The organism is Citrobacter sedlakii NBRC 105722, assembly GCF_000759835.1.
Lineage (GTDB): Bacteria > Pseudomonadota > Gammaproteobacteria > Enterobacterales > Enterobacteriaceae > Citrobacter_A > Citrobacter_A sedlakii.
In genome coordinates this window covers 1-229,766 of record NZ_BBNB01000002.1, presented here as the reverse complement: position 1 = coordinate 229,766, position 229,766 = coordinate 1, and the positions used below count along the sequence as shown (strand labels likewise).

211 protein-coding genes, 5 tRNA genes, 1 pseudogene and 1 riboswitch (1 of these 218 running past the window's edge) are annotated in these 229,766 nt (G+C 55.6%); of the genes and pseudogenes, 119 read left to right on the top strand and 98 right to left on the bottom strand.

The genetic code is table 11. The annotated features are described in order from the left end of the window. The 4 genes in view from CSE01S_RS05455 to nei are tightly spaced (at most 22 nt apart) and all read left to right on the top strand, a layout consistent with a single transcriptional unit that may run on beyond the window. On the top strand, nt 1-606 hold the 3' portion of the coding sequence (locus CSE01S_RS05455; protein WP_042285372.1) for a DUF969 domain-containing protein. Its footprint begins 123 nt before the window's first position; the window shows 606 of its 729 coding nt (coding positions 124-729); the start codon falls outside the window, past its left edge; it ends in the stop codon at nt 604-606. Beyond that, the gene (locus CSE01S_RS05450; protein WP_042285370.1) at nt 603-1,598 is read left to right on the top strand and encodes a DUF979 domain-containing protein; all 996 of its coding nucleotides are present in this window, start codon (nt 603-605) and stop codon (nt 1,596-1,598) included. Before CSE01S_RS05455 ends, CSE01S_RS05450 begins: the two co-directional genes overlap by 4 nt. 9 nt (nt 1,599-1,607) lie before the next feature. Further along, complete coding sequence (gene pcp / locus CSE01S_RS05445; protein ID WP_042285367.1) at nt 1,608-2,252, top strand: pyroglutamyl-peptidase I; 645 nt, start codon at nt 1,608-1,610, stop codon at nt 2,250-2,252. A 22-nt stretch (nt 2,253-2,274) separates the two neighbouring features. Then, nucleotides 2,275-3,066 (top strand): endonuclease VIII, encoded by a 792-nt coding sequence (nei, locus tag CSE01S_RS05440; RefSeq protein WP_042285364.1) that lies wholly within the window; start codon nt 2,275-2,277, stop codon nt 3,064-3,066. A gap of 25 nt (nt 3,067-3,091) precedes the next feature. Here the strand turns inward: nei and CSE01S_RS05435 are convergent, their stop codons facing one another. Next, on the bottom strand, nt 3,092-4,144 hold the full coding sequence (locus tag CSE01S_RS05435) for an AbrB family transcriptional regulator (protein ID WP_042285362.1): 1,053 nt from the start codon (nt 4,142-4,144) through the stop codon (nt 3,092-3,094). Between the two features lie 180 nt (nt 4,145-4,324). Next, the gene (locus CSE01S_RS05430) at nt 4,325-5,608 is read right to left on the bottom strand and encodes a citrate synthase (RefSeq protein ID WP_042285358.1); all 1,284 of its coding nucleotides are present in this window, start codon (nt 5,606-5,608) and stop codon (nt 4,325-4,327) included. 749 nt (nt 5,609-6,357) lie between these two features. Between CSE01S_RS05430 and sdhC the strand changes: the two genes are divergently transcribed. The 8 genes from sdhC (at nt 6,358) to sucD (ending at nt 16,051) form a co-directional block, all read left to right on the top strand. Then, nucleotides 6,358-6,762 carry a succinate dehydrogenase cytochrome b556 subunit gene (gene sdhC, locus CSE01S_RS05420; RefSeq protein ID WP_042286197.1) on the top strand — a complete coding sequence of 135 codons (405 nt, stop codon included), beginning with the start codon at nt 6,358-6,360 and terminating at the stop codon, nt 6,760-6,762. Beyond that, on the top strand, nt 6,756-7,103 hold the full coding sequence (gene sdhD, locus CSE01S_RS05415; RefSeq protein WP_042285355.1) for a succinate dehydrogenase membrane anchor subunit: 348 nt from the start codon (nt 6,756-6,758) through the stop codon (nt 7,101-7,103). The genes sdhC and sdhD overlap by 7 nt, the downstream gene beginning before the upstream one ends. Then, complete coding sequence (sdhA, locus tag CSE01S_RS05410) at nt 7,103-8,869, top strand: succinate dehydrogenase flavoprotein subunit (protein WP_042285351.1); 1,767 nt, start codon at nt 7,103-7,105, stop codon at nt 8,867-8,869. Before sdhD ends, sdhA begins: the two co-directional genes overlap by 1 nt. Before the next feature lie 15 nt (nt 8,870-8,884). Beyond that, nucleotides 8,885-9,601, top strand: a complete 717-nt coding sequence (gene sdhB, locus CSE01S_RS05405; RefSeq protein ID WP_042285348.1) for a succinate dehydrogenase iron-sulfur subunit SdhB — start codon at nt 8,885-8,887, stop codon at nt 9,599-9,601. 261 nt (nt 9,602-9,862) lie between these two features. Next, a complete protein-coding gene (sucA, locus tag CSE01S_RS05400) occupies nt 9,863-12,664 on the top strand; it encodes a 2-oxoglutarate dehydrogenase E1 component (protein WP_042285345.1) in 2,802 nt (933 codons plus the stop codon). Between the two features lie 14 nt (nt 12,665-12,678). Next, complete coding sequence (gene odhB / locus CSE01S_RS05395) at nt 12,679-13,899, top strand: 2-oxoglutarate dehydrogenase complex dihydrolipoyllysine-residue succinyltransferase (protein WP_042285342.1); 1,221 nt, start codon at nt 12,679-12,681, stop codon at nt 13,897-13,899. 116 nt (nt 13,900-14,015) lie between these two features. Continuing rightward, the gene (gene sucC / locus CSE01S_RS05390; protein WP_042285338.1) at nt 14,016-15,182 is read left to right on the top strand and encodes an ADP-forming succinate--CoA ligase subunit beta; all 1,167 of its coding nucleotides are present in this window, start codon (nt 14,016-14,018) and stop codon (nt 15,180-15,182) included. Beyond that, nucleotides 15,182-16,051 carry a succinate--CoA ligase subunit alpha gene (gene sucD, locus CSE01S_RS05385; RefSeq protein WP_042285336.1) on the top strand — a complete coding sequence of 290 codons (870 nt, stop codon included), beginning with the start codon at nt 15,182-15,184 and terminating at the stop codon, nt 16,049-16,051. The genes sucC and sucD overlap by 1 nt, the downstream gene beginning before the upstream one ends. A 163-nt stretch (nt 16,052-16,214) precedes the next feature. Here sucD and CSE01S_RS05380 read toward each other — a convergent pair whose 3' ends face one another. The 8 genes from CSE01S_RS05380 to otnK are packed head-to-tail and all read right to left on the bottom strand — an operon-like array spanning nt 16,215 to nt 22,990. After that, complete coding sequence (locus CSE01S_RS05380) at nt 16,215-16,871, bottom strand: aspartate/glutamate racemase family protein (protein ID WP_042285333.1); 657 nt, start codon at nt 16,869-16,871, stop codon at nt 16,215-16,217. Then, nucleotides 16,868-17,287 carry a GlcG/HbpS family heme-binding protein gene (locus CSE01S_RS05375; protein ID WP_042285329.1) on the bottom strand — a complete coding sequence of 140 codons (420 nt, stop codon included), beginning with the start codon at nt 17,285-17,287 and terminating at the stop codon, nt 16,868-16,870. Before CSE01S_RS05375 ends, CSE01S_RS05380 begins: the two co-directional genes overlap by 4 nt. 6 nt (nt 17,288-17,293) lie before the next feature. Then, complete coding sequence (locus CSE01S_RS05370) at nt 17,294-18,640, bottom strand: bile acid:sodium symporter family protein (RefSeq protein ID WP_042285327.1); 1,347 nt, start codon at nt 18,638-18,640, stop codon at nt 17,294-17,296. A gap of 24 nt (nt 18,641-18,664) precedes the next feature. Further along, nucleotides 18,665-19,474 (bottom strand): beta-keto acid cleavage family enzyme, encoded by an 810-nt coding sequence (locus tag CSE01S_RS05365; RefSeq protein ID WP_042285324.1) that lies wholly within the window; start codon nt 19,472-19,474, stop codon nt 18,665-18,667. 36 nt (nt 19,475-19,510) lie between these two features. After that, nucleotides 19,511-20,287 (bottom strand): hydroxypyruvate isomerase family protein, encoded by a 777-nt coding sequence (locus tag CSE01S_RS05360; protein ID WP_042285321.1) that lies wholly within the window; start codon nt 20,285-20,287, stop codon nt 19,511-19,513. Beyond that, the gene (locus CSE01S_RS05355) at nt 20,268-21,074 is read right to left on the bottom strand and encodes a DeoR/GlpR family DNA-binding transcription regulator (RefSeq protein WP_042285318.1); all 807 of its coding nucleotides are present in this window, start codon (nt 21,072-21,074) and stop codon (nt 20,268-20,270) included. Before CSE01S_RS05355 ends, CSE01S_RS05360 begins: the two co-directional genes overlap by 20 nt. A 9-nt stretch (nt 21,075-21,083) precedes the next feature. Further along, complete coding sequence (gene otnC / locus CSE01S_RS05350; RefSeq protein ID WP_042285314.1) at nt 21,084-21,728, bottom strand: 3-oxo-tetronate 4-phosphate decarboxylase; 645 nt, start codon at nt 21,726-21,728, stop codon at nt 21,084-21,086. Continuing rightward, a complete protein-coding gene (gene otnK, locus CSE01S_RS05345) occupies nt 21,725-22,990 on the bottom strand; it encodes a 3-oxo-tetronate kinase (RefSeq protein ID WP_042285311.1) in 1,266 nt (421 codons plus the stop codon). The genes otnC and otnK overlap by 4 nt, the downstream gene beginning before the upstream one ends. 370 nt (nt 22,991-23,360) lie before the next feature. On the opposite strand from otnK, the pseudogene CSE01S_RS05335 reads away from it, so the two are divergent. Beyond that, nucleotides 23,361-24,195 (top strand): annotated as a pseudogene (locus CSE01S_RS05335) (PocR ligand-binding domain-containing protein). On the opposite strand, the gene cobA reads toward CSE01S_RS05335, so the two are convergent. Beyond that, nucleotides 24,174-24,953: a uroporphyrinogen-III C-methyltransferase gene (gene cobA / locus CSE01S_RS05330; protein ID WP_042285305.1), complete on the bottom strand. Its 780-nt coding sequence runs from the start codon at nt 24,951-24,953 to the stop codon at nt 24,174-24,176. The pseudogene CSE01S_RS05335 and the gene cobA overlap by 22 nt on opposite strands. A gap of 405 nt (nt 24,954-25,358) precedes the next feature. Here cobA and CSE01S_RS05325 point away from each other — a divergent pair, with 405 nt between their 5' ends. Beyond that, a complete protein-coding gene (locus CSE01S_RS05325; protein ID WP_042285301.1) occupies nt 25,359-26,267 on the top strand; it encodes a LysR family transcriptional regulator in 909 nt (302 codons plus the stop codon). A gap of 61 nt (nt 26,268-26,328) precedes the next feature. On the opposite strand, the gene cobO is transcribed toward CSE01S_RS05325, so the two are convergent. The 11 genes from cobO to CSE01S_RS05270 all read right to left on the bottom strand — a co-directional run bounded on the left by cobO (nt 26,329) and on the right by CSE01S_RS05270 (nt 38,732). After that, entirely contained in the window at nt 26,329-26,931 is a 603-nt protein-coding gene (gene cobO, locus CSE01S_RS05320; protein ID WP_042285298.1) for a cob(I)yrinic acid a,c-diamide adenosyltransferase, read from the bottom strand. 9 nt (nt 26,932-26,940) lie between these two features. Beyond that, nucleotides 26,941-28,593 (bottom strand): class I fumarate hydratase, encoded by a 1,653-nt coding sequence (locus CSE01S_RS05315; RefSeq protein ID WP_042285295.1) that lies wholly within the window; start codon nt 28,591-28,593, stop codon nt 26,941-26,943. A 103-nt stretch (nt 28,594-28,696) separates the two neighbouring features. After that, a complete protein-coding gene (gene glsA / locus CSE01S_RS05310) occupies nt 28,697-29,698 on the bottom strand; it encodes a glutaminase A (RefSeq protein WP_042285293.1) in 1,002 nt (333 codons plus the stop codon). A 117-nt stretch (nt 29,699-29,815) separates the two neighbouring features. Further along, the gene (locus tag CSE01S_RS05305; RefSeq protein WP_042285290.1) at nt 29,816-31,129 is read right to left on the bottom strand and encodes a dicarboxylate/amino acid:cation symporter; all 1,314 of its coding nucleotides are present in this window, start codon (nt 31,127-31,129) and stop codon (nt 29,816-29,818) included. 163 nt (nt 31,130-31,292) lie between these two features. After that, the gene (locus CSE01S_RS05300) at nt 31,293-31,613 is read right to left on the bottom strand and encodes a DUF4387 domain-containing protein (RefSeq protein WP_042285287.1); all 321 of its coding nucleotides are present in this window, start codon (nt 31,611-31,613) and stop codon (nt 31,293-31,295) included. Further along, nucleotides 31,610-32,980: an acyclic terpene utilization AtuA family protein gene (locus CSE01S_RS05295; RefSeq protein WP_042285284.1), complete on the bottom strand. Its 1,371-nt coding sequence runs from the start codon at nt 32,978-32,980 to the stop codon at nt 31,610-31,612. Before CSE01S_RS05295 ends, CSE01S_RS05300 begins: the two co-directional genes overlap by 4 nt. 3 nt (nt 32,981-32,983) lie before the next feature. Then, nucleotides 32,984-34,225 carry a methylaspartate ammonia-lyase gene (locus tag CSE01S_RS05290; RefSeq protein ID WP_042285281.1) on the bottom strand — a complete coding sequence of 414 codons (1,242 nt, stop codon included), beginning with the start codon at nt 34,223-34,225 and terminating at the stop codon, nt 32,984-32,986. Beyond that, nucleotides 34,225-35,670, bottom strand: a complete 1,446-nt coding sequence (locus CSE01S_RS05285) for a methylaspartate mutase subunit E (protein WP_042285278.1) — start codon at nt 35,668-35,670, stop codon at nt 34,225-34,227. The genes CSE01S_RS05290 and CSE01S_RS05285 overlap by 1 nt, the downstream gene beginning before the upstream one ends. Nucleotides 35,671-35,688: 18 nt before the next feature. Then, on the bottom strand, nt 35,689-37,077 hold the full coding sequence (gene glmL, locus CSE01S_RS05280) for a methylaspartate mutase accessory protein GlmL (RefSeq protein WP_042285275.1): 1,389 nt from the start codon (nt 37,075-37,077) through the stop codon (nt 35,689-35,691). Continuing rightward, a complete protein-coding gene (gene glmS, locus CSE01S_RS05275) occupies nt 37,077-37,526 on the bottom strand; it encodes a methylaspartate mutase subunit S (protein ID WP_042285273.1) in 450 nt (149 codons plus the stop codon). The genes glmL and glmS overlap by 1 nt, the downstream gene beginning before the upstream one ends. A 486-nt stretch (nt 37,527-38,012) precedes the next feature. Further along, nucleotides 38,013-38,732: a GntR family transcriptional regulator gene (locus tag CSE01S_RS05270; protein ID WP_042285271.1), complete on the bottom strand. Its 720-nt coding sequence runs from the start codon at nt 38,730-38,732 to the stop codon at nt 38,013-38,015. Nucleotides 38,733-38,904: 172 nt separating this feature from the next. Between CSE01S_RS05270 and mngA the strand changes: the two genes are divergently transcribed. From mngA to pnuC, 20 genes are all read left to right on the top strand, one after another. Then, nucleotides 38,905-40,827, top strand: a complete 1,923-nt coding sequence (gene mngA, locus CSE01S_RS05265) for a PTS 2-O-a-mannosyl-D-glycerate transporter subunit IIABC (RefSeq protein ID WP_042286195.1) — start codon at nt 38,905-38,907, stop codon at nt 40,825-40,827. Nucleotides 40,828-40,839: 12 nt separating this feature from the next. Continuing rightward, on the top strand, nt 40,840-43,473 hold the full coding sequence (mngB, locus tag CSE01S_RS05260) for a mannosylglycerate hydrolase (RefSeq protein ID WP_042285268.1): 2,634 nt from the start codon (nt 40,840-40,842) through the stop codon (nt 43,471-43,473). A gap of 682 nt (nt 43,474-44,155) precedes the next feature. Further along, complete coding sequence (gene cydA / locus CSE01S_RS05255; RefSeq protein WP_042285266.1) at nt 44,156-45,724, top strand: cytochrome ubiquinol oxidase subunit I; 1,569 nt, start codon at nt 44,156-44,158, stop codon at nt 45,722-45,724. Nucleotides 45,725-45,739: 15 nt separating this feature from the next. After that, on the top strand, nt 45,740-46,879 hold the full coding sequence (gene cydB, locus CSE01S_RS05250) for a cytochrome d ubiquinol oxidase subunit II (RefSeq protein ID WP_042285264.1): 1,140 nt from the start codon (nt 45,740-45,742) through the stop codon (nt 46,877-46,879). Nucleotides 46,880-46,894: 15 nt separating this feature from the next. Then, on the top strand, nt 46,895-47,008 hold the full coding sequence (gene cydX / locus CSE01S_RS05245) for a cytochrome bd-I oxidase subunit CydX (protein WP_042285261.1): 114 nt from the start codon (nt 46,895-46,897) through the stop codon (nt 47,006-47,008). Further along, on the top strand, nt 47,005-47,298 hold the full coding sequence (ybgE, locus tag CSE01S_RS05240) for a cyd operon protein YbgE (RefSeq protein ID WP_120714852.1): 294 nt from the start codon (nt 47,005-47,007) through the stop codon (nt 47,296-47,298). The genes cydX and ybgE overlap by 4 nt, the downstream gene beginning before the upstream one ends. A gap of 274 nt (nt 47,299-47,572) precedes the next feature. Next, nucleotides 47,573-47,977, top strand: a complete 405-nt coding sequence (gene ybgC / locus CSE01S_RS05235) for a tol-pal system-associated acyl-CoA thioesterase (protein WP_042285256.1) — start codon at nt 47,573-47,575, stop codon at nt 47,975-47,977. Further along, on the top strand, nt 47,974-48,666 hold the full coding sequence (tolQ, locus tag CSE01S_RS05230) for a Tol-Pal system protein TolQ (protein WP_084588979.1): 693 nt from the start codon (nt 47,974-47,976) through the stop codon (nt 48,664-48,666). Before ybgC ends, tolQ begins: the two co-directional genes overlap by 4 nt. A 3-nt stretch (nt 48,667-48,669) precedes the next feature. Beyond that, entirely contained in the window at nt 48,670-49,098 is a 429-nt protein-coding gene (gene tolR, locus CSE01S_RS05225; protein ID WP_042285249.1) for a colicin uptake protein TolR, read from the top strand. 61 nt (nt 49,099-49,159) lie between these two features. Then, a complete protein-coding gene (tolA, locus tag CSE01S_RS05220; protein WP_042285245.1) occupies nt 49,160-50,347 on the top strand; it encodes a cell envelope integrity protein TolA in 1,188 nt (395 codons plus the stop codon). 131 nt (nt 50,348-50,478) lie between these two features. After that, nucleotides 50,479-51,771, top strand: coding sequence for a Tol-Pal system beta propeller repeat protein TolB (gene tolB / locus CSE01S_RS05215; protein ID WP_042285242.1), 1,293 nt, complete (start codon nt 50,479-50,481; stop codon nt 51,769-51,771). A 34-nt stretch (nt 51,772-51,805) separates the two neighbouring features. Further along, entirely contained in the window at nt 51,806-52,327 is a 522-nt protein-coding gene (pal, locus tag CSE01S_RS05210) for a peptidoglycan-associated lipoprotein Pal (protein ID WP_012905064.1), read from the top strand. Nucleotides 52,328-52,336: 9 nt separating this feature from the next. Further along, on the top strand, nt 52,337-53,131 hold the full coding sequence (gene cpoB / locus CSE01S_RS05205) for a cell division protein CpoB (RefSeq protein ID WP_042285238.1): 795 nt from the start codon (nt 52,337-52,339) through the stop codon (nt 53,129-53,131). 164 nt (nt 53,132-53,295) lie between these two features. Then, nucleotides 53,296-53,371 (top strand) — tRNA-Lys (locus tag CSE01S_RS05200). 130 nt (nt 53,372-53,501) lie between these two features. Next, nucleotides 53,502-53,577 (top strand) — tRNA-Val (locus CSE01S_RS05195). 3 nt (nt 53,578-53,580) lie between these two features. After that, nucleotides 53,581-53,656 (top strand) — tRNA-Lys (locus CSE01S_RS05190). A gap of 145 nt (nt 53,657-53,801) precedes the next feature. Then, nucleotides 53,802-53,877 (top strand) — tRNA-Lys (locus tag CSE01S_RS05185). Nucleotides 53,878-54,007: 130 nt separating this feature from the next. Continuing rightward, nucleotides 54,008-54,083, top strand: a tRNA-Lys gene (locus CSE01S_RS05180). Nucleotides 54,084-54,360: 277 nt separating this feature from the next. Continuing rightward, on the top strand, nt 54,361-55,404 hold the full coding sequence (gene nadA / locus CSE01S_RS05175) for a quinolinate synthase NadA (protein ID WP_042285236.1): 1,044 nt from the start codon (nt 54,361-54,363) through the stop codon (nt 55,402-55,404). A gap of 25 nt (nt 55,405-55,429) precedes the next feature. After that, entirely contained in the window at nt 55,430-56,149 is a 720-nt protein-coding gene (pnuC, locus tag CSE01S_RS05170) for a nicotinamide riboside transporter PnuC (protein WP_042285233.1), read from the top strand. Here the strand turns inward: pnuC and zitB are convergent. Together zitB and CSE01S_RS05160 are read right to left on the bottom strand one after the other, a co-directional pair. Then, on the bottom strand, nt 56,146-57,087 hold the full coding sequence (gene zitB / locus CSE01S_RS05165; RefSeq protein WP_042285230.1) for a CDF family zinc transporter ZitB: 942 nt from the start codon (nt 57,085-57,087) through the stop codon (nt 56,146-56,148). The two genes, pnuC and zitB, sit on opposite strands and share 4 nt — an antisense overlap. Before the next feature lie 112 nt (nt 57,088-57,199). Further along, entirely contained in the window at nt 57,200-57,592 is a 393-nt protein-coding gene (locus CSE01S_RS05160) for a YbgS-like family protein (RefSeq protein WP_042285228.1), read from the bottom strand. A 316-nt stretch (nt 57,593-57,908) separates the two neighbouring features. On the opposite strand from CSE01S_RS05160, the gene aroG reads away from it, so the two are divergent. Further along, nucleotides 57,909-58,961: a 3-deoxy-7-phosphoheptulonate synthase AroG gene (aroG, locus tag CSE01S_RS05155; protein WP_042285227.1), complete on the top strand. Its 1,053-nt coding sequence runs from the start codon at nt 57,909-57,911 to the stop codon at nt 58,959-58,961. Nucleotides 58,962-59,090: 129 nt separating this feature from the next. Here the strand turns inward: aroG and gpmA are convergent, their stop codons facing one another. The 7 genes from gpmA to modE all read right to left on the bottom strand — a co-directional run bounded on the left by gpmA (nt 59,091) and on the right by modE (nt 66,912). Continuing rightward, entirely contained in the window at nt 59,091-59,843 is a 753-nt protein-coding gene (gene gpmA, locus CSE01S_RS05150; protein ID WP_042285226.1) for a 2,3-diphosphoglycerate-dependent phosphoglycerate mutase, read from the bottom strand. Between the two features lie 221 nt (nt 59,844-60,064). After that, nucleotides 60,065-61,105 carry a galactose-1-epimerase gene (gene galM / locus CSE01S_RS05145; RefSeq protein WP_042285223.1) on the bottom strand — a complete coding sequence of 347 codons (1,041 nt, stop codon included), beginning with the start codon at nt 61,103-61,105 and terminating at the stop codon, nt 60,065-60,067. Then, a complete protein-coding gene (gene galK, locus CSE01S_RS05140; RefSeq protein WP_042285221.1) occupies nt 61,099-62,247 on the bottom strand; it encodes a galactokinase in 1,149 nt (382 codons plus the stop codon). Before galK ends, galM begins: the two co-directional genes overlap by 7 nt. Before the next feature lie 2 nt (nt 62,248-62,249). Next, on the bottom strand, nt 62,250-63,296 hold the full coding sequence (gene galT / locus CSE01S_RS05135; protein ID WP_042285218.1) for a galactose-1-phosphate uridylyltransferase: 1,047 nt from the start codon (nt 63,294-63,296) through the stop codon (nt 62,250-62,252). A 9-nt stretch (nt 63,297-63,305) separates the two neighbouring features. Next, a complete protein-coding gene (gene galE, locus CSE01S_RS05130) occupies nt 63,306-64,322 on the bottom strand; it encodes a UDP-glucose 4-epimerase GalE (RefSeq protein WP_042285216.1) in 1,017 nt (338 codons plus the stop codon). 206 nt (nt 64,323-64,528) lie between these two features. Continuing rightward, nucleotides 64,529-66,001: a molybdate ABC transporter ATP-binding protein ModF gene (modF, locus tag CSE01S_RS05125; RefSeq protein WP_042285212.1), complete on the bottom strand. Its 1,473-nt coding sequence runs from the start codon at nt 65,999-66,001 to the stop codon at nt 64,529-64,531. Nucleotides 66,002-66,123: 122 nt separating this feature from the next. Then, nucleotides 66,124-66,912, bottom strand: coding sequence for a molybdenum-dependent transcriptional regulator (modE, locus tag CSE01S_RS05120; protein WP_042285209.1), 789 nt, complete (start codon nt 66,910-66,912; stop codon nt 66,124-66,126). Nucleotides 66,913-67,040: 128 nt separating this feature from the next. Here modE and CSE01S_RS05115 point away from each other — a divergent pair, with 128 nt between their 5' ends. From CSE01S_RS05115 to modC, 4 genes are all read left to right on the top strand, one after another. Then, nucleotides 67,041-67,190, top strand: a complete 150-nt coding sequence (locus CSE01S_RS05115) for an AcrZ family multidrug efflux pump-associated protein (protein WP_000891513.1) — start codon at nt 67,041-67,043, stop codon at nt 67,188-67,190. A gap of 164 nt (nt 67,191-67,354) precedes the next feature. Further along, on the top strand, nt 67,355-68,128 hold the full coding sequence (modA, locus tag CSE01S_RS05110) for a molybdate ABC transporter substrate-binding protein (RefSeq protein WP_042285204.1): 774 nt from the start codon (nt 67,355-67,357) through the stop codon (nt 68,126-68,128). Beyond that, nucleotides 68,128-68,817 carry a molybdate ABC transporter permease subunit gene (modB, locus tag CSE01S_RS05105; protein ID WP_042285202.1) on the top strand — a complete coding sequence of 230 codons (690 nt, stop codon included), beginning with the start codon at nt 68,128-68,130 and terminating at the stop codon, nt 68,815-68,817. Before modA ends, modB begins: the two co-directional genes overlap by 1 nt. A 2-nt stretch (nt 68,818-68,819) precedes the next feature. Further along, nucleotides 68,820-69,878: a molybdenum ABC transporter ATP-binding protein ModC gene (gene modC, locus CSE01S_RS05100; protein WP_042285199.1), complete on the top strand. Its 1,059-nt coding sequence runs from the start codon at nt 68,820-68,822 to the stop codon at nt 69,876-69,878. On the opposite strand, the gene CSE01S_RS05095 is transcribed toward modC, so the two are convergent. Then, nucleotides 69,879-70,697, bottom strand: coding sequence for a pyridoxal phosphatase (locus CSE01S_RS05095; RefSeq protein ID WP_042285196.1), 819 nt, complete (start codon nt 70,695-70,697; stop codon nt 69,879-69,881). It lies immediately after the preceding gene. Between the two features lie 142 nt (nt 70,698-70,839). Here CSE01S_RS05095 and pgl point away from each other — a divergent pair, with 142 nt between their 5' ends. Then, a complete protein-coding gene (gene pgl, locus CSE01S_RS05090; RefSeq protein ID WP_042285193.1) occupies nt 70,840-71,835 on the top strand; it encodes a 6-phosphogluconolactonase in 996 nt (331 codons plus the stop codon). A gap of 89 nt (nt 71,836-71,924) precedes the next feature. On the opposite strand, the gene CSE01S_RS05085 is transcribed toward pgl, so the two are convergent. Further along, nucleotides 71,925-72,848 carry a LysR family transcriptional regulator gene (locus tag CSE01S_RS05085; RefSeq protein ID WP_042285191.1) on the bottom strand — a complete coding sequence of 308 codons (924 nt, stop codon included), beginning with the start codon at nt 72,846-72,848 and terminating at the stop codon, nt 71,925-71,927. Nucleotides 72,849-73,025: 177 nt separating this feature from the next. Here CSE01S_RS05085 and CSE01S_RS05080 point away from each other — a divergent pair, with 177 nt between their 5' ends. The 3 genes from CSE01S_RS05080 to CSE01S_RS05070 all read left to right on the top strand — a co-directional run bounded on the left by CSE01S_RS05080 (nt 73,026) and on the right by CSE01S_RS05070 (nt 77,886). Continuing rightward, on the top strand, nt 73,026-74,078 hold the full coding sequence (locus CSE01S_RS05080; protein WP_042285188.1) for a 4-oxalomesaconate tautomerase: 1,053 nt from the start codon (nt 73,026-73,028) through the stop codon (nt 74,076-74,078). Nucleotides 74,079-74,161: 83 nt separating this feature from the next. Next, complete coding sequence (locus CSE01S_RS05075; protein ID WP_042285185.1) at nt 74,162-75,595, top strand: anion permease; 1,434 nt, start codon at nt 74,162-74,164, stop codon at nt 75,593-75,595. 26 nt (nt 75,596-75,621) lie between these two features. Next, nucleotides 75,622-77,886, top strand: coding sequence for a hydratase (locus tag CSE01S_RS05070; RefSeq protein ID WP_042285181.1), 2,265 nt, complete (start codon nt 75,622-75,624; stop codon nt 77,884-77,886). Nucleotides 77,887-77,973: 87 nt separating this feature from the next. On the opposite strand, the gene CSE01S_RS05065 is transcribed toward CSE01S_RS05070, so the two are convergent. Then, on the bottom strand, nt 77,974-79,257 hold the full coding sequence (locus tag CSE01S_RS05065) for a putative acyl-CoA thioester hydrolase (RefSeq protein ID WP_042285178.1): 1,284 nt from the start codon (nt 79,255-79,257) through the stop codon (nt 77,974-77,976). A gap of 222 nt (nt 79,258-79,479) precedes the next feature. Here CSE01S_RS05065 and hutI point away from each other — a divergent pair, with 222 nt between their 5' ends. The 5 genes from hutI (at nt 79,480) to hutH (ending at nt 85,797) form a co-directional block, all read left to right on the top strand. Beyond that, a complete protein-coding gene (hutI, locus tag CSE01S_RS05060) occupies nt 79,480-80,703 on the top strand; it encodes an imidazolonepropionase (protein WP_042285175.1) in 1,224 nt (407 codons plus the stop codon). Then, entirely contained in the window at nt 80,700-81,641 is a 942-nt protein-coding gene (hutG, locus tag CSE01S_RS05055) for a formimidoylglutamase (RefSeq protein WP_042285172.1), read from the top strand. The genes hutI and hutG overlap by 4 nt, the downstream gene beginning before the upstream one ends. A 54-nt stretch (nt 81,642-81,695) precedes the next feature. Next, the gene (locus tag CSE01S_RS05050; protein WP_042285169.1) at nt 81,696-82,421 is read left to right on the top strand and encodes a histidine utilization repressor; all 726 of its coding nucleotides are present in this window, start codon (nt 81,696-81,698) and stop codon (nt 82,419-82,421) included. Nucleotides 82,422-82,589: 168 nt separating this feature from the next. Further along, complete coding sequence (gene hutU, locus CSE01S_RS05045; RefSeq protein ID WP_042285166.1) at nt 82,590-84,275, top strand: urocanate hydratase; 1,686 nt, start codon at nt 82,590-82,592, stop codon at nt 84,273-84,275. A gap of 1 nt (nt 84,276) precedes the next feature. After that, nucleotides 84,277-85,797 (top strand): histidine ammonia-lyase, encoded by a 1,521-nt coding sequence (gene hutH / locus CSE01S_RS05040; RefSeq protein WP_042285163.1) that lies wholly within the window; start codon nt 84,277-84,279, stop codon nt 85,795-85,797. Between the two features lie 45 nt (nt 85,798-85,842). Here the strand turns inward: hutH and CSE01S_RS05035 are convergent, their stop codons facing one another. Then, entirely contained in the window at nt 85,843-86,319 is a 477-nt protein-coding gene (locus CSE01S_RS05035) for a kinase inhibitor (RefSeq protein ID WP_042285160.1), read from the bottom strand. 56 nt (nt 86,320-86,375) lie between these two features. Further along, nucleotides 86,376-87,665, bottom strand: coding sequence for an adenosylmethionine--8-amino-7-oxononanoate transaminase (gene bioA / locus CSE01S_RS05030; protein WP_042285156.1), 1,290 nt, complete (start codon nt 87,663-87,665; stop codon nt 86,376-86,378). A gap of 76 nt (nt 87,666-87,741) precedes the next feature. On the opposite strand from bioA, the gene bioB reads away from it, so the two are divergent. The 5 genes from bioB to uvrB all read left to right on the top strand — a co-directional run bounded on the left by bioB (nt 87,742) and on the right by uvrB (nt 93,939). After that, nucleotides 87,742-88,782, top strand: coding sequence for a biotin synthase BioB (gene bioB, locus CSE01S_RS05025; RefSeq protein ID WP_042285153.1), 1,041 nt, complete (start codon nt 87,742-87,744; stop codon nt 88,780-88,782). After that, entirely contained in the window at nt 88,779-89,936 is a 1,158-nt protein-coding gene (gene bioF / locus CSE01S_RS05020; protein ID WP_042285151.1) for an 8-amino-7-oxononanoate synthase, read from the top strand. The genes bioB and bioF overlap by 4 nt, the downstream gene beginning before the upstream one ends. Beyond that, entirely contained in the window at nt 89,920-90,675 is a 756-nt protein-coding gene (bioC, locus tag CSE01S_RS05015; RefSeq protein WP_042285148.1) for a malonyl-ACP O-methyltransferase BioC, read from the top strand. The genes bioF and bioC overlap by 17 nt, the downstream gene beginning before the upstream one ends. Then, entirely contained in the window at nt 90,668-91,354 is a 687-nt protein-coding gene (gene bioD, locus CSE01S_RS05010; RefSeq protein ID WP_042285145.1) for a dethiobiotin synthase, read from the top strand. Before bioC ends, bioD begins: the two co-directional genes overlap by 8 nt. Before the next feature lie 563 nt (nt 91,355-91,917). After that, the gene (gene uvrB, locus CSE01S_RS05005; protein ID WP_042285143.1) at nt 91,918-93,939 is read left to right on the top strand and encodes an excinuclease ABC subunit UvrB; all 2,022 of its coding nucleotides are present in this window, start codon (nt 91,918-91,920) and stop codon (nt 93,937-93,939) included. Nucleotides 93,940-94,013: 74 nt separating this feature from the next. Here the strand turns inward: uvrB and yvcK are convergent, their stop codons facing one another. Beyond that, nucleotides 94,014-94,922, bottom strand: coding sequence for a uridine diphosphate-N-acetylglucosamine-binding protein YvcK (gene yvcK / locus CSE01S_RS05000; RefSeq protein WP_042285141.1), 909 nt, complete (start codon nt 94,920-94,922; stop codon nt 94,014-94,016). Nucleotides 94,923-95,189: 267 nt separating this feature from the next. Further along, a riboswitch (molybdenum cofactor riboswitch) is annotated at nt 95,190-95,339 on the top strand. On the opposite strand from yvcK, the gene moaA reads away from it, so the two are divergent. From moaA to CSE01S_RS04970, 6 genes are all read left to right on the top strand, one after another. After that, complete coding sequence (gene moaA, locus CSE01S_RS04995; protein WP_042285138.1) at nt 95,327-96,316, top strand: GTP 3',8-cyclase MoaA; 990 nt, start codon at nt 95,327-95,329, stop codon at nt 96,314-96,316. Its footprint overlaps the riboswitch before it by 13 nt. Before the next feature lie 19 nt (nt 96,317-96,335). After that, nucleotides 96,336-96,848, top strand: a complete 513-nt coding sequence (moaB, locus tag CSE01S_RS04990; protein WP_042285136.1) for a molybdenum cofactor biosynthesis protein B — start codon at nt 96,336-96,338, stop codon at nt 96,846-96,848. A 2-nt stretch (nt 96,849-96,850) separates the two neighbouring features. Next, complete coding sequence (gene moaC, locus CSE01S_RS04985; RefSeq protein ID WP_042285132.1) at nt 96,851-97,336, top strand: cyclic pyranopterin monophosphate synthase MoaC; 486 nt, start codon at nt 96,851-96,853, stop codon at nt 97,334-97,336. Next, a complete protein-coding gene (gene moaD / locus CSE01S_RS04980; RefSeq protein WP_042285128.1) occupies nt 97,329-97,574 on the top strand; it encodes a molybdopterin synthase sulfur carrier subunit in 246 nt (81 codons plus the stop codon). The genes moaC and moaD overlap by 8 nt, the downstream gene beginning before the upstream one ends. Nucleotide 97,575: 1 nt before the next feature. Beyond that, the gene (gene moaE, locus CSE01S_RS04975) at nt 97,576-98,028 is read left to right on the top strand and encodes a molybdopterin synthase catalytic subunit MoaE (RefSeq protein ID WP_042285125.1); all 453 of its coding nucleotides are present in this window, start codon (nt 97,576-97,578) and stop codon (nt 98,026-98,028) included. Between the two features lie 50 nt (nt 98,029-98,078). Next, nucleotides 98,079-98,783, top strand: coding sequence for a Bax inhibitor-1/YccA family protein (locus CSE01S_RS04970; protein ID WP_042285122.1), 705 nt, complete (start codon nt 98,079-98,081; stop codon nt 98,781-98,783). Nucleotides 98,784-98,834: 51 nt separating this feature from the next. Here the strand turns inward: CSE01S_RS04970 and CSE01S_RS04965 are convergent, their stop codons facing one another. The 3 genes from CSE01S_RS04965 to CSE01S_RS04955 are packed head-to-tail and all read right to left on the bottom strand — an operon-like array spanning nt 98,835 to nt 101,796. Then, entirely contained in the window at nt 98,835-99,797 is a 963-nt protein-coding gene (locus CSE01S_RS04965) for a lysylphosphatidylglycerol synthase domain-containing protein (RefSeq protein ID WP_042285120.1), read from the bottom strand. Beyond that, nucleotides 99,797-101,038: a cardiolipin synthase ClsB gene (gene clsB, locus CSE01S_RS04960; protein WP_042285117.1), complete on the bottom strand. Its 1,242-nt coding sequence runs from the start codon at nt 101,036-101,038 to the stop codon at nt 99,797-99,799. The genes CSE01S_RS04965 and clsB overlap by 1 nt, the downstream gene beginning before the upstream one ends. Then, the gene (locus tag CSE01S_RS04955; RefSeq protein WP_042285115.1) at nt 101,035-101,796 is read right to left on the bottom strand and encodes an endonuclease/exonuclease/phosphatase family protein; all 762 of its coding nucleotides are present in this window, start codon (nt 101,794-101,796) and stop codon (nt 101,035-101,037) included. The genes clsB and CSE01S_RS04955 overlap by 4 nt, the downstream gene beginning before the upstream one ends. Before the next feature lie 131 nt (nt 101,797-101,927). Here CSE01S_RS04955 and CSE01S_RS04950 point away from each other — a divergent pair, with 131 nt between their 5' ends. Continuing rightward, nucleotides 101,928-102,338 (top strand): YbhQ family protein, encoded by a 411-nt coding sequence (locus CSE01S_RS04950; protein WP_042285112.1) that lies wholly within the window; start codon nt 101,928-101,930, stop codon nt 102,336-102,338. On the opposite strand, the gene CSE01S_RS04945 is transcribed toward CSE01S_RS04950, so the two are convergent. The 6 genes from CSE01S_RS04945 to CSE01S_RS04920 all read right to left on the bottom strand — a co-directional run bounded on the left by CSE01S_RS04945 (nt 102,300) and on the right by CSE01S_RS04920 (nt 109,016). Beyond that, complete coding sequence (locus CSE01S_RS04945) at nt 102,300-103,406, bottom strand: ABC transporter permease (RefSeq protein ID WP_042285108.1); 1,107 nt, start codon at nt 103,404-103,406, stop codon at nt 102,300-102,302. The genes CSE01S_RS04950 and CSE01S_RS04945 overlap by 39 nt on opposite strands. A 90-nt stretch (nt 103,407-103,496) precedes the next feature. Then, nucleotides 103,497-104,630, bottom strand: a complete 1,134-nt coding sequence (locus CSE01S_RS04940; RefSeq protein WP_042285106.1) for an ABC transporter permease — start codon at nt 104,628-104,630, stop codon at nt 103,497-103,499. Beyond that, entirely contained in the window at nt 104,623-106,359 is a 1,737-nt protein-coding gene (locus CSE01S_RS04935) for an ATP-binding cassette domain-containing protein (protein WP_042285102.1), read from the bottom strand. The genes CSE01S_RS04940 and CSE01S_RS04935 overlap by 8 nt, the downstream gene beginning before the upstream one ends. After that, the gene (hlyD, locus tag CSE01S_RS04930; protein WP_042285099.1) at nt 106,352-107,347 is read right to left on the bottom strand and encodes a secretion protein HlyD; all 996 of its coding nucleotides are present in this window, start codon (nt 107,345-107,347) and stop codon (nt 106,352-106,354) included. Before hlyD ends, CSE01S_RS04935 begins: the two co-directional genes overlap by 8 nt. Then, on the bottom strand, nt 107,347-108,021 hold the full coding sequence (gene cecR, locus CSE01S_RS04925) for a transcriptional regulator CecR (protein WP_042285096.1): 675 nt from the start codon (nt 108,019-108,021) through the stop codon (nt 107,347-107,349). Before cecR ends, hlyD begins: the two co-directional genes overlap by 1 nt. 71 nt (nt 108,022-108,092) lie before the next feature. Beyond that, nucleotides 108,093-109,016 (bottom strand): LysR substrate-binding domain-containing protein, encoded by a 924-nt coding sequence (locus tag CSE01S_RS04920; RefSeq protein WP_042285092.1) that lies wholly within the window; start codon nt 109,014-109,016, stop codon nt 108,093-108,095. A gap of 322 nt (nt 109,017-109,338) precedes the next feature. Here CSE01S_RS04920 and CSE01S_RS04915 point away from each other — a divergent pair, with 322 nt between their 5' ends. From CSE01S_RS04915 to dinG, 6 genes are all read left to right on the top strand, one after another. Beyond that, on the top strand, nt 109,339-110,667 hold the full coding sequence (locus CSE01S_RS04915) for an MFS transporter (protein ID WP_042285090.1): 1,329 nt from the start codon (nt 109,339-109,341) through the stop codon (nt 110,665-110,667). Nucleotides 110,668-110,717: 50 nt separating this feature from the next. Then, on the top strand, nt 110,718-111,467 hold the full coding sequence (locus tag CSE01S_RS04910; protein WP_042285088.1) for an SDR family NAD(P)-dependent oxidoreductase: 750 nt from the start codon (nt 110,718-110,720) through the stop codon (nt 111,465-111,467). A 14-nt stretch (nt 111,468-111,481) separates the two neighbouring features. Then, the gene (locus CSE01S_RS04905) at nt 111,482-112,327 is read left to right on the top strand and encodes a transketolase (protein WP_042285086.1); all 846 of its coding nucleotides are present in this window, start codon (nt 111,482-111,484) and stop codon (nt 112,325-112,327) included. Beyond that, a complete protein-coding gene (locus tag CSE01S_RS04900) occupies nt 112,327-113,325 on the top strand; it encodes a transketolase family protein (RefSeq protein WP_042285083.1) in 999 nt (332 codons plus the stop codon). Before CSE01S_RS04905 ends, CSE01S_RS04900 begins: the two co-directional genes overlap by 1 nt. A 266-nt stretch (nt 113,326-113,591) precedes the next feature. After that, complete coding sequence (rhlE, locus tag CSE01S_RS04895; RefSeq protein WP_042285081.1) at nt 113,592-114,950, top strand: ATP-dependent RNA helicase RhlE; 1,359 nt, start codon at nt 113,592-113,594, stop codon at nt 114,948-114,950. A gap of 164 nt (nt 114,951-115,114) precedes the next feature. Further along, a complete protein-coding gene (dinG, locus tag CSE01S_RS04890) occupies nt 115,115-117,292 on the top strand; it encodes an ATP-dependent DNA helicase DinG (protein WP_042285078.1) in 2,178 nt (725 codons plus the stop codon). Here the strand turns inward: dinG and CSE01S_RS04885 are convergent. The 5 genes from CSE01S_RS04885 to CSE01S_RS04865 form a co-directional block, all read right to left on the bottom strand. Then, entirely contained in the window at nt 117,279-117,782 is a 504-nt protein-coding gene (locus tag CSE01S_RS04885) for a fimbrial protein (RefSeq protein WP_042285076.1), read from the bottom strand. The genes dinG and CSE01S_RS04885 overlap by 14 nt on opposite strands. A gap of 5 nt (nt 117,783-117,787) precedes the next feature. Beyond that, a complete protein-coding gene (locus CSE01S_RS04880) occupies nt 117,788-118,777 on the bottom strand; it encodes a fimbrial protein (RefSeq protein WP_042285074.1) in 990 nt (329 codons plus the stop codon). Nucleotides 118,778-118,794: 17 nt separating this feature from the next. Beyond that, nucleotides 118,795-121,335, bottom strand: a complete 2,541-nt coding sequence (locus CSE01S_RS04875; RefSeq protein WP_084588978.1) for a fimbria/pilus outer membrane usher protein — start codon at nt 121,333-121,335, stop codon at nt 118,795-118,797. Between the two features lie 29 nt (nt 121,336-121,364). Further along, the gene (locus CSE01S_RS04870; protein WP_042285072.1) at nt 121,365-122,039 is read right to left on the bottom strand and encodes a fimbrial biogenesis chaperone; all 675 of its coding nucleotides are present in this window, start codon (nt 122,037-122,039) and stop codon (nt 121,365-121,367) included. Nucleotides 122,040-122,105: 66 nt separating this feature from the next. After that, complete coding sequence (locus tag CSE01S_RS04865) at nt 122,106-122,642, bottom strand: fimbrial protein (protein ID WP_042285070.1); 537 nt, start codon at nt 122,640-122,642, stop codon at nt 122,106-122,108. 252 nt (nt 122,643-122,894) lie between these two features. On the opposite strand from CSE01S_RS04865, the gene ybiB reads away from it, so the two are divergent. Beyond that, nucleotides 122,895-123,863, top strand: coding sequence for a DNA-binding protein YbiB (gene ybiB / locus CSE01S_RS04860; protein ID WP_042285067.1), 969 nt, complete (start codon nt 122,895-122,897; stop codon nt 123,861-123,863). Nucleotides 123,864-123,979: 116 nt separating this feature from the next. Here ybiB and ybiJ read toward each other — a convergent pair whose 3' ends face one another. The 3 genes from ybiJ to mcbA form a co-directional block, all read right to left on the bottom strand. Next, the gene (gene ybiJ, locus CSE01S_RS04855) at nt 123,980-124,240 is read right to left on the bottom strand and encodes a DUF1471 family protein YbiJ (RefSeq protein WP_042285065.1); all 261 of its coding nucleotides are present in this window, start codon (nt 124,238-124,240) and stop codon (nt 123,980-123,982) included. Between the two features lie 285 nt (nt 124,241-124,525). Next, a complete protein-coding gene (locus tag CSE01S_RS04850) occupies nt 124,526-124,792 on the bottom strand; it encodes a DksA/TraR family C4-type zinc finger protein (protein WP_042285063.1) in 267 nt (88 codons plus the stop codon). A gap of 112 nt (nt 124,793-124,904) precedes the next feature. Continuing rightward, nucleotides 124,905-125,165, bottom strand: coding sequence for a DUF1471 family periplasmic protein McbA (mcbA, locus tag CSE01S_RS04845; protein ID WP_042285061.1), 261 nt, complete (start codon nt 125,163-125,165; stop codon nt 124,905-124,907). Nucleotides 125,166-125,449: 284 nt separating this feature from the next. On the opposite strand from mcbA, the gene rlmF reads away from it, so the two are divergent. Further along, complete coding sequence (gene rlmF / locus CSE01S_RS04840; protein WP_042285059.1) at nt 125,450-126,376, top strand: 23S rRNA (adenine(1618)-N(6))-methyltransferase RlmF; 927 nt, start codon at nt 125,450-125,452, stop codon at nt 126,374-126,376. On the opposite strand, the gene ybiO is transcribed toward rlmF, so the two are convergent. The 6 genes from ybiO to rhtA all read right to left on the bottom strand — a co-directional run bounded on the left by ybiO (nt 126,373) and on the right by rhtA (nt 133,026). Continuing rightward, on the bottom strand, nt 126,373-128,613 hold the full coding sequence (ybiO, locus tag CSE01S_RS04835; protein ID WP_042285056.1) for a mechanosensitive channel protein: 2,241 nt from the start codon (nt 128,611-128,613) through the stop codon (nt 126,373-126,375). The two genes, rlmF and ybiO, sit on opposite strands and share 4 nt — an antisense overlap. 117 nt (nt 128,614-128,730) lie before the next feature. Beyond that, nucleotides 128,731-129,453 (bottom strand): glutamine ABC transporter ATP-binding protein GlnQ, encoded by a 723-nt coding sequence (gene glnQ / locus CSE01S_RS04830; RefSeq protein ID WP_042285053.1) that lies wholly within the window; start codon nt 129,451-129,453, stop codon nt 128,731-128,733. After that, nucleotides 129,450-130,109, bottom strand: coding sequence for a glutamine ABC transporter permease GlnP (gene glnP, locus CSE01S_RS04825; protein WP_042285051.1), 660 nt, complete (start codon nt 130,107-130,109; stop codon nt 129,450-129,452). Before glnP ends, glnQ begins: the two co-directional genes overlap by 4 nt. A gap of 105 nt (nt 130,110-130,214) precedes the next feature. Next, nucleotides 130,215-130,961, bottom strand: a complete 747-nt coding sequence (gene glnH / locus CSE01S_RS04820; protein WP_042285049.1) for a glutamine ABC transporter substrate-binding protein GlnH — start codon at nt 130,959-130,961, stop codon at nt 130,215-130,217. Nucleotides 130,962-131,325: 364 nt separating this feature from the next. Next, nucleotides 131,326-131,829, bottom strand: a complete 504-nt coding sequence (dps, locus tag CSE01S_RS04815; protein WP_042285046.1) for a DNA starvation/stationary phase protection protein Dps — start codon at nt 131,827-131,829, stop codon at nt 131,326-131,328. 309 nt (nt 131,830-132,138) lie between these two features. After that, on the bottom strand, nt 132,139-133,026 hold the full coding sequence (rhtA, locus tag CSE01S_RS04810; protein ID WP_042285043.1) for a threonine/homoserine exporter RhtA: 888 nt from the start codon (nt 133,024-133,026) through the stop codon (nt 132,139-132,141). 412 nt (nt 133,027-133,438) lie between these two features. On the opposite strand from rhtA, the gene ompX reads away from it, so the two are divergent. Continuing rightward, nucleotides 133,439-133,954 carry an outer membrane protein OmpX gene (gene ompX / locus CSE01S_RS04805; protein WP_042285041.1) on the top strand — a complete coding sequence of 172 codons (516 nt, stop codon included), beginning with the start codon at nt 133,439-133,441 and terminating at the stop codon, nt 133,952-133,954. Between the two features lie 59 nt (nt 133,955-134,013). On the opposite strand, the gene CSE01S_RS04800 is transcribed toward ompX, so the two are convergent. Together CSE01S_RS04800 and mntS are read right to left on the bottom strand one after the other, a co-directional pair. Continuing rightward, a complete protein-coding gene (locus CSE01S_RS04800; RefSeq protein WP_042286193.1) occupies nt 134,014-135,594 on the bottom strand; it encodes a phosphoethanolamine transferase in 1,581 nt (526 codons plus the stop codon). A 276-nt stretch (nt 135,595-135,870) separates the two neighbouring features. After that, nucleotides 135,871-135,999 carry a manganase accumulation protein MntS gene (gene mntS / locus CSE01S_RS22135; protein ID WP_072014953.1) on the bottom strand — a complete coding sequence of 43 codons (129 nt, stop codon included), beginning with the start codon at nt 135,997-135,999 and terminating at the stop codon, nt 135,871-135,873. Between the two features lie 186 nt (nt 136,000-136,185). Between mntS and mntR the strand changes: the two genes are divergently transcribed. Both mntR and CSE01S_RS04785 read left to right on the top strand, forming a co-directional pair. Continuing rightward, nucleotides 136,186-136,659 (top strand): manganese-binding transcriptional regulator MntR, encoded by a 474-nt coding sequence (gene mntR, locus CSE01S_RS04790; RefSeq protein WP_042285036.1) that lies wholly within the window; start codon nt 136,186-136,188, stop codon nt 136,657-136,659. Beyond that, on the top strand, nt 136,656-137,765 hold the full coding sequence (locus CSE01S_RS04785; RefSeq protein ID WP_042285035.1) for an anion transporter: 1,110 nt from the start codon (nt 136,656-136,658) through the stop codon (nt 137,763-137,765). The genes mntR and CSE01S_RS04785 overlap by 4 nt, the downstream gene beginning before the upstream one ends. A gap of 101 nt (nt 137,766-137,866) precedes the next feature. Here the strand turns inward: CSE01S_RS04785 and ldtB are convergent, their stop codons facing one another. Continuing rightward, entirely contained in the window at nt 137,867-138,787 is a 921-nt protein-coding gene (ldtB, locus tag CSE01S_RS04780) for a L,D-transpeptidase (protein ID WP_042285033.1), read from the bottom strand. Between the two features lie 218 nt (nt 138,788-139,005). Here ldtB and CSE01S_RS04775 point away from each other — a divergent pair, with 218 nt between their 5' ends. Together CSE01S_RS04775 and CSE01S_RS04770 are read left to right on the top strand one after the other, a co-directional pair. Beyond that, complete coding sequence (locus CSE01S_RS04775; protein WP_042285031.1) at nt 139,006-140,598, top strand: ABC-F family ATPase; 1,593 nt, start codon at nt 139,006-139,008, stop codon at nt 140,596-140,598. A gap of 121 nt (nt 140,599-140,719) precedes the next feature. Then, on the top strand, nt 140,720-141,634 hold the full coding sequence (locus tag CSE01S_RS04770; protein WP_233422691.1) for a DUF4019 domain-containing protein: 915 nt from the start codon (nt 140,720-140,722) through the stop codon (nt 141,632-141,634). A 55-nt stretch (nt 141,635-141,689) separates the two neighbouring features. Here CSE01S_RS04770 and CSE01S_RS04765 read toward each other — a convergent pair whose 3' ends face one another. From CSE01S_RS04765 to CSE01S_RS04750, 4 genes are all read right to left on the bottom strand, one after another. After that, on the bottom strand, nt 141,690-142,952 hold the full coding sequence (locus CSE01S_RS04765; protein ID WP_042285024.1) for a DUF1479 domain-containing protein: 1,263 nt from the start codon (nt 142,950-142,952) through the stop codon (nt 141,690-141,692). 142 nt (nt 142,953-143,094) lie between these two features. Beyond that, a complete protein-coding gene (locus CSE01S_RS04760; RefSeq protein ID WP_042285022.1) occupies nt 143,095-143,910 on the bottom strand; it encodes a Cof-type HAD-IIB family hydrolase in 816 nt (271 codons plus the stop codon). 172 nt (nt 143,911-144,082) lie between these two features. Next, nucleotides 144,083-146,515, bottom strand: coding sequence for a formate C-acetyltransferase/glycerol dehydratase family glycyl radical enzyme (locus CSE01S_RS04755; protein ID WP_042285021.1), 2,433 nt, complete (start codon nt 146,513-146,515; stop codon nt 144,083-144,085). Nucleotides 146,516-146,519: 4 nt separating this feature from the next. Further along, a complete protein-coding gene (locus tag CSE01S_RS04750; RefSeq protein ID WP_042285018.1) occupies nt 146,520-147,419 on the bottom strand; it encodes a glycyl-radical enzyme activating protein in 900 nt (299 codons plus the stop codon). A gap of 132 nt (nt 147,420-147,551) precedes the next feature. Here CSE01S_RS04750 and fsa point away from each other — a divergent pair, with 132 nt between their 5' ends. Further along, nucleotides 147,552-148,214 carry a fructose-6-phosphate aldolase gene (gene fsa / locus CSE01S_RS04745; protein WP_042285017.1) on the top strand — a complete coding sequence of 221 codons (663 nt, stop codon included), beginning with the start codon at nt 147,552-147,554 and terminating at the stop codon, nt 148,212-148,214. A gap of 146 nt (nt 148,215-148,360) precedes the next feature. Here fsa and moeB read toward each other — a convergent pair whose 3' ends face one another. Beyond that, nucleotides 148,361-149,110 (bottom strand): molybdopterin-synthase adenylyltransferase MoeB, encoded by a 750-nt coding sequence (gene moeB / locus CSE01S_RS04740; RefSeq protein WP_042285015.1) that lies wholly within the window; start codon nt 149,108-149,110, stop codon nt 148,361-148,363. Next, on the bottom strand, nt 149,110-150,345 hold the full coding sequence (gene moeA, locus CSE01S_RS04735; RefSeq protein WP_042285012.1) for a molybdopterin molybdotransferase MoeA: 1,236 nt from the start codon (nt 150,343-150,345) through the stop codon (nt 149,110-149,112). The genes moeB and moeA overlap by 1 nt, the downstream gene beginning before the upstream one ends. Before the next feature lie 184 nt (nt 150,346-150,529). On the opposite strand from moeA, the gene iaaA reads away from it, so the two are divergent. The 5 genes from iaaA to gsiD are packed head-to-tail and all read left to right on the top strand — an operon-like array spanning nt 150,530 to nt 156,772. Next, nucleotides 150,530-151,495, top strand: coding sequence for a beta-aspartyl-peptidase (iaaA, locus tag CSE01S_RS04730; RefSeq protein WP_042285009.1), 966 nt, complete (start codon nt 150,530-150,532; stop codon nt 151,493-151,495). Further along, nucleotides 151,482-153,353 carry a glutathione ABC transporter ATP-binding protein GsiA gene (gene gsiA / locus CSE01S_RS04725; protein ID WP_042285007.1) on the top strand — a complete coding sequence of 624 codons (1,872 nt, stop codon included), beginning with the start codon at nt 151,482-151,484 and terminating at the stop codon, nt 153,351-153,353. The genes iaaA and gsiA overlap by 14 nt, the downstream gene beginning before the upstream one ends. A gap of 28 nt (nt 153,354-153,381) precedes the next feature. Beyond that, nucleotides 153,382-154,920: a glutathione ABC transporter substrate-binding protein GsiB gene (gene gsiB / locus CSE01S_RS04720; protein WP_042285005.1), complete on the top strand. Its 1,539-nt coding sequence runs from the start codon at nt 153,382-153,384 to the stop codon at nt 154,918-154,920. Between the two features lie 17 nt (nt 154,921-154,937). Next, nucleotides 154,938-155,858 (top strand): glutathione ABC transporter permease GsiC, encoded by a 921-nt coding sequence (gsiC, locus tag CSE01S_RS04715; protein WP_042285004.1) that lies wholly within the window; start codon nt 154,938-154,940, stop codon nt 155,856-155,858. Between the two features lie 2 nt (nt 155,859-155,860). After that, nucleotides 155,861-156,772, top strand: coding sequence for a glutathione ABC transporter permease GsiD (gsiD, locus tag CSE01S_RS04710; protein ID WP_042285003.1), 912 nt, complete (start codon nt 155,861-155,863; stop codon nt 156,770-156,772). A 71-nt stretch (nt 156,773-156,843) separates the two neighbouring features. Here the strand turns inward: gsiD and rimO are convergent, their stop codons facing one another. Further along, nucleotides 156,844-158,178, bottom strand: coding sequence for a 30S ribosomal protein S12 methylthiotransferase RimO (rimO, locus tag CSE01S_RS04705; protein WP_042285002.1), 1,335 nt, complete (start codon nt 158,176-158,178; stop codon nt 156,844-156,846). A 264-nt stretch (nt 158,179-158,442) separates the two neighbouring features. On the opposite strand from rimO, the gene bssR reads away from it, so the two are divergent. Together bssR and CSE01S_RS04695 are read left to right on the top strand one after the other, a co-directional pair. After that, nucleotides 158,443-158,826, top strand: a complete 384-nt coding sequence (gene bssR, locus CSE01S_RS04700) for a biofilm formation regulator BssR (protein WP_042285000.1) — start codon at nt 158,443-158,445, stop codon at nt 158,824-158,826. Between the two features lie 128 nt (nt 158,827-158,954). Next, nucleotides 158,955-160,070, top strand: coding sequence for a PQQ-dependent sugar dehydrogenase (locus CSE01S_RS04695; RefSeq protein ID WP_042284998.1), 1,116 nt, complete (start codon nt 158,955-158,957; stop codon nt 160,068-160,070). Here the strand turns inward: CSE01S_RS04695 and CSE01S_RS04690 are convergent. Continuing rightward, complete coding sequence (locus CSE01S_RS04690; RefSeq protein WP_042284996.1) at nt 160,067-161,353, bottom strand: ABC transporter substrate-binding protein; 1,287 nt, start codon at nt 161,351-161,353, stop codon at nt 160,067-160,069. The genes CSE01S_RS04695 and CSE01S_RS04690 overlap by 4 nt on opposite strands. 22 nt (nt 161,354-161,375) lie before the next feature. Continuing rightward, nucleotides 161,376-162,467 carry a glycoside hydrolase 5 family protein gene (locus CSE01S_RS04685; RefSeq protein WP_042284995.1) on the bottom strand — a complete coding sequence of 364 codons (1,092 nt, stop codon included), beginning with the start codon at nt 162,465-162,467 and terminating at the stop codon, nt 161,376-161,378. A 143-nt stretch (nt 162,468-162,610) separates the two neighbouring features. Here CSE01S_RS04685 and CSE01S_RS04680 point away from each other — a divergent pair, with 143 nt between their 5' ends. Next, the gene (locus CSE01S_RS04680; protein WP_042284993.1) at nt 162,611-163,648 is read left to right on the top strand and encodes a LacI family DNA-binding transcriptional regulator; all 1,038 of its coding nucleotides are present in this window, start codon (nt 162,611-162,613) and stop codon (nt 163,646-163,648) included. A gap of 18 nt (nt 163,649-163,666) precedes the next feature. Here the strand turns inward: CSE01S_RS04680 and CSE01S_RS04675 are convergent, their stop codons facing one another. Continuing rightward, complete coding sequence (locus tag CSE01S_RS04675) at nt 163,667-164,293, bottom strand: glutathione S-transferase family protein (RefSeq protein WP_042284991.1); 627 nt, start codon at nt 164,291-164,293, stop codon at nt 163,667-163,669. A 248-nt stretch (nt 164,294-164,541) separates the two neighbouring features. On the opposite strand from CSE01S_RS04675, the gene dacC reads away from it, so the two are divergent. Next, complete coding sequence (gene dacC / locus CSE01S_RS04670; RefSeq protein WP_042286191.1) at nt 164,542-165,744, top strand: serine-type D-Ala-D-Ala carboxypeptidase; 1,203 nt, start codon at nt 164,542-164,544, stop codon at nt 165,742-165,744. Between the two features lie 39 nt (nt 165,745-165,783). Here dacC and deoR read toward each other — a convergent pair whose 3' ends face one another. Together deoR and ybjG are read right to left on the bottom strand one after the other, a co-directional pair. Next, a complete protein-coding gene (gene deoR / locus CSE01S_RS04665; protein WP_042284989.1) occupies nt 165,784-166,542 on the bottom strand; it encodes a DNA-binding transcriptional repressor DeoR in 759 nt (252 codons plus the stop codon). 71 nt (nt 166,543-166,613) lie between these two features. Further along, entirely contained in the window at nt 166,614-167,222 is a 609-nt protein-coding gene (gene ybjG, locus CSE01S_RS04660) for an undecaprenyl-diphosphate phosphatase (protein ID WP_042286190.1), read from the bottom strand. Nucleotides 167,223-167,521: 299 nt separating this feature from the next. Here ybjG and CSE01S_RS04655 point away from each other — a divergent pair, with 299 nt between their 5' ends. After that, nucleotides 167,522-168,754, top strand: coding sequence for an MFS transporter (locus CSE01S_RS04655; protein ID WP_042284986.1), 1,233 nt, complete (start codon nt 167,522-167,524; stop codon nt 168,752-168,754). A 93-nt stretch (nt 168,755-168,847) separates the two neighbouring features. Here the strand turns inward: CSE01S_RS04655 and CSE01S_RS04650 are convergent, their stop codons facing one another. Together CSE01S_RS04650 and CSE01S_RS04645 are read right to left on the bottom strand one after the other, a co-directional pair. Continuing rightward, nucleotides 168,848-169,660 carry a Cof-type HAD-IIB family hydrolase gene (locus CSE01S_RS04650; protein WP_042284982.1) on the bottom strand — a complete coding sequence of 271 codons (813 nt, stop codon included), beginning with the start codon at nt 169,658-169,660 and terminating at the stop codon, nt 168,848-168,850. Beyond that, entirely contained in the window at nt 169,661-170,869 is a 1,209-nt protein-coding gene (locus CSE01S_RS04645) for an MFS transporter (RefSeq protein WP_042284979.1), read from the bottom strand. Between the two features lie 85 nt (nt 170,870-170,954). Here CSE01S_RS04645 and CSE01S_RS04640 point away from each other — a divergent pair, with 85 nt between their 5' ends. Continuing rightward, a complete protein-coding gene (locus CSE01S_RS04640; protein WP_042284976.1) occupies nt 170,955-171,497 on the top strand; it encodes a TetR/AcrR family transcriptional regulator in 543 nt (180 codons plus the stop codon). Nucleotides 171,498-171,673: 176 nt separating this feature from the next. Here CSE01S_RS04640 and CSE01S_RS04635 read toward each other — a convergent pair whose 3' ends face one another. Both CSE01S_RS04635 and CSE01S_RS04630 read right to left on the bottom strand, forming a co-directional pair. After that, a complete protein-coding gene (locus CSE01S_RS04635) occupies nt 171,674-172,465 on the bottom strand; it encodes a DUF6216 family protein (RefSeq protein ID WP_042284974.1) in 792 nt (263 codons plus the stop codon). 559 nt (nt 172,466-173,024) lie between these two features. After that, on the bottom strand, nt 173,025-174,710 hold the full coding sequence (locus tag CSE01S_RS04630; RefSeq protein WP_042284971.1) for an aspartate:alanine antiporter: 1,686 nt from the start codon (nt 174,708-174,710) through the stop codon (nt 173,025-173,027). 268 nt (nt 174,711-174,978) lie between these two features. Here CSE01S_RS04630 and CSE01S_RS04625 point away from each other — a divergent pair, with 268 nt between their 5' ends. After that, nucleotides 174,979-175,356 (top strand): inner membrane protein YbjM, encoded by a 378-nt coding sequence (locus tag CSE01S_RS04625; RefSeq protein WP_042284968.1) that lies wholly within the window; start codon nt 174,979-174,981, stop codon nt 175,354-175,356. A gap of 47 nt (nt 175,357-175,403) precedes the next feature. Here CSE01S_RS04625 and CSE01S_RS04620 read toward each other — a convergent pair whose 3' ends face one another. Then, the gene (locus tag CSE01S_RS04620) at nt 175,404-175,667 is read right to left on the bottom strand and encodes a GrxA family glutaredoxin (RefSeq protein ID WP_042284966.1); all 264 of its coding nucleotides are present in this window, start codon (nt 175,665-175,667) and stop codon (nt 175,404-175,406) included. A gap of 189 nt (nt 175,668-175,856) precedes the next feature. On the opposite strand from CSE01S_RS04620, the gene nfsA reads away from it, so the two are divergent. From nfsA to rlmC, 9 genes are all read left to right on the top strand, one after another. Then, nucleotides 175,857-176,579: a nitroreductase NfsA gene (gene nfsA / locus CSE01S_RS04615; protein ID WP_042284964.1), complete on the top strand. Its 723-nt coding sequence runs from the start codon at nt 175,857-175,859 to the stop codon at nt 176,577-176,579. 60 nt (nt 176,580-176,639) lie between these two features. Continuing rightward, nucleotides 176,640-177,542 (top strand): 30S ribosomal protein S6--L-glutamate ligase, encoded by a 903-nt coding sequence (rimK, locus tag CSE01S_RS04610; RefSeq protein ID WP_042284962.1) that lies wholly within the window; start codon nt 176,640-176,642, stop codon nt 177,540-177,542. 88 nt (nt 177,543-177,630) lie between these two features. Beyond that, nucleotides 177,631-178,107: a YbjN domain-containing protein gene (locus CSE01S_RS04605; RefSeq protein ID WP_042284958.1), complete on the top strand. Its 477-nt coding sequence runs from the start codon at nt 177,631-177,633 to the stop codon at nt 178,105-178,107. Nucleotides 178,108-178,471: 364 nt separating this feature from the next. After that, nucleotides 178,472-179,584 carry a spermidine/putrescine ABC transporter substrate-binding protein PotF gene (gene potF, locus CSE01S_RS04600; protein ID WP_042284956.1) on the top strand — a complete coding sequence of 371 codons (1,113 nt, stop codon included), beginning with the start codon at nt 178,472-178,474 and terminating at the stop codon, nt 179,582-179,584. 106 nt (nt 179,585-179,690) lie between these two features. Next, nucleotides 179,691-180,824 (top strand): putrescine ABC transporter ATP-binding subunit PotG, encoded by a 1,134-nt coding sequence (potG, locus tag CSE01S_RS04595; RefSeq protein WP_042284953.1) that lies wholly within the window; start codon nt 179,691-179,693, stop codon nt 180,822-180,824. A gap of 9 nt (nt 180,825-180,833) precedes the next feature. Then, nucleotides 180,834-181,787 (top strand): putrescine ABC transporter permease PotH, encoded by a 954-nt coding sequence (gene potH / locus CSE01S_RS04590; protein WP_042284949.1) that lies wholly within the window; start codon nt 180,834-180,836, stop codon nt 181,785-181,787. After that, a complete protein-coding gene (gene potI / locus CSE01S_RS04585) occupies nt 181,784-182,629 on the top strand; it encodes a putrescine ABC transporter permease PotI (RefSeq protein WP_042284946.1) in 846 nt (281 codons plus the stop codon). The genes potH and potI overlap by 4 nt, the downstream gene beginning before the upstream one ends. Nucleotides 182,630-182,646: 17 nt before the next feature. Next, entirely contained in the window at nt 182,647-183,168 is a 522-nt protein-coding gene (locus CSE01S_RS04580) for a YbjO family protein (RefSeq protein ID WP_120714883.1), read from the top strand. Between the two features lie 77 nt (nt 183,169-183,245). Then, nucleotides 183,246-184,376, top strand: coding sequence for a 23S rRNA (uracil(747)-C(5))-methyltransferase RlmC (gene rlmC, locus CSE01S_RS04575; RefSeq protein ID WP_042284941.1), 1,131 nt, complete (start codon nt 183,246-183,248; stop codon nt 184,374-184,376). Nucleotides 184,377-184,406: 30 nt separating this feature from the next. Here rlmC and artJ read toward each other — a convergent pair whose 3' ends face one another. From artJ to CSE01S_RS04545, 6 genes are all read right to left on the bottom strand, one after another. Beyond that, the gene (artJ, locus tag CSE01S_RS04570) at nt 184,407-185,138 is read right to left on the bottom strand and encodes an arginine ABC transporter substrate-binding protein ArtJ (RefSeq protein WP_042284939.1); all 732 of its coding nucleotides are present in this window, start codon (nt 185,136-185,138) and stop codon (nt 184,407-184,409) included. Nucleotides 185,139-185,310: 172 nt separating this feature from the next. Beyond that, on the bottom strand, nt 185,311-185,979 hold the full coding sequence (gene artM / locus CSE01S_RS04565) for an arginine ABC transporter permease ArtM (protein ID WP_042284936.1): 669 nt from the start codon (nt 185,977-185,979) through the stop codon (nt 185,311-185,313). Continuing rightward, complete coding sequence (gene artQ, locus CSE01S_RS04560) at nt 185,979-186,695, bottom strand: arginine ABC transporter permease ArtQ (protein WP_042284934.1); 717 nt, start codon at nt 186,693-186,695, stop codon at nt 185,979-185,981. Before artQ ends, artM begins: the two co-directional genes overlap by 1 nt. Before the next feature lie 6 nt (nt 186,696-186,701). After that, nucleotides 186,702-187,433: an arginine ABC transporter substrate-binding protein ArtI gene (gene artI / locus CSE01S_RS04555; protein ID WP_042284932.1), complete on the bottom strand. Its 732-nt coding sequence runs from the start codon at nt 187,431-187,433 to the stop codon at nt 186,702-186,704. Between the two features lie 17 nt (nt 187,434-187,450). Beyond that, entirely contained in the window at nt 187,451-188,179 is a 729-nt protein-coding gene (artP, locus tag CSE01S_RS04550) for an arginine ABC transporter ATP-binding protein ArtP (protein WP_042284928.1), read from the bottom strand. Between the two features lie 275 nt (nt 188,180-188,454). Continuing rightward, nucleotides 188,455-188,970, bottom strand: a complete 516-nt coding sequence (locus tag CSE01S_RS04545) for a lipoprotein (RefSeq protein WP_042284925.1) — start codon at nt 188,968-188,970, stop codon at nt 188,455-188,457. Between the two features lie 155 nt (nt 188,971-189,125). Here CSE01S_RS04545 and CSE01S_RS04540 point away from each other — a divergent pair, with 155 nt between their 5' ends. The 3 genes from CSE01S_RS04540 (at nt 189,126) to CSE01S_RS04530 (ending at nt 191,181) form a co-directional block, all read left to right on the top strand. Next, nucleotides 189,126-189,449 (top strand): heavy metal-binding domain-containing protein, encoded by a 324-nt coding sequence (locus tag CSE01S_RS04540; RefSeq protein WP_042284921.1) that lies wholly within the window; start codon nt 189,126-189,128, stop codon nt 189,447-189,449. Continuing rightward, on the top strand, nt 189,446-190,276 hold the full coding sequence (locus CSE01S_RS04535; RefSeq protein ID WP_042284919.1) for an N-acetylmuramoyl-L-alanine amidase: 831 nt from the start codon (nt 189,446-189,448) through the stop codon (nt 190,274-190,276). The genes CSE01S_RS04540 and CSE01S_RS04535 overlap by 4 nt, the downstream gene beginning before the upstream one ends. 281 nt (nt 190,277-190,557) lie before the next feature. Beyond that, nucleotides 190,558-191,181, top strand: coding sequence for a helix-turn-helix domain-containing protein (locus tag CSE01S_RS04530; RefSeq protein ID WP_042284916.1), 624 nt, complete (start codon nt 190,558-190,560; stop codon nt 191,179-191,181). Between the two features lie 107 nt (nt 191,182-191,288). On the opposite strand, the gene CSE01S_RS04525 is transcribed toward CSE01S_RS04530, so the two are convergent. Together CSE01S_RS04525 and CSE01S_RS04520 are read right to left on the bottom strand one after the other, a co-directional pair. After that, a complete protein-coding gene (locus CSE01S_RS04525) occupies nt 191,289-191,861 on the bottom strand; it encodes a type II secretion system protein GspB, cryptic system variant (RefSeq protein WP_042284914.1) in 573 nt (190 codons plus the stop codon). Beyond that, a complete protein-coding gene (locus tag CSE01S_RS04520) occupies nt 191,861-193,438 on the bottom strand; it encodes an ExeA family protein (protein ID WP_042284910.1) in 1,578 nt (525 codons plus the stop codon). Before CSE01S_RS04520 ends, CSE01S_RS04525 begins: the two co-directional genes overlap by 1 nt. A gap of 302 nt (nt 193,439-193,740) precedes the next feature. Between CSE01S_RS04520 and gspC the strand changes: the two genes are divergently transcribed. From gspC to CSE01S_RS04445, 15 genes are all read left to right on the top strand, one after another. Continuing rightward, nucleotides 193,741-194,472 (top strand): type II secretion system protein GspC, encoded by a 732-nt coding sequence (gspC, locus tag CSE01S_RS04515; RefSeq protein ID WP_042286188.1) that lies wholly within the window; start codon nt 193,741-193,743, stop codon nt 194,470-194,472. 13 nt (nt 194,473-194,485) lie between these two features. Continuing rightward, entirely contained in the window at nt 194,486-196,414 is a 1,929-nt protein-coding gene (gene gspD, locus CSE01S_RS04510) for a type II secretion system secretin GspD (protein WP_042284908.1), read from the top strand. 12 nt (nt 196,415-196,426) lie between these two features. Continuing rightward, on the top strand, nt 196,427-197,905 hold the full coding sequence (gspE, locus tag CSE01S_RS04505) for a type II secretion system ATPase GspE (protein ID WP_042284905.1): 1,479 nt from the start codon (nt 196,427-196,429) through the stop codon (nt 197,903-197,905). Continuing rightward, on the top strand, nt 197,905-199,113 hold the full coding sequence (gene gspF / locus CSE01S_RS04500; protein ID WP_042284902.1) for a type II secretion system inner membrane protein GspF: 1,209 nt from the start codon (nt 197,905-197,907) through the stop codon (nt 199,111-199,113). Before gspE ends, gspF begins: the two co-directional genes overlap by 1 nt. Before the next feature lie 2 nt (nt 199,114-199,115). Then, on the top strand, nt 199,116-199,565 hold the full coding sequence (gspG, locus tag CSE01S_RS04495; protein WP_042284899.1) for a type II secretion system major pseudopilin GspG: 450 nt from the start codon (nt 199,116-199,118) through the stop codon (nt 199,563-199,565). Beyond that, nucleotides 199,565-200,050, top strand: a complete 486-nt coding sequence (gspH, locus tag CSE01S_RS04490; RefSeq protein ID WP_042284895.1) for a type II secretion system minor pseudopilin GspH — start codon at nt 199,565-199,567, stop codon at nt 200,048-200,050. The genes gspG and gspH overlap by 1 nt, the downstream gene beginning before the upstream one ends. Further along, nucleotides 200,043-200,423, top strand: coding sequence for a type II secretion system minor pseudopilin GspI (gspI, locus tag CSE01S_RS04485; RefSeq protein WP_042284893.1), 381 nt, complete (start codon nt 200,043-200,045; stop codon nt 200,421-200,423). The genes gspH and gspI overlap by 8 nt, the downstream gene beginning before the upstream one ends. Then, on the top strand, nt 200,420-201,097 hold the full coding sequence (locus tag CSE01S_RS04480; protein ID WP_042284891.1) for a type II secretion system protein GspJ: 678 nt from the start codon (nt 200,420-200,422) through the stop codon (nt 201,095-201,097). Before gspI ends, CSE01S_RS04480 begins: the two co-directional genes overlap by 4 nt. After that, entirely contained in the window at nt 201,094-202,101 is a 1,008-nt protein-coding gene (gene gspK, locus CSE01S_RS04475; protein WP_042284888.1) for a type II secretion system minor pseudopilin GspK, read from the top strand. The genes CSE01S_RS04480 and gspK overlap by 4 nt, the downstream gene beginning before the upstream one ends. Before the next feature lie 15 nt (nt 202,102-202,116). After that, the gene (gene gspL / locus CSE01S_RS04470; protein WP_042284886.1) at nt 202,117-203,253 is read left to right on the top strand and encodes a type II secretion system protein GspL; all 1,137 of its coding nucleotides are present in this window, start codon (nt 202,117-202,119) and stop codon (nt 203,251-203,253) included. Further along, nucleotides 203,250-203,735, top strand: coding sequence for a type II secretion system protein M (locus CSE01S_RS04465; RefSeq protein ID WP_042284884.1), 486 nt, complete (start codon nt 203,250-203,252; stop codon nt 203,733-203,735). Before gspL ends, CSE01S_RS04465 begins: the two co-directional genes overlap by 4 nt. Beyond that, the gene (locus tag CSE01S_RS04460; RefSeq protein ID WP_042284882.1) at nt 203,732-204,529 is read left to right on the top strand and encodes a prepilin peptidase; all 798 of its coding nucleotides are present in this window, start codon (nt 203,732-203,734) and stop codon (nt 204,527-204,529) included. Before CSE01S_RS04465 ends, CSE01S_RS04460 begins: the two co-directional genes overlap by 4 nt. Nucleotides 204,530-204,785: 256 nt before the next feature. Further along, a complete protein-coding gene (locus tag CSE01S_RS04455) occupies nt 204,786-207,506 on the top strand; it encodes a glycosyl hydrolase family 18 protein (protein ID WP_042284879.1) in 2,721 nt (906 codons plus the stop codon). Between the two features lie 124 nt (nt 207,507-207,630). Beyond that, complete coding sequence (gene iagB, locus CSE01S_RS04450; RefSeq protein ID WP_042284876.1) at nt 207,631-208,071, top strand: type III secretion system invasion protein IagB; 441 nt, start codon at nt 207,631-207,633, stop codon at nt 208,069-208,071. A gap of 133 nt (nt 208,072-208,204) precedes the next feature. Further along, entirely contained in the window at nt 208,205-210,046 is a 1,842-nt protein-coding gene (locus tag CSE01S_RS04445; RefSeq protein WP_042284873.1) for a chitinase, read from the top strand. Between the two features lie 83 nt (nt 210,047-210,129). Here CSE01S_RS04445 and CSE01S_RS04440 read toward each other — a convergent pair whose 3' ends face one another. From CSE01S_RS04440 to aqpZ, 8 genes are all read right to left on the bottom strand, one after another. Continuing rightward, nucleotides 210,130-211,143 (bottom strand): 3-beta-hydroxysteroid dehydrogenase, encoded by a 1,014-nt coding sequence (locus CSE01S_RS04440; protein WP_042284871.1) that lies wholly within the window; start codon nt 211,141-211,143, stop codon nt 210,130-210,132. Nucleotides 211,144-211,234: 91 nt separating this feature from the next. Further along, on the bottom strand, nt 211,235-212,671 hold the full coding sequence (locus CSE01S_RS04435) for an SDR family oxidoreductase (RefSeq protein WP_042284868.1): 1,437 nt from the start codon (nt 212,669-212,671) through the stop codon (nt 211,235-211,237). Nucleotides 212,672-212,681: 10 nt separating this feature from the next. After that, on the bottom strand, nt 212,682-213,683 hold the full coding sequence (ltaE, locus tag CSE01S_RS04430; RefSeq protein WP_042284866.1) for a low-specificity L-threonine aldolase: 1,002 nt from the start codon (nt 213,681-213,683) through the stop codon (nt 212,682-212,684). A gap of 38 nt (nt 213,684-213,721) precedes the next feature. Further along, the gene (gene poxB, locus CSE01S_RS04425; protein WP_042284864.1) at nt 213,722-215,440 is read right to left on the bottom strand and encodes a ubiquinone-dependent pyruvate dehydrogenase; all 1,719 of its coding nucleotides are present in this window, start codon (nt 215,438-215,440) and stop codon (nt 213,722-213,724) included. Nucleotides 215,441-215,571: 131 nt separating this feature from the next. After that, nucleotides 215,572-216,540, bottom strand: coding sequence for an NADH oxidoreductase (hcr, locus tag CSE01S_RS04420; protein WP_042284861.1), 969 nt, complete (start codon nt 216,538-216,540; stop codon nt 215,572-215,574). Nucleotides 216,541-216,550: 10 nt separating this feature from the next. Continuing rightward, nucleotides 216,551-218,203, bottom strand: a complete 1,653-nt coding sequence (gene hcp / locus CSE01S_RS04415; RefSeq protein WP_042286186.1) for a hydroxylamine reductase — start codon at nt 218,201-218,203, stop codon at nt 216,551-216,553. 142 nt (nt 218,204-218,345) lie between these two features. Continuing rightward, nucleotides 218,346-219,245 (bottom strand): LysO family transporter, encoded by a 900-nt coding sequence (locus tag CSE01S_RS04410; protein WP_042284859.1) that lies wholly within the window; start codon nt 219,243-219,245, stop codon nt 218,346-218,348. Nucleotides 219,246-219,412: 167 nt separating this feature from the next. Continuing rightward, nucleotides 219,413-220,108 carry an aquaporin Z gene (aqpZ, locus tag CSE01S_RS04405; protein ID WP_042286184.1) on the bottom strand — a complete coding sequence of 232 codons (696 nt, stop codon included), beginning with the start codon at nt 220,106-220,108 and terminating at the stop codon, nt 219,413-219,415. Nucleotides 220,109-220,511: 403 nt separating this feature from the next. Between aqpZ and CSE01S_RS04400 the strand changes: the two genes are divergently transcribed. Then, nucleotides 220,512-222,170, top strand: a complete 1,659-nt coding sequence (locus CSE01S_RS04400) for an ATP-dependent endonuclease (protein ID WP_042284856.1) — start codon at nt 220,512-220,514, stop codon at nt 222,168-222,170. Here CSE01S_RS04400 and CSE01S_RS04395 read toward each other — a convergent pair. Beyond that, complete coding sequence (locus CSE01S_RS04395; RefSeq protein ID WP_042284854.1) at nt 222,167-223,117, bottom strand: VirK/YbjX family protein; 951 nt, start codon at nt 223,115-223,117, stop codon at nt 222,167-222,169. The two genes, CSE01S_RS04400 and CSE01S_RS04395, sit on opposite strands and share 4 nt — an antisense overlap. A gap of 145 nt (nt 223,118-223,262) precedes the next feature. Here CSE01S_RS04395 and macA point away from each other — a divergent pair, with 145 nt between their 5' ends. Together macA and macB are read left to right on the top strand one after the other, a co-directional pair. Further along, complete coding sequence (gene macA / locus CSE01S_RS04390; RefSeq protein ID WP_042284852.1) at nt 223,263-224,381, top strand: macrolide transporter subunit MacA; 1,119 nt, start codon at nt 223,263-223,265, stop codon at nt 224,379-224,381. Continuing rightward, nucleotides 224,378-226,324, top strand: coding sequence for a macrolide ABC transporter ATP-binding protein/permease MacB (gene macB, locus CSE01S_RS04385; protein ID WP_042284850.1), 1,947 nt, complete (start codon nt 224,378-224,380; stop codon nt 226,322-226,324). The genes macA and macB overlap by 4 nt, the downstream gene beginning before the upstream one ends. Before the next feature lie 106 nt (nt 226,325-226,430). Here macB and cspD read toward each other — a convergent pair whose 3' ends face one another. Continuing rightward, entirely contained in the window at nt 226,431-226,652 is a 222-nt protein-coding gene (cspD, locus tag CSE01S_RS04380) for a cold shock-like protein CspD (protein ID WP_042284847.1), read from the bottom strand. Nucleotides 226,653-226,801: 149 nt separating this feature from the next. Between cspD and CSE01S_RS23300 the strand changes: the two genes are divergently transcribed. The 3 genes from CSE01S_RS23300 to clpA all read left to right on the top strand — a co-directional run bounded on the left by CSE01S_RS23300 (nt 226,802) and on the right by clpA (nt 229,602). After that, nucleotides 226,802-226,876 (top strand): hypothetical protein, encoded by a 75-nt coding sequence (locus CSE01S_RS23300; RefSeq protein ID WP_217968143.1) that lies wholly within the window; start codon nt 226,802-226,804, stop codon nt 226,874-226,876. A gap of 98 nt (nt 226,877-226,974) precedes the next feature. Further along, nucleotides 226,975-227,295 carry an ATP-dependent Clp protease adapter ClpS gene (gene clpS / locus CSE01S_RS04375; protein ID WP_042284844.1) on the top strand — a complete coding sequence of 107 codons (321 nt, stop codon included), beginning with the start codon at nt 226,975-226,977 and terminating at the stop codon, nt 227,293-227,295. Nucleotides 227,296-227,325: 30 nt separating this feature from the next. Further along, nucleotides 227,326-229,602 carry an ATP-dependent Clp protease ATP-binding subunit ClpA gene (gene clpA, locus CSE01S_RS04370; protein ID WP_042284842.1) on the top strand — a complete coding sequence of 759 codons (2,277 nt, stop codon included), beginning with the start codon at nt 227,326-227,328 and terminating at the stop codon, nt 229,600-229,602. Nucleotides 229,603-229,766 lie beyond the last annotated feature (164 nt).

The window sequence follows — 229,766 nt, the reverse complement described above, 5'->3', positions numbered from 1 at the left end:
CAGATGCCGATCGCCACGATCCTCGAAAAACTGGGAGAAGGCTTTCTCAATACCCGCAATCTGCCGTTTATTCTGTTGATCCCGCTTGCGGTAATCGGTCTGCTGGAGCGTCACGGTCTCAAAGAACGCGCCCAGACGTGGATCGCGAAAATTCGCAGCGCCACCGCGGGTCGTCTGTTGGTGGTGTACCTCTTTATCCGTGAAGTGACGGCGGCGCTGGGGCTGACCAGCCTCGGCGGCCATCCGCAGATGGTGCGTCCTCTGCTGGCGCCGATGGCGGAAGGCGCGGCGGAGAAGAATTACGGCCAACTGCCTGGCGCGGTACGCTATCGCCTGCGGGCGATGTCGGCGGCGACCGATAACGTTGGGCTGTTCTTTGGCGAAGATATCTTCGTTGCGTTCGGCGCGATCATCTTCATGCACAACTTTATGCTGGAATCCGGCGGGATCCAGACCGAACCGCTGCACATTGCGCTGTGGGGGATCCCCACAGCGATCTGCGCGTTTCTGATCCACGGCGCGCGCCTGTGGCGGCTCGATAACTATCTGCAACGTGAGATGGCGAAAGCCAGTGCGGCGAACGCGGGTAAAGGAGATGCGCAATGAATTTTCAGCAAAGCTACCTCTACTGGCTGGCAGGCGTTATTCTGTTGATTGTCGCTCTGATGTCCTGGCGGGACAAAGCCAACCCGCGACGGCTGACGACGGGATTATTCTGGGGCGTCTACGGTCTGCTGTTTTTACTGGGCGACTGGACCTATCAGTTAGTGGGCGACAAGCGCGCGGTGAATATCGCCGTTGGCATTGCTGTGGTGTTGATGGCGCTGATTGCCGGATTTGGCGGCGTAAAGCTCGGCAGCTATCATCAGCGTACCCGTGAGCAACGTGAAGAGAGCGCGACGCGTCTCGGCAACCGCCTGTTTTATCCGGCGCTGGCGATTCCGGTAGTGACGGTGATCGGCGTGCTGATGTTCAACCATATTCCCGGTTTACAGGAAGGGCTGTTCGGGCCGGGTAACCACGCTACCCTGGTCACGCTGTTTTCCATGACCGCAGGTTCGCTGATCGGCCTCGGCATGGCGATCAAAATGACGCACGAGAAGGTCCATCAGCCGATTCAGGAAGCGCGGCGTTTGCTCGACTCCATCGGCTGGGCGTTTATTCTGCCGCAGATCCTCGCGACGCTGGGACTGTTGTTCACCGCCGCAGGCGTGGGCAGCGGCATTTCGTATCTGACTCAGGAATACCTCGCCGTAGACAGCCGCTTTATCGCGGTGGCGGTGTATACCCTCGGGATGGCGCTGTTGACGATGGTGATGGGCAACGCCTTTGCCGCTTTCCCGATCGTGACGGCAGGGATTGGCATTCCGATTCTGGTGCTCCAGCACGGCGGCAATCCGGCGGTGATGGCGGCGATTGGCATGTTTTCCGGCTACTGCGGTACGCTCATGACGCCGATGGCGGCAAACTTCAACATTGTTCCTGCCGCGTTGCTGGAGCTGCCGGATAAAAACGCGGTGATTAAAGCGCAGGTGCCGACCGGCGTGTTGCTGCTTATCGTCAACGTGTTCCTGATGTATTTCCTGATGTTCCTGTAAGGAGGAAGGATGAAAACGGTATTGATCACCGGTTTTGAGCCGTTTGGCGGCGAAAAGATTAACCCCTCCTGGGAAGTGGTGTCGCGCCTCGACAACGCAATTATCCGCGGATGTCGCGTGGTTGCGCGCCAGTTACCCTGCGTGTTTGGCGAATCGCTCAGCGTACTGAATGCGGCGATTGACGCGCTCTCTCCGGCGCTGGTGCTGGCGGTTGGTCAGGCCGGGGGGCGTTCGGATATCACCGTTGAGCGCGTGGCGATCAACGTCGATGATGCCCGCATCGCGGATAATAAAGGCCAGCAGCCAGTGGATATGCCGATAGTGATCGACGGTCCGGCGGCCTGGTTTAGCACGCTGCCGATCAAAGCGATGGTGAGCGCGATGCGTGAGGCGGGCGTGCCAGCGTCGGTATCGCAAACTGCCGGCACCTTTGTCTGCAACCATGTCATGTACGGGCTGCTGCATAAATTAAGCGGCCTGTCGGATGTGAAGGGCGGATTTATTCATATCCCTTATCTACCGCAGCAGGCGGCGGCGCATCCTGGCGCGCCCAGCATGGCGGCGGAAACGGTACGTCAGGCACTGGAAATCGCCATTGAGACCGCGCTACAGGTCGAAAAGGATCTTGTGGTGACGGGCGGCGCAACCCACTAACACTATCGATAAGGACAGTATCATGCCTGAAGGCCCGGAGATCCGCCGCGCGGCGGATACCCTGGAGGCGGCGATCAAAGGTAAACCGTTGACGGACGTCTGGTTTGCCTTTGCGCAGTTAAAACCCTTTGAATCACAGCTACAAGGGCAGCGAGTGACGGAAATGGAAACGCGCGGTAAAGCGCTGTTGACCCATTTTTCCGACGGCCTGACGTTGTACAGCCACAATCAGCTTTACGGCGTGTGGCGAGTGGTGGACAGCGGTGAAGCGCCGCAGACCACCCGCGTGCTGCGCGTGCGGCTGCAAACGGCGGATAAAGCCATTCTGCTCTACAGCGCCTCGGATATTGAGATGCTGACGCCGGAGCAACTTACTACCCATCCCTTTTTACAGCGCGTTGGCCCGGATGTGCTCGATCCGCGTCTGACGGCTGAAGCGGTAAAAGAACGCCTGCTTTCGCCGCGTTTTCGCAATCGACAATTTGCCGGGCTGCTACTGGATCAGGCATTTCTCGCCGGGCTGGGTAACTACCTGCGCGTCGAGATCCTCTGGCAGGTGGGACTAAACGGCAGTCACAAAGCGAACGCGTTGAATGCGAAACAACTCGACGCGTTATCCCACGCGCTGCTGGATATTCCGCGCCTGTCCTATACCACGCGTGGGCGGGTGGATGAGAATAAACACCATGGCGCGCTGTTTCGCTTTCATGTGTTCCACCGTGACGGTGAAACGTGCGAGCGTTGTGGCGGGATCATTGAAAAAACCACGCTTTCGTCGCGCCCATTTTACTGGTGTCCGCGCTGTCAAAAATAGCGAGCAGTCTGGTCACGCGACGTTTTTAGCGCTGTGATGGCCGTTTTGGCGCGTAGGTGGAAATAAAACGCGCCACCGCCGGGCCGGTCAGCAAGATACTGAACAGGCGCAGGGTTTGCATCGCCATGATCAGCGCCATATCGGCGTTGCTGCCAGCGGCGATCACCGCCACGGTGTCCAGCCCGCCGGGGCTGGTGGCGAGGTAGGCGGTCATAAAATCAATTTGCATGTAATGCGCGAGGCCCCAGGCCATTGCCGCGCAAATCGCCATCAGGGAAAAGATGGAGGCGAGTATTTGCGGCAGGGGGCGCAGCGCCATGAAAAACACCTGTTTATCGAAGCCCAGACCGATGCGCCAGCCAATCGCCATATAGGCAATCGCCAGCAGCCACTCCGGCAGTTCAATCACCATCGTCCCGCTGGTATGCAGCAACGCGCCTGCCAGCATCGGCAGCAACATCGTACCGGACGGGATCCGCAACAGCCGTCCGGCAAGACCCGCAATGGCCGCCAGCAGCAGGGTAGACAGTAAGTTAACGCTCAGCGGCGGAAACCATTCCACCTGCTGGCTGACGGCCTCTGCGCTGTCGCCCAGAATCAGGCGGGTGACCAGCACCGCCGCCCCCGCAACGAACAACACGCGTAAATACTGCATAAATGCCACCAGACGGATGTCCGCGCCATAGTCCTGCGCCATGGCGACCATCGCTGCCGCGCCGCCGGGCGAAGAGCCCCATGCGCCGGTGTTACCCGGCAGCGAACTGTAGCGCACCAGCAGCCAGCCCACTACCGCGCTGGAAAGCAGCGTAACCAGCAGCACCGCCAGGACCATCGGCCAGTGAAGGGCAAGCGTGGTGAGGATGGAGCCGGTAAGGTTTTGCGCAATCATGCAGCCGAGGATCGCCTGGGCGGCGAGGAAGGCGCTACGGGGCAGTTTCAGGGGCATCCCGCGCAGACTAAACACAATGCCTGCCAGCATCGGGCCGAGCAACAGCGCCGCCGGGAGATGAATGTACAGGAACAGCAGGGAAAGAAGTAACGACAAGACAAATAAGGCGCCCCACTGCAAAGATGGCATTCCCTGCTCCTGAATAACGTTTAGCGAAATCTCAGGAAATCATAGAGAAAGTGTGAGCAGATTAAAATAACGCGGGTCAATAAAAGAGGGGATGGTGCGGTTAACAGGCCATCCGGCAGGGGGGAGAGCCGGCGCGCGCTGGCACGCATCCGGCGTGGGGGACGCCGGATGCGTAAAGCATTAACGCTTAATGTCAGACTTAAAATCACGCTGATCGTAGCCGGTATACAGCTGACGAGGACGGGCGATTTTCATGCCTTCGCTGTGCATTTCATTCCAGTGCGCAATCCAGCCGACGGTACGTGCCATCGCGAAGATCACGGTGAACATAGAGGACGGAATCCCCATCGCTTTCAGAATGATACCGGAGTAGAAGTCCACGTTCGGGTAGAGCTTCTTCTCAATGAAGTACGGGTCGTTCAGCGCGATGTGTTCCAGCTCCATGGCCACTTCCAGCAGGTCATCTTTCGTGCCCAGCTCTTTCAGCACTTCATGGCAGGTTTCACGCATTACGGTGGCGCGCGGGTCGTAGTTTTTGTACACGCGGTGGCCGAAGCCCATCAGGCGGAAAGAGTCGTTTTTATCTTTCGCGCGACGAACAAATTCCGGAATGTGTTTAACCGAGCTGATTTCTTCCAGCATTTTCAGGGCCGCTTCGTTCGCGCCGCCGTGTGCCGGTCCCCACAGGGAAGCGATGCCCGCCGCGATACAGGCAAAGGGGTTGGCGCCGGAAGAACCTGCGGTACGAACGGTGGAGGTGGACGCGTTCTGCTCGTGGTCAGCGTGCAGGATCAGGATACGGTCCATTGCACGTTCCAGCACCGGGTTCACTTCATACGTTTCGCACGGCGTAGAGAACATCATATTCAGGAAGTTACCGGAATAGGAGAGGTCGTTACGCGGATAAACGAACGGCTGACCGATCGAATACTTGTAACACATCGCTGCCATCGTCGGCATTTTGGAGAGCAAACGGAAGGCCGCGATTTCGCGGTGGCGCGGATTGTTCACGTCCAGCGAGTCGTGATAGAACGCCGCCAGCGCGCCGGTGATCCCGCACATTACCGCCATGGGATGTGAGTCGCGGCGGAAGGCGTGGAACAGGCGGGTGATCTGCTCGTGGATCATGGTATGACGGGTCACCGTGGTTCTGAACTCGTCGTATTCAGCCTGCGTCGGTTTTTCGCCATACAGCAGGATGTAGCACACTTCCAGGTAGGTGGAGTCGGTGGCCAGCTGATCGATCGGGAAGCCGCGGTGTAACAAAATCCCTTCATCGCCGTCGATGAACGTAATTTTGGATTCGCAGGATGCGGTAGAGGTGAAACCCGGATCAAAAGTGAACATGCCTTTTGAACCCAGACTACGAATATCAATAACGTCCTGACCCAGCGTGCCCTTCAGCACGTCCAGTTCGATAGCAGCATCACCATTGAGGGTGAGTTTTGCCTTTGTATCAGCCATTTACGGTCTCCTTAGCGCCTTATTGCTTGAGACTGCACAGGTGAGATCTGTCTTCTACACATCGTCCTTCACGCGTGCCGCGTTGACGCAGCGGGAATGAGTTTGTGTAAACATAAAATTAACTGTTACCGGTTTGTTATTCGGCTCGCCGCTCTGCGTGAGAGGAGAAAACCAGGGTACAGAGCAATGGGCGCTTGCAGGTAAATCAGTTAACTCATGGTGAAATAGCAACAAATCAACAACTTAGCAATCCGAATTATTCAACCTGTCTATCACTATTAACTGTACTGAAGGGATCGGTCAATATCTTCTTACTGTTACATAACTTATTTGCAGGTTAAAGAGTGACCCCATAACTTTTACGCATTATATGCTTTTTCTGGTGTTGTTTGTAACAACTTTGTTTAATGATTGTCAAATTAGATGATTAAAAATTAAAAAAATGTTGTTATCGTGACGTAGGTCACTGTTCGCGATAAAACCCGACAAACTATATGTAGGTTAATTGTAATGATTTTGTGAACGTCCTATACTGCCGCCAGGTCTCCGGAATACCCTGCAATCCCGAGCCACCCAGCGTTGTAACGTGTCGTTTTAGCATCTGGAAGCAGTGTTTTACATGACGCGCAGTTATAGAAAGGACGCTGTCTGACCCGCACGCAGACCGGAGGAAGGAAATCCCGTCGTCTTTCAGGCTACAGGTGGATGAGCCTCTGTACCCGAAGTCTAAAGGGAATAATAAGAACAGCATGTGGGCGTTATTCATGATAAGAAATGTGAAAAAACAAAGACCTGTCAATCTGGATCTGCAAACGATCCGGTTCCCAATCACGGCGATAGCGTCCATTCTCCATCGCGTTTCCGGCGTGATCACCTTCGTGGCGGTCGGGATTCTGTTGTGGTTATTGGGTACCAGCCTCTCTTCCCCGGAAGGATTCCAGCAGGCGTCCGCCATCATGGGGAGCTTCTTCGTTAAATTTATCATGTGGGGCATTCTCACCGCGCTGGCGTACCACGTGGTGGGCGGCGTGCGTCACATGTTAATGGATTTTGGCTATCTGGAAGAAACATTCGAAGCGGGTCAACGCTCGGCCAAAATCTCTTTCGTTATCACTGTCGTGCTTTCACTTCTCGCAGGAGTCCTCGTATGGTAAGCAACGCCTCCGCATTAGGACGCAATGGCGTACATGACTTCATCCTGGTCCGCGCTACCGCTATCGTTCTGACGTTATACATCATCTACATGGTGGGGTTCTTCGCCACGAGCGGCGACCTGACCTGGGAAGTCTGGACCGGTTTCTTCTCATCGGCCTTCACCAAAGTCTTCACTCTGCTGGCCCTTTTTTCCATCTTGATTCATGCCTGGATCGGCATGTGGCAGGTGTTGACCGACTACGTTAAACCGCTGGCTGTTCGTTTAGGCCTGCAACTGGCTATCGTCGTTGCGCTGGTGGTTTACGTCATTTATGGATTTGTTGTGGTGTGGGGTGTGTAATGAAATTGCCAGTCAGAGAATTTGATGCAGTGGTCATAGGCGCAGGCGGCGCGGGTATGCGTGCGGCGCTGCAAATTTCCCAGAGCGGACAAACCTGTGCGCTGCTCTCTAAAGTCTTTCCAACCCGTTCCCATACCGTTTCCGCGCAGGGCGGCATTACCGTCGCGCTCGGTAATACCCATGAGGATAACTGGGAATGGCACATGTACGACACCGTCAAAGGGTCGGACTACATTGGTGACCAGGACGCGATTGAATATATGTGCAAGACCGGACCGGAAGCGATTCTGGAGCTGGAGCACATGGGGCTGCCTTTTTCCCGTCTTGATGACGGTCGTATCTATCAGCGTCCGTTTGGCGGCCAGTCGAAAAACTTCGGCGGCGAGCAGGCGGCACGTACCGCAGCGGCAGCTGACCGTACCGGCCATGCGCTGCTGCACACGCTGTATCAGCAGAACCTGAAAAACCACACCACCATTTTCTCCGAGTGGTATGCGCTGGATCTGGTGAAGAACGCCGACGGCGCGATCGTGGGTTGTACCGCGCTGTGCATTGAAACCGGTGAAGTGGTTTACTTCAAAGCCCGCGCCACGGTGCTGGCGACCGGCGGCGCAGGCCGTATTTATCAATCCACCACCAACGCCCATATTAATACCGGCGACGGCGTGGGCATGGCGATTCGCGCAGGCGTGCCGGTGCAGGACATGGAAATGTGGCAGTTCCACCCGACCGGTATCGCCGGTGCGGGCGTACTGGTCACCGAAGGTTGCCGCGGCGAAGGCGGCTATCTGCTGAACAAACACGGCGAACGCTTTATGGAGCGTTATGCGCCGAATGCGAAAGACTTGGCGGGTCGCGACGTGGTGGCGCGTTCCATCATGATTGAAATTCGCGAAGGTCGCGGCTGCGACGGTCCGTGGGGGCCGCATGCCAAGCTGAAACTTGATCATCTGGGGAAAGAGGTTCTGGAGTCCCGTCTGCCGGGTATTCTCGAACTTTCCCGTACCTTTGCCCACGTCGACCCGGTGAAAGAGCCGATTCCGGTTATCCCGACCTGCCACTATATGATGGGTGGAATCCCGACCAAAGTGACCGGCCAGGCGCTGACCGTGAACGAGCAGGGCGAAGACGTGGTGATTCCGGGCCTGTTTGCGGTGGGCGAAATCGCCTGCGTCTCCGTACACGGCGCCAACCGTCTGGGCGGCAACTCGCTGCTGGATCTGGTGGTGTTTGGCCGTGCGGCGGGTCTGCATCTGCAGGAGTCTATCGCGGAGCAGGGCGCACTGCGCGATGCGACCGACGACGAAATCGACGCCTCACTGGCGCGCCTGAACCGCTGGAACAATAACCGCGACGGTGAAGATCCGGTCGTGATTCGCAAAGCGCTGCAGGAATGTATGCAGCACAACTTCTCGGTATTCCGTGAAGGCGACGCGATGGCGAAAGGGCTGGAACAACTGAAGGCGATCCGCGAGCGGCTGAAAAACGCCCGTCTGGACGATACTTCCAGCGAGTTCAACACTCAGCGCGTTGAGTGCCTGGAGCTGGATAACCTGATGGAAACTGCCTACGCCACGGCGGTTTCAGCAAACTTCCGTACCGAAAGTCGCGGCGCGCATAGCCGCTTCGACTTCCCGGAGCGTGATGATGAAAACTGGCTGTGCCATTCCCTGTATCTGCCAGAGACGGAGTCCATGACGCGACGTCAGGTCAATATGGAACCGAAACTGCGCCCGGCATTCCCGCCGAAGATTCGTACTTACTAATGCGGAGACAGGACAATGAAACTCGAGTTTTCAATTTATCGCTATAACCCGGATGTTGATGACGCTCCGCGCATGCAGGATTACACCCTGGAAGGCGAAGAAGGGCGCGATATGATGCTGCTGGATGCACTGATGCAGCTGAAAGAAAAAGATCCGAGCCTCTCTTTCCGTCGCTCCTGCCGTGAAGGGGTCTGCGGGTCTGACGGACTGAACATGAACGGCAAAAACGGCCTGGCGTGCATCACGCCCATTTCGGCGCTGAATCAGCCGGGTAAGAAAATTGTCATCCGTCCACTGCCAGGGTTACCGGTGATCCGCGATTTGGTGGTAGACATGGGGCAATTCTACGCACAATATGAGAAGATTAAGCCTTACTTGTTGAATAATGGGCAAAATCCTCCGGCGCGCGAGCATTTGCAGATGCCCGAGCAGCGGGAAAAACTCGATGGGCTGTATGAATGTATTTTGTGTGCGTGCTGCTCAACGTCTTGCCCGTCTTTCTGGTGGAACCCGGATAAGTTCATCGGCCCGGCCGGTCTGTTAGCGGCATACCGCTTCCTGATCGACAGCCGCGATACCGAAACCGACAGCCGCCTGGAAGGAATGAGCGATGCATTCAGCGTATTCCGCTGTCACAGCATCATGAACTGCGTCAGTGTGTGTCCTAAGGGGCTAAACCCGACGCGCGCCATCGGCCATATTAAGTCGATGCTGTTGCAGCGCAGTGCATAACGTGTAAACGCCGGGGAAGCGATTCCCCGGTGATGCAGGAAATCTTTAAAAACCGCTACATTGCAGTACCCGTCATCGAGGCGTACAGGACGAGACAAGGCAGCCAACAACGTCGCAGCCTGAACGCAGAAGATGAATGGCAGTTTTTAAAGGTTCCTTCGCGGGCCAGTAAGAGCTCGCAGGTGAACCCCGGCACGTACACTCGGTGTGCGTGGTAGTTTCTACGGCGAAAGTAAGCATAAAAATGCTTAAGGGATCACGATGCAGAACAGCGCTTTGAAAGCCTGGCTGGACTCTTCTTACCTCTCTGGCGCAAACCAGAGCTGGATAGAACAGCTCTATGAAGACTTCTTAACCGATCCTGACTCTGTGGACGCGAACTGGCGTTCCACGTTCCAGCAGTTGCCTGGTACAGGGGTCAAACCGGATCAATTCCATTCAAAAACGCGTGATTATTTCCGTCGTCTGGCGAAGGATGCCTCACGTTACTCTTCTTCGATTTCCGACCCTGACACCAATGTGAAGCAGGTTAAAGTCCTGCAGCTCATTAACGCTTATCGTTTCCGCGGTCACCAGCATGCGAATCTCGATCCGCTGGGACTGTGGAAGCAAGAAACCGTGGCGGATCTGGATCCTTCCTTCCACGATCTGACCGAGGCCGACTTCCAGGAAAGCTTTAACGTAGGTTCTTTTGCTGGCGGCAAAGAGACGATGAAGCTGGGCGAGTTGCTCTCCGCCCTCAAACAAACTTACTGCGGCCCGATCGGCGCCGAGTACATGCACATCACCAGCACCGAAGAAAAACGCTGGCTGCAACAGCGTATCGAATCCGGACGCGCGGCGTTTAGCGCCGATGAGAAAAAACGTTTCCTGAGCGAACTGACCGCGGCGGAAGGCCTGGAACGTTATCTGGGCGCGAAGTTCCCGGGCGCGAAACGCTTCTCGCTGGAAGGCGGCGACGCGTTAATACCGATGCTGAAAGAGATGATCCGCCATGCGGGCAACAGCGGCACCCGTGAAGTGGTGCTGGGAATGGCCCACCGTGGTCGTCTGAACGTGCTGGTCAACGTGCTGGGTAAAAAACCGCAGGATCTGTTCGACGAATTTGCGGGCAAACATAAAGAACACCTCGGTACCGGTGACGTGAAGTACCACATGGGCTTCTCGTCCGATATTGAAACCGAAGGCGGCCTGGTCCACCTGGCGCTGGCGTTTAACCCGTCTCACCTGGAGATCGTCAGCCCGGTGGTTATCGGTTCCGTGCGGGCGCGTCTGGACAGGCTCGACGAGCCGAGCAGCAACAAAGTGCTGCCGATCACCATTCATGGTGACGCTGCGGTGACCGGGCAGGGCGTGGTTCAGGAAACCCTGAACATGTCGAAAGCGCGGGGATACGAAGTGGGCGGGACCGTTCGCATCGTTATCAACAACCAGGTGGGCTTCACCACCTCTAATCCGCTGGATGCCCGATCCACGCCGTACTGCACCGACATCGGTAAAATGGTGCAGGCGCCGATCTTCCACGTCAACGCGGACGATCCGGAAGCGGTGGCGTTTGTCACCCGTCTGGCGCTGGACTTCCGTAACACCTTTAAACGTGATGTCTTCATCGACCTGGTATGCTACCGCCGTCACGGCCATAACGAAGCCGACGAGCCGAGCGCAACCCAGCCGCTGATGTACCAGAAAATCAAAAAACACCCGACCCCGCGTAAGATCTACGCCGACAAACTGGAAGCCGACAACGTCGCCACGCTGGAAGACGCGACCGAAATGGTCAACCTTTACCGTGACGCGCTGGACGCCGGTGAATGCGTGGTGAAAGAGTGGCGTCCGATGAACATGCACTCCTTTACCTGGTCGCCGTACCTCAACCACGAGTGGGACGAAGCGTACCCGAACAAGGTGGAGATGAAGCGTCTGCAGGAGCTGGCGAAACGCATCAGTACGGTGCCGGAAGCGGTTGAGATGCAGTCCCGCGTGGCCAAAATTTACGCTGACCGCCAGGCGATGGCGGCGGGCGAGAAACTGTTCGACTGGGGCGGCGCGGAAAATCTGGCTTACGCCACGCTGGTTGATGAAGGTATCCCGGTACGCCTGTCCGGCGAAGACTCCGGTCGCGGCACCTTCTTCCACCGCCACGCGGTGATTCATAATCAGTCTAACGGTTCAACCTACACCCCGCTGCAGCATGTGCATAACGGCCAGGGCAGCTTCCGGGTATGGGACTCCGTTCTGTCTGAAGAAGCGGTACTGGCGTTTGAATACGGTTACGCCACGGCGGAACCGCGTACCCTGACGATCTGGGAAGCGCAGTTCGGTGACTTCGCCAACGGCGCGCAGGTGGTGATTGACCAGTTCATCTCCTCCGGCGAACAGAAGTGGGGCCGCATGTGCGGGCTGGTGATGCTGCTGCCGCACGGTTACGAAGGCCAGGGGCCGGAGCACTCCTCCGCGCGACTGGAGCGTTATCTGCAGCTTTGCGCCGAGCAGAACATGCAGGTTTGCGTGCCGTCCACCCCGGCTCAGGTGTACCACATGCTGCGTCGTCAGGCGCTGCGCGGTATGCGCCGTCCGCTGGTGGTCATGTCGCCGAAATCGCTGCTGCGTCATCCGCTGGCGGTTTCCAGCCTGGATGAGCTGGCCAACGGCACCTTCCTGCCGGCCATTGGCGAAATTGATGATATCGATCCGAAAGGCGTGAAGCGCGTGGTGATGTGTTCTGGTAAGGTTTATTACGACCTGCTGGAACAGCGCCGTAAGAACGATCAGAAAGATGTCGCCATTGTGCGCATCGAACAGCTTTATCCGTTCCCGCATCAGGCGATGCAGGACGTGCTGAAACAGTACGCTCACGTACATGATTTTGTCTGGTGTCAGGAAGAGCCGCTCAACCAGGGCGCCTGGTACTGCAGCCAGCATCATTTCCGTGAAGTGATTCCATTTGGGTCCGCCCTGCGTTATGCAGGTCGCCCGGCCTCCGCCTCTCCGGCGGTAGGGTATATGTCCGTTCACCAGAAGCAGCAACAAGATCTGGTTAATGACGCGCTGAACGTCGATTAAATAAAGGATAAATAATGAGTAGCGTAGATATTCTTGTTCCCGACCTGCCTGAGTCCGTAGCGGACGCGACCGTCGCCACCTGGCACAAAAAACCAGGCGATGCCGTAGTTCGTGACGAAGTGCTGGTCGAAATCGAAACTGACAAAGTGGTACTGGAAGTACCGGCATCAGCGGACGGCATTCTGGATGCGGTTCTGGAAGACGAAGGCACTACCGTGACCTCTCGCCAGATCCTGGGTCGCCTGCGTGAAGGCAACAGCGCCGGTAAAGAAACCAGCGCGAAATCCGAAGAGAAAGCGTCCACCCCGGCGCAGCGCCAGCAGGCGTCTCTGGAAGAGCAAAACAACGATGCGCTCAGCCCGGCGATCCGTCGCCTGCTGGCCGAACACAACCTGGATGCCAGCGCCATTAAAGGCACCGGCGTCGGTGGCCGCATCACCCGTGAAGATGTAGAAAAACATCTGGCGAAAGCGCCGGCGAAAGAAGCGTCCAACGCACCCGCTGCGGCTGCGGCGGCACAGCCAGCGCTTGGCGCTCGCAGTGAAAAACGCGTCCCGATGACCCGACTGCGCAAGCGCGTGGCCGAGCGTCTGCTGGAAGCGAAAAACTCCACCGCGATGCTGACCACCTTCAACGAAGTCAACATGAAGCCAATCATGGATCTGCGTAAGCAGTACGGCGAAGCGTTCGAGAAACGTCACGGTATCCGTCTGGGTTTCATGTCCTTCTATGTGAAGGCGGTGGTTGAAGCGCTGAAGCGTTATCCGGAAGTGAATGCGTCTATCGACGGCGACGACGTGGTGTATCACAACTATTTCGACGTGAGCATGGCGGTGTCTACGCCGCGTGGCCTGGTGACGCCCGTCCTGCGTGACGTGGATACGTTGGGCATGGCTGACATCGAGAAGAAAATTAAAGAGCTGGCCGTCAAAGGCCGTGACGGCAAGCTGACGGTAGAAGACCTGACCGGCGGTAACTTTACCATCACCAACGGTGGTGTGTTCGGTTCCCTGATGTCCACCCCGATCATCAACCCGCCGCAGAGCGCGATCCTCGGGATGCACGCCATTAAAGATCGTCCGATGGCGGTGGAGGGCAAGGTTGAAATCCTGCCAATGATGTACCTGGCGCTGTCTTACGATCACCGCCTGATCGACGGCCGCGAATCCGTGGGCTTCCTGGTGGCGATTAAAGAGCTGCTGGAAGATCCAACGCGTCTGCTGCTGGACGTATAGTCATTTTTTAGCGTCACCTGCCCCGTAGGCCGGATAAGCGTAGCGCCGTCCGGCAAAGATACCGCTCTGGTCTACGGGTTTAAAGATAACGATTACCTGAAGGATGGACAGAACACATGAACTTACATGAATATCAGGCAAAACAACTTTTTGCCCGCTATGGCTTACCGGCGCCGGTGGGTTATGCCTGTACTACTCCGCGCCAGGCTGAAGAAGCGGCATCGAAAATCGGTGCCGGTCCGTGGGTAGTAAAATGTCAGGTTCACGCTGGTGGCCGTGGTAAAGCGGGCGGTGTGAAGGTCGTTAACAGCAAAGAAGAGATTCGCGCGTTTGCTGAACACTGGCTGGGCAAACGCCTGGTGACCTACCAGACAGATGCGAACGGCCAGCCGGTTAACCAGATTCTGGTTGAAGCGGCGACCGATATCGACAAAGAATTGTATCTGGGCGCGGTTGTTGACCGCAGCTCCCGTCGCGTGGTCTTTATGGCCTCTACCGAAGGCGGCGTGGAAATTGAAAAAGTGGCGGAAGAAACCCCGCACCTGATCCATAAAGTGGCGCTCGATCCGCTGACCGGACCGATGCCGTATCAGGGACGCGAGCTGGCGTTCAAACTGGGTCTGGAAGGCAAACTGGTGCAGCAGTTCACCCGGATCTTCATGGGCCTGGCGACCATTTTCCTGGAGCGCGATCTGGCGCTGATCGAAATTAACCCGCTGGTTATCACCAAACAAGGCGATCTGATCTGCCTCGACGGCAAGCTGGGCGCTGACGGCAATGCGCTGTTCCGCCAGCCGGATCTGCGCGAAATGCGCGACCAGTCGCAGGAAGATCCGCGCGAAGCGCAGGCTGCGCAGTGGGAACTGAACTACGTGGCGCTGGACGGCAATATCGGCTGTATGGTGAACGGCGCGGGTCTGGCGATGGGCACCATGGACATCGTTAAGCTGCACGGCGGCGAACCGGCGAACTTCCTCGACGTGGGCGGCGGCGCGACCAAAGAGCGCGTGACCGAAGCGTTCAAAATTATTCTCTCTGACGACAACGTGAAAGCCGTGCTGGTTAACATCTTCGGCGGTATTGTCCGTTGCGACCTGATCGCAGACGGTATTATCGGCGCGGTGGAAGAAGTGGGCGTTAACGTGCCGGTGGTTGTGCGTCTGGAAGGCAACAACGCCGAACTCGGCGCGAAGAAACTGGCTGACAGCGGCCTGAATATTATTGCAGCGAAAAGTCTGACGGATGCAGCTCAGCAGGTTGTTGCCGCAGTGGAGGGGAAATAATGTCTGTTTTAATCGATAAAAACACCAAGGTTATCTGTCAGGGCTTCACCGGTAGCCAGGGGACGTTCCACTCCGAACAGGCGATCGCTTACGGTACGCAAATGGTTGGCGGCGTCACGCCAGGTAAAGGCGGCACCACCCATCTGGGCCTGCCGGTGTTCAACACCGTGCGTGAAGCGGTAGAAGCAACAGGCGCGACTGCCTCTGTGATCTACGTTCCGGCTCCGTTCTGTAAAGATTCCATTCTGGAAGCGATCGACGCGGGCATTAAGCTGATTATCACCATCACCGAAGGTATCCCAACGCTGGATATGCTGACCGTGAAGGTGAAGCTGGACGAAGCGGGCGTGCGCATGATCGGGCCGAACTGCCCGGGCGTGATCACCCCAGGCGAATGCAAGATCGGCATCATGCCGGGCCACATCCATAAGCCGGGTAAAGTGGGTATCGTTTCCCGTTCCGGTACGCTGACCTATGAAGCGGTTAAGCAGACCACCGATTACGGCTTCGGCCAGTCCACCTGCGTGGGCATCGGCGGCGACCCGATCCCGGGCTCTAACTTCATCGACATCCTGAAGCTGTTCCAGGAAGATCCGCAGACCGAAGCGATCGTGATGATCGGTGAGATCGGCGGCAGCGCGGAAGAAGAAGCGGCTGCGTACATCAAAGATCACGTCACCAAGCCGGTAGTGGGCTATATCGCCGGTGTGACCGCGCCGAAAGGCAAGCGTATGGGTCACGCAGGCGCCATTATCGCCGGGGGGAAAGGTACGGCTGATGAGAAATTCGCAGCCCTGGAAGCCGCAGGCGTGAAAACGGTTCGCAGCCTGGCCGATATCGGCGAAGCGCTGAAAGCTGTCATTAAGTAAAAGCAATAAAACAGCCTAACCCCTGCATTTACCCGTGATGCAGGGGAAAGGGCTGGTCCATTTTCGACATGGTTGGCCATCTGATGATGGCCTTTTTTTTGCCTGTCTGTTTGCCGGATGGCGCTGGCGTTTATCCGCCTACGGGGAGTGTTGACTTGCCAGGTTATGCGCTTTCCGCCAGTGTTTTCAGCCAACGGATCCCGCTTTCCGGAGAGGTCATCACCGGGACGGGCGGCGACGGAAGCTGTTGCAGAACGCGCGCCATCGACGCTTGCGCCAGCATAACCACATCAGCCTGTTTATACGCGCTGTGCAATCCTTCGCTGACGATGCGATCGTGGGTTTCCATATCGCCCGCCAGCAGGGCATGGAAGGCCTCTTCCATCAATATCGGCGTCACGGTGCATTGCTTACCACTGGCCTGTACTTTGCGCTGCACATACTCCAGCGTCGGTTTCATGGTCGTGGCGACGGTGGCCAGCACGGCAATATTCTCACCCAGGCTAATGGCTTGTTCCACCATCGCGCAGTCGATACGCGCAAGCTGCAGCGGCGTCATAAACTGACACTGTTCAACCGCCGTGCCAATGGACGAACAGGCGGTGATGAGAATCTCACAATCCGCTTTTTCGGCTATGTGGACGTAGTCGGCAATGCGTGCCGCAATGTTCGGTGTCACGCCTCCGGCCTTCATCACCTGCTTAATCATCGACTCTTCGACCAGGTGCATTACGTCCGCTTCTGGCATGATGTCGCCGATCAGTTGCTGCATCATGGCGAGCGTGGCGGAACTGGTGTGAAGCATAGCGATCTTTTTCATTCTGCGATCTCCTTGAGCAAACATTCGGCAACGGCCATGGCCGCATCGTGATCTTCCTGGGCGGACAGTCCACCAATCGCAACGGCCCCCACGCATTTACCGTTGTGAAGAATCGGTACGCCGCCGGGCAGGGCGGTAAATCGTGGGTCAGCAAAGTAGCTGATATCCAGTGACTCATCTTGCAGACGTTGCAAAAACGCCTGAGTTGTGCAACCTAAACGGCTGCTGGTGCGTGCTTTGCGCTGCGTCAGCTCAATGGTCAACAGTTTGGCGTTATCCATACGGGCAAAGCTCAGTAACTCGCCGTGAGCGTCGCATACCGCCACGCTGAGCGGACGTTGCGCATAACGGGTGTCGGTGAGATCGAGCGCGCTATCTACCGCACGTCGTGCCTGTTGCAGGGTTAAAGTCATCATGGTGAGTTATCCTTTTGACAGAGGTTCTGATACCGGCTGAGCAGGCGAACACTCGCTCTGGGCCTGCGCCTGTCGGGCATCCTTTTTGCGCCAGTAGTTAGCCAGCAGCGAGCCGCTGACGTTGCCAAGCGGCGTCATGACCGCAGAGGCGAGACCAACGGTGGCCAGTTTTCCCATCGCGGCGGCAAGACCTGATGCCATCCCGCCGTTTTGCAGGCCGACTTCGAAGGCTACCGTCCGGGCGGACTGAACATCCATGCGGAAGATCCAGCGGCTCATCAAATAGCCAATCAGGAAGCCGCCGAGGTTGTGCATCAGCATGGCGAAGCAGAGCAAGAAACCGACCTGAACCAGGTTGTCGCGCCCGGCCGCCGCTGCCGTAGTGGTGAAGAAAATGATGCCCATCATCGAGATGGTCGGCATGATCTTCTTGACGCCGGCCACGCGTCCATACAGCCAGTTATAGAACAGCGCCCAGATGATCCCGCCTGCCACAAAGTTCAGCACCACCGCATACATTTGCGCGTCGGCGCTGGCGCTGCCAAACAGCGTGTCCCAGCCGCCGGCAAGCATATACAGCAGCCAGATGGCGCTGATCCCGGCCAGCGTTTGCACGGTACGACGCCCCTGCACGCCGGCATAGGTTTTCAGGTAGTCATGTAAAATCGCCGCGCCAATTGGGATCAACACGATTTTCACGACGTCCATCACCATCGCCGTAAGCTGGATGTCGATCATTGAACCCGCCAGCAGATTCACCCACAGCGGAGTCATGACCGTCGCCGCCAGCGTCGAGACGGCGGCGATCGAGACCGCCAGCGCCAGGTTGGCGTTGGCGATATACACCATGACGGTGGAGGAGAGTCCGCTGGGACAGGAACCAATCAGCAGAATCCCCACCGCCACTTCCGGCGGAAAGTTAAAGATCAGCGTGATGCTCAGGCCGAGCAGAGGCATGATGACGAAATGACAGAAGGTGCCGATAAACACCGCCCAGGGCATTTTAGCGACGTCGATAAAGTCCTGAATCGTGAGTTTGGTGCCCATACTGAACATGGTCGCCTGGATCACTAAAAAGACGATCCATTTATGGGTGATGTTGAATCCGCCCCAGACGATCAGATCGGTTGACCAGGTCATCGCCGCGACAAAGCCGGCAATGATCCACAGGGTAAACTGGTAGCTGCGAAGATTTGTCCAGTAGCCCGCGCCTGCCGCGAAGCCTGTCGTCAGCATCACCAGCCCCGGCTGCCAGAGGGCGGGAGACTGCATCAGCGCGCCAATTGCCGCCAGGGCGCCACCGACGATGCAGACGCCCAGTCCGGTTTTGTGAATAACGGTTGTGATAGTCATGGTGAAATGTCCTTTCTCTCGCTATTACTGCCGTGGTGGAATAGCTAACATTTGCCGCGCAATATCCGGCGTGGCGACCTTTTTATCCATACTGCGAATAAGCGTGGCGAGTTTTGCAACCTGCTGATAATTATGCTGAGCTTTCTCTTCGGCGCTTAAATAATAGCTGTCTTCAAAACCAATTCTTACTTCACTGGCGCCCATGCCGACCGCTGCCGCAATAATATCGAAATTCTTGCGGCCAAAATGGGTAATTCCCCATAAGGCGTCGCGAGGGATCATACTGCGCAAGGCAATTAACGCATCAACTGTCGCGGGTGAACTTCCACGGTGTCCGAGGACGATATTAAATAACATCGGTTTCTTGAACGGTATTTTTTCTTTCAGCGCCAGAATGTTATTAATCATGCCAATTTCGAAAACTTCAAATTCAGGAATAATGGAACGTTGGGTTATTTGTTGCGAACAATATTCGACGTCCGGTCCGGGATTAAAGTATACGGCATCGCCGAGGTTAACGGAGCCGACGTTCAGCGACGCCATTTCGACACCGGGACAGTCCAGTGGCGCGCAGCGCTCGGCAATCGACATGGCGGAGACGCCACCGGTTGAGGCCTGAATAATCAGGTCGGAATGGCGCATGACGTGGTCGATCGTCGCCTGAAAATCGGTGGTGTCCGGCGTCAGGCGCCCCTGCTTATCGCGAACGTGTAAATGCACGATGGCTGCACCATGTTCGACGCTTGCCAGTATTTCCTGCGCCAGTTCTTCAGGTATAACTCTGGGGCAATCCGCGGCAACGGGTGCCAGCGAAATAATAACAGTATCCGACATGTGTTCCTCCGGTTTTCCGGTACAGAGATATTAAAATTATAAGTACGGTGTTATCCAACGTAACGATTCGGGCCCTGGTGTTGACGGTTTATATTCACAACCTATCCAGCCCTGATAGCCTGTTTGCTTAATAAATTCAAAAAGCCATGTTTCATTTAATTCTCCCGTTCCCGGTTCATGGCGACCGGGTACAGAAGCAATCTGAAAGTGTTTAATGAACGGTAAATAATGTTCAATAAGATGCGTAACATTACCGTGTATTTTTTGGCAGTGGTAAATATCAAACTGTAAGCCGATATTTTTTCTGTTCACTTCGCGAATAAGACGTTCAGCCAGTGGAAAGCTATCGACAAAATAACCAGGCATATCGTCCGGGTTCAACGGTTCAATCAACACGTCGATATCGGCCCCGACCATGACGTCGCAGGCGATACGCAGTCGGTCGGTTAATTGCTCATACTGGGCGTTGGCGGAAAGTCCAGCCACGCGCAATCCGGCCATGACGTGCACCTTGCGACAGCCCAGTGCCGTGGCGTAATCGCGGGCAATCAGCAGACTACGATGAAATTCCTCGTCACTGCCTGGCAGGGAGGCCAGTCCGCGTTCACCGGCTTGCCAGTTACCCGCCGGCGCATTCATCAGCGCCACCGGCAGGCCGGTTTCCCGTTGCGCCGCCAGCAGCACCTCCAGCGGATGCTGCCACAGAAACAGCCCTTCAACGCCGTGAAAACCCGCCGCCTTTGCGGACTGAAAGCGCTCCGCAATGGGACGTTCGCAAAACAGCCAGTCGAGGTTAGCCGCTAACTTCAGCATGATGCGTTCCCTCCCGGCAATCCACCAGGTGTAGTTTCACGCCCTGGCTGGCAATAGTATCCTGCGCTACGTCGGGCAACCGGTTGTCCGAAATAATGTCGGTCAGTTGATCCAGCGAGCAGATGTGGAACATTCCGTATTTGCCAAATTTACTGCTGTCGCAGACCAGCACCCGACGGCGAGAGACGGTGAGCACCGCCTCTTTCACCGAGGCTTTGCCTTCACTGGGGGTCGACATTCCACGTTCGGTATCCCACGAGGACGAACTGAGAAACGCCACGTCGATGTTTATCGTGCGCAGAAAACTGGCGGCGCTTTTCCCAAGGCATGAGCGGTTGCGCTGATCCACCAGTCCGCCGGTGTGATACAGCGTGATGTGCGGCATATCCATCAGGTAGTGGCTGATGGAAAAATCGTTCGTCACCACCGTCAGGTTGAAGCAGTGGCTGGCGGCGACGGCTTTCGCCACTTCAAACAACGACGTTCCCGCATCGAGATACAGCGTTTGCCCTGGCTCTATCAGCATCGCGGCAAGTTGCCCCATCCGTCGCTTCACGTCATGATGCAGCTCAGCCTTTTCCCGCCACGGTAGCTCCGATTTCAGCAGATTGTTGAGTTTCACCCCGCCATTGATCGAGATAACTTTGCCTTCTTCTTCCAGCAACTGAATATCGCGGCGCACGGTCATGTGCGACACGCTCATCAGATCCGCCAGCTCATTAAACGAGGCAACGTTTTTTTCATGCACGTAGCGGTAGATAAAATCACGTCGTTGTTCGGGGATCATCCTCTCACCTCATGCTCGCCGGGATTGTTCGAGTTCAGCTACTGCTTCCGCCGTTAGCGGCACGTAGCCGAGTGGTTTTAAGGTCAGCCAGATGCGGGCGCTGTCTTCCAGCTCTTCGGCATTAAACACCGCCTCACGAAGTGAGCGACCACTGACTACCGGACCGTGATTTGCCAGGAGCGCGGCAGTATGGTCCGCCGCAATCTCGCTGAGTGCGCTGGCAATACCCTCATGACCGGGTTTGAAATAGGGCAACAGAGGCAACTGCCCGACGCGCATTACGTAGTACGGCGTTAACGGCGGCAGACAATTTTCCGGTGTGCTGCATGGCAGACAGGAAAGGGCGGTCAGCCATGGCGAATGCAGATGAACCACCGCGCCGCAGGCCGGACGATGACGGTACCAGGCCAGGTGCATGGGCACTTCTTTTGACGGTTTATCGCCACTGAGGTAAACGCCGTTGGCATCCAGTTTACTGAGCGTCGCGGCGTTCAGCTCGCCCAAACAGGAGTTGGTCGGCGTGACCAGATAGCCGCCGTCCGGCAGTCTTACGCTCAGGTTGCCCGAACCACCGCTGCTGAAGCCGCGCATAAACAGAGAACGACCGTAATGCACCAGCTGTTCGCGGAGTTGTTGTTCGTTAAGCTGACTCATAATGAAGACTCCTGCGCGATGAAAAAGAAGTCTTCGTCACCGAAGTTGCCTGACTTCAGCGCCAGCGCGAGCGGCGGCTCGGCGGAGAACACCCATGGCACGCCGGGCGCGATGGCTTTGCCGACCGTCAGTCTCGTCACCTGTAACGCCTCCACTACGGTGCCGGACGTTTCACCACCGGCGACGATAAAACCGGTTACGCCCGCGGCCTGCAGTTTGGCCGTCAGTCTGGCAAAAGTTTGCTCAATCGCCCGGCTGGCGCGCTGCTCGCCGTACTCCTGTTGAATACGTTTCAGCGCTTCCGGCGGCTGGGTTGCGTAAATCAATGGAGCGAGCGCGTCATCGACATGAGTCATTGTCCACAGCGACAGCTCGTCACTGTAACGCTCTGCGTCTGTCAGGCAGCGCGCTACGTCGAGTAGAAGGGAAGCGGCCTGTGCTTTATAGCGATTCACCTGGAGGTTACTCATGGTGGAACAACTTCCGGAAAAAACCACCGTTTTGGCCGGCAGCGGGAAGGGATGTACCGCTTCCCGCCCACGCTGTGACGCAGCGCAAGCGGCCAGTGCGCCACCCAGGCCGGAACCGCCCGCCAGCAGCGGTGTATGACGTAAGGCCTGAGCGAGGGTCTGCAGATCGGCTTCGCTAAAGGTATCCGCGATCACGTGACGTACACCTTCAGACTGGCAGCGTTCCAGCGCGTGAGTGACCGCTTCCACACCTTTCTGAATCGTGCGGAGGTCAATGCGCCCGACAGCGCTGGCAGTTTGCGCTGTGAGCAGGCGAATCAGGTTCGCATCGGTCATCGGGTTGAGCGGATGTTTCTCCATGCCGGATTCATTCAGTAATACGCCATTCACAAACAGATAACCGTGAATCACCGTACGTCCGTTTTGCGGCAGGGCTGGGCAGTGAACGATGTACGGCGCGTGCATCGCTTCCATCAGCGCATCGCTGACCGGACCGATATTCCCGGCGGGGGTGGAATCAAAAGTGGAGCAATATTTAAAGTAAATCTGCCGCGCACCTGCCGTGTTGTGCAGCCATTGCCAGCAGCGTAATGATTGATCGATGGCTTGGTCAGCCGGTAGAGAACGGCTTTTCAGCGAGATGACAATCGCGTCGACCTCTTCATTCCAGGGCAGGGCGGCGTCTGGCATCCCGGGCAGCAGCGCGACCCTCCAGCCTTGCTCAGCCATAAAACTTGCTATATCCGTTGCGCCAGTAAAGTCGTCGGCGATAACACCTGTCGTGACGGGCATACATCCACTCCGTTCAGATTATCTTGTCATTGAACCTATTATTCAGGAGGGCGTTTCACATTCACATGATGATTCTCACAAATAAGCACATCATAAAATTGTATGTGATTTTTATAACTAATTGAAAATAATATATAAAGTGATGAGTGATATTGAAATGAAGCTCACAGGGAGATGTGAAGATTCGTTAATCTTTGGGAAAAGTTGTCACAGCAGTCGGTGGTCTGGTTTCGAGGGCGCGGGGACGCTCTTGCAATTTGATCATAATCACCTGAATAAATAAGATTATTTTTTGCGGTCAGGATCATTTTTTCACCTGGACAAATTAAGCATAGTAGCGACGTTATCCAGACCACTGACGGAGCGTAACGTGCCTCAGTATATTCAGGACGATGTCTTACACACTTTTTACTCACTGGCAGAGGTGTTTTCTAAGGCGACCGGACTCGCCGCCGTGGTGGTAGACATAAATGGTCGGAAAATTTCTGCCTGTCATAATTTTAATTCGTTCTGTTCATTACTGCGCGCCAATCTGCAATACCAAAAACTTGTCAGAAACGTGATAAATATTGTGCTTTTGAAGGGGTAAAAGAAGAAAAAATCAGAATACTCTGCTGTCATACAGGGTAAAGTTTTTTCTCTATGGCGTTAATTCGTCAGGGGCATCTGCTGGGATTTATTATTTGCGGTCAGGTATGCGCAAAGTGTCCGGAATATAAAACTATTGTCATCGATGACGATCGGCAGTGGGCTTTCGATCCTAAAATTAAATCAGCCTGGAATCAGATCGCGATTGTAGAAAATAATCATCTGGTGGCAGCGGCAAACCTGCTCAGCTTTATTATTAACAATCTCAATCCGGTTCAGCGTAAAATGGTGGACACCGCTGATGTGCAGTAGAACGACCTGCGTTTGTCAGCAATGGAACTTTCTCGCCACGAAAAGAAACGGGTCGCCGCACATGTCTGTTTAAGCGCCAACTACTTTAGCCGTTTCTTTAAGAAACGGCAGGGAGCGAATTTTAAAACCTGGGTGAGCCAGAAAAAATGCAGCGGGCGAGTGAGTTGCTGTGCGATCCGTAGAACTCTATCGACAGCATCGCCCGGAAACTTCAGTATGCGCAGACGAGCTATTTGTGTCGGGTGTTCCGGGCGGCTCACCAGACGTCTCCGCAGTTATTCCGTCATGAACACCTTTCGCTGTAGGCGCGTTCCATCGCCTCTGGAATAAAAGAGAGTCGGTCGCTCAGACGGACAACATCACCAACCACAATCAGTGCCGGTGGCACAATATTCGCTTCCTGCGCTTTCGTGAGTAATGTGCCGAGCGTACAGGTTAAGCGCCGCTGATTGTCCCGGGTAACTGACATCACAATCGCCGCGGGCGTGTCCGGTGATTTGCCTCCCATTAGCAGTTCTTCACAAATAAATGGCAGGTTTGCGATCCCCATAACAATCACCAGCGTGCCGTTGAGCTTCGCCAACTGCCGCCAGTCCTGCTGCTGATTACCTTCGCGGGTATGTCCTGTCACAACATGAAAACCCGATGCCAGATCGCGGTGGGTCACCGGGATCCCGGCGCAGGCCAGCCCGCCAATGGCGGAACTGATCCCCGGCACCACTTCGAAGTCAATGCCTTCTTCGACCAGACATTCCACCTCTTCGGCACCGCGGCCAAACACGTAAGGATCGCCACCTTTCAGGCGCACAACGTTCCGCTGTGCTCGCGCATGCTGGATAATCAGGGCATTGATCTCCTCCTGAGGAACACTATGAAAGCCCGGACTTTTGCCAACGTTGATGCAGGTACAGCTCGCTGAGCACCACTCAAGCATTTTAGGATTGACCAGCCGATCGTAAATGATGACATCAGCCTGTTGAATACACTGCAGGGCTTTAAGGGTCAGTAAGCTGATATCACCAGGGCCTGCACCAACCAGCCAGACTTTTCCGGAGTTTTTCATATGTCGTCCTTAATTATTGTCGGGAAAAACGGTAAAAAGAGTAAAAGCAGATAAAAAAACGTCATCGTTTGCTTATCGTTTAGTGAGCTGAATTCTCCTGAAATAATAAGTAAATAATATTGATTAAACCCGCAAAGTTTTTTCGCCAATAAACAAGTTATCTTGAAAAATTATTAAGAACTTATTGGCGCTATTTGTCGCATAATAACCTTATTTAAATTGTGTTTATGGCCAGTTTTGCGTATTATTGGTTATTATTTGTTCGACTCCTGTGTGAATAAACCATGGAGTGGATCAATGACATACAGGTAGGAAATAAAATATAACTCTTAGGCCAATCGGGAGTCGGTTGCATTTATTTTTTATAAATTAAACTATTTTTGTACGCGGCATATGGAAGACGTTATGAGAGGAAAGATACCAAAGACTGAATTACTGGTGACGTTTGAAGTGGTGGCACGTCATGAAAGTTATACGCGTGCGGCGGAGGAGTTAGCATTAACGCAAAGTGCTGTATTTCGCCAGGTGAATGCACTTGAGGATTTTCTGCATACTGCATTATTTAATCATGCCAAAAAGCGGATTTTTTTAAACGAGGCCGGGAAGCATTATTTGAGCATTGTTAAGGAAACGCTCAATAAACTTGAGCGTGATACTAATACCATTATGACCTGGCAGCCCACGGTCGAAGTCATTGAACTGGCGGTCAACCCGACCTTCAGCACCCATTGGCTGATCCCCAATCTGCGTGAATTCAACAAACTTAACCCCGATATTATCGTTAATATTCACTCGTTGGCGAACATGGGCGATTTCCTCAACCGTGAATATGATGCGGCCATTATGCGTGAAGACTTCTGTTCGCCGTGGTCAGAAGTGGAGTATCTGTTCGAAGAGGAAATCCTCCCGGTTTGTAGCGGCAGTCTGCTGTCACAGCCTAACCAGAAATTGGCGGTTGAAGAGTTGCTCAATGAGTTTCCCTTGCTGCATCAAAGTACGCGAATTAACGGCTGGCAGGAGTGGTTTGCCCTGTCAGATGTCAGTAGCCCACGGGTCAACAAAGGCCCGCGTTTTGATCTGCTGTCGATGCTGATCGCCGCGGTGCGATCGAATTTGGGGGTTGCGCTGCTCCCACGGTTTGCGATCCAGCACGATCTGGATAACGGTGACATGGTGATCCCTTGCGATGTGCCCATGCGCACGGGTAATCGTTTCATCATGACCTGGCGGGAAGAAAAAGCGGAATCCCGTCATTTACAGGTTTTCCGCGAGTGGCTGTTACAAAAATCGGTGGTATCTCACCTGGAACGCTGACGGCGGATGACGGGCAAACGGGAAGCCGGATAAGCGCATGCGCCATCCGGCAACGATGTGACTACCAGTCAATGCCCACCTGCGCCTGAATACCGCTGTCAAAAGCATGCTTCACCGGGCGCATTTCACTGACCGTATCCGCAAGATCCAGCAGCCGCGCGTGGCAGCCGCGACCGGTGACGATCACGCTCTGCTGCGCCGGACGCGCCGTTATGGCGGCGATCACCGCGTCGGTATCAAGGTAGTGATACGCCAGCATATAAGTGAGTTCATCCAGCACCACCAGATCGTACTGCGGGTCGGCCAGCATCCGCTGCGCTTCTGTCCAGACGACAAGCGCCGCCGCGATATCCGCCTCGCGGTTTTGCGTTTCCCAAGTAAACCCGGTACCCATAATGTGGAATTCGACGCCCAGCGGATGCAGGGTGTTGTATTCGCCATTGTCCCACTGGCCTTTGATAAACTGCGCGACGCCAACGGTTTTACCGTGGCCGACAGCGCGCGTGACGGTGCCGAACGCGGCGGTGGATTTCCCTTTACCGTTGCCGGTAAAAACAATCAGGATCCCTTTTTTTCCGGTGGCCGCTGCGACCCGGGCCTCGACCTGTTCTTTCAGCTTTTGCTGGCGCTGGCGATGCCGCGCATCGTTGGCTCGCGTTTCCATAGACGCTCCTTAGTGCCCCGCCGGGCAGGTTGCGCACCGGTGCTGCTGCTCAAACTGACTGAAGAAGTTATTTCCTTTGTCGTCAACCAGCACGAAAGCGGGCAGGTTTTCAACCTCCATCATCCAGACCGCTTCCATTCCCAGTTCGGGATATTCAAGGCAGCGCAGGCTTTTCACGTATTGCTGCGCCAGCAGAGCTGCGGCACCGCCGATGCTGCCGAGATTAAAGCCGCCGTGTTTGTGGCAGGCGTCAGTAACCTGCTGGCTGCGGTTGCCTTTGGACAGCATGATCAGGCTACCGCCCGCCGCCTGGAAAGCGTCGACATAGCCGTCCATGCGCCCGCCGGTGGTTGGCCCGAGCGAGCCACAGGCCATATTGTCCGGCGTTCTGGCCGGACCGGCGTAGTAGACAATGTGGTTACACAGGTACGCTGGCAACGGTTCGCCGCTGTCGAGTCGTGCTTTGATTCTGGCGTGCGCAATATCGCGGGCAACCACGATCGGACCGCTTAAGGAGAGGCGGGTACCGACGGGCAGTCGGGACAGATCGTGCAGAATTTCTCGCAGGGGACGGTTCAGCTCCAGCTTCACGGTCTGTGCGCTGTTCTCCACGCGACAGGACTCAGGAATAAACTTGCCCGGATGATGTTCCAGTTTTTCCAGCCAGATACCGTGTTTGTTTATTTTTGCTTTGATATTACGGTCCGCCGAGCAGGAAAGGGCCATGGCGATCGGACAGGAGCCGCCATGGCGCGGCAGACGGATAACGCGAATATCATGAGCGAAATATTTACCGCCGAATTGCGCGCCAATACCAAATTCACGGCTGGCGTTGAGCAGGGTCGTTTCCAGCGCCGTATCGCGGAACGCCTGCCCCAGTTCGTTACCGTGAGTGGGCAGATTGTCGTAATACTTCGTCGAGGCCAGCTTCGCGACCTTCAGCGCCTGATCCGCTGACAGACCGCCGACCACAAAAGCGATGTGGTACGGCGGACAGGCGGCGGTACCGAGTGATTTCATTTTTTCTATCAGGAAGGCGGTCAGTTTTTCCGGTTGCAGAAGCGATTTGGTCTCCTGGAACAGTGCGGCTTTGTTGGCCGAACCGCCGCCTTTATTGACGAAAAGGAAATGGTATTCGCTGCCCGGCGTGGCGCTGATATCGATCTGTGCGGGCAGGTTGGTCTCGGTATTCACTTCGCGATACATATCCAGCGGCGCGTTTTGGGAATAGCGCAGGTTATGCTCCTGAAAGGTGGTGTAAATGCCTTTGCTCAGCGCTTCGGCGTCATTGCCGCCGGTCCAGATCCGTTGCCCTTTGCTGGCGACTACCGTCGCGGTGCCGGTATCCTGACAGTTTGGCAGTACGCCTTTCGCCGAGACCTCGGCATTACGTAGCAGTTGTAGCGCGACGTATTTATCGTTACTGCTGGCCTGCGGGTCGTGCAGAATGCTGGCGATCTGTTTCAGATGGCTGGCGCGCAGGAAGAATGACGCTTCATAAAATGCCTGCTGCGCCAGCAGCGTTAACGCCTCCGGCGCCACTTTGATCACTTCCTCACCGTCAAGCTCGCTTACCGTAATATGCTGATTACTGAGTAGTTCATATTCTGTGCTTTCTTTGCTTTGTACAAAGAGTTCCTGCCAGACAAAGGGTTTAGACATAGGACTTCTCACCTTTCTGTTTTTTTGCCGGATGGCGGCGTTTGAACTGTAAAAAATGAACGAGTCGTAGGCGGATAAGCGCAAGCGCCATCCGCTACGGGGTTTAACGTGTCATAAAAAGATTGGCCTGCGTGGCGTTAGCAACATAGTGGATGGTTTGCTGTGCGCGAACGCTGTTACCCGCTTCATCCAGCGGCGGCGAATAGACGGCAATGGCGTATTGTCCCGGTACGACCGCAACCATGCCGCCGCCCACCCCGGATTTCGCCGGGATACCGACGGTATAAAGCCATTTGCCGCTGCCGTCATACAGTCCGGCAATCGCCATTTCCGCCAGCACCTGCGGTACATAGCGTGCATTCAGAAGCTGCTTGCCGTTGAAGGGGGATTTACCGTTATTGGCAAGCACCGCGCCCATTTTGGCGAGCTGTTCAACGGTGACATCCACCGAACACTGGCGGGTATAAATCTCAACGGCCTCGTCGGTATCGCCGTAGAGGCTGCCGTATGACGCCATCAACGCTGCCAGTGCCTGATTGTGCTGGTTGGTTTCCATTTCCGAGGTGAATACCGGTTCATTGACGGTGAGGGTTGCATCGGCCCAGGCATTGAGGTTGTTGAGAATTTTGTTCCAGCGGTCCGTTTTGTCTTTCGCGTCAATCAGGCTCACGGTGCTGATAGCGCCCGCGTTGACCAATGGATTCTCCGGCGCGCCTTTGGTCAGCTCGACAGCAAGGCCGGAGTTGAAGGGCAGGCCAGTCGCGTTGGCGCCGAGTTTCTCCAGCACCACGTGCGGGCCATGCTGTTCCATGGCCAGTGCCAGCGTGAACACTTTGCTGAGCGATTCCATCGGAAACGCTTTTTTCACATCGCCCGTCTGGTAAATTTTACCGTCCACCGTGGCGAGGGTAATGGCGAAATTAGCGGGGCTGTAGGTTGCCAGCGCAGGAATGTAGTCGGCGACTTTTCCGTCTGCGTTACTTTTGAATTTCTGGTGCGCCTGTTCAATCAGCGCGGCATAGTCCGGCGCAGGCTGTGCCAGCACAGGGGCGTTGAAATACAGGCTGGCGATAATGATAGCTGAGCCAAAAAGTTTCACGTTCATGGTGCAATCTCGCTCGACAAATTACGCCGGAAGACGGCGTTGCGCCTTATCCGGCCTGGAAAAATGTGCGATTCGCAGGCCGGATAAGCAGTGGCGTCATCCGGCATTGTTGCGCGCTCAGGACATGGCCACTTCTGACGGCTCAGTCGCTGGACGTTCCTGCTCGGGGGCCTTAACCGGCGCGGGCGCGGTGCCGCGACAGCCTTCACCGAAGTGCTCGCCTTCCCAGCGGCCAACGATCGCCGCGCCCATTGCGTTACTCATCACGTTGGTGGCGGAGCGGCCCATATCGAGGAACGGATCGACGCCCATCAGCAGGATCAGCCCCGCTTCAGGGATGTGGAACTGGTTGAGGGTGGCGGCAATCACCACCATTGAGGCGCGTGGAACGCCCGCCATGCCTTTAGACGTGAGCATCAGGATCAATAGCATGGTGATTTGTTCGCCCATGCTCAGCTCAATGTTGCACGCCTGGGCGATAAACACAGTGGCAAACGAGCAGTAGGCCATGGAACCGACAAGGTTAAAGGAGTAACCAATCGGCAGGACGAAGCTGGCAATTTTGGACGAGACGCCGAATTTTTCCAGTTTGTTCAGCGTGCCGGGGAAGGCGGCCTCTGAGCTGGAGGTGGTAAAGGCCAGCAGCGCCGGTTCGAGGATGGATTTGGTCAGGCGGCCAATGCACGGACCGACAAGCATTGCCGACAAGCCAATCAGGATTGCCCACAGCATCCCCAGCGTCAGGTAGAACTCGCCCATAAAGATCCCGGCGCTCACCATGACGCCCAGTCCGCGTTCGGCAATCAGGCCGGAGATCGCGGCGAAAACCGTCAACGGAGCGAACAGCATGACATAGCCGGTCAGTTTAAGCATCACGTGAACCAGCGAGTCGAGCACTTTGACGATCGGTTCCGCTTTTTCGCCTATCGCCGCGAGGCTACAGCCGAGGAAAATGGAGAACACCACGATTTGCAGGATCTCGTTACGCGCCATCGCATCCACGATACTGGTGGGCACCGCATGGGAAATAAACACCTTCAGGGTAAACGGTTCTGACTGGACGGCGGCTACGGCGCCCGCGTCGTGGGCGACAAAGTTAATGCCTGCCCCCGGCTGGAACAGGTTGACGATCACCAGACCCAGCGCAATTGACAGCAGCGACGCGCAAATAAACAGAAAAAAGGTTTTTGAAAAGATACGTCCGAGCGTCTTTGCGTCACCCATTTTGGCGATACCCACCACCAGCGTTGAAATAACCAGTGGCGCGATAATCATTTTAACCATGCGCAGAAATATGGTGGTAAAAATAGAAATTTCCTGCGCATAGGTTTTTGCAGTATCGGCTGATGCCATATTATTAATAGCCACCCCGGCAATCATGCCGAGAATCAGGCCTAATATGATCATTTTGGTCAGACTTATTTTTTTCATTTTCACTCCATCGGATACGGATAAGGGTTGGCGGCAGCAGGAGAAGGGGCGTCCGCACCGCAGCAGCAGCCGGACGCCAGCCTGTTGTGACCAACCATTTAAATAAACTGGAATACAGTGATACAGCGAAACCCTGTACGCCGGTGGATGTTATTGTTATTAATTACTCAAGGTCGAATGTAATATTTAACAGCGGGGCATGTTGCTGTGCGCCATAAACATCATTGTCGCCAACATTGCCGGAAATAATATCGCGAGGCATGACGATTTTTACCGCATTCGCCGGGTCAAACCAGACAATGTGATGAATAAAGTCAGGCGCCACGTTATACAGGCCGGCAATTAACTGTGGCGTTAATTGCTCTGAACGTTTAACCCGCTGATAGTCTTCACGTGTTTTAAATAAAATATCTAACACCAGTTCGTACGGCCCGGCATTTTTAGAGCGAATCACCTGAGCCAGGGTGCAAATAGGGTATTTCATGCCGTTACTCCTTCTGGCGTCACCTGCTCGAGGCGGAAGTCAAAACGCAGATCGTCGCTCGCTTCAATCAGATGATAGACCGAGAACTCATACACCGGCCCGCTCTGGATATCGGAAGGCGAGAACGGGAAGGCGAGGTTGCCCGCGGTGGCGATCCGGTTTTCATAGCCGTAGTGGAGCAGGGTAGAGCGCACCAGCGAACAGACGCTGTTGGCGATATCCTGGGTCGGCGCCACCACATCCAGCAGAATGCCCAGCTCATGCCCGGCGGTGTTGACCGGCTCATGGTTGCCCATCACGCCGTTTTTGCCGTACAGGTGAAACGTCATGCGAATGCTGTCGTCATTTAGCGAGAGGTTTTGCGCCACGCTGGCTTTCACGTCTTCCAGAATGGTATCAATTCCGGCAATCATGATCGGATCGCGCGTGCCGGCGATGGTCAGGCAGCGGAATCCTACCTGGCGCGCCCCTTCCAGCTTCAGCGCATACGGCGTGGTTTCGTGGCGTGAACCGCTAACGTACACCTCGCCATCGTTGACCGCTTTAAAATGACAGCCTTTCAGATTCAGCACCCCGCCAGGCCCCGGCAGGCTGTAAGGATCGGACTTCTCATACAGGGTGTGCGCCGCGGCTGAGGTTTCGGTGAACTTCCGCTTCGGGTTGAACGTTTTCAGGGTGAAGCCGTTGTCGTCAATGATCCCCATCGCACAGTCGGAACCGGACCCCGGCGTGGCGGCAATCGCCGCGCATTCAAGGATTTTCCCGCAATGCAGCGCCAGGCCTTCATCGAATCCCTGCATAATGGGCAGGGCTGCGAAGCACGCCGGATCGTAAGCACGTCCCCCCAGCACGACCTGCGCACCGGCGGCGAGCGCACGCTGGAAGGGCTCTACGCCCATTTGCGCCACGATGTAGGTGCTCTCTTCAATCGCCTCATGGGTGAGTTCGGGAACGAAATCCAGCGAGGTGATCTTGCCGTTGTCCAGCGCCGCATGCACGATCGCTTTATCGACATCCGCAGGGATCAGCGCCAGCGAGAATGACAGGTTTTCTTCCTGCGCGATCTCGAGGATTATCTGGCGGCACCATTCCAGATGCGGCGCCGCGCCGGACCCCCCGGCGGTGCCAATCACCACCGGGATGTTGTTTTTCACGCCAGCGACGATCATATAGCGCAGATCGCGCTTCACGCCGGCCCTGTCGGTAAACGGTTTACCCGCCCCCAGGTAGTGGGGGCCAGGATCCGAAGAACCCGCGTCAACGGCGATCAGATCCGGTGACGCTTCCATGGCTTTGCGAAAACTGTCTTCCGGGAAGCCATAACCGAGAATGGCCGTCGGTGATAAGATCTTAAATGTACGGGCCATCAGTTAATCCTTAGTCTGTAACAGCGCGATGGTGCGGTTCATTTCGTTAAACACAATGTTAAGACCTTCATCGAAGCCCATGCCCGGCTTGATCAGCATGCGCATTGGCCGCGCGGCGAGCGCCACGTGAACGCAGGTACGGGCGCTGATTTCGGTTTCGTTACAGGTGCCGCCCTGGTAGGCTTCCATGCCGTGTTTGTTGCAGTACAGCACCGCGTCAACGATGTTGTGAATGCCGCCGAGATCCGGGGTTTTGATCTGTACCATGTGGCAACTGCCGGCATCGGTGAAGTCCACAATGTCCTGGTAGGTGTTACACCATTCGTCCGCGACAATTTTTACCCCGGAGCCCAGACGGGTCAGCTCTTTGGTGATGGCGGTCAACATGCGGATCTGATCCGGCTTGTTACCTGCATCCACCGGGCCTTCAATGTACAGCGGTAGCCCCTGCGCCTCTTTTTCAAGGCTGGCGATGTACGCAGCGCAGCGTACAGGATCCATATCGAAAATCAGGCCGATAGTGCCGTAAACGTCAATGTGCAGCGTCGGGTGATAGCGCGGGCTGGTGCGCAGGGTCAGGATGCGATCCGACAGCCAGCGCACGTACTCACGCAGTTTTTCACCGTGGAAGCCAAGTTTTTCTTCGACGTTGTTGATCAACGCGTGAGGCAGGACGTCAACGCCTTTCAGGATCATCTTGTCGACGGCGATATAGCGGTCATCGCCGCTTTGTCCGAATAAGGGAATGGCTTCCGGGACGCACGGCAGTTGCCATTCGTCACATACCACTTCCGTTTTCAGGCGACCGGAGGCCAGCGCCGTGGCGTCAAGCAGCGCCTGGGACAGGCCGTAACGTACGGCGGTGTGCAGCAGCTTACCGTCGATACGCAGCTTGTCGAAGAAGCGGGCGTTGGGCAGAAACGCGTCCACATCACGGCCTTCCAGCAGCGGTTTAATATGATCGTTAAGGAACGGAATAAAATGCTCTGCGAGGAACAGTGGGTCACGGCCACCCGCGCCGGAGTACTGCACGGCGGCGCAGTCGCCAACCGCCACCGCGCCATTTTCCAGAATCAACTGGACCGATACGCATTCGCCCGCCTGACGCACGGCGCTAAAGCCTGGCGTAACCGGCGCGCCGGTGTAAATAAACCCGTCATGACCCGCGCCGTTTTTGATCGCCTGCTGATCGTCGAAATAAAAAGAGGAGTAGCCAGCGGTGAAAAGGGCCTTTTTGATTTTCATTATGGTCTTCCTATTAATTGACTGTGGGATACCGCGTTGATGTCATCAACAACCATCTGGAATGAGGGTTTACGTCCTTCAAAGCGCGCGCGCTCGGCAACATAGTCATGGTGCAGCGCGAGAATGTCTTTCGGTAGCGGCACCGCGCCGGCTTCGAGTACACGGATCGCGCCGCTGTTATCGCGCACCGGCAGGATTTTGCCCGCGTTACAGGCGGCAGGCGCGAACGGCACATCCAGCACCCCGGCTTCGAAGGCCAGCACCGTTCCGCGCGCCACGTCGCCGTTGCCCAGTTCAAAGACTTTCTTCAACACCGCGCGCACTTCGCTCTTAATCAGCTCGACTTCCTGCTCGACCGCTTTACACGGCGGGAATTTCTGGTCGCTGACCATGTTGAGCATCTGTCGGGACGCCTTCAGCCCCTGCACGTTCGCCGCTGCGGTAGGAATACCAAAGGCTTCGTGCGGGCTTTTGGTGATGACTTTGGTGGCGCCAGCCATCCCCGCCACCGCCGCTCCCCAGGAGATAATGGCGAACGCTTTCGATTCATCTTCCGGGAAGCCGCCCATCCACTGATGGAACACGGTGCTCAACTCATAGTCATCGAAACCGTAGTTCTGGAAGTATTCGTGGGATAGCTCGCGCAACGACTGGATCGCCGCAACATCCTGGGTCAGACTGCCGACCTGTCCGTAACCCACGGTAATGGATTTCACTCCCTGTTCCAGCGCCAGTAAGCCTTCGATAATCGCTACGGCATGGGACATAAACGGAGGGATCAATGTGCCGGTCAGCGGGCCGAACGGCTCGCGGTTAATGCGTATGCCGTGTTCCTCGTACAGCCCCATCAGGCGGTCGCAGTACTGCCAGTCGCGGATCGATTTTTCCAGCGTGACGCGCTTGGCGTAAGGAATGTTGTAAGAGATGCCGCCACCTTCGTAGCTGGTGAAGCCGCTGGCCATTGCGATTTCCGCCAGCAGGCGGGCATCCGGCGTACCGTGGCGTACCTGAATCGGCTTTTCCAGCGCTTCGGTCATCCGGCGGCAGGCCGCTACGCCGTGGTTTACCACCGGTAAGCCGTTAAGTTTTGAGGTGCCGGCTTCGATCGATTTTTGAATGCCGATCGCCGCTTCTTCATAGCGGTTCAGACGGGTGTAGGCATCAATGGTGCTGGGCAGAAGATCGCACTCTGTTTGCAACGTTTTCAGCAGCGCAATGTGTTCGTCCATTAACGCCACGCCCGCGCGCGGCTGGCTCAGGGTTTTTCCCTGCTGATCGGCTTTTAGCAGGGCATGAGAGAAGCGTTTTTTCTCCGGGATGGTCTGCTGGTACTTCACGCCATCTTCAAATTGTTCGACATCTTTGCCGGTTGACCACGTCTGCAACACCTGGTGCCGTTCGGTCATAAACTCGTCATGGGTCAGTTTTTTATTTCGAAGTTCCATTCGTCGCTGCCTTTGGGATTAGAGGGTTAAACAGTGAATGCTGGTGCGTGCCGCGGCCTGGGGATCGATCCTGGCGACGTTCGCCAGCAGCGGGAGCAGACCTTTTGCATCGCGGTAATAGTCAAACTGGGTGGGAAGAAGAATGCGCCTGCCGTCGTCGTCCAGTTCGCGGTACTTAAGCCAGTGATGAATGTCGAACTGACAGGCGCGCGACAGCCAGCCACCGGATCCCACCACTTTCCGCACCGTGGTCAGATCGCGTCCCATCTGGAGATCGACGTTGCCCACGCAGGTGCAGACCTGTTTTTTCGTGCCGGCATGCCGTTCTGCGGCATAGCCGACGCACAGTCCGGCTAACAGGCTGTCGAAATAACGCTCCTCCTCCCCCTGCGGCAGGTAGTCCGGATGGGCCACCAGATGACGCAGATAGCCAAAGAAGGCCTCCTGGCGCTGCGGCTGCCGGGCAAAAACGACGTTGACCAGATCCCGGGTGCTCTCACCCACCACCACCGCGGAGACGCGCATGCCCAGATCGCCTTCCACCGTGCGTTTAACAAATGGCTCCGGGACGCCATGCAGGACGGTGTCAGGGGAGAGCGTGTTGGCGCTGGCGGAGTAGACGTCGGTGGTGGCGCCGCCCATGTCGATCAGCATGAACTCCTTCCACGCGCTGTCGACATCGCTGATCGCTTTCACCAGTTCATACACGGTCCACGGCGTCGGCATTGGCTCTTCACCTGTTTCGCCGACAATCACATCCAGCCCTTTTCCTTTGACGATGCGTGACAGGAACACGTCGCAAATCGCTTTGCGCGCGGCATACGGGTTTGGGTGATCGAGATCCGGCAGAATATTGTCCACCGTGATGAGATCTTTATGGCCCAGAATCGCCTGGATCTCGTCCTGAATGTCGCGGTTACCCGCGTAGATGATGGCGCAGTTCAGACGCGAGTTCGCCAGCGTGTGGGCATTAGCCAGACCGTAGCTCTCTTCACCGCCGTCAGTTCCACCGGTAAACAGCAGGATGTCAGGCGGCGAGGCTTCCAGCGCCTGAATGTCGTGGCGGTTGAGCTTGTAGGCGTAGTACTGCGCGATTTTCGCCCCCGCAGAGTGGGCGGTGACTTTCGCGGATTCCAGGGTGATTGAAGGCACCAGCCCCATCGCCGCGACGGCCAGCCCGCCTTTGGCGGAAGAGGAATATTTCAGCGTCACATCGCCGCTGTTGAGCAGCGGGCGCGCATCGTCCACGTTCATAACCTGGTTAAGGCTGGTAAAAAAACCTTCTGCCAGATGGTGAGTCGTGGTCGGCGTCAGAACATGATTGACCAGTGTGAGTGCGTCGCCCTCCCTGGCAAAGAGAGCCGCTTTGGTCCACGTCGAGCCGATGTCGACAGAGACGATTTGCATCAGATGGCCTCTTCCAGACAGCGCTGCGCGACGCCGTGGCGCTGGTTGATATCGGCGGCCATTAACCGGCAAACATCTTCCAGGTCATGGCTTGGCGCGAAGACACGGTTAAAGCCCATGTCTTTGAATTTCGCTTCCACATCTGCAAAGTCATGTTTACCGACAACCAGATTTCCGCCCACATAAAGCAGAATCTCGCCAATACCGCGTTCGATGCAGCGTTCGCGTAGCCCCAGACAGTCAATGTCACCGTGGCCATAAATAGAGGAAACGACAATGGCGTCGGCGCCGGTTTCGATGGCGGCGTCAATATATTCATCCTGGCTTACCATAACGCCCAGATTGATTACGCGAAAATCATGGGCAGTAAAAACACGGTCCAGAACTTTATTGCCTACTGCATGGCAGTCAGCACCAATGACGCCAATAACAAGTGTTGATTTCTTCATGGGTAATCCTCTCCAGGACTCAGGGTAAAAATAAAAATGATGATATATGGCGCCCTCTGGGGGGGGCGGCCTTTAATAGTGAGGGAGTGTCCTGGGGCGGCGTTATCGATGCAATTGATCTATTTTCAAAAAATCATGCGTAAAACGGCGATACTGGATGTTGATAAAATTTAACCATAAATATCATGTGGTTAAATTTTATTTCCGAGTGGGAATATATTTATATAACCATAATGGTGAAAAACGAAATGTCACCTTTGTGATCTGAATCTTATTTATAATCAGCAACAAAAATATTCATGAAAAATAATGAAAGCGAGAGAATTGTGAGTAAGGTAACGGAATTTAAAAAGTGCTTGAGATACGGCATTTATTGGTTGTTAATAAAAATAAACAAATGCTAATGATTTGTTTTATATCGCCGTATAACGTGTTTTTTCGCGCAGCGCATCACTTTTATTTATCGCCTGTGGCGCAAGGGAAATTTTAACGTTGTTTACGACGGGCGATCAGGGTAAATTTATAATCGTCGGTATTGAACGCATTTCGACTGTATTCAAATATCCGGCCATCTTTCAAATATCCGCGCGAGACTTTTTCCAGAATCGGCTTGCCGGGATCGATAGCCAGCAGTCGGCTCATCTCCTCGGTGGGCATCACCGGGATCAGCTCCTGCTCGCTTCGGTCGATCACCATTTGCTTCACCTCTTCGATGAAATGGTACTTCGATTTTTCCATGACTTCCCAGGTCAGATCCGGGAACAGGGCCAGCGGCATCCAGGTTTCTTCCAGCGTTACCGGTTTTTGCTTGATAAAGCGCACCCGCTTGACGTGCCAGACGCGGCTGCCCTGGGCAAGCTGGAGCTGTGCCTGCAAAAAGTCATCTGCCGGGATCACTTCAAAGACCCGCACTTCACTGTGAGTGTCGACGTTACGGTCAGCGAGCTTCTCATAGAAGCTGGTTAACTGATAGATGTCGTAATTAACCCGCTCCGCTTTCACATAGGTGCCGCTACCCTGGATGCTTTCGACAATATGCTGTTCCGTAAGCTGCCTGAGCGCCTGGCGCACCGTGACGCGGCTGACGTTAAACGTTGCCTGCAGCGCGGATTCCGTCGGCAGGGCGTCGCCTGGCTTCAACTCACCTTGCTGAATTTGCTCAAGGATACGGTCTGCGATCTGGCGGTATAGCGGCTTTCGGCTCATGGTTTTCCGGGAAGGTTAATACGAATTCGCTCATTATGCCTGACATCCCGGCGCTGTAAATAATACAAATTTAATACAAATTATCGCGCAATAGTGAAAATGATCACATAAATGTATTATTTCGTCTGGCACACTTCTTCGCGCATAAAACCACCACAGGGTGAGGAACATGATGAACCTGACAACGTTAACCCACCGCGATGCGCTGTGCCTGAATGCCCGCTTCGCCAGTCGTGACGAGGCAATCACCGCATTAGCGCAACGGCTAACGGCGTTGGGTAAGATTGCCGATCCCCAGGCGTTTTTAACGGAGGTCTTTTCCCGCGAAAGTCTCGGTCCCACCGCGCTGGGCGAAGGGCTGGCAGTACCGCACGGTAAAACGTCCGCTGTGAAGGAGGCCGCGTTCGCGGTGGCGACCCTCAGCGAACCACTGGAATGGGACGGTGTCGATGGACCCGAACCGGTGGAACTGATCTTTCTGCTCGCCATCCCGCAGAATGAAGCGGGCAGTACGCATATGCACTTGCTGACCGCGCTTACCACCCGTCTGGCGGACGACGAGACGCGGGCACGGGTGATGGCTGCCGAAAGCGCAGATGCGTTGCTGGCGGCGCTGGACGACGAGGTTCATGCTGCATTCACACCCCCGCTGGCGCAGGCGCCAACGCTGGTCTGCGTGACCGCCTGTCCGGCGGGGATTGCGCATACCTATATGGCCGCGGAGTATCTGGAAAAAGCGGGTCGTAAGTTGGGCGTGAATGTGTATGTCGAAAAGCAGGGCGCTAACGGCATTGAAGGCAGGCTGACGGCGGACCAACTGAATGCGGCGACGGCGTGTATTTTCGCCGCTGAGGTGGCCATAAAAGAGAGTGAACGCTTTGCCGGACTGCCGACGCTTACGGTACCGGTCGCGGAGCCGATTCGCCATGCGGAGCAACTGATCCAGCAGGCGCTGGCGCTGCCGCAGCGTGAAACGCGCGCGCTTCAGCAGGATGCGCCGCCTGCGAAGGGGCTAAAAACCGAACTCAAACAGGCGCTGCTGAGCGGCATCTCATTCGCCGTGCCGCTGATCGTCGCGGGCGGCACCGTCCTTGCCGTCGCGGTACTGCTGGCGCAGATGCTGGGGCTGCAACACCTTTTCGATCAGGAAAACTCCTGGCTGTGGATGTACCGCAAACTGGGCGGCGGAATGCTTGGCATTCTCATGGTGCCGGTACTGGCGGCTTATACCGCCTATTCGCTGGCGGATAAACCCGCGCTGGCGCCGGGCTTCGCCGCCGGACTGGCCGCTAATATGATCGGTTCCGGCTTTCTTGGCGCGGTAGCGGGCGGGCTTATCGCCGGATACCTGATGCGCTGGGTGAAAAATCATCTCCGGCTGAGCAGTAAGTTCAACGGGTTTTTGACCTTCTATTTGTACCCGGTCATCGGCACGCTCGGCGCGGGCAGCCTGATGCTGTTCGTGGTTGGCGAGCCGGTGGCGTGGATCAACAACGCGCTGACGGCCTGGCTGAATGGCTTAAGCGGCGCCAACGCGCTGTTGCTTGGCGCTATCCTCGGCTTTATGTGCTCCTTCGACCTGGGCGGGCCGGTGAATAAAGCTGCCTACGCCTTCTGCCTGGGCGCAATGGCCAACGGCGTTTACGGGCCTTACGCCATTTTTGCCTCCGTCAAAATGGTTTCAGCCTTTACGGTAACGGCCTCCACGCTACTCTCGCCACGTTTATTTAAAGAGTTTGAAATCGAAACCGGTAAATCTACCTGGCTACTGGGGCTGGCGGGGATCACCGAAGGGGCTATCCCGATGGCGATAGAAGATCCGCTGCGGGTCATTAGCGCTTTTGTCCTCGGGTCGATGGTCACCGGGGCGATCGTTGGCGCCATGAATATTGGGCTGTCGACGCCCGGCGCAGGGATTTTCTCCCTCTTTTTACTCCATGATGGCGGATTAGGCGGCGTCATGGCGGCGGCAGGCTGGTTTGGCGCGGCGCTGGCGGGAACGTTGATTTCCACACTGATTCTGCTGCTCTGGCGTCGTCAGGCGGTGAAGCAGGGCAAATACGTCACCGACCGCGTGCCGGTAAACACTCACTAACAGGAAACGACGATGAAAGCAGTCTCTCGTGTTCACATCACCCCGCATATGCACTGGGATCGTGAGTGGTATTTCACCACCGAAGAATCACGCATTTTGCTGGTCAATAATATGGAGGAGATCCTTACCCGTCTGGAGCAGGATGCCGAATACAAATATTACGTGCTGGACGGGCAGACGGCGATACTGGAGGACTACTTCGCGGTGGTGCCGGAAAATAAAGAGCGGGTCAGACGACTGATTCAGGCCGGGAAGCTGATTATCGGCCCGTGGTATACCCAGACGGATACCACTCTTGTTTCCGGTGAATCGATTGTGCGTAACCTGATGTATGGGATGCGTGACTGTCTGGCCTTTGGCGAGCCGATGAAAATTGGCTATTTGCCGGACTCGTTTGGCATGTCCGGCCAGCTTCCGCATATTTACAACGGCTTTGGCATCACCCGCACCCTGTTCTGGCGCGGTTGTTCAGAACGCCACGGCACCGATAAAACCGAGTTTCTGTGGCAGAGTCGCGATGGCAGCGAAGTGGTGGCGCAGGTGCTGCCGCTGGGCTACGCGATTGGTAAGTACTTACCGGAGGACGAAGCCGGATTACGTAAACGACTCGACGGTTATTTCGAGGTGCTGGAAAAGGCATCGGTAACAAAAGAGATCCTGCTGCCTAACGGTCACGACCAGATGCCGCTTCAGCAAAATATCTTTGCGGTGATGGATAAGTTGCGGGAAATTTATCCCCAACGGACTTTTGTCATGAGTCGTTTCGAGGAGGTCTTTGAACGCACAGAGGCCCATCGCGAGCAATTAGCCACCCTGAAGGGCGAATTTATCGACGGCAAATACATGCGCGTACACCGCACCATAGGCTCGACGCGGATGGACATCAAAATCGCTCACGCGCGGATCGAAAATAAAATCGTCAATCTTCTCGAACCGCTGGCGACGCTGGCATGGACGCTGGGTTTTGATTACCACCACGGTCTGCTGGAAAAAATGTGGAAGGAGATATTAAAGAATCACGCCCACGACAGCATCGGCTGTTGCTGTAGTGACCCGGTGCACCGCGAAATTGCGGCGCGATTTATGCTGGCGGAAGACATGGCCGACAACCTGATCCGTTTTTATCTGCGTAAAGTGGTGGACAACATGCCCCACAGCGACGCCGACAAACTGGTGCTGTTTAACCTGATGCCGTGGCCGCGCGAAGAGGTCATTAATACCACCCTTCGCCTGCGCGCCAGCCAGTTCAGCCTGCGTGATGACAGAGGGAACGCTGTGCCTTATTTCATTCGTGAGGCGCGAGAGCTGGACCCGGGGCTGATCGACCGGCAAATCGTTCACTACGGCAACTACGACCCGTTTATGGAGTACGACATCCAGATTCATCAGATCGTCCCGTCGATGGGGTATCGCACCCTGTACATTGATGCCAATGCCCCTGGACTTCAGGTTGCCGCGAAAACGACCCCGGAAACGTTGCTGGAGAACGCTTTCTGGCAAATTTCGCTCAACGAAGACGGCACGCTGCGCCTGTATGATAAAGACAGCGGCGTCTGTTATGACCGGGTGCTGGAGCTGGAAGAAGGTTCTGACGATGGCGATGAATATGATTATTCGCCAGCAAGAGAAGAGTGGCGGCTGACGTCGGCCGGTGTGCAACCCCACTGCGAGATCCGCCATGAGGCGTGGCAGAGCCAGGCGCTGATCCGTTATGACCTGGCGGTTCCGCGTGATCTCGCTGAACGCGCCCTGCGCCAGCGCAGCGGCAGGGTAGGGGTGGAGATTGCGGTGACGCTTTCCCATAACAGCAGACGAATTGATGTCGGAATAACACTGGACAACCAGGCCGACGATCATCGGGTGCGGGTATTAATTCCAACGCCTTTTACTACCGATCAGGTGTTGGCGGATACCCAGTTTGGCTCTGTGACGCGTCCGGTAGAGGACGACGCGATGACCAACTGGCGGGAAGAAGGGTGGAAAGAGGCGCCTGTGCCGGTATGGAATCTGCTCAATTATGCTGCGTTACAGGAAGGGCGTAACGGGTTGGCGGTCTTTACGGAAGGTTTGCGCGAATTTGAGGTGACGGGCGAGGAGAAAAAAACCTTCGCCATTACGCTCTTGCGCGGCGTGGGGCTACTGGGTAAAGAGGATTTACTGCTGCGCCCAGGGCGTCCTTCCGGCATCAAAATGCCGGTACCGGATTCACAACTGCGGGGAACCCTGCATTGTCGGCTAAGTCTGTTTAGCTTTAGCGGTACGCCGTTCTCTGCGGGTGTGGCGCAGCAGGCGCGGGCGTGGCTGACGCCGGTACAGTGTTACAATAAAATTCCGTGGGACGCGATGAAGCTCAACAAGGCCCGTTTTACCGTACCTGAGCGTTACAGTTTACTGACCATGCCGCCCGTCGGCTGTCAGATAAGCGCGCTAAAGAAAGCGGAAGACGGCGAAGCGCTGATTTTGCGCCTGTTTAATCCGTCGGACAGCACGTCGAGTGATACCACCGTCACCTTTACCCGGACGGTGGCAAACTGCGCGGAAGTGATGATGAGCGAGCAGGTCGTTTCGGCTCACGAGCGGGACGATAACCTTCCCGGGACGTTTTTACCCGGGCAATCGCGGACCTTCCGCTACCAGCTTGTCTGAAATGTCAGCAATCGGAACAACGCCACGCTAAGCGTGGCGTTGTTATTTTCACAATAATAACGTTGTGGTGTTAATTCAAATTAACCTTAAAGTAAAATTAATGTGAATGATGAAAGGCGGGCTTTTCAGACGCGACGAAAATGATACCCGGACTTCGAAAAATAGCCCCTCAGCAAACCCTGGCAGAACGGCCTGCCACGTTAATTAAAACACCGTCTTTTTATATAAGAATTTTATTGGCGTAACTCCGCAATCAATCAAAGATACACATGTGCAACATGTTTTTTACTTCGGTCACCGCATCTAAACATGGTTAACATAAAAGGGTGTTTTTGATTTAAATCAATGTTTAATGATTGGAAAAAGATAAGGAAACGCGATAAATTGTCGCCGATCAAATTGATGGAAAAGTGAGAAATTCGCTATAAATTGATCACTGTCGAAAAACGCAAATCTTCCTCAATAAAAACCTGTTTATTGTAAGGATTTTGCGGCGTAATATAATTGCGGGATCAATTTGAGTTTTTTATTAACATGTTTGTAACCTTTCACCCATTCTGTTTCCTTATACGGAAAAGGATACCGGCGAAGGCGCGCAAACAAATTTGTATTGGGGCATGCGTGTGACCCTTTCTAACGGGGTTCACTCTCGGAGTCTTCATGCGATGAGCAAGGAGTCATGATGTTAGATATAGTCGAACTGTCGCGCTTACAGTTTGCCTTGACCGCGATGTACCACTTCCTCTTTGTGCCACTGACGCTCGGTATGGCGTTTTTGCTGGCCATTATGGAAACGGTCTACGTCCTTTCCGGCAAACAGATTTATAAAGATATGACTAAGTTCTGGGGCAAGTTGTTTGGTATCAACTTTGCTCTGGGTGTGGCAACAGGGCTGACCATGGAGTTCCAGTTCGGGACAAACTGGTCTTACTATTCCCACTACGTTGGGGATATCTTCGGTGCGCCGCTGGCGATCGAAGGTCTGATGGCCTTCTTCCTCGAATCCACCTTTGTAGGTCTGTTCTTCTTTGGCTGGGATCGTCTGGGCAAAGTCCAGCACATGGCTGTTACCTGGCTGGTGGCATTAGGCTCTAACCTTTCTGCGCTGTGGATCCTGGTCGCTAACGGCTGGATGCAGAACCCTATCGCGTCGGATTTCAACTTTGAAACCATGCGCATGGAAATGGTGAGCTTCTCTGAACTGGTGCTCAACCCGGTTGCACAGGTGAAATTCGTTCATACCGTGGCGTCGGGTTATGTCACGGGTGCGATGTTCATCCTCGGTATCAGCGCTTACTATCTGCTGAAAGGCCGCGACATTGCCTTCGCTAAACGCTCCTTTGCCATTGCCGCCAGCTTCGGGATGGCCGCTGTATTGTCTGTTATCGTTCTGGGTGATGAGTCCGGTTACGAAATGGGCGACGTGCAGAAAACCAAACTCGCCGCCATCGAAGCCGAGTGGGAGACCCAGCCTGCACCGGCTGCCTTTACCCTGTTCGGTATTCCGGATCAGGATTCGCAGGAAAACAAATTTGCGATCCAGATCCCTTACGCGCTGGGTATTATCGCTACCCGCTCCGTCGATACGCCGGTGATCGGTCTGAAAGACCTGATGGTCCAGCACGAAGAACGTATCCGCAACGGGATGAAAGCGTATGAACTGCTCGAACAACTGCGCGCCGGTTCAACCGACCAGACCGTTCGCGATCAGTTCAACAGCATGAAGAAAGACCTGGGCTATGGTCTGCTGCTGAAACGCTATACTCCGAACGTCTCCGACGCGACGGAAGCGCAGATCCAGCAGGCGACGAAAGATTCTATTCCTCGCGTTGCGCCGCTGTATTTCGCGTTCCGTATCATGGTGGCATGCGGCTTCCTGCTGCTGGCGATCATCGCGCTGTCCTTCTGGAGCGTTATCCGTAACCGCATCGGCGAGAAAAAATGGCTGCTGCGCGCTGCGCTGTATGGTATTCCACTGCCGTGGATCGCCGTAGAAGCGGGCTGGTTTGTTGCGGAATATGGCCGTCAGCCATGGGCTATCGGCGAAGTGCTGCCCACCGCCGTGGCGAACTCGTCGCTGACGGTAGGCGATTTGCTGTTCTCCATGTTCCTGATTTGCGGCCTGTACACCCTGTTCCTGGTGGCAGAACTGTTCCTGATGTTCAAGTTTGCACGCCTTGGCCCAAGCAGCCTGAAAACCGGTCGCTATCACTTTGAGCAGTCCACCGTGGCTTCTCAGCCGGCACGCTAAGACAGGAGTCGTCAAATGATCGATTATGAAGTACTACGTTTTATCTGGTGGCTGCTGGTTGGCGTTCTGCTGATTGGTTTTGCGGTTACCGATGGCTTCGACATGGGGGTGGGCATGCTCACCCGTTTCCTCGGTCGTAACGACACCGAGCGTCGAATTATGATTAACTCCATCGCCCCGCACTGGGACGGTAACCAAGTGTGGCTGATCACCGCCGGCGGCGCGCTGTTCGCCGCCTGGCCGATGGTCTATGCCGCCGCGTTCTCCGGTTTCTATGTGGCGATGATCCTCGTGCTGGCATCGTTATTCTTCCGTCCGGTCGGTTTTGACTACCGTTCCAAGATTGAAGATCCGCGCTGGCGCAACATGTGGGACTGGGGCGTGTTCATCGGTAGCTTTGTGCCGCCGCTGGTGATTGGCGTGGCGTTTGGTAACCTGTTGCAGGGCGTACCGTTCCATGTCGACGAGTATCTGCGTCTCTACTACACCGGTAACTTCTTCCAGTTGCTGAACCCGTTCGGTCTGCTGGCAGGCGTGATCAGCGTTGGGATGATCATCACCCAGGGCGCGACCTACCTGCAAATGCGTACCGTGGGCGAACTGCATCTGCGTGCCCGCGCGACCTCACAGATCGCCGCGCTGGTCACGCTGGTCTGCTTCGCGCTGGCGGGTGTCTGGGTGATGTACGGTATCGACGGTTATGTGGTGACCTCTGCTATCGATCACCATGCCGCGTCTAACCCACTGACCAAAGAAGTGACTCGTGAAGCGGGCGCATGGCTGGTGAACTTTAACAACGCACCGATCCTGTGGTTGATTCCGGCGCTGGGCGTGGTACTGCCGCTGCTGACGATCCTGACCTCGCGGATGGAAAAAGGGGCATGGGCGTTCCTGTTCTCTTCTCTGACGCTGGCCTGCATCATCCTGACCGCGGGTATCGCGATGTTCCCGTTCGTGATGCCTTCCAGCACCATGATGAATGCGAGCCTGACGATGTGGGATGCGACGTCCAGCCAGATGACGCTGAACCTGATGACCTGGGTTGCGGTGGTATTTGTGCCGATCATCCTGATCTACACCAGTTGGTGTTACTGGAAAATGTTCGGTCGTATTACCAAAGAACACATTGAAAGCAACACCCACTCTCTGTACTAAGTAAGGAGCAATTGTATGTGGTATTTCGCCTGGATTCTGGGAACGCTTCTTGCCTGTGCATTTGGGATCATCACCGCGCTGGCCCTTGAGCACGTCGAGGCAAGCAAAAACGGTCAAGAAGAACACTGATGAAACTTATCGCGATGCTGTATGCGATAATGGACAAGCGCCCGTTACGGGCGCTTTCTTTCGTCATGGCGCTGGTGTTAGCAGGATGTATGTTTTGGGATCCCTCCCGCTTCGCGGCAAAGACCAGTACGCTGGAAATCTGGCACGGTTTACTGCTGATGTGGGCCGTCTGCGCAGGCATCATACATGGCGTTGGTTTTCGCCCTCGCGCCGTGCACTGGCAAGGGATCTTCTCCCCTCTGCTGGCCGACATAGTCCTTATCGTGGGGCTGTTTTTCTTCTTCTTTTGAATAAGAAACATCCTGAAAGAACGATGGGCTTGCATAAGCCCATATATTTTTACTCTCCCTTAACTTCCCCCCATTCCCAAGCCCTGATAGCGCGCGTATAGTAGCAACGTTTAAAAGTTCTCTCTTTTGTTGCATTACCGGGATGTAAAGTGAATACAACGCGATATACAACAGCATTCTTGATGCGTCGCGAGGGCAATGACGCGAGTCACCAGACACTTGCAAACGTAAGTGACGGAGATGAGCGGATGGCGCTGACAACGAGGCCGCAGGAATGAATAAGTATATATTTCGATGGCCGGTTCGTGTCTATTATGAAGACACCGACGCCGGTGGGGTGGTTTACCACGCCAGCTATGTCGCTTTTTATGAAAGAGCGCGCACAGAGATGCTGCGTCATCACCACTTTAGTCAGCAGGTTTTGCTGGCAGAGCGAGTGGCCTTCGTGGTGCGTAAAATGACGCTGGAATACTATGCGCCTGCGCGACTCGACGACATGCTCGAAGTTCAGTCTGAAATTACGTCAATGCGTGGTACCTCAATGGTGTTCACGCAACGCATTGTCAACGCAGAAAACACGGTGCTCAATGAAGCAGAAGTGCTGATTGTTTGCGTTGATCCACTCAAAATGAAGCCTCGTGCGCTTCCCAAGTCCATTGTCGCGGAGTTTAAGCAGTGACTGACATGAATATCCTTGATTTGTTCCTGAAGGCTAGCCTTCTGGTTAAACTTATCATGTTGATTTTGATTGGTTTTTCAATCGCATCCTGGGCCATCATCATCCAGCGGACCCGTATTCTCAACGCTGCTGCGCGTGAAGCCGAAGCGTTTGAAGACAAATTCTGGTCCGGGATCGAACTGTCTCGCCTGTATCAGGAAAGCCAGGGCCGCCGCGATAGTCTGGCGGGGTCGGAACAAATCTTCTATAGCGGGTTCAAAGAGTTTGCCCGCCTGCATCGGGCCAACAGCCATGCACCGGAAGCGATCGTTGAAGGCGCATCCCGGGCGATGCGCATCTCAATGAACCGCGAGCTTGAGAATCTTGAGACGCACATTCCGTTCCTCGGCAGCGTCGGTTCTATCAGCCCGTATATCGGTCTGTTTGGTACCGTGTGGGGGATTATGCATGCGTTTATCGCCCTGGGGGCGGTAAAACAGGCCACCCTGCAGATGGTCGCGCCGGGGATCGCGGAAGCGCTGATCGCGACGGCGATTGGTCTGTTTGCGGCGATCCCTGCGGTTATGGCCTACAACCGCCTGAACCAGCGTGTGAACAAGCTGGAATTGAATTACGACAACTTTATGGAAGAGTTTACCGCGATTCTGCACCGTCAGGCGTTTACCGTTAGCGAGAGCAACAAGGGGTAAACCATGGCGAGATCGCGTGGACGGGGTCGTCGCGACCTGAAGTCCGAAATCAACATCGTACCGTTGCTCGACGTGCTGCTGGTGCTGCTGCTGATCTTTATGGCGACAGCGCCGATCATTACCCAGAGCGTGGAAGTCGATCTGCCGGACGCCACGGAGTCGCAGGCGGTGAGCAGTAACGACAATCCGCCGGTGATTATTGAAGTGTCCGGGGTAGGGCAGTACAGCGTGGTAGTGGAAAAAGATCGTATGGATCAACTGCCGCCGGAACAGGTTGTTGCGGAAGCGAAAAGCCGCCTGGAATCCAATCCGAAAACGGTCTTCTTAATCGGTGGCGCGAAAGACGTGCCTTACGATGAAATAATTAAAGCGCTGAACTTGTTACACAGCGCGGGTGTGAAGTCGGTCGGCTTAATGACCCAGCCTATCTGATCATCCGCTTCTCTGGCGTGAAAAGAGCGTGTAACAGGCGAACAGTTTTTGGGAACCGAGAGTGTCAAAGGCAACCGAACAAAACGACAAGCTCAAGCGGGCGATAATTATTTCAGCGGTGCTGCATGTCATCTTATTTGCAGTGCTGATCTGGAGTTCGTTCGATGAGCATATAGAGGCTTCAGCCGGCGGCGGCGGTGGTTCTTCCATCGATGCCGTGATGGTTGATCCTGGCGCCGTGGTTCAGCAGTACGAACGTCAGCAGCAGCAACAGTCCAGCGCGCAGCGTGCTAAAGAGCAGCGTGAAAAACTGGCGCAACAGCAGGCGGAAGAGCTTCGCGAGAAGCAGGCTGCGGAACAGGAACGGCTTAAGCAGATTGAAAAAGAGCGCTTAGCGGCGCAGGAACAGCAAAAGCAGGCCGAGGCTGAGGCGAAGAAAGCGCAGGAGCAGCAGAAACAGGCTGAGGAAGCCGCGAAGAAAGCTGCCGCCGACGCAAAAGCGAAAGCGGACGCGCAGGCGAAAGAAGCGGCGGAGGCGGCGAAAAAGGCCGCTGCTGACGCGAAGAAGAAAGCCGAAGCCGAGGCGGCGAAAGCGGCCGCGGATGCGAAGAAAAAGGCGGAAGCGGAGGCTGCTAAGCAGGCTCAGGCCGACGCGGAGAAGAAAGCGGCCGCAGAAAAAGCCGCTGCAGCCAAAGCGGCAGCCGCTGAAAAAGCGGCGGCCGAGAAGAAAGCCGCCGCCGAAAAGGCCGCCGCAGAGAAAAAAGCCGCTGCGGAGAAAGCGGCTGCCGATAAGAAAGCGGCAGCGGCTAAAAAAGCGGCCGCAGAAAAAGCCGCTGCGGAAAAGGCCGCGGCAGCAGCAGGCGTGGACGATCTGCTGGGCGACTTAAGCTCCGGTAAGAATGCGCCGAAAACCGGCGGTGGGGCGAAAGGGAACAACGCTTCTCCGGCGGGGAGTGGTAATACTAAAAATAATGGCGCGTCAGGCGCGGATATCAGTAACTATGCCGGGCAGATCAAATCTGCTATCGAGAGCAAGTTTTATGACGCATCGTCCTATACAGGCAAGACCTGTACGCTGCGGATAAAACTCGCGCCGGACGGCCTGCTGCTGGATATTCAGTCTGAAGGTGGCGATCCGGCGCTTTGTCAGGCAGCGCTTGCGGCGGCCCGACAGGCGAAGATTCCAAAACCGCCAAGCCAGGCAGTGTATGAAGTGTTTAAAAACGCGCCTCTGGACTTTAAACCGTAAGCTAAACTTTCCCCGTCACCGCGGGGAAAACAAACGTCGGCAGTCCCTGGGTTTCGGTAGTTTTGTGTATTTGAGTTTGTTAACATTCTGCTAAATTATCGTGGGCTTTCCGTCCAGATAAGGGAGATATGATGAAGCAGGCATTACGAGTAGCATTTGGTTTTCTGATGCTGTGGGCGGCGGTGCTGCACGCAGAAGTCCGTATCGAGATCACCCAGGGGGTGGACTCGGCGCGCCCGATTGGCGTTGTGCCATTCCAGTGGGCGGGGCCGGGGGCGGCGCCTGAAGATATCGGCGGCATCGTTGGCGCAGACTTGCGTAACAGCGGGAAATTTAACCCATTAGATCGCTCCCGTCTGCCGCAGCAGCCGGGTACCGCGCAGGAGGTTCAGCCTGCGGCATGGTCTGCGCTGGGTATCGACGCGGTGGTTGTCGGTCAGGTAACGCCGAATCCGGACGGTTCCTATAATGTCGCCTATCAACTGGTTGACACTGGCGGCGCGCCGGGTACTGTACTGGCCCAGAACTCTTACAAAGTGAATAAGCAGTGGTTGCGCTATGCGGGCCATACCGCCAGTGATGAAGTGTTCGAAAAGCTGACCGGCATTAAGGGCGCTTTCCGTACCCGTATCGCTTACGTTGTGCAGACAAACGGCGGTCAGTTCCCGTATGAGCTGCGCGTCTCTGACTACGATGGTTATAACCAGTTCGTGGTTCACCGTTCCCCGCAGCCGCTGATGTCTCCGGCGTGGTCTCCGGATGGCTCGAAACTGGCTTATGTCACCTTTGAAAGCGGTCGTTCTGCGCTGGTTATTCAGACATTATCTAACGGTGCGGTGCGTCAGGTTGCCTCTTTCCCGCGTCACAACGGTGCGCCTGCGTTCTCTCCGGACGGCAGCAAACTGGCGTTTGCCCTGTCAAAAACCGGTAGTCTGAACCTGTACGTGATGGATATCGGCTCTGGTCAGATCCGTCAGGTAACCGATGGTCGCAGCAACAACACGGAACCGACCTGGTTCCCGGACAGCCAGAACCTGGCCTTTACCTCTGACCAGGCCGGACGTCCACAGGTGTATAAAGTTAACGTCAACGGCGGTGCTCCGCAGCGTATTACCTGGGAAGGTTCACAAAACCAGGACGCTGATGTCAGCAGCGACGGGAAATTTATGGTAATGGTAAGCACGACTAACGGTCAGCAGCACATTGCCAAACAAGATCTGGTAGCGGGTGGCGTACAGGTTCTGTCGTCAACGTTCCTGGACGAAACGCCAAGTCTGGCACCTAACGGCACTATGGTTATCTACAGCTCTTCTCAGGGGATGGGATCCGTGCTGAATTTGGTTTCTACAGATGGGCGTTTCAAAGCGCGTCTTCCGGCAACTGATGGACAGGTTAAATTCCCTGCCTGGTCGCCGTATCTGTGATAATAAATAATTGATTAATAAAGGAATCATTGAAATGCAACTGAACAAAGTGCTGAAAGGGCTGATGATTGCTCTGCCTGTTATGGCTATTGCGGCATGTTCTTCCAACAAGAACGCCAGCAATGACGGCAGCGAAGGCATGCTGGGTGCCGGCACTGGTATGGATGCAAACGGCAGCGGCGGCAACATGTCCTCCGAAGAGCAGGCGCGTCTGCAAATGCAACAGCTGCAGCAGAACAACATCGTTTACTTCGATCTGGACAAGTACGATATCCGTTCTGACTTCGCTGCGATGCTGGATGCGCACGCGAACTTCCTGCGTAGCAACCCGTCTTACAAAGTCACCGTAGAAGGTCACGCGGACGAACGTGGTACGCCTGAGTACAACATCTCCCTGGGTGAACGTCGTGCGAACGCTGTTAAGATGTACCTGCAGGGTAAAGGCGTTTCTGCTGACCAGATCTCCATCGTTTCTTACGGTAAAGAAAAACCTGCAGTACTGGGTCATGACGAAGCGGCGTATGCCAAAAACCGTCGTGCCGTACTGGTTTACTAAGAGAATTGCATGAGCAGTAACTTCAGACATCATGTGTTGAGTCTGTCGTTACTGGTTGGCATAGCGGCCCCCTGGGCCGCTTTTGCTCAAGCGCCAATCAGTAGTGTCGGCTCAGGCTCGGTCGAAGACCGCGTCACTCAACTCGAGCGTATTTCGAATGCTCACAGCCAGCTTTTAACCCAACTCCAGCAACAACTCTCTGATAATCAGGCCGATATCGATTCCCTGCGTGGTCAAATTCAGGAAAGCCAATATCAGCTGAATCAGGTCGTTGAACGCCAGAAGCAGATCCTGCTGCAGATTGACAGTCTGAACAGCGGTGGCGCAGCCGCGCAGTCTGCGGGCGGCGCTCAGGGGGGGACGGCGACGGGCGCAGCGACGGCAGCACCGGATGCAGGGGCGGCAGCCACTGGCGCGCCGGTCCAAAGCGGTGACGCCAATACCGACTATAATGCGGCAATTGCGCTGGTGCAGGATAAATCCCGCCAGGATGACGCGATTGCGGCATTCCAGAATTTCATCAAGAAATACCCGGATTCAACCTATCAGCCGAATGCCAACTACTGGCTCGGTCAGTTGAATTACAACAAGGGTAAAAAAGATGATGCCGCGTTTTATTTCGCCTCGGTGGTGAAGAACTACCCGAAGTCGCCTAAAGCCGCTGACGCGATGTATAAAGTCGGTGTGATCATGCAGGACAAAGGTGATACTGCGAAAGCGAAAGCGGTTTATCAGCAGGTTATCAGCAAATACCCAGGTACTGATGGGGCGAAACAGGCGCAAAAACGTCTCGGCGCGATGTAATGCACACCATACGACCAGAAATCGAATTATTTCTGGTCGTGTCGTGCGATTCATAAGCAGTTGAGTGATCTACATCGAAATTTTAGTTGCGCTGAAATCTGAAATCAGTAATATATGCCGCCGTTGCCACGGGATATCAAACAAACCGAAAGCAGCGCAAAAGTGGGTCGTTAGCTCAGTTGGTAGAGCAGTTGACTTTTAATCAATTGGTCGCAGGTTCGAATCCTGCACGACCCACCAATCGTTACGGTGGAAAGCGATAATTAAACGTGAAGGATAACGTTGCGTCAGCAACGGCGCCGTAGAGCGAGGTAAAGCCGAGTCATCCTGCACGACCCATCAGTAAGACAGTAGTATCCAGCGCAGTATCGGGTGATTAGCTCAGCTGGGAGAGCACCTCCCTTACAAGGAGGGGGTCGGCGGTTCGATCCCGTCATCACCCACCACTCGGGTCGTTAGCTCAGTTGGTAGAGCAGTTGACTTTTAATCAATTGGTCGCAGGTTCGAATCCTGCACGACCCACCAGTTTTAACGTCGAACTCAGATGTTAAACGTGAAGGATAACGTTGCGACAGCAACGGCGCCGTAGGGCGAGGCGAAGCCAAAACATCCTGCACGATAACCCATGTTGAATGGGTACCGAGTCAAAATCTTCAGGCGACACCCTAAAGGGTCGTTAGCTCAGTTGGTAGAGCAGTTGACTTTTAATCAATTGGTCGCAGGTTCGAATCCTGCACGACCCACCATTTTAACGGTGGAAACGGGTAGAAAACGTGAAGGATAACGTTGCGACAGCAACGGCCCAAAGGGCGAGGCGAAGCCGAGTCATCCTGCACGACCCACCAGTCTGAATGATTAAGCAGTAAATCCCGCAAGGGGTCGTTAGCTCAGTTGGTAGAGCAGTTGACTTTTAATCAATTGGTCGCAGGTTCGAATCCTGCACGACCCACCAATGTAAAAAGGCGCCCTAAAGGCGCCTTTTTGCTATGTGCAGAATGTAATGATTCGAACGCAGTGAGACAACGGAGCCGCTTGCGGCGACGGCCCGAAGGGCGAGGCGAAGCCGGATCGGATCGCCGTCACCCTCCGGCAAAACGGTGCGCAATAGGTGTGACTTTCGTTACGCAATCCGCTATCTTGTTTAGCATATAAAACAAATATGGCCGATTTCGGCGTCCTGTACGCTCTGTATCGGTTATTTCGTTAAGCGAGAAAAACGAGAAAGCAAGATGAGCGTAATGTTTGATCCAGAAGCAGCGATTTATCCGTTTCCGCCAAAACCTGTCCCGCTGAGCGTTGACGAAAAACAATTCTATCGCGACAAAATCAAGCGTCTGCTGAAAGCGCGTGATGCAGTGATGGTCGCGCACTATTACACCGATCCGGAAATCCAGCAACTGGCGGAAGAGACCGGCGGTTGCATATCAGACTCCCTTGAGATGGCGCGCTTTGGCGCAAAGCATCCTGCGTCCACCCTGCTGGTGGCTGGAGTACGCTTTATGGGCGAAACCGCCAAAATCCTCAGCCCGGAAAAAACCATTTTGATGCCGACGCTGCAGGCCGAATGTTCGCTCGATCTCGGCTGTCCTGTCGAGGAATTTAACGCATTTTGCGATGCCCATCCGGATCGCACCGTGGTGGTCTACGCTAACACCTCCGCTGCGGTCAAAGCGCGTGCCGATTGGGTCGTGACCTCCAGCATTGCGGTTGAACTCATTGAGCATCTGGATAGTTTGGGCGAAAAAATCATCTGGGCGCCGGATCGTCATCTTGGTCGCTATGTGCAAAAACAGACTGGCGCCGACGTATTATGCTGGCAGGGCGCGTGCATCGTCCATGATGAGTTTAAAACCCAGGCGTTGGCCCGCATGAAGGGGCTTTACCCTGAAGCGGCAATCCTCGTCCACCCGGAATCCCCACAATCGATTGTCGACATGGCCGACGCCGTCGGCTCCACCAGCCAACTTATCAACGCGGCGAAAACGCTACCGCATAAGCAACTTATCGTCGCTACCGATCGCGGTATTTTCTACAAAATGCAGCAGGCCGTTCCGGGCAAAGAGTTGCTGGAAGCGCCCACCGCTGGCGAAGGGGCAACCTGCCGCAGCTGCGCGCACTGTCCGTGGATGGCGATGAACGGCCTTAAGGCGATTGCTGAAGGGCTGGAGCAGGGCGGACAAGCCCATGAGATTCAGGTTGATACAGCGCTGCGAGAAGGAGCATTATTGCCGTTAAACCGCATGCTGGATTTTGCGGCTACACTACGTGCGTAAATAATAAAGACGCTCTGGGGGAAAGATGGACTTTTTTAGTACGCAGAACATCCTGGTACATATTCCGATCGGCGCCGGTGGTTACGATCTTTCATGGATTGAGGCGGTAGGCACCATCGCCGGACTGTTGTGCATTGGTCTTGCCAGCATGGAAAAGATCAGCAATTACGTTTTCGGGCTGATCAACGTGACGTTATTTGCCATCATTTTCTTTCAGATCCAACTCTATGCCAGCCTGCTGCTACAACTCTTTTTCTTTGCGGCGAATATCTACGGCTGGTATGCGTGGTCGCGGCAGAATACCCAGAATGAGGCGGAACTGAAAATCCGCTGGCTACCGTTACCGAAAGCGCTGGGCTGGCTGGCCGTTTGTGTGGTGGCGATTGGTCTGATGACGGTGTTTATCGATCCGGTGTTTGCTTTTTTGACCCGCGTCGCGGTAACCATAATGCAGGCGCTGGGGCTACAGGTGGTTATGCCCAATCTTCAGCCGGATGCTTTCCCGTTCTGGGATTCCTGCATGATGGTACTGTCGATTGTGGCGATGATACTGATGACGCGAAAATACGTCGAGAACTGGCTGTTATGGGTGGTGATCAACGTTATTAGCGTCGTGATCTTCGCGCTTCAGGGCGTATACGCCATGTCGCTGGAGTATCTGATCCTGACTTTTATTGCGCTCAACGGCAGTCGGATGTGGATTAACAGCGCACGCGAACGAGGCTCACGCGCGCTGTCTCATTAATGGTGATGATGTGTATGGCCGGACGCTGTCTCATTCAGATGGCAGTCCGGTCCTTCACAACGCTGGTACTCCATCTGAATGGTGGCGTGCGCAATCTGGTAGTGATGCACGAGAAAATGCTGAATGCGCGCCAGCAGGGCGTCATGATCGTGCGGTGGGATCACCTGCGCATGGAGCGTCATTACCGGTTTTTCACCCACCATCCAGACGTGGACGTGATGCACATTTCGCACCTCCGGGATTTCACGGCTGAGATGGCGTTTCAGTGCGGTGATATCCAGCGACACGGGCGCGCCCTCAAGCAACTCATTCACGCTGTCTTTCAACAGACGCCATGCGCTACGCAGGACTAACAGCGAGACCAGAATTGATAAAATGGGGTCAGCGGGCGTCCAACCCGTCCAGATAATTATCAGCGCGGCGACAATCGCCCCCACTGAACCCAGCAAATCCCCCATAACATGCAGAGCGGCGGCCCGCACGTTAAGGTTTTTCTCCTCACTGCCGCGATGCAGGATCCAGAACGCAAGGATATTCGCCAGCAAACCTGCCACGGCGATGGACATCATCATGCCGCCCGCTACCGGACGTGGCGTATAGAAGCGCTCAATCGCTTCCCAGACGATTAAAATAGTGATAACCACTAACGCAATCGCATTGACGAATGCGGCCAGCGTGGTGAGTCTCAGCCAGCCAAACGTATGACGTAACGTCGGCGGGCGGCGGGCAAACTGAACGGCCAGCAGGGCAAACAGCAATGCGGCGGCGTCAGTTAACATATGCCCGGCGTCCGCCAGCAGCGCCAGCGAGCCGGAAAGAATCCCGCCAACGACCTCAAGCAGCATAAATCCCGCGGTGACGCAAAACGCGAGCAGTAACCGACGTGCGTTGTTATCTTCAGGCAGATGAGGGGTTGAGTGAGAGTGAGCGTGCGCCATGAATGTCATCCCTTTATGAATTCTCTGTTAACTGTATGACATCATATCGTTTTTGGTCGAATTAAATTAAAAAGGAGAGCCTTAGCTCTCCTGTTATCAGCCCGTTTTACCGTTACTGAGTGGTGCCATCCGTTTTGGTATCCACGTTGTTACTGGTGCCGTCGCCAGTTTCCACTTTCTTATTCACATCCGGACAGCGACCATCTTTACACATGGTGTTTTTATGCACCTCGTCTTTGGTCATCCCATCCTCGGTTGCAGACGTCCCGGTGGACTGCTGGGCGCCGCTGGTATTGGTGTTCGTGTTACCGGTATTGATGTTTGTGCCGTCGAGGTTATTCGGCGCGACGTTTTGTTTCGCATCCGGCGCGACCTGACCGGCTTCTGCGGCGGCGTTGGCCTGTCCGTTGTTCGTCTGGGCGCCGGTATCGGCAGCAAGCGCTGCGCCGCTGGCAAGGCTGAGTGTGGCAGTAAGAAACAGTGAAGCCAATTTTGTCATTTGCATAAGATGCTCCTGTTATGGTTCAGATGTCGGATAACGTCTTCCAACAGTGCATATGCCATGAAAGGACCAGGCAATGGTTTAAGATCCCATCCGGGCGTAATGGCCCAGTAGAGAATCTTGAAAAAATTAAAAAACTAAGCAGTTACAATTAAAAATTGTAGGTTAGATCTCGTTTTTCGCTACTTTCTGGTGTTTTTTTGCGGATTTCCAGGATTAATCCGTTCGAAGTGTAAAATCGCGTTTACACTTTCTGACTGACGATATAGATTGGAGGGATTGCATTCATTTATATAAGTATGGCAACACTGGACGAATCATGAATTATCAGAACGACGATTTACGCATCAAAGAGATCAACGAGTTATTACCCCCTGTCGCACTGCTGGAAAAGTTCCCCGCTACTGAAAATGCCGCAAATACCGTGGCCCATGCGCGTAAGGCGATTCACAAAATTTTAAAAGGCAACGACGACCGCCTGCTGGTCGTGATTGGTCCTTGCTCAATTCATGATCCGGTTGCCGCAAAAGAATACGCGGGCCGCCTGTTGGCGCTGCGTGAAGCGTTGAAAGACGAACTGGAAATCGTGATGCGCGTCTATTTCGAAAAGCCGCGCACCACCGTTGGCTGGAAAGGGCTGATCAACGATCCGCACATGGATAACAGCTTCCAGATCAATGATGGTCTGCGCATTGCGCGTAAGCTGCTGCTGGATATCAACGACAGCGGTCTGCCTGCGGCGGGTGAGTTTCTGGACATGATTACCCCACAATATCTGGCGGACCTGATGAGCTGGGGGGCGATTGGCGCGCGTACCACGGAGTCTCAGGTACATCGCGAACTGGCTTCTGGTCTTTCCTGCCCGGTAGGCTTCAAAAACGGCACCGATGGCACCATCAAGGTCGCTATTGACGCCATCAATGCCGCAGGCGCGCCGCACTGCTTCCTGTCGGTCACCAAGTGGGGCCACTCGGCGATCGTCAATACCAGCGGCAACGGTGACTGCCATATCATCCTGCGCGGCGGAAAAGAGCCAAACTACAGCGCCACGCACGTCGCGGCAGTGAAGGAAGGGCTGGCGAAGGCCGGTCTGCCCGCGCAAATCATGATCGATTTCAGCCATGCGAATTCCTGCAAGCAGTTTAAAAAGCAGATGGACGTTGGCGCTGACGTGTGCCAGCAGATCGCGGGCGGCGAGAAAGCGATTATGGGAGTGATGATCGAAAGCCACCTGGTAGAGGGCAATCAGAACCCGGACAGCGGTGAACCGCTGGTGTACGGCAAGAGTATTACCGATGCCTGCATTAGCTGGGAAGACACTGACGCCATTCTGCGCCAGCTCGCGGAAGCAGTAAAAGCACGGCGCGGGTAATCTTTCTCCTGTAAAAAAGCCGACTCAGTGAGTCGGCTTTTTCGTCTGTCGAGGTGGCTTAAGCGCCTTATCCGGCCCGGAAAGATCAACGATCCACAGACCTGACAAGCGTAGCGACAGCAGACTGGCTTACTTCGCTTTACCCTGGTTTGCGACGGCGGCGGCTTTTGCGGCGATCTCGTCAGCATTACCCAGATAGTAGTGTTTGATCGGCTTGAAGTTTTCGTCGAACTCGTAAACCAGCGGCACGCCGGTCGGGATATTCAGTTCGAGGATCTCATCTTCGCTCATGTTATCGAGGTATTTCACCAGCGCACGCAGGGAGTTACCGTGAGCGGCGATAATCACGCGCTCGCCGCTCTTCATTCGCGGCAGAATGGTTTCGTTCCAGTAAGGGATAACGCGGTCGATGGTGAGCGCCAGGCTTTCGGTCAGCGGCAGCTCTTTTTCGGTCAGTTTTGCGTAACGCGGATCGTGACCCGGGTAGCGCTCGTCGTCTTTGGTCAGTTCCGGCGGGGTGACCGCGAAGCCGCGACGCCACTGTTTCACCTGCTCGTCGCCGTACTTCTCGGCGGTTTCCGCTTTGTTCAGACCCTGCAACGCGCCGTAGTGACGTTCGTTCAGTTTCCAGGATTTTTCAACCGGCAGCCAGGCCTGATCCAGTTCGTCCAGCACGTTCCACAGGGTGTGGATGGCACGTTTCAGCACAGAGGTATAAGCAAAATCAAAGCTATAGCCTTCAGCTTTCAGCAGCTTACCCGCCGCTTTCGCTTCGCCCACGCCTTTCTCGGACAGATCGACATCGTACCAACCGGTAAAGCGGTTTTCGTTGTTCCACTGACTTTCGCCGTGGCGTACCAGCACCAGCTTCGTTACAGCCATATACTTACTCCTTAATACCGTTTAATGATAATAATTCTCATTATATTGCCGTTATTGATCAACAGCAACGCTTACGCATAACCATAGCGAAAATCAGACGGCAGTGTAAGGTTCTTGTGAACTCTGCGTTGCGATTTTGTCGTTGAGTGGCGGGGAATTAACCAGGCGAGGAGAAAGTATGCCCGATGCGCTTTTGGCACCGGGCAATTTCAGCGAAACCGTCAGGACGGAATAAACCGATATTCCGTCACGCTGGCATATTCGTCGCCAGGACGCAGGAAGCAGTCCGGCTGTGGCCATTCCGGATGGTTCGGGCTGTCGGGCAGAAACTCGCTTTCCAGCGCCAGCCCCTGGTAATCCGCATACGGCACCGGACCGCGTGATGAGGTGCCAGCCAAATAGTTGCCAGAGTAAAACTGCAGCGCCGGAGCAGAGGTGTAAACCTCCATCTGCAATTTCTCATCCGCAGACCACAGACGGGCTGCGGGGGTACGGGCATCACCATTGGCCTGAAGCAGGAAGGCGTGATCGTAGCCTTTCACCTTGCGCTGATCGTCATCGGCAAGAAATTCGCTGGCAATGACTTTTGCGTGGCGAAAATCAAACGACGTACCGGCGACGGATTTAAGTCCGTCACGCGGGATCCCGCCTTCATCGACCGGCAGATACTGCTCCGCCAGGAGTTGCAGCTTATGCTGGCGCACGTCGGTCTGGTCGCCATCAAGGTTAAAGTAAACGTGGTTGGTCAGGTTGACCGGACAGGTCTTATCCACCGTGGCGCGATAGGTGATAGAGATGCGGTTATCGTCGGTCAGACGATACTGCGCCGTCGCGCCGAGATTGCCCGGAAAGCCCTGGTCGCCATCATCTGAAGTTAACGCGAACAGCACCTGGCGTTCGTTTTGATTCACAATCTGCCAGCGGCGTTTATCAAACCCTTCCGGTCCGCCGTGCAGTTGGTTGACGCCCTGACTTGGCTGTAAGGTCACGGTTTCGCCGTTAAAAACATAGCGGCTGTCGGCGATACGGTTAGCGTAGCGACCGATTGACGCGCCAAGAAAGGCCGTCTGATCCTGATAGTGTTCCGGGCTGGCGCATCCCAGCAGCGCTTCACGCACGCTGCCGTCGGAAAGGGGAATGCGCGCGGAAAGTAAGGTAGCACCCCAGTCCATCAGCGTGACCACCATCCCTGCGCTATTGCGCAGGGTTAACAGGCGGTACGGCTGACCATCGGGTGCCAGTGCGGGTGTTTCATTCAGCACTGTCCTGCTCCTTGTGAGGGTTTGCAAACGTAAAATGTTTCTTTAATGCCGGTTTTCGCTTCGTACTGTTCTGCGACAGCCTGTTGAACGGCCGGTACCAGCGTCTCCGGGATCAGCGCCACGACGCAGCCGCCAAAGCCGCCGCCGGTCATGCGCACGCCGCCGTTCTCGCCGATAGTCTTTTTGACGATCTCCACCAGAGTATCGATCTGCGGTACGGTGATTTCGAAATCGTCACGCATGGAGGCATGAGATTGCGCCATCAGTTCACCCATACGCTTAAGGTCGCCTTTCTCCAGCGCGCTTGCCGCTTCAACAGTACGTGCGTTTTCAGTTAACACGTGACGCACGCGTTTGGCAACCAGCGGATCGAGTTCAGCGGCGACAGCGTTAAAGGCGTCGAGGCTGACGTCGCGCAGCGCAGGCTGCTGGAAGAATCGCGCGCCCGTTTCGCACTGCTCGCGACGGGTGTTGTACTCGCTGCCGACCAGCGTACGTTTGAAGTTACTGTTGATGATCACAATCGCCACGCCTTCAGGCATGGAAACCGCTTTAGTGCCGAGTGAGCGACAGTCGATCAGCAGCGCGTGATCTTTTTTACCCAGCGCGGAGATAAGCTGATCCATAATGCCGCAGTTGCAGCCGACAAACTGATTTTCCGCTTCCTGGCCGTTCAGCGCGATCTGCGCGCCGTCCAGCGGCAGGTGGTAAAGCTGCTGGAACACGGTGCCGACCGCCACTTCCAGCGACGCGGATGAACTTAAACCTGCCCCCTGGGGCACATTACCGCTGATAACCAGATCTGCGCCGCCGAAGCTGGCGTCGCGTTTTTGCAGATGTTTTACTACGCCCCGCACATAGTTTGACCACTGCTGGCTGTCATGGGTGACAATCGGCGCGTCAAGCGAAAACACATCCATCTGGTTTTCGTAGTCAGCGGCAATCACCCGAACCTGACGGTCGTCGCGCGCGGCGCAGCTAATGACCGTTTGGTAGTCGATGGCGCAGGGTAGCACGAAGCCGTCGTTATAATCGGTATGCTCGCCGATAAGGTTAACGCGGCCTGGCGCCTGAATCGTGTGGGTGGCAGGGTAGCCGAATTTTTCAGCAAACAGAGAGAGTGTGTTCTCTTTCAGATTCATTTTTATACTCCGGATTCGCGAAAGTGGATGTCGCTGACCGCACGCAGGCGCTCTGCCGCTTGTTCGGCAGTGAGATCGCGCTGGGTTTCCGCCAGCATTTCGTAACCGACCATAAATTTGCGAACGGTCGCGGAACGCAGCAACGGCGGATAAAAGTGCGCATGCAACTGCCAGTGGTCGTTCTGTTCACCGTTAAACGGCGCGCCATGCCAGCCCATGGAGTAGGGGAAGGAGCAGGTAAACAGGTTGTCGTAACGACTGGTCAGTTTTTTCAGAGCCAGCGCCAAATCGGCGCGCTGGTCGTCGGTCAAGTCGGTAATGCGCAGGACATGGGTTTTGGGCAGCAGCAGGGTTTCGAACGGCCAGGCGGCCCAGTAAGGCACCACGGCCAACCAGTGTTCGGTTTCCACCACGGTACGGCTGCCGTCTGCCCGTTCACGCCGCACGTAGTCGAGGAGCATCGGCGAGCCCTGTTCGGCGAAATACGTTTTTTGCCGCTGATCTTCGCGTTCCGCTTCGTTAGGCAGAAAGCTGTTCGCCCAAATCTGTCCGTGCGGATGCGGATTAGAGCAGCCCATGGCCGCGCCTTTGTTCTCGAAAACCTGCACCCAGGGATACGTTTTGCCAAGCTCGGCGGTTTGCGTCTGCCAGGTTTTCACAATTTCCGTTAGCGCCGGCACGCTCAGTTCCGGCAGGGTTTTGCTGTGATCGGGCGAGAAACAAATGACGCGGCTGGTGCCGCGCGCGCTCTGGCAGCGCATCAGCGGATCGTGGTTTTCCGGCGCGTCGGGCGTATCGGTCATCAGCGCGGCGAAATCGTTGGTGAAAACGTAAGTGCCGGTGTAATCGGGGTTTTTATCGCCAGTGACGCGGGTGTTACCGGCGCACAGGAAGCAGTCCGGATCGTGAGAAGGCAGCGTCTCGTCTGCGGGCTTTTCCTGCGCGCCCTGCCAGGGGCGCTTGGCACGATGCGGTGAAACCAGAATCCACTGTCCGGTTAGCGGGTTAAAACGGCGATGTGGATGATCGACAGGGTTAAATGGGGTCATGATTCGTCCTTAATCCGGGTATCCCTGCGGATGGCGAGACTGCCAGTGCCAGGTGTCCTGCGCCATTTCGTCGAGGGTGCGCGTAACGCGCCAGTTCAGTTCGCGATCTGCTTTGCTGGCGTCTGCCCAGTAAGCAGGAAGATCGCCATCGCGGCGCGGCGCAAAATGGTAGTTAACGGGTTTGCCGCAGGCTTTACTGAACGCGTTGACCACGTCCAGGACGCTACTGCCGATGCCCGCGCCGAGGTTATAAATATGCACGCCCTGGATACCCGCCAGCTTTTCCATCGCCGCGACGTGACCGTCGGCCAAATCCATGACGTGAATGTAATCGCGTACGCCGGTACCGTCCTCGGTCGGATAGTCGTTGCCAAAAATGGCGAGGGAGTCGCGACGACCGACGGCCACCTGCGCAATGTAAGGCATCAGGTTATTCGGGATGCCCTGCGGGTCTTCCCCCATATCGCCTGATGGGTGCGCGCCGACCGGGTTAAAGTAGCGCAGCAGGGCGATGCTCCATTCCGGCTGCGCTTTTTGCAGATCGGTCAGGATCTGTTCGACCATCAGTTTGCTTTTCCCGTAGGGACTTTGCGGGGTGCCGGTCGGGAAGCTTTCAACATAAGGAATTTTCGGCTGGTCGCCGTAGACGGTGGCGGAGGAGCTAAAGATAATGTTTTTGACGTTGGCGGCGCGCATGGCGCTAATCAGCCGCAGGGTGCCGTTAACGTTATTGTCATAATACTCCAGCGGTTTGGCGACGGATTCCCCCACCGCTTTCAGACCGGCGAAGTGGATGACGGTATCAATCGCGTGGTCGTGGAGGATCTCGGTCATCAGCGCTTCATTGCGGATGTCGCCTTCGACAAAGGTCGGGTGTTTTCCGCCAAGACGTTCGATCACGGGAAGGACGCTGCGCTTACTGTTACAGAGGTTGTCAAGGATGATGACGTCGTGACCGTTTTTCAATAACTGCACGCACGTATGACTGCCAATGTAACCGCTACCACCGGTAACCAAAACTCTCATAATTCGCTCCGTTAAGCTTATGGTATGGAATAACCATAGCATAACAAAGATGCGAAAAGTGTGACACGGAATAAAATAGTGGAATCGTTTACACTAACCGTTTTTCACCGTTTGTTGTCAGTTATACGATTGTAAATCAAAAACTTTGCCAGGGGGTGCGGCCTTTGTCCGAAAAAAAAGGGCGCTTTCGCGCCCACGGATGAAAACTAGCGCAATCGGGTCTGCTGATACACGTAGCGATCGCCCTCGGGAACAAACGCCAGCCGATGAGTGATACAGGCAGGGGCATCTTCCGCATGATGTGACACAAAGAGCAACTGGGTATCGCCTTCGCTAATCAGCACATCCACAAAACGGCGAATCAGCTGGCGGTTAAGCGGATCCAGTCCCTGTAACGGTTCGTCGAGGATCAGTAACGTTGGGTGTTTTACCAGCGCGCGGGTAATCAGCGCCAGCCGCTGCTGACCCCAGGAAAGACTATGGAAAGGCGCGTCAGCAGTCTGTTTATCGATGCCGAGGATATCCAGCCACTGTTGCGCCAGCTTCTGTTGGCGGTCAGAAACGGCCTGATAGATGCCGATAGAGTCAAAGTAGCCAGAGAGGATGACATTACGCACCGTGGTGCTGACGCGATAATCAAGGTGCAGGCTGCTGCTGACATAGCCAATATGCTTCTTGATGTCCCAGATGGTTTCACCGCTGCCGCGACGGCGACCAAACAGCGTAAGGTCATTACTGTAACCCTGTGGGTGATCGCCGGTGATAAGACTCAGCAGCGTTGATTTTCCCGCACCGTTGGGGCCGACAATCTGCCAGTGCTCACCGGGGTTAACCTGCCAGTTCAGATGATGCAGGATAGGACGATCGTTATACGAAACCACGCCGTCACGAAGGACAATACGCGCGTCATTTGCGGCCAGAAGATGCCGCGCCGCGGGTTCGTCGGGTTCCGGCAGGCTGACGCCTTCCAGACGTTCGCTATGGGCGAGCTGAGCGATGAGCGCCTGCTGTAACAGCGCGTCTTTCGCGCCGGTTTCGGTGAGTGCGCAGTCGGCCACTACCCCGGCATACTGGATAAAATCAGGCATTTCATCGAAGCGGTTCAGTACCAGCACCAGCGTGATGCCGGATTGATGCAGCGTCTCAAGTAGCCCCGACAACTGCTGGCGTGAGGCGACGTCCAGCCCGTCAAACGGTTCATCGAGGATCAATAAATCCGGCTCGGACATCAGCGCCTGGCAAAGCAGGGTTTTACGCGTTTCGCCAGTGGAAAGGTACTTGAAGCGGCGCGCAAGAAGATGAGAGATGCCGAATTGCAGCGCCAGTTCCTCGCAGCGGGACCGGTTTTTCACCTCGTCCTGAATGATTTCTGCGGTCGTGCGGCCGGTGTCGTCTTCACCGGGGCTGAGCATGTCGGTGTTATTGCGCTGCCATTCGTCGCTGACCAGCTTTTGTAGCTGTTCGAAGGAGAGGCGAGTGATACGGGTAAACTGACAATGGCGTTCGCCTTTGAGTAGCGGGAGTTCTCCCGCCAGCGCGCGTGCCAGCGCCGACTTCCCGCTTCCGTTCGCGCCAACAAACGCCCAACTTTCGCCCGCGGTTAACGAAGCGGAATCAAGCTGAAGCGTTTTTGTGTCGCTCAGGCGAAACGTGCCTTGCGAAATTTGCAACGATGACATTTAGTATCCCATTTTTTGCAGCGATGAATAACAGGGATACGTTGTCCGGACAGGAATGTCAATGCGTTTTGCGCGAGCGCTGACGGTAGCCGAAATGCAAAGAGGAACGCCTGAACGGTTTCTCAGCACAACGTGGCGATGATGACGTTATCGGCATCAAAAAAGGCCGTCACGCTGTCGCCCTGGGCAAGCGTTGCGGTGTTTTCTAGCGGCACCGTCGCGCACAACGATTGACCGTCCGCCAGCGTCATCAATACTTCGCACTGCTCTACGCCGCGTTCAATATGACTAATCGTCCCTTTAAGCTGATTATCTGCCGTCTGCGCGACGGCGTCGTCCTGGGTGAGGCCCACCCACGGCGCTTTCAATAACACCAGCACCTCTTTGCCTTCGTTAAGCCCCAGACGTTCGCCGCTTTGCGCGGTAATCGCGACTTTCAGCCGCGTTTCGCCATCCGCCAGCAAAACGTCTACATGCTGCTGCACCCGATCGTGGTCGCGGCCGGTAATGGTGCCAAACCACTGGTTGCGCGCGCTGGTTTGTAAGGAAAAGCGTGAAATGGCGGCCAGCAGACTGTCGAGGGGAAGCGCATCGTCGTCGCTCAGAACATCAAACGCCTTTTGCTGTATCTGCGCCAGTAAGTCGTAGAGTTGGATCAGGCGCTGTCCGTAGCGGGTTAATACCGCGCCGCCGCCGCCCTTGCCGCCGGTGGCGCGTTCGACCAGCGTCTGCTCGCTGAGCTGGTTCATCTCGTTAATGGCGTCCCAGGCGCTTTTATAGCTAATGCCCGCGTCTTTCGCACCCTGACTAATGGAGCCGGAAAGCGCAATATGCTTAAGCAGAGAAATGCGTCGAGGGTCGGCAAACAGTTTTTGCTGCAGTTTAAGGGTAAGAAGGATTTCGGCTTGCATAACACGATCCTGGCAAAAGGACTATTGTGACGGAAAACCCCGCCTGCGCATAGACGACCGCACAAAAGGGGAGTGCTTTTCTCGATGATGCGGTTAGAATACTTAAAGAACTGAATCAGGAGATGACCATGTTAGAGTTATTGAAAAGTCTGGTATTCGCCGTGATCATGGTGCCCGTGGTAATGGCCATTATCCTGGGGCTGATTTACGGTCTGGGTGAAGTGTTTAACATTTTCTCCGGCATCGGCCAGAAAGATCAGTCCAGACAAAACCGTTAATTTCCCGACGCCCGCTCTGCCGGGCGTTTTTCTTTGCTCAAGTTCCCGTATTTCCTGCCGATAGTTTTCCTGATTCCTCCCGAATGGGTAGTAATAACCGCTGGGAAATTGCCGGAATTATCGTTATATTGTCCGCTACATAACGATACGCACAGGAGCTTTCAATGGCACGTTCATGGCTACGTCTGGTTGCCGGGGCAACACTTTCTCTTACTCTTGCCGGGCAGGCGCTGGCAGGTGAGGGCAAAATCACCGTTTTTGCAGCGGCTTCGCTGACCAACGCGATGCAGGATATCGCGGCCGTTTATAAAAAAGAAAAAAACGTTGAGGTGGTTTCCTCTTTCGCATCCTCTTCTACCCTGGCGCGACAAATCGAAGCGGGCGCTCCGGCAGATGTGTTTATTTCCGCCGACCAGAAATGGATGGATTACGCGGTAGACAAAAAAGCGATAGATACCGCGTCACGCCAGACGCTGTTGGGGAACAGCCTGGTTGTCGTCGCGCCCAAAGCAAGCGAACAAAAAGATTTTACTGTCGACAACAAAACCGACTGGACCCGCCTGCTTGACGGCGGACGTCTGGCCGTAGGCGATCCGGAACATGTTCCGGCCGGCATTTACGCGAAAGAAGCGCTGCAAAAACTGGGTGCCTGGGATACGCTAGCGCCGAAACTGGCGCCTGCGGAAGACGTGCGCGGCGCGCTGGCGCTGGTGGAGCGTAACGAAGCGCCGCTGGGAATCGTTTACGGTTCCGATGCCGTCGCCAGTAAAGGCGTGAAGGTGGTGGCCACGTTCCCGGAAGCGTCACATCAGAAAGTGGAATACCCCATCGCCATAGTGGATGGACATAAAAACGCAACGGTCAGCGCCTTTTGTGATTACCTGAAAGGGCCGCAGGCGTCTGCTATTTTTAAACGTTACGGATTTACGACGAAGTAATGATACTGAGCGATCCCGAATGGCAGGCCGTACTCCTGAGCCTGAAAGTGTCATCCCTGGCCGTACTCTTCAGTCTGCCTTTTGGGATTTTCTTTGCCTGGCTGCTGGTGCGCTGTCGGTTCCCGGGCAAAGCATTGTTGGACAGCCTGTTGCATCTGCCGCTGGTCTTACCGCCGGTGGTAGTGGGATACCTGCTGTTGGTCTCGATGGGCCGTCGCGGAATTATCGGCCAGTGGTTGTATGACAGCTTCGGCATCACCTTTGCCTTTAGCTGGCGCGGCGCGGTGCTGGCGGCGGCCGTGATGTCGTTTCCCCTGATGGTGCGCGCTATCCGGCTGGCGCTGGAAGGGGTGGATACCCGACTGGAGCAGGCTGCCCGTACACTCGGCGCCGGGCGCTGGCGCGTCTTTTTCACTATTACTTTACCGCTTACGTTGCCGGGGATTATTGTGGGTACGGTGCTGGCGTTTGCTCGCTCCCTCGGCGAGTTTGGCGCGACCATTACCTTTGTTTCCAACATTCCTGGCGAAACGCGCACCCTTCCTTCGGCGATGTACACGCTGATCCAGACGCCCGGTGGGGAAAGCGCGGCGGCGCGGCTTTGCGTGATCTCCATCGTGCTGGCATTGATTTCATTGCTGATCTCCGAATGGCTGGCGCGCATCAGCCGCACGCGGACGGGGCAATAATCATGCTGGAACTCAATTTCACCCAGACGCTGGGCACTCACCGCCTGACGATTAATGAAACGCTGCCCGCCAGCGGCATCACCGCCATTTTTGGCGTCTCCGGCGCGGGAAAAACCTCCTTGATCAACGCCATCAGCGGACTGACGACGCCGCAGACCGGCCGTATCATGCTTAATGGGCGGGTGCTGAACGACAGTGAGCGCGGCATCTGCCTGACGCCGGAAAAGCGCCGGGTGGGCTATGTGTTTCAGGATGCGCGGCTGTTTCCGCATTATAAAGTGCGCGGCAACCTGCGTTATGGTATGGCGAAAAGCATGGCCGGACAGTTCGACAAGCTGGTGGCGTTATTAGGTGTCGAATCGTTGCTCGACCGTTTGCCGGGCGACCTCTCCGGCGGTGAAAAGCAGCGGGTGGCGATAGGCCGGGCGCTACTGACCGCCCCGGAACTGCTGCTGCTTGACGAGCCGTTAGCCTCTCTGGACATTCCTCGAAAGCGTGAACTGCTGCCGTATCTACAACGACTGGCGCAGGAAATTAACATCCCGATGCTGTACGTCAGCCATTCACTGGATGAGATCCTGCATCTCGCGGATAACGTAATGGTGCTGGAAGACGGCCAGGTGAAAGCGTTTGGCGCGCTGGAGGAGGTATGGGGAAGCAGCGTAATGCACCCGTGGCTGCCGAAAGAACAGCAGAGCAGTGTGCTCAAGGTCAGCGTGCTGGAACACCATCCACACTATGCGATGACCGCGCTGGCGCTGGGAGACCAGCATGTGTGGGTTAATAAGCTGGATGAACCGTTACACCGTACGTTGCGCATTCGCATTCAGGCGTCGGATGTATCGCTGGTACTGCAACCACCGCAGCAGACCAGTATCCGCAACGTTCTGCGGGCGAAGGTGATCAACTGTCTTGACGATTGCGGCCAGGTGGAAGTGCAGCTTGAAGTAGGCGGTAAAACGCTATGGGCGCGTATCAGCCCGTGGGCCAGAGATGAACTGGCTATCAAGCCTGGTCTCTGGCTGTACGCGCAAATCAAGAGCGTGTCGATTACCGCCTGATCACAGCAGGTGAGTGTAAATAAATTTGGCGATGCTGTCGGTCGTGTTATCGCCAATCACCACGTTGGCGCGGGCTTTCACCGCGTCATCGGCATTGCCCATCGCCACCCCGGTCCCGGCCGCCTCCAGCATGCTGATGTCATTGTAGTTGTCGCCAAAGGCAATCACGTTCGCCATCGAACCGCCCTGAGACTCGATCCATCGCGTCAGGCGATTCCCTTTACTGTTGCCTTTGCGGGCTATATCGACCTGATCGTGCCATGACCATTCGCATTCCAGTCCCAGCACTTGCTCAACCTGTTTACCAAACTGCTGCAGTTTAGGAATATCTTCATCGGTCAGGGCAAATTTCCATACCGCGTTGACGTCATGGGCGGCCTGGGCCAGCGAAGGCACCTGCGTGAAGACCGGACGCTGCTCCGGCGGCAGCGTCTGCGCCCAGTTCGACGTGCGGATCACGTGTCCGGTCGGGCGTTCATACAGCATGGCGTTGTCGACATACATCAGGCCGTGGATCTGATGTTCATCCAGCATATCTATCAGTTGCAGTGCCTGGTTAACCGGCAGCGGGTCGGATTCAAGCACACTTTTTGCATGATAATCATACAAATAGGTGCCGTTACAGCAAATTGCAGGTGTATCCAGCTTCAGTGCCTGATAAAAAGGATGAATCGCAACGTGATGGCGCCCGGTGACGATGATAAGTTGATAGCCTGCGTCCTTTGCCCGGGAGAGCGCTTCGAGCGATGAAGGGAGCAAGGTCTTTTGCGGGGTCAGTAAGGTTCCATCCAAATCCAGGGCAATCACGCGTGCAGTCATAACGTTATCCAGATAAATGTTGAAAAATGCGTCTGCCGGAATGGTACACCGGGACGGGAAGCGGACAAATTAATTCAGCATTTACTGACAAAACCGTCTACGTTGGTAAATTGCAGCAGTTGCCAAAAGCCAAGGAGTATTCATGAAGCAAACAGTTTATACCGCCAGCCCAGAGAGTCAGCAGATCCATGTCTGGCGTCTGCAACACGACGGTGCGTTGAGCCTGGTTCAGGTCGTCGACGTTCCGGGTCAGGTTCAGCCGATGGTGGTCAGCCCGGATAAACGTTTTCTGTACGTGGGCGTGCGACCTGAGTTCCGCGTACTGGCTTATCGGATTGCGCCGGATGATGGCGCGCTGACCTTTGCCGCTGAATCCGCGCTGCCGGGCAGCCCGACGCACATTTCCACCGATCATCAGGGGCGTTTCGTTTTTGTCGGCTCGTACAATGCCGGAAACGTCAGCGTCACGCGTCTGGAGGACGGGTTGCCGGTCGGGCTGGTAGACGTAGTGGAGGGGCTGGAGGGGTGCCACTCGGCTAATATTTCACCCGACAACCGCACCCTGTGGGTACCTGCGCTGAAGCAGGATCGCATCTGCCTGTTCACCCTGAGCGATGATGGCAAACTGGTGGCGCAGGAACCGGCGGAAGTGACCACCGTTGAAGGGGCGGGACCGCGCCATATGGCGTTCCATCCAAATCAGCAGTACGCCTATTGTGTTAACGAACTGAACAGTTCCGTAGACGTCTGGGAGCTGAAAGATCCGCATGGCAAGATAGAATGCGTACAAACGCTGGATATGATGCCTGCCGATTTCGCCGATACGCGTTGGGCGGCGGACATTCATATTACGCCGGACGGACGTCATCTGTACGCCTGCGACCGGACCGCCAGCCTGATTACGGTGTTCAGCGTTTCCGAAGACGGCAGCGTGCTGAGCAAAGAGGGCTTCCAGTCGACCGAAACCCAGCCTCGCGGCTTCAACGTCGATCACAGCGGAAAATACCTGATTGCCGCCGGACAGAAATCGCACCATATCGCGGTATATGAAATTTCCGGCGTGCAGGGATTATTAACGGAGAAAGGGCGTTATGCGGTTGGCCAAGGGCCGATGTGGGTCGTGGTTAACGCGTATTAAGCCACGTAAACGGGCCGGGAAGGACTTTCCTGGCCGAATAAATGCGACAATGCGGAGTGTCGGGCGCTGCCGCCAACCGGCGGGGGCGCTCACTCCGAAACCGGACGCCACAGCAGGTCGCTCTGGTCGGTCCATAATTTCAGCAGCAGGTTAAAAAAGCGCTCCGCAGGCGGCGAAAGAACCGCGTCTTTACGGCGAATGATGCCCAGCGTGCGGCGGATGACCGGTTCGACCAGCGGAATGCCGAGCAGCGTCGGGTGCGGCGTCTGCGGCATCGCCAGCCCCGGCAGCGCCGACACGCCAAGCCCCGCCTCGACCAAACCGAGCGAGGTGGACAGATGGCGAACCTCATAAAACCACTCCAGCTTCCAGGGCTTATCCGCCAGCTGTTGCTCTATCAGCAGCCGGTTTCCGCTCGACGAGCGCACGCCGATCAGCGTGTGATTCACCAGTTCCTGCCATTCAACCAGCTGTCTGCTGGCGAGGGGATGATCGCGCCGACATGCCAGGACGAACGGTTCGTTCACCAGCGGGGTGAAGTCTATCGATGAATTTGTGATGTTGTTCATGTTTATGCCGAAGTCAGCCTCATTGCAAAGAACGGACTCCATGCAATTATGCGTGCCCTGTTCCATAATGCGCACATTAATATTGGGGTATAACTCATTAAATTTCCCTATGGCCTGCGGTAAAAAATAGAACACCGCCGTTGGAATACAGGACAGGGTGATTCTGCCTCGCTGATGTGAATTCATTTCTCGAATATTAAACAGCATTTCATCAAGCTTTTTAATTATCTCCCGCGCTTCCGGTAACAGCATTTTGCCCGCTTTTGTTAACGTAACTTTACGCGTTGTCCGTTCAAAAAGAATTACCTGTAAATCTTCTTCCATCTTTTTTATTCTGCGTGTTAATGCAGGTTGCGTAATATTAAGTAATTTTGCGGCATTGTTAAAAGATTCTGACTCTGCCAGCGTGACAAACGCTTTCATACTTGATAGTTGGTGTTTCATTGCCACTCCACAAATAAAAAAGCTGGCGTCGCCAGCCCGGAAACAGGCCTCAGTTTACCTTTAGTCCACGCAGGATGATTAATAAATAAAAGTCACTAATAGGAAAATCAAAGTCATTAGCCAGGCCGTTTTTCACGTGTAATTCTGTTTTGCGTAATAATTATTGAGGACACTGACGTGAAAAAAATACCCTGCGTAATGATGCGTGGAGGAACCTCGCGCGGCGCATTTTTACGGGCTGAGGATCTGCCTGAGAATACGGCTCAACGCGACGCGGTATTAATATCGATTATGGGATCGGGCAATGAACTGGAGATAGACGGTATCGGTGGGGGAAATCCCCTGACCAGCAAGGTTGCCATCGTCAGCCGCTCCGCCGCCCCAGATGCCGATATCGATTACCTCTTTGCCCAGGTGCTGGTCCATGAGCAGCGCGTCGACACCACGCCAAACTGCGGCAACATGCTCTGCGCCGTCGGCGCGTTCGCTATAGAGCAAGGGCTGACTGCCGCCACTTCCCCTGTCACCCGGGTACGTATCCGCAACGTGAATACCCATACCCTTATTGAAGCGGACGTACAGACACCGAACGGCGCGGTGAATTATGAAGGAACGGTCAAAATCGACGGCGTACCGGGAACCGCGGCCCCCGTCGCGCTGACTTTCCTCAATGCCGCCGGGGCGAAAACCGGCAGGCTTTTCCCGACCGGCCAGCCGCTTAACTATTTTGACGCGGTGCCAACCACCTGTATCGATATGGCGATGCCGGTAGTGATGATTCCCGCCGACTATTTAGGTAAAACCGGCTATGAAACGGCGGCGGAACTGGACGGCGATGCGCAGCTTCTGGCGCGAATCGAGTCTATTCGTCTGCAGGCGGGGCTGGCGATGGGGCTGGGCGATGTCGCGAATAAGGTGATTCCGAAACCAGTATTAATTTCTCCACCACAAAAAGGCGGCACCCTGAATGTGCGTTATTTCATGCCGCACGCCTGCCATAAAGCGCTGGCGATAACCGGCGCGATTGCTATCGCCAGCAGCTGCGCGATTGCCGGTACCGTAACCCGTCAGATCATTCCGTTCCCCGGCAACGGCAAAATTACCCTCGAGCATCCGGGCGGCAGCCTCGATATTCAGTTAAGTAATCAAAGTGACGACCCAACAACGCTTCGCGCTTCCGTTATTCGCACCGCAAGGAAAATATTTTCCGGAGACGTTTATCTTCCGTAAGTGCCAAAAACACATTTCGTTGTGATTAAGGAAAGTCGAACAGACAGCTGTCTATTTCTGCACAGATCCATCAGGACATAAAAATGAATGTGAAATCATTATGGAAGCTAATAACGATATTAGCGATCCCTTGCGTGATAGGTTTACTGCCTGCGCCTGCCGGTTTAAGCGAGCTGGCCTGGGTGCTGTTTGGCATTTATCTGGCGGCGATCGTCGGGCTGGTCATTAAACCTTTCCCGGAGCCGGTCGTGTTATTGATGGCCGTTGCGGCATCAATGGTGGTGGTCGGCAATTTAGGCGCCGGTCAGTTTAAGACCAGCAGCGTGCTGAGCGGTTATGCCTCCGGCACGACGTGGCTGGTGTTCTCCGCCTTTACCCTGAGCGCCGCTTTTGTCACTACCGGGTTGGGTAAACGCATCGCCTACATCCTGATCGGTAAAATCGGCAACACCACGCTGGGATTGGGCTACGTCACCGTTTTTCTCGACCTGGTGCTCGCCCCGGCGACCCCGTCAAATACGGCGCGGGCAGGGGGGATTGTCCTGCCCATTATCAACAGCGTGGCGGTGGCGCTGGGATCGGAACCTGATAAAAGTCCGCGTCGCGTCGGGCATTACCTGATGATGACGGTGTATATGGTGACCAAGACCACCAGCTATATGTTTTTTACCGCGATGGCGGGAAATATTCTGGCGCTAAAAATGATCAACGACATCTGTCATCTGCAGATCAGCTGGGGCGGATGGGCGCTGGCAGCCTTGCTGCCAGGAATGGTGATGCTGCTGTTAGCGCCGCTGGTTATCTATTTCATGTACCCGCCGGAAATTAAGAAAGTAGATAATAAAACCATCGCCCGGGCGGGACTGGAGAATTTAGGGCCGATGAAAGTGCGCGAAAAAATGCTGCTGAGCATTTTCGTACTTGCCCTGCTGGGATGGATCTTCAGTAAAAGTCTCGGTATTGATGAATCCACAGTCGCTATCGTGGTAATGGGGGCGATGCTTCTGCTGGGCGTGGTGAGCTGGGACGACGTGGTCAAAAATAAAGGCGGCTGGAATACCTTAATCTGGTACGGCGGCATTATTGGTCTGAGTTCTTTATTATCGAAAGTGAAATTTTTCGACTGGCTGGCAGAACTTTTCAAAAATAATATTTCCTTTGATAACCATAGCAATATCGCATTTTTTATCATTCTGTTTCTCAGCATTATCGTGCGTTATTTCTTTGCCTCCGGCAGCGCCTATATTGTGGCGATGATGCCGGTCTTCGCAATGCTGGCAAACGTCTCTGGCGCGCCATTAATGTTAACCGCGCTGGCGCTGCTTTTTTCCAACTCCTATGGCGGCATGGTAACTCATTACGGCGGCGCTGCCGGCCCGGTTATTTTCGGCGTGGGATATAACGACATTAAATCGTGGTGGCTGGTCGGCGCCATGCTGACATTCATCACTTTCCTGGTTCATATCACGCTGGGCGTCTGGTGGTGGAACCTGCTTATCGGCTGGAACATGCTGTAATCACTCATAGCGGTACGGAGTTTGTAATGATTAAGTTATATGAGAAAGGGATCTATCTCAGCGACAATAACGAGATAATTGCTGAAGAACACTATTCCGGCGCAGTCAGTAAAGACGATGCTAAAAAAGGCACTATCGCCTGGTCGATCCTGGCGGCGCATAATACCTCCGGCGACATGCGCAAACTGAAAATTAAATTTGATGCGCTCACCTCTCATGATATTACCTTTGTCGGCATTATTCAGACGGCAAAAGCCTCCGGTATGGAGCGGTTTCCACTGCCCTATGTCCTGACCAACTGCCATAACTCACTGTGCGCCGTCGGGGGGACGATAAACGGCGACGATCACCTGTTTGGCCTGTCGGCGGCGCAGCGTTATGGCGGTATTTTTGTGCCGCCGCACATCGCGGTCATCCATCAGTACATGCGCGAAATGATGGCCGGCGGCGGGAAGATGATCCTCGGTTCAGACAGCCATACCCGCTATGGCGCGCTGGGGACGATGGCCATTGGTGAAGGGGGCGGCGAACTGGTTAAACAGCTGCTGAATGACACCTGGGACTGCGATTATCCGGGCGTGGTGGCGGTCTGGCTGACCGGTAAACCGGCGCCGGGCGTCGGCCCACAGGACGTGGCGCTGGCGATTATTGGCGCGGTGTTCAAAAACGGCTACGTTAAAAATAAAGTGATGGAGTTTGTCGGGCCGGGCATCCGCAACCTCTCCACGGATTTCCGTAACAGCGTCGACGTCATGACCACGGAAACGACCTGTCTCAGCTCCGTCTGGCAGACCGATGAAGAAATTCAGCAATGGCTGGCCCTGCACGGACGCGAAGAGGCCTATCGCCCGCTGGCGCCGCAGCCGCTTGCCTATTACGACGGCTGCATCTCAGTGGATCTGAGCGCTATCAGGCCAATGATCGCCTTGCCTTTCCATCCGAGCAATGTTTATGAAATAGCAACGTTGCAGGAAAACTTAAGCGATATTCTGCACCAGGTTGAAGTTGACGCGCAGCGCATTGCGCAAGGGAAGGCCGGGCTTTCGCTGCTCGATAAAGTCGAAAACGGTCGTCTGAAGGTGCAGCAGGGGATCATTGCCGGCTGTTCCGGCGGCAACTATGAGAATGTGGTGGCTGCCGCCAACGCGCTGCGCGGACATTCATGCGGGGACAACGCCTTCTCGCTGTCCGTTTATCCCTCCTCACAGCCAGTATTTATGGCGCTGGCGAAGCAGGGGATGGTCAGCGATCTGATGGGCGCAGGCGCGATTATCCGTACCGCCTTCTGCGGCCCCTGTTTTGGTGCGGGCGATACGCCGGTGAATAACGGACTCAGCATTCGTCATACCACGCGTAACTTCCCCAACCGCGAGGGCTCGAAACCGGGCAACGGTCAAATGTCCGCCGTCGCGCTGATGGATGCGCGTTCCGTGGCCGCCACTGCGGCGAACGGCGGCGTGCTTACCGCCGCAACGGAGCTGGACTGCTGGGATAACGTACCGGCCTACCGCTTCGATCCTGCGCCCTACCAGAATCGCGTCTATCAGGGCTTTGTGAAAGGCGCCACCGCACAGCCACTGATCTACGGGCCGAATATCAAAGACTGGCCGGAAATGGGCGCGCTGACCGATAATATTCTGCTGAAGGTGTGCGCGAAAATCCTCGACGACGTCACCACCACCGATGAGCTTATTCCGTCCGGCGAAACCTCTTCTTATCGTTCAAATCCGGTGGGACTGGCGGAATTTACCCTGTCGCGCCGCGACCCGGAATATGTGGGCAGAAGCAAAACGGTCGCCGCGCTGGAGAAACGGCGGCGGACGGGAGAGACGGACGAACTGGCTTCGGTATTTGCGGGTATACGGCAAATCGCCGGTCAGGAGCGGGTGGTTGCGGCTGAAACCGGTATTGGCAGCGTAATTTATGCCGTGAAGCCCGGCGATGGCTCTGCGCGCGAGCAGGCGGCAAGCTGTCAGCGCGTGATTGGCGGGCTGGCGAATATTGCGCAGGAATATGCCACCAAACGCTACCGCTCAAATATGATTAACTGGGGAATGCTGCCGCTGCAAATGGCGGAAGCGCCGTCGTTTGAAGTGGACGACTATATTTATATCCCCGGCATACGCGCGGCGCTGGAGCGCTGCGGCGAAAAAATGACGGCATGGGTAATTCGTGATGGCGCGCCGGTGGGCGAAATCAGTCTGTATATGGAAAGTCTCACCGCCGAGGAGCGTGAAATCATTAAAGCGGGCAGCCTGATTAATTTCAACCGGGCGCGTCTGACGCCATGATGTGAAAACGGGTCGTCACGGTAATGTGACGACCCGCAGGTCTGCTATGTGTAGCGTCATCAGGCCGGTATTATCCGGCCTGCGTTGTTACTGCTTCGGCTCTGCCACCACTTTACTGCCCACGCCGCGGTTATTGTATTCCCACATGCGGTTAAAGTTGGTGTCGTTCAGGTTACGCTGAATCTCGCCTTTATCATCCTGCGCCCCGGTGTTACCGGCGAACGGACGTTTAGAGATCACCGCGTCAGCCCACGGCGTCGCGCGATTAAAGCCTTCGTTGATCACGCTGTCGCGGATCACCACCTGACCATTGGTATTGCTGTCGACATCCAGCGAACGGCCTAACTGCGCCACGCCGTCACCGGCGGCGGTAAAGCGGCTGTTGGTCGCAAGGAAGCCGTAATAGATGTTAGATAAGGTTGCCGGTGCGAAGACATATGCTTCCTGCTGGGTACGAGAGTTGACCACGCGGAAATCGGTGTTATCAAACACCACCGCGCCACGCCCGGAAACGATATCCACGTCGCCTTCGATATAGCTATTGGTCACCAGCGTACGTGGTTGACGATCGTTGACCAGGCGGTTTTGCACGCCGCTGTTGGTGACAAAGAATGTGTTCTGGCGACCCAGAATATTCACATCGTTGATCTGCACTTTGTCGCCATCGCTGCGAAGCGCCACGGCAGGGTGATTACCCGCGTCCACGCTGTCGCCGAGATTGTTCTCAACGGTCAGGTTTTGCAACTGCAGGCCGTTGTTCTGCGACCACAATACCGCGGAACACATCATGCCAATGGTCGCGCCGCGTTTGCTCTGGCAGTTATCGAACATATACCAGGCTGGTTTGCCGGGCATGTATTTGCCTCCCGGATTGACGACGCGGCGCCAGTCGGCAGTGCTCATCTCACCGTCAATCGCCGCGCCAATTTTGACGTCCAGCGGTTTCTCGCCGGTACCGTAAAGCGTCAGGCTGCCCGGCGCGGCAGGAATGTACACGGTGCCCTGGTAGTCGCCCGGCATAATCGCAATGTACTGACGTTTATTCGTACGGGTTGTGATCGCCGCATCGACCGCCGCCTGGATAGTGGTGTGCGTCACGCCCTGGGTTCCTGCCGGCCCCACCACAAAGTCAGGCTGCGCCGGCAGGGTAATTGCCGACGGCGTCCACGGCGCAGTGTTTGGCGTCAGCGACGAAAAATACGTTTTCGCGACAAAATTCTGCGCTTCACTGGCCGATAAAATCGGGCGCGAGGCGGTCCCCGGCGCGGTTTGATCGGAAGGGATTTGGTCTGGTGGCGTAGAGCTACAGGCGGTCAGCGTCACGCCAAAAGCCAGTGCCAGCGCCAGACGGGAAACTGATGATGTGTTCACGAGTTGCTCCGGGCTAATTAAGTGTCCATTGAAGCCTGCTTTTTTATACTAAGTTGAACGAAACGGGAAGGTGAAAAGGCAAAAAGTTGTTTTTTAACTCAGCATTAGCGGATTCTTCGCGTTTTGAAGTCACAATTAAGTAACATTTTTAATCCGGAAGATTGACTTCCTCGCGGCGATCTCAAATAAATGTCTATACAACCTAAGACAAGTGGAGAAAGCATGTCGCAACTGTTACCCGGGGATAAGGTCTGGCGAAATCTCCGCCTCGCTACGCTGGATCCGCACATCGACGCCCCGTATGGGATACTTGAACATCATGCGCTGATTATTCGCGGCGAAAAAATCCTGTCTGTTATTCCTGAAGCCGAACTGCCGACCCGCCATGCTAATACCGCCAACCTTGAGGGCCGACTGGTTACCCCCGGTCTGATTGACTGCCACACGCATCTGATTTTTGGCGGCAACCGCGCCAGTGAATGGGAGCAGCGGTTGAACGGCGTCTCGTATCAGCAGATCGGCGCTCAGGGCGGCGGCATTAACGCCACGGTGTCAGCGACCCGGACGGCGACAGAAGATGTGCTTTACCGCGTCGCCAGAGACAGAATGCAGCGTTTAGCCCGTGAAGGGGTAACGCTACTGGAAATAAAATCCGGCTACGGACTGGATATCGCCAGCGAAGAAAAGATGCTGCGCGTGGCTGCCCGGCTGGCGGCCGACGGAATGATGGAGATCAGCCCTACGCTGCTGGCGGCGCACGCCACCCCGCAGGAATTTCGCGACGATCCTGACGGCTATATCGACCTTGTCTGCGACGTCATTTTGCCGCAGCTATGGCAAAAAGGGCTGTTTGAAGCGGTCGATCTGTTCTGCGAAAGCGTTGGCTTTACGCTTGCGCAAAGCGAACGGGTGCTTCGCGCGGCGCAGGCGCTGGGTATACCGGTAAAAGGGCACGTGGAGCAGTTGTCTCTGCTCGGCGGCGCGCAGTTGGTCAGCCGCTATCGCGGACTGTCTGCCGATCATATTGAGTATCTGGACGAGGCGGGCGTGGCGGCGATGCACCGCAGCGGCACTGTCGGCGTGCTGCTGCCGGGGGCGTTTTATTTCCTGAAAGAGAAACAGACACCTCCCGTTGGACTGCTTCGCCGCTACGGCGTGCCGATGGCGGTGGCGAGCGACTATAATCCCGGCACCAGCCCGTTTATCAGCCTGCACCTGGCGATGAATATGGCCTGCGTGCAGTTTGGCCTGACGCCGGAAGAAGCCTGGGCGGGGGTCACGCGTCACGCCGCGCGCGCGCTGGGTCGCCAGTCGACGCACGGTCAGCTTACGGCCGGCTATAGGGCGGATTTCGCGATCTGGGACGCGGAACATCCGGTAGAGATCGTGTACGAACCGGGGCGTAACCCGCTGTATCAACGCGTCTTTCGGGGGGATATCGTATGACGCAATGGCAACCCGTTTCCCCTGCGCTGTGGCAGGGACGTGATGATCGCGCGGAGGCGGCGAATGCGCTGCGTCTGTGTCAGACCATCGAAATAAGCCGGACGTTTTCGCCCGGGCATTATTGTGACCGGATTGCGCTGCTGGGCTTTGCCTGTGATGAAGGCGTTAAGCGTAACCACGGACGCCCCGGCGCCGCTGGCGCCCCGGACGCGCTGCGTAAAGCGCTGGCGAATCTCGCCTGCCACGCCGGACATGAGCGACTGGTGGATATGGGCAATATTCTGGCGCCAGGCGCGGATCTGGAAGGGGCGCAACAGGCGTTAAGGGATGCGGTACATCGCTGCCAGCAGGCGGGTGTGCGCACCTTTGTACTCGGTGGGGGGCATGAGACGGCGTTCGGGCATGGCGCGGGTGTTTATGATGCTTTTGCGGCTGAACGCATCGGAATTATCAATCTTGACGCTCACCTGGATCTGCGTTTCGCCGGACGCCCCAGTTCTGGTACGCCGTTTCGCCAACTGGCGCAACTGTGCGACCAGCAGCAGCGTGGGTTTCACTATGCCTGCTTTGGCGTCAGCCGGGCGGCAAATACCCAGGCGCTGTGGGATGAGGCGCAAACCCGCCGGGTGACGGTAGTTGAAGATCTCTATTGCGATGACGCGCAGGCGACGCTTGCGGCGTTTATCGGACGGGTCGATAAAATTTATCTCACCGTCGATCTCGACGTGCTTCCCGGCGCGGCGATGCCTGCGGTTTCAGCACCCGCCGCGCTGGGAGTACCGCTGTCGACCCTGCTGCGGCTGATTGAGCCGATTTGTCGCAGCGGCAAGCTTCAGGCGGTGGATATGGTTGAATTTAATCCGCGCTTTGATAATGATGGCAGCGCGGCGCGCGTTGCGGCGCGGCTTGGCTGGCAGATCGTTTACTGGTGGCAATAAGCCATTAGCGACGGCTTCCGTCAACCCTGGTTTGATGAAAAGGTAAATGTACGCATGAATGTCCTTCGACCCCGCGCGACACCCGCGCCGTATTATGAAACGGTAAAACGGGCGATCAGCGAGAAGATCGCCAGCGGCATCTGGCAGCCGCACGATCGCATTCCGTCTGAAGCGGCGCTGGTGACGCAATACGGCTACAGCCGGATGACCATTAACCGCGCACTGCGCGAGCTGACCGACGAAGGACTGTTGGTGCGGTTACAAGGGGTTGGAACCTTTGTCGCCGAGCCAAAAGGCCAGTCGGCGCTGTTCGAGATTCGCAGTATCGCGGATGAAATCACTGCCCGCTCGCATCAGCACCGTTGCGACGTGCGGGTGCTGGAAAGAAGCCCCGCGAATGCCCTACAGGCGGCCGCGCTGAAGATCAACGAAGGCAGCGATATTTTTCATTCCGTGATGGTGCACTTCGAAAATGAATTGCCGGTACAAATTGAAGATCGCATCGTCAATGCACAGGTGGTGCCCGACTATCTGGCGCAGGATTACAGCCAGACCACGCCGCACGCTTATCTGTCGTTGATCGCCCCGCTCACGGAAGGGGAGCACATTGTGGAAGCGGTACGTGCCAGCGCCGAAGAGTCTGCGTTATTAACCATCAACGAAACCGAACCCTGCCTGCTGATCCGCCGTACCACCTGGTCCGCCACGCAAATCGTCTCCCACGCGCGGCTGCTTTTCCCCGGTTCCCGTTACCGCTTGCAGGGCCATTTCTCTTCCTGATCCTGCGTCCTGGAAAGCGTGATTGCTGACGCAATATGATAAAAATGTATCTTTTCTGTTAAATTCAGCCTTGTTATGTCTTGTATAGACAAGTATATGTTTATGCCATAGCTGAATCATTCCCTACGTCGGTATCGTCAGGTCCGGCCCTTCAGGAGAGGCAGTGTTATGTCATATAGCAAATACCGTCAGCAGACGATCCGCGCGCCGCGGGGAACCATCTTAACGGCCAAAAGTTGGTTAAGCGAAGCGCCGCTGCGTATGTTAATGAACAACCTGGATCCGGATGTTGCCGAAAATCCCTATGCGCTGGTGGTTTACGGCGGCATTGGTCGGGCGGCCCGCAACTGGGACTGTTTTGACGCCATTGTTAAGGCGCTGACTGCGCTGGAGGACGATGAAACCCTGCTGGTGCAGTCCGGTAAGCCGGTCGGCGTATTTAAGACCCACCGCAACGCGCCGCGCGTGCTGATCGCCAATTCCAATCTGGTTCCTCACTGGGCCACCTGGGAACATTTTAACGAACTGGATGCGAAAGGGCTGGCGATGTACGGCCAGATGACCGCCGGGAGCTGGATCTACATAGGCAGTCAGGGAATTGTGCAGGGCACGTATGAAACGTTTGTCGAAGCGGGGCGTCAACATTATCACGGCGAGTTGCGCGGACGCTGGGTGCTGACGGCGGGACTCGGCGGCATGGGCGGCGCGCAGCCGTTAGCGGCGACGCTGGCGGGGGCCTGTTCCCTGAACATTGAATGCCAGCAGAGTCGTATCGATTTTCGCCTGCGCACCCGCTATGTTGATGAGCAGGCGACCTCGCTGGACGACGCGCTGGCGCGCATCGAAAACTACACCCGTGAAGGCCGCGCGGTGTCTGTCGCCCTGTGCGCTAACGCCGCGGACGTGCTGCCCGAGCTGGTAAAACGCGGCGTGCGTCCGGATCTGGTGACTGACCAGACCAGCGCCCACGATCCGCTGCACGGCTATCTGCCTTCCGGCTGGGACTGGCAGACATACCAGCAGAAGGCGGTTTCCGATCCGCAGGGAACCGTCGAAGCCGCAAAGCGCTCTATGGCGAAGCACGTGCAGGCCATGCTGGCATTTCACAGGATGGGGGTGCCCACGTTTGATTACGGTAACAATATTCGTCAGATGGCGAAAGAGATGGGCGTGGACAACGCCTTTGATTTCCCCGGTTTTGTACCCGCCTATATTCGTCCGCTGTTCTGCCGCGGCATCGGCCCGTTCCGTTGGGTGGCGCTCTCCGGCGATCCTGAGGATATTTATAAAACCGACGCCAAAGTGAAAGAGATCGTCGCGGACGATGCGCACCTGCATCGCTGGCTGGACATGGCCCGCGAGCGGATCCGCTTTCAGGGGCTTCCGGCGCGCATCTGTTGGGTCGGGCTGTCGTTACGTCAAAAGATCGGACTGGCGTTTAACGACATGGTGCGTCGCGGCGAACTTTCCGCGCCGATTGTCATTGGTCGCGACCACCTGGACTCCGGCTCCGTTGCCAGTCCGAACCGTGAAACGGAAGCGATGCGCGACGGCTCCGACGCGGTGTCCGACTGGCCGCTGCTTAACGCGTTACTCAATACCGCCAGTGGCGCGACCTGGGTGTCGCTGCATCACGGCGGCGGCGTCGGCATGGGCTTCTCGCAGCATGCCGGGATGGTGATTGTGTGCGACGGCAGCGATGACGCCGCGGAGCGAATCGCCCGCGTGCTGCACAACGATCCGGCGACCGGCGTGATGCGCCATGCCGACGCGGGTTATGAGATCGCCATTGAGTGCGCCGCTGAACACCAGCTTAATCTGCCGATGGTTGCGGCAACCCAGGAGAAACGCTGATATGAACACCTTGACCTTAACGCCGGGGCAGCTCACTTTTTCACAGCTTTGTGATGTCTGGCGGCAGCCGGTCAGGCTGACGCTTGATGCCAGCGCCATCGACGGCATTCATGCCAGCGTCGCCTGCGTGAACACGATTGTGGCGGAGGGGCGCACGGCCTACGGCATTAATACCGGCTTTGGCCTGCTGGCCCAGACGCGGATCGCCGATCACGATCTGCAAAATCTTCAGCGCGCGCTGGTGCTGTCACATGCCGCAGGGGTTGGCGAAGCGCTGGATGATGCGATGGTGCGCCTGATCATGGTGCTGAAGATCAACAGCCTGGCGCGCGGGTTTTCCGGTATCCGTCTGTGCGTGATCGAGGCGCTGATCGCGCTGGTAAACGCCGAGGTCTATCCGCTGATCCCGGCGAAAGGCTCGGTGGGCGCATCGGGGGATTTAGCGCCGCTGGCGCACCTGTCGCTTACTCTGCTCGGCGAGGGAAAAGCGCGCGTTCAGGGTGAATGGCTACCGGCCAAAGAGGCGCTGAAAAAAGCCGGGCTGGCGCCGCTGACCCTGGCGGCGAAAGAGGGATTAGCGCTGCTCAATGGCACTCAGGCGTCAACGGCGTTCGCGCTGCGCGGCCTGTTTGAAGCCCAGGAACTGTTTGCCTCCGCCGTGGTTTGCGGCGCATTAACCACTGAAGCGGTGCTGGGATCGCGCCGTCCGTTTGACGCGCGGATCCATGCCGCACGGGGGCAGCCTGGACAAATTGACGCGGCGGCGCTGTACCGTCATGTGCTAACGGAAACCAGCGCGCTGTCGCAGTCGCACCATAACTGCGACAAAGTGCAGGATCCGTATTCACTGCGTTGTCAGCCGCAGGTGATGGGCGCGTGTCTGACCCAGATGCGCCAGGTGAGAGAGGTTTTGCTGATCGAAGCCAACGCGGTGTCCGATAACCCGCTGGTTTTTGCGCAGCAGGGGGATGTCATCTCCGGCGGTAATTTTCACGCCGAACCGGTGGCGATGGCGGCAGACAACCTGGCGCTGGCGATTGCCGAAATCGGCGCGCTCGCTGAGCGTCGAATTGCGTTGATGATGGATAAACACATGTCGCAACTGCCGCCGTTCCTGGTAAAAAATGGCGGCGTGAACTCCGGCTTTATGATTGCCCAGGTGACGGCGGCGGCGCTGGCCAGCGAGAACAAGGCGCTGGCGCATCCGCACAGCGTTGACAGTCTGCCAACCTCAGCGAATCAGGAAGATCATGTGTCGATGGCGCCGGCGGCAGGGCGCAGGCTGTGGGAGATGGCGGCCAATACCCGCGGCGTGTTGGCGGTCGAGTGGCTGGCGGCCTGTCAGGGGATCGATCTGCGCGACGGACTGACATCCAGTCCGCTTCTTGAGCAGGCGCGCGCAACGTTACGCGAGCAGGTTGCCCACTATACCGACGACCGTTTCTTTGCCCCGGACATAGAATGCGCGACCGAACTGCTGGCGCAGGGAGCGCTGCTGCGTTTAGTGCCGGACTTTCTGTAAGGAGTACCGGATGGCGGCACGTTAGCGTCGCCATCCGTTATCAGGTTAACTGAACATGGCGGTGATCGACGCGCTGGCGAGCGCGTGGAAATGGACGTTAAAGCCGACCATCGCGCCGCTGGCCTCTTCATCGACCTCGATACGATCCACGTCCAGCGCATGAACTGTAAAGATATAGCGGTGCGTTTCGCCTTTCGGCGGCGCGGCGCCGCCGTAGCCCGCTTTACCGAAATCAGTGCGGGTTTGCACCACGCCGTCCGGTAGCGCCACCAGACCGGAGCCGAAACCCTGGGTCAAAACGCGGGTGTCGGCGGGTAAATTCGCTATGCCCCAGTGCCACCAGCCGGAGCCGGTGGGCGCATCGGGGTCGAAACAGGTTACGACAAAACTTTTCGTTCCTGTCGGAACGTCATCCCAGGCCAGATGCGGCGAAATATTATCGCCGTCGTAACCCATGCCGTTAAAAACGTGACGCAGCGGAAGCTTATCGCCGTCGCGGAAATCGTTACTGATGAGTTTCATGCTGATTCCTCCCTTAACCAAAAAGTTTAGCCAGAAACGTTTTAGTTTACCGCCAATTAAACGCGAAAAAATGTTTCTTCGCGCACAGCTTCGTTAACCGCCTGCGTCAGACAACGCAGTTGCTCCGGCTGGATAATGTACGGCGGCATCAGGTAGATGAGTTTGCCGAACGGACGCACCCAGACGCCCCGCTGGACAAAGAATTTTTGCAGCGCCGCCATATTGACCGGATGAGTGGTTTCCACCACGCCGATCGCGCCGAGCACGCGCACGTCCGCGACCCATGGCGAATCTGCCGCCGCGGCCAGTTCGGCACGCAGTTGCGCTTCAATGGCCGCCACCTGCTGCTGCCAGTCGCCGGATGCCAGCAACGTCAGGCTGGCGTTTGCCGCCGCGCAGGCCAGCGGGTTAGCCATAAATGTCGGGCCGTGCATAAAACACCCGGCGTCGCCGTTGCTGATAGTGTCGGCGATCTGGCGGGTGGAGAGGGTGGCGGAAAGGGTCATTGTGCCGCCGGTGAGCGCTTTACCCAGACAGAGAATATCCGGCGATACCCCGGCGTGCTCGCAGGCAAACAGTTTGCCGGTGCGGCCAAAACCGGTGGCGATCTCGTCGGCGATCAGCAGAATGCCTTCCCGGTCACACATCTTACGGATGCGCTGCAGCCACTGGGGATGGTACATGCGCATTCCGCCCGCGCCCTGGACGATGGGTTCGAGGATCACTGCGGCGATCTCATGCCGGTGTGCGGCCATCAGGCGGGCGAACGCCACCATATCGCGCTCATCCCATTCGCCGCCCATCCGGCTTTGCGGCGCCGGGGCAAACAGGTTTTCCGGCAGATAGCCCTTCCACAGGCTGTGCATGGAGTTGTCCGGATCGCAGACAGACATGGCGCCGAACGTGTCGCCGTGGTAGCCGTTGCGAAACGTCAGGAAACGCTGTCGCGATTCGCCTTTTGCCTGCCAGTATTGCAGCGCCATTTTCATCGCCACTTCAACGGCCACGGAACCGGAATCCGCAAGGAAAACGCACGTCAGCGGCTCGGGCGTCATCGCCACCAGTTTACGGCACAGGTCGATGGCCGGTGCATGGGTAATGCCGCCAAACATCACGTGCGACATGGCGTCAATTTGCGTTTTCATCGCCGCGTTGAGTACGGGATGGTTGTAGCCGTGGATCGCCGCCCACCACGACGACATGCCGTCAATGAGGTGTTCGCCGCTGGTGAGGATCAGTTCGCAACCTTCCGCGCGCGCGACCGGATACACCGGTAGCGGAGAGGTCATGGAGGTATAAGGGTGCCAGATATGGCGCCGATCGAAAGCGAGATCGTCCGTTGTCATAATCGACTTGTAAACCAAATTAAAAACATTTAGGTTTACGAGTCTACACGGTTCTCACAACAAAACGTAGAAAATTATGACCAAACATTCTCGCTGGACGCTGTCGCAAGTCACCGAATTATTTGAAAAACCGCTGCTGGATCTGCTCTTTGAAGCCCAGCAAATCCACCGTCAGCATTTTGATCCTCGCCAGGTGCAGGTCAGTACATTGCTGTCGATTAAAACCGGCGCCTGCCCGGAGGATTGCAAATATTGCCCACAAAGCTCGCGCTATAAAACCGGGCTGGAAGCAGAGCGCCTGATGGAGGTCGAACAGGTGCTGGATTCGGCGCGCAAGGCGAAAAACGCCGGGTCCACCCGTTTCTGTATGGGGGCGGCGTGGAAGAACCCTCACGAGCGCGACATGCCGTATCTTGAGCAAATGGTGCAGGGGGTGAAGGCGATGGGGCTGGAAGCCTGTATGACCCTCGGCACCCTGAGCGAAGCGCAGGCGCAGCGGCTGGCGGCGGCGGGGCTGGATTACTACAACCACAACCTCGACACTTCGCCGGAGTTCTACGGCAATATCATCACCACCCGTTCTTATCAGGAGCGTCTGGATACGCTGGATAAAGTGCGCGATGCCGGGATCAAGGTCTGCTCCGGCGGGATTGTCGGGCTGGGCGAAACGGTAAACGATCGCGCCGGTTTGCTGCTGCAACTGGCGAATCTGCCGACTCCGCCGGAAAGCGTGCCGATCAACATGCTGGTGAAGGTCAAGGGGACGCCGCTGGCCGATAACGACGATGTGGACGCATTTGACTTCATCCGCACGATCGCGGTGGCGCGCATTATGATGCCCACCTCGTACGTGCGTCTCTCTGCCGGTCGCGAGCAGATGAACGAACAAACCCAGGCAATGTGCTTCATGGCGGGCGCGAACTCTATCTTTTACGGCTGCAAGCTGTTGACCACGCCGAACCCGGAAGAAGATAAAGACTTACAGCTGTTCCGTAAGCTCGGGCTGAACCCGCAGCAAACCGCCGTGCTGGCAGGGGATAACGAGCAGCAGCAGCGGCTGGAGCAGGCGCTGATGACCCCGGATACCGACGCCTGGTACAACGCGGCAGCGGTATGAGCTGGCAGCAAAAAATCGACGATGCGCTAAACGCGCGTCGTTCAGCGGATGCCCTGCGTCGTCGTTACGCGGTTGAGCAGGGCGCGGGCCGCTGGCTGATGACCGGCGATCGCCGCTTTCTCAACTTTTCCAGCAACGACTATCTGGGCTTAAGCCACCATCCGCAGATTATTCACGCCTGGCAACAGGGGGCGGAACGCTTCGGCGTAGGCAGCGGCGGCTCCGGCCACGTCAGCGGTTATACCGTTGCGCATCAACACGTTGAAGAAGAGCTGGCGGACTGGTTGGGTTACCCGCGCGCGCTGCTGTTTATCTCAGGTTTTGCCGCTAATCAGGCGGTCATTGCCGCGTTGATGGCAAAGGACGATCGGATTGTCGCCGATCGCCTCAGCCATGCCTCGTTGCTGGAGGCGGCAAGCCTTAGTCCGGCGCCGCTTCGCCGTTTTACCCATAACGATACCCGGCATCTGACGCGACTGCTCGATGCCCCCTGTCCGGGGCAACAACTGGTGGTCACTGAAGGCGTATTCAGTATGGATGGCGACAGCGCGCCGCTGGCGGAGATCCAGCGTGCGGCAGCGCGGCGCAACGCCTGGCTGCTGGTGGACGATGCCCACGGCATTGGCGTCTGCGGCGAAGAAGGGCGCGGCAGCTGCTGGCGGCAGCAGGTGCGACCAGAACTGCTGGTCGTGACCTTTGGTAAAGGCTTTGGCGTCAGCGGCGCGGCGATATTGTGTTCAGCCCGCGTGGCGGATTATCTGCTGCAATTTGCCCGACACCTGATCTACAGCACCAGCATGCCGCCTGCTCAGGCGCAGGCGATCCGGGCCTCCCTTGCGGTGATCCGCAGCGAAGAAGGCGACGCGCGCCGGGCGAAACTGGCGGCGCTCATCGCACGCTTTCGTCGCGGCGTAGACCGTAGCCGTTACCGACTGGGGGAATCGCACAGCGCGATCCAGCCGCTGATCGTTGGCGATAACGCGCGGGCGCTGCATCTGGCGGAAACCCTGCGCAGCCGTGGCTGCTGGGCGACGGCAATCCGTCCGCCAACGGTGCCTGCGGGGACGGCGCGTTTGCGCCTGACCCTCACCCAGGCGCACGAGCGTGAAGACATTGACCGTCTGCTGGAGGTGCTAAATGACACAGGTGAATAAACAGGCCATCGCGGCGGCGTTTGGCCGTGCGGCGACGTGTTATGAACAACACGCCACGCTGCAACGGTTGAGCGCGGACGCGCTGCTGGCGCAGTTGCCGCAGCAAAGCTATGGGCAGGTGCTGGACGCCGGCTGTGGTCCTGGCCGGTTGAGCCGTTACTGGCGTGAGCAGGGCAGCCAGGTCACCGCGCTGGATTTGTCCTCCCCCATGCTCGACGAGGCGCGGCGGCGTAATACGGCGCACCACTATCTTGCCGGAGATATCGAATCGCTGCCGTTGGCGAGCGCGACGTTCGATCTCGCCTGGAGTAATCTCGCCGTTCAGTGGTGCAACGATTTACACGGCGCGCTGAGCGAACTTTACCGGGTGGTGCGTCCCGGCGGCAGAGTGGCGTTCACAACGCTGGCGAAAGGGTCGCTGCCGGAGCTGCATCAGGCATGGCGGGCAGTCGATAACCAAACCCATGCTAATCGGTTCTTACCGCAGGCGGCGCTGCGCGATGCCCTGCGCGGCTGGCGTAGCGAAAGCCATTTGCACACGTTGACCCTGTGGTTTGACGATGCGCTGAGCGCGATGCGTTCGCTGAAGGGGATTGGGGCCACGCATCTGCACGAAGGACGTGAACCGCGCGTGCTCACCCGTGCGCAACTGCAAAAAGTGCAGTTGGCCTGGCCTCAACAACAGGGAAAGTATCCGCTCACCTACCATCTTTTTGCTGGAATTATTGAACGTGATTAAACGCTATTTTGTTACCGGTACTGATACCGAGGTCGGGAAAACCGTCGCCAGCAGCGCTTTGCTCCAGGCGGCAGGCAAAATGGGGCTGCGCACGGCCGGGTATAAGCCGGTTGCCTCCGGCAGCGAAATGACGCCGGAAGGGTTGCGCAACAGCGATGCGCTGGCGCTCCAGCGCAGCAGCAGCCTGCCGCTGGACTACGCGGCAGTGAATCCTTATACCTTCGCCGAGCCGACCTCGCCGCACATCATCAGCGCCGGAGAGGGCAGACCGATTCAAACCGATGTGATGTCAGCCGGGCTACGGGCGCTGGAAACCCGCGCGGAGTGGGTGCTGGTGGAAGGCGCGGGCGGCTGGTTCACGCCGCTGACAGAGGACGTTACGTTTGCCGACTGGGTGCAGGCGGAACAACTGCCGGTGATTTTAGTGGTCGGCGTGAAGCTGGGGTGTATTAACCATGCGATGCTCACCGCGCAGGCCATTCAGCAGGCCGGGCTGACGTTAGCCGGCTGGGTGGCGAATGACGTCCAGCCGCCGGGTAAACGCCACCGCGAGTATATGGCGACGCTGGCGCGGGTTATTCCCGCGCCTTTACTCGGGGAAATCCCCTGGCTTGGCGCTGAAGCGCAAACCGTCGCAACAGGACAATATCTGGATCTCACGCTTTTGACAGGAGAGTAAATGGCGATTTTGCGAGCAATGTCGCCTGCGACAGGCCGTTTCGTTAGCTGATAAAAATCAAAATTTAGCGATAATTTTTTTTTATTGTCCTGAAATCCGTCAACGAGGGGAAAGTGCCAGGCGGCAGACCGTGTGGGCTGGAAGCAGTTATCCACTATTCCTGTGGATAACCTTGTGTATTAGAGTTAGAAAACGCAGGGTAAGCGAGAGAATACGCGGCTTCCAGCCAAATTGATGCGAAAGACGTCTTTGTTTAATATTATTTATTTTTCAATAAGTTATATAAAGGCAATAGCTGTCGCAGAACTGTCATTGAATGCAATAAAACTTTCATGACACGACTTGACAATGTTAACGAAGTGATTGGTTTGGGGATAACCCCGCCGGTCAGAAGATTATCTTGTCAGCGGTGAAATTCTCGCCGCTGACGCTGTGTCTTTTCGGCGCGTAACACAAATTTTCTCCGTCGTTACTGTTTTTTCATCCAGTATATTTTACTGGCAAAATTATGCGCTGCGAGTAAAATTACAAGCCTGCCCGCCCATTGCTTCAGGTAGCTGCCCATGAGTAAACCGTTCAAACTGAATTCCGCATTTAAACCGTCAGGCGACCAGCCAGAGGCGATACGACGCCTCGAAGAAGGGCTGGAGGATGGCCTGGTGCATCAGACGCTGCTTGGCGTAACGGGGTCAGGGAAAACGTTCACCATCGCCAATGTCATTGCCGATCTCCAGCGTCCGACCATGGTGCTCGCGCCGAACAAAACGCTGGCGGCGCAGCTGTACGGCGAAATGAAAGAATTCTTTCCGGAAAACGCGGTGGAATATTTCGTCTCTTACTATGACTACTATCAGCCTGAAGCCTATGTGCCCAGTTCCGACACCTTCATTGAGAAAGACGCGTCGGTAAACGAACACATTGAGCAGATGCGTTTGTCGGCAACCAAAGCCTTGCTCGAGCGTCGCGACGTGGTGGTGGTGGCCTCGGTGTCGGCGATCTACGGTCTGGGCGACCCGGATCTGTACCTGAAAATGATGCTGCACCTGACGGTGGGGATGCTGATCGACCAGCGCGCGATCCTGCGTCGTCTGGCCGAGCTACAGTACACCCGTAACGATCAGGCGTTCCAGCGCGGCACCTTCCGCGTACGCGGCGAGGTGATCGACATCTTCCCGGCGGAATCCGACGACATCGCGCTACGTGTGGAGCTGTTTGACGAAGAGGTGGAGCGGCTGTCGTTGTTTGATCCGCTCACCGGACAGGTGGAATCGACCATTCCCCGCTACACCATCTACCCGAAAACCCACTATGTCACGCCGCGCGAGCGTATTTTGCAGGCGATGGAAGAGATCAAAGACGAACTGGTCGATCGCCGCAAGATCCTGCTGGCGAACAATAAGCTGCTGGAAGAGCAGCGTCTCAGCCAGCGCACCCAGTTCGATCTTGAGATGATGAACGAGCTTGGCTACTGTTCGGGGATCGAAAACTATTCACGCTATCTTTCTGGACGCGGACCGGGCGAGCCGCCGCCGACGCTGTTCGATTATCTGCCCGCAGACGGCCTGCTGGTGGTGGATGAATCGCACGTCACCATTCCGCAGATTGGCGGCATGTACCGTGGCGACAGAGCGCGTAAAGAGACGCTGGTGGAGTATGGGTTCCGCTTGCCTTCCGCGCTGGATAACCGTCCGCTGAAGTTCGAAGAGTTTGAAGCGCTGGCCCCGCAGACCATCTATGTTTCCGCGACGCCGGGCAACTATGAGCTGGAGAAATCGGGCGGCGACGTGGTGGATCAGGTGGTTCGTCCGACCGGCCTGCTGGATCCGGTCATTGAGGTGCGTCCGGTGGCGACGCAGGTGGACGACCTGCTTTCAGAGATCCGCGCGCGGGCGTCTATCAATGAGCGCGTGCTGGTGACAACCTTAACCAAGCGGATGGCGGAAGATCTCACCGAATACCTGGAGGAACACGGTGAACGGGTGCGCTATCTGCACTCGGACATCGATACCGTCGAGCGTATGGAGATCATTCGCGACCTGCGCCTCGGCGAGTTTGACGTGCTGGTAGGCATCAACCTGTTGCGAGAGGGGCTCGACATGCCGGAAGTGTCGCTGGTGGCGATCCTTGACGCGGACAAAGAAGGGTTCCTGCGCTCTGAACGTTCGCTGATTCAGACCATTGGCCGCGCGGCGCGTAACGTTAACGGCAAAGCGATCCTGTACGGCGATAAGATCACCCCGTCGATGGCGAAGGCCATTAGCGAAACCGAGCGCCGCCGTGAGAAACAGCAGCAGTACAACGAACAGCACGGCATTACCCCGCAGGGGCTGAACAAAAAAGTGGTCGATATTCTGGCGCTGGGTCAGAACATCGCGAAGACCAAAGCGAAGGGCAGGGGCAAGTCACGCTCCACGGCGAAGGCGGATATCGTCGGGATGGATATGTCGCCGAAGGCGCTGCAGCAGAAGATCCACGAGCTGGAGGGGCAGATGATGCAGCACGCGCAGAATCTGGAGTTCGAGGAAGCCGCGCAGATCCGCGACCAGCTCCATCAACTGCGCGAGCTGTTTATCGCCGCGTCATAATCCGGTATTCAGGCAAAGCGTCGCAGACCGGAAAAGCGAAGCGCTACGCCGGTCGCGATCGAGACATGCCAGATTTATCCCAGCGCCTGCACCGCTTTTTCCAGCGCGCAGTGCAGTAGCTGGCGGTCATGGCGATAGGGGATATCGCTGGCTTCCAGCTCCTCCTGAATCACTACTCTGTCGTTGATGGCGCTGACGTCAACGTTAGGACCGACGACCACGGCGTCAATCACTCGTTTACCGACATACTGCTCCATAATCGCCAGTTTATCGACCAGGGTCAGGCTGGCTGCCGGCAGACTCAGCTCACGCCCCAGATTGCCGATATAGACCATCGGCGCCTGGGTGCGGCGCAGCGCCTGCGCCAGGTCATCCAGCAGCAGGATCGGCATCAGGCTGGTGTAAAAACTGCCAGGGCCAATCAGGATCAAATCCGCTTCGTTAATTGCCTGCACCGCTTCCCGCGTGGTGGGCACGTTGGGTGACAGCATCAGGTCCTGCGGCGGGGTGAGCAACTGGTCAATATTCACTTCGCCATACACCTCAAGCCCCTGATCGTCGATCGCCATCAGATCGACCGGCAGTTCCGACATCGGGATTAAATGCGCGTCGACTTTAAGCAGGTTACGAATTAAATTGATCGCCTCCAGAGGCCGTACGCTCAGGTGATCGAGCGCCTTTAACATCAAATTTCCCAGGTTATGACCCGAAAGTTCGCCATTACCGCCAAAACGATACTCAAACATAGCCGACGCGACGCTGGGTTCGGTTATCAACTGGTTAAGGCAGTTGCGCATATCCCCCCAGGCGATACCGCCTTCCGAGCGGCGGATACGTCCGGTCGAGCCGCCGTTATCGGTGGTGGTGACAATGCCGGTGAGGCGTGAGCCCAGTGATGAAAGTGATGAGAGAACGCGTCCTAATCCATGCCCTCCGCCGAGAGCGACGACACGATCCAGGTCAGCCAGCGTACGATTGCGCATAAAATATCCTGAAGTCAGATTTATCTCGCTACAGTAGCGCACATCGCAGGTTTTCAGCAATTCACTCCCCGCTGGAGAGAGAAATAAATTCTGCGCAGCTACCCCTTTAGTACGAGATGTCGGTTACTGCCTAATGATGTATATCAATGCAAAAAGCCCATTTTCGCTTATTCTGTAGCGAAATAGCACGATCATGACGCTATATATAAGTTTATATAGCGTTAGGCGTAAATGGCAAAATGGTCGTTTACGCGCTAGTATCGGCTAATCATTAAAAAACACTCTAGCCTCTGCGCCTGGGTCAATGAAGACATTGATATGGCGCTTTGGCCGTGACAGCGTAAACGCGTTGCCACCAGGGTGCAGGAAGAAATGACTGCGCCTCCCGTACTGGAAAGGTGTCTATGGCCTCACAACTGACCGATGCTTTCGCGCGCACGTTTTATTACCTGCGTTTGTCGATTACCGATGTGTGTAACTTTCGTTGCACCTACTGTCTGCCGGATGGCTACAAGCCCGGTGGCGTCACCAATAACGGTTTTCTTTCTGTCGATGAAATTCGTCGGGTTACCCGCGCGTTTGCCAGTCTTGGCACCGAAAAAGTGCGCCTGACCGGCGGTGAACCTTCCCTGCGCCGCGATTTTACTGACATCATCGCTGCCGTGCGGGAGAACGACGCCATTCGCCAGATAGCCGTCACTACTAACGGCTATCGCCTGGCGCGTGATGCCGCAGCCTGGCGCGAGGCCGGGTTGACGGGCATCAATGTCAGCGTCGACAGCCTGGACGCCCGGCAGTTTCACGCCATTACCGGACAGGACAAATTCCGGCAGGTGATGGCGGGCATTGACGCCGCCTTTGAGGCGGGCTTTACAAAGGTCAAAGTCAATACTGTGCTGATGCGTGACGTGAATCATCATCAGCTCGATACCTTCCTGAACTGGATCCAGACGCGTCCTATCCAGCTACGCTTCATCGAACTGATGGAAACGGGCGAGGGCAGCGCGCTTTTCCGCAAACACCATATTTCCGGCCAGGTGCTGCGCGATGAACTGCTGCGTCGTGGTTGGATCCACCAGCTGCGCCAGCGCAGCGACGGCCCGGCGCAGGTTTTCTGCCACCCCGACTATGCGGGCGAAATCGGCCTTATCATGCCGTACGAGAAAGATTTCTGCGCCACCTGTAACCGACTGCGCGTCTCTTCGGTGGGTAAACTGCATCTGTGTTTGTTTGGCGACGGCGGCGTCAGCCTGCGCGATCTGCTGGTCGAAGACTCGCAGCAGCATGCGCTGGAAGAACGTATTTCTCTCGCGCTGCGTGAGAAAAAGCAGACCCATTTCCTGCATCAGAACAACACCGGTATTACGCAAAACTTATCGTACATTGGCGGTTGATCGCTAAAAGGAGTTTTCCATGAGTCAGGTAAGCGCTGAATTTATCCCGACCCGTATCGCTATTCTTACGGTGTCGAATCGTCGTGGTGAGGAGGAAGATACCTCCGGTCATTTTCTGCGTGACGCGGCACAGGAAGCGGGACATCAGGTGGTGGATAAAGCCATCGTCAAAGAGAACCGCTACGCCATCCGCGCCCAGGTGTCGGCGTGGATCGCCAGCGAAAACGTTCAGGTAGTGCTGATCACCGGCGGGACAGGGCTTACCGAAGGCGATCAGGCGCCGGAAGCGCTGCTGCCGTTGTTTGACCGCGAAGTTGAAGGCTTTGGCGAACTCTTCCGAATGCTGTCGTTTGAAGAGATTGGCACCGCGACGCTGCAGTCGCGCGCGGTGGCAGGTATGGCCAACCATACGCTGATTTTCGCCATGCCGGGTTCAACAAAAGCCTGCCGTACCGCCTGGGATAATATCATTGCTCCGCAGCTTGATGCGCGCACCCGTCCGTGTAACTTCCACCCTCATCTGAAGAAATAAGTATGTCGCAACTGACCCATATTAACGCCGCTGGCGAAGCGCACATGGTCGACGTTTCCGCTAAAGCGGAAACTGTTCGCGAAGCGCGCGCCGAAGCCTTTGTCACCATGCGCAGTGAAACACTGGCGATGATTATTGACGGCAGCCACCATAAGGGCGATGTCTTCGCCACCGCGCGCATCGCGGGCATCCAGGCGGCAAAACGCACCTGGGAGCTGATCCCGCTGTGCCATCCGTTGCTGTTGAGCAAAGTTGAAGTGCAACTGCTGGCTGAACCGGAGCACAACCGCGTGCGCATTGAGTCACTGTGCCGTCTGACCGGCAAAACCGGCGTTGAGATGGAGGCGTTAACCGCCGCGTCGGTTGCGGCGCTGACCATCTACGATATGTGTAAAGCGGTGCAGAAAGATATGGTGATTGGTCCGGTGCGACTGCTGGCGAAAAGTGGCGGCAAATCGGGTGATTTTAAGGCGGATTCTCATGATTAAGGTTCTCTTCTTCGCCCAGGTTCGCGAACTGGTCGGCACCGATGCGCTGAACGTGGCGGCTGATTTTCCCACCGTTGAGGCGCTGCGCCAGCATCTGGCGACAAACAGCGACCGCTGGGCGCTGGCCCTGGAAGACGGCAAACTGCTGGCGGCAGTCAACCAGACGCTGGTCAGCTTTGATCATCCGTTAAGTGCGGGTGACGAGGTGGCGTTTTTCCCGCCGGTAACGGGAGGCTGAGATGGCGGAAACAAAAATCGTGGTCGATCCGGCGCCGTTTCGTGTCGGCGACGAATACCCGTGGCTGGCGGAACGTGACGAAGACGGCGCGGTTGTGACCTTCACCGGCAAAGTCCGCAATCACAACCTCGGCGACAGCGTGAAGGCGCTGACGCTGGAGCACTATCCCGGCATGACCGAAAAAGCGCTGGGCGAGATTGTGGCAGAGGCGCGCGCGCGCTGGCCTCTGGGGCGCGTTACCGTGATCCATCGCATCGGCGAACTGTGGCCGGGCGATGAGATCGTGTTTGTCGGCGTCACCAGCGCGCATCGCGGTAGCGCCTTTGAGGCGGGCGAATTTATTATGGACTACCTGAAAACCCGCGCGCCATTCTGGAAACGTGAAGCGACGCCGGAGGGCGAGCGCTGGGTGGAAGCCCGCGACAGCGACCAGCAGGCGGCAAAGCGCTGGTAGCAGAATGTGATACGCTTATACAGGTGTCACTTTTTTAACAGGAGATTTTCATGGACAGATTTCCACGATCCGATTCAATCGTGCAGGCGCGTTCCGGTCTGCAAACGTATATGGCGCAAGTGTACGGCTGGATGACCGTCGGACTGCTGCTGACCGCGTTTATTGCGTGGTATGCGGCGAATACCCCTGCGGTCATGATGTTCGTCTTTTCCAGCAAAATCACCTTTTTTGGCCTGATTATCGCTCAATTAGCGCTGGTTATTGCGCTTTCGGCGATGGTGCATAAGCTCAGCGCGGGCATGGCGACCACGCTGTTTATGCTCTATTCGGCGCTCACCGGGTTGACGCTGTCGAGCATTTTTATCGTCTATACCTATTCGTCCATCGCCAGCACCTTTGTGGTGACCGGCGGGATGTTCGGCGTGATGAGCCTGTGGGGTTACACCACCAAACGAGACCTGAGCGGCTGGGGCAATATGCTGTTTATGGCGCTGATAGGCATTATCCTGGCGTCGCTGGTGAACTTCTGGCTGAAGAGCGAAGCGCTGATGTGGGCAGTGACCTATATTGGTGTGGTGGTGTTTGTCGGCCTGACCGCCTATGACACCCAGAAGCTGAAAAATATTGGCGAGCAGATTGATGTGCGCGACAGTTCAAACCTGCGCAAGTACTCGATTCTCGGGGCGCTGACGCTGTATCTGGACTTTATCAACCTGTTCCTGATGTTGTTACGTATCTTCGGCAACCGCCGGTAATCTCACCGAACCTGATGGCGGTTCCGCCATCAGGTTCGGCACATCAGAAGACTACTTCGCCATCGCCTTTTCGTTTTTCGCCCGCAGCTTTTTCGCCCGGCTTTCCAGCACCAGATAACAAATCAATGCCAGCAGCAGCGGTATGAAATAATACAGTACGCGGTAAGCGAGCAGGGCGGCGATGATTGTCCCTTGCGAAGTATGCTCACCGGCGAGTAGCGCAATGAACACCGCTTCCAGCACGCCGATCCCCGCAGGAATATGGACTATCACCCCGGCGATACTGCTCACCAACAGCACGCCCAGCACAAAGAAGTAGTTCACATCCTGGCCCATCAGTAGCCAGATAATCAGTCCCATCACCATCCAGTTGGCGCTCGAAATGGCCATTTGCACCAGCGCAAATTTCCACGACGGCAGCACCAGTTTTTGCCCTTTGATGGTGACATGACGGCGCTTAGCAAAGGCGCAGAACCACATATACACGGCGATGACAAGCAGTAGCGCCACGCCGAGAATGCGCAGCGTGCCTTCGTCGATATACCAATGGGCGGGCAACTGCACCACGCCGAAGGTAAAGATAATCCCGCCCAGCAGAATGTAGCCAAGCCAGTTGGTGGTAATACTCAATGAGAAAATGCGGGTGATGGTGCTGCCTGGCAGACCGAGGCGCGAATAGAGTCGATAGCGCATCCCGATGCCGCCGACCCATGTGCTTAGCGTCAGGTTAAAGGCGTAGCAGATAAACGACACCAGCATGACCTGGCGCTTCGCCAGCTTATGCCCGCAGTAAGCGCGCCCCAACAGATCGTAGCAGCCGTACAATAAATAGCTGATGATCACCAGCCCGACAGCGCTGAGCAGCGCCACGCGGTTGTAGTCGCGGATAACCGTCCAGACATCCTCCCAGTTGACCTTTTTGGCATAGATAACCAGCAGGACAATTACTGCAATAAAAAACAGCCAGGTAAGGATCTTTTTCGCCAGCCGCCAGCGCGGATGAGATTTCGCCATTAGGGTTTCGCTCCTGTATCTTGTGCTTCAACGCGATCCTGCGTCTCCATCTCGGGCTGGGCTGGCGGTTCAACCTGCGCCAGATGTGGAGTATGCGCAGGCAGCCAGCCCACCAGCGCCGGGAAATGACGTAAAAAGTGGAACGCCAGCACGCTCTTGGTCAGGTTCCACCAGGTGCGTTTGGGCACCATCGACTCATCCACCTGTTTACAGTCTTTCTCGATGATCGCATTAAGGTTATCGCGCAGAGTCTGGTTAAACTGACGGTCATGTATGATCAGGTTCGCTTCCAGATTCAGCGACAGGCTGAGCGGATCGAGATTACTGGAGCCGACCGTCGCCCAATGGTCGTCCATTAACGCCACCTTGCCATGCAGCGGTTTGCGGCGGTATTCGTACACCTGAACGCCGCCCTTTACCAGATAGTTGTAAAGCAGGCGCGCGCCGACTTTCACAATCGGCATATCCGGTTCGCCCTGTACGATGAGCTTAACGCGTACGCCGCGACGCGCCGCATTGCGCATCGCATGGAGCAGCCGATACCCGGGGAAGAAATAGGCGTTGGCGATAATCACCTCCCGCCGCGCCTGGGTCAGCATTTTCAGGTAGTGGCGTTCGATGTCATCGCGATGTTCTTCGTTATCGCGCCAGACAAACAGCGCTTGCGCCTCGCCGGGCTGGTGGTTCTCTACCGCCTGGTGATGACGCTTCCACCAGCGGCGTACCGCGCTCTGCCCCGGAAGATTTTCCACCTCGAACTGTAAAATATCGGCCACAATCGGACCTTCGACGCGTACCGCGTAATCCTGCTTGGCCTCGGGACCATAGTCGGACATATGCTCATCGGAATAGTTAATGCCGCCGACAAATGCCACCCTGGCGTCGATCACCACAATTTTGCGGTGCATGCGGCGAAAGACGTTGGTGCGCATCCCAAAGACCCGCGGGCGGGGATCGTAGTAGCGGAACACCACGCCTGCGGCGGTCAGTTCACCCACAAATTCATCGCTGAGATCCGGCGAGCCGTAGCCGTCGAGCAGCACTTCCGCCTTCACGCCACGTTTGGCCGCTTTGAGCAGCGCCGCATGCAGCTGTTTCCCAACGTTGTCCTCAAACCAGATGAAGGATTCCAGAATGATCCTTTGCTCTGCTTCGGCAATGGCTTTATACACGGCGGGGTAAAACTGATCGCCGTTTTCCAGCAACTGAATCTGGTTACCTTCACGCCAGCCACACTTCATAAATGGACCTCCGCGCTCAGGGGAGCATGATCGGAAAGATGACGCCAGTTGCGCAGCGGCAACGCCGTTGGCGCACTGGTATTGGCATTTTTTACGTAAATACGATCGAGTCGTAATAGCGGCAGGCTGACCGGAAAGGTGCGCGCTGGACGACCGTGGGCGCGGGTGAAGATCTCCTCCAGCCCGGCCGCTTTTTTCAGCGGATGGTTGGCTTTTTGCCGCCAGTCGTTGAAATCGCCAGCCACCACCACGGGTTCGCCGTCGGGCAGGGCGTTGACCCAGTCGGCCAGCATTTTGAGTTGCGCCTGACGATGCGCTTCCCGTAAGCCCAGATGGACGCACATCACATGGATCGGATGGTTAAGCTGCGGCGGCACTATGCGGCAGTACAGCACGCCGCGCTTTTCGCTGCCCGCGACCGACACATCGCGGTTTTCATAGTGTTCAATCGGATAGCGCGACAGCACCGCGTTGCCATGATGACCTTCCGGGTATACCGCGTTGCGTCCATAGGCGTAGTCGCTCCACATGGTATCGGCGAGAAATTCGTAATGGGTAGTGTCCGGCCAGTTCTCAACGTGCAGCGGATGCACTTCATGGGCGCCCAGCACTTCCTGCAGGCACACAATGTCGGCGCCGACTGTGCGCACAGCGTCGCGCAGCTCCGGCAAAATAAAGCGCTTGTTAAAGGCGGTGAACCCTTTGTGCGTATTAATGGTGAGCACTTTGAATGAAAAATTACCGGTGTGTTGAGTCATGATTCTCCTGTCAACGTCACTATCCCGAGTAAATAGTGTAGTCGTCGTCACAAAAAGGTGCGTTGTTACGGAATTTTCCGTAAAGTTCGGTACTCTGAATCATTAGACGGAAATCCTTCAGGAGAAAAGCCATGAAGTGGCAACAACGTGTTCGTGTCGCAACGGGGTTAAGTTGCTGGCAGATAATGTTGCATTTACTGGTAGTGGCGATGCTGGTAATGGGCTGGATGAGCGGCACGCTGGTTCGCGTCGGCCTTGGATTATGTGTCGTGTACGGCATCACCGTATTGCTGATGCTGGCACTGCAACGCCATCATGAACAGCGTTGGCGGGAAGTGGCCGACGTGCTGGAAGAACTCACCACCACCTGGTATTTCGGCGCGGCGCTGATTGTGCTGTGGCTGTTGTCCCGTGTGCTGCAAAATAATGTCCTGCTGGCATTAGCGGGCGTCGCTATCCTTGCCGGGCCCGCCGTGGTATCGCTGCTGGCGAAAGACAAAAAGCTACATGACCTTGCGTCTAAACATCGCATACGCCGCTGATCCCGTCGTGGCCGCGATCACCAGTAGCGGCCACAAACTCCCCCAGACAATCGATAAACTCGCGTCCTTCAGATAGATCTGCTTGGTGATATCGGTAAAGTGACGAATCGGGTTAATCCACGTCAGGTTCTGCAACCATACCGGCATATTTTCGACCGGCGAGACGTAACCCGACAGCAAAATCGCAGGCATCATAAAGACAAACACGCCGATAAACGCCTGCTGCTGCGTTGAGCAGAGCGAGGAGATCAGCAGCCCAAACCCGACCAGTGACAGTCCGTAAATCACCATCGTGAAGTAAAACAGCGCCAGCGATCCGGCAAAGGGGATTTGGTACGCCCAGATCCCGATGGCCAGCACGATAGTCGCCTGGAACGTGGCGACTATCAGCGCAGGCACCGCTTTACCGATAAAGATTTGCCAGGTGGTGAGCGGCGAGACCAGCAATTGGTCGAGCGTGCCCTGTTCGCGCTCGCGCGCCACCGAGAGCGAGGTGACGATCATGACGCCGATCGTCGTGATCATGGCAATCAGCGACGGCACCACAAACCATTTGTAGTCGAGGTTCGGGTTATACCAGTTGCGGACCACCAGCTCGCTGTTGTTCGGCTTCGGTTTGCCTTCCATCAGTTCCTGCTGGTAAACCTTTACGATTTGCTGGAGATAATTGGCGGCGATCTGCGCGCTGTTGGAGTTACGCCCATCGAGAATCAACTGCATCGGCGCGGGCTGGAAGGTGTCCAGATTGCGGGAAAAATCCGCCGGAAAGCGGACCAGCAGCAGCGCTTTCTGCGTGTCGATGGTGGGCTGAATCTCCTGCGGGCTGTTCAGCAACAGCACGTGAGTGAAGGCTTTGGCGCGGGCGAAACGCTGGGTCAACTCCACGGCGTGTTTACCGTTATCCTCGTTATACACGGCAATAGTGGCGTTCGTGACCTCCAGCGTCGCGGCAAAGGGAAACAGGATCACCTGTATCAGCACCGGCAGAATTAAAATCGCGCGAGTCTGCGGTTCGCGCAGTAAAGACTGCAACTCTTTGCGGATCAGCGTCCATAAGCGATGAAACATCTCATTTTCCTCGCGCCGGAGGCGGCGTAAATGCCGGTTCCGGCCTGTATGCCCGTAGGTCTGATAAGCACAGCGCCATCAGGCGAACAATCAATCCAGCCGACGTTTGGTTTTCATCCACGTCAGGCCAATGAACATCACCGCCGAAGCGATCAAAAACAGCACGTTAACTACCAGCACCACCGGGATATTTCCCGCCAGAAACAGGCTTTGCAGGGTACTGACAAAATAACGCGCCGGAATGATATACGTCACTGCGCGGATCACCGCTGGCATGCTGTCGATCTGGAAAATAAACCCGGACAGCATAATCGACGGCAAGAATGCGGCATTCAGCGCCACCTGGGCGGCGTTGAACTGGTTACGGGTGATGGTGGAAATGAGCAGTCCCATCCCCAGCGTGCTCAGTAAAAACAGACTGGTGATGAAGAACAGCAGCAGCAACGAGCCGCGGTAGGGTACGCCAAGAATAAACACCGACACCAGCATACAAAGCAGCATGGCCAGCATACCGAGAAAGTAGTAAGGGATGAGTTTGCACAGCAGCAGCTCAACGCGCGTGACTTCCGTCGAGAGGAGCGCCTCCATGGTGCCACGCTCCCATTCACGCGCCACAACCAGTGAGGTGAGGATCGCGCCAATCACCGTCATGATAATGGTCACCGCGCCGGGAATGATAAAGTGTTGGCTGATGGCCGCCGGGTTAAACCAGTAGCGCGTCTGTACGTCAATTAATGGTTCAAATTCTTCTCCCCGGTCTTCGGCGCGCTGCATTTGCCAGATCTGCCAGATGCCTTCCACGTAGCCCTGCACAAAGTTGGCGGTGTTGGGTTCGCTGCCGTCGGTGATCACCTGAATGGGCGCGGTATCGTCGGCGCGCGCCATCTTTTCGGCGAAATCCACCGGAATAACCACCAGACCGCGGATCCGCCCGGCCTGCATTTTTTCGATCAGCGCCTGACGGTTATCGCTGATGGTGGCGTCAATGTACGGCGAGCCGGTCATCGCATGAGTAAAGTCCAGCGCCTCTTCACTCTGCTGTTCCAGCAAAATGCCGACGCGCAGCTTGCTGGAATCGAGGTTAATTCCGTAGCCGAAAATGAACAGCAGCAGCAGGGGGATCACCACCGCAATCAGCCAACTGCTGGGATCGCGGACGATCTGCCGCGTCTCTTTCACGCACAGAGCGCGAACGCGGCGCCAGGAGAGAAGCGGATTACGCATGTCCGTGCTCCTTATCCCATTCGTTGATCAGGGTGATGAAGGCCTGCTCCATGGTCGGGTCCGCCGTGTCGTCATCGGCGGCCTGCGCTTTCAAGTCATCCGGCGTACCGCTGGCGATCAGCTTGCCCCGATACACCAGTCCGATACGGTCGCAGTATTCCGCCTCGTCCATAAAGTGAGTGGTAACCATCACCGTCACCCCTTTTTCCACCATGCTGTTGATGTGCAACCAGAACTCGCGGCGGGTGATCGGGTCGACGCCGGAGGTCGGCTCGTCAAGAAAGAGGATGTCCGGCTCATGCATCAGCGAACAGGCCAGCGCCAGTCGCTGTTTGAAGCCCAGCGGCAGCGCGTCGGTTGCCTGGGCGGCAATGCTTTTCAGGCCAAACGCTTCGCTCATGCGGGCGATTTTTTCGTTCTGCGCTCGTCCGCGCAGGCCATACACGCCGGAGAAAAAGCGCAGATTTTGTTCGACCGTCAGGTTGCCGTAGAGCGAAAATTTTTGCGCCATATAGCCGAGATGCTGGCGCGCCTTGCCGGAGCTGACCTTCAGGTCCATATCCAGTACCAGCGCTTTACCCGAGGTCGGCACCAGCAGGCCGCACATCATTTTAAAGGTGGTGGATTTGCCTGCGCCGTTTGGCCCCAGCAGGCCGAAGATCTCTCCACGCTGTACGGCGAAGTTAACGTGGTCGGTGGCGGCGAAATCGCCAAATTTTTTCGTCAACGCTTTTGCTTCAATCACGGTTTCGCCGGGCGTGCCTTCCACGGTGTGCAGAATCGCGCCCAGCGGCGACTCTGACGTGGCGGCGCCGCCCAGCAGATCGATAAACGCATCTTCAAAGCGCGGCGCGGTTTCGTTGATCGCAATGTCCGGCATGCCTTCGGCACGACGAATGTCTTCTGCCGACGTCTCTTTTTTGACGATCAGACGCACCGACTTGCCCTGGATCATGCCGTCGCTCACCTGCGGCAGCTTTAACGCCCGCTGAAGCAGTTTGCGGTTGTTCTCCTGCGGGCTATGCATCAGGAAACTGCGCCCGGCCATGGTTTTGGTCAGCTGCGTCGGATCGCCCTGGTACAGCAGCTCGCCTTCGTTCATCAGCAGTACGTCGCGGCATTGCTCGGCTTCGTCGAGATAGGAGGTGCTCCAGAGGATCAGCATCCCGTCACCCGCCAGCTCGTGCACCATTTGCCATAGCTCGCGGCGGGAAATGGGATCCACACCGACGCCGGGTTCGTCCAGCAACAGCACTTTTGGTTCGCCCACCAACGTACAGGCCAGCCCCAATTTCTGCTTCATACCGCCAGAGAGTTTTCCGGCCAGGCGTCCGGTAAACGGACCGAGAGAGGTGAATTCCAGCAGACGGGCAAAGGTTTTTTCCCGCACCTCACCGGTGACGCTACGCAGGTCGGCGTACAGATTCAGGTTCTCCATGACGGTGAGATCCTCATACAGCCCGAATTTTTGCGGCATATAGCCGAGCACCGCGTGCAGCGCGCTGTCGTTTTTGATCGGATCAAAGCCGATCACCGTCGCCGCGCCGTCATCGGGCTTCAACAGGCCCGCCAGCATACGCATCAGGGTCGTTTTACCCGCACCGTCTGGCCCCACCAGTCCGGTGACGTAACCGGCGTGAATGGTGCAGTCGAGCGGTGCGACCGCGGGCTTATCCATGCCCGCGAAACGCTTTGTCAGTCCCGTGAGCGTAATGACGGCGTCATTCATGTCCTGCCTCATCGCTGAACCGCAACGTGACCGGCATTCCCTGACGCAGCGCGTCGTCGGCATCGGTCACGACAATGCGCAGGCGATACACCAGGTCGGTACGCAGATCCGGCGTTTCAACGGTCTTTGGCGTAAACTCTGCGGTCGGGGAGACAAAGCCGATTTTGCCGTGATACGGCTTATCCGGACGGCCATCGGTATACAGCAGGATGTCGCGTCCCGGCTGCGCCTGGCTTAGGTTTCGCTCATCGACATAGGCGCGAACCCACACCGGGCGGGTGAGCGACAGGGTCAAGACCGTGCTGCCTGCGTTGAGCATGCTGCCGGGCTCTACCGCGCGGGTCAGCAGCGTACCGTTCGACGGCGCCAGCAGAGTGGTGTCCTGAAGATCGAGCTCCGCCTGCGCCAGTTGGGCCTGGGCCTGTTCAAGACTGGCCTTCGCCTGGGCGATATCCTGCTCGCGGTTACCGGAGCGGTACTGGCTCAGCTTATCCTGTGCGGATTTCAGCGTCGCCAGCGCCTGATCGCGGGACGAACGGGCATTTTCAAGGTCGTTGGCGGAGATGGTGCGACTTTTCCAGAGTCCCTGCTGACGGTTATAGAAGTTTTGCGCATAGTCATACGCCGCCTGCGCCTGCCTTACCGAGGCGGCGGCCTGGGCGATCTCTTCGTCGCGATAGCCTGCCAGCATCAGGTCATACTGGGCCTGGGCGACGGACACACCGGCTTTCGCCTGCATTAGCGCGTTTTCATACGGCGCGTGATCCAGTTCGCCCAGCACCTGTCCGGCTTTAATCGTGTCGCCTTCGTCCACGGTCAGCGAGGCAAGCCGACCGCCGACGCGAAAGCTCATATTCACAGTGCGGATATCGACGTTGCCGTAGAGCGTCAGACCGTTATCCTGCCGACTCTGATACCACCAGGCGCCGCCCGCCAATACGGCGACCAGCACCGCGATAGCCAGCCCGATAACAACAGGTTTTTTCATCAGTCCAGACTCCTTTGCGATAGACCTTGCAGAATGAGATCGATATGACAGGTCACCGTCTGTTCGATCAGCGCCGTTTTTTCATCATCAAATTGTGACCAGCCGGCGCGTAACAGAATGGTTTCTTTGCCAAGGCGGAACGCCAGCACTTCGCCCAGCAGAGCATGGGTATGCAAAATGGTGCGCGTGTCGTGGGCATCGCAGCCGGTGTAGGCGGCAATAAGACGCGTCAGATGGCTGTGCAGCGGGTCGATTACCTGCTTGTGGACCAGTTGATAGGCCGCCGTAGGGGAAAGCTGCTCGCGCGAGATAAACTTGCTCAGATTCACGGTGTCTTCCTGGGTCAGCAGCATAATCATGTTCTTACAGGCGCGAAGGATCAGTTCGCGCATCGCCGCGCGGTCCGGCTCCGGCTGGCTAAACAGTTGCTCCGCCTCTTCGGCGTGTGGGCGAAACTGTTCTCCAATGAAGTCGGCAATCCACTTGGCGCAGGCGAGGTATAAATTCTCTTTCGAACCAAAGTAGTAGGGGATAGCGGCAATGTTCTGTCCGGCCAGGGCGGCTATGTCGCGAGTCGTGGCATGCAGGCCATACTCGCCGAACTGCGCCAGCGCGGCGGCGATCAGTTGGCTTTTCGCCTGTTCGCCTTTGCTTGTCATCGTGGGGGTAGTCATCGCGCGACCTGATTCTTAATCAATCGATTGATTAAAAATAGTCTGCTGTTTGTATTCTGTCCAGTCCGCGCTTAAATCTGGAACCCGGCGGCGTTGAGCTCCTCGGATATCCAGGCGATAAACGCTTTTACTTTTGCTTTTTGTTCGCTGGTATGCGGCATAACCAGATGATGGGCATTCACCGACATGCTGACATCCTCTGCGAATACCGGCTGCAAATGCTGTTTACGCAGGCTTTCTCCCGCCAGCAGGTTACTTTCAAGGATAACACCCAATCCCATTCTTGCCGCTTCGATGCTCATATAGGAGCGATCAAAGTTGAAAATAAAATTTTTGTTGAAGCCGCGCACTTTGTGCCAGGAGAACCAGTTGTTCCAGTTAATCAGGGTGCTGTCGGAATGGATGAGATCGCACGACAGCAGATCTTCAGGGGATTTCACCGGGTGATGTTCCAGCCAGGTCTGTGAGGAGTAGGGCAACACGCTTTCATTACGGATGGTTTTCACCACCAGTGTCGGCCACTGTGAAAGGCCGTGACGAATATCGATGTCAATATTGTCGCGAGAAAACTGAATGCTTTCATAGGAGCAGGTCAGGCTGATTTTCAGTTCGGGCCACGCCTGGCGAAAGCGATCCAGCCTGGGCATCAGCCAGAGTAAGCCAAAGCTGGGGGCCGAATGAATGCGCAAATAGTCTTGATGGATGTCATGAATCACCTGGTTAGTCGCCTGGCCAATAATATTTAAGGCGCCGGAGACCTCTTTGAGGTAGCGCTCGCCGATGGTAGTCAGTTTTACGCCTTTACTGCTGCGGGAGAATAATTTTTTACCTAAATAATTTTCCAGGCTCGCAATCTGATGGCTCACGGCAGAAGCCGTAATGTTAAGGTTTTCAGCGGCAATATTCAGACTGCCAGTATCGGCGACTTCGATAAAAGCCTGAATGTTACGTAAAGATGGAACCGGCAGCGTTTTATTGGGGACGGGGGCGCTCATAATTCTATTCCCGATGAAAGCAATGAGAAGAAACAGATAAACAGCTGGCGTGCAATTAGGCAAATATTCAGCATAATTTTTCTACGTTATCAGGGGGTTAAGGTAATGAATTGTGAGGCCGATCGCATTTTATGATTTGGAAAATTGGCTTTCCAGGATCGCTTTAATTTGAATGCAGTCACGAATCAAATTTTTCTCAACCTAAATTGAGGTTATCTAAATGCCGATTTTTGATCACGTTGTTATATTGCCCTTGAAGGTCTGAATAAAGGTGCTGCGGCGACGGGCACGAAAAAAGATAAAACAATAAAGAGGATACCCTATGTCACGTATAGATACGGTTGTCTGTACCGACACCAGGAAAACAAAGTATCGTTTTGTCGTTTTAACGATGATTTTCCTGGTGTATGCCATTAATTATGCCGATCGTACGAATATCGGCGCCGTACTGCCGTTTATCATCGATGAGTTTCATATCAACAACTTCGAGGCCGGTGCGATCGCCAGTATGTTCTTTTTGGGATATGCGGTAAGTCAGATTCCAGCCGGTTTTTTCATTGCGAAGCGTGGCACGCGCGGGTTGGTTTCATTATCTATCTTTGGTTTTTCCGCATTTACCTGGTTGATGGGCACCGTCAGCTCGGTCCTGGGCTTAAAACTGGTGCGCCTGGGTCTGGGGTTGAGCGAAGGGCCGTGTCCGGTTGGGCTGGCGTCGACCATCAATAGCTGGTTTCCGCCCAAAGAAAAAGCCACAGCGACGGGCGTGTATATTGCCGCGACGATGTTTGCCCCGATTATCGTTCCACCGCTGGCGGTCTGGATAGCGGTAACCTGGGGCTGGCGCTGGGTATTCTATTCTTTCGCCATTCCGGGCATTGTGGCAGCCATCGCCTGGTATCTGCTGGTGAAAACCAAACCTTCGGAAAGCCGTTTTGTTTCAGAGAGTGAACTGGCAGAAATTAACGCCAGCCAGGGCGAAAATAATCAAACGCGTGAAAATATTATCGTTGCGGATAAATTTACGTGGCTGGATAAATTCATCCGGGTGAGAAAAATGGCACCCATAGATACGGCGAAAGGATTATTTACGTCGAAGAATATTCTCGGCGATTGTCTGGCTTATTTTATGATGGTCAGCGTGCTGTATGGCCTGTTGACCTGGATTCCGCTTTATCTGGTGAAAGAAAAAGGCTTCGACTTTATGAGTATGGGGCTGGTTGCCAGTATGCCTTGCATTGGAGGATTTGTCGGCGCGATTGGCGGCGGGTATATCTCTGATAAACTACTCGGGCGTCGACGCAAACCGACAATGATTTTTACCGCCGTTTCAACCGTTATAATGATGCTTATCATGCTAAATATTCCGGCAAGCACCGCGGCAGTGTGCGTAGGATTATTTTTTGTCGGCCTGTGTCTGAATATTGGCTGGCCCGCGTTTACCGCTTATGGTATGGCGGTTTCTGATGCTAAAACGTATCCCATTGCCTCCTCTATTATTAATAGCGGCGGTAATCTCGGTGGGTTTGTTTCCCCTATGGTAGCCGGCTTTTTACTTGATAATACCGGCAGCTTTAATTCTGTCTTCACCTATTTTGGTATTTGCGCAGCGATTGGTTTAGTGGTGATTCTGTTTCTTGATGAACCACAATAATAAATCTTTCTCTTATCAATTAATATGACGTAATGTCATGGAGTAAATTTATGTTATTAACAAATAAAGTCGCCATTGTGACTGGCGCGGCTTCCGTTCGCGGTTTAGGTTTCGCGACAGCGAAGTTATTTGCGGAAAATGGCGCAAAGGTTGTAATTATTGATTTAAATAAAGAGGCCAGTGAAGCGGCGGCGAAATCGTTAGGCGACGATCATCTTGGCCTTGCGGCGAACGTGGCGGACGAAGCGCAGGTCAGTGCTGCAATGGAACAAATTGTGGCGAAATATGGCCGGGTTGATGTGCTGGTTAATAATGCCGGTATTACACAGCCTATTAAATTAATGGATATCAAACGCGAAAATTATGACGCAGTGTTAGATGTCAGCCTGCGCGGCACGCTGCTGATGTCGCAGGCGGTCATTCCGCTAATGCGCGCGCAGAAATCCGGCAGCATTGTCTGCATCTCCTCCGTTTCCGCCCAGCGCGGCGGCGGTATTTTCGGCGGCCCACACTATAGCGCGGCGAAAGCCGGGGTATTAGGACTGGCGCGGGCGATGGCGCGCGAACTGGGGCCGGACAATGTGCGCGTAAACTGCATCACCCCGGGGCTGATCCAGACGGACATCACCGCCGGGAAGCTGACCGATGAAATGACCGCCAACATTCTGGCAGGCATTCCGATGAACCGACTTGGCGACGCCGTCGATATTGCGCGCGCCGCGCTGTTCCTCGGCAGCGATCTCTCCTCCTATTCCACCGGTATTACCCTGGACGTTAACGGCGGCATGTTAATCCATTAAGCGAGGGCACTCTGATGAAGATGACAGAAGTTCAGAAAGTCGCGGCGGCGGCCTGGCGCATTCGGCGCTACGCCCTGCGCATGGGCGAAGTTCAGGGGCAGGGGTATATCGGTCAGGCGCTGGGCTACGCCGATGTGCTGGCGACTGCGTTTAGCCATGCGATGACGTATCGTGCGGAGGAACCGGAATGGGAAGGGCGCGATCGCTTCCTGCTTTCCCATGGTCACTATGCCATTGCCTACTATGCGGCGCTGCTGGAGGCGGGGATCATTCCTGAGCCGGAGCTGGAAACCTACGGTTCAGATGACAGCCGTCTGCCGATGTCCGGCATGGCGACGTATACGCCGGGGATGGAGATGTCCGGCGGATCGCTGGGGCAGGGACTGTCTATTGCGGTAGGCATGGCGCTGGGGCTGAAGCAAAAGCAGAGCGATTCATGGGTGTATAACTCCATGTCGGATGGCGAACTGGATGAAGGTTCCACCTGGGAAGCCGCGATGTCTGCGGCGCACTACGGGCTGACCAACCTTATCAATATCGTGGATGTTAACAAGCAGCAGGCCGACGGAGACTCACGCAAAATTCTCGGCTTCGAACCGTTACATGAAAAATGGGCGGCTTTCGGCTGGTACGTACAGCGGGTGGACGGTAACGATGTCGCCGCAGTCGTCGAGGCGTTTGATAACGCGAAGAGCCATCGCGGCGAACAGCCACGGGTCATTATCTGCGACACGCTGATGGGCAAAGGCGTTCCGTTCCTCGAAACGCGCGATAAAAACCATTTTATTCGCGTTGATGCTGACGAATGGCAGAAAGCCATTGCCGTGCTCGATGCCAACAAACCGGAAGGAGTGCTGTAATGAGCCAGACAACCCCTAAACCCCGTTTAAAAACCTCGGCGATGATCGCCTCCATCGCGGATGAAGGTCAGGCTACCGTTGCCGCGCCGTTTGGCGTCGCTCTGGCAAAGCTGGCGGCGGAGCGGCCAGAGATCGTCGGCATGACGGCTGACCTGTCGAAGTACACCGATCTGCATATTTTCGCTCAGGCCCATCCGGAACGCTTTTTCCAGATGGGGATGGCGGAGCAATTGCTGATGGGCGCCGCAGGCGGTATGGCGAAAGAGGGCTTTATCCCGTTCGCCACCACCTACGCGGTGTTCGCCACTCGCCGCGCCTATGACTTTATCCATCAGGTCATCGCGGAAGAGCATCTTAATGTGAAGATCTGCGCGGCGCTGCCGGGACTGACCACTGGCTACGGTCCCAGCCATCAGGCGACGGAAGATCTGGCGATCATGCGCGGCATCCCTGGCATGACCATCATCGATCCGTGCGATGCGCTGGAAATTGAGCAGGCGGTCCCGGCGATGGCCGACCATAACGGCCCGGTTTATATGCGCTTGCTGCGCGGCAAAGTGCCGCTGGTGTTGGATAAATATGACTACAAGTTTGAGTTGGGGAAAGCGAAGCTGCTGGAGGATGGCAACGATGTGCTGATTATCTCCTCCGGTCTGATGACCATGCGCGCGCTGGAAACCGCGGAAAAACTGCGCGCCGATAATATCAGCGCCGCAGTGCTGCACGTCCCGACCATCAAGCCGCTGGATGAGAAAACCCTGGTTGAGCAGGCGTCAAAGCCAGGCCGGCTGGTGATCACGGCGGAAAACCACACCTGCATTGGCGGGCTGGGTGAAGCGGTCGCCGCGCTGCTGATGCGTAAAGGCGTGCGTTGCGAACTCGATACCATTGGTCTGCCGGATGAATTTCTGCTGGCCGGGGCGTTGCCAACCCTGCATGACCGTTACGGTATTTCAACGGCGATGATGGTTGATAAAATTAAACATCGCCTGCGTTAAAGGCTTTCGCCGCCGCGTTCTGCGGCGGTACTTTTCACTTTCTGGTTAAGGTTTCCGTGTCGATTAATTCACTCAGAAACCGGTTTGATAAAAACTTCCGCGCCGCCGCGTGACCGTATAAACCTGAGCGATGGGATATTTATGCGCTCTGTCACAAAAACTGCTACACTCCGCCTCTTCATGACATTGTGGTTTTTGTCATTTCCAAATTGTAAGTATCTCCCTGAAAACGACACCGGGAACGGTCGGGGCGGTCCGGAGTAGTTATGTCTTTTGATTCCCTGGGTTTGAACCCTGAAATTCTGCGCGCCATTGCCGAGCAGGGTTACCGTGAACCTACCCCTATTCAGCAGCAGGCGATCCCTGCGGTGCTGGAAGGCCGTGACCTGATGGCGAGCGCGCAGACCGGCACCGGTAAAACCGCTGGCTTCACGCTGCCGTTGTTGCAGCACCTTATTACCCAACAGCCCCATGCCAAGGGCCGTCGTCCGGTACGGGCGCTGATCCTGACGCCCACCCGCGAACTGGCGGCGCAGATTGGCGAGAACGTCCGTGATTACAGTAAGTATCTGAACATTCGTTCGCTGGTGGTCTTCGGCGGCGTGAGCATTAACCCGCAGATGATGAAGCTGCGCGGCGGTGTGGATGTGCTGGTGGCGACGCCGGGCCGTTTGCTGGATCTCGAACACCAGAATGCAGTGAAGCTGGATCAAATTGAAATCCTGGTGCTCGACGAAGCTGACCGCATGCTGGATATGGGCTTTATTCACGATATCCGTCGCGTGCTGGCGAAGCTGCCGGCGAAGCGCCAGAACCTGCTGTTCTCTGCGACCTTTTCTGACGACATTAAGGCGCTTGCCGAAAAGCTGCTGCATAACCCGCTGGAGATCGAAGTGGCGCGTCGCAACACCGCCTCTGAGCAGGTGACGCAGCACGTTCATTTCGTCGACAAAAAACGCAAACGCGAACTGCTTTCCCAGATGATCGGCCAGGGGAACTGGCAGCAGGTGCTGGTATTCACCCGCACCAAGCACGGCGCTAACCATCTGGCGGAGCAACTGAATAAAGACGGCATTCGCAGCGCGGCGATCCACGGCAACAAGAGCCAGGGCGCACGTACCCGCGCGCTGGCTGATTTCAAATCCGGCGATATTCGCGTGCTGGTGGCGACCGACATCGCGGCGCGTGGACTGGATATTGAAGAACTGCCGCACGTGGTGAACTATGAACTGCCGAACGTGCCGGAAGATTATGTCCACCGTATCGGGCGTACCGGGCGTGCCGCCGCCACCGGCGAGGCGCTGTCGCTGGTGTGTGTCGATGAACATAAGCTGCTGCGCGATATTGAAAAACTGCTGAAGAAAGAGATCCCGCGCATCACCACGCCGGGTTATGAGCCGGACCCGTCAATCAAAGCGGAGCCCATCCAGAACGGGCGCCAGCAGCGTGGCGGCGGTGGCGGTCGTGGCCGTCAGGGACAAGGTCAGGGAGCGGGCCGTGGGCAACAGCCGCGTCGTCAGGACGGCGGCGCGCCGAAAGCCAAACCGCGCAGCGGCGAAGGCAAACCGGCGGGTGATAAGCCGCGACCGCCGCGCCGCCCGCGTCGGATTACCCCGGCACAGTAATGTCGTAAGCCGGATAAGCGCAATTCACCGCGCTGTCCGGCAGTCCAACCCCCGCGCTTTGAACTCGTGTTGCGAGCGGCTTTCCAGAACCGGTAAAAAAGGTACTGACTGAACCTGAAATGTGCCACAATAGTGGCTGTTTATACAGTGTTTCAGGTTTTCTCATGGCATTAACCGCCGCGCTAAAAGCGCAAATCGCCGCCTGGTATAAGGCGCTTCAGGAACAGATCCCCGACTTTATCCCCCGCGCGCCGCAGCGACAGATGATTGCTGACGTGGCAAAAACGCTGAGTGGCGAAGAAGGGCGGCATCTGGCGATTGAAGCGCCAACCGGGGTGGGGAAAACCCTCTCGTATCTCATTCCCGGTATCGCCATCGCCCGCGAAGAGCAAAAGACGCTGGTGGTCAGTACCGCCAACGTGGCGTTACAGGATCAGATCTACAGTAAAGATCTGCCGCTGCTGCGCAAAATCATTCCCGATCTCCGCTTTACCGCCGCGTTTGGGCGCGGACGCTATGTGTGCCCCCGCAACCTGGCGGCGCTCGCCAGTTCCGAACCCAGTCAGCAGGATTTACTGGCGTTTCTTGAGGACGAACTGACGCCAAACAATCAGGAAGAACAAAAGCGCTGCGCGAAGCTGAAAGCCTCCCTTGACGGCTACCGCTGGGACGGCCTGCGCGATCATACGGATATCGCCATTGATGACGATCTCTGGCGACGCCTGAGTACCGACAAAGCCAGTTGTCTGAACCGCAACTGCCATTATTACCGTGAATGTCCGTTCTTTGTCGCTCGCCGTGAAATTCAGGAAGCGGAAGTGGTAGTGGCTAACCATGCGCTGGTGATGGCGGCGATGGAAAGCGAGGCCGTGCTGCCGGACCCGAAAAACCTGCTGCTGGTGCTGGATGAAGGCCATCACCTGCCGGACGTCGCCCGTGACGCGCTGGAGATGAGCGCAGAAATCACCGCCCCCTGGTATCGGCTTCAGTTGGATTTGTTCACCAAACTGGTGGCGACCTGCATGGAGCAGTTTCGTCCCAAGACCACGCCGCCGCTGGCAAATCCCGAGCGCCTGAACGCCCACTGTGAAGAGCTGTACGAACTTATCGCCTCGTTGAATAACATTCTCAATCTGTATATGCCCGCCGCTCAGGAGGCAGAACATCGCTTCGCGATGGGCGAGTTGCCGGACGAGGTAATGGAGATTTGTCAGCGGCTGGCGAAGCTGACCGAAACGCTGCGCGGGCTGGCTGAACTTTTCATAAACGATCTCAGCGAGAAAACCGGCAGTCACGATGTGGTTCGCCTGCACCGGGTGATTCTGCAGATGAACCGGGCCCTGGGGATGTTCGAAGCGCAAAGCAAGCTATGGCGGTTGGCTTCGCTGGCGCAGTCTTCCGGCGCGCCGGTCACCAAATGGACGACGCGGGAGGTGCGCGACGGGCAGATCCACGTCTGGTTCCACTGCGTTGGCATCCGGGTAAGCGACCAGCTTGAACGGCTGCTCTGGCGCAGCGTGCCGCATATTATCGTCACCTCCGCCACGCTGCGCTCGCTGAACAGCTTTTCGCGGCTTCAGGAGATGAGCGGTCTGAAGGAAAAAGCGGGAGACCGCTTTGTCGCGCTCGACTCGCCGTTTAACCACGTTGAGCAAGGAAAAATTGTTATCCCGCAGATGCGCTATGAGCCGCTCATTGATAACGAAGAGCAGCACATTGCCGAAATGGCTGCCTATTTTCGTCAGCAGGTCGAAAGCAAAAAGCACCTCGGCATGCTGGTGCTGTTCGCCAGCGGCAGGGCGATGCAACGCTTTCTTGAGTACGTTACCGACCTGCGGTTACTGCTGTTAGTGCAGGGCGATCAGCCACGCTATCGGCTGGTGGAACTGCATCGCAAGCGGGTGGAAGGCGGCGAGCGCAGCGTGCTGGTCGGGCTGCAATCCTTTGCCGAAGGGCTGGACCTGAAAGGCGAATTACTCAGTCAGGTGCATATCCATAAGATCGCCTTTCCGCCCATTGACAGCCCGGTGGTCATTACCGAAGGCGAATGGCTAAAAAGCCTGAATCGTTATCCGTTTGAGGTGCAGAGTTTGCCTGCGGCATCGTTTAACCTCATCCAGCAGGTCGGTCGTCTGATCCGTAGCCACGGCTGCTGGGGCGAAGTGGTGATTTATGACAAGCGGCTGTTGACCAAAAATTACGGCAAGCGGCTACTGGACGCGCTGCCTGTTTTCCCCATTGAACGCCCGGAGGTGCCGGAAGTAAAAAAACGCCCGGCAAAAGTGGCTGCCGGGCGAAGAAAAAGCATCCGTGCTAAGGGGCGCAGTCCTACTGGTAAGTGAAGGTCACCTGCACAACGCTGCTGAACGTGCCGGCGGTGACGGGCATGGCGGTAGCGTAATAACGCGCCGCCAGCGGAAAGGTGGCCGTGCGGTCGCTGGGGTTGATCACCGCGCTGAACGCGGCCTGGGGGGCGATAAGCATATGGTCCTGGCGGTCCGCGAGTTCCAGCGCCAGTCCTTTGGCGCTACCGATATTGGCGAATTTTGTCGGGTGCGAGCTGTCAGGCTTTCCATAAAAAAAAGCTGTAGCAAGGGTGAGCGATTCCGGGCAATGCGTCACCGTCAGGGAAAAGTCTTTCCATTCACCGGTGTCGCCAATGTCTTTAAAGCTACCGGAAACCGCCTGGCCTAAATCCACCGTCAGATTGCGGCTGGCGCTGTCAACGATGCAGGTATTTGCGAAGATATTACCGTTCATCTGAATCTGAATATCATCCGCGTTAGCTTGCGCGATCACACCCAGGGCAAGAATCAATGCGCTCTTTTTCATCGTGGTCACTTATAGGCGAGGGTAATGGTCGCCACGGTATTGGCAGGGCCGGGAGTGACGACCTCGCGGGTCTGCTGGTAGCGCACCTGGAAAGGTATGGTCAATGTTTCGTTGGCGATCGCCTGACTTGCAGTTTCAACATAGCTGTCAAAGGTGGCCAGATGGCCGTCAAAGAGCATCCTGACGCCAATCCCGGTGGCCATTCCTTTCTGCTGCGTCAGTTTCAGAACGCCTTCGAACGCCGATTCATAGCCGTTTGCGCTGGTTATCTTCACCTGCGGCTGAACAGTGCTGTCGCAGTGTACCGTCACGTCAAAGCTTTGAGCGGGGGTGGACAATGTTCCGACACTCACGAAATCGCTGACCGGAAAATCACCGAGATTAACGGTGAGATTTTTCGGCAACACCGAGCAGGTGACCTCTTTCAGAATGACATTACCGGCATACGAAAGGGTATTGGGATCGCCGATCCCTTCATGAGCATAAATACCGATGCCAAATGTTGTTTGCGCCTGTACCAGCGTACCGGATGCGACTTGATTACTCGTTTTAACCAGTTGAAGCGTCACGTCGAAATTAAATGACTGGTAGCCATCAGAAGAGACATAGGCAATCGGCGTGGCGCGTGAGTCGCACTGTTGCCCGCCAGCACCGCTGATGCGTTGGCCTTTGTCATTCATCAGCGCCACGCCGATACCGGGCACGCCGGAATCGTACACGCCGTTCATTCCGGGGATTTCAGCGCCGGAACCATAATAACAGGAGATAATTTCCAGTCCGCTGTCGTAACGCTCATCGCAGTTACCCGCGACATGTACAGTCTGTTCTGAGCCGGGAATGGTTTCGCCAATGGCGAGCGTAACCGGTACCGAAATCGAAGGCACGTTAATCAGTTTTGGCATGTCCGGCGTGTGGCAGGACGCTTTGGCGTGCGGCATAAACAACCCGGCAGCGGTAAGGATCGCCAGGTAAAAACAATGCTTAATCATATGCATATGTATTGCCTTAATGGTCAGTGACACTGCGCGGCAGCGTTAATGATGCGGGTTTCGTTTTTCTCATCCGTAAGCGCGTAGTCAGCGACGCAGTGCTCGCTGGTATCGTCCCCCCAGGAAACGGCGAGACGTCCATGTTGAGGCAGACCGGAAAGATAGGTTTGTCCGTCAGCGCCGACAATAAATTCGCTGTCCTTATCCCCTGTCGTAACCGTTGCGCCAAAGGGGAGCGGTTTGCCGTTTTGCGTAAGCGTCATTAACACTCTGTTGCCTGTGCGGGTGTTAAAACTGGCGCGAACCACGGCGCCGCGGGTCGGTGTGACAATTTGCGCCGCATGGGTCACGTCGGCATCATCCGGCAATGTTTCGGTATCCAGTGAAATGGTGTTATGACGGTAGGCCGTGACAAACGGAACGACGGTGTAGCCGCGAAAATCCGTTTCTACCCCTGTCTGGTTGGTAATATGCGTGCCATATGCACCTGGCGCTTTCACCAGAGCAATGGTTTCGCCAAGCGGTTGACTCAATGTGATCCCATTGGCATGAGCAACGATGCCTCCTTGCAGTCCCACATTCACCGTACGCTGGTATTTATCCTGACTGACGCCGCCGCTTACTTCACCATAAGTCGCTTTGTAATCCATATTCATACTGGTTGAACTGCCGCTACCGGTATTGCTCAGCCCTTCCTGCAGGCTCCAGTTAAGATTGTCCTCCTGCAGTGCGGTGCCGTTAAGGCCGATATTTTGCGTGGCGCCTGTCCGGGTGTTGTTCAGGTTGTACGTCGCCCATGTGTTGTGCATCCAGCGATCGAGAGGTATGGAAACGCTTAGTGCGAACTGGTTATCGTTCTGGTCGGCGCTTTTGTCGTCGCTGTCGCGGGTGTTCTTGTTCATGCTGTAGCTCAGGCTATAGCTTACGCCGTGCCAGCTGTTGTTGTAGCTGACGCTCATTGACGTCATGTCCTGGCGTTGACTCCAGTACGTTTCTTTCACCAGACTGAGCGTAAGCGAACCCCAGCGCTCACCCAGCGTCTGGTCAAGGGTGGCCTCGGTGCGGGCGCGACGCTGCCGGGGAGCGGAGACGTCGTCAGCCTGGGTATAGGATTCCAGGGTGTCTTCGAGGGTATAGAACCCTTTGCTGTTGTAGCGATAGCCCGCCAGTGAGAAGTTGGTGCCGGAACCGACAAAATTTTTGCTGTAACGCACGCGCCAGGATCGGCCTTTATGGGCTTGCTGTTTTTTGAGCAGTGCTTTCGCACGGGTAACATCGACGGAAAACGCCCCTAAATCACCGAAATTTTTCCCGGCGCCGATGGCCTGCGACTGATAGTGGCTGCTGTGCTGCACCCCGCCATAGGCGGTAACGCCGTAGGGTAAACCGTAAATAGCGCTGCCCTGGGCGAACGGCGTTTTCTCAACGTGACTGTCATAGGAACGATAGCGACCCGCGGTAACGCTGTAACGCAGGTGCTTTTCACGCTGCAGAACCGGTACGGAGGCATAAGGCACGACGAAGTGGTTTTCACTGCCGTCCGTCTCCTGGACCGTGACCTGAAGGTCGCCGCTGCTGCCGGTAGGGTAGAGATCGTTAATCTCAAACGCGCCAGGCGCAACGGTGTTTTGGTAAATGACGTAGCCATTCTGTCGAACGACGACCCGCGCATTGCTGTGGGCGGTGCCGCGAATAATCGGCGCATAGCCTTTTTCGCTGTCGGGCAGCATCTCGTTTTCAGCGTTTATCTGCGCGCCGGTATACGGCACGCTGTCAAAGACGTCTGCTGGCGAGGAGCTTTGACCGACTGTCAAAGTGCTTTTCAGGGCGACAATATCACGCTGCGCGTAGGTATAGACGGAGGAGAATTTCTCCTGACGATCGTCGCCCGTGGCATTACGGTTCCAGGTGGAATAATTACGCACCCGCCACGCGCCGATATTCAGCCCTGGGCGGAGGTTGATGTATTGGCTGCTATTGTCCTGGCTGTTTTGTTGCCGCGCATGGCTGTGGCTGGCGTTAGCGCTGTAGTTAATCAGACCGGCCGTGATCCCTTCGTCAAAGTCTTTCGGATCGATATAGCCGCGCGGCACCTGTCCCAACGCTGACTGGGGGATGCTGAGTAACAACTGCTGATTGCGTACGCGGAAGGTGGCCGATGCGGCAGGGATAACGCTTAAGTCCGCGCATTTGCTCTCTGTCATAAGCTGAGGATAGGCGTCTGTCTTAATCCCCAGCGTCTTGAGATCATCCAGCGAAAAGCAAGGCTGGAGGGTACGCGTTCCTTTCGCGTGAGTCTGTAAATTGAAGGTGACGTTACGGGTATCGACTTTGCTGTTATTAATAAAAATTGTCACCTGATAGTTGCCAGGCGCCTGGCCGGGACCTTTTTCATAAATCGACAAATCCGTCTTTCCCTGCTGCGGATTATCAATATCCAGTAACGCCGGATTAAAATAATCATCCGCTCTGGTTTGCTGCGCAAAAACTGCCGCCGCCAGTCCACATAGCAGGACCAGCGCGGCAAATAAGCGGCAGGAAAACGGCTTTTGATGACTATACATAATAAATATGGCGCCAGAGGACAACGTTATTAATGCAGGGTCTTAGTGAACGTCTGGCTAATGCTGCCGTAATCCGTGATGATGGAATAGGTTAACGCTGTTCCGTCAGCCTCCGCCGGGAGGGCAAAATGCGTTTCGGCCTCAGGGACCGCCCACGTCGCTTTATTCACTCTGTGGCCGGTCAGCGTCACCTTCTGAAAATTCATATAGAATGGGGTCGGGTTTTTTACCACCACATCGTGACCTTCGCGACGCCATTCCAGTTTATTGGCGACGTCTTCAGGCTTACCTTTAATGCTTGACGGGCGATATAGCAGCTTAATGCGTGTATTAATGGCGATTTGCAGGGTGTTAACCCCTTCAATTCGCTTTGACGATGGGATCGCTTTAATATTCAACCAGTACAGGGACTCGCGGTCTTTCGGTAGATCTCCACCGGTGCGAACGACACGCAGAACATTATCCTCATTGGCATCGAGGCGGAATAAAGGCGGGGTAATTAAAAAGGGGGCTTTAGTCCGATTATTACTGCCAGAATCTACCCAGGACTGTACCAGATAATCCATGCTATCTGGATTTGAAATACCAAGAGAAGATTCCTTTTTTTCTCCCTGATAAACCAGGCGAGTGCCGTTAATAATAACACCCGCATGTGCCGTTGCGGCTACCAGAAAAAGTGTGCTCAGTAAATAACCGTGGCGCATACCTGTTTCTCAACGTAAAGAGAGGAAGCCGCGCAGACGTAACGCGACTCCTCTGGATGGGGAATATCAGTTATAGATAACAGTGAAGGTTGAAACGGAATTAGCCGGACCTGCGGTTATAGCCGCCTGAGTCTGGATATAGCGTGCGGCAAACTCCAGATCGTTGACCGAGCTTCCTGACATTAACGGATATTCGCGGGAAGGCGTGTATAAACTCACCGGTTGCTCAGCCGAATCGAGCAACTGGATGGCCACGCCCGTTGCCGCATCGGCGCCCGGGGTGATTGCCAGCGAGCGATTGTCGTTTGCATCCGGCGTTCCGCCGAAATTAATGGCGGCAGACGTGACAGTCTCCGGACAACCCGTCAGTTGAATATCAAACTTTGTTGCCGTGCTGGTGGAGCCAGCACCGGTAAATACCGTTTTTGACACCTTACCTAACTGCACATTTAACGGGTTGCTCAACCCGTTCACAACCTGACAGGCGGAATCCACGATTTCGCCGGTAAAGTTAATTTGTCCTTCGCCATTGGTTGCGGCAAATGCCGATGCAGTGCATCCAACCGTTGCCGCGAACACTAAGCCTAAAGCCACCTTGTTCATAATCATTCCTGGTATTCTCTGGGTAAAACGTTGCCTGGACGTTGTTACCGATAGTCCTCACTATTGATGCGTTGGATATTTAAGCAGAATGAGGGGCAGGAAGATTGTGTAGAGATAATCACAAATATTTGAACTTGCGCTTGCATTTGTAGAACTTTTTCAAAAACAGATGATTGGGCAGCGCGATAAAAAACTATCAGCCGTCTCTGGTTAAGGGCTATATTGTTAAAAAAATGTCACAGGGGAGACATCATGGATTATCGCAGCATCATTAAAGAGATTGGCCGGGGGAAAAATCACGCCCGCGATCTGGACCAGGACACGGCGCGCGGCCTGTATAGTCGGATGCTAAACGGCGAAGTGCCTGAGCTGGAAATGGGCGGTATTCTGATCGCGCTGCGCATCAAAGGGGAAGGTGAGGCGGAAATGCGCGGATTCTATGAGGCCATGCAGCATCATACGATTACGCTCACCCCGCCCGTTGCGAAACCGATGCCGATTGTTATTCCTAGCTATAACGGCGCGCGTAAACAGGCCAATCTGACGCCGCTGCTGGCGATACTGTTGCATAAACTGGGCTTCCCGGTGGTGGTTCACGGCGTCAGTGAAGATCCCACGCGTGTCCTGACGGAAACGATTTTCGAACTGATGGGCATTCCGCCGACGCGTCATGCCGGGCAGGCGCAGGCAAAACTGGATGGTCACCAGCCGGTATTTATTCCGGTCGGTGCGCTGTGCCCGCCGCTGGAAACGCAGCTGGCGATGCGCTGGCGCTTAGGCGTTCGCAACAGCGCGCATACTCTTGCCAAGCTGGCAACGCCGTTCGCTGAAGACGCCGCGTTGCGTCTTTCCAGCGTCTCCCATCCCGAATATGTCCCCCGGGTGGCGAAGTTCTTCAGCGACATCGGCGGTCGCGGTCTGTTGATGCACGGTACGGAAGGGGAAGTGTATGCGAATCCGCAGCGCTGTCCGCAAATCAGCCTGATAGACGGCAGCGGCATTCGGGTATTGCAGGAGCGCCAAAGCGAAATCCCGGACGCGCCGGTGCCGCTGCCTGCGGCAAAAGATCCGCAAACTACCGCGCGCTGGATCGAACGTTGTCTTGCCGGAAGTGAACCGGTTCCGGCGTCAATAAAGCGCCAGATGGCGTGCTGTCTGGTGGCGACCGCTGAAGTTGAAACGCTGGAAGAAGGCCTGGCTCGGGTGAATCAGTCGTTTTAAGCGACGGCGAAAACGGATAAAAAAAAGCCCGTTCAGTGGCGGACGGGCAAACAAGGGTAACAATGGTTCAATGAGGGTTGGAGCAGTGTGTCTGTCGGCAAACAGACGGGGTGAAATTATTTATAGATAACAGCGGTGCCGCTCATTTTGTTGTTGTTGGTGGCGGAGGTAATGCTGTATCCGCTGGCGCCCGCAGCGGTCGCTTTTTCAGCCAGTTTCGCTTCCAGGCCGTCCAGCGTGGTTGCGCCATCCGCAGACACTACACCGATTTTATTCATGCTTTGCGCCTGTGCAGCAGTAACGGGTTCGGCCGCGAAGGCGCCAAAAGAGAGTGTGGACAGGGCAACAGCAGCAATAGCGTATTTGATGTTTTTCATTATTAATCTCTCGCAGGTTATTCTTTAAGGAAGACGATGTTCCGTCGATGTGATGAGTATCACGGTTTTTGGCGAGAGAGAAAATCGAATAGAATTGACCGCCTTCATCAAATAAATTGAATGAAAAATAACTTATTGATTATTAATTAATTCATGGCATGAATTTACGCTTCTTCGCAGTCGGCTTTACAGTAGCGTGTTTAACGGCACGTTTTGCCACGCAGACTGCGTTTTAACGTGAGTGTAAGCGAAACGGCAAATTCTACAGATCCAGGTAAAGAAAAGTCAGCGTAACTGGCTGTCTTTGGAGCCTCTGCGATTATATCCTGCATATGTTGCATTATGTAAATCTTTCTCCCGTTGACAGGCGAGGCATAGCCGCACGCCGGGTATCGCCTGGCGTCGTGCTTCAGGGATGGGATCACCGCATTCTGCACATTCATACAGACTATCACCACGCGGAATTTCACCGCGTACGCGGGCAACGGCATCTTCAATCGTACTGTTGATCTGTTCGTTTACGGCGTCATCATTAGCCCAACCGGAGGCCATAGCGTGTTCTCCTTATGATAGATGGATAATTAAGTATAACGGGTCTGCGGATTCGCAGGGTATCAGCCCGAAAGACGCATGCGCCATCGGGCCGGAGGAGATAAAAGGAAGGTTATTTATAGATCGTGGCCGTGCCATACATCTGATTTTTACCGCCTGCGGAATTAACGACGAAGCCGGTTGCGCCTTGCTCCTTCGCTTTTTCCGCCAGTTTGTCTTCCAGTTCGCTCAGGTTGGTTGCGCCGGTGGCGGAAACGGTGCCCGATGCGCGCAACTGTCCGGCATCCGGACTGCTCAGAGGCTGTGCGGCTGACGCCGCGGACGCTATACCGGCAAACGCGGTGGCGAGGAGGAAGGCGAGGCATTTTTTCATGATGCGCTCCTTGGTGAAACAACGTGTTGTGCCTCCTAAGTGTAGGTCGCCACAGTCGCGGCAACAGCGGAAAAAATTGATGAAGATATGCTCAATTTTTGAACGATAATAATTGACGTATTTTTACAAATCAATGACATACATCATGCTGATTTTCTGAGGATTTGAGCGATGCCCGTCACAGGACGACGCTGATCAGGTCCTTTGAACGGGTTTTCGCTTTGCACAGGTTTACCACATTGCGTTATGCGGGTATCTTACGCCGCTGTTAAAAGGAGAAAGCTATGGCCCCCCAGAAACCGGGATTACACCCGCGTAACCGTCACCACAGTCGCTACGATCTGACCGCGCTCTGTAAAGTCACGCCTGAGCTGACGCAGTTTCTGACCCGAACACCCGCGGGCGAACAAAGCGTCGATTTCGCCAATCCGCAGGCGGTCAAAGCGTTGAATAAAGCGCTGCTGGCCCATTACTACGGGGTGGCGAACTGGGATATCCCTGACGGTTTTTTATGCCCACCGGTACCGGGACGGGCAGATTATATCCATCACCTGGCCGATCTGCTGGCTGAAACCACGGGCAGCGTTCCCTCATCGGCCACGCTGCTTGATATCGGCGTGGGGGCAAACTGTATTTATCCGCTGATTGGCGTTCATGAATACGGCTGGCGCTTTACCGGTAGCGAGACCAACGATCGCGCCTTTGCCAGCGCACAGGCGATTATCAACGGCAACCCCGGACTGACGCGCGCAATACGTTTGCGTCGGCAGAAAACCGCTTCGGCTGTCTTTAACGGCGTTATCCATAAAAACGAGCAATACGATGCGACGCTGTGCAATCCGCCGTTCCATGACTCAGCCGCCGCCGCGCGTGCGGGTAGCGAGCGTAAACGGCGTAACCTGGGGCAGGATAAAGACGACGCGCTGAACTTCGGCGGCCAGCAGCAGGAGCTGTGGTGTGAGGGGGGCGAAGTGGCGTTTATTAAAACCATGATTGCCGAAAGCCGGGCTTTTGGGCGCCAGGTGATGTGGTTTACCACACTGGTGTCACGGGGGGAAAATCTGCCGCCGCTGTATCGGGCGCTGACGGATGTCGGCGCCGTCAGGGTGGTGAAAAAAGAGATGGCCCAGGGCAATAAGCAGAGTCGCTTTATCGCCTGGACCTTTATGGACGATGACCAGCGCCGCCGTTTTAACGCGCGTCAACGCTAAAGCGTCGGAGCGTTTGGCGGTAGCGGCGCGGAAGCGGTTTCTGCCGCCGGCGACATCGTCGGCGCAGGCAGGACCTGATACGTCTGCACCGGCGGGCGCACCCCGGCCAGGTCGAAATGTTTTTTCACCTGGCTGTCCAGCGCGAAGCGGACCGTCCACTGTTTTAGCGGCAGGGTCGTGAACGACACGCGCAGCGTAAAGGCGGTGTTGGTCAGCCCTACGATACCGGCAAAGGTCGGCTCACCGATGATCAGGCCCCGCACCTCCTCATTTTCCATCACCGCGTTAACCGCGTCTTTCAACGCCTGATTGGCTTTGTCGGCATCTTCCTGACGGTCCACGTCGTAGTTCGCCACCACCGAACCAATGCCGCGCACAAAGTTGGCGAAGGTCGTGATCGAGGACCAGGGAATAATATGATATGCCCCGGTGTCCTGCCGCACGCCAACCGAACGAATTGACATCCGCTCAACCGTTCCGGTCAGCGGCCCGATGGTGACCAGATCGCCGGTATTCATGCCATTTTCGAACTGGATAAACACGCCGGTAATAATATCTTTGACCAGCGTTTGCGACCCGAACGAAATCGCCAGTCCCAGCGCGCCGGCGCCTGCCAGCAGCGGTGCGATATTCACCCCGATCTCCGAAAGCACAATCATAATGGTGATGGTGCTGATGATCACCGCCAGCGCGTTGCGAAACAGCGTCAGCAGCGTGCGGGTGCGCGCACTGGGTAATGGACGACCATGAATATCGGAGGCCAGACGGTTTTCGATTAGGCTGGCGAGAACGGTCCAGCCCACCGCCGAGAAGAACAGGATCAGCGCGATACGGATCAGGATATCCACCGTCTTTTCACCCGCGCCGTTGTGCAGCCAGTTCCAGAAGTCGAACAGTCCCCAGGCATTCAGCAACAGCATGATGGCGACGCACACCGACAGGAAACGCGCCACTTTAAGCGCGGTGGACAGCCAGCCGTTCAGGCGCTTTTGCAGTTCAGGATAATTTCGCTGCGTGTGTGGAGAGAGGGTAATGGTTTTGGCGATCCAGCGAGAGAACATCCCCGACACGAAAGCGGCAATGGCGATGATGGCCAGACTGCGCACCGTTGCGCCCATCATAAATTTCAGGCTGTTCCCCGGATCGAACAGCGAAAAGAAAAACAGGACGATGAAATAGGCGCTTGCCAGCCAGTGCCACACCAGCGCAAAAGCGCGAATAAACAGGCTAAAAAAGGCCAGCGAACGATCGGCCAGGTTCAGCAGATGCCCGGTGATATCCTTTTTATTATGAAAGATCAGATACAGCGCCCACAGCGTTATGCACAGCATGATCGCCACGTTCGCCATCGCGCCGACCTGCACGTTGACCTGATTAGAAATAATGGGAACGGCGACGATCAGCCCATAGCCAATCAAACTGCTCAACGAGCTTAACCGGCGGTTCCAGTACCGGGCATTGCTGTCCTGAATTGAAAACGGACGCAGCTCCGCCACTTTCGGGCAGAAGATCAGACGCAGTATCGCTTTAAAAAACTCAATCAGGGCAAAGGCATTGAGAAACAGACTCTGCTGAAACGCAATGGTGCGGCTTCCGGCGTTTAGCCTGTCGCTCAGTAACTGCCCGACAAATAGCGTCAGCGCCAGCAGTAGCAGATCGATAATAAAAGCCCCGACGATCATCGCCGGAAGCTGAAGCCAGTTGCGGCGCTCACGATTTTTCTTCCGCGCCCAGTTACCCATTTTGCGATACAGCGGAAGCGCGCACCGACGAATCAGCCAGTAAAAGCTGAACACGGCGACCGCCAGCATCAGGAAGTGGGTGAGGGCGTTGGTGAACGTCTGGCTGTTAAAGGGTTTATGCGGTGCGTCGGTGATATTACGATAAAGCTGGGCGAAGCGCCCGGCGAAGGCCGCACCGTAGCGATGACTGATGTCGGTGATATTCTCCAGCACCGTTTTTTCTTCCACAACACCAGGAGGAACGATTTTGGGGGAGGACTCAGGCGCGGATGTTGTGGCGGCGCTGCGCAACTGGCCAATGAGTTCCTTGCGCGACGCCTCATTTTCCAGCACATCGGCCAGAGCGGCATAAGCCGCTTTTTTTTGTTCAATGTCCGGCTCGGGCGCGGGCGCAGTTTTAGCATCTGCCGCCGGGCTGGCGGTCACGCCGGGAATCGTCACCGCATGGGCGGGCGCCCCCGCCAGACAAATGAGGACAAACAGGATCCACCGCATGACTCCTCCAATGAGAAAATTGTGCAAAACAATAAGTATAGTTGCTGGAGGGATGAGGTTTGGATTTGGGAGGAGTCGTAGAAAACCTCCCCTTCGGCGCGAAAGGGAGGCGAATCGTCAGGAAACGTGCTGCAAAAATTCCTGTAGACGCTGACTTGGCGGGTTTTCAATCAGCGCCTGCGGATTGCCGTCTTCGGCAATCCGGCCTTTGTCAATGAAGATAAGACGCGAGGCCACTTTTTCGGCAAAGCCGATTTCATGGGTTACGATGACCATGGTCATGCCTTCTTCCGCCAGATCCTGCATGACTTTCAGAACCTCGTGGCGCAGCTCGGGGTCAAGCGCAGAGGTCGGCTCATCAAACAGCATCATTTTCGGCTTAACCGCCAGGGCGCGGGCAATCGCCACACGCTGCTGCTGCCCGCCTGAAAGTTCAGACGGATAGTGGTGCGCGCGTTCGGCAAGGCCGACCTTCGCCAACAGCGCTTTCGCCTGTTTTTCCGCCTCTTCTTTACGGGTGCCGCGCACGCGCAGCGGGCCGAACATGACGTTTTCCAGGGCGGTCAGATGAGGAAACAGGTAAAACTGCTGGAATACCATTCCCGCTTCCTGGCGAATCAGACGCTCGTCTACCTTCGGATCGTTGACCTTCAGGCCGTCAACGATCAGATCGCCGGAGGTGATCTCCTCCAGTTTATTAATGCAGCGTAACAGCGTGGATTTTCCGGAGCCTGACGGCCCGATAATCACCACCACTTCGCCCTGTTTGATGTTCAGATCGATATTATGCAGCACCTGGGTTGGGCCAAAGTGCTTGGAGACGTTTTTAAATTCAATCACAGGATTTTCATCCTTCTTTCCAGACTACGAAGCACGATGTTCAGAACCTGCGTGATGATGAGGTAAATCACGCCGACAGCGGTCCAGATTTCCAGCGCGCGGAAGTTGCCGGCGATGATCTCCTGGCCGCTGCGGGTCAGCTCAGCCGCCCCAATCACGATGAACAGCGAGGTGTCTTTAATGCTGATAATTAACTGGTTGCCAAGCGATGGCAGCATGCGGCGCAGCGCCAGCGGCATAATCACGTGACGAATGGTTTCGCGACGTGAAAGCCCGAGCGCCAGCCCAGCTTCGCTGAACCCTTTGTGGATCGACAAGACCGAACCGCGGGTAATTTCCGCGATGTACGCGCCGGAGTTAATCATGATGGTGATTACCGCCGCGCTAAAGGTGTCGATGCGCAGGTCCGGGAAGGCCATCGGCAGGGCGAAGTAGATGTACATCACCTGCACGACGATAGGCGTGCCGCGAATGATTTCGATAAACACAAGGGCGACGTGATTGGCGATCCAGCCGCCGTAAGTACGGGCTAACCCCGCCAGCAGGCCAATGACGATCCCCCCGGCGAGGCCGAGGATCGAGATCCACAGGGTCATTTTGGCGCCCTGAAGCAGGATCGGAATGGCGGGCCAGATGGCGCTCCAGTCAAACTGCATATGTTATTCCTGTTACCGTGGTGAAAATAGCTGATCGTACGATGGCTAAAAGTGTAGGCCCGGCAAACGCTGCCGGGCGTTACAGAGCCTGGCTCTCAGGCTGTTTTATTTCGGTTCAGTACCGAACCATTTTTTGTAAATTTCGTTGTAAGTGCCGTTCTCACGCAGGGTTTTCAGCGCGCCGTTCACTTTTTCACGCAGATCGTCACTACCTTTCGGGAACGCGATACCGTACTGCTGCGCTTCCAGAGACTCGCCGACCGCCTTAAACTGGCCGTTGCCGGCGGTTTTGATGAAATAGAGGATGTTTGGCGTGTCGTGCAGAACCGCGTCCGCGCGATTGGTGCCCAGCTCCATATAGGCGTTATCGATGTTCGGGAACTGGCGCAGATCTTTGGTCTTGATGTTCGCTTTCGCGTAGTCAACGGAGCCGGTGCCGCTCTTCACCGCCAGCACTTTACCGTCCAGATCTTTCACGCTTTTCACATCGTTGTTATTCGCTTTCACCATCACTAACAGGCCGCTTTTGTAGTAGCCGTCAGAGAAATCGATCGCTTTTTTACGCTCGTCGGTAATGGTGATGCCCGCCAGCGCCAGGTCGACGTTGCGGGTTTGCAGTGCCGGGATAATGCCGCTGAAATCCATCGGCTTCAGTTGATAGTCCAGCTTCAGCTCTTTCGCGACGGCAGCCCACAGATCCACATCAAAGCCAACGTATTTGTCACCCTGTTTGAATTCAAACGGAACGAACGCGGTGTCAGTCGCCACAATCAGTTTTTTTTCCGCCGCGTGAGAAGAGACGGCAAAAGCCAGGGTAAGTGCTGCCAGTGAAACGTTTAATAAAGACTTCATAGCATTTCCTTTTTTATCCACGGGGCGATCCCCTGCAAGAACAGTAAGCGTAATGAAAGATTCGTGCCAGTTTTGCAACCCCTTGTTTTAACAAGAGGCCGCAACGCAAGTTTGCACACGCAGCGTGGCAAATGTCGCTTTTTGCACCAAAACGGGGCACTAAATGAGTGCATGACCGGAGTGGCGCTAGCAGTCTGCTTATTTAGCGTAAATATTGCTGTTAAAACAATCTTTCGTTAACGATTGTGTGAGGTGATTATTACAATAAATTTACTTTATTGCGGCAGGGAGGCCGGGCGATGCACTATAAAAGTGCAAAACCCCCGCCGAAGCGAGGGTTGTAGAGGTCTTACTTATGACGCGATTATTCGATGTTAGATTCGATAAACCACAGGAATTTGTCGAGATCGCGTGACGCGGCGGTGAAGATATCAGCGGTGTCTTCATCCTTCGCTTCGCCAATCGCTTTACGCACGTCGTTTGCCACGACAGCATAACGATCTGCCAGCTCCTTCAGGTGATCCTGAACGGTATGGATGTCCAGCGGATAGCTTTTCAGCGGGGTTTTGCTGTTGATAACCTGAGTCGTCCCTAAGGCAACGCCACCCAGTTGTACGGCACGTTCAGCCATAGTATCCAGATGATCGGTTAACGCAGTACGGAAGCCATCCAGCATTTCGTGTACGGCAATAAAATTAGCACCGCGCATGTTCCAGTGCGCCTGTTTCGTAATCAGAGACAGGTCGATAAACTGAATAACCTGACGATTCAGCAACTCAACCGTTGCTTTCTTATCGCTGTCGGAGACATCGTTGCGGGTATAAAGCAGATTGGACGCTTTTGTTTTTACCAATTTAGCGGTACTCATAATTTCATATCCTCTTGATGTTATGTCCCGGTAATTAACGAAACTAAGTATAGCACCGGTTATCGATCCTGCTTTTCTGGCTCTCCCTATCGCTTTAATAGCGCATTGCCATGTTCATCAGGAATTGCATTGCTATTCATAATGTTGCAAATGAAAAATTATTCCGTAAGGCCATAGCGATATTAACCTGAGTCCAGGAATATCCTTGCAAATAAACATCGGTAAAACACATAGCGCCAGGGCGGAAAATAGCGTGGGTAAGCGGAAGGATATTCTGCATGGTTATGCAAACCATGCAGAAATGTAAAATTACTTTACGTCAACTTTTTTAATTTCAGTATCGCGTCGAATCGTTAACGTTGAACCCATAGAGGCGGCAATGATAGCCCCCAGCGCCAGCAACTGGATGACGGTCAGCGTTTCGCCGAGGAACACGATGCCGGCTACCGCCGCCAGCGCGGGCTCCATGCTCATCAACGTGCCAAACGTTCGTGTCGGCAGTCGGGTTAAGGCAATCATCTCCAGGGAGTAGGGGAGCGCAGTAGACAGCACCGCGACGGCCAGTCCCAGTGGGATTATCGACCAGTGCCAGAGCGCCTCGCCAGCCTGTGCTGCGCCGAGAGGAACAAACACAATGGCGGCAATCAGCGAGCCGACTGCGACCGTTGCCGGCCCATGTTCCGCCCCGGCGCGCTGGCCGCTAAGAATATAGATAGCCCAGCAGGCGCCCGCGCCCAGCGCCAACGCTGCGCCTGTCAGGTCGACATGCGACACATCCTGACCCAGCGGCAGCAAAAACCACAGCCCGAGTACCGCCAGCACCACCCAGATGAAATCCACCGGACGTCGAGACGCGAACAGCGCCACGGCCAGCGGCCCCGTAAATTCCAGCGCAACCGCGATGCCGAGCGGCACCGTCTGAATCGACAGGTAAAAGAGATAATTCATCCCACCCAACGACAGTCCATAGAAAAGCAGCGGCAGCCGCTGTTCTTTCGCAAAGCGCAGACGCCAGGGTTTAAAAAAGGCAACCAGAATAAGTGTGCCCAGCGCCAGGCGCAGCGCGGTAACGCCCGGCGCGCCAACCAGAGGGAACAACGATTTTGCCAATGATGCGCCGCTCTGAATGGAGCACATCGCAATCAGCAGTACGACTATCGGCAACCAAACTGGGATTTTACGTGAAGACCCTGGCATCCTTTCTCCTGACACTGGACGGTAAAACACGCCATCGTTGAGCCTGGCAAAGAACCAGCCGCACGATGGGGCGCGTGATGTATAGAAAAGTAAAACAGGCAGTGTAATGGAATAAACCTTTAACGGTTGAGTCTTTGTTGAAAAATTTTTCGTGAAACGTCGTAGAATGAAAGGGTATTGATGAATTAATAAACTTTATGATTAGGAATAATCTGGATGAATGTCCGTTGTTATGCGCGTAATAATGTGCTGGATTTCCAGAAAAGTGATGTTATTTGAATAGGATAGCGGGTTGTGGAAATGTTTTGTTACATGAATTGACCCGTTAGACATCGCGAATCGCAAAGAGTTTCTCATCAATTTTTGATATATTTAAAACTTAGGACTTATTTGAAGCACATTTGAGGTGGTTATGAAAAAAATTGCATGTCTTTCAGCACTGGCCGCTGTTCTGGCTTTCACTGCAGGTACCGCTTCTGCAGCAACTTCTACTGTTACCGGCGGTTACGCACAGAGCGATGCTCAGGGCGTAGCGAACAAAATGAACGGTTTCAACCTGAAGTATCGTTATGAGCAGGACAACAACCCGCTGGGCGTAATCGGTTCCTTCACTTACTCTGAAAAAGATCGTACTAACAGTGCGGGCGATTACAACAAATCCCAGTACTACAGCATCACCGCGGGTCCGGCTTACCGTCTGAACGACTGGGCAAGCATCTACGGTGTTGTGGGTGTTGGCTACGGTAAATTCCAGCAGACTAACTACCCTGGCTACAAAGATGACACCAGCGACTACGGCTTCACCTACGGTGCTGGCCTGCAGTTCAACCCGATCGAAAACGTAGCTCTGGACTTCTCCTACGAGCAGAGCCGTATTCGTAGCGTTGACGTTGGCACCTGGATCGCCGGCGTTGGTTACCGCTTCTAATCACTTCGGTGATATAAAAAATCCGCCTTTCGGGGCGGATTTTTTTTTGCCTGTGCCGGTTACTTCGTCGAGAAAATGTCCGTCCCCAGATGGTTATAATCCACTTTCTGTAACTTGAAGTTGGTAATGTACACTGGCCCGGCCTTTTGCTCGGAGATAAAACGGTAGCGGGGTTTGATCTCCTTCGCGCGAATCCCCGTCCACTGGGAGAAGAAAGCGAGAAAGTCGTTAGCCGAGCGCCGCGCTTTAATTACCTTATGCGCTTTGTCATCGCTGGAAAGCACCATAAACGGCACCTGGAAGTTTTGCTGGAACGCGTCATCGTGCGCCAGATACTGCACCTCTTTTCCGCGTTCCTTAAAGGCCAGTCCGTGATCGGAGAAATACACCAGCGAGAAACTGTCGCCGCTGTTGCGCAGTTGATCGTAGAGTTGACGAAGCAGGTCGTCGGTCTGCGTCATGGTATAAAGGTAGCAGGAGGTCTCTTTCGACTGTACAAACGTCGCGTATTTGCCAAGTGTTCGGTCGCAGGCCTGCGGATGTGAGCCCATTAAATGCAGCACAATAAGCTGCGGCTGGGTGCGCTCGGTCGCCAGTACCTGAGCGGTCATTTTCAGCAGGGCGGTGTCCTGAGTGTTTTTATCCGCTTCGAAGTCGCCGCTTTTCAGGAACTGAACTTCGTCTGCCCGCCTGGCGATGCTGGCGATGGCGGTATCGTACTCCCCGATTTGCCCCTGATTTGAGAACCACCAGGTCTGAAAGCCCGCGCGGTTCGCCAGCGTGACAAAGTTATCCTGGAACTGCGGTTTGTCCTCCACCACCCGATTAAGCGTAAGGCCCAGTGATTTTTGCGTGGAGCCGCTGGCGGCGACATAGTCGGTAAACAAATACCCGTTAACGCTGCTGGCAAACGGTGTGTTATCCCAATGTCCACCAAACGCGCCAAGCGCATCGCGACGGGCGCTTTCGCCTATCACCACCACGTAGGTGTGATATTTCGGCTTCACGGCGGTGACGGTCCATGTATCTTTCATGCTGGCAAGTTTCGCCATGCGCGCCTGTTCGTCAATCACCTCGTTATTGTTTACGATAACGTCTTTTGCAAAGCGGAACACCGGATAACCGGTATCTTTGAGCTTAAATACCCCGCCCCAGGCCAGGTTTTGCAGTGGCGCGACAAAAAATGCAACTACGCTGAACAGTAGGCAGAGGCTGTCAAACGTGTTCCAGCGCGCCTGCACTTCCTCTTTTTTGCGACGAACGGCAATAACGCCGAGCGCAAAAATAAACACGCCAACCAGATAGCTGTACCACGGGAAGATGGTCAGTATTTCCGTTGACTCTTCCATATTGGTGGAATGCAGCGCCAGCAGTGTATTAAAGTTCGGCGCGCCGTAAGCCTGGCCAAAAGGGAAATACATCGCCGCCACCAGCGAGCAGAGGCCAATCAGTCCTTTTTGTACACGCGGCGCGGTACGCCACAGCAGAAGCAAAATGCAGGTAAAGGCCGTGGTATAGAGCAGACTAAACGGGTAGCCCAGCGCCAGGTTGATCAGCAGAGACTGTAATAAATAAAAGGCCGTCCACGGGCTCATTGCCCGGGTGCGCGTCAAAAGCGTCTCTTTGAGGGTTAAATTCATATGCCACAATCTAAAAAACGCCATGTGCTCACCCTGGCGCCAAGGGTCATCGCCTGCTGAGCGTGCGTTAAGAGGGGAAGAGGTCCGCATCTGCGAGCCGCAATATAGGCAGGGCTGCAAGAAGATAGAGCCTGTGAAACAGAAGGTCAACTGGCAGTATGAAATTGTTTTGCGAAGACGTTAGCAAATCCGACAAAAAGAAGGGATGTCTGGCTGGCAGGTGAGTATAGCCGTCGAACATGACAGCAAGATGAAGCGGCGTACCGCGACGCCGCATTATTTTTTTGACGGGGTGTCCTGTTCCGGTTTGCTGCTAATCATATCGCACAGCATCGAGAGCAGCATTAACCGAACCTTAAAGGGAGAATGGCTGAACACGCTTAAGCACCTCTTGAACTCATTCATTGTGACCTCCTGACTGACCGATCCCCTCGATCCGTGAAGGGTGTCTGCATTACATACAGATATAGCACAGGCTATATTATATAGCTATTGCTAAAACGTTAATTTTTTGTGCCGGGGCAACTCTGGTTTACAATGAGCGTTCTCCAGAACGATGCGGTCAATGCGTCACAGGAATGAGGAAGCAGAATGAGTCGTCGCGCAGGTACGCCAACAACGAAAAAAGTGACGCAGTTAGTGAACGTTGAGGAACACGTCGAAGGGTTTCGCCAGGTCAGAGAGGCTCACCGTCGCGAACTGATTGACGACTATGTGGAGCTAATCTCCGATCTGATCATTGAGGTCGGCGAAGCGCGTCAGGTCGATATGGCGGCGCGTCTTGGGGTTTCCCAGCCTACGGTGGCGAAAATGCTGAAACGCCTGGCGTCGGTAGGTCTGATCGAAATGATCCCCTGGCGCGGCGTCTTTTTAACGCCGGAAGGGGAAAAGCTGGCGCAGGAAAGCCGCGAACGGCATCAAATCGTTGAAAACTTCCTGCTGGTGCTGGGGGTGAGTCCGGAGATTGCCCGGCGTGACGCGGAGGGGATGGAGCACCACGTCAGCCAGGAGACGCTGGACGCTTTTCGCGCGTTTACGCAGCAGCATGGAACAGCCTCTGAATGAACCTGCCTTTTTTTCGGGCGCTGAAACGCGACCGTTTTTTCCATCTCTTGCTCGTTGTGGGCGTGGGATTAAGTTTTTACGTGCCCTTCAGGCCGCAAAGCTGGGTCGCAGCGATTGACTGGCATACGATCGTTACCCTGAGCGGCCTGATGCTGCTTACAAAAGGCGTAGAGCTGAGCGGCTATTTCGATGTAGCAGGGCGGAAAATGACCCGACGGCTGGCGACAGAGCGCCGTCTGGCGATATTTATGGTGCTGGCCGCCGCGCTGCTTTCTACGTTTCTCACTAACGATGTCGCCTTGTTTATCGTTGTTCCGCTGACCATCACCCTTAAAAAGCTGTGCGCCATTCCGGTAAACCGACTGATTATCTTTGAAGCGCTGGCAGTCAACGCCGGTTCGCTGCTTACGCCTGTCGGCAACCCGCAAAACATCCTGATGTGGGGACGCAGCGAGCTTTCATTCGCCGCGTTTATCCTGCAGATGGCCCCGCTTGCCGCGGCGATGATGCTGACGTTGCTGGTACTATGCTGGTTCTGCTTTCCGAACAGACCGCTGGAATTTCACAGCGGAACGCGGTCGCCAGAATGGCAGCCGCGGCTGGTGTGGAGTTGTCTGGCGCTGTATCTCGTCTTTCTGACGGCGTTAGAGCTGAAACAGGCGCCTGTAGGACTGGCGATTGTGGCGGTGGGTTTTTTGCTGCTGGCGCGTCGCGTGGTGCTGAGTGTGGACTGGACGCTGCTGTTGGTGTTTATGGCGATGTTCATTGACGTTCATTTGCTGACGCAGTTACCCCTGTTACAGGGGGCGTTAAATCATGTCAGCACGCTCTCTGAACCGGGACTGTGGCTGACGGCGATCGGCCTGTCGCAGGTTATCAGTAATGTGCCCGGCACCATCCTGCTGCTGAATTATGTGCCGCCGACGATGCTGCTGGCGTGGGCGGTGAACGTGGGCGGGTTTGGCCTGTTGCCTGGCTCGCTGGCGAATTTGATTGCCTTACGGATGGCGAATGACCGACGCATCTGGTGGCGCTTTCATCTTTATTCGCTGCCGATGCTGGTGTGGGCGGGACTGGTAGGATACGGGCTGCTGTTGGTGTTGTGATGGCCCGATGGCGTGGTGCTTATCGGACCGACGATCTGACTCAGCAGGATGGGTAGGGCGCAAGCCGCTACCCAACGCTGGTCACTGATTAGTTCAGATGATTAGTTCAGACGAACCGGCATACCGGAGCGGTTTTCAATGGCCTGGGAGAGAACCGCCTGGTCAACGTCCGCCTGTTCGGTGATGCTCTTCACGCCCTTCGTCAGGGTGATCGGTACGATCTCTTCGCCTTCGAACTGCGCTTCGGTGGTAGACAGCGGATTATGTACCTCGATATAGCGGCTACCGTCTGGCTCGGTGGTGGCTTTGACCGGCTCATCGATAAACTGTACGCGGGTACCGACAGGCACGTTTTCGAACAGGAATTTAATGTCCTCGTTACGCAGACGTACGCAACCGTGGCTCACGCGCAGGCCGATGCCGAAGTTAGCGTTGGTGCCGTGGATCGCATACAGGCGGCCAATGTACAGCGCGTAAAGACCCATCGGGTTATCCGGGCCAGCCGGTACGACAGCCGGCAGCGGTTCGCCCGCCGCGCGGTACTCGGCGTGCATTTTCGCGGTTGGCGTCCAGGTCGGGCCCGCTTTCTTACGTTCAACCTTCGTGGTCCAGTTGATCGGCGTATCTTTGCCTAACTGACCGATACCGATAGGCAGTACGATCACGGTATTGGTGCCTTTCGGATAGTAATACAGGCGCATTTCCGCGCTGTTAATGACGATGCCTTCATGCACGGTGTCCGGCAGGATCAACTGTTGCGGAATATTCAGCACCGTACCGCCTTTTGGCAGGAAGGTGTCCACGCCCGGGTTTGCTTCGAGCATGTTTGAAAGCCCCATCTGGTATTCAGCCGCAAAATATTCCAGCGGCTGGGTATTACCTTCCGGGATGGTGATAACCTGGTTTTGACCAATCAGACGGCTACCATCGGTTGGCAGTGGATAAGTCACGGCAGAAGCGGTACTGCAAAAGCCGACTACAGCGAGTGCCGCCGCGAAAAACGTTGTTAATTTCATATTCATGTTATGCGAGATTCAATGCCTGGCAGGCTGTTGGGTTGAGAATTCTGTAGTGTTGGGAGCGCATTATATGTGCATTCCCGCTAACAGGGAATTCAGATGTGTACGAAATCACATTTTTTTCCCCCGGTTTAACGCGTCGCCGTTTACCGCAGGGCGGGATCTTATTGAAGACTTGTGGCATAATGCGCGGTTTGTCACATCTTCTTTAGGATACGTCCGTGTTAGTTTCCAGTAACGTCACCATGCAGTTCGGCAGTAAGCCGCTGTTCGAAAACATTTCCGTCAAGTTTGGCGGCGGCAACCGTTACGGCCTGATTGGCGCCAACGGTAGCGGTAAATCCACCTTTATGAAGATCCTCGGCGGCGATCTTGAGCCGACGCTCGGCAACGTGTCTCTCGATCCCAACGAGCGGATCGGTAAACTGCGCCAGGATCAGTTTGCCTTTGAAGAATTCACGGTGCTTGATACCGTGATCATGGGTCACGGCGAGCTGTGGGAAGTGAAGCAGGAGCGCGATCGCATTTACGCGCTGCCTGAAATGAGCGAAGAAGACGGCTACAAGGTGGCCGATCTGGAAGTGAAGTATGGCGAGATGGACGGCTATTCCGCGGAAGCGCGCGCCGGTGAACTGCTGCTCGGCGTGGGTATCCCCGTAGAACAGCACTACGGCCCGATGAGCGAAGTCGCGCCAGGCTGGAAGCTGCGCGTGCTGCTGGCGCAGGCGCTGTTCTCCGATCCGGATATTCTGCTGCTCGACGAACCGACCAACAACCTGGATATCGATACCATTCGCTGGCTGGAACAGGTGCTCAACGACCGCGATAGCACCATGATCATCATTTCGCATGACCGTCACTTCCTGAATATGGTCTGCACTCACATGGCGGATCTGGACTACGGCGAACTGCGCGTATATCCCGGCAACTACGATGAGTATATGACTGCCGCGACCCAGGCGCGTGAACGCCTGCTCGCCGATAATGCCAAGAAAAAAGCGCAAATTGCCGAGCTGCAGTCTTTTGTCAGCCGCTTTAGCGCTAACGCGTCAAAATCACGTCAGGCCACGTCCCGCGCCCGTCAGATTGATAAAATCAAACTCGATGAAGTCAAAGCGTCAAGCCGTCAGAACCCGTTCATCCGCTTCGAGCAGGACAAGAAACTGTTCCGTAACGCGCTGGAAGTGGAAGCCCTCAGCAAAGGGTTTGACAACGGTCCGCTGTTTAAAGGCGTTAACCTGCTGCTGGAAGTGGGCGAGAAGTTGGCGGTGCTCGGCACCAACGGCGTCGGTAAATCCACCCTACTGAAAACGCTGGTCGGCGATCTGGAAGCGGACAACGGCACCGTGAAATGGTCTGAAAATGCGCGCATAGGGTATTACGCGCAGGATCACGAATATGAATTCGAAAACGATCTGACGGTGTTCGAATGGATGAGCCAGTGGAAACAGGAAGGCGACGATGAGCAGGCGGTGCGCAGCATTCTGGGGCGTCTGCTGTTCAGCCAGGACGATATCAAAAAGCCGGCAAAAGTGCTCTCCGGTGGCGAGAAGGGGCGGATGCTGTTTGGTAAGTTGATGATGCAGAAGCCTAATATTCTGATCATGGACGAACCGACGAACCACCTGGATATGGAGTCTATCGAGTCGCTCAATATGGCGCTGGAGATGTATCAGGGCACCCTGATCTTCGTTTCCCACGACCGCGAATTCGTTAGCTCGCTGGCGACCCGCGTGCTGGAAATTACGCCGGAACGCGTCATCGACTTTAGCGGAAGTTATGAAGACTACCTTCGCAGCAAAGGTATCGAATAGTTTTCCCGTCATCTTTCACACGACAGGCGCAGCTAATGCGCCTGTCGCGCGAAATACAGAGAAATAAACCATTAATCCCTGCTGTGGTGTTAATCTGAAAGCGTGTCACAAGTGATGAAATGTGGCCGACATTCCGGCTAAGATGCTTCCCGTTTATTTTAACAAGGACAGGGAAGAAAGAATGAATCAGCCAGTAACGGTCTCTTTAGCTACGCTTAAAACACAGTTATTAAACCTGAATGCCAACAACGACAGGCCGTTTATTCTTCAGGAAGAGGGCAATGAAATCGTTGCCACATGGAATATTGTGGATGCCAAATGGCAGGAAATTTTAGGCAAAGCAGGTCTGAAGAAACAGTACGAGCTACGGCTGTTTTTCGATGAACGCAAAAAACAGGTTCGCTATCGCGAGACATCCACCGACGTGGAATGGAATGCTAATGCTGGCGGTTTTACGTTTGGCAAGTCAGCGCATCTCGGTAAGCGACTGGAATTCTCTACGGGTAGTGCCTGGGGCGTCAAAGAAGATGGCAGCGTGGGCAAAATTTATGGTTATACATTTGTCTCAACAGAAATAATGGATCCCGTCTTCGACATCGTCCGTAATGCCGGTTGGCAGGTACAGGGCATTCTGGCAGACAAGAAAAAAAGAAAATATGTTGTCGCAGGCGTCATTGGCGCAATATTGCTCGTCGTCGTGGGTATCGCTTCAATCCTCTTCGTTTCGTTGGGCGGAGTAAAAGAGGCTGCCCGTGCGGAAATCGATCTGCTGCGCAATGAGCAATATGGTGAAGCCTGGCGGGCGAGCGCCCATGCTATTCAGCGGAAAATGACGGAAGAGGAATTTATTCAGGCGACGAAAGCCATTAACTTCTCTGAAATTGACGATTATTCATTTAATAGCATTAGCGTTGCCGACAATGTCGGAACCTTGTCGGGCAAAGTCACGTTCAGGAATGGCGCGCCGGGGGTGATTACCGTCACTATGTACAAAGAAAACGAACAGTGGAAACTGGCCGGGGTTTCCGTCAATTAAAAGCGTTCCGGTTTTCTTTCTGCGGGAAGAAAACCGGAATGATTGAGGGTAAGTATTAAACCATTCCCAACGCCCGTTTGCCGTGAATATTCAAATCATTCAGCGTAAAGCGGCCTTCCCAGTTCATTTCATAATCTTCACGTGGGAAATCTCCCGGGGATGCGCCTTTCTCCAGGGCGGCTCTTACCGTGTGCGCGTACGCCAGATTCTTTTCGCACATGGGCGCGGCGGGAATATACATCACGTTTCCCCAGCCCTGCTGGTTTTCGACCGGGGCGACAGCGTGGATTACGTCGCAATGCCACCAGACGGAGTCCCCGGCTTCGAGTTGCGGAATACTGGTCAGCGCCTCCATCAACAGCGGATGCCACTGTTCTGACACGGGCAGTACCCTGCCGGGCGCCACGCCGCACAGTTCATCGTCTGGTACATCGTCCAGCAGCGGACGCAGCAGGAGATATGCCATCGCTTCAGGAATGGGGACCACATGCAGTAAACCTTGACCCGGAAGCATATCGGACAACGCTGTCCAGCCCTGGAAGGTGCGGAAGACCGAGCATTTTGTGGTGTTATCGACGGTATATTCTTCCACGTCGGTACGGTATGCCGCATCCCACGGATCGTATTTCGCCAGATTACCGTTAAACACGTTGGCGAAGACGCGCTGATAGGCTGGGAGCAGCCAGCGTTCCAGTGCGCCGGAATCGGTATGCGCGCCAAGCCCTTTCGACGTGGTTCCCGGTGGACGACGACGAATGCGGTCCGGATAAATCACGCTGACGTCCGGGTCAAACCACTGCTTACCGTCACGGGCAAATGTCCACAGCCGGTTAAGGAAAGACTGAACGTTTGCCATCTCTTCACTTTGTCGGGCCTGCATCTGCGCCTGAGACCAGTAGATCGGAAAGATCTCCGGGCGGGAGGCGGACAGCGTCCCGAAGAAGTTGTCCCCCGGACCTTTATACACGTCATCAAAGTGATTGCGGTCGAGGTAGTTGAGCATGGACTGATCCCAGTCAAGCGCCTGCTGACGAGGGAAATGGCCTTTAATTACCGCGCAACCGCGCCGTTTGATGAGTTCGCGCTGCTCTGCAGTGATCTTGCCCGCGTTGAGGTCCGTATATGTCAACTCAGGCCAGACTGCTGCTCCCCGCGCTTTAAGGTCATTGATCTCGGCTACCCGGGTAGCGAGGGCATCACTCAATTGATTAAAGAGTCGTTGTACGTCACCCAGCTGCGCGCGCAGTTCTTTTTTCATCTGGCGGATCGCCGCTTTGTGATCGACAGGTAACGTCTCGCTTGTAAATATAAAGGCCATAACTACCTCGCATAACTTTCATTCGAAACTTATTTAAATTACAAATGACACTATAAGTTATAAATAGGTTAATGCAAGTTTAAAAAATTGAATGCTTAGGGTGACGCTGGAGAACCGGAGCGCAGGGCTCCGGCATGTGGGATCAGGCGTTGAAAGGGGCGGTATTATCCAGAACGGCCTGAATGACGTTTAGCGCGCCCTGATGGTTATTGTCATCGGTGCGGTAGCGGGAGAGGGCTTTGATGCTGTCGGCGGCATTGGTCATGGCAAAAGAATAGCCCGCCATTTTGAGCATTTCGGCATCGTTACCGCTGTCGCCTATCGCCACCACGTTTTTTGGCGACAGCGCCCAGCGTTTCAGCAGGCGGGAGATACCGTTGGCTTTATGCAAACCCGGAATAATTAAATCAATAAAGCCAAAACCGCTGGTCACTGGCTTCATTATGCCGTCAAGCGAGGTATGTAACGCATCCATCACCAGAGGGATCTGCTCGTCCGCCAGGTTCAGCGAAAACTTGAACAGCACGTCGTCAATGTCGTGATAGTCCTTAACTGGCTTCAGGCGATGGTAATGTTTTGACATTAAAGCGACAAACTCTTCGGGGGCGTTTTCACTTACATAAGCGCTTTGCAGACCGCAGGCCACAAAGTTGAGTTGCTTATCTTTTAGCAGTTCGCCGATCACAATGCGTGATTCGTGACGGGTCAGTTCGCCATGAAAAAGCTGCTTGCCATGCTCAAACACCAGCGCGCCGTTTTCGGCCACGAAACTGATTTCATCCTTGAGTTCAGGAAAGAAAGAGATGAGCTGGTAATACTGATTGCCGCTGGCGACGACAAACTCAATATTACGTTTTTTGAGTTCCTGATACTGGGCCATAAAGCGGGTACGATCGTACTTTTTGGCGTCATCAAGAAACGTACCGTCCATATCGGTGACGATAACGTTGACTGTCATATAAGTGCTCCTGGCTCAAAACTGCGACCAGAAACATTTTAATAACAATGTGACCGAAACCACAAATTTATTTCGAATGAAAGCAACAGGCCGGAGAAGCGCAAGCCGCTCCGGCGACAGGAGGATAAGGCCGGACGGCAACGCTTACGCGTATTCTCCGGCCAGAAGCGCATTACAACATATGCTCGGTACGGGCGATGATATCGTCCTGCGCATCCGGTGAGAGGGCGGTAAAGAAGGCGGAATAGCCAGCCACTCGCACCACCAGATCGCGATACTGATCCGGATGTTTCTTCGCCTCCAGCAGCGTTTCACGGGAGACAATGTTGTACTGAATATGCCAGCCCTTGTGATCCTCAAAGAAGGTACGCAGCAGGATCATCAGCTTCTGCTTGTCGGATTCATTCTCCAGCGTGGCTGGATTCAGCTTCTGGTTCAGCAATACGCCGCCAAGAATCGAACCGGTCGGCAGTTTACCGACGGAGCCAATCACCGCGGTTGGCCCAAGGTGGTCGGTACCGGAGGCCGGGCTTGCCCCTTCCGCCAGCGGCGTATGGGCTTTTCGGCCATCCGGAGTTGCCATCGTCGCCGCGCCAAACGGCACATTTGCGGAAATAGATGACGTCCCTGCGTAATAGTTACCGCCAACCGGGCCGCGTCCATAGCGTGGGTTATGGTATTGCTTCAGTTCGTCGATATAGGTCTGATAGGCGCGTGCCAGCAGGGTATCGACGGAATCATCATCGTTACCGTATTTCGGCGCGCCGTTGATTAAACGCTGGCGCAGTTGCTCGTGGGTCAGGCCATCGAAATCTGCCGCCAGCGCGGCCGCCAACTGTTGTTGACCAATTACGCCTTGTTCAAACACCAGTTTCTTCACCGCCGCCAGGCTGTTGCCGAGGTTGGCAATGCCCACCTGTAAACCGGACACCCAGTCATACTTCGCGCCGCCCTGCTTGATGCTTTTCGCGCGTTCGATACAGTCATCCACCAGCGCTGAACAGAGGATATCGTGCACATTCTCCTCCAGCATGGTGTCGACAACGTACTCAATTTCGATCGATTTACGCGTGTAGTAACGAATCTGGGTATCCCAGGCCGCCATCACGTCGTCGAAATCCGTGAAGTTACCGGCAGAGAGCGCTTTTTCCTGCGGCAGGAACACCTTGCCGCTGGTGGCGTCGCGGCCGCCTTCCAGCGCCGCCAGCATGACGCGGGCAAAATTGATGAAGCTCATTCCGGTGCAGCGATAGCCCCATTTGCCGCCAACGGCGGTTTCGATGCAGCCAATCGCCGCGTAATCGTAGGCGTCCTGCGGTTCAATACCGAGCTTAATGAATTCGGGAATGACAATTTCATCATTGTTAAAGGCGGGCATCCCGAATCCGCAGCGGATCACCTGCACGCAGGCATCGAGGAAGTCGTTGCTCATACCGGCGTGATAACGCACGCTCAGATTCGGCTGGGTAGAGCGCAGACGACCGCAGGATTCCAGAATGGCATAAGAGAGCGGGTTCACCGCATCCATCGGCTGGCCGTTAACCAGATTCTGACCGCCAATGGTCACGTTCTGGTACAGCGGGCTGCCCGCCGAGGCTTTAGAGTGCGAGCCGGAGCGGATCTTGTTCACCTCCAGCAGCTTGAGCCAGCAGCTGTGCAGCAGCTCGATGGCATGCTCGCGATCCAGGCTCTGGTCCAGCTCCACGTCGCGGCGGTAATACGGATAAAGGTACTGATCCATACGGCCAAACGAGACGGAGTGACCGTTAGACTCAATTTGCAGAATCAGTTGAATGAAGTAGCACAGCTGGAGCGCCTGCCAGAACGTTTGCGGCGGCTGATGGGCGATGACGTCGCAGTTCTCCGCCATCGTCAGTAGCTCCGTGCGGCGGCTCTCGCGGGTTTCTTCACTGGCCATTTTACGCGCCAGCTCAGCGAAACGCGCGATATGATCGCTGACGGCAACCAGCACGATATCAATGGCTTTCAGGAACTGTTCGCCGTGCAGATCGTCAAGGACGGTGAGGTTAATGCGTGAACGACGTTCCGCCACTTTGTCACGCAGACCGTCGAGCCCTTTTTCCAGAAGCAGCGGGAAATTCACCGCCAGATGCGCGTCGCCGGAGGTCATATTGCCTTCGGCTTTGATGATGCCGGTTTCCAGCAGCGCTTTTTGTTCATCGGTAAACATCCCGTAGCAGCGATCCTGTACGGTCTGGCCTCGCCACCACGGGCAGACTTCATGCAGCACGCGCTTATTCTCTTCGCTGACTGCGAAGCCCGCGCCCGGTCTGTCCGCCAGGTCGTCAATTTCTTTTTCAATCCACGAGACGGTATATTCCGGGAAGATCGGCGCGGCGCGCACTTCGCTCGCCTGGTTGCCGATGATCAGCTCGTCGTGCTTGATCCAGATGGTGCGTTCCGCCAGGTGGTGCGCCAGCGCCAGCGCGCGGCGTACCGGAATCGGTTTGTCGAGATGCTGTTTGTACATTTCGGTATAGTGCTGTGCGCGTTCGGTACATACCGGCGGTTTAACGATATGCACCAGCGCGGTTTTGTGCGCTTTAATGCGTTCGCTGAGCGTGTCCAGTTTCAGTTGCGTCATAGGGCTATCCTCGTAAAGTCGCGGTTAAACCTTTCGCGCAGGCGTACTGCTGCGCATAGGCAAGCAGTTCTGGCGCATCCAGCGGTTTTTCCGGCGCGTTGTAGGGTTGATTGAGTAAGTGATATTTGTTGATGCCCAGCGTGTGATAGGGCAGAAAGTGAATTTCGCGAACGCGCAGCGTGTCGGCGGCAAAATCGGTGATGGCTTCGATCGCTTCTTTGTCGGCGTTAAATCCCTGAATCAATGGGACGCGGATAATCATCTGTTTACCCGCCGCCGCGACCCGCTTCAGGTTGTCCAGCACCCGCGCGGCGCTGCCATCGGTCCACTGTTTGAACGGCGCCTCGGCGACGTGCTTCAAATCGGCGAGGAATAAATCAACGTATTCCAGCGAAGGCGCAATGTACTTCCACGGGACATGCAGGCAGGTTTCAACTGCGGTATGGATCCCTGCTTCATGGCTGGCTTTCAACAGCGAAGCGGCAAGCGCCGGTTGCATAAAGGGTTCGCCGCCGGAAAGGGTGATGCCGCCGCCGCTGCGATCGTAAAAGGGTTTGTCGCGCAGCACGGTAGCCATAATGTCGTCCACGTTCTGTTCTTCGCCACAAACCGTCAGGGCCTGAGTCGGACAGCAATCGTTCAGCGCGGCGAGCTGTTTTTCGGTAAGATTTTCACGGTGGATCACAAGGCCATTCAGCGCGCGTTCGATCACGGCTGGCGCAGCCTGGGCGCACAGCTGGCAGCCCTCCAGACACAGGCGCGGATCAAACAGCAGATCCGGCGTGCGCGACCGGCTTTCCGGATTCTGGCACCAGCGACAGCCCAGCGAGCAGCCCTTCAGGAACACGACGGTGCGGATGCCGGGACCATCGTGGGTTGAATAACGCTGAATATTAAAAATCATAACCGGCCTCACTTGTTTCGTATAAAGATTAAAATACTTTCGAATGAAAGTTATATTGACGTGTATCAACTAACATGGCGGTTTTACCGTGGTATCTTGGTTTTAAGCTAACGATCAGTTTGAGGAATAGGTATGGAACTTTATCTGGATACTTCCGACGTTGAGGCCGTTAAGGCACTGGCGCGGATTTTCCCTCTCGCGGGCGTGACCACTAACCCGAGTATTGTCGCCGCAGGCAAAAAACCGCTGGAGGTATTGCTGCCTGAATTACGTGATGCGATGGGCGGTCAAGGGCGTCTGTTTGCCCAGGTGATGGCGACGACGGCGGAAGGGATGGTCAGCGATGCGCGCAAGCTGCGTGGGATCATTGCGGATATCGTGGTCAAAGTTCCGGTAACGGCGGAAGGGCTGGCGGCGATTAAATTGCTGAAAGCGGAAGGCATTCCGACCCTCGGCACGGCAGTGTACGGCGCGGCGCAAGGGCTTCTCTCCGCCCTGGCGGGGGCGGAGTATGTCGCGCCATACGTTAACCGCATGGATGCGCAGGGAGGGGACGGGATCCAGACCGTGACCGATCTCCAGAACCTGCTGAAAATGCATGCTCCTCAGGCGAAAGTGCTGGCGGCGAGCTTTAAAACCCCGCGTCAGGCGCTGGATTGCCTGCTGGCAGGCTGTGAGTCGATCACCCTGCCGTTGGACGTTGCGCAGCAGTTGATCAGCTATCCGGCAGTGGATGCCGCCGTCGCCAAATTTGAGCACGACTGGCAGAACGCGTTCGGTCGTACCTCAATCTGATCCCAGGCCGGGTGGGGCGTAATCCTTATCCGGCCTCATAGCAGTCCGGTCCAGACAAACATGCGCATGGCGCGCCAGCGTTACAGCGCGACGTTTTCCTAACGCTCGAGTCCCTGTGCGCCAGTGGGTCGTCACCGGGACGTATGTTATTCCCCGCATACTTCGCAGGTTGGATTGCGCATCAGTTTCATTTCGCGAAACTGGCAGGTCATCGCGTCGTAGATGACAATTTTGCCGCGTGCGGGCTGTCCATAACGCGCCAGCAGTTTTATTGCCTCCATTGCCTGTAGCGAGCCAATCACGCCAATCAGCGGCGCCATGACGCCCGCTTCGACGCAGGTGAGGGCGTTTTCGCCAAACAGGCGGCTCAGACAGCGATAGCAGGGTTCGCCTTCCTGATAGGTAAAGACGCTGATCTGACCCTCCATGCGGATTGCCGCGCCGGATACCAGGGGAACCCTGGCGGCAAAGCAGCCCGCGTTGAGCTGGTTGCGAACGGCGACATTATCGGTACAGTCCAGCACCAGATCGTGTTTAGCGATAAGCGCGCTAAGCGCTGTGTCATCCAGCAGAGCGTTGATCGGCGTAATCGTAATGTGTGGATTAATCCGTTGCAGCGCCTCCCGCGCAGACTCAACTTTAGCCTGCCCGATCGTCGCGTCGCTGTGCAGGGTCTGACGCTGCAGGTTGGACAACGACACGGTATCGAAATCCAGTAGCGTCAGTTGTCCGACGCCTGCGCTTGCCAGATATTGCGAGGCGGCGCAACCGAGTCCGCCGAGCCCGACGATCAGTACTCTGGCCGCCTTCAGCGCTTCCTGACCGTCAAAATCGAAGCCGCGCAGGATGATTTGCCGGTTGTAGCGCAGCATCTCCTGGTCGCTGAGTTCCGCCATTACAGGCCCCCAAACAGTGCGTTAAACGGCTCGACGTCCACCCATTCGCCGGCCTCCACATTCCCGCGCTCGCGCTCCAGCACAATGAAGCAATTTCCTTGGCTGAAGGAGCTAAAAATATGCGAGCCCTGGTGTCCCGTCGTGCTCACTTCCAGCTCGCCGTTCGCGTTGCGCTGTAACACGCCGCGCTGGAAGTCGAGACGTCCCGGCGTTTTTTTCAGACGCGAGGCGGTGCGGACCCGCTGACGGGGCGGTAAGCCGCTGGCGTTGTTACCGCTCAGTTTCGCCAGCAACGGTTGCACCAGCTGGTAAAACGTCAGCGCTGCGGAGACAGGGTTGCCCGGCAGGCCACAGAACCAGCTGTTGCTAAGCTGACCGAACGCGAACGGTTTGCCTGGCTTGATCGCCAGCTTCCAGAAAGCGATCTCGCCGAGTTCTTCCAGAATGGTTTTGGTGTAATCCGCTTCGCCAACCGATACGCCGCCGGAACTGATAACCACGTCGGCCTGGCTGTCGGCTTCAATAAACGCCGCGCGCAGGGCGTTCGGGTCGTCGCGAATAATCCCGAGATTGATCACCTCACAACCCAGTTGTTCCAGCATCAGGTGCACCGCCAGGCGGTTGGTGTCATAAATTTGCCCCTCGCCGAGCGGCTGACCCGGCAGTTGCAGTTCATCCCCCGTGGAAAACAGCGCAACGCGCACTTTACGCACCACCGGCACCCCGGCAATGCCGAGCGACGCCAATACCGGCAGCTCTGCGGTGGTCAGGCGCGTACCGACAGGAAATACCACCGCGTTTTGGCTGATATCTTCTCCGCGACGGCGAATATTTTGCCCGGCGCGAACGTCAGCGGTAAACCGAATACCGCTGTCCGTTTGTTCGGTGTGCTCCTGCATTACCACCGCCTCACAGCCTGCGGGAACCGGCGCGCCGGTCATAATGCGAATGCAGCTTCCGGCGGGCCAGTCACCGTCAAACGGCTGACCGGCAAAGGCTTTACCGGCGACGGGCAGGGGGTGCCCGGCAGCGAGGTCGGCGAGGCGTACCGCGTAACCGTCCATTGCGGAATTATCAAAGCCCGGCACGTCCAGCGGCGAGACCACATCGGTGGCCAGAATGCGACCAAAGCACTGCACCAGCGGCAGTGTCTCAACGGCGGTAAGCGGGGTCACACGCGACAGCATATTGGTAAGCGCCGTTTCCAGCGGCATCAGTCCGGCGGTAAATTCCATGAAAACACTCCTGCGGGGCAAACTCGAATCCGTCTATTATGTCAGAAAATGGCGGGGGACTGTATGCTCCCTCGGACGTAGCCTGCGTCCTGAACCTTTACATGCCAAACGCATCTTTCTATATTCAAAAATCGAATCAATAACTCTACGAAATTCTGATATTTGTAGAAGACGGATGATAATCATGGGCAAAGCAGTCATTGCAATTCACGGCGGCGCTGGCGCTATCTCGCGCGCACAGATGAGCCACGAGCAGGAGTTACGCTATATCCAGGCGTTGTCTGACATCGTAGCGGTCGGACAAACGATGCTGGAAGCAGGAGAAAGCGCACTGGATGTGGTGACGGAGGCCGTGCGGTTGCTTGAAGAGTGTCCGCTGTTTAACGCGGGCATCGGCGCGGTATACACCCGCGACGCCACCCATGAACTGGATGCCTGCGTCATGGACGGTAACACCCTGAAAGCCGGGGCGGTGGCGGGCGTCAGTCATCTACGTAATCCCATTCTCGCCGCCAGGCTGGTGATGGAACACAGTCCCCATGTCATGATGATTGGCCCTGGCGCGGAAGCATTTGCTGCCGGACTGGGGATGGCGCGTGTCTCCCCGGAAATTTTCTCGACGCCGGCACGTCTGGAACAGCTTCTGGCCGCGCGCGCCAGCGGTGAAACGCGGCTCGACCATAGCGCCGCGCCGTTGGATGAAAGTAAAAAAATGGGCACCGTTGGCGCGGTGGCGCTCGATTTACAAGGTAACCTGGCGGCGGCAACCTCGACGGGCGGCATGACCAATAAACTGCCTGGACGCGTGGGCGACAGCCCGCTGGTCGGCGCGGGCTGCTATGCCAATAATGCCAGTGTGGCGGTGTCCTGTACCGGCACCGGGGAAGTGTTTATTCGCACGCTGGCCGCCTATGACATTGCCGCGTTGATGGAGTACGGCGGCCTGAGTTTATCCGAAGCCTGCGAGCGCGTGGTGATGGAGAAATTACCGGCGTTGGGCGGCAGCGGAGGGCTGATCGCCGTTGATCATGAAGGGAATGTCGCGTTGCCCTTTAACAGTGAAGGCATGTATCGCGCCTGGGGCTACGCGGGCGATACACCAACCACCGGAATCTACCGGGAACAAGGGGATACCGTTGCCACACAGTGATGAGCTTGCCGCCAGCGATGTACTGGCGGTCAGCAAACTGACCATTGCCTTTCGGCACGAGCAGCAGCGCGTCGAGGCGGTGCGGGAACTGTCGTTTCGCCTCAAGCGCGGCGAGACGCTGGCGATTGTCGGCGAATCCGGATCGGGAAAATCGGTAACCGCGCTGTCGCTGATGCGGCTGCTTGAGCAGTCCGGCGGAGAAGCGCACAGTGAACAGATGCTGCTGCGCCGACGAAACCGCGACGTGATTGAGCTGGGGGAGCAAAGCGCCTCGCAGCTGCAGCGCATTCGCGGCGCCGATATCGCGATGATTTTTCAGGAGCCGATGACCTCCCTCAACCCGGTGTTTACCGTAGGCGAGCAGATCGCCGAGTCGATCCGTCTGCATCAGGGGCTAGGGCGGGAAGAGGCGATGGCGGAAGCTAAACGCATGCTCGATCAGGTCCGCATTCCTGAAGCAAACGCGATTCTGTCGCGCTATCCCCATCAACTTTCCGGCGGGATGCGCCAGCGGGTTATGATCGCGATGGCGCTCTCCTGTCGCCCGGCGGTGTTGATCGCCGACGAACCGACAACCGCGCTGGATGTCACTATACAGGCGCAGATCCTGCGCCTGATCAAGGTGTTGCAGCAGGAGATGTCGATGGGGGTGATTTTCATCACGCACGATATGGGCGTGGTGGCCGATGTCGCCGACCGCGTACTGGTGATGTATCAGGGCCAGGCGGTAGAAACCGGCGATGTTCAGCATATTTTCCGTGCGCCGCAGCATCCCTACACCCGGACGCTCCTGGCGGCAGTACCAACACTGGGCGCGATGCAAGGGTTGCCTTATCCGCGCCGCTTCCCGCTCATTTCCCATGACGAACCGGATACCTGCGAGCCGCCGACGGATCAGAATACGGTGGTGGACGGCGAGCCAATATTGCAGGTGCGCAATCTGGTTACCCGTTTTCCCCTGCGTAGCGGCATCCTGAACCGCGTGACGCGGGAAGTGCATGCGGTTGAAGACGTCAGCTTCGATCTCTGGCCGGGTGAAACCCTGTCGCTGGTGGGGGAGTCCGGCTGCGGTAAATCCACAACCGGCCGGGCGTTGCTTCGGCTGGTGGAAAGCCAGTCCGGCGAGATTATTTTTCAGGGGCAGCGTATAGATAACCTGCCTGCCCGCAAGCTGCAGTCTTTGCGGCGTGATATTCAGTTCATCTTTCAGGATCCTTATGCCTCGCTCGATCCCCGCCAGACCGTAGGGTATTCCATTGGGGAACCGCTAAGAGTACATGGGGTGCTTGAGGGGGACGCGGCGGCAAAAAGAGTGGCGTGGCTGCTGGAACGGGTTGGGTTGCGCGCCGAGCACGCCTGGCGCTATCCGCATGAGTTCTCTGGCGGACAGCGCCAGCGTATCTGCATTGCCCGCGCGCTGGCGCTGAACCCGAAGGTGATCATCGCCGATGAGGCGGTTTCGGCGCTGGACGTCTCGATTCGTGGTCAGATTATTAATCTGCTGCTCGACTTACAGCGGGAAATGGGCATTGCTTATCTGTTTATTTCGCATGATATGGCGGTGGTGGAGCGCATCAGCCACCGCGTCGCGGTCATGAACAGGGGGCGTATTGTGGAGATAGGGCCGCGCGCAGCGCTGTTTGAACATCCGCATCATCCCTACACGCGCAAGCTGATGGCGGCGGTTCCGGTGGCTGACCCCGGGCGGCAACGACCGCAACGCGTGTTGTTATCGGACGAACTTCCCAGCAATATTTATCGACGCGGGGAGAGGGTGACGCCTGTTTCATTGCAGTTAGTCGGGCCAGGGCACTATGTCGCGCGTCCGCAACAAGAAAATGCGCTTTCGCGCTTATAACAATCAGGCAGGGTACAGGAGAAAAATTATGACAACATTCGTTCCCCGGCAGTGGCTATTGGCTCTCGGCGCGGCCTCCGTACTGGCCGCCACGCCCGCGTTTGCGGCGAAAGACGTCGTGGTGGCGGTAGGTTCCAATTTCACCACGCTCGATCCTTACGATGCGAATGACACCTTATCGCAGGCGGTCGCTAAATCTTTTTACCAGGGGCTGTTTGGACTGGATAAAGAGATGAAGCTGAAAAACGTGCTGGCGGAAAGCTACACCGTTTCCGACGACGGCCTGGTGTATACCCTTAAACTGCGTCAGGGCGTGAAGTTCCAGGACGGGAGCGACTTTAACGCCGACGCGGTGAAAGCGAACCTCGATCGCGCCAGCAACCCGGATAACCGACTTAAACGTTATAACCTGTATAAAAATATCGCTAAAACGGAAGTGGTTGATCCCGCGACCGTAAAAATTACCCTGAAGCAGCCTTTCTCGGCGTTTATCAACATTCTGGCGCATCCGGCAACCGCGATGATTTCGCCGAAAGCGCTGGAAAAATATGGCAAAGAGATCGGCTTTCATCCGGTCGGGACCGGGCCTTACACGCTTGAAACGTGGAACCAAACCGATTATGTGAAGGTGAAAAAATTCCCCGGTTACTGGCAAAAAGGGTTACCGAAGCTCGATACCATTACCTGGCGTCCGGTAACTGACAACAATACCCGCGCGGCGATGCTGCAAACCGGCGAAGCGCAGTTTGCGTTTCCTGTTCCTTACGAGCAGGCCGCTCTGCTAGAGAAAAACAAAAATCTGCAACTGGTGGCCAGCCCGTCGATCATGCAGCGTTATATCAGCATGAACGTGACGCAAAAACCGTTTGATAACCCGAAAGTGCGTGAGGCGTTGAACTACGCCATTAACCGCCAGGCGCTGGTGAAGGTGGCGTTTGCTGGCTATGCGACCCCGGCGACCGGAGTGGTACCGCCGTCCATTGCCGGGGCGCAAACCTACAAGCCGTGGCCTTACGATCCGGCAAAAGCGCGTGAACTGCTGAAAGAGGCCGGATACCCGAACGGCTTTAGCACCACGCTATGGGCTTCGCACAATCACAGTACCGCCCAGAAAGTGCTGCAGTTTACTCAGCAGCAACTGGCGCAGGTGGGCGTTAAGGTTCAGGTGACGGCGATGGACGCCGGACAGCGCGCTGCGGAAGTGGAAGGTAAGGGGCAGAAAGAGAGCGGGGTGAGGATGTTTTACACCGGCTGGTCGGCTTCTACCGGCGAAGCCGACTGGGCGTTGTCGCCGCTGTTTGCCTCGCAAAACTGGCCGCCGACGCTGTTTAATACCGCCTTTTACAGCAATCAACAGGTAGATCGCGATCTGGCGCAGGCGTTGAAAACCACCGACCCGCAGGAGAAGGCGCGGCTGTATAAAGAGGCGCAGGATATCCTCTGGCAGGCGTCGCCGTGGATCCCGCTGGTGGTAGAAAAACTGGTCTCGGCGCACAACAAAAAGCTGACTGGCTTCTGGATTATGCCGGATACGGGCTTCAGCTTTGACGACGCCGACTTGCAATAAGCCACCCCGGGAATCTGATGCTTAACTATATTCTCAAGCGTTTGTTGGGGTTGATTCCGACGCTGTTTATTGTGGCGGTGCTGGTTTTTTTATTCGTCCATCTGCTCCCCGGCGATCCGGCGCGGTTGATCGCCGGGCCGGAAGCCGACGCGCAGGTCATCGAACTGGTGCGTCAGCAACTGGGGCTTGACCAGCCGCTGCATGTCCAGTTCTGGCATTACATGTCCAACGTGTTGCGCGGCGATTTTGGCCTTTCGATGGTCTCCAGGCGACCCGTTTCCGAGGAGATTGCCAGCCGTTTTATGCCTACGCTGTGGCTGACGCTCACCAGTATGGCGTGGGCGGTTCTGTTCGGCATGGCCGCGGGTATTGTCGCCGCTGTCTGGCGCAACCGCTGGCCCGATCGTCTCAGCATGACGCTCGCCGTTACCGGGATCTCCTTTCCGGCCTTTGCGCTGGGGATGCTGCTGATGCAGGTGTTTTCCGTCGGGCTGGGCTGGCTGCCGACCGTGGGGGCCGATAGCTGGCAGCACTATATTTTGCCGTCAATCACCCTGGGCGCAGCGGTGGCGTCGGTGATGGCGCGCTTTACCCGCGCGTCCTTTGTCGATGTGTTAAGCGAAGATTACATGCGCACCGCGCGGGCGAAAGGGGTGAGTGAAACCTGGGTGGTGCTCAAGCACGGACTGCGCAACGCCATGATCCCGGTCGTCACCATGATGGGGCTGCAGTTTGGCTTTTTGCTCGGCGGTTCCATCGTGGTGGAGAAGGTCTTTAACTGGCCGGGGCTGGGGCGTCTGCTGGTGGATTCGGTGGAAATGCGGGATTACCCGGTGATACAGGCCGAAGTGCTGTTATTCTCGCTGGAGTTTATTCTTATCAACTTAGTGGTGGATGTGCTCTACGCGGCCATTAACCCGGCTATCAGGTACAAGTAAGGATGCGATTACGTCACTGGCGCCGTCAGGCGATATTGAATGCGATGCCTCTGGTGAAACCGGAGCGGGTGCGCACGCCGTGGTACGAATTCTGGCGACGCTTTCGTCGCCAGCATGCGGCGCTGATTGCCGGTCTGTTTGTGCTGGCGCTGATTGTGGTTGCGGTGTTTGCCCGCTGGCTGACGCCGTTTGATGCGGAAAATTATTTCGATTACGACCGGCTCAACGAAGGTCCGTCGGCGCTGCACTGGTTCGGCGTGGACTCGCTGGGCAGGGACATCTTCAGCCGGGTGCTGGTCGGCGCGCAAATCTCTCTCGCGGCGGGGGTATTCGCTGTGCTGATCGGCGCGGCGATCGGTACGGTGCTGGGGCTACTGGCGGGCTACTATGAAGGCTGGTGGGATCGGTTGATTATGCGCATCTGCGATGTGTTGTTCGCCTTTCCCGGCATTCTGCTGGCGATAGCCGTGGTGGCGGTGCTCGGCAGCGGCATTGCTAACGTGATTATCGCCGTGGCGATATTCTCGATCCCGGCCTTCGCGCGCCTGGTACGTGGCAATACGCTGGTGTTGAAGCAGCAAACATTTATCGAGTCGGCCCGAAGCATTGGCGCCAGCGATGCGACGATCCTCTTCAACCATATTCTGCCCGGAACCGTTTCGTCGATTGTGGTGTTTTTCACCATGCGCATAGGGACGTCGATCATTTCGGCGGCAAGTCTGTCGTTTCTTGGTTTAGGGGCGCAGCCGCCGACGCCGGAGTGGGGCGCGATGCTTAATGAAGCGCGAGCGGATATGGTGATCGCGCCGCACGTGGCGCTGTTCCCGGCGGTGGCGATATTTTTGACGGTACTGGCGTTTAACCTGTTAGGCGATGGACTGCGGGACGCGCTGGATCCGAAAATTAAAGGGTAAGCGAGGGGAAGGGACCGGTGTTGACCGGATGCGACATAGATGGCGCATCCGGCAATCCTGAGGGGCAAACGTTAAACCCGGGAACCCCACAAATCATATTCGTCGGCGTTTTCCACCTTAACGCGAATCACATCGCCGGGCTTCACGTGGGTCTCACCGTTCAGGTAAACCGCGCCGTCAATTTCCGGTGCGTCCGCCATGCTGCGGCCGATCGCGCCTTCCTCGTCTACCTCATCAATGATGACCAGTATCTCGCGGCCCACTTTCTCCTGCAGGCGTTCAGCGGAAATCTGTTGCTGTAGCTGCATAAAGCGGTTCCAGCGCGCTTCTTTTACCTCTTCCGGCACCTGATCCGGCAGCGCGTTCGCGCCTGCGCCCTCTACCGGGCTGTATTTGAAGCAGCCGACGCGGTCGAGGCGCGCTTCTTTCAGGAAGTCGAGCAGCATCTGGAAATCGTCTTCCGTCTCGCCCGGGAAACCGACGATAAACGTCGAACGCAGCGTCAGTTCCGGACAGATTTCACGCCACTGTTTGATGCGCGCCAGCTGGCGGTCAACGGAACCCGGACGCTTCATGAGCTTCAGAATGCGCGGGCTGGCGTGCTGCAACGGAATATCCAGATACGGCAGAATTTTGCCTTCCGCCATCAGTGGGATCACGTCATCGACATGCGGATACGGATAGACGTAATGCAGACGCGTCCAGATGCCGAGCCTGGACAACTGCTCGCACAGGCTCACCATGCTGGTTTTCACCGGCTCGCCGTTGTGGAAACCGGTGCGGTGTTTCACGTCCACGCCGTAGGCGGAAGTGTCCTGGGAAATCACCAGGATCTCTTTTACCCCTGCGTCGACGAGGCGTTTGGCTTCGCTCAGTACTTCGCCAATGGGACGGCTGACAAGATCGCCACGCATGGAAGGAATAATGCAGAAGGTGCAGCGATGGTTACAGCCTTCGGAAATTTTCAGATAGGCGTAGTGACGCGGGGTCAGCTTCACGCCCTGTTCCGGCACCAGGCTCAGGAACGGATTATGCTTCGGTTTGGGCACGTAATGATGGACGTGTTCCAGAACCTGCTCATAGCTGTGCGGTCCGGTAATTTCCAGCACTTTCGGATGGACTTCGCGGATCTGATCTTCTTTCGCGCCCAGACAGCCTGTCACGATCACTTTGCCGTTTTCATTCAGCGCTTCGCCGATGGCTTCCAGCGACTCCTGCACGGCGCTGTCGATAAAGCCACAGGTATTAACGATGACCATATCTGCATCGTCATAGCTCGGGACAACGTCGTAACCTTCAGTGCGCAGTTCCGTCAGGATACGTTCTGAATCGACAAGGTTCTTCGGGCAGCCAAGAGAGACAAAACCAATCTTTGGCTGCAGGGAGGGATTTCGGGTTTGTGACATGCTGATTTACTCACGTTGCATCAATGGCGCGGGATTTTAACGGCATAGTGGCGGAAATTATACAGGAATGTGCGCGTCCCGACAGATTAGTTATTAGCGGCGGCGAAAACGCCCTGGCTCAGCGCTGCTGAGGGAGGTCAGATGCATTATTAACATTGTAAATAATGTTAATTCCCGGTGAATTATTGATCTCCGGCAGCTTTTTGAGCAAAAAACGACCATACTATAAAATTGCACTATGGTTGCAAAAAGGAGGAACGAAGTATGTTCGTTGACAGACTGAGAACCGATCTGCTGAATAAGCTGATCAACGCCAGGATAGACCTCGCTGCGTATCTGCAGCTACGGAAGGCGAAAGGATACATGTCAGTCAGCGAGAATGATCATCTACGTGATAACTTTTTCGAACTGAACCGTGAGCTGCACGATGAATCGTTGCGCTTCACTTTGCATCTCGACCAGGAAGAGTGGGATGCTTTGCACCGTGCCGAAGGGGCGCTGGCCGCTGCTGCCGTGTGCCTGATGAGCGGACATCAGGACTGTCCGACTGTCATTGCCGTCAACGCAGATAAACTCGATAACTGCCTGACGACGTTAACGCTGAGCATTCAGAGTCTGCAGGCCAACTCAACGGCTGAATATGCCTGAAGCCAGTTCTGGAAACCTGTCTGTAATAAGGGGGAGGATGCTCCCCCTTCATATTAAGTTTTTGTAAAAATCGCCGCGTTATGTTCCTTGCTGACTACGCTTTAACCCAGAGTCATCAAGGAGGCGTTATGCGTCTATCGCTTATCCCGTTTATCCCCGCACTGTTATTTTCAGCGTTAGCGCAGGCCGACCCCCCCGCGGTCAACGTTGAGGTATTGCAAACCAAACTGGACCACCCGTGGGCGCTGGCGTTCCTGCCGGAGGATACCGGTATGCTGATAACCCTGAAGGGGGGGCAGCTACGTCACTGGCAGGCGGGAAAAGGGCTTTCCGACCCGCTGGCGGGCGTCCCTAAGGTCTGGGCGAACGGTCAGGGCGGTCTGCTGGACGTGGTGCTGGCGCCGGACTTTGCCGAAACGCGGCGTGTCTGGCTCAGCTATGCGGAAGCCGACGCGGAGGGTAAAGCAGGCACGGCGGTCGGCTTCGGGCGGCTCAGCGACGATCTTTCGCGGCTGGAGAACTTCCAGACCGTATTCCGCCAGATGCCCAAACTGTCCACCGGTAATCATTTCGGCGGCCGTCTGGTGTTTGACGGTAAGGGATATCTGTATATTGGTCTTGGCGAAAACAATCAGCGACCCACGGCGCAGGATCTCGACAAACTTCAGGGCAAAGTGGTGCGTCTTACTGAGCAGGGTGAAGTACCGTCTGATAACCCGTTTGTCAACCAGGCGGGGGCGCGTCCAGAAATCTGGTCTTACGGGATCCGCAACCCACAGGGGATGGCGATGAATCCGTGGAGCCAGGTACTGTGGCTGAATGAGCACGGCCCGCGTGGCGGTGATGAGATCAATATCCCAGAGAAAGGCAAAAATTACGGCTGGCCGCTGGCTACATGGGGGATCAACTACAGTGGCTTTAAGATCCCGGAAGCAAAAGGGGAAACGGTGGAAGGCACCGAGCAGCCGATTTTTTACTGGAAGCATTCCCCGGCAGTCAGCGGCATGGCGTTTTACAACAGCAACACGTTCCCGCAGTGGAAGCAAAAGGTGTTTATCGGCGCGCTGAAGGATGAAGATGTGATCGTCATGAACGTCGACGGGGATAAGGTCAGCGAAGAGGGACGCATTCTGGGTGAACGGGGTCAGCGCATCCGCGACGTGCGCGTCGGACCCGACGGTTATCTGTATGTTCTGACCGACGAGTCCGACGGCGAGCTGTGGAAAGTTAGCCCGCGTAGTTAGCGCATAATCCGCCTGAGTACGCGGTTAGCCTGCTGTTCAAATTCGCTGGCCGCTTCATCGATCGTTGCTTTTCCATGGTCGATGTTTTCCCGTGCGGCGGTAAAGAGAGCGATAATTTGCGGATCTTCCAGCCACGGCATAACCGGCGAGTGGTTCGGTAGCGCCGCGGACTGCTGGAGTCCGGTGACCACCGGATCGTCGTCTTTTAATACGCCGGCGTCGCGCAGAATTTTCTCGCCTGCCGCACTCAGCGGAACGCCACGTTCCAGCCCGGTCGCCAGCACACCCTCGGGCTGACTCATCAGAAAATCGATCAGCATTGCCGCTTCCTGAGGGTGTTTGCTGTGTTTACTAATAGAGAACATGAGCGCGGTTTTATTAAATTGCCCGGCATCTTTTGCGCCTTCACGCATCGGATATGGCCCCATTACCAGATCGGACGGATTGGGGAGATTCTGTGATTCCGCTGGATACAGCACATTCCAGTTATAAATACCGGCCCATTCACCGTTGATCCACGGCTTCATTTCGTAATAGACCCCTTTACCGTAGGCCGCCAGCTCTTTGGCATCCGGGATGACGTGCTGGTCGGTCAGTTGCTTATAGAAGGTAAAGGCTTCCACCAGCTCCGCATGACTCCAGGCGATTTTGCGCCGTTGCTCATCAACCATGGGCTTTTGGTATTTTTGATACAGCCAGGAACGCAACAGCAGCAACCCGTCCTGTTCTGAAAGGATCAACGGATAATAGTTATCGCCGAGCTTCTGTTTGAAAACCGGTCCGGCCTTCAGCAGTTCATCCCAGGTTTCAGGAAACGCCACGCCCGCTTTTTTCCATGTCGCCGCGTTGTAATAAAACAGCATGACGTTTGCCGAGACGGGAATCGCGTTAATTTTGCCCTTGACGGTGGTGGTCGCCAGCGAGGCGGGAGAAAACTGGTCCAGCCCAACCGGCACGCTGAGCTGGCGAAGATCGTAAAAACCCTCGCCGTTTTTCGACAGCAGGGTCAGCCAGTTCCAGTTGGTTTGCATAACGTCGGCTTCCGTGCCGCTGTTCATTTGCGTGGTGAAACGCGAATAGTAACCGTCCCAACCGGTATATTCCGCTTTCACCTTAATACCGGGATACCTGGCCTCGAATGCGTCCAGCGCTTTCAACGTGGCCTGATTACGCACTTTCCCGCCCCACCAGGCAAAGCGAATCTCTACCGGTTTAGCGGACCAGGCGCTGGCGGCGGCGCTCAGACCGCAGCAAACCAGCAGAAATAACAGTGATTTTCTCATCGTAAACATTCTCCATGTTGATTTATGTCCGGCTATTGCGCTGCTGCCGACGAGAATCAGTAAGTTGTTTCACCAGGCGCATTTCCTCTTCGCGCCATGGCGTGCCGTCCGGTTTCAGCACATCGTGAAACCAGAGCGACTGCGGGTCAGGATGGCATTTATTGACCCCAGGCCAGGGGATCCAGGTTTGCGTTTTGCCCTGCACCAGCCCCCAGTGATAGCAGCCGGTATCGAAGGCGCTGAACAGCGGCAGTTGCTCGCTGAAGACACACTGGGTGTGGCGGGAAAGCCATTCGGTGCAAAGCACCGGTCGGCCGTAGCGGGAAAGGGTATGCAGAAGCGATGCCTGGGTTGCCGCGGGCGCGTAGGCGTGATAGCTGATGATATCCGACAGCGCTATTGCGGCAACGTCAATGGGATGTTCAAGGGTGCCCCAGACATCATGCTCAACGTGCCAGGCGGCAGCGGTCAGCGGCTGTGAGGGGCTGGCGCTCCGCGCCCAGCTAAAAACCTTGCGCAGCAGTCGCAGGGCGTGTTCTTCCAGTTCCACATCCACTTCCGCATAGTCGGTGGGGGAGACGAACACGCCACGGTTGCCCGGTTCGTTGTACAGGTCCCAGATGGCGATGCGCCCGTCGTTGGCGAAACGGGTAATGATATCGCAAACGTAGGCTTCCACCTGTGGCCACGGGTCAGCAGACATCACTATCTCCCGGCCCGGGCTGGCGGCGGCCTGGCTGTTATGTACGCCGGGAGTGGGCGCTTTTTGCGGTCCATACCACGGCTCGTCGCCGGAAAAACCACAGTCGTCCAACAGCGTCAACATCACCTGCATATTGTGGCGCGCGGCAACGTTGAGAAAAGCGTCAATACGCGCCATCAACCCGTCCCGGTCATGCTGCCAGACCACATACGGCAGATTAGTACGCAGTGCGTTGTAACCGTATCGTTCCGCCCACGCCAGCTCCTGTTCAATTACCGGTAAATCAAAGGTCTCAGCCTGCCACATTTCGTTCCAGTTAACGGCGGTCCGTGGAAGATAGTTGAATCCGCAGGCCCAGCCGTGCTGCGCAAACCATGCCTGCGCCTGGCGAATAGTCCATTGTTGTTGCATCGTTTTTCTCCTTGCTAATATTATTAGCTAATTTTTATTAACTTTATTTCAGATGCAATCACGGCGCGAGGAATCTGCAAAGGCGTTCACAAATTAACGCCGGGGAGAGTGTGGTATAGTCTGGCGAGGCAGAAGGAGTTGATATGCAAAAGAAGAATAAAATAACCATGAGTGATATTGCCCGCGAAGCGGGGGTATCACAGGCTACCGTGTCGCTGGTTCTGAATAACAGCCGCAGCATTCGCTTAAGCGAGGCCACGCGCGAGCGCGTGTTTCAGGCCGCGCGGCTGTTGGGTTATCAAAAACTGACGGTAGCGCATCGCCAGGAAGGGCAGGAGGAAATCGCCCTGCTGGTCAGCGGGATGCCGGGCTACGACCCCTTTGTCGACGCGTTAAGCGAGGCCAGCAGCACCGCCTGGCAGCATGACATGCTGCTTACCGTCTATGATTACGGTGATGACGTTGAACTGGCGCGGCATATTTTGCAACAGCTTGCCCAGCGTCACTGCGCGGGCGTTATTTTTGCCAGTCCGGTTACCCGGGTCTTTGACTTTTCCCCGTTCAGACATGCCGTTCAGATGCCTGTGGTCCTGCTGAATCAGTACGATCCGACGCGTCCTCTGTTGCCTACCTTCTTGCCGGATGATAAGGCTAACGCCTGTCAGGTGACACAGCATTTGCTCGATCAGGGCGTGACGCGTATCGCGCATATCATGGGCGACGAATGGATGGACGCCAGTCGGTTACGTCTGGAAGGTTACCAGCAGACCCTCGGGGCCGCGGGCATTCCTCTGGAAGAACAGCTTGTTCGCCAGACAGACTGGTCGCTGAACGCAACCTATCACGCCACCCAGGCGTTGATGCAGTTGCCTCAGCCGCCTGAGGCCATTTTTTGCGCCAGCGACTGGATGACGTTGGGCTGCTATCAGGCGCTGGCGGCGATGGGCGTGAAGATCCCCGACGATATACTGGTGTGCGGTTATGACGATCAGCGCATTTCACATCAGCTCACCCCGCAGCTTACCAGCGTTCAGTTGGCCTATAACGAGCTGGGGAAGATGGCGGTGGAATATTTATGTCAGGGCGATGATAACGCGACGCACTGCAGGCTGGTGGGTAAACTTCAGGTACGCGGCAGTAGCCTGCGTACCGGAAAAGGGCCGGGGCGAAAAGAATCTTAACCGGCCTGATTGCGCGCATTAACTCACCGGGATCATCACCGTTTTACGAAACGCCGGGCGTTCGGCAAGCTGCTGATACCAGCGTTCGAGGTGCGGGCGCGGGGTCCAGGTCAGGCCGACGTTAAACAGGTTATAGACGAACGGCGCGATGGCGATGTCGCCCAGGCCGAACGCATTTCCCGAAAACCAGGTGTGATTCGCCAGTTCTGCATCAAGAATCGCAAACAGCTCATCACAGCGTTTGGCGCCGGCATCAATTACGGCCTGGTCGCGCTGCTCCGGTGGGGTACGCACCAGACCCATCAGCACCACGCGATGCGCCGGGCTGAGCGTCTGGTTCGCCCAGTCCATCCATTTTTCACCCTCAGCGCGGCGCGCAGGCGCATCGACCCACAGGCGTTTCTGTCCATACTGCGCCGCCAGATAACGCACGATTGCGTTGGATTCCCAAAGCACAAGATCCGTTTCATCGTCACGCAACAGAGGCACCAGCCCGTTCGGATTCATCGCCAGATAATCGGGATCCTGATTCACACCAAACTGGCCTCCCGCCAGGATATGGCTAAACGGTAATTCCAGTTCTTCGAGCGTCCATAACACTTTCTTGACGTTGGTTGAGTTATTGCGACCCCACAGCGTAATCATAATTACCCCTCACAAAATGGACAGCCTCCGGGCTGCGTTCGTCTTCCATGGTGAGATAAACCTAACATTTACGCAACAGTCTGCAAAAAAAACGCCCCGGTTGCAGCGTGACGGGGCGTTATTGCATAAACTTTAAAAACTTTACCAACTTACGGTTCCCTTACGCTTCTTAGTGCGTTATTACTCACCGCACTTATTATACGGTGGTATGACGTATATTTTTTTGAATGGATACTCGGGTGGCATTTATGACGTATTTATCTTTTTCCCTCCGTAATATCGCAGCGGGTTCAGCCCTGTTATTCCTTTTCGCGCCAACCGCAATGGCGGCGGAACAGACCATTGCCGCGCCTGCCGTGGATGCGCGCGCGTGGATTTTAATGGATTACGCCAGTGGTAAAGTGCTGGCGGAAGGCAACGCTGACGAGAAGCTGGACCCGGCGAGCCTGACGAAAATCATGACCAGCTACGTTGTCGGGCAGGCGCTGAAAGCGGGCAAGATTAAGTTGACCGATATGGTGACCATTGGTAAAGACGCCTGGGCGACCGGCAATCCGGCGCTGCGCGGCTCGTCGGTCATGTTTCTTAAGCCTGGCGATCAGGTGGCGGTATCTGACCTGAATAAAGGGGTGATCATCCAGTCCGGCAACGACGCCTGTATTGCCCTGGCGGACTATGTCGCCGGCAGCCAGGAGTCGTTTATCGGTCTGATGAATGCTTATGCGAAAAAGTTGGGGCTGACCAACACCACGTTCCAGACAGTTCACGGCCTGGATGCGCCGGGCCAGTTCAGTACCGCGCGCGACATGGCGCTGCTTGGCAAAGCGTTGATCCACGATGTGCCGGAAGAGTACGCCATCCATAAAGAAAAAGAGTTTACCTTTAATAACATCCGCCAGCCTAACCGTAACCGTCTGCTGTGGAGTTCCAGTCTCAACGTTGATGGTATGAAAACAGGTACCACGGCGGGCGCGGGGTATAACCTGGTGGCATCGGCAACCCAGGGCGATATGCGCCTGATCTCGGTGGTGTTGGGGACCAAAACCGATCGCATCCGCTTTAACGAATCGGAAAAACTGTTGACCTGGGGCTTCCGCTTCTTTGAGACCGTGACGCCGATCAAACCAGACGCCACTTTCGTCACCCAGCGCGTCTGGTTTGGCGACAAGAGTGAAGTCAACCTGGGCGCTGGTGAAGCCGGGTCGGTGACCATCCCGCGCGGACAGCTGAAAAACCTGAAGGCCAGCTTTACCCTGAATGAACCGCAGCTCACCGCGCCACTGAAAAAAGGTCAGGTTGTCGGCACCATCGACTTCCAGCTTAACGGGAAATCCGTTGAACAACGTCCGTTGATGGTCATGGAAAACGTCGAAGAGGGCGGCTTCTTTAGCCGGATGTGGGATTTCGTGATGATGAAGTTCCACCAGTGGTTTGGCAGTTGGTTCTCTTAAGACGCCAGAAGGCCGGAGAAACGCCGTCTCCGGCCTGATTTAGTACATCACCTTAATCCGCTGCGCTTTGGCGAAGTGGATAAATTCATCGTCGGGACAGCGGTCGCTGACTATTGCGTCAAAGCGTTTCAGATCGCCCATTCGCGCCGGGCGCACTTTGCCGAATTTACTGTGATCCACCACCAGGACATGACGCTGCGCCATCGACATCGCCCAGTGCTTCACCGGTAATTCTTCCAGGTTAAAACAGGTCGCGCCTTTGCTGATATGTACCCCTGCGGCGGAATAAAAGGCAATGTCCGGACAGATATTGTTCAACGTTTCCTGCGCGTCAAGCGGCTTGAAAATGGCGTTGCTGGCATGAAATTCACCGCCGCAAAGAATGGCGCGGCACAGCGGTTTTTCCTGCAGCGCGAGAAAGGTATTCAGTGAATAACAGACCGCAGTGAACGGTGTGTCGTTATCGATCGCTTCGATGATCCACGGCGTGGTGGTGCCGCAGTCAAAAAACAGCGTTTGATGAGGCTGCACCAGCTCTGCCGCCAGGTGCGCCGCACGCCGCTTTTCTTCGACCAGGCGAGACTTTTGATCGCTTAACAGGTAATGGCTGGCGCTGCGGGGCTCCAGCACAATATAGCCGCCCAGCAGCACGACCGGCGCGCTACGGCTATTCAGGTCGCGACGAATTGTCATTTCAGAAACGCCCAGCAGGGTCGCGGCTTCCTTGAGATGAAGTTTATCGCTGCGTTTCAGTGCCTGCAGCAGTTGACCAATACGCTCATCGCGACGAGTTTCCATAATTCCCCTGGACGAATAAATAAGCACGCTGCTGATAGCAGAGTGCTTAATATTACTCTTTTTCCCCCGGTTTAGTCACGCACCCAGCCTTTGCGAATGGGCAGGGCAAAGCAGAACCGATAGGCATTTTGCAGCCCGCGATACACAGCCGCGCCGTATTTTTGCCAGATCATCTGCGCGTTCAGACAGCCAATCATCCCCGCCAGCAGTCCGCCGAGCATATCAAGCGGCCAGTGAACGCCGAGATAAATGCGGGACCAGGCGATGGTGAGCGCCAGCGCCATCAGGATGATGCCGGACCACAGGCGATGCCAGAAAAGAAACGCCAGCGCAAAGGTAAAAATGACCGTTCCGTGATCGCTTGGATAAGAGTCGTCCGCCGCATGGGGAAGATAGTGGTAGCCCACGCCTTCCGCAAACGGGCGCTCGTGGGGGAATAGGTGCCCCATCAGCCAAGAGACCAACAGGCTTACCGCCAGCGCCAGCGTCATTTTGACAATCAGTTGGCGCTGGGCGCAAACCTGGCCGCGCGGCCCCCAAAGCCAGAGCGCTACGGCGGCAAGGGGCACGATACCGATCAGATCTTTTGCGATAAAGATAGCGAGGGAAATCATCCAGGACGCCGAGTCCGGCGTAGCGTTAATTAACGAGAACAACCAATAGTTTATATTTTCCAGCATAACTTCCAGACTCAGTGCGTTGACGTAATAACCTGTGCAGGAACGAGAATAAAATTGGCGATCCCACGGGTAAAGCGGCATTGTCCTATTCACCTGTTAAATGAGGTGTTTTTAAGACATTAACGCCTGTTAATCGCTCATGATAAAGCCGCTAACGTAGACTGACCTTAAACCAACGGTGGCGGTAGAGATGAGACGGTAAAAATGTGCGCAATTTACTTTCGCTGCGCATAATTCACTATCTCCGGTGGCGCAGTTTCATTACACTTTGCGCGATTTTTAACTGGCGATGAGATTGCATGCAAAACCGTTTACAACAAGGTGCCCGGCTTGGACGTCAGGCGCTGCTTTTCCCCCTCTGTCTGGTGCTCTACGAATTCTCGACCTATATCGGTAACGATATGATCCAACCCGGCATGCTGGCGGTGGTGGCGCAGTATCAGGCGGGGATTGACTGGGTACCGACATCCATGACCGCCTACCTGGCGGGCGGCATGTTTCTGCAGTGGTTGTTAGGGCCGCTGTCGGACCGTATTGGCCGTCGGCCGGTCATGTTAGCTGGCGTGGTATGGTTTATTGTCACCTGCCTCGCCACGCTGCTGGCGCAAACGATCGAACAGTTCACCCTGCTGCGTTTTTTGCAGGGCATCAGTTTATGTTTCATTGGTGCGGTAGGTTATGCGGCGATACAGGAGTCGTTTGAGGAAGCGGTGTGTATCAAGATAACCGCGTTAATGGCCAACGTCGCGCTGATCGCGCCGCTATTAGGTCCGCTGGTGGGCGCGGCCTGGGTGCACGTTTTGCCGTGGGAAGGGATGTTTGTGCTGTTTGCCGTACTGGCGGCGATGGCGTTTTTTGGCCTGCAACGGGCGATGCCTGAAACGGCGACGCGCATCGGCGAGCCGCTTTCGTTAAAGGCGCTCGGACGTGATTACCAGCAGGTCATGAAGAACGGGCGCTTTGTCGCTGGCGCGCTGGCGCTCGGATTTGTCAGTTTGCCGCTGCTGGCCTGGATTGCGCAGTCGCCGATTATCATTATCAGCGGTGAACAGCTCAGCAGCTATCAATATGGCCTGCTGCAGGTGCCGATTTTCGGCGCTTTGATTGCCGGAAATCTGGTGCTGGCGCGTCTGACTTCCCGCCGCACGGTGCGTTCGCTGATTATCATGGGCGGCTGGCCGATTGTGCTGGGGCTAATTCTTGCCGCGGCGGCAACGGTGGTTTCATCCCATGCTTATCTGTGGATGACCGCCGGGCTGAGCGTCTATGCGTTTGGTATTGGTCTGGCGAATGCCGGGCTGGTACGTTTGACCCTGTTTGCCAGCGACATGAGCAAGGGCACTGTTTCCGCGGCGATGGGGATGTTGCAAATGCTCATTTTCACCGTCGGCATAGAGGTCAGCAAATATGCTTATCTGAGCGGTGGAAACGGATTGTTCAGCCTGTTTAACCTCACTAACGGTATTCTGTGGCTGCTGCTGATGGCAATCTTCCTGAAAGATAAACGGGTCGGGAACACCCGGGAAGGATAACGCCATGATGCCTGATGGCGTTGCGCTGGCCTGGAAAGCAAAAATTGACAGGCTGTAAGACGCAAAGCGTTGCCATCAGGCTTTCATCAGATCTTAATGAAACGGCGCTTCGTTGTTTAACACCTTATCAATAATATCCAGCACACCTTCCTCGTTATTCGAACCCGCGCGGTATTTCGCCGCGGCGGCCACCCCTTTCCCCGCATGTTCCATCGCAAAGCTAAAGCCTGCCTGGCGCAGCATTTCAATATCATTACCGCCATCGCCGAAGGCCACCACTTCGCTGTCGTCAATGCCCCAGCGCTGCTGTAGCAACCGCAAACCGTTGGCTTTGTGTACGCCCGGGATGATCAAATCGATACTGCCGTAGCCGGTGTGTACCGGCACCATGATATCGCCGATAGCCTCATGCAACGCGCGCTGGACCTGCGGGATTTTGTCATCTGAAATATTCAGGCCGAATTTGAAAAACACATCGTTAATATTGTCGAAGCTGTCAACGAATTCGAGTCGGTGATAGTACATACCTGCCATCGTTTTCATCGCATCGCTATAGGTTTTCAGGGTATAGGCGCTGCTTTTTCCGCAGGCGATAATGTCGACATCGCGCCGGGTCAGCAGATGATCAACGATGGCGCTAAACGCCGCTTTCGGCAGTTCGCCATTAAAAACATCTTCACCTTCACTGACCACCCAGCCGCCATTTTCCGCGACGAAGGCAATCTCATTGGCTATCTCTGGAAAGAAAGAGATAAGCTGGTAATACTGGTTACCGCTGGCGACCACGAAACGAATCCCTCGTGCTTTCATCTGCGCGTACTGCCTCAGAAAGCGTTCGCGGTTATAGGTTTTCCGATCGCTCAGAAAGGTGCCGTCCATATCCACAGCAATTAACTTAATAGCCATTTATCCCTTCTCCGTCGCAGTTTGCGTTGTTGATTCCGGTTTGGCGACCGCTCTCGCCACGATTGCCGCCAGTAGCACCAGCGCCAGCACCACCAGCATGGCGCTGCGCAGTCCGTAGTGCTCACCGAGATAGCCTAACAGCGGCGGTCCAACCAGGAACGCCAGATAACCCGTCGTTGCCACAACGCTGACGCGGGTTGGCGCGTCCGGACCCGTATCGCTGGCGGCAGAGATGGTCAACGGGAAGCCCAGCGATGCGCCGAGTCCCCACAATATGACCGAAACGCCCGCCACCCAGGCGCTGTCGACAAAAATGATCAGCCCGATGCCGAGCGCGCCCATCAGCGCGCTGGCACGAACAACCGCCACGCGACTGTAGCGATCGATAAACCAGCCGCCGGCAAAGCGTCCAACGGTCATACCGAGGGTAAAGCCAGCGTAAATCAACGAGCCGGACGTCGGACTGAAGCCGTGGCCGTCAACCATCAGCAGCGGTAGCCAGTCATTCGCGGAACCTTCGGCAAAGGCCATTGCCAGCACCACGACGCCGATAAGCAGCAGTTGCATATCACGCCAAAAGGGAACACCTTTTTCCTGAGGCGTTGAACCGTCGCTGGCGTTTTTGCCCGTGCCGTCCGGAATTGCCCGGATAGCAATAAAAATCGGGGCGATGGCCACCAGAGAGGCCAGTAATATGTGCGTGGTCGCCGCCACGCCAAAAGCGGTTAAAAACATCCCCACGCCTGCGCCAGCCAGCGTTCCAAGGCTGTAAAACCCGTGCATCATTGGCAACACGGTCTTATTCATCTCACGTTCAACCGCCGCGCCTTCGATGTTAATCGCCACTTCCGCCGATCCAAAACTGGCGCCGAACACGCCTAATCCCAGCGCAAACAGCAGCGGCGAGGCGAGCCCTAACGCGAGACACAGCACTAACATCCCCAACACCGCGCAGGACATAGTGGTGCGGATCACGTTGCGGGTGCCAAATCGTTTCACCAGCCAGGCCGAACAAAGGATGCCGCTCATTGAACCAATGGACAAACCAAACAGGACGGCGCCCATTTCCGCCGTTGAGACGGAGAGCGTGTCGCGAATCGCTGGCGTACGCGTCGCCCAGGAAGCCATCAGCAGGCCGGGCAAAAAGAAGAACATAAACAGCGCCCAGGTTCGGCGTTGCAGGGCTTTACGTGAGGAAAGGGCAGTCATTAAGTTCACATCGTTAATGAAGGACAGGAGACAACATTAGCAATAAAGTGTACATTTGTACATAAACCCGTTCTGAGGAAAAAATGTGCGACGTGCTAATGACCCACAGCGGCGAGAGAAAATTATTACGGCCACGCTTGAGGCGGTAAAAGAGCACGGCATTCACGCCGTCACGCATCGCAAAATCGCGGCGATTGCCGGTGTTCCGCTGGGATCGTTAACCTACTATTTTTCGGGTATCGATGAGCTGCTCACTGAGGCATTGAGTCAGTTTACCGATACCATGTCTGAGCAGTATCAGGCCTTCTTTGCCGACGTGAGCGACGCGCAGGGCGCCTGTCTGGCTATTACCGGGATGATCCACAGTTCGCAGGTCACCACGCCGGAAAACATGGCGTTGATGTACCAGCTTTACGCCTTCGCCAGCCGTAAACCGGCATTAAAAACGGTGATGCAAAACTGGATGCAGCGCAGCCAGCGTACGCTGGAACAGTGGTTTCCCCCCGGCACTGCCCGCGCGCTGGACGCGTTTATTGAAGGGATGACGCTGCACTTCGTGACCGACCGCACGCCCCTGTCGCGGGAGGAGATCCTGCTAATGGTGAAGCGTATAGCGGGAATAGTGTAAGCATGTCGGAAGGGATCGCTGGCTGGAGTTTTAAGTTATAAAAACACTTTATTACCACTCCACGGAAAATGGGTCTCCATAGTTATCGTGACCATTCGGATCTGCATAAATGCTTTAGTCGCAAGAGGCAAAAAAGCATTATGCAGAGCAAAGAGTGTCGGGTATTAGCAAAACGTCTAACGATCTAACTCTTGATATATAGCATAGATACCCTCTGTCTTAAATTCACCATGGGCACAATGGATTGCTTTTTTTTGCTCATTCAAAATGTACTTTCTGACTTTCCTGGAATAGTGTATTGTTAGCATAAACCCCAATGGCAACCATAATAAAATAAACATTGTCAGAGGAACAAAAGAGTACATGAAAAACTTATCTTTATTAAATTTTTTTATGGATTTTTCGATATAATTTATTCCGTCTTGCGTGGTTAACAGACTGCATAAATTTTCTTTGTTTTCGATCGTAAGTGCATTGTATTGCCTGGTGCTAGTTGGTGATTTTTGTAAGCAGTCATCAGCAGAAATAGTCCAGTTTGCAGGAGCGAATATTGTCGCTGATGTCGCCATTTTTTTTGATATGTAAAATGCTTCGCCAGTTTTTTTCCAGTAAAGTAATGCCGTATCGGGTGGGGTCTTATAAGTTTGAATAAGTGCAGGCATGAAAAAGTAAACTGCAAGTATGAAAATAAATGAAAACGCGATTGTGATTATTTTCTCTGGCCAACCAGGGGCAGGTAAATTTTTTAAGGGGATGGTTATAAAGAATACGTTTAGTATAAATGCGGGGACACCAGATTTTTTTAATATCTCGTTATGTGATTTTCTGTATTGAAAAAGTGCACCTATTAATTTGCATATAAGAATGACTGCGCCGATGATAGAAATCCATGCAGCGGCTGTTGCCGCAGGTGAGCTTAAAAATTCGGCATTGAATATGTTAAGAGGGGCAGAACTAACAGAACTCATAAAATCTCCAGAGGGTTGTTTTTATCCTTCAATCAATTTGTACCATCCAGAGCATAATTTTCAAGAGCTTATGAATTGATTAGCTGTTGCAATTATTTCATATGGATATGCAGCGGAGCGGGGTTATGCACCTTTTCACAAATTTTATCTGTCCTGGTTCTGTCATCGGTGTGGGCCAGAAAAACGGGCGGAACATGGCAAAAAAACAATAGGGTTTATAGGTTGGATGCTGCGAGCGGCGGGTACGCAGATGGGGTCAGACACGGGAGGGGCGGTCAGGAAAACGATCGGGTGTTCATGCATTCTATCGCCAGCCTGTTTTCTTCACCGGTCTTGCTGCCGTCACCCATAGAAAGAAAGTGAACAACGTTCATTGATTTGAAGACAACAACATCCCAGGCAACAAAAAACCCATCAACCTTGAACCGAAACGGCGGGGTTGATGGGCTCCACAAATTGGGGACATCAAAGAAAAGCAGTGGCACTAGTTATGACTGACGCCTTTAAGAAAAGTTCTGCGCATTTGCAAAAAATTTTCACTTAAGGCGTAACTTCAGTTTTATCCTAAGCCAGGCCAGATAATGATGATAAGCGTCCCCGCCAGTGTGAGCAGTACGTTCGCGATAGCATAGGTGCCCGCGTAGCCCAGCGCCGGAATGTTACTGCGTGCGGTATCGCTGATGATTTCCATTGCTGGCGCGCAGGTACGTGCGCCCATCATCGCGCCAAACAGTAGCGCACGGTTCATGCGCAGGACATAGGCGCCAAACAGGAAGCAAATGATGACCGGGACCAGGCTGACGATAAGCCCGGCTACCAGCATCTGACCGCCAATCGCTCCCAGACCGTTGCCGATACCGCTACCCGCGCTCAGGCCCACGCCGGCCATGAAGACCATCAGACCGAACTCTTTCACCATATTCAGCGCGCCCTGTGGGATATAGCCGAATGTGGGATGGTTGGCGCGAAGAAAGCCAAGCATGATCCCGGCGAACAGCAGACCGGCCGCGTTACCGATGCCAAAGCTAAAATTACTGAACTGGAAGGTGATCATGCCGATCATCAGACCAATAATAAAAAATGCGCAGAAGGCGAGCAGATCGGTTACCTGGCTATGAATGGAGATAAAGCCAATGCGATCGGCAATCGTTTTTACGCGACGGGCATCGCCGCTAACCTGCAAAACATCCCCTTTGTTAAGCACCACGTTGTCGTCAATCGGCATTTCAATTTGCGAACGGATCACGCGGTTAAGGAAGCAGCCATGGTCGGTGAGCTTCAACTGAGCGAGGCGACGACCGACGGCATTGTGGTTTTTCACGACAATTTCTTCGGTGACAATACGCATGTCGAGCAGATCGCGGTCAAAAACTTCTTTCCCATTACGAAAGCTCGGATCGAGCCGGGCGTGCGCATCCGGATAGCCCACCAGCGCGATTTCATCGCCCATTTGCAGGACCGCGTCACCGTCCGGGTTGGCGAGTATGCCGTTACGGCGAATACGCTCGATATAACAACCGGTCTGGCGATAAATGCCCAGCTCGCGCAAGTTTTTCCCGTCCGTCCACGCCACCAGTTCGGGGCCGACGCGGTAAGCGCGAATAACCGGCAGGTAGACTTTGCGGTTGGTATCGGTATCCAGTCCCCGCTCACGGGCGATCTGCTGGGCGCTGGTTTGCAGATCCTGATGCTGGAGTTTAGGCAGGTAGCGCGCGCCGACGATCAGACTGACCAGACCGATGAGGTAGGTCAACGCATAACCCAGACTGAGGTTATCGAGCGCGCGGGACAGCTCTGCGCTCTCCATGCCGAAATGCCGCAGCGTATCGCCCGCGCCGACCAGCACGGGGGTGGAGGTCATTGAGCCAGCCAGCATACCCGCCGTCAGGCCGATATCCCAGCCAAACAGCTTACCCAGCCCTAAGGCGATCAGCAGCGCGCTGCCGACCATCACCAGGGCCAGCATCAGGTAGTTTTTCCCGTCGCGAAAAAAAATGGAAAAAAAGTTAGGCCCCGCCTCAACGCCGACGCAGAAAATAAACAGCATGAAACCCAGGTTCAGGGCATCGGTGTTAATGCTGAAATGCTGCTGCCCTAATAATAGAGAGACCACTAAAACGCCAATGGAATTACCCAGTTGGACGGAACCCAGGCGCAATTTACCGAGACACAGGCCAAGCGCCAGTACGACAAATAATAACAGGATGTAATTCCCATTTAACAAATCGGCGACGTTTATATTCACGGAGGCTAACTTCTTGTTTACCAGTAAGCTGTTGAAAGAAATGATAATTTACGCTACTGTTTTTGCTATCTAATAAGGGCGGCAGTGTCATATTCGTCGCCCAAATATAAGCAGCACAACAATATATTTGGCTAGTTTAATCTCATTACGTATCAACGGCTATAAGAATCGTATGGGCGTAATTTGGCATGGATTGCTGATCGGCTTTATCTGACTGGACGCCACTGGCGAAAAGTGTGTTCGATAGAGACAGTGTCAGGAGAAACGATTGAAACATAAACAAGGTTGGGCAGGCGCGGTCTGCTGTTTTGTGCTCTTTGTGGTCGTCTGCGTGTTTCTGACGATGAACATGAAGGGGGCATTTCGGGCAGCCGGGCATCCTGAAATTGGGCTGTTGTTTTTTACGCTACCAGGTGCTGTTGCCAGTTTTTGCTCTCATCGTCGGGAGGTGATCAAACCTCTGCTCGGTGCGATGCTTGCAGCGCCTTGTTGTCTGGTGCTTATGCGCCTCTTTTTTACCCCCACCCGTTCGCTTTGGCAGGAGTTGGCGTGGTTATTCAGCGCCGTGTTCTGGTGCGCGCTGGGCGCCTTATGCTTCTTATTCATCAGCAGCCTGTTCAGGCCGCGTCAGCGTAAAAAACAGTAACGCCCTCGGATGAGGGCGTTTGACATGGATCCGCGCGGGCAAACCTGTCAGGCGAACAGGTTCAGATTCTCTTTTGCCCAGGCTTCGAAATCAGTGCAGCCGCCGATGTGTTTCTGATCGACGAAAATCTGCGGTACGGTTTCCACCGGTTTACCGACCGTTTTTTCCAGATCCGCTTTGGTGATGCCTTCAGCGTGAATGTCGATGTAGCGATAGTTAAAATCTTCGCGCTCATTGCTCAGTTTTTCTGCCAACTCTTTCGCACGTACGCAGTATGGGCAACCTGGGCGACCAAAAATTACGGTAAACATATGTTTCTCCTTCAACTCTGAGCCTGACGGCGAATGGCGGTTATGATGCCGTGATTCGTTCAGCTTGAACAGTAGGTTGCGCCTTTTACTCTAATATCTTTAAGCTATATCTGTTAAGCAGATGAAAGCTGAACGCTTTACACTGTGCCGTCTACACTGATTCTTTCCGCTCAGACAGAGAAAAACGTCATGACTCCAACTATTGATCTGCTTCGTCACCATCGTTCAATTCGTCATTACACCGACCAGGCGATAACCCCCGAACAGCGAGAGGCGATCCTGGCGAGCGCACAGGCCACGTCCAGTTCCAGCTTTTTGCAGTGCACATCGATTATTCGTATCACCGATGCTGCTTTGCGTGAGGCGCTGGTGCCGTTAACCGGTGGACAACAGCACGTAGCCCAGGCCGCGGAATTCTGGGTTTTCTGCGCCGATTTCAACCGCCACCTGCAAATTTGCCCCGACGCCCAATTGGGCCTGGCGGAGCAACTGCTGCTCGGCGTCGTCGATACGGCCATGATGGCGCAAAACGCGCTGACCGCAGCAGAATCACTGGGGCTGGGCGGCGTGTATATCGGCGGTCTGCGCAATAATATTGAGGCGGTGACTGAACTGCTGAACTTGCCAAAACACGTTCTGCCGCTGTTTGGCCTGTGTCTCGGCTGGCCTGCCGACAATCCGGATCTCAAACCCCGTCTGCCTGCCGCCATCGTGGTGCATGAAAATGCCTACCAGCCGCTGGATCACGCGGCCCTCGCCGACTATGACGAACAGCTGGCGCAATATTATCTCACCCGTGGCAGTAATAACCGCCGCGATACCTGGAGCGATCATATTCGTCGCACCCTGATCAAAGAAAACCGTCCGTTCATTCTGGAATATTTGCATAAACAGGGGTGGGCTACGCGCTAAAAATGTTGCCGCTGTGTATGATACGCGGGACGTTGAACGGGTTATTCAGAGAGGTGCAGGGTGAAGATTGCCATATTGTCCCGGGACGGAACGCTCTATTCGTGTAAACGCCTGCGTGAAGCGGCAATGAAGCGCGGTCATCTGGTTGATATTCTCGACCCGCTTTCCTGTTATATGAACATCAACCCGGCGGCGTCGTCTGTTCATTACAAAGGGCGTCGGCTTCCCCATTATGACGCCGTTATCCCGCGTATAGGTTCTGCGATCACCTTTTACGGCACCGCGGCGCTGCGGCAGTTTGAAATGCTCGGGAGCTATCCGCTCAATGAGTCCGTGGCGATTACCCGCGCGCGCGACAAACTGCGCTCGTTGCAGCTGCTGGCGCGCCAGGGTATCGACCTGCCGGTTACCGGCATTGCGCACTCGCCGGATGACACCAGCGATCTCATCGATATGGTCGGCGGCGCGCCGCTGGTGGTGAAGCTGGTGGAAGGAACCCAGGGGATCGGCGTCGTGCTGGCGGAAACTCGCCAGGCGGCGGAAAGCGTGGTGGACGCCTTTCGCGGACTCAACGCCCACATTCTGGTGCAGGAATATATTAAAGAGGCAAAAGGGCGCGATATTCGCTGTCTGGTAGTGGGGGACGAAGTGGTCGCCGCCATTGAACGCCGGGCGAAGGAGGGCGATTTTCGCTCGAATCTGCATCGTGGAGGAGTGGCTTGTATCGCCAACATTACGCCCCGGGAGCGTGAGATTGCGGTAAAAGCGGCGCAAACGCTGGGGCTTGATGTCGCAGGGGTGGATATTTTACGTGCTGAACGTGGTCCGCTGGTGATGGAGGTCAACGCGTCGCCAGGTCTGGAAGGCATTGAAAAAACGACCGGTGTCGATATCGCCGGGCGAATGATCCAGTGGATCGAACGCCACGCGACGCCGGGTTTTTGTCTGAAAACGGGTGGCTGATCTGAATATCGCTGATGATCGTAGCGTGACGCGCGCTTTTTGCGTAAGCTGTGCCGGTATTTTTTTTCGTAAGAGGTAGCACATTATTATGACATCACTGGTCGTTCCCGATCTGGATACGTTGCGACAATGGCTCGACGACCTGGGCATGAGCTTTTTTGAATGTGATACCTGTCAGGCGCTGCACTTACCGCATATGCAAAACTTCGACGGCATTTACGACGCCAAATTAGACCTGGTTGATAACACGTTGCTGTTTTCCGCTATGGCGGAAGTCAGACCGTCTGCGCTGTTGCCGCTGGCGGCGGATTTGTCGGCGATCAACGCCAGCTCTCTCACGGTTAAAGCGTTTCTCGATATGCAGGACGATAATCTGCCAAAGCTGGTGGTTTGCCAGTCTTTATCCGTTATGCGCGGCATCACCTACGAGCAGTTTGAATGGTTCGTGCGTCAGAGCGAGGAGCAGATTTCGATGGTCATTCTTGAAGCGGGGGCGCACCAGATGCTCTACACCGCCGAAGAGGACGCGCAAAAAAGCAACGGCGAAATCCATTTTCTGCATTGATATCCCTTCAGGGAATCACGTGCAGAGCGCAGTCGCTGCCAGTGCGGCTGCGTATTACCCGCTTTTATGCTGCTTTTAACCTTTCTTTAAAGAATTATTCACCTCCTTTCCCGCCAATTCGCTTTATCACATAGACATAAATTGCATAAAAAATTGATAAAAGGCGTTTTTTAATCTGGGCTATGGCCTGAAAACCTGGCTAAAGTTATTCTTGCGATGCGCTGTAACAGCGAGCAATAACGGCCAGGAGAGCGTCCGTTCTTTCCTGAGTGTGCCGGATGACAAAGTATGCACGATTCTTGCATAGCTTTGAGTGCAAATTTTTAGGTTCGTATGTTAACGAACTTGCATAAGGAAAGAGATTATGACCGCCTTAAATAAAAAATGGCTATCGGGTCTGGTTGCGGGCGCTCTGATGGCCGTCTCTGCCGGCACGCTCGCAGCGGAACAAAAAACGCTCCATATTTATAACTGGTCTGATTATATCGCGCCGGATACGGTAGCGAATTTTGAAAAAGAGACCGGGATCAAAGTGGTCTACGACGTGTTTGACTCCAACGAAGTGCTGGAAGGCAAACTGATGGCAGGCAGCACCGGCTTTGACCTGGTGGTGCCGTCCGCCAGTTTCCTTGAGCGCCAGCTGACGGCGGGCGTTTTTCAGCCGCTGGATAAGAGCAAGCTGCCGGACTGGAAAAATCTTGACCCTGAGCTGCTTAAGCTGGTTGCCAAACACGATCCGGAAAACAAATACGCTATGCCATATATGTGGGCGACGACCGGCATTGGCTATAACGTCGAGAAAGTGAAAGCGGCGCTCGGCGCCGATGCCCCGGTGGACAGCTGGGATCTGGTGCTTAAGCCGGAAAACCTCGAAAAGTTAAAAAGCTGCGGCGTCTCTTTCCTCGATGCGCCGGAAGAGGTGTTTGCGACCGTGCTGAACTATCTGGGTAAAGATCCGAACAGCACCGACGCGAAGGACTACACGGGGCCGGCAACCGATCTGCTGCTCAAACTGCGCCCGAATATCCGCTATTTCCACTCTTCGCAATACATTAACGATCTGGCGAACGGCGATACCTGCGTGGCTATTGGCTGGGCAGGCGATGTCTGGCAGGCGGCGAATCGTGCGAAAGAGGCGAAGAATGGCGTCAATATCTCCTTCTCGATCCCGAAAGAGGGGGCAATGGCCTTCTTTGATGTCTTCGCCATGCCCGCCGACGCCAAAAACAAAGAGGAAGCCTATCAGTTCCTGAACTACCTGCTGCGCCCGGACGTCATTGCCCATATCTCCGATCACGTGTTTTATGCCAACGCCAACAAAGAGGCGACGAAGCTGGTGAGCGCGGAAGTGCGTGACAACCCGGGAATTTATCCGCCCGCTGATGTGCGCGCGAAAATGTTCACGCTGAAGGTACAGGAACCGAAAATCGATCGCGTGCGTACCCGCGCATGGACCAAAGTGAAAAGCGGTAAGTAACCTTTCGTCAGTCTGAGACAGGCCGGGTGGCGCATTGCGTGCCCGGCATCAGGCGCACCGAAAGGGGGCGCCTGCACGATTTTTGATTTACGCCGGAGAGCACCCCGTGAATGATGCGATACCTCGCCCGCAGGCGAAACCCCGTAAGGCGCTGACGCCGCTGCTGGAAATCCGTAACCTGACAAAATCCTTTGACGGCCAGCATGCGGTAGACGATGTCAGCCTGACTATCTACAAAGGTGAAATTTTCGCGCTGCTGGGGGCGTCGGGCTGCGGGAAATCCACGCTGCTGCGTATGCTGGCAGGTTTTGAACAACCTACCGCCGGACACATTGTGCTGGACGGCGTCGATCTTGCCCACGTCCCGCCCTATCTGCGCCCTGTCAATATGATGTTTCAGTCCTATGCGCTGTTTCCCCATATGACCGTCGAGCAGAATATCGCTTTTGGCCTGAAGCAGGACAAACTGCCGAAAGCGGAAATCGCCAGCCGTGTTGAAGAGATGCTGGGGCTGGTCCATATGCAGGAGTTCGCCAGACGTAAGCCACATCAGCTTTCCGGTGGCCAGCGTCAACGCGTGGCGCTGGCGCGAAGCCTGGCAAAACGGCCTAAATTATTGCTGCTCGACGAGCCGATGGGGGCGCTGGACAAAAAATTGCGCGACCGGATGCAGCTCGAGGTGGTGGATATTCTCGAGCGCGTCGGCGCGACCTGCGTCATGGTCACCCACGATCAGGAAGAAGCGATGACCATGGCCGGGCGCATTGCCATTATGAATCGCGGCAAGTTTGTCCAGATCGGTGAGCCAGAGGAGATCTATGAGCATCCGACCACCCGTTACAGCGCGGAATTCATCGGTTCGGTTAACGTGTTTGAAGGGGTGCTGAAAGCGCGGCAGGACGATGGCCTGGTGCTGGATTCGCCGGGGCTGGTGCATCCGCTGAAGGTGGATCCCGATGCTTCGGTGGTGGACAACGTGCCGGTGCATGTGGCGTTGCGCCCGGAAAAAATCATGCTGTGCGAAGAACCGCCTGCCGATGGCGTTAACTTCGCCGTGGGAGAAGTGGTGCATATCGCTTATCTCGGCGATCTCTCCATTTACCACGTTCGCTTAAAAAGCGGGCAGATGATCAGCGCTCAGCTTCAGAACGCCCATCGCTACCGCAAAGGGTTGCCGACGTGGGGCGATGAGGTTCGTTTGTGCTGGGATGCCGACAGCTGCGTGGTGTTGACGGTTTAAGGAGCGAAAATGAGTACACTTGAACCTGCGGCATGCGGAGAAAAGCCTGGCGGTTTGCGGCTGTGGCTGGCGCGCGTGCAGATGAATCACGGGCGTAAACTGGTCATTGCGCTGCCTTACGTCTGGCTGATCCTGCTGTTCCTGCTGCCGTTTCTGATCGTCTTTAAAATCAGCCTTGCGGAAATGGCGAGGGCGATCCCGCCGTACACCGAGCTGATGGCGTGGGCTGACGGGCAACTGGCGATCACCCTTAACCTCGGTAACTTCCTGCAGTTGACCGACGATCCGCTTTATTTTGACGCCTATTTGCAGTCGCTACAGGTCGCGGGCATCTCCACCCTGTGCTGCTTGCTGCTGGGATACCCGCTGGCGTGGGCGGTGGCCCACAGCAAGCCGTCGACGCGAAATATCCTGCTGCTGTTAGTGATCCTGCCGTCGTGGACCTCGTTTCTTATTCGCGTTTATGCGTGGATGGGGATCCTGAAAAATAACGGTGTGTTAAACAACTTTCTGCTGTGGCTTGGCGTCATCGACCAGCCGTTGACCATCCTGCATACCAACCTGGCCGTCTATATCGGCATCGTGTATGCCTATCTGCCGTTTATGGTGCTGCCGATCTACACCGCTCTGACGCGCATTGACTATTCGCTGGTGGAAGCCTCGCTCGATCTCGGCGCCCGCCCGCTGAAAACCTTTTTTAGCGTGATCGTGCCGCTGACCAAAGGCGGCATTATTGCCGGTTCCATGCTGGTGTTTATTCCGGCTGTCGGCGAGTTTGTCATTCCTGAGCTGCTCGGCGGGCCGGACAGCATCATGATTGGTCGCGTGCTGTGGCAGGAATTCTTTAACAACCGTGACTGGCCGGTGGCCTCTGCGGTGGCGATCGTGATGTTGCTGCTGCTGATCGTTCCGATCATGTGGTTCCACAAGCACCAGCAAAAAAGCGGAGGCGTCCACGGATGAACAATTTGCCGGTAATACGTTCGCCCTGGCGCATCGTGATTCTGGTGCTGGGCTTTACGTTTCTGTATGCGCCGATGCTGATGCTGGTGATCTACTCGTTTAACAGCTCTAAACTGGTGACGGTATGGGCGGGGTGGTCGACGCGCTGGTACGGCGAGCTGTTTCGCGATGACGCCATGATGAGCGCCGTGGGCTTAAGCCTGACGATAGCCGCCTGCGCGGCGACAATGGCGGTGATCCTGGGCACCATTGCCGCTGTCGTTCTGGTGCGTTTTGGTCGTTTTCGCGGCGCCAACGGTTTCGCTTTTATGATTACTGCGCCGCTGGTAATGCCGGACGTCATTACCGGGCTTTCGTTGCTGTTGCTGTTTGTCGCGCTCGCCCACGCCATCGGTTGGCCGTCCGACCGCGGTATGTTGACCATCTGGCTGGCGCATGTCACCTTCTGTACCGCCTACGTGGCGGTGGTGATCTCCTCGCGCCTGCGGGAACTGGATCGATCTATTGAAGAGGCGGCGATGGATCTCGGCGCGACGCCGCTGAAGGTGTTCTTCGTGATCACCTTACCGATGATCATGCCTGCCATCGTCTCCGGCTGGCTGTTGGCGTTTACGCTGTCGCTTGACGATCTGGTGATCGCCAGCTTTGTTTCCGGTCCCGGCGCGACGACCTTGCCGATGCTGGTGTTCTCCAGCGTGCGCATGGGAGTGAACCCGGAAATCAACGCTCTGGCTACGTTGATCCTCGGGGTGGTCGGAATTGTCGGATTTATCGCCTGGTATCTGATGGCGCGCACGGAAAAACAGCGAATCCGCGATATCCAGCGTGCAAGACGCGGCTGAAGCAATTAAAATTTCCAGTGAAGTGCCGCGCATGTCGCGGCACTGTTTTTCAGGGAAGTCACACATTGGGATTCTTCAAAAAAACGTCCTCATCACACGCTCGTTTAAATGTGCCCGCGCTGGTGCAGGTGGCGGCGCTCGCCATTATAATGATCCGTTGCCTCGACGTGCTGATGATATTCAATACGCTCGGCATTCGGGGGCTTGGCGAATTTATCCATCGCAGCGTGCAAACATGGAGTCTGACGCTGGTTTTTTTGAGCAGCCTGGTGCTGGTGTTTATTGAGATCTGGTGCGCATTTTCGCTGGTAAAAGGGCGCAACTGGGCGCGCTGGATTTATTTACTGACCCAGGTGACCGCCGCGGGCTATTTATGGGCAGCCTCATTAGGCTACGGGTATCCGGAGTTATTCAGCATCGCCGGTGAGTCAAAACGGGAAATTCTGCATACCCTGGTGATGCAGAAGCTGCCGGACATGTTGGTGCTTTGCCTGCTGTTTGTTCCGGCCACCAGCCGCCGGTTCTTCCAGCTCCAGTAAAAACGGCGTCCTGGCGCGACCTACAAATGCCCGAATAATGTGTATAATCGTCGCCCCGAACATCTGAAGGTTTCCGTATGTATTGCGCACTTTATGACGCCGGCCGCTGCCGCTCCTGCCCGTGGATCACGCAGCCGGTTGACGTTCAACTCTCCGCCAAAACAGCCGATCTCAACAATCTGCTTGCCGGTTTCCCGGTGGGGGAGTGGCGCGCGCCAGTCAGCGGGCCGGAACAAGGCTTTCGCAATAAAGCCAAGATGGTGGTCAGCGGCAGCGTGGAAAAACCGCTGCTCGGGATGCTACACCGCGACGGCACGCCGGAAGATCTCTGCGACTGTCCGCTTTATCCGCCGTCGTTTGCTGCCGTTTTCGCCGCCCTCAAGCCGTTTATTGCCCGGGCGGGCTTAACGCCCTACAACGTGGCGCGTAAGCGTGGCGAGCTGAAATATATATTGCTTACCGAAAGCCAGTACGATGGCGGCATGATGCTGCGCTTTGTGCTGCGTTCAGAAACCAAGCTGGCGCAACTGCGCGCCGCGTTGCCCTCGCTGCAGGCGCAACTGCCGCAGCTTAAGGTCATCAGCGTCAACCTGCAGCCTGTGCACATGGCGATTATGGAAGGGGAGACGGAGATCTTCCTGACTGAAACGTCGTCGCTGGCGGAGCGTTTCAACGACGTTCCGCTGTGGATCCGTCCACAAAGTTTTTTCCAGACCAACCCGACGGTGGCAAGCCAGCTCTATGCTACCGCCCGTGACTGGGTGCGTCAGCTCCCGGTAAACCATATGTGGGATCTGTTCTGCGGCGTCGGCGGCTTTGGGCTGCACTGCGCCACGCCTGAGATGCGGCTAACCGGGATTGAAATCTCCCCAGAGGCGATTGCCTGCGCGAAGCAGTCGGCGAAAGAGCTCGGTTTAACGAATCTGCATTTTCAGGCGCTGGACTCCACGCAGTTCGCTACCGCTCAGGAGAGCGCCCCGCAACTGGTGCTGGTGAATCCGCCGCGTCGCGGGATTGGCAAAGCGCTATGCGATTATCTCAGCGAGATGGCCCCGCCGTTTATCATCTACTCGAGTTGCAACGCCCGTACGATGGCAAAAGACATTGCGGATTTACCGGGTTATCGTCCCGAACGCGTGCAGCTTTTCGATATGTTCCCTCACACCGCCCATTATGAAGTGCTGACGCTGCTGGTGCGGAATGCATAAATAACGGCCCGCATTGCGGGCCGTAAATCATTATTGCGGGAACCACTGGTCGTTGATTTTCTGCCAGGTGCCGTCCGCCTTAATGGCGGTCAGCGCGGCGTTCAGTTTCTCTAACAGGGCTTTATTATCCGGGCGAACGGCGATGCCCAGACCGGTGCCGAAATACTGGGGATCGGTCACTTTTTCTGTTCCTGGCCCTAACTGCGGGTTGCTCTTCAGCCATTCGTTGACCACAGCGGTATCGCCGAATACGCCGTCGATACGGCCATTTTTCAGGTCGATAATCGCGTTCTGGTAGCTGTCATAGGCGACAGTTTTGACTTCCGGGTGCTTGTCCTGAAGGTATTTCTGATGCGTGGTGCCGTTTTCCATACCAATACGTTTGCCTTTCAGGTCGGCAAAGGTTTTATACGCATCTTTCCTGGCAATCACCAGCGCGGAGTTGGCGTAGTAAGGTTGGGTAAAGGCGACCTGTTTGCTCCGCTCCGGCGTAATATCCATACCGGAAATGACGGCATCATATTTTCTGAATTTCAGCGCCGGGATCAGGCTGTCAAAGGCATGATTGGTAAAGGTACATTCTGCCTGCATCTGCTTACATAAGGCTTTTGCCAGATCGAGATCGAAACCGACGATTTGGTTATTGGCGTCCATGGATTCAAACGGGGGATAGGTGGCGGAAACCCCGAAGCTGATTTTTTCTGCGGCAGACGCGCCGACAGCGAAAGAGGCAAGCAATGCGGCCAGAACTAACTTTTTCATGGTTGAACTCCCGTTATGATGAAGCGCCGTTTCTGCGGCATGGAATTACAATGCCAGTATTTGAATTTGTATGCAATATAAATGATTAAATATTTTATGCGGGAATAAAAAAAACGGACAGGTTAGCAACTTGTCCGTTTTCTGTATTCAGATTTATGCACTTTCTGAACGGTTAATTCCGGCGTTCAAACGCCAGCGCTTTACGTTCGATCAAGCGCATCATCAGCGTCAAAAGGCCATTAACGATGAGATAAATGACGCCTGCCGCGCCAAATACCATCACGTCGTAAGTGCGCCCGTACATGAGCTGGCTGTAACCCATTACCTCCATCAGCGTAATGGTGTAAGCCAGCGAGGTGCTCTTAAACACCAGCACCACTTCGTTAGAATACGAGGAGAGGGCGCGTTTAAAGGCATAAGGCAGCAGAATCGCCAGTGTGTCTTTTTTGCTCATCCCCAGCGCGCCGCAGGACTGCCACTGGCCTTCCGGGATTGCGCGAATCGCACCGTAAAACAGCTGCGTGGTGTAAGCGGCGCTGTTCAGCGATAGCGCAATCAGCGCGCACAGCCACGGCTCGGACAGCAGATGCCAGAGAACCGGATACGCCTGCAAAGACGGAAACTGCCCCGGTCCATAGTAGATCAGGAAGATCTGCACCAGCAGCGGCGTGCCGGTAAACAGCGTGATATAGCCGCGCACCAGCCAGACCACCCCCGGCGTTTTCAGCGTCAGAACGATGGTGAAAATCAGCGACAGGAGCAGCGCAACGACAATGGATGCCACCGTCAGCGTCAGACTGGTATGCAGCCCTTTTAACAGTTCAGGTAAATACTCAAACATCAGCCCGGTCTCCGCTCAAAACGTGTCGCGCGCAGGTCAATGCGTTTGAGAATGTACTGACTTATCAGGGTGATCACCAGATAGATCGCCGCGGCAATAATATACCAGTTAAACGGCTCCTGGGTGCGTGTCGCAATGCTCTTGGTTTGCAGCATCAGGTCATTGACGCTGATCAGACTGACCAGCGCGGTGTCCTTCAGCAGCACCAACCACTGGTTACCCAGACCAGGCAGGGCATGACGCCACATTTGCGGCATCACCAGGCGGAAGAAGATCGCCGCTTTCGACAGCCCCAGCGCCTGGCCGGACTCCCACTGCCCAATCGGTACCGCTTTCAGCGCGCCGCGCAGGGTTTGCGAAGCATACGCCGCATACAGCAGCGAAAGGGCAATTACGCCACACAGGAACGGGCTGACGTCGAAGTTTTCGATCTCCATTTGTATCGGGATCTGCACGACGCCCAGATTAACGGTAAAGCCGTCAGAGAGCGTCAGCAGCAGTTGAGAGGAGCCGAAATAAATAAACAGCACCACCAGAATTTCCGGCAGGCCGCGTAAAATCGTCACCAGCGCTGAGCCGGTCCACGCGACCGGACGCCATTTAACTGACTCCCAGACGGCGAAAAACATCGCCAACGCAAGGCCGAGGATCAGCGCGCAAACGGCAAGGCCGACGGTCATCCCGGCGGCGCTTGCTAACGGAAAAAATTCGTTCATCAAGGCTTACTTCTGGAACCATTTGTTATAGATGGTTTCGTAAGTGCCATCTTTTTTCACTTTTTCCAGCGCAGCGTTAAATTTCTGCTGCAACTCGGTGTTGCCCTGACGGACAGCGATGCCGAGGCCGGTGCCGAAGTAGTCTTTATCCGTCACTTTGTCGCCAACCGCCGCCAGTTTCGGATTATCCTTCAGCCATTCGGTAACCACCGCGGTGTCGCCGAATACGCCGTCAATACGTCCGTTTTGCAGATCCAGCTTCGCGTTCTGATAGCTGTCGTAAGGAACGGTCGTAATTTCCGGGTGCTTATCCATAATGAACTTCTGGTGAGTGGTGCCGTTCTGCACGCCCACTTTTTTGCCTTTCAACTGATCCACGCTGGAGAATTTACCCTGCTGGCCAATAAACAGCGCGGAGTTGTCATAATACGGCGTGGTGAACAGCACCTGTTTTTCGCGCTCCGGCGTGATGTCCATCCCGGCCATAACCGCATCGAAGCGGCGGAACTTCAGACTGGGGATCAGGCTGTCAAACGCCTGGTTGGTGAACGTACAGGTGGCGTCAATCTCTTTACACAGCGCATTGGCCAGGTCGACGTCGAAACCGACGATTTTGTTCTTCGCATCCATCGACTCGAACGGAGGGTAGGATGCTTCGGTCGCAAAACGAATGGTCTGTGCTGCTGTTGCAGAAAGGCTAAAGCCAGCGATAAGCGCGGCAATCAGAACTTTTTTCATTGTCGTTGTCCCGAATCTTAGTGAGAGAGATAGTTTTTAAACGCATCGGTCTGCGGGTTGGCGAAGCACCCCGCATCACCCAGCTCGACGATGTGACCGTTTTCCATATACACCACGCGGCTGGCGGTTTTCCGCGCCACTTCCACTTCGTGCGTCACGATCACCTGAGTAATGTTCGTTTCCGCCAGTTCACGAATGATACTGACGATTTGCGCGGTGATTTCCGGATCCAGCGCGGCTGTGGGTTCATCAAACAACAACACCTGCGGTTCCATCATCAGCGCGCGGGCGATGGCGACGCGCTGCTGCTGGCCGCCAGAAAGGTGCAAGGGATAACGATCGCTGTAGGGCTTCAGACGCAGGCGTTCCAGCAGCTTCTCCGCACGGGCTAAGGCCTGATCTTTCGTCAGCCCGAGTACGCGGCAGGGCGCTTCGATAAGGTTCTGCTGTACGGTCAGATGCGGCCACAGATTGTACTGCTGAAAGACCATGCCGACATTCTGGCGCAGATCGCGAATGGCTTTGTCTGACGGCGTCTTGCGGAAGTCGAAATGGTTGCCCGCAATGTCCAGCGTACCGGACCGCGGCATCTCCAGAAGGTTGAGTACGCGCAGCAGCGAGCTTTTACCCGCCCCGCTTGGGCCAAGCAACACCAGCGTTTCGCCCTGCGGGCAATCCAGCGTGATATCGAACAGCGCCTGATGCGCGCCGTAGAAGCAGTTAATGCCGTTTAATTGAATACTCATTGATACTCGTATACTGGCCGTCTGATAGCTATTGAAGCCGCAGATAGTACCTTTGGCAGAATAGTTATGCAATATTTATGCTTTAAAAGTTAAATATAGCGCGCATTTCCCCTTAAACATAGCACAAAATAGCGGCGGCAAGATGGCGCAAGCATGATTGTCGGCATTCTGTGAAGAATGCCAGACAATTTACGCGAGAAAGGAAAAAAATGATGTGGGACTGCGTGTAGGCCGGATAAAACAATGCGCAGCCATCCGGCCTGTAACGTCAAAAATTAACGGTTCTCAACCGACTGGCGCAGGGTTCCGGCTGGCGCATGGACGCTGCCGCCGAGGTAGCGCACATCGTCAATCACCCAGCACTGACCTTCATGAATCATCAATACTTCATCCTGCCAGCGCTGCTCGCCCTGTTTCAGCTCCACGCGCAGCGGAATATTGCGCGCGTCCCGGTTCGGAATGGTCGACGCGCTGGCGACGTTTGCGCTGTCCGGCGGCGTTGCGCGGCTGGAGAAGGGATCGCTGCTCAAAAGCTGACGATGCTGGCCGTCGCGGCTGGCGTCAGACAGCAGTTTCGCCAGGTTATCGCTCAGGTATGGGCGCAGGGCGGTAAGGTCATTGCTGCGGTGCTGAATGCGATAGTCATAGAATTGTTGAGCCACATCGTCCGGGCCTCCCTCCACGCAGGCGCCTGCACGCGGTCCGTTATCTTTGTAGGCCGGCGTGACGGTGGTGCAGGCACTGAGAAGCAGCGCGCAGGGGATAAGCAGGGAGAGTTTCGAATAGCGCATAGTGATTTCCTTATAAGCTTCTGCTAATAGTCTTCTACATTATTCAGTTATAACCTTTCAATAATAGTGTATCGGTCTGATAATGCTTTTGCGATCGTGCGCTTATGCCCCGATCCCTTATGATTTTGCCAATGGCTGAGTAAAGGAGCGTAATTATGCAGTTTTCAACCACCCCCACTCTGGAAGGACAAAGCATCGTGGAATACTGCGGTGTGGTCACGGGCGAAGCCATTTTAGGCGCAAACATCTTCCGTGATTTTTTTGCCGGTATCCGCGATATCGTTGGCGGACGTTCCGGCGCCTATGAAAAAGAGCTGCGAAAAGCGCGGGAAATCGCCTTTGAAGAGCTGGGGGATCAGGCAAAAGCGCTGGGCGCCGATGCGGTGGTCGGTATTGATATCGACTATGAAACCGTGGGCAAAGACGGCAGTATGCTGATGGTCAGCGTGAGCGGCACGGCGGTAAAAACGCGCCGATGAGAGCGTTACTGTCGCTGGCGGCCGCCGCGCTGCTGCTGACCGGCTGCGCGAGCGAAAAAGGGATTGTCGACAAAGACGGATACCAGCTCGACACGCGCCATCAGGCGCAGGCGGCTTATCCACGCATCAAGGTGCTGGTGATCCACTACACAGCGGATGACTTTGACACCTCGCTGGCGACGCTGACGGACAAAAATGTCAGCTCGCATTACCTGATCCCGTCGGCGCCACCGCGGTACCGGGGGAAGCCGCGTATCTGGCAACTGGTGCCGGAACAGGAGCTGGCCTGGCATGCAGGCGTCAGTTTCTGGCGCGGCGCGACGCGCATCAACGACACCTCAATCGGTATCGAGCTGGAAAACCGCGGCTGGCGGATGTCGGCGGGCGAGAAATACTTTGCGCCATTTCAACCGGCGCAGATACAGGCGCTGATACCGCTGGCGAAAGAGATCGTCGCCCGTTACGACATTAAGCCGCAGAACGTGGTGGCGCACGCGGATATCGCGCCGCAGCGTAAGGACGATCCTGGCCCGCTGTTTCCCTGGCAGCAGCTTGCGGAGCAAGGGATAGGCGCCTGGCCGGACCCGCAGCGAGTGGAATTTTATCTTGCCGGACGTGCGCCGCATACGCCTGTCGATCCCGCAAGCGTGCTGGACCTACTGGCGCGCTATGGTTACGAAGTCACGCCTGATATGACCGGGCGCGAGCAGCGGCGGGTGATCATGGCCTTTCAGATGCATTTCCGCCCGTCGCTATGGAATGGCGTCGCGGATGCCCAAACCCAGGCGATTGCCGAGGCGCTGTTAGAGAAATACGGGCAGGGATAGGCGCAGACTGCGCGACAGTGCCGCCCCTCCTGGTTTTTCTGATGGGATTAATCCTAAGTTAAAAGTCAATTAATCTATGATTAATTGACTTTATATTGGTCTCATTTATGATTGATTTCGTCTTCAGGATGCTTTTCAAAATATTATAAATCTATTATTTCTTCTCTTTTTTATTTCTTTTACTTGCCTTTTTGGAACCAGGAACGATTCAGTTGTTTATAAGCCGCATTTCTGCGGTGGTTAAGCACACGTATTATCAATATTCTGCGTAAGGTATAACAATGTTAAGTATATACGGTAAAAAAACACGCCCCCATACCGAAATGGGGTGCATTATTTCCGCCACTGAAGGGTATGAAGAAAGAAAACTGAAAAAATGGCAGAAAATTACTACCGATGATCCGGATTATATTCATATTATTATTAGCGGGCAGGTTGAATTTCGCCGGGTCTCGGACGAACTGTGTATGTTTACGTTGCAGGGACAGTGCATTTTTGGCCTTTCCGCGATGTTCTATCAGTCTCCCCACATGTATGGTCTGGCGCGCTCTAACACGGTTGTTCGCTCCATCAGGAAAGAGGCGTTCTTCCAGCTTTTGACCGAAAATAATTTATGGCCAGAATTGACGAAAGTCTTATCCTGGTACATTTGTCTGTTAAGCAAACGCGATGATATGCTGGTCGCCCGCAATGCGTATTCCGTCATCCGTGAGTTCCTCATTGAAATCAATGCGCTGATCACCCACCATGATTATGATATTAACGTTTATGATTATATTCAGGAATACACCAACTTTGCCCGTAGCACGATCATCAAAATACTCTCTGATCTGAAAAAAGGTAATTATATTGTTATAGAAAAGGGACGCTTAATTACAATGAAAGCGTTGCCTGAAAAATACTAATATCCTCCCTGGAGTCTCCCTTCATGAAACGGAAGTGGAGGCTTTTTTAGTCCTTCTGCACTGTAAATCATTCATCATATCAATCATCAGGCGTCGTCAGGCAGCGGTTAGCCCCGGGCATTTTGGGGGGGCTGCGGCATCCTGCGCGTTTTCTGCATGGCGTCATAGTCGTTCAGCGTCTCATCCTCAGGGGGAGGCGGTACCTTTCCCTGCTGATAGTCCGCTTTTTGTTCCTGTAGCGCTTGCAGGAAGCGTTCCTGCAAGGACGACGTCTGGTTTTCTGTGCCCGGCAGCGCCACAGCGGATAATTCGCCCTCAGGCGCCTGCCGCCAGTCGTCATCGGCTTGCCACAACGTATCGTCCTGAACAGGAGGACGTGCCTGCGCCGCCGGAAGTGGTTCAGGTTTTGGCGGTGGGAACGGCTTCGAAACGTACACATAATGCATATCAGACGGGTGTACGTCGGGGTTAACCACCTTCACTGGCTTTGGCGGCGGCGCAGGGTGTCTGCACTGCCAGTAAATATGCGCATACAGTCCGGCAACGACAAAAGCGAACAGCGTCATGAGCCAGAACAGGGTCTGAAAGACTTTTTTCCGGATAGTGGGCAGGCGGTAGGAAAAATAGACCGCCTCGCCGGTCGCAAAGCTGCGTTGAGCAGCAAGACAAATGGTGGACATTATTGCGGCTTCCCTTGCGTTTTCGCTGGCGGCTTTATCGTTGCGGTTTGCGTCACGACGCCTGGCGTACTGTTGGCGGCACGCATCAGCTGCATCAGCGTCTCTTCGCCAACGATGCCGTCAACGTGCAGTCCCGTTTTCCCCTGAAATTCGCGGGTACGTCTGGCGAGATCGGCAGTCCAGCCCTGCGCGTGGGTGACGGGCTCGTGCAGCAACTGACTCAGTTCCTGATCCAGCCAGTTCAAATCCGTTTTGCCGCTGGCGGCGGTGATTTCATCTTTCCCCTGCGGCGTTAAGCGGTGCAGCAGGGTGTAATTGCCGGTGGCATGCTGATTAAACCAGCGTTTGCTCACCTGCCAGGTACGGTTGTTGACCAGCAGATCGAGAGTGTCTTTTTCTACCCGCGCCACGACGGCATAGTTCAGGTGATCGCCGGTTTTGAGCTCGCCGATCCACGGATATCCCGCTTTCTCCAGCGCCGCCAGCGACGCATTTCCCTGCCGGCACATCAGGTTTACCCGTCCGGCGTTCTGGCACAACGCATCGTTTGCCGAGGCGTCATATCCCCACATGGTGTACAGCTGATGCATGGCATCCGGCAGATTCACCACGTCGCGTTCAATCGTCGGTTCCCGGGGGCCGTCTGTCTTCGGTTGCGTTTTATGCCAGGCGACAGGCACCGGCAGGGGGACGGGAAGATGCGCCGTCAGCGCGGAAGAGAAATACCCGGCGCAGCAGGCGAACGCCACCGAGGCCAGCAGACCCATGGCGGCGAACCGGCGACCGCGCGGCCTGGCGGGAATGATTTCGCCTGCGGCTAAACGTAAATGACGCGGTGAAACGGTGGCCGCGCGTTCGGTCCAGGCCGCGAGCATCGCCAGGTGCGCCAGCTTGTTCAACTGGCTCACCTGGCCTCTGGTCAGCGCGTGCATCCGTCGCACACGGGCGGGCGTCAACGGCGACGTCTCTGCCTGATGCGCTTCGGTCTGCGCCTCGACGTAGGCATGGAATTCGCCGCAGGTTAGCGGGCGCAGCGTATGGCAGGTATGAACCCGTGAACGCAGCCCGGAGTGGTTGAGCAGGCGTGACTCTTGCTCGGGGCTGCCGGTCAGCAGAATGTTCAGCGGAAAGCCGGACTCTTCGGCACGCACCAGCAGCATCGCCAGCACGTCCCAGCAGTTGTCCTTGATCGCTTCCGCCGTGGAGATCATCAGCAGCTTGCCTTTCGGGCGTCGCGAAGGCGATTCTTCCTGCCAGAGACGCAGCACAGCATCCACGGCGTGTAATTTATTCTTGCTCGTTTGCGTGGCCGGATTGAGCTTGTACAGCAGGGTATTGCCGCTCAGCTTCGGAAAGGCGTTGAGGGTTTGTGCGCACGGGTGCTGTTCGCGCAAATTTTCAATGAACGCACTGAGCAATTCCGGCTCGGCGGAAAACAGGCCCATCATGCCCGGAGTCTTTATTTTCGCCAGCAACAGACCAAAAATATCCTGGAGATACGGAATTAAAAACATCCCCGGACGTCGGGTCACGCTGCCATACGGCTGGCTGGTAAATTTAAAATGGTTCAGATACATGATGACTCACGGCGCACTTGGCTTTCAAAAACGTTGGCGAAAAAATAAAGGAAGGGCGATGGCTGAGCAAACTCTGTACAGGAGAAAATGAACCTCATTTTTTTCGGGTTAGCATCAACCTAAAAAAGCGTCAACGATTTTTTCCTGTAAAGTTGCTGATATTGCAGATGGTCGCTGTTCAATCTTCTCAGTAGTATTCATATCACATATTGGCGCAGCCCGATGCTGCGAAATTCAGTGTTATTTAAGGCAGTTGAAGAATGAGGATGCAACTTTATTCCAGACTGATTGCACCCTGCGTGATGTTTCTCTTGCTAATATTTAGCGGGCATCAGGGGTATGTCGTCTATAAAGATTATAGAAAAGTTACGAATAAGTTAGATGCCGCCAAAAATAAAGTGCGGAATACGCGTGACACAGAAAAGGAATTTGCCCTGTTTCAGCCTGCCGTCTGGCAAGCGAATTCTCCCGTGGCAGTAAAAACCCCGTTGTCCGCAGAAATTGAGGGCATCGTCAGTAGCGATGAAAAATGGCTCTCTTTTGCCGTTATCAAAACACCGGCAGGACAAAAAAGTTATCGCGAAGGTGAAACGCTGGTGGGCTTTAATGATGCGTACCTTGAGGAAATTAACAATGATAATGTGGTGGTTAATTACGAAGGTACTACGCAAGTACTGGCGCTAAAAAAGCCGGACTACTTTAAAGGCGGCGTAGAGAGCGGACCGGTGGCAAAACCTACCGCGGACGCAGGCGCGGAAAGCCTGCATCTTAACGATCGGTTGGTGTTGAAACCGCATATTGAAAAAGGTCAGCTGGAAGGCTACGAAATTAATCCCCGCGACGCCTCGCCCTTTTTTCACGACATGGGGCTAAAAAAGGGCGATGTGGTTGTAAGAGTTAATTCTGTTGATATGACTCAGGCCGCACAGGCCAAAAGTATTATCGCCAACTGGTCAACGATGAAACAGGCGGCAATAGTGGTGAAACGGAATACGCACCTGGAAAATATTCAGGTTAATGTTTTAAATAATTAACAAGTGAACGATCATGAAGAAATTTCCCTGGGCGTGTGTGACGCTGACAACCCTGGCTTTATACTCCGGGTCGCTATTTGCTGCGAATTTTAGCGCCAGTTTTAAAAACACCGATATCCGTGAGTTTATCGATACGGTAGGTCGTAATCTGAATAAAACGATTCTTGTCGATCCTTCCGTACAGGGAAATGTATCGGTCCGTACGTATAACGTATTAACGGAAGAAGAATACTATCAGTTCTTTCTTAGCGTCCTGGACCTGTATGGCCTTTCCGTTATTCCGATGGATAACGGCATGATAAAAGTGGTGCGGTCTGCGGTGGCAAGAACCGCAGGCGCGCCGATTGCCGACAGCCAAAATCCGGGCAAAGGCGATGAAATAATTACCCGCGTGGTGCGTATGGAAAACGTGCCGGTACGCGAACTGGCGCCGCTGCTTCGCCAGCTTAATGACGCCACCGGGATCGGCAACGTGGTGCATTTCGAACCCTCTAACGTGCTGCTGCTGACCGGCAAAGCTTCGGTAGTGAACCGGCTGGTGGATCTGGTGCAGCGCGTGGATCGTTCCGGCGTGCAGCGCCGCGAAATCGTTCCGCTGCACTATGCTTCCGCCAAAGAACTTTCGGACATGTTGAATAACCTCAACAACGAAGAACAAAAAGGGCAGAACGCGCCGCAGCTGGCTACCAAAGTGGTCTCTGATGATGAAACCAACAGCCTGGTGATCAGCGGCAGCGAAGAGGCGCGCACGCGTACGCGCGCGCTGATCGCCCAGTTGGATCGCGAGCAAAGTAACGAAGGCAATACCCGCGTCTTTTATCTCAAATATGCTAACGCCGCGAAGGTGGTGCCTGTGCTCACCGGCATTGGCGAGCAGTTGAAGGACAAGCCGGGGGCCACGAAAAGTAAAACGGCCACCGCCAATAACGAACTGAACATTACCGCCGACGAGTCCACCAACTCGCTGGTGATTACCGCCCAGCCTAACGTAATGAACTCGCTGGAAAAAGTGATCGACAAGCTGGACATCCGCCGTCCGCAGGTGCTGGTGGAAGCGATCATCGCCGAAGTGCAGGATGGCGCGGGAACCGATCTCGGCGTGCAGTGGACAGGGAAACACGGCGGGGTACAGTTTGGCGCAACCGGCCTGCCAATCAGTCAAATTAAAGACGGCAGTATGAAAGGGGTGAGCTTCACCGGGATGGCGACCGGCTTCTTCAACGGCGACTTTGGCGCGCTGATGACCGCGCTGTCCACCAACGGCAAAAACGACATTCTGTCCACGCCAAGCGTGGTGACGCTGGATAACAAAGAAGCGTCATTTAACGTTGGACAGGACGTGCCGGTGCTGTCGGGATCGCAGACCACCACGGGCGACAACGTGTTTAACACCGTTGAGCGTAAAACCGTCGGTACCAAACTCAAGATCCTGCCGCAGATTAACGACGGCGACATGATTCACATGAAGATTGAGCAAGAAGTCTCCAGTGTGGATGCCAGCTCTACCGAGGATTCTTCGTTAGGCCCAACGTTTAATACCCGCACTATCAATAACGAAGTGATGGTGCACAGCGGACAAACAGTGGTACTGGGCGGCCTTATTGAGAACGTCACCAAGCAGAACGTTTCGAAGGTGCCGCTGCTGGGCGACATTCCGCTGGTTGGACAACTGTTCCGCTATACCTCCCAGGATACCTCTAAGCGTAACCTGATGGTGTTTATCCATACCACCGTGTTGCGCGACGACGACAACTACAGCGCGGCGTCGAAAGAGAAATACGACCAGGTTCGCGCCCGTCAGCTGCAGCGTATGGAAGAGAAAAAACTGGGTATTCTGGAGCCGGGCGACAACGCCGTTTTACCCGCGTTTCCGACTCCCGACGCCGCGCCAGTGAAAACCCGCGCCACGCCGTCCACCTCCCGCAACCCGTTTAAAGAATAAGGCGGAGGCGGCATGGACGAACTCAGCAAACAGTTATGCAGCAGCAGCTTCGCCAAAGATAACGGCGTGCTGATCCATAACAATACAGTGTATATCCGTGATAACGCGCCTGCGTTTGCGTTGCTGGAAATGCGGCGGGCGCTGGGCCATGCCTTCACCCCAACGGTGGTGACGGCAGAGGCGTTCGACGAAATGCTGGCGAAAATCTGGCAACAGAACAGCGGCGTGTCGCAGCAGTTGGTTGATGATATGGACGCGGATATCGATCTGATGGCGCTCACCGAGGAGATCCCGGACAACGAAGATCTGCTTGATAATGACGAAAATTCACCGGTGATCCGTCTGATCAACGCCATTCTTGGTGAAGCGGTGAAAGACGGCGCGTCGGATATCCATATCGAAACCTTCGAACGCACATTGAGCATCCGGTTTCGCGTCGACGGCGTCCTGCGCCCGGTGTTACAGCCCGCGCGCAAGCTGGCGCCGCTGCTGGTGTCACGTATCAAAGTCATGTCAAAGCTCGATATCGCCGAGAAACGTCTGCCGCAGGATGGCCGTATCTCTTTGCGGATCGGACGTAAAGCGGTGGATGTGCGTGTTTCCACCATTCCATCGCAGTACGGCGAGCGCGTGGTGATGCGTTTGCTGGACAAAAGCAATCTTAAGCCGGATATCAACAAACTCGGGCTGATCGAGGAGGAACTGGTCAGGCTGAAAGGGCTGATCGCGCGTCCGCACGGCATTATCCTGGTCACCGGGCCGACGGGGTCCGGTAAAAGCACCACGTTGTACGCCATTTTGTCGGCGCTCAACGGTCATGAACGCAACATTCTGACCGTCGAAGACCCGATCGAATACGAGCTGGAAGGGGTAGGGCAGACCCAGGTCAACCCGCGCGTGGACATGACCTTTGCCCGCGGCCTGCGCGCAATCCTGCGTCAGGATCCGGATGTGGTGATGATCGGGGAAATTCGTGACGGCGAAACCGCGCAGATCGCGGTGCAGGCGTCGCTGACCGGTCATCTGGTCATGTCTACGCTGCACACCAACAGCGCGGCGGGGGCGATTACCCGTTTGCGCGATATGGGGCTGGAGTCGTTTTTAATTGGTTCATCGCTTCTTGGCGTCATTGCCCAGCGTCTGGTTCGCCGGTTGTGCCCCCACTGTCGGCAAAGCAGTCCGCTGGAAGACAATGAAAAAGCGCTGTTCACGTTTATGGAAAAACCACCGAAGGCGATTTATCGCGCAGTGGGCTGTGAGCAGTGCCGCCAGAGCGGTTACCAGGGACGCGCCGGGATCCATGAATTTCTGGTGGTCGACAGCGCCATGCGTCGCGCTATCCACGAAGACCAGGATGAAATGTCCATCGAGACGCAGATGTTTAAAGAGGCCTGGAGTCTGCGCGAGAACGGTCTGCTGAAGGTGATTTCCGGCGTCACATCGCTGGAAGAGGTGATGCGCGTCACCGCCGAGCGCGGAGGAGACGAATAATGGCATGGTATGCCTGGACCGCCACCGACGCCGCCGGGAAAACCCGGCGCGGCACGCTGCAGGCCGACGGACCGAAACAGGTTCGCCAGACCCTGCGTGAGCAAAAGCTGATGCCGGTGACCATCGCCGTTACCCGCGAACAGGCCGCCGGGAAAAGCGTCCGAAAAGGGGTGAAACTCGCCACGCCGGTGCTGTCGATGTTTACCCGCCAACTGTCGACGCTGGTGAACGCCGCGCTACCGCTGGAAAGCGCGTTGAAGGCGATTGCCAGACAGACGGAAGACAAAAAGCTGGCGGCGATGGTCACTGACATCCGCGAAAAGGTGGTGGAAGGGCACACCTTGTTCGACGCGTTTAGCCAGTATTCCCGCACCTTTGACAAGCTTTACTGCACCCTGGTGATGGCGGGCGAAAAAACCGGCCATCTGGGTGATGTGCTGGAAAAGCTGGCGGAGTACAACGAACAACGACAAAAAATGAAAAGCAAGTTGTCGCAGGCGATGGTGTATCCGATCACCCTGACGGTGGTGGCGATTGCGGTCATCTCCATACTGCTGGTGGCGGTAGTGCCGCAGGTGATCGAACAGTTTGTCCACATGAAACAGCAATTGCCGATCACCACCCGCACGCTGATCGCGGTGAGCGACTTTTTGCAGGCTTACGGCATGGTGATCGGCGGCGGCTTGGTGGGCGGGGGTGTCGGTTTTAAGGCCTGGCTTAAAAAAGAGAGCAACCGCTTTGTTTATCACCGCTGGCTGGTGAACGGCTCGCCGTTGAAAAAACTGGTCTGCGCCATTAACAGCGCCCGCTACATCCGCACGCTGAGCATCCTTCAGGCCAGCAGCGTACCGCTGCTGGAAGGGATGTATATCGCGATGGACGGGATTGAAAACCTGTATGCCCGGCAGGCGCTGGAGCAGGCGGCGGACACGGTTCGCCAGGGCGCGTCGTTATATAACGCGCTGGAACAGGCGAAATTATTTCCGCCAACCATGTTGTACATGATCGCCTCCGGCGAAGAGAGCGGCGAACTCGGCGGATTAATGGATCGGGCAGCGGAAAACCAGGAATCTGCATTACAACATCGAATTACATTAACGCTGTCGGTATTTGAACCGGCACTGGTGGTGACAATGGCGACAGTGGTTTTATTTATCGTGCTGTCAATATTACAGCCGCTTCTTCAGCTCAATAATATGGTGGGTTAATTATGTCTGTAAAAAGAAAAAGCCTGACGCGTCAGGCCGGGTTTACTTTGCTCGAATTAATGGTGGTGATCGTCATCCTTGGGGTTCTGGCAAGCATGGTGGTGCCAAACCTGATGGGAAATAAAGAGAAAGCCGATACCCAGAAGGCGACCAGCGACATTGTGGCGCTGGAGGGATCGCTGGATATGTACAAGCTGGATAACCACCGTTATCCCACCAGCGAACAGGGCCTGCAGGCACTGGTGACGAAGCCGGAAATCGCGCCAATTCCGAACGGCTATCGTACTGACGGTTATATTCGTCGCCTGCCGCAGGATCCGTGGGGCAATGATTATATTCTCGTCAGTCCGGGCGAGCACGGCGCGGTAGATATCTTTTCGCCGGGGCCGGATGCCGAAGCGAACACTGCCGATGATATTACGAACTGGTCGTTAGATAACAAAGATAAGTGATGAAAAAACAGCGTGGGTTTACATTGCTGGAAATTATTCTGGCGCTGGTGATATTTGCCAGCTGCGCCATGATGGTCGTGTCGACGATTCCATCGCGCAGTGGTGCGGATATATTTGGCCAGCAAATGAAATCTCTCGTTGAATACGGTTCCGACCGCGCGGTAATGGACGGCACTATTATCGGGCTGGTCATAACGCCATCGGAATATCAACTTGTCGCCCCGGCCGAAAAAAATGGCGAACGGCGCTGGGAACCGCTCACCGCCGGGCGTATTTACACTCACGGCCAGTTTCCGGAAACGATGCATATCTCCCTTTCGCCACAGCGTCTGGCGGCGACGGTAACGTCCGAACCGCAGGTGATATTTTTACCCGACGGGGAGATGTCCCGCTTTCGCCTGACCCTGCAAAGTGACGATAAACAGCACCATTTTAGCGTGGTGTCGCAGGGCGCCTCGCCGGTGTCGGTAGAGAATAATGACTAAACGTAGGATGAAAGAGCAGGGGATGACGCTACTGGAAGTCATGGTGGCGTTAGTTATTTTCTCCACCGCGGCGCTGGCGCTTATGAATTCCGTTTCGCTGAACGTGCGCTTTACCCACGGCCTGGCGGACACGCTGCAGGCCAGTTGGGTGGCGGAAAATCAACTGGCCGAAGCGCAGCTGGAAAAGCGCCCGTTTCCTGATGCCGCTGAAAAAGGCGACGAAACGATGGGCGGACGCACCTGGACCTGGCAGATCCAGCGGGTGAAAAAAGACAACAAGGTGTTTGCCAACGACATTGCGGTTTATGCCGAAGGCGACGAAAGCCAGCCGGTGATCGTCCTGAGCATCATCCCGCCGGAGGACACGCCATGAGTAAGCGACTCCCGCGTCAGCAGGGCTTTACCCTGCTGGAGATCATGATTGCCCTGACCATTTTCGCGGTGATCAGCATCCTGGCATGGCAAATACTCGACGGCGCGATGCGCACCACGACGGCAACGGACACCGCGGCGACGAAGCTCAACCAGCTACAGCGCGCCTATAACCTGCTGGAGCGCGATTTCTTCCAGCTTCAGGCGCGCGCGCCGCGCAATGAACCGGAGGTGTTTCGACAGGATGGGAACGCCGTTGAACTCAGTACCCTGAGCGCCTTGAGCGGCGATGTCCGGCTGGAGCGCGTGCGCTGGCGGCTTGAGGAGCACCGCCTGTGGCGCGACGTCTGGCCGGCGATCGACAGCCCTTCCAGCGTCAAACCGGAAGAGGTGCCCATTTTAAACGACGTGAAAGAGATGCGCTGGCGCTTCTGGCGTCAGGATTGGCAGGACGCCTGGACGGACGCCGCTCACCAGCCAGACGGCGTGGAGCTGACGCTGACGCTGACAAACGGCGAAACCTGGCGCTGGGTGTTTCTCACCCCCGGGGAGATGCCGGAAATTCAGTTAGCGAAAAAGCCGGAAGCGCCAGCGGACGTCGCGTCGCCGCCAACCTCGCCCGCAGCGGAGGCCGCGACGCCTGCCGCCGCCGTACCGACCGGAGAGGCAAAATGAAAACAGACAAACAGCGCGGCGTCGCGCTGCTGGTGGTGCTGATCCTGTTGGTCATGATGTCCGCGCTGGCGGCAAAAATCAGCCAGCAGTTCTGTCGCAATTTGCAGAAAACGCGATATCAGGTGAGCCAGCAGCAGTTGCGCTGGGCGATGCAACGCCAGGATGAGGTGATTAAAGATCGTCTGCAAACCCTCACCAGCGGTGAAAGCAAAGGGCTTTCACCAGAGGGCGAATGGCGCGAGCCGCTGGAAACCCAAGGGGAATACTACACGGTGGTCAGCCAGATTGAGGACGCCCGGCGCTGCTTCAATGTCAACAGCCTGCTGGCGGAAGAAAAAGCGACGACGGCCACAGATGCCGCCGCGTTGCCGACGAAACCGGTAAAAGAGCAAATTATTGAACAACTGCTGGCCGACAGTGGTGTCAGCACTGTGACCGCAGAAGAGGTGTATCAACAACTGATGGATTACCTCGACGGTGACAGTATCACGGCGAAAGAGGGGCAGGAGAACGATGCGTGGGCCGGCGCGCTGCCGGAGCGGCTTCCTGCGAACCAGATGATGCGTACTATCGGTGAGATCACACAGCTGCCGGCGTTTCCGCCAGCGGCCTGGCCCAAAGCCAGCACCCTGCTGTGCGCCCTGCCGGACGCCGATGGCACGGTCGATGTGAACACCCTTAAGCCTGAGCAGGCAACGCTATTGTCGGCGCTGTTCCTCGGAAAACTGAGTGAAGATGACGCGTCGCGCTTGCTTGCTTCCCGTCCGCAAGAGGGGTGGGAGTCGGTCGAGGCTTTCAGCAAGGAATTAGAAACAAACTACCCGCAGAGCAAAGAAGTTCTGACCCAGGTTCAGGAATTTATCGCGGTGAACAGCAACGATTTCCGGGTTAACAGCACCGGGAATACCGATGATTTAACGCTGCGCGTTGTCAGCCAACTGCACGTTGATAAGGAAGCCGGGAAGGTTACGACCTGGCAACGCCGCTACCGAATAATGGAATAAGAAGAGTCATAGTCAATGAAACAGGTACTTTTTATTCGTCCCGACGCGAATGAGGACGGGAAAATTGCGTGGTGTATTTCCGGCCAGCAGCAGGTGAACGTTCTGGATAATCGCGCCGCCTTAAGCACGCTGGCAGACAGTCCGCTGGCAACGCGCGTCTGCCTGCTGTTGCCCGCCAGCGAACTGGTCTTTCGCCAGTTTACACTGCCAAAAAAAGGGCTTTCCATCCAGTCGGCGCCGTTCTCGTGGCTGGCGGAAGAAACGCTGATTGGCGATGTGGACACGTTGCACTGGACGGTACTGCGCAAAAAAGGCCGTGAGGTGGACGCGGTGGCGATTGACGCAGAATGTTTGCGCTTCTGGCTTTCGCTTTGTGAAAAAGCGGGGCTGAACGTGATTCAGGTTCTGCCGGATGCCATTTTACTGCCCGTCAGCGAAGGCGGCGCGACCCTGGTTTCCTGCGGCGACAGCTGGTGGCTGCGCGCCGCGCCGTTTAGCGCCTGTGAGGCAGATGCCGCCCTGATGCCGTTTTTGACCCGCGATCTCGATGGCGACATTTGCTGCTACGGCGACGTCCCGTCCGGCGTCGTCATTACTGAACAGCGGGCGTGGCAGCATCCTCTGACGCTGATTCAGCCGCAGTGGAAAACCTGCCGCGCCAATATGTTGCACGGTCCCTTTTTAGCCTCCGGCACGCACGGCTTCCGGCATGGGAAAGCGATGCTGGCCGCCGCCGTGGCGCTTTCCGTGGGGCTGATGATTGGCCCGCGGATCGCCATGGCCTGGATGCTGGTGCAACAGGAAAACCAGGCGCAGGAAGAGATCGTTCAGGTGGCGCAACACTATTTCCCCAGCCTGCGCCAGCAGACCAACATTAAGTATCATTTTGGTCAGAATCTCAAAAAACAGCCGAAAGGGGTCTTTTTACAACTTGACGCCCTGGCGCAAATTAAAAAAAACGTGCCCGCCGTGGAATTAAGCCAACTGGAATATAACGAGGCGCAAAATCAGCTTACCCTGAGCCTGTCGTCACCGGACCCGCAGGCGATCCAGTCATTTGTGAACCAGGCCCGCGGCAGTTTTGATTTTACCCTGCAACCCGTCTCCACCCAGGCGCCCTTTACGGCGATAGTCACCGGGAAATATAAATGAAAGAGCGTATTGCCCAACTGAAAGCGCGTTACCAGAATTACAGTCCGCGCGAGCGTAACCTGTTTACGCTGTGCGCCGCGGCGCTGTGCTGTGCCGCGGTCTATTACGGCGGCATCATCCCGCTGGACACTATGATTAAAAACAGCGAATCGACATTATTACGGCAAAAAGAGACTCTGCGCTGGATGCGCGAAGAGATCGATAAAAATCATTTGCAGGCGAAGGTATTAAAAACCAGCAATCCGCGCCAGGTGATCGAAGAGAGCGCGAAAGAGATCCATTTGCCGCTGACGGATATTCGCCAGCATGAGCAGTCTCTCGAACTTGTTGTTGAGAAGGTGAACGTTGTTGAACTGAAAAACTGGCTGCGTGAACTGAATCTTTCCTCAGGCGTGCGTCTGGAAAAAATGGCGTTAATGCCGGTCGACCGCGCCAGCAGCGTCAAGGCGACGCTGGTACTGAGCTGGAAAAAAGCCGCATGAATGCCCTGACCGCCTTCAGAGAGGGCTATCCGCTGGGGTTTTGCGTTATGAGCGGCGTGTTCGGCAGTATCATCGGCAGCTTTTTGGGCGTGGTGGTCGAGCGCCTTCCGCCGATGCTGCTGGAGGAAGAAGACGCAGGGAATTTGCTGTTTCCCGCCTCGCACTGTCCGGCATGCGGACATGTGTTGGCCTGGTGGGAAAATATTCCTCTGTTGAGCTGGTGCTGTCTGCGGGGACGCTGCAGCCACTGCCGGGTCGCTATCCCGCTTCGTCTGTTAATGGTCGAATGCCTCAGCGCGCTCTTCTTTGCGCTGACCGCCGCTTTCGCGCCTTCGTTGCCTGCGCTGATCGCGCTGTGGATCTTGTGGACCGGCCTGTTGCCGCTCACCTTCATCGACGCCCGTTATCTTCTGCTACCGGACTCTTTAACCCAGCCTCTGTTGTGGGCCGGGTTGTTGTTCCACGCCTGTGTTCATACGCTACCGTTAACCGACGCCCTCTATGGCGCGATAGCCGGTTATCTGTCGTTGTGGCTGGTGTATTGGGGATGCCGCCTGTTGACCGGGCGCGAGGGACTGGGTCAGGGGGATGGTAAACTGTTTGCCGCGCTGGGGGCCTGGTGCGGCTGGCAACCGTTGCCGTACATTCTGCTGCTTGCCGCGCTCACTGGCATCGTTATCTATGTGTTGTTATATAAATCCACTGGCAACGACCGACAAATTCCTTTTGGCCCCGCCCTTTCATTGGCGGGAGTAATTATTTTTATTATTCAATCCTGGCAATTCACATTCTAAGTGCCGCTGCAAGTATTTTTTCATCTATTTTCGCCGAGGGAATGAAAGGACGAAGGGTGTTTCCCGGATTATTATGCAAGGGTAAAAAAAAGGATGGTTTGCAAATAAATAGGGAGGATATCCATAATTAATAATCTTTAATGAGCCGTCATGGTTCATACCGTTATTCATTTATTAGTACTTCTCATTGTCGTTCATGCTTTAAGGAATGCATGGTTATTTTCATATTCACAAATAAAGTTATCGGGAATTAATAATGAAATTTATGAAGCCAAAATATCTGGCGTTGTTTGTCGCTGCGGCAACAAGCTCTGTATTTGCAGCGGCGCCAGGGACGCCGTCTATTTCCAGCGGTAATGATAAATTTGCCCTCGTGGAAGTGGATCAGGCTGCTCAGGATTATAACAACCTCGTTAAAGTGCATAACGACGGCGTTGACGTGAAAGTGGAGTGGAACGTGTGGAGCGGCGATGCGCCGACTTCCGCAAAAGTACTGCTGGACGGTAAAACCGTCTGGACCGGTGCTGGCAGCGCGTCTGGCTCTGCGACCTTTAAAGTAAAAAAAGGCGGGCGCTATCAGGAACAGGTGGAATTGTGTAACGACAGCGGTTGCACCAAGAGCGCCAGTAAGCTGATTATCGTGGCGGATACCGACGGTAGCCATCTGCTGCCGCTGAATACCCCGCTGCTGGAAAATAACAAAACCTTCGCGCAGCACACCGACAAAGTGGTTGGCGCCTACTTCCCGGAGTGGGGCGTCTATGACCGCAACTTCTCCGCCGATAAAATCCCGGTGGCGAACATCAACCACCTGCTGTATGGCTTTATTCCAATGTGCGGCGGCGACGGTATTAACGACAGCGCCAAATCGTCTGGTGCGCTGGAATCCCTGAAACGCGCGTGCCAGGGACGTCAGGATTACACCGTGGCGATCCACGATCCATGGGCGGCGCTGCAGAAACCGCAGCAGGGCGTAAGCAACTGGGATGACCCGTACAAAGGTAACTACGGTCAGCTGATGGCGATGAAAAAAGCGCATCCTGACCTGAAAATTCTGCCGTCCGTCGGCGGGTGGACGCTGTCCGATCCGTTTTTCCAGATGGACAATAAAGTCCTGCGCGATCGCTTCGTCGCCTCTGTAAAAGAGTTCCTGAAAACCTGGAAAGTGTTCGACGGTGTGGATATTGACTGGGAATTCCCGGGCGGCGGCGGTGAGAACGCCAAACTCGGTAATCCGCAGACCGATAAGGCCACGTACACCGCGCTGATGCACGATCTGCGTCAGATGCTGAACGAACTGTCGGCTGAAACGGGCCGTACCTACGAGCTGACCACCGCAATCGGCGCGGGCAAAGATAAGATTGAAGACGTTGACTACAACACGGCGCAGCAGTACCTCGATCATATCTTCCTGATGAGCTATGACTTCTACGGCGCGTGGAGCAACACCGATCTCGGCCACCAGACCGCACTTTATGGCGCGTCTTGGAAACCGGACACCAACTACACCACCGATAACGCAGTGAAAGCGATGCTGGAGCAGGGCGTACAGCCTGGCAAGATCGTCGTTGGCGCGGCGATGTACGGACGCGGCTGGACCGGCGTTCACGGCTACACTGGCGACAACCCGTTCACCGGCACGGCTACCGGTCCGGTGAAAGGCACCTGGGAAAGCGGCATTGTTGACTACCGTCAGATCGTCAACCAGATGCTGGGCAAACCGGGTTGGGAATACAAATACGATACCGCTGCAGAAGCGCCGTATGTATTCAACAAGTCTACCGGCGAGCTGGTGACCTACGACAACGCCCGCTCCGTTGAAGCGAAAGGCAAATATGTCCTGAACAACAACCTCGGCGGTCTGTTCGCGTGGTCTATCGAGTCCGATAACGGCGATATCCTGAACGCCATGAACGAAGGTCTGATGGGCGGCAGCTCCACGCCGGTTGAGCCGGTAAACACCAACCACGCGCCGGTCGCTTCTGCGGTTGACCAGAGCGTAACTGGCCCGGCGACCGTGATGCTCGACGGTTCGGCTTCCCGCGATCAGGACGGCGACGCGCTGACCTACAAGTGGACGCAGATTTCCGGCGCCACCGTAGCGATTGCCAACAGCACCAGCGCTAAAGCCAGCATCAACCTGCCAGCGGTTACCCTCGATCAAACTCTGGCATTCCGTCTGACGGTCACTGATGCGAAAGGCCTGAGCAATGCGGTGGATGTCCAGGTAGTGAATAAAGCGCCGAAAGCCAACCAGGCTCCGGTAATCAACGCCATGGAAGCCGTGAGCGTGACCGCGGGCGAGTCTCTGTCTCTGCATGCGCAGGCAACCGACCCGGATGGCGATGCGCTGACCTACAGCTGGAGCGTACCGGCAGATATGAACGCAACCGGTACGGATACGGCGAACGTGCGTATCACTGCGCCAGACGTGGCAAACGCCTCCACCTTCACCCTGAGCGTGATCGTGTCCGACGGTAAGACCAGCGTACAGTCTAACGTGCAGGTGACTGTGAATCCGAAAGCGGTACCGACTCCGGCAGAGGAAGACACCCATCCGTCTGATGAAGGCAACACCCCTTCAGACGAAGGTACTACCCCGTCTGATGAAGACAACACGCCGTCTGATGAAGGTAGCGCAACAGATTCCTGCGACAACCCGGTTGACGCTAACGCCAGCAAATACGCGGCATGGGAATCCAGCAAAATCTACAACGGCGGCGATACCGTGAGCTTCGACCATCTGGTATGGAAAGCGAAGTACTGGACGCAGGGTAACCAGCCGGGCTTCGGTGCGGAAGCCTGGGAACTGGTCAGCCAGGTGAAATTCAACTGGCGTTCCGATGTGGTCTACAACGGTGGCGATACTACAACGTATGAAGGGTCTGTGTACCGTGCGAAGTGGTGGACCATGGGCGACAACCCGGCAAACAGCGATGTATGGGTGAAGGAAGGCGCAGCAACCGACTGCAAATAATTTCACCGCAGGTCGCGGGGAGTACGCTCCCCGCACCTCTGGACCACACCCCGCTTCGGGTGTGGTTCTTCTCACCTGACAGGATGTAAAAAGGAGCCAATTAACACGTTTATCAGGAGAAAAAATGAAACGCATCATATTTTTGCTGCTGATTGTCAGTCAGAGCGTATTCGCTAACTGTTGGGATAACGCCGCGCATTATTACCATGTGGATCCTTATCTCTTATATGCAATAGCAAAAGTTGAATCCGGGATGAATCCCTATGCCGTAGGGGTAAATCACGATGGCACCCGGGATGTCGGTTTGATGCAAATTAACAGCTCGCATTTTACAGAACTGCAACGACACGGGATTGATGAATACCGGCTGATTGCCGAGCCGTGCACCTCAATTATGGTGGGGGCTTCGATTCTTTCCGACATGATTAAAGTCTATGGCAATAACTGGGAAGCCGTTGGCGCTTATAACGCAGGGCTGAAAAAAGAAAACTACCCTCAACGCATGATCTACGCGCGCAAGGTATGGAATAAATATCAACAGTTAAAAAAACCTTACCGCGGATGACTTTTATTTTTTGAAGAATACCCACGCGTGTTCTTCTAAAAGTGAATGTCGCACTGGAGGGCTTATTTATTGACGGATTAATAAATAAACCAGGGGATTAATTATCTTATTGTACTATTCAAGGAAAACTGAAATGAACAAACGGACATTATTAAGTGTACTTATTGCCGGCGCGTGTGTGGCGCCGTTTATGGCGCAGGCCAGCAATCTGCAGGCGACCAGCGGTGAGCCTTATACCATGAAGGCCAGCGACCTGGCGAAAAAAGAGCAGGAGCTGACCAACTTTCCGCTGATGCAGTCGGTAAAAGAGACTATTCGCACCCTCGATAACGCCTCAGTTGAACTGATCGAGCCGGGTCGCGCCGCCAATCCGGAAAACGTCAAGCGCGTGGAAGGCATCGTGAAAGCGTCTGACTGGGAATACCTGTTCCCGCTGCGCGCGCAGGCGTACACCTACAGCAACTTCCTGAAAGCGGTCGGTAAATTCCCGGCACTGTGCCAGACCTATAACGACGGTCGCGACAGCGACGCGATCTGCCGTAAAGAACTGGCGACTATGTTCGCGCACTTCGCCCAGGAAACTGGCGGCCATGAAAGCTGGCGTCCGGAGGCCGAATGGCGCCAGGCGCTGGTTCACGTCCGCGAGATGGGCTGGAGCGAAGGCCAGAAGGGCGGCTATAACGGTGAATGTAACCCGGACGTATGGCAGGGGCAGACCTGGCCGTGCGGTAAAGACAAAGACGGCGACTTCCTGAGCTACTTTGGTCGCGGCGCGAAGCAGTTGTCCTATAACTACAACTACGGTCCATTCTCGGAAGCGATGTATGGCGACGTGCGTGTACTGCTCGACAAACCGGAGCTGGTGGCGGACACCTGGCTGAACCTGGCGAGCGCGATCTTTTTCTTTGCCTACCCGCAGCCGCCGAAGCCGAGCATGTTGCAGGTGATCGACGGCACCTGGCAGCCGAACGAACACGATAAAGCCAACGGTCTGGTGCCGGGCTTCGGTGTGACCACCCAGATCATCAACGGCGGCGTGGAATGCGGCGGCCCGACCGAGATCGCCCAGTCACAGAACCGTATCAAGTACTACAAAGAGTTCGCCAATTACCTGAAAGTACCTGTTCCGGCTGATGAAGTGCTGGGTTGCGCCAACATGAAACAGTTCGACGAATACGGCGCGGGCGCGCTGAAGATTTACTGGGAACAGGACTGGGGGTGGAGCGCGGACACGCCAGACGGTAAAACCTATGCTTGCCAATTGGTGGGCTACCAGACGCCGTTCAGCGCCTTTAAAGACGGCGACTACACCAAATGCGTGCAGAAGTTCTATAACGTAAACATTGTGAATGACGACGGTACGCCGGTCACACCTGCCGATACCACACCGGCGGATACCACGCCGTCTGAGGATACGCCTGCCGATACCACCCCGCCAGATGACACGACCCCGGCGGATACCACGCCGGCAGACGATACCGCGCCAGTGGTGGTCAACCACGCGCCGGTGGCGATTATTTCAGGGCCGGTTGGCGCGGTTGAAGCGGGGGCGCAGGTTTCGCTGAGCGCGGAAAGCTCTACCGATGAAGACGGTAATAAACTGACCTATACCTGGCGCTCGCAGGACGGTCAGACCCTTTCCGGCGAAGACAAAGCGGTGGTGACCTTTACCGCGCCGGAAGCCGCTACGGCGAAGCAGTACGAAGTGAGCCTGACCGTCAGCGATGGCGAACTGAGCAGCACCGCATCCTATCTGCTGAACGTGAAAGCAAAGGCCTCGACGCCGTCTGAAGATGAAGGCGCTTACCCAGGCTGGAGCGCTAACAGCACGTACAACGCAGGGGACATCGTGAACAACCACGGTAAACTGTTCCAGTGCAAACCGTTCCCGTACAGCGGCTGGTGCAACAACGCGCCAACCTACTATGAACCCGGCGTGGGTCTGGCATGGTCCGACGCATGGACCGCGCTGTAAGGTAAACGCAAAGCGGCAACCAGAGGTTGCCGCTTTTTTGCGATTTTGCCGCCCGGATAAGTCACCTTCCGGCGGTGAGCGGTTTAGCGATGTAATTTCCCGTGATCGCGCAGCCAGGCTGCGGTTCTGATAATTCCCTCATCAAGCGTCACCACCGGTTTATATCCCAACTCGTCCCCGGCGCGGCTGATATCCAGCGTAAAATCAAAATTCAGCTTTGACACGCCATAGTGGGTAAGTGCGGGCTCTTTTGCGGATTTGTTGCCGAAACGCTCCATGCTGCGGGCGATCATGTCCAGCATCGGGTAGGGAACAGAGCGGATCCGACAGTGGATATTCAGTTCATCAATCAGCTTTTGCACAATGCTGCGCAGGGTTCTCGGCTCGCCGTTGGTGATGTTATACACCCGGCCAGAGGGCAGGCTGTCGCACTGCGCCTGGCTGGCCAGCCACATCGCGTGAATCGCATTCTCATAGTAGGTCATATCCACCAGCGCGCTGCCGCCGTGGGGCAACAGCACGCTGCCGTACTGGTGCATCATGTGCGCCAGTCGCGGGATAAACACTTTGTCATGGGGGCCAAACAGACTTTGCGGACGCAGCACCGTAAATCGCGTTTGCGGGTTAGCCTGCGCCAGCAGATTAATCACGTCTTCACCGGCGGCTTTACTGCGGGCAAACTCGTTGGCGAAACGGTGAGGGCGAAAATCCTCTTTAATACCGCGATGATGGTGGTAATCGAAATAGAGCGAAGGGGAGGAGATATGAATGAAATTACGCACGCCCCACGCCACCGACCATTCGCCAAGACGACGGGTTGCGCGGACGTTGGCCAGATCAAAGGCTTCCTGGGTTCCCCACGGCGAGGTGAAGCTTGAGCAGTGCCACAGCGTGTCGATGCCCGCGAGCATGACCTTCGCCTGTGACGAAACCAACTCGGTCAGATCCGCATGGACAAATTCCGCGCCCATCTTCTCGAGCAGTTTTCCCATCGCCTCATTGCGACCGGTGGCTCTGACGCTGATGCCTTTGTTGCGCAAAAACTCAACCGCGTTTCGTCCCAAGCCGCTGGTTGCGCCGGTAACCAGTACCTTCATATCAATCCACTGTGTTTTAAAAACGTCGTGCGCATTCTTCCGTGAATTACGTCGGTATGCAATGGGAAACGTGAAACAATACAGTCTCTTTTTACTTATTTTCTGTGATTTGTTCTGCAAGTCGGGCAATTTTCTTTGCCATTCCCCGGAAGATAAACAGGTGCGCCGGAATCATCAACAGCCAGTAAAAAAGGCCCGGCATCCCGTGCGGATGCCACCAGGCGCGCACGTCAATCTGTCGGTGATCCCCTTTATCCTCAAGGGTAAAACTGAGGCGGCCCAGCCCCGGCGCCTTCATACCGAACAGCAGGGTCAGCTGTTTTTCCGGCTCGACAATAATCACCTTCCAGCTGTCCACCGTATCGCCGGGCTGTAAAAGCGCATGTTCGGGGCGACCTTTCGCCAGCCGATGGCCGACCAGCAGATCCATCGCCGCGCGGGTTTTCCACAACGCATTGCCGAAGAAATATCCCTCTTTGCCACCGAGACGGTTCACGACCTGCCACAGCGCCTGCAGACTGGCAGAGGTGCTGACGGTAAAGCCAGCCTGTTTGGCGAAAAAACCGTACTCAGGCCGCCAGCGGGCAAATGCCTGCGCGTCGTAACCCCAGTCGCTGGAGTTAACCAGCTTCTCTTCTTCTTTCAGCGTCCTGCGCACCGCGTCGTCGAAGGCAATCAGCTTTTGCGGGATCAACGCGCGTAGCGCCCTGTCGTCAGCCAGCAGGTCGTGCTTCAGTCCCTGTATCAGCGCTTTCGCGGTCGTGGGGGGGACAGAGGTGATCACGTTAAGAAACCAGACGGAAATCCAACGGGTCGGAAAGGGGATGGGAAGGAGCGGACGGCGTTTGCCGCTGACCGTCATAAAATGTTCAAACTGCGCCTGATAGCTCAGCACTTGCGGCCCGGCGGCTTCCAGCACCCGATGTTCGCGGGTGGGATGGTTGAGCAGTTCCACCAGGTAATGCAGCAGGTTCTCCAGCGCGATGGGGGTGGTGCGCGAGCGCACCCAGCGCGGCGGCGTGAGGATCGGCAGGTTGTAGACCATATCGCGCATCACTTCAAACGCGGCGGACCCTGCGCCGACGATGATCCCGGCGCGCAGTTCGGTGACCGGCACGCCGGACTCGCGCAACGTGTCTGCCGTCAGTTGTCGCGCGCGCAGGTGGTCCGACTGCTCATGTTCGGGCGCCTGTAGCGAGCTGAGAAAAATCAGCTGATTAACCGGCGTTTCGCGCAGGGCGTCACGCACGTTCAGCGCCACCTGCCGTTCATGGGCGATAAAGTCGCCGCCTTCGCCCATGCCGTGAACCAGATAGTACAGGGTATCGATGTTTTTCAGCAGGGCGGGCAGCGTGCGCGGCCAGTTCAGATCGATGTTATGGCAGCTGACGTTCGACAGCTGCATTTTTTCCAGCCGTTCGGTGCGACGTGCCGCCGCCAGCACCTGATGCCCGTGCGCGCTGAGCGCCTGCACCAGATGCTGACCGATGTATCCGCTGGCGCCAAGCACCAGAATGCGTTGCGGCACGGTTGTCTCCTTAGCGGTTCAGAAAGGCGCGCCAGTGGGCGACAACGTCGGCAAGCTGCTCGCGCGAGACGTCCAGATGCGTGACCAGACGTACCACGGGCGAGGCATTGATCAGCACACCGTGGTCTTTCATATACGCGCCCAGCGCCGCCGCGCGTTCTTCGCCTACGCGAACGAACAGCATGTTGGTGTCATGACGCGTCACTTCCGCGCCAGCGTCACGCAGCTGTTCCGCCAGCCACGCGGCGTTGTCGTGATCGTCCTGCAGGCGGGCGACATTGTTTTTCAGCGCATACAGCCCGGCTGCGGCCAGAATCCCCGCCTGACGCATTCCGCCGCCGGTCATTTTGCGCCAGCGCGTGGCGCGCTTGATGTAATCATGGCTGCCGACCAGCAGCGACCCGACCGGCGTACCCAGCCCTTTCGACAGGCAGATAGTGAACGAGTCGCAATATTGGGTGATCTCTTTCAGCGCGCAGCCGTAGGCGACCACGGCGTTAAAGATGCGCGCGCCGTCGACATGCAGCGCCAGACCGCGCTCACGGGTAAACTCCCACGCGGCTTTCAGGTATTCGCGCGGCAACACTTTGCCGTTGTGGGTGTTTTCAAGACTGAGTAGCTTCGTGCGGGCGAAATGAATATCGTCCGGCTTAATTTTCGCCGCCACCTTATCCAGCGGTAATGAACCGTCTGCCGCTGCGTCAATGGGCTGCGGCTGGATGCTACCGAGCACTGCCGCGCCGCCCGCTTCAAAGAGATAGTTATGCGCGCCCTGACCGACGATATACTCTTCACCGCGTTCACAGTGGCTGAGCAAGGCGACCAGATTGGCCTGGGTGCCGGTGGGTAAAAACAGCGCGGCCTCTTTGCCGCTGAGTTCCGCGGCGTAGCGCTGAAGTTCGTTAACGGTAGGGTCATCTCCGTACACGTCATCGCCAACCGGGGCGGCCATCATGGCTTCCAGCATGGCGCGGCCCGGTCGGGTGACGGTATCACTGCGTAGATCGATCACGGCATTTCCTCTGTAAAGTCAGGGTAATGCCTTCTGTTTTACCTGAGCCAGTTGGTTTTTGCCAGTTCGATCACTTCGTCGCCGCGCCCGCTGATGATCGCCCGCAGCATATACAGGCTGAACCCTTTGGCCTGCTCCAGTTTGATCTGCGGCGGGATCGCCAGCTCTTCTTTGGCGACCACTACGTCCACCAGTACCGGACCGTCGATAGCGAAAGCACGCTGTAGGGCTTCATCCACCTCTGAGGCTTTTTCAACGCGAATACCGGTGATGCCGCAGGCTTCGGCGATGCGGGCGAAATGGGTGTCATGCAGCTCGGTGCCGTCGGTCAGGTAACCGCCGGCCTTCATCTCCATCGCCACGAAGCCCAGCACGCTGTTGTTAAAGACCACGATTTTGACCGGCAGCTTCATCTGTACCACCGAGAGGAAATCGCCCATCAGCATGCTGAACCCGCCGTCGCCACACATCGCCACGACCTGGCGCTCCGGCGCGGTAGCCTGCGCGCCCAGCGCCTGCGGCATGGCGTTCGCCATCGAGCCGTGGTTAAACGAGCCGAGCAGTCGGCGCTTGCCGTTCATTTTCAGGTAACGCGCCGCCCATACCGTCGGCGTACCGACGTCGCAGGTAAAGATGGCGTCATCGGCGGCAAAACGACTGATCTGCTGCGCCAGGTACTGTGGGTGGATGGCTTTGTCGCTCGGTTTCGCCAGATCGTCGAGTCCTTTGCGGGCGTCGCGGTAATCGTTCAATGCTTTATCAAGGAATTTTCGATCGGTTTTTTCTTCCACCAGCGGCAGTAGCGCCGTCAGGGTCGCTTTTATGTCGCCGACCAGCGCCATATCAACCTTACTGTGCGCGCCGATGCTCCCCGGATTGATGTCGATCTGGATAATTTTGGCGTCGGTGGGGTAGAAGGCGCGGTAGGGGAACTGCGTGCCGAGCAGCACCAGGGTGTCGGCGTTCATCATGGTATGGAAACCGGACGAGAAGCCGATAAGCCCGGTCATGCCCACGTCATAAGGATTGTCGTATTCGACGTGCTCTTTGCCGCGCAGGGCGTGCACGACAGGCGCTTTGATTTTGGCGGCAAACTCAACCAGCTCGTGATGGGCGCCCGCGCAGCCGCTGCCGCACATCAGCGCGATATTGCTGGAGTAACGCAGCAGTTGCGCCAGTTTGCGCAGCTCTTCTTCCGCGGGGGTGACGACCGGCATCGGCGCATGATACCAGTGGCTGCTGGCGCCTTCCGGCGCGGGTTTCAGCGCTACGTCGCCCGGGAGCACCACGACCGACACGCCGCGATTCAGTACCGCTTTGCGCATGGCGATCGCCAGGACCTGGGGGATCTGCTCAGGGCTGGAAACCAGCTCGCAATAGTGGCTGCATTCACGGAACAACTCTTGCGGGTGGGTCTCCTGGAAGTAACCGCTGCCGATCTCGCTGGAGGGAATATGGGCGGCAATCGCCAGTACCGGAACATGGTTACGGTGGCAGTCAAACAGGCCATTGATTAAATGCAGGTTGCCGGGGCCGCAGGAGCCTGCGCACACCGCCAGATTGCCGGTAAGCTGGGCCTCCGCGCCAGCGGCAAACGCCGCGACCTCTTCGTGACGGGTCGACATCCACTCAATCGTTCCCATGCGATTGAGACTGTCGCTCAGGCCGTTCAGGGAATCGCCCGTTACGCCCCAGATGCGTTGCACTCCGGCCTGTTCCAGCGTTTTTGCAATAAAAGCGGCAACCGTTTGTTTCATGGTTCTCCATCTCCTTCAATGTGATAACGGTTACAAGTTTAGTTGAAGATGGCAAAAAGGCCGGATGGCGTCAGCGCATCCGGCCTGAAGGGGGAGACCGGATAAGCGCAACGCTTTCCGGCAAGGTATCACTACGCGAGGACCAGATCGCCCTGTGGATGACAGGAGCAGGCCAGCACGTAGCCTTCGGCGATTTCCGCGTCGGACAGCGTCATGGTGCTGCTGACCGTATACTCACCGGAAACCACTTTGGTTTTACAACAGCCGCAGACGCCAGCACGACAGGCGACAGTAACTGGCACTTTGTTGCTTTCCAGCGCGTCCAGCAGTGTGGTGCCGACGGGCGCGTAAAACGTTTTTGCCGGTTGCAGTTTGGTAAATTTCAGACCGCTGGTAGCGGCTTCTGCCACCGGCGTAAAGAACTTCTCTTTGAAAAAGCGCGTCACGCCAAGCGCTTTCACTTCCTGTTCGACCCAATCCATATACGGCGCCGGGCCGCAGGTCATTACGGTACGCGAGGTAAGATCGGGTACCTGCTGCAACAGTGCAGGGGTCAGGCGACCGGCGACAAAACCATGAGTGGCGTTATTTTCTGCCACCAGCGTGACCGGGTACTGCTGCCACTCTTCGGCGAAAATCACGTCCTGCGGCGAGCGCACGTTAAAAATCACCTGCACGTCGGCCTGTGGGCGATACTTCGCCAACCAGCGGCGCATCGACATGATCGGCGTGACGCCGCAACCGGCGGCGAGCATCAGGAATTTATCGTCTGCTTTATCGTCGCAGGTAAATTCGCCCATCGCGTCGGACAGCCAAATGTAGTCGCCGCGCTTCACGTTGCGGGTTAACCACTGCGAACCTGCCCCGTCGTCAATCCGGCGAACGGTCAGCGTAATATACTCGCTGACGCCCGGCGTGGAAGACAGCGTGTAGGCACGCAGCGTGTCCGCAGAGTTACGCACGCTCACCAGTGCATACTGCCCGGCGCGATACGGATAATAGTCATGGCACAGCAGGGCTATTGTCCAGACATCCGGCGTTTCCTGATGGATGTGATGGACCTGCATCCGCCATGGGCACTGATTGGTTGGCATCGTCATCTTTTACTCCTTACGCGCTCAGCAACTGCTTCATATCGTCTTCAACGGTGGTGACGGAACGCAGACCGAATTTTTCGTTGAGTACCGCCAGCAGATCCGGGGTGAAGAAGCCCGGCGCGGTCGGTCCGGTGACGATATTTTTCACGCCAAGCGACAGTAGGGTCAGCAGAATAACGATCGCTTTCTGTTCGAACCAGGAGAGCACCAGGGAGAGCGGCAGATCGTTGACGCCGCAGCCCAGTTTTTCCGCCAGCGTGACCGCCAGAATGATAGCGGAGTAAGCGTCGTTACACTGCCCGGCATCCACCAGACGCGGCAGCCCTTCGATATCGCCAAACTCGAGCTTGTTGAAGCGGTATTTGCCGCAGGCGAGGGTGAGGATCAGGCAGTCATCCGGCACGCTGGTGGCGAAGTCGGTGAAATAGTTACGTTCGCCGCGCGCTCCGTCGCAACCGCCGACAAGGAAGATGTGACGCAGTTTTTCCCGGCTGACCAGGTCGATCAGCGTATCTGCCGCCCCAAGCAGGGTCTGACGGCCAAAGCCGACGGTGATCAGGTGCGGAATCTCGCTGTACGGGAAGCCTGCCATCTGCTGCGCTTGTGCAATCACCGGGCCGAAATCGTCGCCTTCGAGATGACTGACGCCCGGCCAGCCGACGATGCTGCGGGTCCAGATACGGTCGTCATAAGCGCCCACGGTCGGATCGATGATGCAGTTTGAGGTCATCACGATAGGCCCAGGGAAGCGGGCGAACTCGACCTGCTGGTTCTGCCAGCCGCTGCCGTAGTTACCGACCAGATGTTTGAATTTACGCAGTTCCGGGTAACCGTGAGCGGGCAGCATTTCGCCGTGGGTGTAGACGTTAACGCCGGTACCTTCGGTCTGCTCCAGCAGGTTATAGAGATCTTTCAGATCGTGACCTGAAATCAGAATACATTTGCCTTCAGTGGCTTTCACGTTGACCTGAGTTGGCGTGGGGTGACCGTATTTTGTCGTCTCACCGGCGTCGAGAATGCTCATGACCTTAAAGTTCATCTGGCCGATTTCCATCGAGCATTCCAGCAGCGCGTTCATGTCGGCAGGCCAGGTGCCCAGCCACGCCATGATTTTATGGTACTGCGCGTAGATGTCGTTGTCGTATTGACCGAGCACATGGGCATGCTCCATATACGCCGCCGCGCCTTTCAGGCCGTACAGGCAGAGCAGACGCAGGCCGAGAATGTTGTCGCCAATCGCCGCTTTGTCTTTGTTCGGGGTAAATTCTGCCGCCTGGCGCTGCAGGTCACCGAGATCGTCGCTGACCAGTTGCAGCTCCGCCATCGGATTGTCGCAATGGGCGCTGGCGTCTACGCTCAGGCACTGGGCTTTTAGCGCTTCACGCATGGCGATGGCATCACGGGCATAGCCCACGATACGCGGGGAATCGAAGTTAACGTTAGTCAGCGTAGAGAAAAACGCGCGCGGCGCGAAGCTGTCAACGTCATGATTAATGATGCCGTATTCACGGGCTTTCACCGCCCATGCAGACAGACCCTGTAGGGCAGCGATCAGCAGATCCTGCAAATCGGAGGTTTCAGCCGTTTTACCGCACATACCCTGCGCGTAAGAGCAGCCGTTTCCTGCCGGAGTACGGATAGTTTGTTCACATTGCACACAAAACATGGTCACACCCTTAAAGTTATATTTAATATACATGTTTAAGGTTATGCCTGAGCACGAAAGGAGAAAAGGGATTTCTGATACAACTTACAGGGAGATTGATTTAGCGCAATTTTGGCGGCAGAGACCTACCGCCATCGGGGTATTACGCAGAGAAAAACGCCATCAGGATCGGCACCAGCAGGCTGAGGATAAAGCCATGTACAATGGCGGCTGGCACCATTTCCAGCCCGCCCGTGCGCTGTAAAACCGGCAGGGTGAAGTCCATCGATGTCGCCCCGCACAGCCCCAGCGCGGTGGAGCGGCTGCGGCGCACCAGGCCCGGAATCAGCATAATGGCGATCAATTCGCGCGCCAGATCGTTAAAGAACGCGGCGCTGCCAATCACCGGACCATAGGATTCCGTCAGCAAAATACCGGACAGGGAGTACCAGCCAAACCCGGACGCCATCGCCAGCGCGGTTTTGATCGGCAGATCGAGAATAAAAGCATTGATTAAGCCGCCGAACAGGGAACTGGCGACCACCACGACGGCGACAATCATGCCCCGGCGATTAAGAATAATTTGCCTTAACGTCATGCCGCTATTGCGCAGTTGGATCCCCACCAGCAGTAACAGAAGAATCAGGGTATATTCGCTGGCTTCGGTCGCATGCTGCAAAAGAGAGAAACCGCTGAGTCCCAGCAGAAAACCCGCCACCACCACGCCGCATAATTTTAGCGACTCCAGCGCCATGGCAATACGCGACGGCAGTTTCTCCTGCTGATGATTGTGTCGCCAGGGTAATGAACGTTCCAGCCACAGCAAGGCCACAATATTACAGAGTAAAATAACGCTAATACTGACTGCGGAATAATGAAAAATAGCGAGCAGATTACTCGCCAGATTATCCAGGAAGGCCAGGCTAATACCCATAAAAAAGAGAATCAGATAAACCATCCAGCTTAACAGGCGATTAATGAGTTTTAATGCCGCGTTGTGCCGCAGCGGAATGAGATAACCTGCAATCAGCGGAAGCAGAATAATGAGAAGTCCAGAAAACATGAACAGCCGGTCCTTGTAAGAATCGTTTAGCGTCAACGACACTACCCAATAAAGTCTGTCCCGTAAAGCGGCAAAAAGAAAGCCGGGCGACGCTGGCGCTCACCCGGTTCACAATCGAACGTATTTGCAGGCCAGGAGAAGCATCGCGCTTACCCGGCCTGTTATCATTAATCGCGTTTTTCCAGCAGGGTGCGATAAATAAGCCCACCGAGGGTCCCGCCGATAATCGGCATCACCCAGAACAGCCACAGCTGTTCCAGCGCCCAACCCCCCTGGAAGATCGCGACTGCGGTACTGCGCGCCGGGTTCACAGAGGTATTGGTCACCGGAATGCTGATCAGGTGAATCAGGGTTAACGCCAGGCCAATCGCGATGGGCGCGAAACCGGCAGGGGCGTATTTATCCGTTGCGCCATGAATGACCAACAGGAAACCGGCTGTCAGGACAATCTCAATGACAATGGCGGACAGCATGGAATAGCCGCCCGGTGAATGTTCGCCATAGCCGTTAGAAGCAAACCCGCTGGCTGCCGCGTCAAAGCCCGTTTTACCGCTGGCAATAAGGTACAATACGGCCGCCGCAATAATCCCGCCGATCACCTGGGCAATAATATAGCCAATGACCTCTTTCACCGGAAAACGGCCGCCAGCCCATAAGCCTAATGTTACCGCTGGATTAAAATGACCGCCGGAAATATGCCCCACAGCGAACGCCATCGTTAATACGGTGAGACCAAATGCCAGCGCGACACCCGCAAAACCGATGCCTAATTCCGGAAAGGCTGCTGCCAGTACAGCGCTCCCACAGCCACCAAAAACAAGCCAGAATGTACCAAAACATTCAGCCGCTAATTTTCTGAACATATCCACCTCAATAAGAAATAACCACAAACGTGGTGTCAGTAATATTCGTCTACAGGACGACGAAACAATAAATAGCGCGCTATTTTAAAAACGAACGTCGTCCATTCTCTAGCTAAATAAATCCAGATCGTTTGATGTAGGGCAATGAGGCGTCATTCCTTGCTCAGATTAATCTTATTTGAAGTGTAGCGTATGTTCAAATGAAAGTGAGCGAACAAAATCTGAATTTATATGGCGAAAAATCCGGCTATTTAAATTTGGCAGTGAGCATAATTCATCTTCTTAATTGTTCATAAATCAGTCTATTAGCACGCTTAATTTTACCCGGGTCACGTCCGCGACGCGCATTTGCCGTTATACTGCGAGAAGCTAAAGGGAAAAGTGACATTTGTCTGGAGGAAGCATGATTCTCGAACGCGTTGAGATTGTTGGGTTTCGCGGTATCAATCGGCTGTCGTTAATGCTGGAGCAAAACAATGTGCTGATTGGCGAAAACGCCTGGGGTAAATCCAGTCTCCTTGACGCGCTGACGCTGCTGCTTTCGCCTGAGTCAGAGCTGTATCACTTTGACCGCGACGATTTCTGGTTCCCGCCTGGCGATGTCAATGGCCGTGAGCGGCATTTGCACATTGTCCTGACCTTTCGCGAATCACAACCGGGACGCCACCGGGTGCGGCGTTATCGACCGCTTGAAGCCTGCTGGTCGCCGTGTCGCGACGGCTATCAGCGCATCTTTTATCGCCTGGAAGGCGAAAGCGCCGATGACGGCAGCGTGATGACGCTGCGCAGTTTCCTTGACGGCGACGGTCATCCTCTGTCGGTGGACAATATTAATGACCAGGCGCGGCATCTGGTGCGTTTAATGCCGGTGCTGCGCCTGCGCGACGCGCGGTTTATGCGCCGCATCCGTAACGGTACGGTGCCTGACGTCAAAGATGTCGAGATCACCGCTCGTCAGCTCGATTTTCTGGCTCGCGAACTGGCGACGCGTCCGCAAAACCTGACCGATGGCCAGATCCGCCAGGGGCTGTCAGCAATGGTGCAACTGCTGGAGCATTACTTTACCGAGCAGGGAACGTCCCAGTCGCGGCACCGGTTAATGCGCCGTCGTTCGAGCAACGAACAGCGCAGCTGGCGCTATCTCGACATTATTAACCGGATGATCGACAGACCCGGCGGGCGGACCCACCGGGTGATTCTGCTGGGACTGTTCTCGACGCTGCTGCAGGCGAAGGGCACCGTCAGACTGCATAAAGACGCCAGGCCGCTGCTGCTGGTGGAAGATCCGGAAACCCGCCTGCATCCCATCATGCTCTCAGTGGCCTGGCAACTGCTCAACCTGCTGCCGCTGCAGCGAATCACCACCACCAACTCCGGTGAACTGCTGTCGCTGACGCCCGTCGAGCACGTCTGCCGCCTGGTGCGTGAATCTTCCCGCGTGGCGGCCTGGCGTTTAGGGCCAGGTGGTCTTAGCCCCGAAGACGGGCGTCGTATTGCGTTCCACATTCGTTTTAACCGCGCCTCCTCGCTGTTTGCCCGCTGCTGGTTGCTGGTGGAAGGGGAAACCGAAACCTGGGTGATCAACGAACTGGCCCGTCAGTGCGGCCACCATTTTGACGCTGAAGGGATCAAAGTGATCGAGTTTGCTCAGTCCGGGCTGAAGCCGCTGGTGAAGTTTGCCCGGCGGATGGGGATCGAGTGGCACGTGCTGGTGGACGGCGATGAGGCCGGGAAGAAATATGCGGCGACGGTTCGCGGTCTGCTGAATAACGACAAAGAGGAAGAGCGTGAGCACTTAACGGCGCTGCCAGCCCTTGATATGGAACATTTTATGTATCGCCAGGGCTTCTCGGACGTTTTTCACCGTGTGGCGCAGATCCCGGAAAACGTGCCAATGAATATCCGTAAAATCATTTCGAAGGCGATCCATCGCTCATCGAAACCGGATTTAGCCATCGAAGTGGCGATAGAGGCCGGACGGCGCGGCGTTGACGCGGTGCCGGTGCTACTGCGCAAAATGTTTTCGCGCGTCTTGTGGCTGGCGCGCGGCCGGGCGGATTAATGGCTAAAGCGGCGGGGCACCTGCTCGACAACGCTGTCGAGCAGGGCGTAGCGGCGACGGTATTCGGCCCGTTTTTTACTGGCGATATCCGCCTCGCTTTTGCGTGCAATGGTTAAGGGCAGGGCGTAATAGCCGGCGTCGGTCATTTCACCGCCCAGCGATGACCAGAACGCGTCATAGTCGGCATGCATCTGGGTTTTTTTATCCATGTAGCGCCAGCTGCGATAGACATGTACAGCGTTGCTGACCGCCAGAATCTGCTCGACCTGCGCAACCCGGGCAAACTGGCACAGCGCTTCCATCACGATCCTTTTCGGAAAGAGGCCATAACAGGCTTTGGTCGCCTGTTGTATAACTTCATGCGGAACATCGTTTGCCGCCCCCTGCAAGCCACCGATAAACAGGGTACGTTTTCCGTTTAAATAGCAGAAGGTAAACGTGATTTCTGCCAGAATACGTTTCTGCGCGTCACGAATCACGACCGTACTTTCTCCCTCTTTATCCAGGGAGACGAGGCTGACTAAATCCAGCTGGAATGGCGCATCGTCTTTCGCGGTTATTTGTGCCAGACCGAGGCCGTAATGGCTTAAATAACCGATCTGCTGCTCGCGGGTGAGCAAGTTACGCATCATCTCATAGTGCGTGCAAAGCGCGTTCAGCGCAGTGTGCCGTTTAATATTCACCGCCATATACGGTCGGTGCAGACGGATCGGCAGGCGCGGCTGGCGTGTTAACAGCGTGTCCAGCTCCGGCCATTGCGTCAGATTGTCTAACAACTGACTGGTTGCCCGCGGCATTAATAGCGAGCGAATAAGGAATTTCCGCCGAAAACTGGCTTTCCGCCAGAATTTACCCGGCAGTAATTGTCCGCGCGTCAGGCGCATAAATAATTGTAAAGGGGACGCGACGTCGGAAGGGTAGAAGGTATTATCAGTAATCTGTGACATGATCGAAATCCGCAACATGATGTATGCGAAAATTGAAACATGCTGAATCTTAACCAATCGTCAATGCCCGCCGCGCGCGCCTTTGCGTTTGCGGGTTGTTTAGATAAGGTTGATATTCGCAGGCAAAACTACCATCAGGATTAATATGGGTATTAAGGGAAAAAAAATTAAAAAGCGCTATCTGCTGCTGATATTCATTCTTATCCTGGGGGCGATTGCCCTCTGGCGGACGCTTAATGCGCCAGTGCCAACGTATCAGACGCTGATCGTCCGTCCGGGCGATCTTCAGCAGAGTGTGCTCGCCACCGGTAAACTGGATGCGCTGCGTAAAGTTGACGTCGGCGCCCAGGTGAGCGGGCAGTTGAAAACGTTGTCGGTGGCGATTGGCGATAAGGTGAAAAAAGATCAACTGCTGGGGGTTATCGACCCGGAGCAAGCGGAAAACCAGATCAAAGAAGTGGAAGCGACGCTGATGGAGCTTCGCGCCCAGCGCCAGCAAGCTGAAGCCGAGCTGAAGCTGGCGCGGGTCACGCTCTCCCGACAACAGCAGTTGGCAAAAACCCAGGCCGTCTCGCAGCAGGATCTCGACACCGCCGCGACGGAAATGGCCGTTAAGCAGGCGCAGATCGGCACCATCGATGCCCAAATCAAGCGTAATCAGGCCTCCCTGGATACCGCTAAAACCAATCTCGACTATACGCGTATCGTCGCGCCAATGGCCGGCGAAGTGACCCAAATCACCACCCTGCAGGGGCAGACGGTTATCGCGGCGCAGCAGGCGCCAAATATCCTGACGCTGGCGGATATGAGCACCATGCTGGTGAAGGCGCAGGTGTCTGAGGCGGACGTGATTCACCTCAGGCCGGGACAGAAGGCATGGTTTACCGTACTGGGCGATCCGCAAACCCGTTATGAAGGGGTGCTGAAAGACGTTCTGCCGACACCGGAAAAAGTTAACGACGCGATTTTCTATTACGCCCGGTTTGAAGTACCGAACCCAAAAGGCATTCTGCGGCTGGATATGACCGCCCAGGTGCATATCCAGCTCACCGACGTGAAAAATGTGCTGACTATACCGCTCTCCGCGCTGGGCGACCCGGTGGGCGATAACCGTTACAAAATCACCTTGCTGCGTAACGGCGAAAGCCGCGAGCGGGAAGTGTCAATTGGCGCGCGTAATGACACCGATGTCGAGATTATCAAAGGGCTGGAAGCGGGTGAGGAAGTGGTTATCGGCGAAGGCAAGCCAGGAGCGGCGCAATGACGGCGCTGCTTGAGCTGAGCAATATCCGTCGCAGTTATCCCTCCGGTGAGGAGCAGGTGGAGGTGCTCAAAGGCATCACTCTGCAAATCAACGCCGGGGAGATGGTCGCGATTGTCGGCGCGTCCGGCTCCGGTAAATCGACGTTGATGAACATTCTTGGCTGCCTCGATAAGCCCACCAGCGGCACCTACCGGGTGGCGGGGCGCGACGTGTCGACCTTAGACAGCGATGCGTTGGCGCAGCTGCGCCGCGAGCATTTTGGCTTTATCTTCCAGCGTTACCACCTGTTGTCGCACCTGACGGCGGCGCAAAATGTCGAAGTGCCCGCCGTCTATGCCGGTACCGAGCGTAAGCAACGTCTGGCCCGCGCTCAGGAACTGCTCCAGCGGCTCGGGCTGGGCGATCGCCTGGACTATCAGCCTTCGCAGCTGTCCGGCGGACAACAGCAGCGTGTCAGTATCGCGCGTGCGCTGATGAATGGCGGGCAGGTGATCCTGGCTGACGAACCGACCGGTGCGCTCGACAGTCGCTCCGGCGAAGAGGTGATGGCGATCCTGCACCAGTTGCGCGATCGCGGGCACACGGTGATTATCGTCACCCACGATCCGCAGGTTGCCGCACAGGCTGAGCGGGTGATTGAAATTCATGACGGCGAAATTGTGCGTAATCCCCCGTCGCAGTCCCCCCGGCAGGGAAAAGGCATCCAGGAGCCGACGGTGAAAACGGCATCCGGGTGGAGCCAGTTTGTCAGCGGATTTCGCGAAGCGCTCACCATGTCCTGGCGGGCGTTAGCGGCGAATAAAATGCGCACCTTGCTGACCATGCTCGGGATTATTATCGGCATCGCGTCAGTGGTGTCGATTGTGGTGGTCGGTGACGCGGCGAAACAGCTGGTGCTGGCCGATATCCGCGCCATTGGCACCAACACCATTGATATCTATCCCGGCAAAGATTTTGGCGACGACGACCCGCAATACCAGCAGTCGCTGAAGTATGACGATCTCAGCGCCATCCAGAAGCAGCCGTGGGTGACCTCGGCGACGCCTGCCGTGTCGCAGAATTTACGTCTGCGTTATGGCAATACCGATGTGGCGGCCAGCGCTAACGGCGTCAGCGGCGACTACTTTAACGTATACGGGATGACCTTCAGCGAGGGGAACACCTTCAACCGTGAACAGCTTAACGGTCGGGCGCAGGTGGTGGTGCTGGACAGCAATACCCGGCGTCAGTTGTTTCCGCATAAAGCGAGCGTGGTGGGCGAAGTGATTCTGGTAGGCAATATGCCCGCGACGGTTATTGGCGTGGCGGAAGAAAAACAGTCAATGTTCGGCAGCAGTAAAATTCTTCGCGTCTGGCTGCCCTACAGCACCATGTCCGGGCGCATTATGGGACAGTCGTGGCTGAACTCGATCACCGTGCGGGTGAAGGACGGGTTTGACAGCGCGCAGGCCGAGCAGCAACTCACCCGACTGCTGACCTTGCGGCATGGAAAAAAAGATTTCTTCACCTGGAACATGGACGGCGTCTTGAAAACCGCTGAAAAGACCACACGTACTCTTCAGTTGTTCCTGACGCTGGTAGCGGTCATTTCGCTGGTGGTTGGCGGGATCGGCGTGATGAACATTATGCTGGTGTCGGTGACCGAACGGACGCGGGAGATAGGCATTCGCATGGCGGTTGGCGCGCGCGCCAGCGACGTGCTGCAACAGTTTTTGATTGAGGCGGTTCTGGTCTGCCTGGTCGGCGGAGCGCTCGGGATTACCCTGTCGATGCTGATTGCCTTTACGCTGCAGCTTTTCCTGCCGGGCTGGGAGATTGGTTTCTCGCCGGTGGCGCTGTTGACGGCATTTATGTGCTCGACCGTGACCGGCATCCTGTTCGGCTGGCTGCCCGCGCGAAACGCGGCGCGGCTGGATCCGGTAGATGCGCTGGCGCGGGAATAAACGGCATCGTAGGGCGGTTAACCCCGCGTTGCCTGACGCAAAATAAAAATGCCAGCCGATCGGGCTGGCATTTTATCTGCGGGATGTACACAATGAGACAGTAGAGCTATGCAACAGCTTCTGCCTCGATGGGCACGATGACGCTGGCGTGATTGCCTTTTGGCCCCTGGTGTACATCAAACTGGACAGACTGTCCGGCTTTTAGCGTTCTGTAACCATCCATCTGAATGGTGGAATAATGAGCGAAAATATCTTCGCCGCCGCCTTCAGGGCAGATGAATCCAAACCCTTTGGCATTGTTGAACCACTTAACAGTACCCGTTTCCATGCTTCGACATCCTTCGTGAATCTTTATAAGTAAGATGGAATGAACCGGTGGTGGAGTGGGGGCTGTATAAAACCTCGCCAACTCTCAAAACTACAATTTAGAGAAATCAGGCCAGGCGTCAAGCGTTTGACAGGGTAGTTTGGGTAAAAATGAATCAAAAATTTGAAGCAGTTAACGCTATTTGCCGTAATGTGACAGATGTCGCGGATGCCAGTGATAGATGATAGTTATCTGTTACTTGAGGTAGATTGATAGTGCAAATCCGCTCCCGTCAGCGGCAGTCCAGACTGCCGGTAACCGTAACCGAAGATGACGACTGACAATGGGTAAGACGAACGACTGGCTGGATTTCGACCAGCTGGCGGCAGATAAAGTGCGCGACGCGCTAAAACCGCCATCTATGTATAAAGTGATATTAGTCAATGATGATTATACTCCGATGGAGTTTGTTATTGACGTGTTACAGAAATTCTTTTCTTATGATGTAGAACGTGCAACGCAACTGATGCTTGCGGTTCACTATCAGGGCAAAGCCATCTGCGGCGTGTTTACCGCAGAGGTCGCGGAGACCAAAGTGGCGATGGTGAACAAATATGCAAGGGAGAACGAGCATCCGTTGCTGTGTACGCTGGAAAAAGCCTGAATGCAGGCATAAAAATTGGGGGAGGTGCCTATGCTCAATCAAGAACTGGAACTCAGTTTAAACATGGCTTTCGCCAGAGCGCGCGAGCACCGTCATGAGTTTATGACCGTCGAGCACTTGTTACTGGCGCTGCTCAGTAACCCCTCGGCCCGCGAAGCGCTGGAAGCGTGTTCCGTGGACCTTGTGGCGCTCCGTCAGGAACTCGAAGCCTTCATTGAACAAACCACACCCGTTCTGCCTGCCAGTGAAGAAGAACGCGATACGCAGCCGACGTTGAGTTTTCAGCGCGTGTTGCAGCGCGCGGTTTTCCACGTACAGTCTTCCGGACGCAGCGAAGTGACTGGCGCCAATGTACTGGTTGCCATCTTTAGTGAACAGGAGTCTCAGGCGGCCTATCTGCTGCGCAAGCACGAGGTGAGCCGTCTCGATGTGGTCAACTTTATTTCTCACGGTACGCGTAAAGATGAACCGGGTCAGACTTCTGACCCCGGTAATCAGCCGAATAGCGATGAACAAGCTGGCGGGGAGGAACGTATGGAGAACTTCACCACTAACCTTAACCAGCTTGCACGCGTTGGCGGTATCGATCCGCTGATTGGCCGTGAAAAAGAGCTTGAGCGCGCCATTCAGGTGCTGTGCCGTCGTCGTAAAAACAACCCGCTGCTGGTGGGGGAGTCTGGCGTCGGTAAAACAGCCATTGCCGAAGGACTCGCCTGGCGTATCGTCCAGGGCGACGTGCCGGAAGTGATGGCTGATTGCACTCTCTACTCGCTGGATATCGGTTCGTTGCTGGCGGGCACCAAATACCGCGGCGACTTTGAAAAACGCTTTAAAGCGCTTCTCAAGCAGTTAGAACAGGACACCAACAGCATCCTGTTTATCGATGAGATCCACACCATTATTGGCGCCGGCGCGGCATCGGGTGGCCAGGTGGATGCGGCAAACCTGATCAAACCGCTGCTGTCCAGCGGCAAGATCCGCGTGATTGGCTCGACCACCTATCAGGAGTTCAGCAATATTTTCGAGAAAGACCGCGCCCTGGCGCGTCGCTTCCAGAAAATCGATATTACTGAGCCGTCTGTGGACGAAACGGTACAGATCATCAATGGCCTGAAGCCGAAGTACGAAGCACACCACGACGTTCGCTACACCGCGAAAGCGGTACGCGCAGCGGTGGAGCTGGCGGTGAAATACATCAACGACCGTCATCTGCCGGATAAGGCGATTGACGTTATTGATGAAGCCGGCGCGCGTGCGCGACTGATGCCCGTCAGCAAGCGTAAGAAAACCGTCAACGTGGCGGATATCGAATCGGTGGTGGCGCGCATTGCGCGTATTCCGGAGAAAAGCGTTTCGCAGAGCGATCGCGATACGCTGAAAAATCTTGGCGATCGCCTGAAAATGCTGGTCTTTGGTCAGGACAAAGCCATTGAGGCGCTGACCGAAGCCATCAAGATGAGCCGCGCGGGTCTGGGACACGAGCATAAGCCAGTCGGTTCCTTCCTGTTCGCCGGTCCGACCGGGGTGGGGAAAACCGAGGTGACGGTGCAGCTCTCTAAAGCGCTGGGGATTGAACTGCTGCGCTTTGATATGTCCGAGTATATGGAGCGCCATACCGTTAGCCGTCTGATTGGCGCGCCTCCGGGATACGTTGGCTTTGATCAGGGCGGTCTGCTGACGGATGCGGTGATCAAGCATCCTCACGCGGTGCTGCTGCTCGATGAGATTGAGAAAGCGCATCCGGACGTCTTTAACCTGTTGTTACAGGTGATGGACAATGGCACGTTAACGGACAACAACGGGCGTAAAGCGGATTTTCGCAACGTGGTGCTGGTGATGACCACCAACGCTGGCGTGCGGGAAACCGAGCGTAAATCGATTGGCCTGATTCATCAGGACAACAGCACCGACGCGATGAGTGAAATCAAGAAGGTGTTTACGCCGGAGTTCCGTAACCGTCTCGACAATATTATCTGGTTCGAGCACCTCTCAACCGAGGTGATCCATCAGGTAGTCGATAAGTTCATTGTCGAGTTGCAGGTTCAGCTGGATCAGAAAGGCGTTTCTCTGGAAGTGAGTCAGGACGCGCGTAACTGGTTGGCTGAGAAGGGCTACGACCGGGCGATGGGCGCACGTCCAATGGCGCGCGTGATTCAGGACAACCTGAAAAAACCGCTGGCTAACGAGCTGCTGTTTGGCTCGCTGGTGGATGGCGGCCAGGTGACCGTCGAACTGGATAAAGAGAAAAATGAGCTAACCTACGGCTTCCAGAGTGCGCAGAAGCACAAGCCGGAAGCAGCGCATTAATCTCTTTTGCATAATGAATAAACCGGGCGTGAAAAAGCCCGGTTTTTTTATGCCCGTTCGCTGCGCGTCCGGTCTGTCCAACGGGCTGCGCCCGTTGTCGACCCCGGTCGGGGGTTCTCATCCCCCCGGAGTGTGCAATAGGCGAAAAAAAAGCCCGTACTTTT

What these genes read in the sequence shown, in the direction of transcription:
- CSE01S_RS05450 (WP_042285370.1), top strand. Translation starts at nt 603, where the DNA reads ATGAATTTTCAGCAAAGCTACCTCTACTGGCTGGCAGGCGTTATTCTG.
- pcp (WP_042285367.1), top strand. Translation starts at nt 1,608, where the DNA reads ATGAAAACGGTATTGATCACCGGTTTTGAGCCGTTTGGCGGCGAAAAG.
- nei (WP_042285364.1), top strand. Translation starts at nt 2,275, where the DNA reads ATGCCTGAAGGCCCGGAGATCCGCCGCGCGGCGGATACCCTGGAGGCG.
- CSE01S_RS05435 (WP_042285362.1), bottom strand. Translation starts at nt 4,144, where the DNA reads ATGCCATCTTTGCAGTGGGGCGCCTTATTTGTCTTGTCGTTACTTCTT.
- CSE01S_RS05430 (WP_042285358.1), bottom strand. Translation starts at nt 5,608, where the DNA reads ATGGCTGATACAAAGGCAAAACTCACCCTCAATGGTGATGCTGCTATC.
- sdhC (WP_042286197.1), top strand. Translation starts at nt 6,358, where the DNA reads ATGTGGGCGTTATTCATGATAAGAAATGTGAAAAAACAAAGACCTGTC.
- sdhD (WP_042285355.1), top strand. Translation starts at nt 6,756, where the DNA reads ATGGTAAGCAACGCCTCCGCATTAGGACGCAATGGCGTACATGACTTC.
- sdhA (WP_042285351.1), top strand. Translation starts at nt 7,103, where the DNA reads ATGAAATTGCCAGTCAGAGAATTTGATGCAGTGGTCATAGGCGCAGGC.
- sdhB (WP_042285348.1), top strand. Translation starts at nt 8,885, where the DNA reads ATGAAACTCGAGTTTTCAATTTATCGCTATAACCCGGATGTTGATGAC.
- sucA (WP_042285345.1), top strand. Translation starts at nt 9,863, where the DNA reads ATGCAGAACAGCGCTTTGAAAGCCTGGCTGGACTCTTCTTACCTCTCT.
- odhB (WP_042285342.1), top strand. Translation starts at nt 12,679, where the DNA reads ATGAGTAGCGTAGATATTCTTGTTCCCGACCTGCCTGAGTCCGTAGCG.
- sucC (WP_042285338.1), top strand. Translation starts at nt 14,016, where the DNA reads ATGAACTTACATGAATATCAGGCAAAACAACTTTTTGCCCGCTATGGC.
- sucD (WP_042285336.1), top strand. Translation starts at nt 15,182, where the DNA reads ATGTCTGTTTTAATCGATAAAAACACCAAGGTTATCTGTCAGGGCTTC.
- CSE01S_RS05380 (WP_042285333.1), bottom strand. Translation starts at nt 16,871, where the DNA reads ATGAAAAAGATCGCTATGCTTCACACCAGTTCCGCCACGCTCGCCATG.
- CSE01S_RS05375 (WP_042285329.1), bottom strand. Translation starts at nt 17,287, where the DNA reads ATGATGACTTTAACCCTGCAACAGGCACGACGTGCGGTAGATAGCGCG.
- CSE01S_RS05370 (WP_042285327.1), bottom strand. Translation starts at nt 18,640, where the DNA reads ATGACTATCACAACCGTTATTCACAAAACCGGACTGGGCGTCTGCATC.
- CSE01S_RS05365 (WP_042285324.1), bottom strand. Translation starts at nt 19,474, where the DNA reads ATGTCGGATACTGTTATTATTTCGCTGGCACCCGTTGCCGCGGATTGC.
- CSE01S_RS05360 (WP_042285321.1), bottom strand. Translation starts at nt 20,287, where the DNA reads ATGCTGAAGTTAGCGGCTAACCTCGACTGGCTGTTTTGCGAACGTCCC.
- CSE01S_RS05355 (WP_042285318.1), bottom strand. Translation starts at nt 21,074, where the DNA reads ATGATCCCCGAACAACGACGTGATTTTATCTACCGCTACGTGCATGAA.
- otnC (WP_042285314.1), bottom strand. Translation starts at nt 21,728, where the DNA reads ATGAGTCAGCTTAACGAACAACAACTCCGCGAACAGCTGGTGCATTAC.
- otnK (WP_042285311.1), bottom strand. Translation starts at nt 22,990, where the DNA reads ATGCCCGTCACGACAGGTGTTATCGCCGACGACTTTACTGGCGCAACG.
- cobA (WP_042285305.1), bottom strand. Translation starts at nt 24,953, where the DNA reads ATGAAAAACTCCGGAAAAGTCTGGCTGGTTGGTGCAGGCCCTGGTGAT.
- CSE01S_RS05325 (WP_042285301.1), top strand. Translation starts at nt 25,359, where the DNA reads ATGAGAGGAAAGATACCAAAGACTGAATTACTGGTGACGTTTGAAGTG.
- cobO (WP_042285298.1), bottom strand. Translation starts at nt 26,931, where the DNA reads ATGGAAACGCGAGCCAACGATGCGCGGCATCGCCAGCGCCAGCAAAAG.
- CSE01S_RS05315 (WP_042285295.1), bottom strand. Translation starts at nt 28,593, where the DNA reads ATGTCTAAACCCTTTGTCTGGCAGGAACTCTTTGTACAAAGCAAAGAA.
- glsA (WP_042285293.1), bottom strand. Translation starts at nt 29,698, where the DNA reads ATGAACGTGAAACTTTTTGGCTCAGCTATCATTATCGCCAGCCTGTAT.
- CSE01S_RS05305 (WP_042285290.1), bottom strand. Translation starts at nt 31,129, where the DNA reads ATGAAAAAAATAAGTCTGACCAAAATGATCATATTAGGCCTGATTCTC.
- CSE01S_RS05300 (WP_042285287.1), bottom strand. Translation starts at nt 31,613, where the DNA reads ATGAAATACCCTATTTGCACCCTGGCTCAGGTGATTCGCTCTAAAAAT.
- CSE01S_RS05295 (WP_042285284.1), bottom strand. Translation starts at nt 32,980, where the DNA reads ATGGCCCGTACATTTAAGATCTTATCACCGACGGCCATTCTCGGTTAT.
- CSE01S_RS05290 (WP_042285281.1), bottom strand. Translation starts at nt 34,225, where the DNA reads ATGAAAATCAAAAAGGCCCTTTTCACCGCTGGCTACTCCTCTTTTTAT.
- CSE01S_RS05285 (WP_042285278.1), bottom strand. Translation starts at nt 35,670, where the DNA reads ATGGAACTTCGAAATAAAAAACTGACCCATGACGAGTTTATGACCGAA.
- glmL (WP_042285275.1), bottom strand. Translation starts at nt 37,077, where the DNA reads ATGCAAATCGTCTCTGTCGACATCGGCTCGACGTGGACCAAAGCGGCT.
- glmS (WP_042285273.1), bottom strand. Translation starts at nt 37,526, where the DNA reads ATGAAGAAATCAACACTTGTTATTGGCGTCATTGGTGCTGACTGCCAT.
- CSE01S_RS05270 (WP_042285271.1), bottom strand. Translation starts at nt 38,732, where the DNA reads ATGAGCCGAAAGCCGCTATACCGCCAGATCGCAGACCGTATCCTTGAG.
- mngA (WP_042286195.1), top strand. Translation starts at nt 38,905, where the DNA reads ATGAACCTGACAACGTTAACCCACCGCGATGCGCTGTGCCTGAATGCC.
- mngB (WP_042285268.1), top strand. Translation starts at nt 40,840, where the DNA reads ATGAAAGCAGTCTCTCGTGTTCACATCACCCCGCATATGCACTGGGAT.
- cydA (WP_042285266.1), top strand. Translation starts at nt 44,156, where the DNA reads ATGTTAGATATAGTCGAACTGTCGCGCTTACAGTTTGCCTTGACCGCG.
- cydB (WP_042285264.1), top strand. Translation starts at nt 45,740, where the DNA reads ATGATCGATTATGAAGTACTACGTTTTATCTGGTGGCTGCTGGTTGGC.
- cydX (WP_042285261.1), top strand. Translation starts at nt 46,895, where the DNA reads ATGTGGTATTTCGCCTGGATTCTGGGAACGCTTCTTGCCTGTGCATTT.
- ybgC (WP_042285256.1), top strand. Translation starts at nt 47,573, where the DNA reads ATGAATAAGTATATATTTCGATGGCCGGTTCGTGTCTATTATGAAGAC.
- tolR (WP_042285249.1), top strand. Translation starts at nt 48,670, where the DNA reads ATGGCGAGATCGCGTGGACGGGGTCGTCGCGACCTGAAGTCCGAAATC.
- tolB (WP_042285242.1), top strand. Translation starts at nt 50,479, where the DNA reads ATGAAGCAGGCATTACGAGTAGCATTTGGTTTTCTGATGCTGTGGGCG.
- pal (WP_012905064.1), top strand. Translation starts at nt 51,806, where the DNA reads ATGCAACTGAACAAAGTGCTGAAAGGGCTGATGATTGCTCTGCCTGTT.
- cpoB (WP_042285238.1), top strand. Translation starts at nt 52,337, where the DNA reads ATGAGCAGTAACTTCAGACATCATGTGTTGAGTCTGTCGTTACTGGTT.
- nadA (WP_042285236.1), top strand. Translation starts at nt 54,361, where the DNA reads ATGAGCGTAATGTTTGATCCAGAAGCAGCGATTTATCCGTTTCCGCCA.
- pnuC (WP_042285233.1), top strand. Translation starts at nt 55,430, where the DNA reads ATGGACTTTTTTAGTACGCAGAACATCCTGGTACATATTCCGATCGGC.
- zitB (WP_042285230.1), bottom strand. Translation starts at nt 57,087, where the DNA reads ATGGCGCACGCTCACTCTCACTCAACCCCTCATCTGCCTGAAGATAAC.
- CSE01S_RS05160 (WP_042285228.1), bottom strand. Translation starts at nt 57,592, where the DNA reads ATGCAAATGACAAAATTGGCTTCACTGTTTCTTACTGCCACACTCAGC.
- aroG (WP_042285227.1), top strand. Translation starts at nt 57,909, where the DNA reads ATGAATTATCAGAACGACGATTTACGCATCAAAGAGATCAACGAGTTA.
- gpmA (WP_042285226.1), bottom strand. Translation starts at nt 59,843, where the DNA reads ATGGCTGTAACGAAGCTGGTGCTGGTACGCCACGGCGAAAGTCAGTGG.
- galK (WP_042285221.1), bottom strand. Translation starts at nt 62,247, where the DNA reads ATGAATCTGAAAGAGAACACACTCTCTCTGTTTGCTGAAAAATTCGGC.
- galT (WP_042285218.1), bottom strand. Translation starts at nt 63,296, where the DNA reads ATGACCCCATTTAACCCTGTCGATCATCCACATCGCCGTTTTAACCCG.
- galE (WP_042285216.1), bottom strand. Translation starts at nt 64,322, where the DNA reads ATGAGAGTTTTGGTTACCGGTGGTAGCGGTTACATTGGCAGTCATACG.
- modF (WP_042285212.1), bottom strand. Translation starts at nt 66,001, where the DNA reads ATGTCATCGTTGCAAATTTCGCAAGGCACGTTTCGCCTGAGCGACACA.
- modE (WP_042285209.1), bottom strand. Translation starts at nt 66,912, where the DNA reads ATGCAAGCCGAAATCCTTCTTACCCTTAAACTGCAGCAAAAACTGTTT.
- CSE01S_RS05115 (WP_000891513.1), top strand. Translation starts at nt 67,041, where the DNA reads ATGTTAGAGTTATTGAAAAGTCTGGTATTCGCCGTGATCATGGTGCCC.
- modA (WP_042285204.1), top strand. Translation starts at nt 67,355, where the DNA reads ATGGCACGTTCATGGCTACGTCTGGTTGCCGGGGCAACACTTTCTCTT.
- modB (WP_042285202.1), top strand. Translation starts at nt 68,128, where the DNA reads ATGATACTGAGCGATCCCGAATGGCAGGCCGTACTCCTGAGCCTGAAA.
- modC (WP_042285199.1), top strand. Translation starts at nt 68,820, where the DNA reads ATGCTGGAACTCAATTTCACCCAGACGCTGGGCACTCACCGCCTGACG.
- CSE01S_RS05095 (WP_042285196.1), bottom strand. Translation starts at nt 70,697, where the DNA reads ATGACTGCACGCGTGATTGCCCTGGATTTGGATGGAACCTTACTGACC.
- pgl (WP_042285193.1), top strand. Translation starts at nt 70,840, where the DNA reads ATGAAGCAAACAGTTTATACCGCCAGCCCAGAGAGTCAGCAGATCCAT.
- CSE01S_RS05085 (WP_042285191.1), bottom strand. Translation starts at nt 72,848, where the DNA reads ATGAAACACCAACTATCAAGTATGAAAGCGTTTGTCACGCTGGCAGAG.
- CSE01S_RS05075 (WP_042285185.1), top strand. Translation starts at nt 74,162, where the DNA reads ATGAATGTGAAATCATTATGGAAGCTAATAACGATATTAGCGATCCCT.
- CSE01S_RS05070 (WP_042285181.1), top strand. Translation starts at nt 75,622, where the DNA reads ATGATTAAGTTATATGAGAAAGGGATCTATCTCAGCGACAATAACGAG.
- hutI (WP_042285175.1), top strand. Translation starts at nt 79,480, where the DNA reads ATGTCGCAACTGTTACCCGGGGATAAGGTCTGGCGAAATCTCCGCCTC.
- hutG (WP_042285172.1), top strand. Translation starts at nt 80,700, where the DNA reads ATGACGCAATGGCAACCCGTTTCCCCTGCGCTGTGGCAGGGACGTGAT.
- CSE01S_RS05050 (WP_042285169.1), top strand. Translation starts at nt 81,696, where the DNA reads ATGAATGTCCTTCGACCCCGCGCGACACCCGCGCCGTATTATGAAACG.
- hutU (WP_042285166.1), top strand. Translation starts at nt 82,590, where the DNA reads ATGTCATATAGCAAATACCGTCAGCAGACGATCCGCGCGCCGCGGGGA.
- hutH (WP_042285163.1), top strand. Translation starts at nt 84,277, where the DNA reads ATGAACACCTTGACCTTAACGCCGGGGCAGCTCACTTTTTCACAGCTT.
- CSE01S_RS05035 (WP_042285160.1), bottom strand. Translation starts at nt 86,319, where the DNA reads ATGAAACTCATCAGTAACGATTTCCGCGACGGCGATAAGCTTCCGCTG.
- bioA (WP_042285156.1), bottom strand. Translation starts at nt 87,665, where the DNA reads ATGACAACGGACGATCTCGCTTTCGATCGGCGCCATATCTGGCACCCT.
- bioB (WP_042285153.1), top strand. Translation starts at nt 87,742, where the DNA reads ATGACCAAACATTCTCGCTGGACGCTGTCGCAAGTCACCGAATTATTT.
- bioF (WP_042285151.1), top strand. Translation starts at nt 88,779, where the DNA reads ATGAGCTGGCAGCAAAAAATCGACGATGCGCTAAACGCGCGTCGTTCA.
- bioC (WP_042285148.1), top strand. Translation starts at nt 89,920, where the DNA reads ATGACACAGGTGAATAAACAGGCCATCGCGGCGGCGTTTGGCCGTGCG.
- uvrB (WP_042285143.1), top strand. Translation starts at nt 91,918, where the DNA reads ATGAGTAAACCGTTCAAACTGAATTCCGCATTTAAACCGTCAGGCGAC.
- yvcK (WP_042285141.1), bottom strand. Translation starts at nt 94,922, where the DNA reads ATGCGCAATCGTACGCTGGCTGACCTGGATCGTGTCGTCGCTCTCGGC.
- moaA (WP_042285138.1), top strand. Translation starts at nt 95,327, where the DNA reads ATGGCCTCACAACTGACCGATGCTTTCGCGCGCACGTTTTATTACCTG.
- moaB (WP_042285136.1), top strand. Translation starts at nt 96,336, where the DNA reads ATGAGTCAGGTAAGCGCTGAATTTATCCCGACCCGTATCGCTATTCTT.
- moaC (WP_042285132.1), top strand. Translation starts at nt 96,851, where the DNA reads ATGTCGCAACTGACCCATATTAACGCCGCTGGCGAAGCGCACATGGTC.
- moaD (WP_042285128.1), top strand. Translation starts at nt 97,329, where the DNA reads ATGATTAAGGTTCTCTTCTTCGCCCAGGTTCGCGAACTGGTCGGCACC.
- moaE (WP_042285125.1), top strand. Translation starts at nt 97,576, where the DNA reads ATGGCGGAAACAAAAATCGTGGTCGATCCGGCGCCGTTTCGTGTCGGC.
- CSE01S_RS04970 (WP_042285122.1), top strand. Translation starts at nt 98,079, where the DNA reads ATGGACAGATTTCCACGATCCGATTCAATCGTGCAGGCGCGTTCCGGT.
- CSE01S_RS04965 (WP_042285120.1), bottom strand. Translation starts at nt 99,797, where the DNA reads ATGGCGAAATCTCATCCGCGCTGGCGGCTGGCGAAAAAGATCCTTACC.
- clsB (WP_042285117.1), bottom strand. Translation starts at nt 101,038, where the DNA reads ATGAAGTGTGGCTGGCGTGAAGGTAACCAGATTCAGTTGCTGGAAAAC.
- CSE01S_RS04955 (WP_042285115.1), bottom strand. Translation starts at nt 101,796, where the DNA reads ATGACTCAACACACCGGTAATTTTTCATTCAAAGTGCTCACCATTAAT.
- CSE01S_RS04950 (WP_042285112.1), top strand. Translation starts at nt 101,928, where the DNA reads ATGAAGTGGCAACAACGTGTTCGTGTCGCAACGGGGTTAAGTTGCTGG.
- CSE01S_RS04945 (WP_042285108.1), bottom strand. Translation starts at nt 103,406, where the DNA reads ATGTTTCATCGCTTATGGACGCTGATCCGCAAAGAGTTGCAGTCTTTA.
- CSE01S_RS04940 (WP_042285106.1), bottom strand. Translation starts at nt 104,630, where the DNA reads ATGCGTAATCCGCTTCTCTCCTGGCGCCGCGTTCGCGCTCTGTGCGTG.
- CSE01S_RS04935 (WP_042285102.1), bottom strand. Translation starts at nt 106,359, where the DNA reads ATGAATGACGCCGTCATTACGCTCACGGGACTGACAAAGCGTTTCGCG.
- hlyD (WP_042285099.1), bottom strand. Translation starts at nt 107,347, where the DNA reads ATGAAAAAACCTGTTGTTATCGGGCTGGCTATCGCGGTGCTGGTCGCC.
- cecR (WP_042285096.1), bottom strand. Translation starts at nt 108,021, where the DNA reads ATGACTACCCCCACGATGACAAGCAAAGGCGAACAGGCGAAAAGCCAA.
- CSE01S_RS04920 (WP_042285092.1), bottom strand. Translation starts at nt 109,016, where the DNA reads ATGAGCGCCCCCGTCCCCAATAAAACGCTGCCGGTTCCATCTTTACGT.
- CSE01S_RS04915 (WP_042285090.1), top strand. Translation starts at nt 109,339, where the DNA reads ATGTCACGTATAGATACGGTTGTCTGTACCGACACCAGGAAAACAAAG.
- CSE01S_RS04910 (WP_042285088.1), top strand. Translation starts at nt 110,718, where the DNA reads ATGTTATTAACAAATAAAGTCGCCATTGTGACTGGCGCGGCTTCCGTT.
- CSE01S_RS04905 (WP_042285086.1), top strand. Translation starts at nt 111,482, where the DNA reads ATGAAGATGACAGAAGTTCAGAAAGTCGCGGCGGCGGCCTGGCGCATT.
- CSE01S_RS04900 (WP_042285083.1), top strand. Translation starts at nt 112,327, where the DNA reads ATGAGCCAGACAACCCCTAAACCCCGTTTAAAAACCTCGGCGATGATC.
- rhlE (WP_042285081.1), top strand. Translation starts at nt 113,592, where the DNA reads ATGTCTTTTGATTCCCTGGGTTTGAACCCTGAAATTCTGCGCGCCATT.
- dinG (WP_042285078.1), top strand. Translation starts at nt 115,115, where the DNA reads ATGGCATTAACCGCCGCGCTAAAAGCGCAAATCGCCGCCTGGTATAAG.
- CSE01S_RS04885 (WP_042285076.1), bottom strand. Translation starts at nt 117,782, where the DNA reads ATGAAAAAGAGCGCATTGATTCTTGCCCTGGGTGTGATCGCGCAAGCT.
- CSE01S_RS04880 (WP_042285074.1), bottom strand. Translation starts at nt 118,777, where the DNA reads ATGCATATGATTAAGCATTGTTTTTACCTGGCGATCCTTACCGCTGCC.
- CSE01S_RS04875 (WP_084588978.1), bottom strand. Translation starts at nt 121,335, where the DNA reads ATGTATAGTCATCAAAAGCCGTTTTCCTGCCGCTTATTTGCCGCGCTG.
- CSE01S_RS04870 (WP_042285072.1), bottom strand. Translation starts at nt 122,039, where the DNA reads ATGCGCCACGGTTATTTACTGAGCACACTTTTTCTGGTAGCCGCAACG.
- CSE01S_RS04865 (WP_042285070.1), bottom strand. Translation starts at nt 122,642, where the DNA reads ATGAACAAGGTGGCTTTAGGCTTAGTGTTCGCGGCAACGGTTGGATGC.
- ybiB (WP_042285067.1), top strand. Translation starts at nt 122,895, where the DNA reads ATGGATTATCGCAGCATCATTAAAGAGATTGGCCGGGGGAAAAATCAC.
- ybiJ (WP_042285065.1), bottom strand. Translation starts at nt 124,240, where the DNA reads ATGAAAAACATCAAATACGCTATTGCTGCTGTTGCCCTGTCCACACTC.
- CSE01S_RS04850 (WP_042285063.1), bottom strand. Translation starts at nt 124,792, where the DNA reads ATGGCCTCCGGTTGGGCTAATGATGACGCCGTAAACGAACAGATCAAC.
- mcbA (WP_042285061.1), bottom strand. Translation starts at nt 125,165, where the DNA reads ATGAAAAAATGCCTCGCCTTCCTCCTCGCCACCGCGTTTGCCGGTATA.
- rlmF (WP_042285059.1), top strand. Translation starts at nt 125,450, where the DNA reads ATGGCCCCCCAGAAACCGGGATTACACCCGCGTAACCGTCACCACAGT.
- ybiO (WP_042285056.1), bottom strand. Translation starts at nt 128,613, where the DNA reads ATGCGGTGGATCCTGTTTGTCCTCATTTGTCTGGCGGGGGCGCCCGCC.
- glnP (WP_042285051.1), bottom strand. Translation starts at nt 130,109, where the DNA reads ATGCAGTTTGACTGGAGCGCCATCTGGCCCGCCATTCCGATCCTGCTT.
- glnH (WP_042285049.1), bottom strand. Translation starts at nt 130,961, where the DNA reads ATGAAGTCTTTATTAAACGTTTCACTGGCAGCACTTACCCTGGCTTTT.
- dps (WP_042285046.1), bottom strand. Translation starts at nt 131,829, where the DNA reads ATGAGTACCGCTAAATTGGTAAAAACAAAAGCGTCCAATCTGCTTTAT.
- rhtA (WP_042285043.1), bottom strand. Translation starts at nt 133,026, where the DNA reads ATGCCAGGGTCTTCACGTAAAATCCCAGTTTGGTTGCCGATAGTCGTA.
- ompX (WP_042285041.1), top strand. Translation starts at nt 133,439, where the DNA reads ATGAAAAAAATTGCATGTCTTTCAGCACTGGCCGCTGTTCTGGCTTTC.
- CSE01S_RS04800 (WP_042286193.1), bottom strand. Translation starts at nt 135,594, where the DNA reads ATGAATTTAACCCTCAAAGAGACGCTTTTGACGCGCACCCGGGCAATG.
- mntS (WP_072014953.1), bottom strand. Translation starts at nt 135,999, where the DNA reads ATGAATGAGTTCAAGAGGTGCTTAAGCGTGTTCAGCCATTCTCCCTTT.
- mntR (WP_042285036.1), top strand. Translation starts at nt 136,186, where the DNA reads ATGAGTCGTCGCGCAGGTACGCCAACAACGAAAAAAGTGACGCAGTTA.
- CSE01S_RS04785 (WP_042285035.1), top strand. Translation starts at nt 136,656, where the DNA reads ATGAACCTGCCTTTTTTTCGGGCGCTGAAACGCGACCGTTTTTTCCAT.
- ldtB (WP_042285033.1), bottom strand. Translation starts at nt 138,787, where the DNA reads ATGAATATGAAATTAACAACGTTTTTCGCGGCGGCACTCGCTGTAGTC.
- CSE01S_RS04765 (WP_042285024.1), bottom strand. Translation starts at nt 142,952, where the DNA reads ATGGCCTTTATATTTACAAGCGAGACGTTACCTGTCGATCACAAAGCG.
- CSE01S_RS04760 (WP_042285022.1), bottom strand. Translation starts at nt 143,910, where the DNA reads ATGACAGTCAACGTTATCGTCACCGATATGGACGGTACGTTTCTTGAT.
- CSE01S_RS04755 (WP_042285021.1), bottom strand. Translation starts at nt 146,515, where the DNA reads ATGACGCAACTGAAACTGGACACGCTCAGCGAACGCATTAAAGCGCAC.
- CSE01S_RS04750 (WP_042285018.1), bottom strand. Translation starts at nt 147,419, where the DNA reads ATGATTTTTAATATTCAGCGTTATTCAACCCACGATGGTCCCGGCATC.
- fsa (WP_042285017.1), top strand. Translation starts at nt 147,552, where the DNA reads ATGGAACTTTATCTGGATACTTCCGACGTTGAGGCCGTTAAGGCACTG.
- moeB (WP_042285015.1), bottom strand. Translation starts at nt 149,110, where the DNA reads ATGGCGGAACTCAGCGACCAGGAGATGCTGCGCTACAACCGGCAAATC.
- moeA (WP_042285012.1), bottom strand. Translation starts at nt 150,345, where the DNA reads ATGGAATTTACCGCCGGACTGATGCCGCTGGAAACGGCGCTTACCAAT.
- iaaA (WP_042285009.1), top strand. Translation starts at nt 150,530, where the DNA reads ATGGGCAAAGCAGTCATTGCAATTCACGGCGGCGCTGGCGCTATCTCG.
- gsiB (WP_042285005.1), top strand. Translation starts at nt 153,382, where the DNA reads ATGACAACATTCGTTCCCCGGCAGTGGCTATTGGCTCTCGGCGCGGCC.
- gsiC (WP_042285004.1), top strand. Translation starts at nt 154,938, where the DNA reads ATGCTTAACTATATTCTCAAGCGTTTGTTGGGGTTGATTCCGACGCTG.
- gsiD (WP_042285003.1), top strand. Translation starts at nt 155,861, where the DNA reads ATGCGATTACGTCACTGGCGCCGTCAGGCGATATTGAATGCGATGCCT.
- rimO (WP_042285002.1), bottom strand. Translation starts at nt 158,178, where the DNA reads ATGTCACAAACCCGAAATCCCTCCCTGCAGCCAAAGATTGGTTTTGTC.
- bssR (WP_042285000.1), top strand. Translation starts at nt 158,443, where the DNA reads ATGTTCGTTGACAGACTGAGAACCGATCTGCTGAATAAGCTGATCAAC.
- CSE01S_RS04695 (WP_042284998.1), top strand. Translation starts at nt 158,955, where the DNA reads ATGCGTCTATCGCTTATCCCGTTTATCCCCGCACTGTTATTTTCAGCG.
- CSE01S_RS04690 (WP_042284996.1), bottom strand. Translation starts at nt 161,353, where the DNA reads ATGAGAAAATCACTGTTATTTCTGCTGGTTTGCTGCGGTCTGAGCGCC.
- CSE01S_RS04685 (WP_042284995.1), bottom strand. Translation starts at nt 162,467, where the DNA reads ATGCAACAACAATGGACTATTCGCCAGGCGCAGGCATGGTTTGCGCAG.
- CSE01S_RS04680 (WP_042284993.1), top strand. Translation starts at nt 162,611, where the DNA reads ATGCAAAAGAAGAATAAAATAACCATGAGTGATATTGCCCGCGAAGCG.
- CSE01S_RS04675 (WP_042284991.1), bottom strand. Translation starts at nt 164,293, where the DNA reads ATGATTACGCTGTGGGGTCGCAATAACTCAACCAACGTCAAGAAAGTG.
- dacC (WP_042286191.1), top strand. Translation starts at nt 164,542, where the DNA reads ATGACGTATTTATCTTTTTCCCTCCGTAATATCGCAGCGGGTTCAGCC.
- deoR (WP_042284989.1), bottom strand. Translation starts at nt 166,542, where the DNA reads ATGGAAACTCGTCGCGATGAGCGTATTGGTCAACTGCTGCAGGCACTG.
- ybjG (WP_042286190.1), bottom strand. Translation starts at nt 167,222, where the DNA reads ATGCTGGAAAATATAAACTATTGGTTGTTCTCGTTAATTAACGCTACG.
- CSE01S_RS04655 (WP_042284986.1), top strand. Translation starts at nt 167,522, where the DNA reads ATGCAAAACCGTTTACAACAAGGTGCCCGGCTTGGACGTCAGGCGCTG.
- CSE01S_RS04650 (WP_042284982.1), bottom strand. Translation starts at nt 169,660, where the DNA reads ATGGCTATTAAGTTAATTGCTGTGGATATGGACGGCACCTTTCTGAGC.
- CSE01S_RS04645 (WP_042284979.1), bottom strand. Translation starts at nt 170,869, where the DNA reads ATGACTGCCCTTTCCTCACGTAAAGCCCTGCAACGCCGAACCTGGGCG.
- CSE01S_RS04635 (WP_042284974.1), bottom strand. Translation starts at nt 172,465, where the DNA reads ATGAGTTCTGTTAGTTCTGCCCCTCTTAACATATTCAATGCCGAATTT.
- CSE01S_RS04620 (WP_042284966.1), bottom strand. Translation starts at nt 175,667, where the DNA reads ATGTTTACCGTAATTTTTGGTCGCCCAGGTTGCCCATACTGCGTACGT.
- nfsA (WP_042284964.1), top strand. Translation starts at nt 175,857, where the DNA reads ATGACTCCAACTATTGATCTGCTTCGTCACCATCGTTCAATTCGTCAT.
- CSE01S_RS04605 (WP_042284958.1), top strand. Translation starts at nt 177,631, where the DNA reads ATGACATCACTGGTCGTTCCCGATCTGGATACGTTGCGACAATGGCTC.
- potF (WP_042284956.1), top strand. Translation starts at nt 178,472, where the DNA reads ATGACCGCCTTAAATAAAAAATGGCTATCGGGTCTGGTTGCGGGCGCT.
- potH (WP_042284949.1), top strand. Translation starts at nt 180,834, where the DNA reads ATGAGTACACTTGAACCTGCGGCATGCGGAGAAAAGCCTGGCGGTTTG.
- potI (WP_042284946.1), top strand. Translation starts at nt 181,784, where the DNA reads ATGAACAATTTGCCGGTAATACGTTCGCCCTGGCGCATCGTGATTCTG.
- rlmC (WP_042284941.1), top strand. Translation starts at nt 183,246, where the DNA reads ATGTATTGCGCACTTTATGACGCCGGCCGCTGCCGCTCCTGCCCGTGG.
- artJ (WP_042284939.1), bottom strand. Translation starts at nt 185,138, where the DNA reads ATGAAAAAGTTAGTTCTGGCCGCATTGCTTGCCTCTTTCGCTGTCGGC.
- artM (WP_042284936.1), bottom strand. Translation starts at nt 185,979, where the DNA reads ATGTTTGAGTATTTACCTGAACTGTTAAAAGGGCTGCATACCAGTCTG.
- artQ (WP_042284934.1), bottom strand. Translation starts at nt 186,695, where the DNA reads ATGAACGAATTTTTTCCGTTAGCAAGCGCCGCCGGGATGACCGTCGGC.
- artI (WP_042284932.1), bottom strand. Translation starts at nt 187,433, where the DNA reads ATGAAAAAAGTTCTGATTGCCGCGCTTATCGCTGGCTTTAGCCTTTCT.
- artP (WP_042284928.1), bottom strand. Translation starts at nt 188,179, where the DNA reads ATGAGTATTCAATTAAACGGCATTAACTGCTTCTACGGCGCGCATCAG.
- CSE01S_RS04545 (WP_042284925.1), bottom strand. Translation starts at nt 188,970, where the DNA reads ATGCGCTATTCGAAACTCTCCCTGCTTATCCCCTGCGCGCTGCTTCTC.
- CSE01S_RS04540 (WP_042284921.1), top strand. Translation starts at nt 189,126, where the DNA reads ATGCAGTTTTCAACCACCCCCACTCTGGAAGGACAAAGCATCGTGGAA.
- CSE01S_RS04535 (WP_042284919.1), top strand. Translation starts at nt 189,446, where the DNA reads ATGAGAGCGTTACTGTCGCTGGCGGCCGCCGCGCTGCTGCTGACCGGC.
- CSE01S_RS04530 (WP_042284916.1), top strand. Translation starts at nt 190,558, where the DNA reads ATGTTAAGTATATACGGTAAAAAAACACGCCCCCATACCGAAATGGGG.
- CSE01S_RS04525 (WP_042284914.1), bottom strand. Translation starts at nt 191,861, where the DNA reads ATGTCCACCATTTGTCTTGCTGCTCAACGCAGCTTTGCGACCGGCGAG.
- CSE01S_RS04520 (WP_042284910.1), bottom strand. Translation starts at nt 193,438, where the DNA reads ATGTATCTGAACCATTTTAAATTTACCAGCCAGCCGTATGGCAGCGTG.
- gspC (WP_042286188.1), top strand. Translation starts at nt 193,741, where the DNA reads ATGTTTCTCTTGCTAATATTTAGCGGGCATCAGGGGTATGTCGTCTAT.
- gspD (WP_042284908.1), top strand. Translation starts at nt 194,486, where the DNA reads ATGAAGAAATTTCCCTGGGCGTGTGTGACGCTGACAACCCTGGCTTTA.
- gspE (WP_042284905.1), top strand. Translation starts at nt 196,427, where the DNA reads ATGGACGAACTCAGCAAACAGTTATGCAGCAGCAGCTTCGCCAAAGAT.
- gspF (WP_042284902.1), top strand. Translation starts at nt 197,905, where the DNA reads ATGGCATGGTATGCCTGGACCGCCACCGACGCCGCCGGGAAAACCCGG.
- gspG (WP_042284899.1), top strand. Translation starts at nt 199,116, where the DNA reads ATGTCTGTAAAAAGAAAAAGCCTGACGCGTCAGGCCGGGTTTACTTTG.
- gspH (WP_042284895.1), top strand. Translation starts at nt 199,565, where the DNA reads ATGAAAAAACAGCGTGGGTTTACATTGCTGGAAATTATTCTGGCGCTG.
- gspI (WP_042284893.1), top strand. Translation starts at nt 200,043, where the DNA reads ATGACTAAACGTAGGATGAAAGAGCAGGGGATGACGCTACTGGAAGTC.
- CSE01S_RS04480 (WP_042284891.1), top strand. Translation starts at nt 200,420, where the DNA reads ATGAGTAAGCGACTCCCGCGTCAGCAGGGCTTTACCCTGCTGGAGATC.
- gspK (WP_042284888.1), top strand. Translation starts at nt 201,094, where the DNA reads ATGAAAACAGACAAACAGCGCGGCGTCGCGCTGCTGGTGGTGCTGATC.
- gspL (WP_042284886.1), top strand. Translation starts at nt 202,117, where the DNA reads ATGAAACAGGTACTTTTTATTCGTCCCGACGCGAATGAGGACGGGAAA.
- CSE01S_RS04465 (WP_042284884.1), top strand. Translation starts at nt 203,250, where the DNA reads ATGAAAGAGCGTATTGCCCAACTGAAAGCGCGTTACCAGAATTACAGT.
- CSE01S_RS04460 (WP_042284882.1), top strand. Translation starts at nt 203,732, where the DNA reads ATGAATGCCCTGACCGCCTTCAGAGAGGGCTATCCGCTGGGGTTTTGC.
- CSE01S_RS04455 (WP_042284879.1), top strand. Translation starts at nt 204,786, where the DNA reads ATGAAATTTATGAAGCCAAAATATCTGGCGTTGTTTGTCGCTGCGGCA.
- iagB (WP_042284876.1), top strand. Translation starts at nt 207,631, where the DNA reads ATGAAACGCATCATATTTTTGCTGCTGATTGTCAGTCAGAGCGTATTC.
- CSE01S_RS04445 (WP_042284873.1), top strand. Translation starts at nt 208,205, where the DNA reads ATGAACAAACGGACATTATTAAGTGTACTTATTGCCGGCGCGTGTGTG.
- CSE01S_RS04440 (WP_042284871.1), bottom strand. Translation starts at nt 211,143, where the DNA reads ATGAAGGTACTGGTTACCGGCGCAACCAGCGGCTTGGGACGAAACGCG.
- poxB (WP_042284864.1), bottom strand. Translation starts at nt 215,440, where the DNA reads ATGAAACAAACGGTTGCCGCTTTTATTGCAAAAACGCTGGAACAGGCC.
- hcr (WP_042284861.1), bottom strand. Translation starts at nt 216,540, where the DNA reads ATGACGATGCCAACCAATCAGTGCCCATGGCGGATGCAGGTCCATCAC.
- hcp (WP_042286186.1), bottom strand. Translation starts at nt 218,203, where the DNA reads ATGTTTTGTGTGCAATGTGAACAAACTATCCGTACTCCGGCAGGAAAC.
- CSE01S_RS04410 (WP_042284859.1), bottom strand. Translation starts at nt 219,245, where the DNA reads ATGTTTTCTGGACTTCTCATTATTCTGCTTCCGCTGATTGCAGGTTAT.
- aqpZ (WP_042286184.1), bottom strand. Translation starts at nt 220,108, where the DNA reads ATGTTCAGAAAATTAGCGGCTGAATGTTTTGGTACATTCTGGCTTGTT.
- CSE01S_RS04400 (WP_042284856.1), top strand. Translation starts at nt 220,512, where the DNA reads ATGATTCTCGAACGCGTTGAGATTGTTGGGTTTCGCGGTATCAATCGG.
- CSE01S_RS04395 (WP_042284854.1), bottom strand. Translation starts at nt 223,117, where the DNA reads ATGTCACAGATTACTGATAATACCTTCTACCCTTCCGACGTCGCGTCC.
- macA (WP_042284852.1), top strand. Translation starts at nt 223,263, where the DNA reads ATGGGTATTAAGGGAAAAAAAATTAAAAAGCGCTATCTGCTGCTGATA.
- macB (WP_042284850.1), top strand. Translation starts at nt 224,378, where the DNA reads ATGACGGCGCTGCTTGAGCTGAGCAATATCCGTCGCAGTTATCCCTCC.
- cspD (WP_042284847.1), bottom strand. Translation starts at nt 226,652, where the DNA reads ATGGAAACGGGTACTGTTAAGTGGTTCAACAATGCCAAAGGGTTTGGA.
- clpS (WP_042284844.1), top strand. Translation starts at nt 226,975, where the DNA reads ATGGGTAAGACGAACGACTGGCTGGATTTCGACCAGCTGGCGGCAGAT.
- clpA (WP_042284842.1), top strand. Translation starts at nt 227,326, where the DNA reads ATGCTCAATCAAGAACTGGAACTCAGTTTAAACATGGCTTTCGCCAGA.